The 229385-nt window shown below is 63.3% G+C and carries 217 protein-coding genes, 2 tRNA genes and 2 pseudogenes (1 of these 221 running past the window's edge); 112 read left to right on the top strand and 109 right to left on the bottom strand.

Going from position 1 to position 229385, the window contains the following annotated elements; genetic code table 11:
* Both JFC13_RS08685 and JFC13_RS08680 read right to left on the bottom strand, forming a co-directional pair.
* Positions 1–138 carry the start of a glycosyltransferase gene (locus JFC13_RS08685; protein WP_198396692.1) on the bottom strand. It extends 1713 nt beyond the left edge of the window, so the window shows 138 of its 1851 coding nt (coding positions 1–138); the start codon lies at positions 136–138; its stop codon lies beyond the left edge, outside the window.
* 439 nt (positions 139–577) lie between these two features.
* On the bottom strand, positions 578–1219 hold the full coding sequence (locus JFC13_RS08680) for a PepSY domain-containing protein (RefSeq protein ID WP_198396691.1): 642 nt from the start codon (positions 1217–1219) through the stop codon (positions 578–580).
* Positions 1220–1381: 162 nt separating this feature from the next.
* On the opposite strand from JFC13_RS08680, the gene JFC13_RS19665 reads away from it, so the two are divergent.
* The 3 genes from JFC13_RS19665 to JFC13_RS08665 all read left to right on the top strand — a co-directional run bounded on the left by JFC13_RS19665 (position 1382) and on the right by JFC13_RS08665 (position 4166).
* The gene (locus tag JFC13_RS19665; RefSeq protein ID WP_332839367.1) at positions 1382–2236 is read left to right on the top strand and encodes a glycerophosphodiester phosphodiesterase; all 855 of its coding nucleotides are present in this window, start codon (positions 1382–1384) and stop codon (positions 2234–2236) included.
* Between the two features lie 288 nt (positions 2237–2524).
* Positions 2525–3511, top strand: coding sequence for a malate dehydrogenase (locus JFC13_RS08670; RefSeq protein ID WP_198396690.1), 987 nt, complete (start codon positions 2525–2527; stop codon positions 3509–3511).
* Between the two features lie 61 nt (positions 3512–3572).
* On the top strand, positions 3573–4166 hold the full coding sequence (locus JFC13_RS08665; protein ID WP_198396689.1) for a helix-turn-helix domain-containing protein: 594 nt from the start codon (positions 3573–3575) through the stop codon (positions 4164–4166).
* 27 nt (positions 4167–4193) lie between these two features.
* Here the strand turns inward: JFC13_RS08665 and JFC13_RS20010 are convergent.
* Positions 4194–4472: pseudogene (locus tag JFC13_RS20010) on the bottom strand (Rho termination factor N-terminal domain-containing protein); the annotation flags it as partial.
* 437 nt (positions 4473–4909) lie between these two features.
* Between JFC13_RS20010 and JFC13_RS08655 the strand changes: the two are divergent.
* The gene (locus JFC13_RS08655) at positions 4910–5431 is read left to right on the top strand and encodes a flavin reductase family protein (RefSeq protein WP_198396688.1); all 522 of its coding nucleotides are present in this window, start codon (positions 4910–4912) and stop codon (positions 5429–5431) included.
* Here JFC13_RS08655 and JFC13_RS08650 read toward each other — a convergent pair.
* The 6 genes from JFC13_RS08650 to JFC13_RS08625 form a co-directional block, all read right to left on the bottom strand.
* A complete protein-coding gene (locus JFC13_RS08650; protein ID WP_198396687.1) occupies positions 5415–6596 on the bottom strand; it encodes an NAD(P)/FAD-dependent oxidoreductase in 1182 nt (393 codons plus the stop codon). The two genes, JFC13_RS08655 and JFC13_RS08650, sit on opposite strands and share 17 nt — an antisense overlap.
* Before the next feature lie 50 nt (positions 6597–6646).
* Positions 6647–7447 carry an SDR family NAD(P)-dependent oxidoreductase gene (locus tag JFC13_RS08645; protein ID WP_198396686.1) on the bottom strand — a complete coding sequence of 267 codons (801 nt, stop codon included), beginning with the start codon at positions 7445–7447 and terminating at the stop codon, positions 6647–6649.
* A 48-nt stretch (positions 7448–7495) separates the two neighbouring features.
* Complete coding sequence (locus JFC13_RS08640) at positions 7496–7771, bottom strand: DUF6480 family protein (protein WP_198396685.1); 276 nt, start codon at positions 7769–7771, stop codon at positions 7496–7498.
* A 69-nt stretch (positions 7772–7840) separates the two neighbouring features.
* Positions 7841–8734, bottom strand: a complete 894-nt coding sequence (locus JFC13_RS08635) for an SDR family oxidoreductase (RefSeq protein WP_198396684.1) — start codon at positions 8732–8734, stop codon at positions 7841–7843.
* An 89-nt stretch (positions 8735–8823) separates the two neighbouring features.
* Entirely contained in the window at positions 8824–9006 is a 183-nt protein-coding gene (locus JFC13_RS08630; RefSeq protein WP_193096147.1) for a hypothetical protein, read from the bottom strand.
* A 185-nt stretch (positions 9007–9191) separates the two neighbouring features.
* Positions 9192–11756, bottom strand: coding sequence for an ATP-dependent DNA ligase (locus tag JFC13_RS08625; protein ID WP_198396683.1), 2565 nt, complete (start codon positions 11754–11756; stop codon positions 9192–9194).
* A 158-nt stretch (positions 11757–11914) separates the two neighbouring features.
* On the opposite strand from JFC13_RS08625, the gene ku reads away from it, so the two are divergent.
* The 4 genes from ku to JFC13_RS08605 all read left to right on the top strand — a co-directional run bounded on the left by ku (position 11915) and on the right by JFC13_RS08605 (position 15903).
* Entirely contained in the window at positions 11915–12823 is a 909-nt protein-coding gene (gene ku / locus JFC13_RS08620) for a non-homologous end joining protein Ku (RefSeq protein ID WP_198396682.1), read from the top strand.
* 30 nt (positions 12824–12853) lie between these two features.
* Positions 12854–14104, top strand: a complete 1251-nt coding sequence (locus JFC13_RS08615) for a cytochrome P450 (protein ID WP_232488382.1) — start codon at positions 12854–12856, stop codon at positions 14102–14104.
* A gap of 71 nt (positions 14105–14175) precedes the next feature.
* Complete coding sequence (locus tag JFC13_RS08610; protein ID WP_198396681.1) at positions 14176–15603, top strand: MFS transporter; 1428 nt, start codon at positions 14176–14178, stop codon at positions 15601–15603.
* A gap of 99 nt (positions 15604–15702) precedes the next feature.
* Entirely contained in the window at positions 15703–15903 is a 201-nt protein-coding gene (locus JFC13_RS08605) for a CsbD family protein (protein WP_198396680.1), read from the top strand.
* Positions 15904–16070: 167 nt separating this feature from the next.
* On the opposite strand, the gene JFC13_RS08600 is transcribed toward JFC13_RS08605, so the two are convergent.
* Positions 16071–17345 (bottom strand): dicarboxylate/amino acid:cation symporter, encoded by a 1275-nt coding sequence (locus tag JFC13_RS08600; protein ID WP_198396679.1) that lies wholly within the window; start codon positions 17343–17345, stop codon positions 16071–16073.
* A 268-nt stretch (positions 17346–17613) separates the two neighbouring features.
* Here JFC13_RS08600 and JFC13_RS08595 point away from each other — a divergent pair, with 268 nt between their 5' ends.
* Genes JFC13_RS08595 through JFC13_RS08580 form a run of 4 tightly spaced genes read left to right on the top strand, consistent with a single transcriptional unit; the run spans position 17614 to position 21934 of the window.
* Positions 17614–18126, top strand: a complete 513-nt coding sequence (locus JFC13_RS08595) for a (2Fe-2S)-binding protein (RefSeq protein ID WP_198396678.1) — start codon at positions 17614–17616, stop codon at positions 18124–18126.
* Positions 18123–19157 carry an FAD binding domain-containing protein gene (locus JFC13_RS08590; protein WP_198396677.1) on the top strand — a complete coding sequence of 345 codons (1035 nt, stop codon included), beginning with the start codon at positions 18123–18125 and terminating at the stop codon, positions 19155–19157. The genes JFC13_RS08595 and JFC13_RS08590 overlap by 4 nt, the downstream gene beginning before the upstream one ends.
* Complete coding sequence (locus tag JFC13_RS08585) at positions 19150–21222, top strand: xanthine dehydrogenase family protein molybdopterin-binding subunit (RefSeq protein WP_198396676.1); 2073 nt, start codon at positions 19150–19152, stop codon at positions 21220–21222. Before JFC13_RS08590 ends, JFC13_RS08585 begins: the two co-directional genes overlap by 8 nt.
* Before the next feature lie 22 nt (positions 21223–21244).
* Positions 21245–21934 carry a nucleotidyltransferase family protein gene (locus tag JFC13_RS08580; protein WP_198396675.1) on the top strand — a complete coding sequence of 230 codons (690 nt, stop codon included), beginning with the start codon at positions 21245–21247 and terminating at the stop codon, positions 21932–21934.
* Here JFC13_RS08580 and JFC13_RS08575 read toward each other — a convergent pair.
* From JFC13_RS08575 to JFC13_RS08560, 4 genes are all read right to left on the bottom strand, one after another.
* Positions 21900–23051: an XdhC family protein gene (locus JFC13_RS08575; RefSeq protein ID WP_198396674.1), complete on the bottom strand. Its 1152-nt coding sequence runs from the start codon at positions 23049–23051 to the stop codon at positions 21900–21902. The genes JFC13_RS08580 and JFC13_RS08575 overlap by 35 nt on opposite strands.
* A 104-nt stretch (positions 23052–23155) precedes the next feature.
* The gene (locus tag JFC13_RS08570) at positions 23156–23314 is read right to left on the bottom strand and encodes a hypothetical protein (protein WP_198396673.1); all 159 of its coding nucleotides are present in this window, start codon (positions 23312–23314) and stop codon (positions 23156–23158) included.
* A gap of 14 nt (positions 23315–23328) precedes the next feature.
* The gene (locus tag JFC13_RS08565) at positions 23329–23790 is read right to left on the bottom strand and encodes an alcohol dehydrogenase catalytic domain-containing protein (RefSeq protein WP_332839366.1); all 462 of its coding nucleotides are present in this window, start codon (positions 23788–23790) and stop codon (positions 23329–23331) included.
* Positions 23791–23864: 74 nt separating this feature from the next.
* Entirely contained in the window at positions 23865–25205 is a 1341-nt protein-coding gene (locus JFC13_RS08560; RefSeq protein WP_232488381.1) for a hypothetical protein, read from the bottom strand.
* A gap of 31 nt (positions 25206–25236) precedes the next feature.
* On the opposite strand from JFC13_RS08560, the gene JFC13_RS08555 reads away from it, so the two are divergent.
* Genes JFC13_RS08555 through JFC13_RS08525 form a run of 7 tightly spaced genes read left to right on the top strand, consistent with a single transcriptional unit; the run spans position 25237 to position 30863 of the window.
* Positions 25237–25917: a glycosyltransferase family 2 protein gene (locus JFC13_RS08555; RefSeq protein WP_198396670.1), complete on the top strand. Its 681-nt coding sequence runs from the start codon at positions 25237–25239 to the stop codon at positions 25915–25917.
* Complete coding sequence (locus JFC13_RS08550; protein ID WP_232488380.1) at positions 25914–26591, top strand: TIGR04282 family arsenosugar biosynthesis glycosyltransferase; 678 nt, start codon at positions 25914–25916, stop codon at positions 26589–26591. Before JFC13_RS08555 ends, JFC13_RS08550 begins: the two co-directional genes overlap by 4 nt.
* Entirely contained in the window at positions 26588–27241 is a 654-nt protein-coding gene (locus JFC13_RS08545) for a class I SAM-dependent methyltransferase (RefSeq protein ID WP_198396669.1), read from the top strand. Before JFC13_RS08550 ends, JFC13_RS08545 begins: the two co-directional genes overlap by 4 nt.
* 3 nt (positions 27242–27244) lie before the next feature.
* A complete protein-coding gene (locus JFC13_RS08540) occupies positions 27245–28471 on the top strand; it encodes a molybdopterin-dependent oxidoreductase (protein WP_198396668.1) in 1227 nt (408 codons plus the stop codon).
* A 1-nt stretch (position 28472) separates the two neighbouring features.
* Entirely contained in the window at positions 28473–29015 is a 543-nt protein-coding gene (locus tag JFC13_RS08535) for a hypothetical protein (protein WP_198396667.1), read from the top strand.
* Complete coding sequence (locus tag JFC13_RS08530) at positions 29008–29823, top strand: S-methyl-5'-thioadenosine phosphorylase (RefSeq protein WP_198396666.1); 816 nt, start codon at positions 29008–29010, stop codon at positions 29821–29823. The genes JFC13_RS08535 and JFC13_RS08530 overlap by 8 nt, the downstream gene beginning before the upstream one ends.
* A complete protein-coding gene (locus tag JFC13_RS08525; RefSeq protein WP_198396665.1) occupies positions 29820–30863 on the top strand; it encodes an NAD-dependent epimerase/dehydratase family protein in 1044 nt (347 codons plus the stop codon). The genes JFC13_RS08530 and JFC13_RS08525 overlap by 4 nt, the downstream gene beginning before the upstream one ends.
* A gap of 46 nt (positions 30864–30909) precedes the next feature.
* Here the strand turns inward: JFC13_RS08525 and JFC13_RS08520 are convergent, their stop codons facing one another.
* The 3 genes from JFC13_RS08520 to JFC13_RS08510 form a co-directional block, all read right to left on the bottom strand.
* The gene (locus tag JFC13_RS08520) at positions 30910–31995 is read right to left on the bottom strand and encodes an aldo/keto reductase (protein WP_198396664.1); all 1086 of its coding nucleotides are present in this window, start codon (positions 31993–31995) and stop codon (positions 30910–30912) included.
* Between the two features lie 277 nt (positions 31996–32272).
* A complete protein-coding gene (locus tag JFC13_RS08515; RefSeq protein WP_198396663.1) occupies positions 32273–32587 on the bottom strand; it encodes a general stress protein in 315 nt (104 codons plus the stop codon).
* Between the two features lie 64 nt (positions 32588–32651).
* A complete protein-coding gene (locus JFC13_RS08510; protein WP_332839365.1) occupies positions 32652–33206 on the bottom strand; it encodes a MarR family winged helix-turn-helix transcriptional regulator in 555 nt (184 codons plus the stop codon).
* A 73-nt stretch (positions 33207–33279) separates the two neighbouring features.
* On the opposite strand from JFC13_RS08510, the gene JFC13_RS20005 reads away from it, so the two are divergent.
* The 10 genes from JFC13_RS20005 to JFC13_RS08460 are packed head-to-tail and all read left to right on the top strand — an operon-like array spanning position 33280 to position 41058.
* Complete coding sequence (locus JFC13_RS20005; RefSeq protein WP_198396662.1) at positions 33280–33534, top strand: NUDIX domain-containing protein; 255 nt, start codon at positions 33280–33282, stop codon at positions 33532–33534.
* Positions 33527–34591 (top strand): polyprenyl synthetase family protein, encoded by a 1065-nt coding sequence (locus JFC13_RS08500; RefSeq protein WP_198396661.1) that lies wholly within the window; start codon positions 33527–33529, stop codon positions 34589–34591. Before JFC13_RS20005 ends, JFC13_RS08500 begins: the two co-directional genes overlap by 8 nt.
* 11 nt (positions 34592–34602) lie before the next feature.
* Positions 34603–35817: a cytochrome P450 gene (locus JFC13_RS08495; RefSeq protein WP_198396660.1), complete on the top strand. Its 1215-nt coding sequence runs from the start codon at positions 34603–34605 to the stop codon at positions 35815–35817.
* Positions 35814–36167 carry a lycopene cyclase domain-containing protein gene (locus JFC13_RS08490; RefSeq protein WP_198396659.1) on the top strand — a complete coding sequence of 118 codons (354 nt, stop codon included), beginning with the start codon at positions 35814–35816 and terminating at the stop codon, positions 36165–36167. The genes JFC13_RS08495 and JFC13_RS08490 overlap by 4 nt, the downstream gene beginning before the upstream one ends.
* Complete coding sequence (locus JFC13_RS08485; protein WP_198396658.1) at positions 36154–36480, top strand: lycopene cyclase domain-containing protein; 327 nt, start codon at positions 36154–36156, stop codon at positions 36478–36480. Before JFC13_RS08490 ends, JFC13_RS08485 begins: the two co-directional genes overlap by 14 nt.
* The gene (locus JFC13_RS08480) at positions 36477–38048 is read left to right on the top strand and encodes an FAD-dependent oxidoreductase (RefSeq protein ID WP_198396657.1); all 1572 of its coding nucleotides are present in this window, start codon (positions 36477–36479) and stop codon (positions 38046–38048) included. The genes JFC13_RS08485 and JFC13_RS08480 overlap by 4 nt, the downstream gene beginning before the upstream one ends.
* Positions 38049–38078: 30 nt before the next feature.
* Entirely contained in the window at positions 38079–38561 is a 483-nt protein-coding gene (locus JFC13_RS08475; protein WP_198396656.1) for a TspO/MBR family protein, read from the top strand.
* Positions 38561–40060, top strand: coding sequence for a cryptochrome/photolyase family protein (locus JFC13_RS08470; protein WP_198396655.1), 1500 nt, complete (start codon positions 38561–38563; stop codon positions 40058–40060). Before JFC13_RS08475 ends, JFC13_RS08470 begins: the two co-directional genes overlap by 1 nt.
* Positions 40057–40884 carry an NAD(P)-binding domain-containing protein gene (locus JFC13_RS08465; protein ID WP_198396654.1) on the top strand — a complete coding sequence of 276 codons (828 nt, stop codon included), beginning with the start codon at positions 40057–40059 and terminating at the stop codon, positions 40882–40884. The genes JFC13_RS08470 and JFC13_RS08465 overlap by 4 nt, the downstream gene beginning before the upstream one ends.
* A gap of 3 nt (positions 40885–40887) precedes the next feature.
* A complete protein-coding gene (locus JFC13_RS08460) occupies positions 40888–41058 on the top strand; it encodes a KOW domain-containing RNA-binding protein (protein ID WP_009884241.1) in 171 nt (56 codons plus the stop codon).
* On the opposite strand, the gene crtI is transcribed toward JFC13_RS08460, so the two are convergent.
* The 4 genes from crtI to JFC13_RS08440 form a co-directional block, all read right to left on the bottom strand.
* Positions 41022–42656 (bottom strand): phytoene desaturase family protein, encoded by a 1635-nt coding sequence (crtI, locus tag JFC13_RS08455; RefSeq protein ID WP_198396653.1) that lies wholly within the window; start codon positions 42654–42656, stop codon positions 41022–41024. The genes JFC13_RS08460 and crtI overlap by 37 nt on opposite strands.
* A complete protein-coding gene (locus tag JFC13_RS08450; RefSeq protein WP_198396652.1) occupies positions 42653–43540 on the bottom strand; it encodes a phytoene/squalene synthase family protein in 888 nt (295 codons plus the stop codon). Before JFC13_RS08450 ends, crtI begins: the two co-directional genes overlap by 4 nt.
* Positions 43541–43554: 14 nt before the next feature.
* The gene (locus JFC13_RS08445) at positions 43555–45090 is read right to left on the bottom strand and encodes an SDR family oxidoreductase (RefSeq protein ID WP_198396651.1); all 1536 of its coding nucleotides are present in this window, start codon (positions 45088–45090) and stop codon (positions 43555–43557) included.
* Positions 45091–45227: 137 nt separating this feature from the next.
* On the bottom strand, positions 45228–45587 hold the full coding sequence (locus tag JFC13_RS08440; protein WP_198396650.1) for a hypothetical protein: 360 nt from the start codon (positions 45585–45587) through the stop codon (positions 45228–45230).
* 187 nt (positions 45588–45774) lie between these two features.
* Between JFC13_RS08440 and JFC13_RS08435 the strand changes: the two genes are divergently transcribed.
* The 6 genes from JFC13_RS08435 to JFC13_RS08410 are packed head-to-tail and all read left to right on the top strand — an operon-like array spanning position 45775 to position 59385.
* Positions 45775–45999, top strand: a complete 225-nt coding sequence (locus JFC13_RS08435; RefSeq protein ID WP_198396649.1) for a hypothetical protein — start codon at positions 45775–45777, stop codon at positions 45997–45999.
* 56 nt (positions 46000–46055) lie between these two features.
* Entirely contained in the window at positions 46056–56606 is a 10551-nt protein-coding gene (locus JFC13_RS08430) for a non-ribosomal peptide synthetase (RefSeq protein WP_198396648.1), read from the top strand.
* Positions 56607–56646: 40 nt separating this feature from the next.
* Positions 56647–56853: an MbtH family protein gene (locus JFC13_RS08425; protein ID WP_198396647.1), complete on the top strand. Its 207-nt coding sequence runs from the start codon at positions 56647–56649 to the stop codon at positions 56851–56853.
* On the top strand, positions 56853–57836 hold the full coding sequence (locus JFC13_RS08420; protein ID WP_198396646.1) for an ATP-binding cassette domain-containing protein: 984 nt from the start codon (positions 56853–56855) through the stop codon (positions 57834–57836). Before JFC13_RS08425 ends, JFC13_RS08420 begins: the two co-directional genes overlap by 1 nt.
* Entirely contained in the window at positions 57833–58633 is an 801-nt protein-coding gene (locus JFC13_RS08415; protein ID WP_198396645.1) for an ABC transporter permease, read from the top strand. The genes JFC13_RS08420 and JFC13_RS08415 overlap by 4 nt, the downstream gene beginning before the upstream one ends.
* Positions 58630–59385 carry a 4'-phosphopantetheinyl transferase family protein gene (locus JFC13_RS08410; protein ID WP_198396644.1) on the top strand — a complete coding sequence of 252 codons (756 nt, stop codon included), beginning with the start codon at positions 58630–58632 and terminating at the stop codon, positions 59383–59385. The genes JFC13_RS08415 and JFC13_RS08410 overlap by 4 nt, the downstream gene beginning before the upstream one ends.
* Positions 59386–59529: 144 nt before the next feature.
* Here the strand turns inward: JFC13_RS08410 and JFC13_RS08405 are convergent, their stop codons facing one another.
* The 5 genes from JFC13_RS08405 to JFC13_RS08385 all read right to left on the bottom strand — a co-directional run bounded on the left by JFC13_RS08405 (position 59530) and on the right by JFC13_RS08385 (position 64790).
* Positions 59530–61326: an MFS transporter gene (locus JFC13_RS08405; RefSeq protein WP_198396643.1), complete on the bottom strand. Its 1797-nt coding sequence runs from the start codon at positions 61324–61326 to the stop codon at positions 59530–59532.
* Between the two features lie 151 nt (positions 61327–61477).
* On the bottom strand, positions 61478–62752 hold the full coding sequence (locus tag JFC13_RS08400; RefSeq protein ID WP_198396642.1) for an MFS transporter: 1275 nt from the start codon (positions 62750–62752) through the stop codon (positions 61478–61480).
* A gap of 93 nt (positions 62753–62845) precedes the next feature.
* Positions 62846–63832, bottom strand: coding sequence for a M56 family metallopeptidase (locus JFC13_RS08395; protein WP_198396641.1), 987 nt, complete (start codon positions 63830–63832; stop codon positions 62846–62848).
* Positions 63829–64218, bottom strand: coding sequence for a BlaI/MecI/CopY family transcriptional regulator (locus tag JFC13_RS08390; protein WP_198396640.1), 390 nt, complete (start codon positions 64216–64218; stop codon positions 63829–63831). Before JFC13_RS08390 ends, JFC13_RS08395 begins: the two co-directional genes overlap by 4 nt.
* Positions 64215–64790: a hypothetical protein gene (locus JFC13_RS08385; protein ID WP_198396639.1), complete on the bottom strand. Its 576-nt coding sequence runs from the start codon at positions 64788–64790 to the stop codon at positions 64215–64217. The genes JFC13_RS08390 and JFC13_RS08385 overlap by 4 nt, the downstream gene beginning before the upstream one ends.
* Positions 64791–64932: 142 nt before the next feature.
* Between JFC13_RS08385 and JFC13_RS19315 the strand changes: the two genes are divergently transcribed.
* The 5 genes from JFC13_RS19315 to JFC13_RS08360 all read left to right on the top strand — a co-directional run bounded on the left by JFC13_RS19315 (position 64933) and on the right by JFC13_RS08360 (position 69839).
* Positions 64933–65667, top strand: coding sequence for a DsbA family protein (locus JFC13_RS19315; RefSeq protein ID WP_198396638.1), 735 nt, complete (start codon positions 64933–64935; stop codon positions 65665–65667).
* A gap of 6 nt (positions 65668–65673) precedes the next feature.
* On the top strand, positions 65674–66927 hold the full coding sequence (locus tag JFC13_RS08375; RefSeq protein ID WP_198396637.1) for a hypothetical protein: 1254 nt from the start codon (positions 65674–65676) through the stop codon (positions 66925–66927).
* A 67-nt stretch (positions 66928–66994) separates the two neighbouring features.
* Positions 66995–67738, top strand: a complete 744-nt coding sequence (locus JFC13_RS08370) for a DsbA family protein (RefSeq protein ID WP_198396636.1) — start codon at positions 66995–66997, stop codon at positions 67736–67738.
* Entirely contained in the window at positions 67738–68685 is a 948-nt protein-coding gene (locus JFC13_RS08365; RefSeq protein WP_232488379.1) for a cytochrome c biogenesis CcdA family protein, read from the top strand. The genes JFC13_RS08370 and JFC13_RS08365 overlap by 1 nt, the downstream gene beginning before the upstream one ends.
* Positions 68685–69839, top strand: a complete 1155-nt coding sequence (locus JFC13_RS08360; RefSeq protein WP_198396635.1) for a PQQ-binding-like beta-propeller repeat protein — start codon at positions 68685–68687, stop codon at positions 69837–69839. Before JFC13_RS08365 ends, JFC13_RS08360 begins: the two co-directional genes overlap by 1 nt.
* A 9-nt stretch (positions 69840–69848) precedes the next feature.
* Here JFC13_RS08360 and JFC13_RS08355 read toward each other — a convergent pair whose 3' ends face one another.
* Positions 69849–70124: a hypothetical protein gene (locus tag JFC13_RS08355; RefSeq protein WP_232488378.1), complete on the bottom strand. Its 276-nt coding sequence runs from the start codon at positions 70122–70124 to the stop codon at positions 69849–69851.
* 134 nt (positions 70125–70258) lie between these two features.
* On the opposite strand from JFC13_RS08355, the gene JFC13_RS08350 reads away from it, so the two are divergent.
* The 4 genes from JFC13_RS08350 (at position 70259) to JFC13_RS08335 (ending at position 74720) form a co-directional block, all read left to right on the top strand.
* The gene (locus tag JFC13_RS08350) at positions 70259–71059 is read left to right on the top strand and encodes a GntR family transcriptional regulator (RefSeq protein WP_332839364.1); all 801 of its coding nucleotides are present in this window, start codon (positions 70259–70261) and stop codon (positions 71057–71059) included.
* A gap of 200 nt (positions 71060–71259) precedes the next feature.
* Positions 71260–72456 carry an NAD(P)/FAD-dependent oxidoreductase gene (locus JFC13_RS08345; protein WP_198396633.1) on the top strand — a complete coding sequence of 399 codons (1197 nt, stop codon included), beginning with the start codon at positions 71260–71262 and terminating at the stop codon, positions 72454–72456.
* Between the two features lie 84 nt (positions 72457–72540).
* Complete coding sequence (locus JFC13_RS08340; RefSeq protein WP_198396632.1) at positions 72541–73926, top strand: MBL fold metallo-hydrolase; 1386 nt, start codon at positions 72541–72543, stop codon at positions 73924–73926.
* A gap of 23 nt (positions 73927–73949) precedes the next feature.
* Entirely contained in the window at positions 73950–74720 is a 771-nt protein-coding gene (locus JFC13_RS08335; protein WP_198396631.1) for a sulfite exporter TauE/SafE family protein, read from the top strand.
* Between the two features lie 14 nt (positions 74721–74734).
* On the opposite strand, the gene JFC13_RS08330 is transcribed toward JFC13_RS08335, so the two are convergent.
* From JFC13_RS08330 to JFC13_RS08310, 5 genes are all read right to left on the bottom strand, one after another.
* Positions 74735–75019: an aminotransferase class V-fold PLP-dependent enzyme gene (locus JFC13_RS08330; protein WP_198396630.1), complete on the bottom strand. Its 285-nt coding sequence runs from the start codon at positions 75017–75019 to the stop codon at positions 74735–74737.
* 108 nt (positions 75020–75127) lie between these two features.
* Positions 75128–76021 carry a formate dehydrogenase accessory sulfurtransferase FdhD gene (gene fdhD / locus JFC13_RS08325; RefSeq protein WP_198396629.1) on the bottom strand — a complete coding sequence of 298 codons (894 nt, stop codon included), beginning with the start codon at positions 76019–76021 and terminating at the stop codon, positions 75128–75130.
* Between the two features lie 5 nt (positions 76022–76026).
* Positions 76027–76578 carry a MogA/MoaB family molybdenum cofactor biosynthesis protein gene (locus JFC13_RS08320; protein ID WP_332839363.1) on the bottom strand — a complete coding sequence of 184 codons (552 nt, stop codon included), beginning with the start codon at positions 76576–76578 and terminating at the stop codon, positions 76027–76029.
* A gap of 91 nt (positions 76579–76669) precedes the next feature.
* Entirely contained in the window at positions 76670–78871 is a 2202-nt protein-coding gene (locus JFC13_RS08315; protein WP_198396627.1) for a GMC oxidoreductase, read from the bottom strand.
* A gap of 78 nt (positions 78872–78949) precedes the next feature.
* On the bottom strand, positions 78950–79669 hold the full coding sequence (locus JFC13_RS08310; protein WP_198396626.1) for an SDR family oxidoreductase: 720 nt from the start codon (positions 79667–79669) through the stop codon (positions 78950–78952).
* Positions 79670–79756: 87 nt separating this feature from the next.
* Here JFC13_RS08310 and JFC13_RS08305 point away from each other — a divergent pair, with 87 nt between their 5' ends.
* Positions 79757–80236, top strand: a complete 480-nt coding sequence (locus JFC13_RS08305; protein WP_198396625.1) for a winged helix-turn-helix transcriptional regulator — start codon at positions 79757–79759, stop codon at positions 80234–80236.
* Positions 80237–80333: 97 nt separating this feature from the next.
* Here JFC13_RS08305 and JFC13_RS08300 read toward each other — a convergent pair whose 3' ends face one another.
* Positions 80334–80900: a TetR/AcrR family transcriptional regulator gene (locus tag JFC13_RS08300; protein WP_198396624.1), complete on the bottom strand. Its 567-nt coding sequence runs from the start codon at positions 80898–80900 to the stop codon at positions 80334–80336.
* A 97-nt stretch (positions 80901–80997) separates the two neighbouring features.
* On the opposite strand from JFC13_RS08300, the gene JFC13_RS08295 reads away from it, so the two are divergent.
* Entirely contained in the window at positions 80998–81840 is an 843-nt protein-coding gene (locus tag JFC13_RS08295; RefSeq protein ID WP_198396815.1) for an alpha/beta fold hydrolase, read from the top strand.
* 126 nt (positions 81841–81966) lie between these two features.
* Here JFC13_RS08295 and JFC13_RS08290 read toward each other — a convergent pair whose 3' ends face one another.
* Positions 81967–83517 (bottom strand): FAD-dependent monooxygenase, encoded by a 1551-nt coding sequence (locus JFC13_RS08290; RefSeq protein ID WP_198396623.1) that lies wholly within the window; start codon positions 83515–83517, stop codon positions 81967–81969.
* Between the two features lie 213 nt (positions 83518–83730).
* Between JFC13_RS08290 and JFC13_RS08285 the strand changes: the two genes are divergently transcribed.
* From JFC13_RS08285 to JFC13_RS08270, 4 genes are all read left to right on the top strand, one after another.
* The gene (locus JFC13_RS08285; protein WP_198396622.1) at positions 83731–84180 is read left to right on the top strand and encodes a MarR family winged helix-turn-helix transcriptional regulator; all 450 of its coding nucleotides are present in this window, start codon (positions 83731–83733) and stop codon (positions 84178–84180) included.
* Positions 84181–84254: 74 nt separating this feature from the next.
* Positions 84255–85361 (top strand): LLM class flavin-dependent oxidoreductase, encoded by a 1107-nt coding sequence (locus JFC13_RS08280; RefSeq protein WP_232488377.1) that lies wholly within the window; start codon positions 84255–84257, stop codon positions 85359–85361.
* Positions 85358–85924 (top strand): NADPH-dependent FMN reductase, encoded by a 567-nt coding sequence (locus JFC13_RS08275; protein ID WP_198396621.1) that lies wholly within the window; start codon positions 85358–85360, stop codon positions 85922–85924. Before JFC13_RS08280 ends, JFC13_RS08275 begins: the two co-directional genes overlap by 4 nt.
* 94 nt (positions 85925–86018) lie before the next feature.
* A complete protein-coding gene (locus JFC13_RS08270; protein ID WP_198396620.1) occupies positions 86019–86519 on the top strand; it encodes a DoxX family protein in 501 nt (166 codons plus the stop codon).
* Here the strand turns inward: JFC13_RS08270 and JFC13_RS08265 are convergent.
* On the bottom strand, positions 86512–87543 hold the full coding sequence (locus JFC13_RS08265) for a GlxA family transcriptional regulator (protein ID WP_332839362.1): 1032 nt from the start codon (positions 87541–87543) through the stop codon (positions 86512–86514). The two genes, JFC13_RS08270 and JFC13_RS08265, sit on opposite strands and share 8 nt — an antisense overlap.
* Before the next feature lie 113 nt (positions 87544–87656).
* Between JFC13_RS08265 and JFC13_RS08260 the strand changes: the two genes are divergently transcribed.
* Positions 87657–88349 carry an isochorismatase family protein gene (locus tag JFC13_RS08260; RefSeq protein ID WP_332839361.1) on the top strand — a complete coding sequence of 231 codons (693 nt, stop codon included), beginning with the start codon at positions 87657–87659 and terminating at the stop codon, positions 88347–88349.
* Positions 88350–88357: 8 nt separating this feature from the next.
* On the opposite strand, the gene JFC13_RS08255 is transcribed toward JFC13_RS08260, so the two are convergent.
* Genes JFC13_RS08255 through arsB form a run of 3 tightly spaced genes read right to left on the bottom strand, consistent with a single transcriptional unit; the run spans position 88358 to position 91393 of the window.
* Positions 88358–89830: an NAD(P)-binding protein gene (locus JFC13_RS08255; protein ID WP_198396619.1), complete on the bottom strand. Its 1473-nt coding sequence runs from the start codon at positions 89828–89830 to the stop codon at positions 88358–88360.
* Positions 89823–90281: an arsenate reductase ArsC gene (locus tag JFC13_RS08250; RefSeq protein ID WP_198396618.1), complete on the bottom strand. Its 459-nt coding sequence runs from the start codon at positions 90279–90281 to the stop codon at positions 89823–89825. Before JFC13_RS08250 ends, JFC13_RS08255 begins: the two co-directional genes overlap by 8 nt.
* Positions 90278–91393 carry an ACR3 family arsenite efflux transporter gene (gene arsB / locus JFC13_RS08245; protein WP_198396617.1) on the bottom strand — a complete coding sequence of 372 codons (1116 nt, stop codon included), beginning with the start codon at positions 91391–91393 and terminating at the stop codon, positions 90278–90280. Before arsB ends, JFC13_RS08250 begins: the two co-directional genes overlap by 4 nt.
* A 120-nt stretch (positions 91394–91513) precedes the next feature.
* Here arsB and JFC13_RS08240 point away from each other — a divergent pair, with 120 nt between their 5' ends.
* From JFC13_RS08240 to JFC13_RS08230, 3 genes are all read left to right on the top strand, one after another.
* A complete protein-coding gene (locus tag JFC13_RS08240) occupies positions 91514–91864 on the top strand; it encodes an ArsR/SmtB family transcription factor (RefSeq protein ID WP_332839360.1) in 351 nt (116 codons plus the stop codon).
* Between the two features lie 43 nt (positions 91865–91907).
* On the top strand, positions 91908–93506 hold the full coding sequence (gene mdlC, locus JFC13_RS08235) for a benzoylformate decarboxylase (protein ID WP_232488376.1): 1599 nt from the start codon (positions 91908–91910) through the stop codon (positions 93504–93506).
* A gap of 161 nt (positions 93507–93667) precedes the next feature.
* Positions 93668–94825, top strand: a complete 1158-nt coding sequence (locus JFC13_RS08230) for a calcium:proton antiporter (RefSeq protein WP_198396614.1) — start codon at positions 93668–93670, stop codon at positions 94823–94825.
* A gap of 30 nt (positions 94826–94855) precedes the next feature.
* Here the strand turns inward: JFC13_RS08230 and JFC13_RS08225 are convergent, their stop codons facing one another.
* Positions 94856–95338: a winged helix-turn-helix transcriptional regulator gene (locus tag JFC13_RS08225; RefSeq protein WP_198396613.1), complete on the bottom strand. Its 483-nt coding sequence runs from the start codon at positions 95336–95338 to the stop codon at positions 94856–94858.
* Between the two features lie 75 nt (positions 95339–95413).
* Between JFC13_RS08225 and JFC13_RS08220 the strand changes: the two genes are divergently transcribed.
* Entirely contained in the window at positions 95414–95848 is a 435-nt protein-coding gene (locus tag JFC13_RS08220) for a PaaI family thioesterase (RefSeq protein ID WP_198396612.1), read from the top strand.
* Between the two features lies 1 nt (position 95849).
* Positions 95850–96359, top strand: coding sequence for a PaaI family thioesterase (locus tag JFC13_RS08215; protein WP_198396611.1), 510 nt, complete (start codon positions 95850–95852; stop codon positions 96357–96359).
* A 74-nt stretch (positions 96360–96433) separates the two neighbouring features.
* Here the strand turns inward: JFC13_RS08215 and JFC13_RS08210 are convergent, their stop codons facing one another.
* From JFC13_RS08210 to JFC13_RS08200, 3 genes are all read right to left on the bottom strand, one after another.
* Positions 96434–97522 carry an HNH endonuclease family protein gene (locus JFC13_RS08210; protein ID WP_198396610.1) on the bottom strand — a complete coding sequence of 363 codons (1089 nt, stop codon included), beginning with the start codon at positions 97520–97522 and terminating at the stop codon, positions 96434–96436.
* 173 nt (positions 97523–97695) lie between these two features.
* Entirely contained in the window at positions 97696–98949 is a 1254-nt protein-coding gene (locus tag JFC13_RS08205; RefSeq protein ID WP_198396609.1) for a GmrSD restriction endonuclease domain-containing protein, read from the bottom strand.
* A gap of 90 nt (positions 98950–99039) precedes the next feature.
* Positions 99040–99837 (bottom strand): NAD(P)H-dependent oxidoreductase, encoded by a 798-nt coding sequence (locus JFC13_RS08200; protein ID WP_198396608.1) that lies wholly within the window; start codon positions 99835–99837, stop codon positions 99040–99042.
* Between the two features lie 80 nt (positions 99838–99917).
* On the opposite strand from JFC13_RS08200, the gene JFC13_RS19850 reads away from it, so the two are divergent.
* Positions 99918–100868, top strand: coding sequence for an AraC family transcriptional regulator (locus tag JFC13_RS19850; protein WP_198396607.1), 951 nt, complete (start codon positions 99918–99920; stop codon positions 100866–100868).
* A gap of 72 nt (positions 100869–100940) precedes the next feature.
* Positions 100941–101642: a hypothetical protein gene (locus tag JFC13_RS08190; protein WP_232488375.1), complete on the top strand. Its 702-nt coding sequence runs from the start codon at positions 100941–100943 to the stop codon at positions 101640–101642.
* A gap of 12 nt (positions 101643–101654) precedes the next feature.
* Here the strand turns inward: JFC13_RS08190 and JFC13_RS08185 are convergent, their stop codons facing one another.
* Positions 101655–102509, bottom strand: a complete 855-nt coding sequence (locus tag JFC13_RS08185) for a sulfite exporter TauE/SafE family protein (RefSeq protein WP_198396605.1) — start codon at positions 102507–102509, stop codon at positions 101655–101657.
* A gap of 71 nt (positions 102510–102580) precedes the next feature.
* Complete coding sequence (locus tag JFC13_RS08180; RefSeq protein ID WP_198396604.1) at positions 102581–103069, bottom strand: enoyl-CoA hydratase/isomerase family protein; 489 nt, start codon at positions 103067–103069, stop codon at positions 102581–102583.
* Positions 103070–103265: 196 nt separating this feature from the next.
* Between JFC13_RS08180 and JFC13_RS08175 the strand changes: the two genes are divergently transcribed.
* The 3 genes from JFC13_RS08175 to JFC13_RS08165 all read left to right on the top strand — a co-directional run bounded on the left by JFC13_RS08175 (position 103266) and on the right by JFC13_RS08165 (position 106354).
* Positions 103266–104561, top strand: a complete 1296-nt coding sequence (locus JFC13_RS08175) for an MFS transporter (protein WP_198396603.1) — start codon at positions 103266–103268, stop codon at positions 104559–104561.
* Between the two features lie 61 nt (positions 104562–104622).
* Positions 104623–105315 carry a GntR family transcriptional regulator gene (locus JFC13_RS08170; protein ID WP_198396602.1) on the top strand — a complete coding sequence of 231 codons (693 nt, stop codon included), beginning with the start codon at positions 104623–104625 and terminating at the stop codon, positions 105313–105315.
* A 31-nt stretch (positions 105316–105346) separates the two neighbouring features.
* A complete protein-coding gene (locus tag JFC13_RS08165; RefSeq protein ID WP_198396601.1) occupies positions 105347–106354 on the top strand; it encodes an aldo/keto reductase family protein in 1008 nt (335 codons plus the stop codon).
* Positions 106355–106397: 43 nt separating this feature from the next.
* Here JFC13_RS08165 and JFC13_RS08160 read toward each other — a convergent pair whose 3' ends face one another.
* A complete protein-coding gene (locus JFC13_RS08160; protein WP_269770019.1) occupies positions 106398–107438 on the bottom strand; it encodes a helix-turn-helix transcriptional regulator in 1041 nt (346 codons plus the stop codon).
* Between the two features lie 84 nt (positions 107439–107522).
* On the opposite strand from JFC13_RS08160, the gene JFC13_RS08155 reads away from it, so the two are divergent.
* Both JFC13_RS08155 and JFC13_RS08150 read left to right on the top strand, forming a co-directional pair.
* Positions 107523–107888: a VOC family protein gene (locus JFC13_RS08155; protein ID WP_198396599.1), complete on the top strand. Its 366-nt coding sequence runs from the start codon at positions 107523–107525 to the stop codon at positions 107886–107888.
* A 221-nt stretch (positions 107889–108109) separates the two neighbouring features.
* Positions 108110–109537: an MDR family MFS transporter gene (locus JFC13_RS08150; protein ID WP_198396598.1), complete on the top strand. Its 1428-nt coding sequence runs from the start codon at positions 108110–108112 to the stop codon at positions 109535–109537.
* Here the strand turns inward: JFC13_RS08150 and JFC13_RS08145 are convergent, their stop codons facing one another.
* The gene (locus JFC13_RS08145) at positions 109538–110026 is read right to left on the bottom strand and encodes an SRPBCC domain-containing protein (RefSeq protein WP_198396597.1); all 489 of its coding nucleotides are present in this window, start codon (positions 110024–110026) and stop codon (positions 109538–109540) included.
* 34 nt (positions 110027–110060) lie between these two features.
* Here JFC13_RS08145 and JFC13_RS08140 point away from each other — a divergent pair, with 34 nt between their 5' ends.
* Entirely contained in the window at positions 110061–110402 is a 342-nt protein-coding gene (locus JFC13_RS08140; protein ID WP_198396596.1) for an ArsR/SmtB family transcription factor, read from the top strand.
* Positions 110403–110414: 12 nt separating this feature from the next.
* On the opposite strand, the gene JFC13_RS08135 is transcribed toward JFC13_RS08140, so the two are convergent.
* Together JFC13_RS08135 and JFC13_RS08130 are read right to left on the bottom strand one after the other, a co-directional pair.
* The gene (locus JFC13_RS08135; RefSeq protein WP_198396595.1) at positions 110415–111620 is read right to left on the bottom strand and encodes an MFS transporter; all 1206 of its coding nucleotides are present in this window, start codon (positions 111618–111620) and stop codon (positions 110415–110417) included.
* Between the two features lie 26 nt (positions 111621–111646).
* Positions 111647–112504, bottom strand: a complete 858-nt coding sequence (locus tag JFC13_RS08130) for a YihY/virulence factor BrkB family protein (protein WP_232488373.1) — start codon at positions 112502–112504, stop codon at positions 111647–111649.
* Between the two features lie 397 nt (positions 112505–112901).
* Here JFC13_RS08130 and JFC13_RS08125 point away from each other — a divergent pair, with 397 nt between their 5' ends.
* The gene (locus JFC13_RS08125) at positions 112902–113447 is read left to right on the top strand and encodes a hypothetical protein (RefSeq protein ID WP_232488372.1); all 546 of its coding nucleotides are present in this window, start codon (positions 112902–112904) and stop codon (positions 113445–113447) included.
* Positions 113448–113607: 160 nt separating this feature from the next.
* On the opposite strand, the gene JFC13_RS08120 is transcribed toward JFC13_RS08125, so the two are convergent.
* Both JFC13_RS08120 and JFC13_RS08115 read right to left on the bottom strand, forming a co-directional pair.
* Positions 113608–113832 carry a hypothetical protein gene (locus JFC13_RS08120; RefSeq protein WP_198396593.1) on the bottom strand — a complete coding sequence of 75 codons (225 nt, stop codon included), beginning with the start codon at positions 113830–113832 and terminating at the stop codon, positions 113608–113610.
* Between the two features lie 439 nt (positions 113833–114271).
* Entirely contained in the window at positions 114272–115441 is a 1170-nt protein-coding gene (locus JFC13_RS08115) for an integrase (protein WP_198396592.1), read from the bottom strand.
* Between the two features lie 46 nt (positions 115442–115487).
* Here JFC13_RS08115 and JFC13_RS08110 point away from each other — a divergent pair, with 46 nt between their 5' ends.
* The 3 genes from JFC13_RS08110 (at position 115488) to JFC13_RS08100 (ending at position 118113) form a co-directional block, all read left to right on the top strand.
* Positions 115488–116657, top strand: a complete 1170-nt coding sequence (locus JFC13_RS08110; protein ID WP_332839359.1) for a helix-turn-helix transcriptional regulator — start codon at positions 115488–115490, stop codon at positions 116655–116657.
* Positions 116658–116972: 315 nt separating this feature from the next.
* On the top strand, positions 116973–117620 hold the full coding sequence (locus JFC13_RS08105; RefSeq protein WP_198396590.1) for a hypothetical protein: 648 nt from the start codon (positions 116973–116975) through the stop codon (positions 117618–117620).
* A gap of 13 nt (positions 117621–117633) precedes the next feature.
* A complete protein-coding gene (locus JFC13_RS08100) occupies positions 117634–118113 on the top strand; it encodes a hypothetical protein (protein ID WP_198396589.1) in 480 nt (159 codons plus the stop codon).
* Positions 118114–118138: 25 nt separating this feature from the next.
* Here the strand turns inward: JFC13_RS08100 and JFC13_RS08095 are convergent, their stop codons facing one another.
* Together JFC13_RS08095 and JFC13_RS08090 are read right to left on the bottom strand one after the other, a co-directional pair.
* Positions 118139–118582, bottom strand: a complete 444-nt coding sequence (locus JFC13_RS08095) for an NUDIX hydrolase (RefSeq protein ID WP_198396588.1) — start codon at positions 118580–118582, stop codon at positions 118139–118141.
* Between the two features lie 35 nt (positions 118583–118617).
* Complete coding sequence (locus JFC13_RS08090) at positions 118618–119244, bottom strand: DNA-3-methyladenine glycosylase I (RefSeq protein ID WP_198396587.1); 627 nt, start codon at positions 119242–119244, stop codon at positions 118618–118620.
* 91 nt (positions 119245–119335) lie between these two features.
* Here JFC13_RS08090 and JFC13_RS08085 point away from each other — a divergent pair, with 91 nt between their 5' ends.
* A complete protein-coding gene (locus JFC13_RS08085) occupies positions 119336–120220 on the top strand; it encodes an aspartate dehydrogenase domain-containing protein (protein WP_198396586.1) in 885 nt (294 codons plus the stop codon).
* 129 nt (positions 120221–120349) lie between these two features.
* Here JFC13_RS08085 and betT read toward each other — a convergent pair whose 3' ends face one another.
* The 3 genes from betT to JFC13_RS08070 all read right to left on the bottom strand — a co-directional run bounded on the left by betT (position 120350) and on the right by JFC13_RS08070 (position 125509).
* Positions 120350–122419 carry a choline BCCT transporter BetT gene (gene betT / locus JFC13_RS08080; RefSeq protein ID WP_198396585.1) on the bottom strand — a complete coding sequence of 690 codons (2070 nt, stop codon included), beginning with the start codon at positions 122417–122419 and terminating at the stop codon, positions 120350–120352.
* A gap of 228 nt (positions 122420–122647) precedes the next feature.
* Complete coding sequence (locus JFC13_RS08075) at positions 122648–124027, bottom strand: short-chain fatty acid transporter (RefSeq protein ID WP_198396584.1); 1380 nt, start codon at positions 124025–124027, stop codon at positions 122648–122650.
* Positions 124028–124129: 102 nt separating this feature from the next.
* A complete protein-coding gene (locus JFC13_RS08070) occupies positions 124130–125509 on the bottom strand; it encodes an NAD-dependent succinate-semialdehyde dehydrogenase (RefSeq protein ID WP_143920514.1) in 1380 nt (459 codons plus the stop codon).
* Between the two features lie 177 nt (positions 125510–125686).
* Between JFC13_RS08070 and JFC13_RS08065 the strand changes: the two genes are divergently transcribed.
* A complete protein-coding gene (locus tag JFC13_RS08065; RefSeq protein ID WP_198396583.1) occupies positions 125687–126040 on the top strand; it encodes a nuclear transport factor 2 family protein in 354 nt (117 codons plus the stop codon).
* A gap of 46 nt (positions 126041–126086) precedes the next feature.
* Here JFC13_RS08065 and JFC13_RS08060 read toward each other — a convergent pair whose 3' ends face one another.
* On the bottom strand, positions 126087–127022 hold the full coding sequence (locus JFC13_RS08060; RefSeq protein ID WP_198396582.1) for a 3-hydroxyacyl-CoA dehydrogenase NAD-binding domain-containing protein: 936 nt from the start codon (positions 127020–127022) through the stop codon (positions 126087–126089).
* 118 nt (positions 127023–127140) lie between these two features.
* On the opposite strand from JFC13_RS08060, the gene JFC13_RS08055 reads away from it, so the two are divergent.
* Positions 127141–128004 carry a hypothetical protein gene (locus JFC13_RS08055; RefSeq protein WP_198396581.1) on the top strand — a complete coding sequence of 288 codons (864 nt, stop codon included), beginning with the start codon at positions 127141–127143 and terminating at the stop codon, positions 128002–128004.
* A gap of 419 nt (positions 128005–128423) precedes the next feature.
* On the opposite strand, the gene JFC13_RS08050 is transcribed toward JFC13_RS08055, so the two are convergent.
* The 7 genes from JFC13_RS08050 to JFC13_RS08020 all read right to left on the bottom strand — a co-directional run bounded on the left by JFC13_RS08050 (position 128424) and on the right by JFC13_RS08020 (position 136478).
* A complete protein-coding gene (locus JFC13_RS08050) occupies positions 128424–129419 on the bottom strand; it encodes a hypothetical protein (protein ID WP_198396580.1) in 996 nt (331 codons plus the stop codon).
* Between the two features lie 532 nt (positions 129420–129951).
* A complete protein-coding gene (locus JFC13_RS08045) occupies positions 129952–131583 on the bottom strand; it encodes a long-chain-fatty-acid--CoA ligase (protein ID WP_198396579.1) in 1632 nt (543 codons plus the stop codon).
* Positions 131584–131762: 179 nt separating this feature from the next.
* On the bottom strand, positions 131763–132521 hold the full coding sequence (locus JFC13_RS08040) for an enoyl-CoA hydratase (RefSeq protein WP_198396578.1): 759 nt from the start codon (positions 132519–132521) through the stop codon (positions 131763–131765).
* Between the two features lie 124 nt (positions 132522–132645).
* Entirely contained in the window at positions 132646–133644 is a 999-nt protein-coding gene (locus JFC13_RS08035) for a cytochrome c oxidase assembly protein (RefSeq protein ID WP_198396577.1), read from the bottom strand.
* Positions 133645–133770: 126 nt separating this feature from the next.
* On the bottom strand, positions 133771–134340 hold the full coding sequence (locus tag JFC13_RS08030) for a GNAT family N-acetyltransferase (protein WP_198396576.1): 570 nt from the start codon (positions 134338–134340) through the stop codon (positions 133771–133773).
* Entirely contained in the window at positions 134340–135497 is a 1158-nt protein-coding gene (locus JFC13_RS08025; protein ID WP_198396575.1) for a trans-sulfuration enzyme family protein, read from the bottom strand. The genes JFC13_RS08030 and JFC13_RS08025 overlap by 1 nt, the downstream gene beginning before the upstream one ends.
* 63 nt (positions 135498–135560) lie before the next feature.
* A complete protein-coding gene (locus tag JFC13_RS08020; RefSeq protein ID WP_198396574.1) occupies positions 135561–136478 on the bottom strand; it encodes a LysR substrate-binding domain-containing protein in 918 nt (305 codons plus the stop codon).
* Positions 136479–136564: 86 nt separating this feature from the next.
* Between JFC13_RS08020 and JFC13_RS08015 the strand changes: the two genes are divergently transcribed.
* The 3 genes from JFC13_RS08015 (at position 136565) to JFC13_RS08005 (ending at position 140689) form a co-directional block, all read left to right on the top strand.
* Positions 136565–137680 (top strand): YeiH family protein, encoded by a 1116-nt coding sequence (locus JFC13_RS08015; RefSeq protein WP_198396573.1) that lies wholly within the window; start codon positions 136565–136567, stop codon positions 137678–137680.
* Between the two features lie 110 nt (positions 137681–137790).
* A complete protein-coding gene (locus tag JFC13_RS08010) occupies positions 137791–139173 on the top strand; it encodes an NAD(P)/FAD-dependent oxidoreductase (protein ID WP_198396572.1) in 1383 nt (460 codons plus the stop codon).
* Between the two features lie 148 nt (positions 139174–139321).
* Positions 139322–140689 carry an SLC13 family permease gene (locus tag JFC13_RS08005; protein ID WP_198396571.1) on the top strand — a complete coding sequence of 456 codons (1368 nt, stop codon included), beginning with the start codon at positions 139322–139324 and terminating at the stop codon, positions 140687–140689.
* Positions 140690–140814: 125 nt separating this feature from the next.
* On the opposite strand, the gene JFC13_RS08000 is transcribed toward JFC13_RS08005, so the two are convergent.
* From JFC13_RS08000 to JFC13_RS07980, 5 genes are all read right to left on the bottom strand, one after another.
* The gene (locus tag JFC13_RS08000; protein ID WP_198396570.1) at positions 140815–141774 is read right to left on the bottom strand and encodes a sugar kinase; all 960 of its coding nucleotides are present in this window, start codon (positions 141772–141774) and stop codon (positions 140815–140817) included.
* The gene (locus JFC13_RS07995; protein ID WP_198396569.1) at positions 141771–142409 is read right to left on the bottom strand and encodes a bifunctional 4-hydroxy-2-oxoglutarate aldolase/2-dehydro-3-deoxy-phosphogluconate aldolase; all 639 of its coding nucleotides are present in this window, start codon (positions 142407–142409) and stop codon (positions 141771–141773) included. The genes JFC13_RS08000 and JFC13_RS07995 overlap by 4 nt, the downstream gene beginning before the upstream one ends.
* Positions 142410–142411: 2 nt before the next feature.
* Positions 142412–143185, bottom strand: a complete 774-nt coding sequence (locus JFC13_RS07990; RefSeq protein ID WP_198396568.1) for an IclR family transcriptional regulator — start codon at positions 143183–143185, stop codon at positions 142412–142414.
* A gap of 34 nt (positions 143186–143219) precedes the next feature.
* A complete protein-coding gene (locus tag JFC13_RS07985; RefSeq protein WP_198396567.1) occupies positions 143220–144626 on the bottom strand; it encodes an MFS transporter in 1407 nt (468 codons plus the stop codon).
* 330 nt (positions 144627–144956) lie between these two features.
* Complete coding sequence (locus tag JFC13_RS07980) at positions 144957–145544, bottom strand: GNAT family N-acetyltransferase (RefSeq protein WP_198396566.1); 588 nt, start codon at positions 145542–145544, stop codon at positions 144957–144959.
* A 169-nt stretch (positions 145545–145713) separates the two neighbouring features.
* Here JFC13_RS07980 and JFC13_RS07975 point away from each other — a divergent pair, with 169 nt between their 5' ends.
* Positions 145714–146040, top strand: coding sequence for a GNAT family N-acetyltransferase (locus JFC13_RS07975; protein ID WP_198396565.1), 327 nt, complete (start codon positions 145714–145716; stop codon positions 146038–146040).
* Here the strand turns inward: JFC13_RS07975 and JFC13_RS07970 are convergent.
* Entirely contained in the window at positions 145986–146492 is a 507-nt protein-coding gene (locus JFC13_RS07970; RefSeq protein WP_198396564.1) for a DUF2306 domain-containing protein, read from the bottom strand. The two genes, JFC13_RS07975 and JFC13_RS07970, sit on opposite strands and share 55 nt — an antisense overlap.
* A gap of 111 nt (positions 146493–146603) precedes the next feature.
* Between JFC13_RS07970 and JFC13_RS07965 the strand changes: the two genes are divergently transcribed.
* The 3 genes from JFC13_RS07965 to JFC13_RS07955 all read left to right on the top strand — a co-directional run bounded on the left by JFC13_RS07965 (position 146604) and on the right by JFC13_RS07955 (position 149568).
* The gene (locus tag JFC13_RS07965) at positions 146604–147308 is read left to right on the top strand and encodes a MerR family transcriptional regulator (RefSeq protein WP_198396563.1); all 705 of its coding nucleotides are present in this window, start codon (positions 146604–146606) and stop codon (positions 147306–147308) included.
* Between the two features lie 128 nt (positions 147309–147436).
* Entirely contained in the window at positions 147437–148894 is a 1458-nt protein-coding gene (locus JFC13_RS07960; protein WP_198396562.1) for an NAD-dependent succinate-semialdehyde dehydrogenase, read from the top strand.
* Between the two features lie 161 nt (positions 148895–149055).
* The gene (locus JFC13_RS07955; RefSeq protein WP_198396561.1) at positions 149056–149568 is read left to right on the top strand and encodes a putative immunity protein; all 513 of its coding nucleotides are present in this window, start codon (positions 149056–149058) and stop codon (positions 149566–149568) included.
* Positions 149569–149629: 61 nt separating this feature from the next.
* Here the strand turns inward: JFC13_RS07955 and JFC13_RS07950 are convergent, their stop codons facing one another.
* The 3 genes from JFC13_RS07950 to galU form a co-directional block, all read right to left on the bottom strand.
* Entirely contained in the window at positions 149630–151585 is a 1956-nt protein-coding gene (locus JFC13_RS07950; protein WP_198396560.1) for a hypothetical protein, read from the bottom strand.
* A gap of 73 nt (positions 151586–151658) precedes the next feature.
* Positions 151659–152255 carry a GNAT family N-acetyltransferase gene (locus JFC13_RS07945; protein WP_198396559.1) on the bottom strand — a complete coding sequence of 199 codons (597 nt, stop codon included), beginning with the start codon at positions 152253–152255 and terminating at the stop codon, positions 151659–151661.
* A gap of 89 nt (positions 152256–152344) precedes the next feature.
* The gene (gene galU / locus JFC13_RS07940; protein ID WP_198396558.1) at positions 152345–153247 is read right to left on the bottom strand and encodes a UTP--glucose-1-phosphate uridylyltransferase GalU; all 903 of its coding nucleotides are present in this window, start codon (positions 153245–153247) and stop codon (positions 152345–152347) included.
* A gap of 74 nt (positions 153248–153321) precedes the next feature.
* On the opposite strand from galU, the gene JFC13_RS07935 reads away from it, so the two are divergent.
* Both JFC13_RS07935 and JFC13_RS19845 read left to right on the top strand, forming a co-directional pair.
* Entirely contained in the window at positions 153322–153969 is a 648-nt protein-coding gene (locus tag JFC13_RS07935) for a 5-formyltetrahydrofolate cyclo-ligase (RefSeq protein ID WP_232488370.1), read from the top strand.
* Between the two features lie 77 nt (positions 153970–154046).
* Positions 154047–154352 (top strand): annotated as a pseudogene (locus JFC13_RS19845) (FmdB family zinc ribbon protein); the annotation flags it as partial.
* A 14-nt stretch (positions 154353–154366) separates the two neighbouring features.
* On the opposite strand, the gene JFC13_RS19840 reads toward JFC13_RS19845, so the two are convergent.
* A complete protein-coding gene (locus JFC13_RS19840; protein WP_332839377.1) occupies positions 154367–154630 on the bottom strand; it encodes a hypothetical protein in 264 nt (87 codons plus the stop codon).
* 89 nt (positions 154631–154719) lie between these two features.
* On the opposite strand from JFC13_RS19840, the gene JFC13_RS07925 reads away from it, so the two are divergent.
* Both JFC13_RS07925 and mscL read left to right on the top strand, forming a co-directional pair.
* Entirely contained in the window at positions 154720–155349 is a 630-nt protein-coding gene (locus tag JFC13_RS07925) for an SAF domain-containing protein (protein ID WP_198396555.1), read from the top strand.
* A gap of 290 nt (positions 155350–155639) precedes the next feature.
* The gene (gene mscL / locus JFC13_RS07920; RefSeq protein WP_198396554.1) at positions 155640–156116 is read left to right on the top strand and encodes a large conductance mechanosensitive channel protein MscL; all 477 of its coding nucleotides are present in this window, start codon (positions 155640–155642) and stop codon (positions 156114–156116) included.
* A gap of 124 nt (positions 156117–156240) precedes the next feature.
* Here the strand turns inward: mscL and JFC13_RS07915 are convergent, their stop codons facing one another.
* Together JFC13_RS07915 and JFC13_RS07910 are read right to left on the bottom strand one after the other, a co-directional pair.
* Complete coding sequence (locus JFC13_RS07915) at positions 156241–156480, bottom strand: hypothetical protein (RefSeq protein ID WP_198396553.1); 240 nt, start codon at positions 156478–156480, stop codon at positions 156241–156243.
* A 1-nt stretch (position 156481) separates the two neighbouring features.
* Complete coding sequence (locus JFC13_RS07910) at positions 156482–161308, bottom strand: DUF4011 domain-containing protein (RefSeq protein WP_198396552.1); 4827 nt, start codon at positions 161306–161308, stop codon at positions 156482–156484.
* A gap of 107 nt (positions 161309–161415) precedes the next feature.
* Here JFC13_RS07910 and JFC13_RS07905 point away from each other — a divergent pair.
* The 3 genes from JFC13_RS07905 to JFC13_RS07895 all read left to right on the top strand — a co-directional run bounded on the left by JFC13_RS07905 (position 161416) and on the right by JFC13_RS07895 (position 164077).
* Positions 161416–161491, top strand: a tRNA-Arg gene (locus tag JFC13_RS07905).
* Between the two features lie 282 nt (positions 161492–161773).
* Positions 161774–163390, top strand: a complete 1617-nt coding sequence (locus tag JFC13_RS07900) for a hypothetical protein (protein WP_198396551.1) — start codon at positions 161774–161776, stop codon at positions 163388–163390.
* A gap of 66 nt (positions 163391–163456) precedes the next feature.
* Positions 163457–164077 (top strand): class F sortase, encoded by a 621-nt coding sequence (locus JFC13_RS07895; RefSeq protein ID WP_198396550.1) that lies wholly within the window; start codon positions 163457–163459, stop codon positions 164075–164077.
* A gap of 45 nt (positions 164078–164122) precedes the next feature.
* On the opposite strand, the gene JFC13_RS07890 is transcribed toward JFC13_RS07895, so the two are convergent.
* From JFC13_RS07890 to pdxH, 5 genes are all read right to left on the bottom strand, one after another.
* Positions 164123–165187: a universal stress protein gene (locus tag JFC13_RS07890; RefSeq protein ID WP_198396549.1), complete on the bottom strand. Its 1065-nt coding sequence runs from the start codon at positions 165185–165187 to the stop codon at positions 164123–164125.
* A 142-nt stretch (positions 165188–165329) separates the two neighbouring features.
* Complete coding sequence (locus JFC13_RS07885) at positions 165330–165830, bottom strand: HNH endonuclease (RefSeq protein ID WP_143920546.1); 501 nt, start codon at positions 165828–165830, stop codon at positions 165330–165332.
* 408 nt (positions 165831–166238) lie between these two features.
* Complete coding sequence (locus JFC13_RS07880; RefSeq protein WP_198396548.1) at positions 166239–167048, bottom strand: C40 family peptidase; 810 nt, start codon at positions 167046–167048, stop codon at positions 166239–166241.
* 466 nt (positions 167049–167514) lie between these two features.
* Positions 167515–168201, bottom strand: a complete 687-nt coding sequence (locus JFC13_RS07875) for a metal-dependent transcriptional regulator (protein ID WP_198396547.1) — start codon at positions 168199–168201, stop codon at positions 167515–167517.
* 253 nt (positions 168202–168454) lie between these two features.
* On the bottom strand, positions 168455–169126 hold the full coding sequence (gene pdxH, locus JFC13_RS07870; protein WP_198396546.1) for a pyridoxamine 5'-phosphate oxidase: 672 nt from the start codon (positions 169124–169126) through the stop codon (positions 168455–168457).
* A gap of 178 nt (positions 169127–169304) precedes the next feature.
* On the opposite strand from pdxH, the gene serC reads away from it, so the two are divergent.
* On the top strand, positions 169305–170462 hold the full coding sequence (gene serC / locus JFC13_RS07865; RefSeq protein ID WP_198396545.1) for a phosphoserine transaminase: 1158 nt from the start codon (positions 169305–169307) through the stop codon (positions 170460–170462).
* A 202-nt stretch (positions 170463–170664) separates the two neighbouring features.
* On the opposite strand, the gene JFC13_RS07860 is transcribed toward serC, so the two are convergent.
* From JFC13_RS07860 to JFC13_RS07840, 5 genes are all read right to left on the bottom strand, one after another.
* Complete coding sequence (locus tag JFC13_RS07860; RefSeq protein ID WP_198396544.1) at positions 170665–171162, bottom strand: DUF456 domain-containing protein; 498 nt, start codon at positions 171160–171162, stop codon at positions 170665–170667.
* Between the two features lie 169 nt (positions 171163–171331).
* Positions 171332–172591 carry an MFS transporter gene (locus tag JFC13_RS07855; protein WP_198396543.1) on the bottom strand — a complete coding sequence of 420 codons (1260 nt, stop codon included), beginning with the start codon at positions 172589–172591 and terminating at the stop codon, positions 171332–171334.
* 9 nt (positions 172592–172600) lie between these two features.
* Positions 172601–173509 carry a DUF3027 domain-containing protein gene (locus tag JFC13_RS07850; RefSeq protein WP_198396542.1) on the bottom strand — a complete coding sequence of 303 codons (909 nt, stop codon included), beginning with the start codon at positions 173507–173509 and terminating at the stop codon, positions 172601–172603.
* Positions 173509–173889, bottom strand: coding sequence for a cold-shock protein (locus JFC13_RS07845; protein ID WP_198396541.1), 381 nt, complete (start codon positions 173887–173889; stop codon positions 173509–173511). Before JFC13_RS07845 ends, JFC13_RS07850 begins: the two co-directional genes overlap by 1 nt.
* Positions 173890–174335: 446 nt before the next feature.
* Complete coding sequence (locus JFC13_RS07840; protein WP_198396540.1) at positions 174336–174566, bottom strand: hypothetical protein; 231 nt, start codon at positions 174564–174566, stop codon at positions 174336–174338.
* 78 nt (positions 174567–174644) lie between these two features.
* Between JFC13_RS07840 and JFC13_RS07835 the strand changes: the two genes are divergently transcribed.
* Positions 174645–176750 (top strand): helicase-associated domain-containing protein, encoded by a 2106-nt coding sequence (locus tag JFC13_RS07835; protein WP_198396539.1) that lies wholly within the window; start codon positions 174645–174647, stop codon positions 176748–176750.
* A gap of 58 nt (positions 176751–176808) precedes the next feature.
* On the top strand, positions 176809–178443 hold the full coding sequence (locus JFC13_RS07830) for a DNA repair helicase XPB (protein ID WP_198396538.1): 1635 nt from the start codon (positions 176809–176811) through the stop codon (positions 178441–178443).
* 20 nt (positions 178444–178463) lie between these two features.
* On the opposite strand, the gene JFC13_RS07825 is transcribed toward JFC13_RS07830, so the two are convergent.
* Both JFC13_RS07825 and JFC13_RS07820 read right to left on the bottom strand, forming a co-directional pair.
* A complete protein-coding gene (locus JFC13_RS07825; protein ID WP_198396537.1) occupies positions 178464–180143 on the bottom strand; it encodes an ABC-F family ATP-binding cassette domain-containing protein in 1680 nt (559 codons plus the stop codon).
* Positions 180144–180171: 28 nt separating this feature from the next.
* A complete protein-coding gene (locus tag JFC13_RS07820; protein WP_232488368.1) occupies positions 180172–181131 on the bottom strand; it encodes an EamA family transporter in 960 nt (319 codons plus the stop codon).
* 306 nt (positions 181132–181437) lie between these two features.
* On the opposite strand from JFC13_RS07820, the gene JFC13_RS07815 reads away from it, so the two are divergent.
* The 9 genes from JFC13_RS07815 to pspAB all read left to right on the top strand — a co-directional run bounded on the left by JFC13_RS07815 (position 181438) and on the right by pspAB (position 190296).
* Entirely contained in the window at positions 181438–182025 is a 588-nt protein-coding gene (locus JFC13_RS07815; RefSeq protein WP_198396536.1) for a CGNR zinc finger domain-containing protein, read from the top strand.
* A 194-nt stretch (positions 182026–182219) separates the two neighbouring features.
* Complete coding sequence (locus JFC13_RS07810) at positions 182220–182975, top strand: response regulator transcription factor (RefSeq protein WP_009881891.1); 756 nt, start codon at positions 182220–182222, stop codon at positions 182973–182975.
* Between the two features lie 30 nt (positions 182976–183005).
* On the top strand, positions 183006–184874 hold the full coding sequence (locus JFC13_RS07805) for a sensor histidine kinase (protein ID WP_198396535.1): 1869 nt from the start codon (positions 183006–183008) through the stop codon (positions 184872–184874).
* Positions 184871–186949 (top strand): trypsin-like peptidase domain-containing protein, encoded by a 2079-nt coding sequence (locus tag JFC13_RS07800; RefSeq protein WP_198396534.1) that lies wholly within the window; start codon positions 184871–184873, stop codon positions 186947–186949. Before JFC13_RS07805 ends, JFC13_RS07800 begins: the two co-directional genes overlap by 4 nt.
* Before the next feature lie 181 nt (positions 186950–187130).
* Positions 187131–187418 carry a WXG100 family type VII secretion target gene (locus tag JFC13_RS07795; RefSeq protein WP_198396533.1) on the top strand — a complete coding sequence of 96 codons (288 nt, stop codon included), beginning with the start codon at positions 187131–187133 and terminating at the stop codon, positions 187416–187418.
* 202 nt (positions 187419–187620) lie between these two features.
* The gene (locus tag JFC13_RS07790) at positions 187621–188367 is read left to right on the top strand and encodes a PspA/IM30 family protein (protein WP_198396532.1); all 747 of its coding nucleotides are present in this window, start codon (positions 187621–187623) and stop codon (positions 188365–188367) included.
* Entirely contained in the window at positions 188364–188648 is a 285-nt protein-coding gene (pspAA, locus tag JFC13_RS07785) for a PspA-associated protein PspAA (RefSeq protein ID WP_198396531.1), read from the top strand. Before JFC13_RS07790 ends, pspAA begins: the two co-directional genes overlap by 4 nt.
* A gap of 87 nt (positions 188649–188735) precedes the next feature.
* Entirely contained in the window at positions 188736–189644 is a 909-nt protein-coding gene (htpX, locus tag JFC13_RS07780; RefSeq protein ID WP_198396530.1) for a zinc metalloprotease HtpX, read from the top strand.
* 52 nt (positions 189645–189696) lie between these two features.
* Entirely contained in the window at positions 189697–190296 is a 600-nt protein-coding gene (gene pspAB, locus JFC13_RS07775) for a PspA-associated protein PspAB (RefSeq protein ID WP_198396529.1), read from the top strand.
* A gap of 152 nt (positions 190297–190448) precedes the next feature.
* On the opposite strand, the gene JFC13_RS07770 is transcribed toward pspAB, so the two are convergent.
* The 3 genes from JFC13_RS07770 to JFC13_RS07760 all read right to left on the bottom strand — a co-directional run bounded on the left by JFC13_RS07770 (position 190449) and on the right by JFC13_RS07760 (position 192416).
* Positions 190449–190661 carry an RNA-binding S4 domain-containing protein gene (locus tag JFC13_RS07770; protein ID WP_101620103.1) on the bottom strand — a complete coding sequence of 71 codons (213 nt, stop codon included), beginning with the start codon at positions 190659–190661 and terminating at the stop codon, positions 190449–190451.
* A complete protein-coding gene (locus JFC13_RS07765) occupies positions 190661–191488 on the bottom strand; it encodes a hypothetical protein (protein WP_198396528.1) in 828 nt (275 codons plus the stop codon). The genes JFC13_RS07770 and JFC13_RS07765 overlap by 1 nt, the downstream gene beginning before the upstream one ends.
* 178 nt (positions 191489–191666) lie before the next feature.
* Positions 191667–192416 carry a TSUP family transporter gene (locus JFC13_RS07760; protein ID WP_198396527.1) on the bottom strand — a complete coding sequence of 250 codons (750 nt, stop codon included), beginning with the start codon at positions 192414–192416 and terminating at the stop codon, positions 191667–191669.
* A gap of 52 nt (positions 192417–192468) precedes the next feature.
* On the opposite strand from JFC13_RS07760, the gene JFC13_RS07755 reads away from it, so the two are divergent.
* On the top strand, positions 192469–193242 hold the full coding sequence (locus tag JFC13_RS07755) for a DUF1707 SHOCT-like domain-containing protein (protein ID WP_198396526.1): 774 nt from the start codon (positions 192469–192471) through the stop codon (positions 193240–193242).
* A gap of 69 nt (positions 193243–193311) precedes the next feature.
* On the opposite strand, the gene JFC13_RS07750 is transcribed toward JFC13_RS07755, so the two are convergent.
* From JFC13_RS07750 to JFC13_RS07725, 6 genes are all read right to left on the bottom strand, one after another.
* Positions 193312–193695: a nuclear transport factor 2 family protein gene (locus JFC13_RS07750; RefSeq protein ID WP_198396525.1), complete on the bottom strand. Its 384-nt coding sequence runs from the start codon at positions 193693–193695 to the stop codon at positions 193312–193314.
* 93 nt (positions 193696–193788) lie between these two features.
* Complete coding sequence (gene groL, locus JFC13_RS07745; protein WP_198396524.1) at positions 193789–195426, bottom strand: chaperonin GroEL; 1638 nt, start codon at positions 195424–195426, stop codon at positions 193789–193791.
* A 478-nt stretch (positions 195427–195904) separates the two neighbouring features.
* Positions 195905–196108, bottom strand: coding sequence for a cold-shock protein (locus JFC13_RS07740; RefSeq protein ID WP_009881874.1), 204 nt, complete (start codon positions 196106–196108; stop codon positions 195905–195907).
* Positions 196109–196422: 314 nt separating this feature from the next.
* On the bottom strand, positions 196423–196995 hold the full coding sequence (locus JFC13_RS07735) for a LytR C-terminal domain-containing protein (protein ID WP_198396523.1): 573 nt from the start codon (positions 196993–196995) through the stop codon (positions 196423–196425).
* A 2-nt stretch (positions 196996–196997) separates the two neighbouring features.
* Positions 196998–197264: a DUF3263 domain-containing protein gene (locus JFC13_RS07730; protein WP_009881872.1), complete on the bottom strand. Its 267-nt coding sequence runs from the start codon at positions 197262–197264 to the stop codon at positions 196998–197000.
* 246 nt (positions 197265–197510) lie between these two features.
* A complete protein-coding gene (locus JFC13_RS07725) occupies positions 197511–198977 on the bottom strand; it encodes an aldehyde dehydrogenase family protein (RefSeq protein ID WP_198396522.1) in 1467 nt (488 codons plus the stop codon).
* A 163-nt stretch (positions 198978–199140) separates the two neighbouring features.
* On the opposite strand from JFC13_RS07725, the gene JFC13_RS07720 reads away from it, so the two are divergent.
* On the top strand, positions 199141–199842 hold the full coding sequence (locus JFC13_RS07720; protein ID WP_198396521.1) for a uracil-DNA glycosylase: 702 nt from the start codon (positions 199141–199143) through the stop codon (positions 199840–199842).
* Positions 199843–199929: 87 nt separating this feature from the next.
* Here the strand turns inward: JFC13_RS07720 and JFC13_RS07715 are convergent, their stop codons facing one another.
* Both JFC13_RS07715 and JFC13_RS07710 read right to left on the bottom strand, forming a co-directional pair.
* Positions 199930–201672, bottom strand: a complete 1743-nt coding sequence (locus JFC13_RS07715) for a threonine/serine exporter family protein (protein WP_198396520.1) — start codon at positions 201670–201672, stop codon at positions 199930–199932.
* A complete protein-coding gene (locus tag JFC13_RS07710; RefSeq protein ID WP_198396519.1) occupies positions 201669–202949 on the bottom strand; it encodes an amidohydrolase in 1281 nt (426 codons plus the stop codon). The genes JFC13_RS07715 and JFC13_RS07710 overlap by 4 nt, the downstream gene beginning before the upstream one ends.
* 202 nt (positions 202950–203151) lie before the next feature.
* Here JFC13_RS07710 and JFC13_RS07705 point away from each other — a divergent pair, with 202 nt between their 5' ends.
* Both JFC13_RS07705 and JFC13_RS07700 read left to right on the top strand, forming a co-directional pair.
* Entirely contained in the window at positions 203152–203946 is a 795-nt protein-coding gene (locus JFC13_RS07705; protein WP_198396518.1) for an SGNH/GDSL hydrolase family protein, read from the top strand.
* Positions 203943–204713, top strand: coding sequence for an alpha/beta hydrolase (locus tag JFC13_RS07700; RefSeq protein WP_198396517.1), 771 nt, complete (start codon positions 203943–203945; stop codon positions 204711–204713). The genes JFC13_RS07705 and JFC13_RS07700 overlap by 4 nt, the downstream gene beginning before the upstream one ends.
* 76 nt (positions 204714–204789) lie before the next feature.
* Here JFC13_RS07700 and JFC13_RS07695 read toward each other — a convergent pair whose 3' ends face one another.
* Genes JFC13_RS07695 through JFC13_RS07680 form a run of 4 tightly spaced genes read right to left on the bottom strand, consistent with a single transcriptional unit; the run spans position 204790 to position 208133 of the window.
* Positions 204790–205635, bottom strand: coding sequence for a PaaX family transcriptional regulator (locus tag JFC13_RS07695; RefSeq protein ID WP_198396516.1), 846 nt, complete (start codon positions 205633–205635; stop codon positions 204790–204792).
* Between the two features lie 44 nt (positions 205636–205679).
* Positions 205680–206579, bottom strand: coding sequence for a tryptophan 2,3-dioxygenase (locus tag JFC13_RS07690; protein ID WP_198396515.1), 900 nt, complete (start codon positions 206577–206579; stop codon positions 205680–205682).
* Positions 206580–206628: 49 nt separating this feature from the next.
* Positions 206629–207012 (bottom strand): hypothetical protein, encoded by a 384-nt coding sequence (locus tag JFC13_RS07685; RefSeq protein WP_198396514.1) that lies wholly within the window; start codon positions 207010–207012, stop codon positions 206629–206631.
* Positions 207009–208133, bottom strand: coding sequence for a M4 family metallopeptidase (locus JFC13_RS07680; protein ID WP_198396513.1), 1125 nt, complete (start codon positions 208131–208133; stop codon positions 207009–207011). Before JFC13_RS07680 ends, JFC13_RS07685 begins: the two co-directional genes overlap by 4 nt.
* Here JFC13_RS07680 and JFC13_RS07675 point away from each other — a divergent pair.
* On the top strand, positions 208119–208532 hold the full coding sequence (locus tag JFC13_RS07675) for a hypothetical protein (protein ID WP_232488367.1): 414 nt from the start codon (positions 208119–208121) through the stop codon (positions 208530–208532). The two genes, JFC13_RS07680 and JFC13_RS07675, sit on opposite strands and share 15 nt — an antisense overlap.
* A gap of 241 nt (positions 208533–208773) precedes the next feature.
* Here the strand turns inward: JFC13_RS07675 and JFC13_RS07670 are convergent, their stop codons facing one another.
* Positions 208774–209973, bottom strand: coding sequence for a low temperature requirement protein A (locus JFC13_RS07670; protein WP_198396511.1), 1200 nt, complete (start codon positions 209971–209973; stop codon positions 208774–208776).
* A 105-nt stretch (positions 209974–210078) separates the two neighbouring features.
* Between JFC13_RS07670 and JFC13_RS07665 the strand changes: the two genes are divergently transcribed.
* From JFC13_RS07665 to JFC13_RS07650, 4 genes are all read left to right on the top strand, one after another.
* Positions 210079–210831, top strand: coding sequence for a response regulator transcription factor (locus JFC13_RS07665; RefSeq protein ID WP_198396510.1), 753 nt, complete (start codon positions 210079–210081; stop codon positions 210829–210831).
* Positions 210828–212015, top strand: coding sequence for a sensor histidine kinase (locus tag JFC13_RS07660; protein WP_198396509.1), 1188 nt, complete (start codon positions 210828–210830; stop codon positions 212013–212015). Before JFC13_RS07665 ends, JFC13_RS07660 begins: the two co-directional genes overlap by 4 nt.
* 25 nt (positions 212016–212040) lie before the next feature.
* Entirely contained in the window at positions 212041–213270 is a 1230-nt protein-coding gene (locus tag JFC13_RS07655) for an MFS transporter (protein ID WP_198396508.1), read from the top strand.
* Between the two features lie 100 nt (positions 213271–213370).
* Positions 213371–215386, top strand: coding sequence for an ABC1 kinase family protein (locus tag JFC13_RS07650; RefSeq protein WP_232488366.1), 2016 nt, complete (start codon positions 213371–213373; stop codon positions 215384–215386).
* A 21-nt stretch (positions 215387–215407) separates the two neighbouring features.
* On the opposite strand, the gene JFC13_RS07645 is transcribed toward JFC13_RS07650, so the two are convergent.
* The 4 genes from JFC13_RS07645 to JFC13_RS07630 form a co-directional block, all read right to left on the bottom strand.
* Positions 215408–216079, bottom strand: a complete 672-nt coding sequence (locus tag JFC13_RS07645) for a hypothetical protein (protein ID WP_198396507.1) — start codon at positions 216077–216079, stop codon at positions 215408–215410.
* 279 nt (positions 216080–216358) lie between these two features.
* Positions 216359–216434, bottom strand: a tRNA-Thr gene (locus tag JFC13_RS07640).
* 145 nt (positions 216435–216579) lie between these two features.
* On the bottom strand, positions 216580–217440 hold the full coding sequence (locus JFC13_RS07635) for a DsbA family protein (RefSeq protein ID WP_198396506.1): 861 nt from the start codon (positions 217438–217440) through the stop codon (positions 216580–216582).
* Between the two features lie 156 nt (positions 217441–217596).
* A complete protein-coding gene (locus JFC13_RS07630) occupies positions 217597–219717 on the bottom strand; it encodes a serine/threonine-protein kinase (protein WP_198396811.1) in 2121 nt (706 codons plus the stop codon).
* A 65-nt stretch (positions 219718–219782) separates the two neighbouring features.
* Here JFC13_RS07630 and JFC13_RS07625 point away from each other — a divergent pair, with 65 nt between their 5' ends.
* Both JFC13_RS07625 and JFC13_RS07620 read left to right on the top strand, forming a co-directional pair.
* A complete protein-coding gene (locus tag JFC13_RS07625; RefSeq protein ID WP_198396505.1) occupies positions 219783–221363 on the top strand; it encodes an alpha,alpha-trehalose-phosphate synthase (UDP-forming) in 1581 nt (526 codons plus the stop codon).
* Entirely contained in the window at positions 221360–222277 is a 918-nt protein-coding gene (locus tag JFC13_RS07620) for a trehalose-phosphatase (RefSeq protein WP_198396504.1), read from the top strand. The genes JFC13_RS07625 and JFC13_RS07620 overlap by 4 nt, the downstream gene beginning before the upstream one ends.
* A 67-nt stretch (positions 222278–222344) precedes the next feature.
* Here JFC13_RS07620 and JFC13_RS07615 read toward each other — a convergent pair whose 3' ends face one another.
* The gene (locus JFC13_RS07615; RefSeq protein WP_198396503.1) at positions 222345–223427 is read right to left on the bottom strand and encodes a LacI family DNA-binding transcriptional regulator; all 1083 of its coding nucleotides are present in this window, start codon (positions 223425–223427) and stop codon (positions 222345–222347) included.
* Entirely contained in the window at positions 223424–224404 is a 981-nt protein-coding gene (locus JFC13_RS07610) for a LacI family DNA-binding transcriptional regulator (protein ID WP_198396502.1), read from the bottom strand. Before JFC13_RS07610 ends, JFC13_RS07615 begins: the two co-directional genes overlap by 4 nt.
* A gap of 296 nt (positions 224405–224700) precedes the next feature.
* On the opposite strand from JFC13_RS07610, the gene JFC13_RS07605 reads away from it, so the two are divergent.
* From JFC13_RS07605 to JFC13_RS07590, 4 genes are all read left to right on the top strand, one after another.
* Positions 224701–225471: an ABC transporter ATP-binding protein gene (locus JFC13_RS07605; protein WP_198396501.1), complete on the top strand. Its 771-nt coding sequence runs from the start codon at positions 224701–224703 to the stop codon at positions 225469–225471.
* Between the two features lie 3 nt (positions 225472–225474).
* A complete protein-coding gene (locus tag JFC13_RS19835) occupies positions 225475–226743 on the top strand; it encodes a DUF4032 domain-containing protein (protein WP_198396500.1) in 1269 nt (422 codons plus the stop codon).
* Positions 226744–226866: 123 nt separating this feature from the next.
* Positions 226867–227778, top strand: coding sequence for an SDR family NAD(P)-dependent oxidoreductase (locus JFC13_RS07595; RefSeq protein WP_232488365.1), 912 nt, complete (start codon positions 226867–226869; stop codon positions 227776–227778).
* 59 nt (positions 227779–227837) lie between these two features.
* A complete protein-coding gene (locus JFC13_RS07590; protein WP_198396499.1) occupies positions 227838–229322 on the top strand; it encodes an amino acid permease in 1485 nt (494 codons plus the stop codon).
* Positions 229323–229385: the final 63 nt, after the last annotated feature.

Here is a 229385-nt window from a genome sequence, read left to right as displayed (position 1 = left end):
GACAGTCGTCATGCCCCCGAAATCATACGAGATGCCCCAAGTCAGCGTGTAGTAACACCCTTCCGGAAGAACACCTTTGTGGGGAAAGCGGTGGGAATAAGGCTGGTGAAGTGACGGGGAATTGGGGATGGGCTTCATAGAGACAACTATAAATGTCAGGATCGCGAGACCTACTCAGGTGACCCACCCATGGCAATAGGCGTTGTGGCGCTGAATTCGCACTCAATATCTGCTGAATCTGCGCATCTTCGCGGGCAGAGAGTGGTGTTTCACCATCCTGGCGGCGAACACAGGACGAGAAGTACGGATGTGATATTCGCTACAAGGCAGCAGATATGCCTGCTTGTACGCGGACTTCGTCAAAAATCGCATTCATGATTCTCTGAACGTCAGCAAGACGGCACACCCTTCCTCATCCACGACGACACGGCCGACCGCGCATTCCACAGTGCCACGTGAAATGCCAGCGCTACGACGATCTCGGGCCAGCCTGGACAGAGAGTGCTGTCCGAGCTGCCCCGCGATCGTCGGGCGGGTGCCCTGTATGAGGCGTGGACTCAGCCGATAGGGACGAGCCTCAGTCGACCGTCACCTTCTTCGATTCGACATTGACCGTGACTTCGGTTTCGTTTCCCTTGTCATCGAAGTCGAATTGGTATTCGCGCTGTCCGTCGTCATATTCAAGCTTCCAACCGGAGACACGGCCCTCGCCCTTGTCCTTGGCCAGGTCGAACGCTTCGTCGTAAGTCATCGGAGATTTGAGGTCGATGGCCTTTTCCTTGTCATCGCTGTCATCCGATTCGTCGCGAACGACCTTGCCTGAGTCTGCGTCGATGACAACCTTATGGTCGGTCTTGCCGTCCATGATCTTGACATCGTATTCCCATTTACCGTCGTCACTGTCGTAATCGAGTTCAACCGCGTGCAGAACGCCGTCTTTGGCCTTGACCTTATTCTGTGCCGTTTTGACAGCGTCCTTGGCCGACGTGGATGGAGATTTCTTGCTCAGATCTGCGTCTTTGGAAAGCTCGGAACCGGAGGTCTTCGCATTGTCTGCCGACCCTTCATCGCTGGGTTCCGACGCATCCGCTGCCTGAGTCTCGGCAGGGGCCGGCGACTCTTGAGCATCGTCATCTGAAGCGCCCGAGCAACCCGCGAGCGCCAGCCCAATTCCGAGCACACCTGCAACTGCAACATGGGACATTCGATTCGTCTTCATCCGGTCACGCTAACACTCGTCTGTTGGACTGAAAACCCCCATCGGAGCGCTCTGAATACGCCACCGGTTGGAGGTCCGCCGGAACAATCATTCTTCTGTTCTCATCCTGCTGTTCATTTCTCGGTCTCCGAGAGCTTGCCTGGCGCCCATAGCGTCGCAAGCGTGATTACGACTGAGCCGAAGAATTTCCGTCCCCGTCCGTCATCGATCCTCGCCGCCGCAGTGCTCACCCTGACTGCAACCGTCAGCACCGGCGTCGTCTCCGCCTCGGCTCACGGTCTGGGGTCTCCATCCGCGACCGACTTCGCTGCACCCGATCAGGTCTCCGAACTCGAATTTCCCGTCACGGTCTCCCACCGCGGCGGCGCCGACGTCTACCCGGAGGAGTCCATGGAGGGATTCACCGCCTCGGCGAAGGACGGATTCCTGCCCGAGATGGACATCCAGTTCCTCGAAGACGGCACCCCGGTCCTCATCCACGACGACACAGCCGATCGCACCCTCACCGGTGTCAGCGGACCGATCCGCGATCTCAGCCTCGAGGAATGGGACGCTGCGACCATCAAGCACCCACAAGGTGGAGAGCCGGCGCAGACGGTCACCCTCGATGAGGCACTCGACGAACTCGGCGGGGAGGTCGTCATGGTTCCCGAGATCAAGCCAGGGGCCACCTCGGCGGAGGTCGATCAGGTTCTCGATATCTTCGACGAACGCAGACTCAAGGACTCACTCATCGTCCAGTCCTTCGACTTCGAAGCGGCGAAGACAATCGCGCAGCGCGGCTACACCTCGCTCTACCTCACCGGAGCAAAGCTGCCGACGGAATCGTTCGATGAGATCTCCGACGCCGGCATCGAATGGGTTGGACCCAGTAAGAATCTGCCGACCCGAGACCTGCGCAGACTCGACAAGGCAGGCTTCCACGTTGCGCCCTATACCCTCGCGACGTCGAAGGACGGGCACCGCCTGCCCGGCTGGATCGACGGCTATTTCACCGACGACGCTTGGACGAACTAGCGGGCAATGCCCGGGCCTCGGAGACTAAATGTGACTCCTGCATGATGTCCCCTGTTGGCGAACCGATAGAATCGGCTCGTCACACACTTCTCACCTGAGGAGTCGCAGTGACGTCCAACGCAGCGATGCCGCACAAGCGACCTTGACGGGCCTCAACAAGGAAGTCGACTCCTCGTCATGCCGCTCGGCGTCCTCTTCACTGAAGTGACCTGAAGAACGCCGTTGCACACGAGAGGACAGCCTGCATCGCCTGCGGCAAACTCCCGTTACAGCTAAGGAGCACAATCGATGAATACCCCCATCAAAGTCGCCGTCACCGGTGCAGCCGGTCAGATCGGCTACAGTCTTCTCTTCCGCATTGCCAGCGGCGCTCTCTTCGGCCCGCAAACTCCAGTTCAGCTGCGCCTGCTGGAAATAACACCAGCACTGACCGCCCTCGAAGGCGTGGTCATGGAACTCGAGGACTGTGCCTTTCCCACTCTCGACTCGGTTGAGATCGGCGATTCGGCCGAGCACATCTTCGACGGCGTCAACCTCGCCCTGCTCGTCGGCGCTCGCCCCAGGTCTCAGGGCATGGAGCGCAGCGACCTCCTTGAGGCCAATGGTGCGATCTTCACCGCCCAGGGCAAGGCCCTCAACTCAGTCGCCGCCGACGATGTCCGCATCGGTGTCACCGGGAATCCGGCCAATACCAATGCGCTGATCGCCATGCACAATGCGCCCGACATCCCCGCCAAACGTTTCAGCGCGCTGACCCGCTTGGACCACAACCGCGCTCTGGCACAGCTGGCCAACAAGGCCGCAGTATCGGTCGCCGACATATCCAGGATGACGATCTGGGGCAACCACTCAGCCACCCAGTATCCCGACATCTACCATGCAGAGATCGGCGGGGTGAATGCCGCTGAGGTCATCGGCGACCAAGCCTGGATCGAGAACGATCTCATCCCCACGGTTGCCGAGCGCGGTGCCGCCATCATCGAGGCGCGTGGATCCTCCTCTGCGGCCTCTGCTGCCGCGGCGACGATCGACGCCGCCCACGACTGGCTGCACGGCACGCCCGAAGACGACTGGGCCTCGATGGCGGTGGTCTCCGATGGCTCCTATGGCGTGCCTGAGGGGCTGATCTCCTCCTATCCCGTGACAACTTCGGGCGGGAACTGGGAGATCGTGCAGGGACTGGAGATCAACGACTTCAGCCGCCAGATGATCGACGCCACCACGGCTGAGCTCGCCGAGGAGCGTGAGACGGTGACCGGTCTCGGTCTGATCTGAGATCGCGTCGGCTGGGTGCTGATATTCTCAGCCTCAGATGACCCCGTGACCGAAGGCACCCATGAGCACCGAGAATGTCCCGCCGAATGCGGCTGATCCCAGTGTCGAGTACATGGGTGCGCTCATCCACCAGTTGCGGGAATCGGCCGGGATGACTCTGACCGACCTCAGCCGCGCCGCTGGAGTGAGCCAAGGACTGCTGAGCCAGATCGAACGCGGTCGCGGAAATCCTGCATATCTCACGCTGCTCAAGATCGCGAAGGCCTTCGATGTGCCCGTCGGCCGGTTCTTCACCCAGGGTGAGGAACCAGCCGACAATCGCGTGGTCCGCGCCGACAAGCGTCGGCAGCTGCAGGTCACCGATCGCGGACTCGTCTACGAGCTGCTGACGCCGACGATGAACGGCGCGCTGCTGGTGCTCAAGATACAGGTCCCATCGGGGTACTCCAACGAGTCGGTGCCCTTCAACCATCACCGCGCCGAAGAGTGCCTGTTCGTCCTCGAGGGAACCTGCTATTTCCAGATCGGCGATGACGGATACACGCTGGCAGCCGGTGACAGCATCACCTACTGGGGCGATCAGCCGCACTGGTTCCGTGTCCTCGGTGACGCCGAGGCGGTCCTCATCGCCACGATGACTCCCCCGGTATTCTGAGGTCCGATTCCAGGGGTGGACGAGACTTCAGTCGCTCTTCTTCGTTCGCTGGCTGCTTTCACGTTCGAGGGCTTCGACGAGTTCCTTCTTGGTCATCGACGAACGTCCTGGGATCTTCAGCTTGCTCGCCTGCTGGTACAGGTGGTCCTTCGTCGCATTCGCGTCCACCCCACCAGCGGTCGGGCGATCGGTGTTCTTCCCGCCCTTGGCTTGGCTATCTGATGGCCCCGGTGAGGATTTCGGTTCCCATCTGTCACCGACCTTTTCGTGAGTGTGCTTGAGCGCATCGTAGGCCACCTGGTGAGCGCGCTCTTCGTCGCCTTACTCCTCCATTGCGGAATCGTAGGTCTTGGCGAAAGTTCGCTGAGCTTTGGCATCCGAATGTCGCAAGGTTGCTGGAAGCTCTGACTTCTTCGGGACTCCTGAACTGCTCATCTTCGGCATGGTGACCACATCTCCTCACGAACGCGAACGTCACGGTTATCCCGACGGTAACGCAGATCACCCTCGCATGTCAGGAACCGTGCCGCACACCGTCTGCGTCGATATCGCTTCGCAGACATATCGCTGGTGTTCTGTGCCCGGCGGAAACGCCCGAACCAGTGACTCTTGTCCGCTGTCGGACAGGGGCGTACGTTTGATGCACGAGGACAGTGTCGCGCACGGGTGCCTGCGCACCGGCGCAGGAACGGCAGCCGAGCTCGGCTCAATGCTGCACCGCTGTGTTACAGAGAGGACCCGTCATGGATGAGGAGACGTTCGACAACCTGATGGTCTCCGCCGATGCCGGTCTGATCGTGGTGACCACCGCGGCAGAGGACGAATGGGCTGGCTGCCTGGTGGGATTCCACTCGCAGGCGAGCATGTCTCCTCAGCAGTACGGTTTCTGGCTGTCGAAGGCCAATCACACCTATCAGGTGAGTCTGCGGGCCACCCATTTCGCGATTCACTTCCTCACTGCCTTAGATCTCGCCATGGCGCAGCGCTTCGGTGCCCGATCTGGTGAGGACACTGACAAGTTCCGCGGACTCGATGTTCACCTCACCGAGCAGGGAGTGCCGTTGCTCAGTGCTCTGCCGAACCGGATGGTCGTCGAGCGCATCGCCATGCTCGATGACGGAGGAGACCACGTCGCCATCACCGTTCGGGTGATCTCAAGCGAGACCAGCGGAGCCTTTGCGCCTCTGCGGCTGTCCCACATCGGCGACCTCTCTGCAGGCCGCGACAATGACTCACGTGCGATCGATCCTAAGGCAGGCGGCTGACCAGGTCGCTGCGGGAGTGGGGCCAGTCTTCAGCCAGGATGGCCCGAGCAGTGTCCAGACCGCCGTCCAGATTCACCAGGAGCACGCCTTGCACCCGGCCCTCGTCGTTCAAGTAATAGACCGCGCCCTCCGTCTGCGGTTTCTGCCAGTCCTCGATCGTCTGCAGATCTGAACTCAGCGTCCCCACCGCCTGATAGCCGAAGTCGAAGACGTTGGTGTAGAAATACGGTGTGTGCGTGTAGGTCTCGTCACTTCCTGCCATGATCCGTCCGGCCACGGTGCCCATCTGGGTCGCATTGTCCACATGCTCGACGCGCTGTCGGCCGAGGATCCGGTCAGGGTAATTGGCAACGTCACCGGCTGCATAGATGTCAGGGTGAGAGGTCTGCAAGGACCCGTCGACCGTGATTCCGTCATCAACAGCGATTCCTGCCTTTTCGGCCAGAGCGGTTGACGGATCGATTCCCAGGCCCACCACGACAGCATCGAACTCGTGAGTGCCATCGCCGTAGTCAAGTTCAACATGCTGGCCCTCGGCACGGCCACCGGACACCTTGGTATCGGGGACCAGGGTGACACCCTGGTCGTGATAGAGCTGATGGAAATGATCGGCGAGATCGGGTGGGAAGACGGAACCGCACAGAGTCTCATCGTCGAACAGAAGCGTCGTATTCGTTGTGTTCTGCACCAGAGCCGCTGCCAGCTCGGTGCCGATGAACCCGCCTCCGATCACGGCGACATTGAGATTCCCTCCCGCGAACTCACGCAGGCGACGATAATCATCGAACCCGCGGAAGTAGATGACGCGCTGACCTTCCTCGAGGTCGATCTGCTTCGGTTGCCCACCGGTGACGAAGAGCAGCTTCTCGAAACGGTACTGTCCGTCCGAGGCCGTCACCGTCTTTGTCCCAGCGTCAACGCTGGTCGCTTCAGTACCCAAATGGAGCTGTGCCCAGGTGTCGGCAACGGTCGACAGGTAGTTGTCGTCCTGTCCGAAGCTCGGGTCTGTCCACAGCTTCTTGCTCAGGGCAGGTCGTGTGTACGGTTCATCGACATCGTTGCTGATGATCGCGATGGAACCGTCGGAATCGAGTTCCCGTATGCCACGGGCAGCTGCGTCAGCGGCCATTCCTCCGCCGAGGATCAGATAACGAAAATCCTGCATGGTTCAGACTCCTTCTCATATCGTCTACCGCGTGCCCGTGGTCACAGCATTCAGATCGTGGCGACTGATCCGGCATCGACGCGATAGTTGGAACCGTTGACGAAGCTGGCGGCGTCGGAGCACAGGAATGCGATGACGTGGGCCACCTCTTCCGGTTTGCCCCTCCGGCCAAGTTCCATGAATGGCCGTTCCTCGCGCAGGAACGACGCAATCGCCTCATCAAAGGGCACTCCCAACGATTGGGCACGTTTGCTCATCATTTCGTCGGTCATCGGGGTTTCGATGAATGCCGGTGACACTGTATTCACGAGCAGCCCCTCGGAGGCGTAAGTGCGGGAGAGGCCCTTGGCCAGGGAGAGGAGTCCTGCTTTGGCAGCGCAGTACGGCAGTTCGTCGTCATAGGGTTGGACCGCGTCTTCGGAGGAGACGAAGACGATCCGCCCCCAGCCGCCGCGCCTCAGACCCGGGAGGAACGCCCGCGTGACACGCACGGGCCCCATCAGGTCGACATCGATTGTATGGTCCCATCCCTCTTGGCTCACCTCGTGGAACAGACCACCTTCACCATGGATCCCGGCAACGTTGATGAGGATGTCGAGGTCGCCGACTTCGTCCTCCACTTTCTGCGCAAGTCTCTCGATGGCTGCGGGGTCAGTGACATCGGCGGCAATGGCGTGTGGGCGGTTTTCGGAAGCCGGCAGCTGTTGGACTGCGTGATGGAGTTTGTCCGGTTCACGGTCAGTCATGACGACTGTGGCACCCTCAGCCAACAGCAGTTGTGCCGTGGCGAATCCGATGCCTGAATCGGCGCCGGTGACCAGTGCTTTGCGTCCGCGAATGTTGAGATCCATGGAGTCTCCTTTCAGAGCGTTGGCGTCCTGTTCGCCTCAAAGGTGGCCTCAGCTGAATAGACCGACGGCATAGGCGACGAACACCATGATGATGATGGCCAGTATTGCGCCGACTCCGACGAACACCCACTTCGTCCGCGGAGGTCTCCTGTCCGGTGGGTGTAGCGGTGATGCCGTGGCCGAGTTGGATTCCGGTGGCGTGGCGCCGGGTTGGACACTGCCTCCCCCATCAAGATCGGGGTCACCCGAGGGGTCCGGATCAAGGTTGGGGTTGCCAGTGGTGTGCTTCGATGAGTCTGGGGTTCTGTCGTTTCTCGAATTCATCGGTCTTCACATCCTCCAATGTCGCTTCGCCGGTCGGAGCCGCCAATGGTCTTCAGCAAGATCGTTCTGTCACGGCGTGGGCTGGCCCCCATTGACGTTGAGGGTCTCGCCCAGGACGTAACTCGACTCAGCCGAAGTGAGGAACACATAAGCTGGCGCGAGCTCCGTCGGCTGCCCGGCTCGCCCCAAGGGAGTGTTCTTCCCGAAATGGGGCAGTGCTTCCTTCGGCTGACCGTCAGAGACCTGAAGGGGTGTCCAGATCGGGCCGGGAGCAACCGCGTTGACTCGGATGCCGCGTGGAGCCAGCTGAGTGGCCAGCCCTTTGGTGAAGTTGTTGATCGCAGCTTTAGTCGACGCATAGTCCAGCAGGTGGGTCGATGGAGAATACGCTTGCACGGACGTCGAGTTCACAATCGTTGCGCCGGCGGGCAGATAGCCGACTGCCGTCTTCGTCACGCGGAACATGGCGCGAATGTTGGTCTCGAAGGTATTGCCCCACTGTTCGTCGGACAGGTCTTCGATCGCTTCGACTGCAATCTGTCGCCCCGCGTTATTCACCAGGGCGTCGAGTCCACCCAGCCCGTCTGCCGCATCATGGACGACCTGCTGGCAGTAGTCGGGGTCGGCGAGGTCACCGGGCAATGGGACCGCTGTGCCGCCGGCCTCGCGGATGACGTCGCAGACGTGTCGTGCGTCGTCCTCCTCAGCAGGAAGGTACGAAAGGGCGACATCTGCTCCTTCGCGGGCGAACGCGATAGCGACGGCCGAGCCGATGCCGGAATCAGCACCGGTGATCAGCGCCTTGCGTCCCTTGAGCCGACCGGTGCCGCGATAACTCTGCTCGCCACGGTCAGTGCCTGGAATCAGTTCGACGTCCAGGCCCGGCTCAGGCTGGTCCTGTTTGGGTGGAGAGATGTCCGGAAATCGTTTCACCGGATCCTGGAAAGTCAGTTGGTCGCTCATGAGCTGTGGCCCCTTTCAACTGGTGGTCGATTCGCTTCGGCTGGCCAGGGTCTGTTGAGAGATAAGCCGCCTGGTGAGAGATGAGCTGGTCAGTAATGCGCTGGCGGGTCGCTTGCGGGAAAAGATTCGTCTTCCCATTCATCGACCAACTCATCATCGTGTTCCTTGGTGGAGTGATCTGTTCCGGGAGTTTCAGCAACATCGTGCGGCGCTTCATCGGGAACAGTGTTGAGGGTCTTCTCCATGCTCTCGGTTTCTCGATCATTCGTCATCGTCGCCTCTTCTCACTGATGCCGCATCCGCGATCATCAGACTCATTGCGATCTTGGTCAGCACGGTGCTCTCTGAAGGTTCCGTACTGTCCCGGTGCCGTCACATTAACAGTCTCCTCGGAGTCTCGTAACCCCCGTTGTGACCGACGTGGCCTGCGGGAGAACATGCTCGACCCCCTCCTGGTTCAGGCGGTGACCTCCTCCGGGTCGATGTCCTCGCGGAGTCCGCGCCATACGGGATGACGCAGACGACCGGCCTCGGTGATACCTCCATATCGGACCTCACCGACGAGGCTGGGCCGCACCCAGTTCGCATCACGTGACTCGGCGGCAGGAACCTCCAGAGAAGGTGTCTTCCGGCTCAGGTGATCGAGCTGTGCCCGCAGAGCCTGCAGCTGGTGGTCGTCGAAGCCGGTGCCCACGCGACCCAGATAGACCAGACCGTCCTTTTCGTGGGCTGCCAGCAGCAGCGAGGCGAAGGTCTCGGAACGCTCCCCTTTGCCGGTGCGCCACCCGACGATGATCACGTCTCGGGTCGAGGAATGTTTGAGCTTGGCCCAGGTCCGTGTCCGACGGCCCGGCAGATAGGTGCTGTCGGTCTGCTTCGCCATGACGCCTTCGAGCTGGAGTTCACGACTGGCCTCCATCGCCTTGTCGACAGTTCCTTCGAAGGCCGCCGGCACATGGATGTGCTCGCCCTCGGTGACCAGGTCAAAGAGACGTTCGCGTCGTTCGAGATATGGGGTCTTCAGCAATGAAGCGCCATCAACGTTCAACACATCGAAGACCATCAGGTACACCGGTGTGCGCTCACGTTCACGCTCAATGTCCCTCTCACGCGTCAGCCCCATCCTGCGTTGCAGCCGCCCGAAGTCGGGGCGACTGCCCGGGCCCAGTGCGACGATCTCTGCGTCAAGGATGCAATCAGCGTCCACGCAGTCGGCGAGCTCGATGAGTTCGGGGTAGGCCTTCGTCATATCGTGACCATTGCGGCTGGTCAGCGCGATCGACCCGGACGAATCATCGGTGCCGGCACGCACGGAGGCGAGCGCTCGGATGCCGTCCCACTTCATTTCGAATGCCCAGTCCTCGGCCTGTCGGCGAACGGAGTGAAGGCTTCCGATACTGGCCAACATCGGTGCCATGTCAGTGGGCTGGGCATCTGTGGAACCGGTGCGTTCGGGGCCCGTGGGCCCGTTTCGCTTGGAATCGGTGGGCTCAGTCGAAGGTTTGCCCCGCCTCGGCGAGTTCGTGGATGAGTCTTTGGTCAGGTGGATCATCCAGTTCTTCTCGGGTTCCTTGTTCGGCCCGTGCGCGCCGGTGTTGAACAGTGCGAATCGTCGTTCTCCCCCTAGGCCGCCGTCTTCGGCCCCGTGGAGGACAGCGATGATCTCGCGACCCTCTTTCCACTTCTCGAGTTCGTAGGTCCCCGAGTCCCAGATCGTGACCTCGCCCGCACCGTACTGTCCCTTCTCGATCGTGCCTTCGAAGTTTCCGTATTCGAGCGGGTGGTCCTCGGTCTGGATGGCCAGATGATTGTGCTTCGGATCGGTGGGCGGTCCTTTCGGCAGTGCCCACGAGACCAGAACGCCTTCGTGTTCGAGTCGGAAGTCCCAGTGCAGGGTGCTGGCGTGATGTTCCTGGATGACGAAGGACAGCTCGTCCCCGCTGGTGCCGTGGCTTTCGGGCACCGGTTCGCTGGTGTGCTTCGGGTCCCGTTTGGACCGATAGATGTCCAGGCGGTCGCGCGGCGCCTTCGATGAGTTCGACGATTCCTTCTTCGAAGCGGGTGCGGATCCCGCCGAGGTGGGGGTCGGATTTGCTGAATCGCCGGCAGTCTTCGCCAACGGTTCGAGCAGATCGCCGAGGTCATCGATCCGCTCAAGGACCTCCTCGAAGTGCAGCTGCTCGACAGCGGACGGGTCGTCGAGTTCGTCCCAGGTCCGCGGTGTCGCCACTGTGGGGGTGAACCGGCCGCGCAGAGAATACGGGGCCACTGTCGTCTTCGCCGCTGAGTTCTGAGACCAGTCGATGAGCACCTTGTTCTCTCGCAGCGTCTTCTTCATGGCTGAGACGACGAGGTCCTTGTGATCGGCTTCGAGGCTGCGCGCCAACTCGTGGGCGACGTCGGAGATCTGCTGGCTTGATGCCGATCCATCGAGCGGCGCATAGAGATGGATCCCCTTGGAACCGCTGGTCACCGGGTAGGCGTCGAGATCCATCCCGGTCAGCAGGTCTCTCACCAGCTGTGCGACCTCGATGCAGTCGGCCAGTTCGCGTCCTGGCCCGGGGTCGAGATCGAAGACCATGCGGTCAGGATGCCGTGTCGTCGACTCAATGGTGCCCGGGTCGGATGACCCCTTCGCGACCTGCCATTGCGGGATGTGGATCTCGAGTGAGGCCATCTGCGCTAGGTAGGTCAATGTCGCACGGTCCTGGACCAGCGGGTACCTTTTGGATCCGGTGGAATGACGGATGGAACGGGATGTGAGCCACGAGGGTGCGGAGTCGGGGAGGTTCTTCTCAAAGAACACGTCTCCTGGTTTCTGCGGTGTGCCGACACCGTCGACCCAGCGTTTGCGGGTGGCAATGCGGTCATGGGCGTGCCGGATCAGGTGTTCGTGAATGCGAGCGTAGTAGTCGAGCACCTCGCCCTTGGTTGTGCCTGTCTCCGGATAGAAGACCTTGTCGAGATTGGTCAGCGTCAACCGATGCCCGTCGACGGTGACTTTCTGCTCCTGGCGTGACATGGACACCTCCTGTGGTCTGTACGCTACCCGCTCACAGCAGAGTGCACGAGGGGGCACGGACGAGACCACCTCGGCGCTGGAGCCCTTCCAGGTCGGGCGGCCAGCAGGGCCAGCCGATGGGGGTAGCCAAGGTGCTGAGACTGAGTTTCAATGGAGGTATGAGAGCCATTTGGACCGGATCGATTGTGTTTGGTCTCGTCAATGTGCCGGTGAAGCTGTACTCGGCCACCGAGAACCACGATGTCAGCATGCACCAGGTGCATGAGAAGGACGGCGGACGCATCCGCAATCAACACCGTTGTCAGGAGTGCGGGAAAGTCGTTGAGTTCGACGACATGGTCAAGGCCTACGACGACGGCGACAACCGCGTGATTCTCACGAAAGACGATTTCGAAGCCCTGCCCGCCGATGAGAATGACGACCTTGACGTCCTCCAGTTCGTGCCCAACGATCAGATCGACCCGATCATGCTGGAGAAATCGTATTTCCTGGAGCCGACGTCGAAGACACCGAAGGCCTATCTGCTGCTGCGGCAGACGCTCGAAGACACCGAACGCACGGCCATCGTGAAGATCACTCTGCGCACCCGCACTCGACTGGCGATCCTGCGAGTGTGTGGAAAGGTGCTCATGATCCAGACATTGCGGTGGGCCGATGAGATCCGCGACGTCGACTTCAAGGGCGTGAACTCCCAGGCGAAGATCTCCAAAAAGGAAATGGAGATGTCAGCCAAACTCGTCGAATCGTATTCGGAGGACTTCACACCGGAGGAGTTCAACGACGACTACCAGGACGAACTGCGCAAGCTCATCGACGCGAAGATCGACAAGGGAGAGACCCTCGACCTGGAGAAGGCCTTCCCTGACGAGGACGAGGACGAAGAACCCGGCGGCGACGTCATCGACCTGATGGAGGCGCTGCGCAAATCCGTCGACACCTCACGCTCCTCGAAGAAGAGCTCGAGCAAATCCGGGGCGAAGAGTACGTCTGGGAAGGCGTCGTCTGGGAAGGCGTCGTCTGGGAAGTCATCGTCCTCGAAGTCGGGTGCGAAGAAGAAGACAGGATAACGCGAAGCAAGAACAGTCAGAGGAGTTCGCATGATACGCCGTCCCTTCGACAGCACCGCCTCCTTCCTCAACGAGGGATACGCATTCGTCTCCTCTCGCTGTGACACATGGGACACCGATCTCTTCACCACGCGACTGTTCCTTCAGCCGACCACATTCATCCGGGGCGAGGAAGCAGCTGGGCTCTTCTACGAGGGCAATCGGTTCACCCGTGAGGCCGCCGTGCCCCCGAGTGTTCAGCACCTGCTGCAGGACAAGGGGTCAGTCCAAGCTCTGGACGGGGTCGAGCACCACCGGAGAAAGCAGGCGTTCCTGTCCCTGATGGGCGAGGACGCGATGTCCGGCCTCGGGGAGATCTTCGACGAAGAGTGGGCCGAGACGCTGGAAACGCGTCCTGGGCCACGACGCATCGTTCTTCATGATTTCGCCCGGGACGTGCTGACTCGCACAGCCTGCCGGTGGGCGGGGGTTCCCCTGGAGGCGACCGATGTCCGGAAACTGAGCAGTGAACTGGGCATGATGATCGATCACGTTGCCAAAGCCGGCCCTGCGAACTGGTATGCGCAGTGGCGCAGACGCGGCACCGAAACCTGGGCGGCCAGTCTCATCGAGAAGGTTCGTCAGGGGGCTCTGTCACCGGCGCCGGGCTCTGCACTCTTCGTCTTCGCCCATCACACCGATTCCGCTGGCCAGGAGCTCTCCGCCGAGGTGGCCGCAGTCGAACTCATCAACATCCTGCGTCCGATTGCGGCGGTTGCCCGCTTCATCGTCTTCGCCGCTGTCGCTCTCGTTCACCATCCGCGCTGGCGTGATACGTTCGCCTCCGGTGACGAGACCGATCTGGAACCATTCGTCCAGGAGGTCCGCCGTTTCTACCCGTTCTTCCCGGCAGTCCCGGGCAGAGTCCGTGAGCCCTTCAATTGGCGTGGGCACCGGTTCGACGAAGGCGACCGTGTCATCCTCGACCTCTACGGCACCTGTCACGATCGCAGACTGTGGACGGACCCCAACAGTTTTCAGCCCGAGCGCTTCCGCGGCTTCAGCTGGGACGAGCACCCCAACACGCTGATCGCGCAAGGTGCCGGCAGGCACTCCGCGAATCATCGTTGCCCCGGGGAATGGAGCACGGTCGAAATCCTCAAACGAGCCGTGCGTCTGCTGGTCAGCAGCGGACTCGACGTGCCCACGCAGGACCTGTCCATTCCCCTCAACCAGTTCCCCGCACTGCCGCGCAGCGGGTTCGTCTTCCACTACTCAGGCAGACCGGGTTCAGACATCTGAGGGGCGAGTATCTGATCAGAGGTGCCGGACAGGCGCGAGCGGGAACCGTAGACAGCGAAGAAGGGACTGGAATGAACTATTCGTCACACGATGAGAAGATCCCCACCCCTGATGGCATCGACATGTCCAAGATGCCACCCGAGAAGAAGCGCACGCTCAAGCGAGCCATCGGCGGTTCAGCGCTGGGCAACGCGGTCGAGTGGTTCGACTACGGCGTCTATTCCTATGTCTCCGTCTACATCGCCAGCGCCTTCTTCCCCGGCGAGTGGGGTGTCGTCCTCACTTTCGCAGTTCTCGCTCTGTCGTTCGTCTTCCGGCCCTTGGGAGGCTTCATCCTCGGGCCCCTGGGCGACAAGGTCGGCCGCCAGCACGTGATGGTTCTGACCATCATCATGATGACGATTCCGACCACGCTCATCGGCCTCCTCCCCGGCTATGCCACACTCGGCGCATTCGCACCGATCCTGCTGTTGTTGTGCCGCATGGTCCAAGGCTTCTCCACCGGCGGCGAGTACGGCGGTGCCGCCGTCTACATGGCAGAATCGGCACCCGACAGACGCAGAGGCTTCTGCGGGTCCTTCCTCGAGATGGGCACCCTGGCGGGAACAGCCTCGGCGGCATTCGTCTGCACCATCCTCCTGGTCGTCGTCGGCTCGGACGGCATGGAGGCCGGGTGGTGGAGACTGCCCTTCCTGCTGACCCTCCCCCTCGGCGCCATCGCCCTCTGGCTGCGGATGAAGCTCGACGAACCGGAGGCGTTCTCACAGACCACTTCACGGCAGCAGGCCAACCGCAAACCGTTCCGGGAACTGTTCACTGGATACAAGAAACAGATCCTCATGCTCATGGCCTTCGTCGTGCTGCTCAACATCGGGCAGTACATGGTGCTGACGTATATGCCGACCTACCTCAGCGGTATTCTGGGTCACTCCGAGGTCACGAGCAACTTCATGCTCGTCGGGCTGCTGTTGGCGATGATAGCTGTCGTCAGTCCGCTGGGCAGGCTCACGGATACGATCGGGCGCAAACCGGTGCTCTACACCTCGGCGATCGGCTTCATCGTCCTCGCCATCCCCGCATTCATGCTCATGCACGCCGAAAGCCGCGGGCTCCAATTCCTGGGACTGGGCATCATCGCGCTGCTGCAGGTGATGATGCAGTCCTGCGTCTCGGCGACGCTGCCGGCGATCTTCCCCACCCAGGTGCGGTTCTCCGGCTTCGCCATCGGCTACAACATCTCGACCGCGATCTTCGGCGGGACCACGGCAGCGGTGAACACCTTCGTCATTCAGAAGACCGGGTTCGATCTGTTCCCGGCCTTCTACCTCGCGGGGGCCGGGGTCATCGGCCTCATCGGCATCCACTTCTTCAATGAGACGGCGGGACGTCCGATCAACGGCGTCACTCCCCCGGGCTCCGAAGACGAGGAGCTTGCCGACATGGGCTATGAGCTCATCGGTTTCAACGACAATGGTGCCGAGGCTGATGACAGCATCTGAGAACCCCCTTGCGCCAACCTTGCTGATGGCGCGATTATGACAGATAGGCCGCAGTCCTCGTATCTGTCATGACCTGCTGCCCAACCGAAAGGAAGAACAATGAGCAAAGAGAACTCCCACAAGGCCGAAGAATTCAAGGGCAAGGCAAAAGCCGCTGCCGGCAAGGCCACCGATGACGAATCTCTCCAGGCAGAGGGAAAGGCCGACGTGGTCCAGGCCAAAGGCAAAGAGGCTGGCGAAAAAGCCAAGGACGCCGCTCGCGGCGTCGCCAACTCGCTCAAGGACTCCTCTGAGCGCTGAGAAGCAACTGGTCTGAGAATGGGAGCGGCAGTTCATTGCCGCTCCCATTCCCATGGGGCCGCGCTGCTTCCCTCGCCTCGGTGGCGCCGAGGCGGTCATCATCGATGCATCTCCCGGTGTTCTGAATCGATCCCTCGGGAGGTCGGCCCCGTTGGCGAGTCACGCTGCTACGAAGGGCTGTCCTCGGTTGTCGAGGTTGCGTGTTTCCTGCTGATCCGCTTTTCGCTCTTGTCGATGAGCTGGGCTCCGACGAGGTCGCCGGTAATATTGATCATCGTCGCCCCCATCCCGAGTATCACGTCGACACCAGCGACCAACGCCACAGTTTCGAGTGGCAACCCTGCCTGCTGCAACAGGATCGTCAGGCCGATGAGTCCAGCGCCGGGGACTCCTGCAGTGCCGATGGAGACGAACGTGGCGGTGAGCACGATTGCGCCGAGTTCGAAGAGGGACATGTCATGTCCGGCGATATTGGCGGCCAGCACGACCGAGGCTCCCAGGCGGATGACTGCGCCGTCCATGTTGATGGTCGCTCCCAGCGGGATCACAAAGCCAGCGACCTCCTGGAGGATTCCCGCCTTCTTCGTCGCCTGCAGCGACACCGGGATCGTGCCGGAACTGCTCTGGGTGGTGAACGCCGTGGCCATCGGCTCACCTGCGATTCGGAAGAACCCGCCGATCGGAACCCGATTGATCAGCAGCAATGGAATGTAGATCAGCAGGATCTGCGCAGCCAGACCTGCATAGACGGCCCCGGTCAGCTTGCCCAGGGCTGCCAGTGCATCGAATCCTTGACTGCCGATATCGCTGGCCACGAGAGCAAAGACACCGAACGGCGCATATTGGAGGATGCCGGCGAGGATGCGGAACGTCATCTCTTTGGCTGCCAGGACGAATTTGTGCAGCAGGTCTCCGAAGTCCGAGACCGTCGCGTCCGACGAGCGCCGCATACCCGCGAGCGTGAGGCCGATGATCATGGATACGAAGATCAAAGCAAGAATCTTGCCATCGGTCAGAGCCTGGAAGAAGTTCTCAGGAAATACTCCAACCAGCTGGTCGGTGAACGACGGCGGTTCAGGCGTCTCTGCGCCGTTCTCAGGACGTTTGAGCCCCGTTCCCGGGTTGATGAGAAGCGCCAGCGACAGGCTGATGATGACGGCGGCGACGGTCGTCAGCAGATAGAAGGCGAAAGTCGTGAAGGCAACCCTGACAAGGCTTCCGGACTGCGTGGTGTTGACCGCGTCGATCAACGTCAGCATGATGATGGGGATGACAACCAGCTGCAGGAGATTGAGCAGAATGTCACCGATTGGTGACAGCACTTGAGCCTGTTGACCGAACGCCAGTGCAACGATCAGCCCCAGCACGAAGCCGACTGTCATCTTCACAAGGAGTTTTGTATCCCGGTAACGGCGCCAGATGCGTACGAGGATCCGTGACATGTTCGACGGTGCTCCTTCGCAGATGAGTGCCAGCTGGAGATGGTGACACCCCGGCCCGCAATGATACTGACCAATTGTCACTCTAACTCACGTCCGTCTCGAGATGACCGGCATTTCCCCGATCTGATGACTGCCCGGTTGTCTGACACGGGTGTTCCGAACGCGCGGGTGTCTGATAGCCCAGCTTGTCCGCGACGACCCCTTGTCCACCTCCCGCAGCGGGGGTAGGTTTGACGGACGTCGACAACGCTGTCTGGAGGCGGTTCTCGTGGACCATCCGCTGAACCTCACCGTCGACGGCCAGGAGCACACGCTGGCCGTGGACCCCCGAACCACTCTGCTCGATGCACTGCGCGACCGACTGGGGGTGATGTCTCCCAAAAAGGGCTGCGACCATGGTCAATGCGGCGCATGCACGGTTCTGGTCGACGGCCGCCGGCTGAACTCCTGCCTGGCGCTCGCGCTGTCCCATGACGCTGCTGCCGTCACGACCTCCGACGGCCTGGCCACAGACGGTGAACTCTCCCCGCTGCACCGCGCATTCCTCGAACAGGACGCTTTCCAGTGCGGCTACTGCACTCCGGGCCAGGTCTGCTCGGCCGCCGGCATGCTGCAGGAGGCGGCCGACGACGCCCCGAGCGTGGTCACTGAGGATCTGGAGGCTCCGGTCGACCTCACTGATGAGGAGATCCGCGAGCGCATGAGCGGCAATCTGTGCCGGTGCGGAGCCTACGTCAACATCGTCGCGGCCGTCAGCCAAGCCGCCGAGGAGTCGCGATGAACCCCTTCGACTACATACGCACCACCGACACCGCTGACGCCGTCGCCGTGCTCACCGAGCGACCAGACGCAGTGTTTCTGGCAGGCGGAACCAACCTCGTCGATCACCTCAAGCTCGGTGTCACGGAACCGGGACTGGTCGTCGACATCAACGGCCTGGACCTCACCGACATCGAGGTCCTCGATGACTCGGGACTGCGCATCGGTGCGATGGTGCGCAACAGCGATGCCGCCGCCGACATGCGAGTCCGCCGCGACTATCCGATGCTCTCGCGAGCCCTGCTCTCAGGTGCCTCCGGTCAGCTGCGCAACGCAGCGAGCATGGGCGGCAACCTCCTCCAGCGCACCAGATGCGTGTACTTCCAGGACACCTCGACGCCGTGCAACAAGCGCGAACCCGGCTCCGGCTGCTCGGCCATCGGCGGCTACACCCGCTACCACGCGATCCTCGGCGCCTCACAGGACTGCGTTGCGACCCACCCTTCAGATATGGCGGTCGCGCTGGCCGCTCTCGACGCCACTGTCGTCGTCCTCGGTCCTCACGGTGAGCGCCGGATTCCGGTCGACGAACTCCATCGGCTGCCCGGCGAGCAACCCGAGCGGGACACGATCCTTGAGCACGGGGAGCTCATCACCGCCCTCGAACTCCCTCCCCCACGCGCTGGACGCTCGACGTATCGAAAGATCCGTGACCGTGCGTCCTACGCCTTCGCGCTGGTCTCGGTCGCCGCCACGGTCGACGTCGATGACTCGGGACCGAAGCCGGTGATCCGCGAGGCCGCGATCGCTCTGGGTGGCGTCGCCCACAAACCCTGGCGTGCACGCGCCGCCGAGGCAGTGCTGCGAGGCGCGGAGCCGAACGAGAAGACGTTTCTGCAGGCCGCCGATGCTGAACTCGCGGCCGCCGAGCCCTTGGAAGGCAACCGCTTCAAGGTCCAGATGGCGCGCGGTGCGATCACGACGGTGCTCACCGAGCTGACCGGCGGCCCGGAGTCGAAGCTGGACGACACCACGGAGGACGCTCATGAGTGATCTGCTGGCAACCTCAGCCATCGGCACCCGGCAGGTGCGTCTGGACGGACCCGACAAGGTCCGCGGTCGCGCCACCTACGCGTACGAGCACCCGGTCGATGACCCTCTCTACCTCTGCCCCCTCCTGGCGATGATCGCGCGGGGACGCGCAGCCACCATCGACACCTCCGCGGCCGAGGCAGCAGACGGGGTCGTGCATGTGCTCACCCATGAGAACGCACCGGCCCTGCAGAGCACGGATGACGCGGAGCTGGCGATCCTGCGCTCTCCGGAGATCGGATTCCGCGGACAGTACCTCGGTGCTGTCATCGCCACCACCCCGGAGCAGGCCCGCCACGCTGCGGACCTCATCACCGTCAGCTACGTGCAGGAGGACCATGATGTCGAGCTGCGGGAGGACCATCCTGCTTCCCGTCCTCCGGAGTCCGGCGGCGGGGACGTCACCGTCGGCGATGTCGACTCGGCCCTCGCCGAGGCTGCCGTCAGCATCGATCAGCGCTACAGCACTCCCATGGAGCACAACAACCCCATGGAACCGCACACCACCATCGCCCGCTGGGACAGAGGCGAACTGACGCTGTGGACGTCGACCCAGGGCGTGCACCCCACACGGTCGACACTGGCACCCATCCTCGGTCTTGAGCCTGACCAGCTTCGCATCGTCTCCCCGCATGTGGGAGGGGGCTTCGGCTCCAAGGGCGTGCCCCACGCCGATATGATGCTGGCCGCACTCGCGGCCAAAGCGGTGCCGGGACGTCCCGTGAAGTACGCAGTGACCCGGCAGCAGATGTTCTCGATCACCGGCTACAGGGCTCCGACCCTGCAGCATATTCGTCTGGGCGCACGAGCCGACGGCACGATCACGGCCTTCGCCTTCGACGCGGTCTCCATGTCGTCGCAGACCAAGGAGTTCCCGGAGGAGGCGACGAAGCCTGCCCGCATGATGTACGCAGGCGACAATCGCCGCCTCACCCAGCGAGTGGTCCCTCTGGATGTGCCCGTGCCCTCGTGGATGCGAGCTCCCGGGGAGGCCCCGGGCATGGTCGGGATCGAGATCGCCATGGACGAACTTGCTGTGGCCAGCGGAATCGACCCGATCGAGCTGCGTGTGCGCAACGACCCCGAGAACGACCCGGACACGGGGTTGCCGTTCAATCAGCGCCGTCTCGTGGACTGCCTCCGCGAAGGAGCGGAGCGCTTCGGTTGGGACGAGCGAAGTTCTCAACCGCGCACTCGGCGGGACAACGGCTGGCTCATCGGCATGGGTGTCGCCTCCGCCACCTATCCGGCAGGCAGGCAGCCCGGCTCTGTCGCACGGATCCGCCGGACCTCTGATGGCTACGAGGTGGCCATCGCGGCCGCGGATCTGGGCACCGGCACCTGGACTGCCCTGACCCAGGTCGCAGCGGACTCCCTTGACGTTCCCATCGAACAGGTGGAGCTGCAGATCGGCGACACCGACCTGCCGAATGCGACTGTCGCCGGCGGCTCCACCGGGTTGGCGAGCTGGAGCGCCGCGGTCCTCGCCGCCGCCGAGACGTTCCGACGCGAGCATGGAACCGACCCCGCATCCGGAGCCCAGTCGCAGGGTGAGGCACAGGCGAACCCGGCAGCAGAGAAGTTCGCTCTGCACTCCTTCGGTGCTCATTTCGCCGAAGTCCGCATCCACGCCGCCACCGGCGAGATCCGTGTCAACCGCATGTTCGGAATGTTCTCCGCCGGACGGATCGTGAACCCGCGCACCGCTCGTTCACAGTTCATCGGCGGGATGACCATGGGCCTGGGAATGGCCCTTCATGAGAAGGGCGAGCTCGATCCCCGGTTCGGCCACGTCGTCAACCACGACCTCGCCGAATACCACGTTCCCGTCAATGCCGACGTTGCTGAGATCGAGGCGGCTTGGCTCGACGAGGAGGACCCGCAGGCCGGTCCGCTCGGGGCGCGCGGGATCGGGGAGATCGGCATCGTGGGTGCGGCGGCGGCACTCGCAAATGCCGCTTATAACGCGACCGGGGTGCGGGTGCGCGATCTGCCGCTCTTCGGTGACGCGTTCCTGCCCCGATGACGGCGAAACTCGACCTGCCACGATGACTGCGAGCCCCGACCAGGAGCCGTCGATCAACTCTGCAGCCTTGCAGGGCCCGTGCGGGCTCGTCCTCGCCGCCGGCGCAGGTCGTCGATTGGGCTTGGGACCGAAGGCACTGCTGCGCAGCAACGGCCGCACCCTCGTTGAGTCCCTCGTGGACTCCTTGCTCTCAGGAGGCTGCTGCAACGTCACGGTCGTCACCGGAGCCGGAGCCGAGGAGGTCGCGACCCTTCTGAAAGGCCGGGATCATGTCCGATTGGCTCACAATCCTGAGTGGGATGAGGGACTGGGTTCATCGCTGCGCCGCGGCCTGGACTCGATCGGCCCTGGACGCACTGTCCTGGTGACGCCCGTCGACCGACCTGGCATCTGCCCGGCGGAAGTCGAACGCGTCATCGCCGCTCATCGTCCGGGCGCCATCACCGCGGCCGCCCATCGTGATCGGAGCTGGCGGCTGCACCGTGGACACCCTGTTCTCTTCGATGCGATCTGGACCGCCGAGGTGGCCGCTGCCGCCCACGATGACATCGGTGCTCGCGAGCTGCTCATCGCCCACCGTGACATCGTTGCGCTGGTCGACTGCAGCGACCTCGATGACGGCGACGACATCGATGTGCCCGCGGATCTGCATCTTCTCGACCGACTGGATCGCACGGTCAGTGAGGGTGCAGTGCCCCCGACCGGCAGCTGAGGGGCACTGCCTGCGTCCTGCCGCCTCGCACAGCGAGGATCTCCGCGAGAATCGAGACGGCCACCTCGGCGGGCGTCATCGCGTTCACATCGAGACCGATCGGAGAGTGCAGCCGCTCCAACGCTCTGCTGTCGACTCCTGCCTCCTGCAGGGCACTGCGTCGGTCGCGGTCGCTGCGGCGTGAGCCCATCGCCCCGACATAGGCGACGTCGAGGTCGAGCGCACGGACCAGTGTGGGGATGTCGACCTTCGGGTCGTGGCTGAGGACGCAGATCATGCTGCGCTCATCGACCGCTCCCAAGTCGGCAGCTTCGGTGAGGAAACGGTGCGGCCAGGCTCGGACCACCTCGGCGCCGGGAAACGACATCGGGCCGGTGAAGGCGGGGCGGGGATCGCACAGCGTGATGCGGTGGCCCAGTGGCAGGGCAGCTTCCACCAGGGCCCGCCCGAAGGCGTTCGCTCCGATGATGACCAGGTGGGCCGGTGGTATCCGGGTCTCGATGAAGAGGTCGATCGGATTGCGGTTGCCTTCGGCCGCAGCGATGCGGACTGTGCCCGTGCTCCCGCTGCGGATCATCGACTCAGCATGCCTGACCGCGGAGTCGAGCGCCGAGGGCGGGACGACCGTGCCCAGACCCGCGGCAAGAGAGCCCGCAGCTCGTCCGGAACTCTCCTTGAGTGCGTCTTCGCTGACGGCAAGGGCGCTGGAGGACTCATCGTGGTCGGCAGCAGGAAGTCGCATCACCATCGCGATCGGATCCTGCTGATCGGTTTCCTGTCGCAGATCCGAGCGAGCGGCTCTGAAGGGCTGGACGAGCACGTCGATGCTGCCACCGCACATCAGACCGACGGCGAAGGCATCATCATCGCTGTAGCCGTATCTCTGAACTGTGGCCGCTCCGGTGGCGAGCGCCTCTCGGCAAGCTTCGAGGACGGCGCCTTCGACGCATCCTCCTGTGAGGGAACCGTGGATCTCATCTGCAGCGTCGACCAGCATCGAGGTCCCCACCGGCCGCGGCACCGAACCATCGGTCCCGACGATGGTCGCGACCACAACGTCCTGCGGTTCCTCCGCATCGTAGAGCCGCTGCTGTGCGGCGGTGAGGACATCCAACATGGTAGGAGCCTATACCCTGTGTTTCATCGCATCATGTGGCACGAGGAGCGCGACCTCGGCACCGATGACGGGTGCCTGAGTCTCGTCCCGGAGTGCGCTCGTGATCAGAATTCCAGGACGAGTCGCCCGCGGACGCCGCCTGCCTCCAAGCGACGATGCGCTGCCGGAGCCTGGTCTTGGGAGAATGTCTCCGCCACCTGCAGTGAGCGTTCCGTCCTCAGCGAGTTGGCGGAGCTCATCGAGTTTGCCGTGCTCTCGTGCATAAGCGCTCCGTCGATCACGCCAGACACACCGTCGGGGTACCGCTCTCGTACGAGCTGCGGGAAGTCGTCGCCTCGGCGTACCCGCCCATCGTGCCGGCTGCACCGGTCACCGCGAGCACGCTGCCCTTCTCAAGCCCCAGGGTATCCAGCGCCAGACGGGCGGTGAGCCCATTCATCGGCAACGTGGCCGCCTCCTGGTGGTCGAACCCGTGCGGGGCGCGGGCGACTGACTCGATGGGCACGGCGATATGGTCCGAATAGGCACCGTGCGCTCCTGTAGGCGCGACCACTGCCATCACATGGTCGCCGACTGCGAGATCGGTCTCAACGCCGTCTCCGAACTCCTCGAGGACTCCGGCGGCGTCCATCCCGGGCACACGCACCTGGGACTCCTCTTCGGTTCGCCGAACACGTGTGCCGCTGCGAAGCATGGTGTCGGTGGGATTCACAGACGCCACATGAACGCGAGTCGCCACTTCGCGGCTAGCCTCGTCACGTACACCGCGACCGTCCGTTCATCCGATGGATGTCCACTCCGAGTGCAGAACCTTCACCACTGCGTCGTCAAGAGGTACTCGATGGCGACCGCGGATGCCATCTGTGTGGCAAGCAGTGGCCGTTGCCAACGCAGCGGCAACAGCGATGGCAACACCAATGTCCAGATTGTGAATGGCAACCAGATTCGTTCGACCTCGGCTTTGCTCATGCCCGACAGCGTCGCCACCAGGATCGAGACGAAGCCGGCGCAGCCCAGGACAGCGACCACACGCCGCCCCCTGTCGGCCCCCCGCCACGCTTCGGCGATGCCGCGGGGAAAGGCCGCCCATACCGCCAGTCCGCTGGTGAAGGTCCAGGCGCCCAGGTTCGCCCACACCCAATAGCCGAATTGCCGTTTGTGTTGGATCCCGTCGTAATAGCGGGTGACCAGTACGGGGAACCCCTCCCACCACCGGAATCCGGCCAGGGTGAATGCCGCAACGACGAGCAGCGCGCCGCCGAGTGCCCAGGGCAGTGCCGTCCACCTGCCGCCGAGATAGATCACAGCGATGGCGAGGATCCCCAGCAGCAGCAGTCCGTAGGAAAGATAGACGCACAGGCCGAGTAACAGCCCTGCGGGGAGACCAAAGCCGATCAGTCGTGAGCTGCGGTCTGTTGTCGCGGCCAGCGCCAGAAGCGCCAGTCCCCAGGCGGCTACTGCCGTAAACAGCGCATCAGCGGACACGCCCATCCAGATCGCCGCGGGTGCGGCTATCAGCCAGGGCGCTGCACGGCGGGCGAACTCCTGCGAGGCCAAGGTCTTGACGGTCAGGAGAACTGCGACGACTGCGGTGCAACCGAGAGTCATGACGATGACACCAGCTGTGTACGGGTCCTCGATGCCGATCCGGTCGAGCAGGATGAAGAACAGCGTCGCGCCCGGTGGATGCCCGGCAATGTGAATGGGCCAGTGGTCGGGCGCACGCAGAGGCACTTTTTCGATGAATCCGGACAAGAACGCGGGGATCGAGGAGACTTCTTTGGCATCGACGAAGTATTCACTGGGGCGTGCAAACACCTTGCTGACGCTTTCCTTGCCGCCGACATGAGCCAACGCGGCCGTCCACAGCCAGGATCCGGCGAAGACCGCAGCCAGATAGGGGCCCCAGTTCAGTGCGGAGCTGATGCGTCGCCAGCACAGAAACCCGGTCAGTGCCACGAGCACCGGCAGCACCAAGGTGGGTGCCGGCTCAGGTGTCCATCTCGCCTTCAGGGGAGGCCAGTTGATGAAAACATCCGTTCCCGTCGCGCGCGGCCAGGCAATGGCGGCGGCGACCAATCCCGCGCCGATGAGTGTGCTGACTATCGCTGCGGTCCAGGCCCGGCGGGAAAGTAAGGATGCTTGCGTGGGCACGATCACATTCTAACACTGGTAGTGTCACCTTATGGATGATCCTCTCGCACGTGAGCCGCTTGCCTGCACTGTGGTGATTCCGTGCCGCGACGAGGCGCTGGCGTTACCCGGCGTCTTCAGCACCATCCCCGATGGCATGAACGTGATCGTCGTGGACAACGGGTCGGTCGATGGCACCGCCGAGGTCGCCCGCAGCCTGGGCGCCGAAGTCGTGTACGAGGATGTCGCCGGTTACGGCGCTGCGGTTCACGCCGGAATCCTCGCGGCCAGGGCGCCCTTGGTGGCAGTGCTTGATGGCGATGGTTCGATGGATCCTGCCGACCTGCCCGAGCTGGCTTCGGTCGTGAGCAAAGGGGCGGCCACGATGGCGATCGGACGCCGAAGACCAGAGGGAAACGGCGTCTGGCCCTGGCATGCACGAGCCGGAACAGCTGTCCTGGCCTGGTGGATCCGACGCAGCAGCGGCTTTGGTGTGCATGATCTGGCTCCGATGCGGGTCTGCCGCCGGGACGACCTTCTTGCGTTGGATATCACCGACCGACGGTTCGGCTATCCGCTTGAGCTCATGATCAAGGCCTCGCGGGCGGGCTGGACTGTGCACGAGAGGGACATCGTCTACCGCAGGCGTGCGCGAGGCACGAAGTCCAAGGTTTCCGGAACGCTGCTGGGGACGTGGCGGACCATCTCTGATTTCGCAAGGGTGCTGACATGAGCGCACCACCGACAATGCTGGTGGTCGCCAAGGCGCCGGTTGCCGGCCAAGCCAAAACCAGATTGGCGACAACTGTCGGGGATCAGGCGGCAGCACGGATCGCCGCGGCTTCGCTGCTGGACACGCTGGACGTCGTGGGCGGTCTGGGGTGGCCCGTGGTCATCGCGATAACCGGTGACCTCGCCGAGGCGGCAAAGTCAGACGAACTCGCCTCGGCATGTGGCAGGCACCGCGTCATCGCCCAGCGCGGAGGCTCCTTCTCGGCCCGGCTCGTTGCCGCTCACCACGACGCCGATGCCGGCAACGGGGTCGTCCAAATCGGTATGGACACACCCCAAGTCACCGCAGAGAGCCTGCAGACGGCGGCAGCGGCATTGGAATGCCATGACGCAGCGCTGGGCCTGGCTGAGGACGGAGGTTGGTGGATACTGGCAGCACGAAGCCCCCGTTGGACGTCCTGCCTGGACACGGTGGCGATGTCGAGGCCTGATACCGGCGTTCTGACCAAGGCGGCGCTCGTCCGCAGCGGCGCCCGGGTCGCCTCCGTTCCCGTCATGGCCGATGTCGACTACTGGGAGGACTCACACGCGGTCGCTTCCCTCATTCCGCACAGCCGTTTCGCCGCCGAGGTCGCCCGGGCAGGCGAACGTGAACAGATTGGGTCCCAACCATGACAGAAACCATTGACTTCGCACCCCTGGACGCTTTGAACGCGGCCATGGCGGGCCACGCATGCGACGTAATCAGGGCCGATGGCACAGCGACCCGATTGAACGTCCAGCAATGGACGAGTGCGCCCGACGCGACGGACCATGCACTGTTCTTGGACCACTGCACGGGTCCGACCCTCGATGTCGGCTGCGGTCCAGGGCGTCTGACGGGGGCCCTGACTGCGCGCGGCAAGAAGGCCCTGGGCATCGACATCTCCCTCGCCGCAGTGAAATTGGCCCAGGAACGCGGGGCGGTCGCAGTTCACATGAATGTCTTTGATGACGTGCCCGACGAAGGCTGCTGGCAGGATGCTCTGCTGGCCGACGGAAATGTCGGGATCGGCGGCGATCCGGTCCGACTGCTGCGGCGGATCCGTCAGCTGGTGCATCCGGATGGGTCTGTCCTGGTCGAGGTCGATGCCCCCGGGACGGGACTGGTGCATGAAAGTGTTCGATTGCGCGTCCAGGGACAGCTGACCGGAGCGTTCAACTGGTCGCAGGTCGATACTGAGGCCATTGCCGAGGTTGCTGCTGCAGCAGGCTTCCACGGTTGCCGACTGCACCAGCATGAGGGCCGGTTCATGGCCGCGCTGACGCGTGACGGGCACGCCTAGCCGATGCGCTGGCGCAGTCCGATCCGAGGGCCGTGGCTGACCTCGGTGTTCGGTGCGGTGCTGCTGGCCGCGCTGCCGGTGGTTACCTTGACCGGTCTGCTCTCCTACCTGGCATACGCACCACAGCTGGGCCAGGCTATACCGGGGGACGTGGGCTGGCTGAAGCTGCCGACTTTCCAGTGGCCCACCAGTCCTGCCTGGCTCTATCAACTCAACCAGGGGATCCACGTCGTCCTCGGCATGGTCATCATTCCAGTGGTGCTTGCCAAACTGTGGTCGGTGACACCGAAGCTGTTCACATGGCCGCCGGTACGCTCTCCGGCGCATGCCCTCGAACGGCTGTCCCTGCTCCTCCTCGTCGGCAGCGTCCTGTTCGAATTGGCCACAGGTGTGTTGAACATTCAGTACGACTACATCTTCGGGTTCAGCTTCTACGCAGCGCACTATTTCGGGGCGTGGGTGTTCATCGCGGCATTCATAGCCCACGTGTGCCTCAAGCTGCCGAGAATGATCGAGTCTCTGCGCTCCCGGTCCCTGCGCACTGAGCTGCGCACTCCCCTGGCCGAAACTCACCCGGAGCCGCCCGATGCCGATGGGCTGGTGTCATCTGACCCGGCACCGCCGACTATGAGCCGCCGCGGTGCCCTGGCCCTTGTCGGTGGAGGTTCCGCACTTGTGCTCCTTCTCAGCGTCGGCCAGACGATCGGCGGAGTGCTCCGGCCGTTGTCCGCGCTGCTGCCTCGGGGACGCGTGCTAGGTGACGGGCCCAATGACTTTCAGGTCAACCGGACGGCCGCGGCCGCGCGCATCAGTCCCGACGACACGGGCGAGGTCTGGCGTCTGACTCTGCGCGGCGGCGACGGCGACGTCTCATTGAGCCGGCCGCAGCTGCTGGCAATGCCCCAACACACCGCTGACCTGCCGATCGCGTGTGTGGAGGGATGGTCGACAACGCAGACGTGGACCGGCGTCCGATTGGCCGACTTGGCACGTCTGGCCGGAGTCGGCGAACCAGCCTCGGCACAGGTGGAATCACTTCAGAGATCCGGCGCATTCAACGATGCCGCCTTGCAGCACAACCAGGTACTCGACCCGGACTCGCTGCTCGCCCTGCGCGTCAACGGGGCAGACCTATCGCTCGATCACGGCTTTCCCGCACGGATCATCGTTCCAGCCCTGCCCGGTGTGCACAACACCAAATGGGTGCGCTCCATCGAGTTCAGGACCTGATATGCCAGCACACCCCGGATGGTTCGAACAGATCTATGGAGCCCGAGCTCGGCACCTGCTGGTGCTGACCGGGTGCTTCCTTCTGGCCGGATACGCGGTGCTGGAGCTGGGCCCGGATCAGCTGTTCGACTCGGACGTATGGTGGCAATCCCCTGCCGTCTGGTTTCTGGGCGGGGCCATCGTCGTCGACCTCGTACTGTTTCCGCTCTGCTCCGCGGCGGACCGTGTGCTCAATGCCGTCCCCCGGGCTGAGCGGAGACCCCGGAGACGTGGCCTGCGGGTGCCAATCGTCAACTACATCCGGGTACCGGTGCTGGCCAGCGGACTGCTGCTCCTGCTGTTCTTCCCCGGCATCATCGAGCAGGGCAAGGGCAGCCACCTGGCTGCCACGGGTCACACCCAGGATCCGTTCCTCGGACGCTGGCTGTGGCTCACGGTCCTGTTCTGCTGCCTCAGTGTCCTGGCATACTCAATCCGTTACGGCGCAGGCCGTCTGAGAACAATGCGAACAATGAGAACAATCGAAAGAGAGCGTGATGACTGAATCACCCGACATCGCCATCATCGGCGGCTCCGGCTTCTACACCTTCCTCGATGACCCACAGGAGATCGACGTCGAAACGCCCTTCGGCCCGCCATCGGCGCCCATCGCGACCGGCAGGTTCGAACACGGGGACACGAGCCGTGCCGTGGCGTTTCTGCCCCGGCACGGACGAGGCCACGAATTCCCTGCGCACCGCGTGAACTACCGCGCCAATATGTGGGCGCTGCGCAGCCTCGGAGTACGGCAGATTCTGGCGCCGTGCGCAGTCGGCGGACTCAATACGGACCTAGGGCCCGGCTCACTGGTGGTTCCGGACCAGCTGGTCGACCGGACGTATGGCCGGGAGCAGACGTACTTCGACAGGGGCGCCTGCCACGTCTCATTCGCGGATCCGTACTGTCCCAGGCTGCGCACGGCCCTGCTGGACGGGCTTGCAGATGACCACGAACCGCCGGTCGACGGCGGAACCATGGTGGTGATCGAAGGTCCGAGGTTCTCCACCCGCGCTGAGTCCCAGTGGTACGCAGCACAGGGCTGGGACGTCGTGAACATGACCGGCCAACCCGAAGCGATCCTGGCGCGTGAACTCGAGCTGTGCTATGCGACTGCAGCTCTGGTGACCGACCTCGACGCGGGCATCGACTCGACGCACGCCGTCGACCAGCGGGAAGTCTTCCGGGTCTTCGCCGAGCACACCGAAAAGCTGAAATCGAGTCTGCGAACAGTGATCGCTTCCCTATCGGCCGAGCGTTCATGCAGCTGCTCCCAGTCGCTGGCAGGAATGACACTGCCGGTGGAGCTGCCATGAAGGTGCTGTTGACCGGCGCGGCCGGTTTCATCGGACGACACATCGCCGAGGCGGTGACGGCGGCCGGTCACGAAGTCACCGGCGTCGACATGCTGCTTCAACAGGCCCATGGGAAAACCGCAGTGCTGCCCGCAGGTGTGGTGCACGGCGACATCCGTGATCCGATTCTGCTCGATGAGCTGCTGGCCGAGGTCGACGTCGTGTGCCATCAGGCCGCCACGGTCGGCAACGGCGTCGACGCCCAGGACCTGCCCGGCTACGCCACCCACAACGACCTCGGCACCGCTGCTCTTCTGGCGGCGATGGCCCGCTCCGGAACGAAGCGATTGGTGCTGGCTTCCTCCATGGTCGTCTACGGTGAGGGAAGATACACCTGCCCCGACCACGGCGATGTGCCCCCGGCCCCCAGGCAGGACAGAGACCTGCAGCAGGGCCTGTTCGATCCTCGCTGCCCGCACTGCGGAGGAAGAATCGAGCCACACCTGATCAGCGAGGATGCGGTCTTCGCTCCACGCACGGCCTACGCCGCGTCGAAAATCGCGCAGGAGCACTATGCCGCTGCCTGGTGCACATTGGAATCGGGCCACGCCATCGCGCTGCGCTACCACAATGCCTATGGGCCCGGCATGCCGGCGGACACACCCTACTCAGGGGTCGCAGCCATCTTCCGCTCGGCACTCGAGCGCGGTCAACCGCCCCAGGTATTCGAGGACGGCAACCAAATACGCGACTTCGTCCACGTTGCCGACCTCGCCCGCGCGAACGTCGCCGCCATCGAAGCGGTCGGGGCGCACAGTCCTGGGGTGAGGGCTTACAACATCTGCTCGGGACAGACCTATACCATCGGCGACATGGCCCGACGATTGGCGACGGTGATGGGTGGGCCGGAGCCGGTGGTCAACGGCAAATATCGGGCCTTCGACGTCAGACACGTAGCGGCCTCGCCTCGGGCTGCCCTCGAAGACTTGGGATTCAAAGCGCGTATCGGACCTGACGAGGGCATCGCCGAGCTCGCGACGGCACCCTTGCGCCACCGATAGGGCGCTTTCCCTCGGGTTGACCGACTCGTCCCCCAGCCGTACGTGTTCAGAACTCTGTCTTGGTCCCGGGACCGAAGACGTGTTCGTGCTGTTCGGCACAGTACTCGGACTCCGCCGCCTCCGGCCGGTCCTGAGCCGTCATCATCCTGTGCCACAGCGGGTAATAAGCGGGAAGCTGCGAAGCAGTGGTGAGACGATCGCGTGCTTCCTGGGGCAAGGTCAGCTCAGCGGCGTCGAGGTCCTCTTTGAGGTGTTCGAAGCTGCGCGCCGCGATGACCGTCCCGTTGATTCCAGGGCGGCCCAGAATCCAGGAAATCACCACGTGAGGAATCGACCACCCCACGTCATCGGCGATCTCATCGAGAAGCTCGATGAGATCGTAGGCGCGGGCCCAATCCGTGACATGCGGCTCCGGCCAACCCGTTCCCTGCCGAGTGTTCGAGGGAGTCTGCTTGCCGCGTCGCACCTTCCCATTGAGCAGCCCTTCGCCCAGCGGACTCCACCCGAAGGTCCCGACGCCAAGGTCGCGAGCGGCCGGAATGATCTCGTACTCAATCTCCCTGGCTTCGGGGGTGTAATACACCTGCTGAGCGATGGGCCCCTCGAGACCGGCCAGCTTCGCCTCATACACCGTCTTCGCCAACTGCCAGCCGTTGAAGTTGGAGACTCCCCAGTACCGGATCTTTCCGGCTCTGATGAGTTCGTTGACAGTGGCGATCGTCTCGGTGATCGGTGTCTGTCCGTCCCACTGGTGGATGTAGAGCAGGTCCAGGTGGTCGGTCCGCAGACGACTCAAGCTGTCGTCGACAGCCCGGATCAGGTGGTGCCGACTCGCCCCTGAGTCGTTGGGCCCGTCGCCTGTGGGCATCCGCGCTTTTGACGTGAGGATGACGTCGTCGCGTCTGTTGCCCATGATCTCGCCGAGGACTCGTTCCGCGTCGCCAGCCGAGTACAGGTTGGCGGTGTCGATGAAATTCACGCCGCGTTCCAGTGCCTCGCTGAATTGACGATCCGCGTCGTGACCCCGAACGCCTGCAATCTTCTCGAACCCTCCCCCTGAGCCGAAGGGTATCGTCCCCAGCGCCAACCTGGATACGTACAGACCCGAATTGCCCAGTCGTGTATATTCCATCGTCGGTCTCCTTGTTCTTCCTTGAGATCTCAGCTTTTCGAGGAGATCTCAGCTCTTCGAGTCCGTCGCAGACGAATGACCCAACTCACGAGCACAGTGAGAACAGCAGAACGTGGCCTGCCCGGATTCGACGCCGTGGCCCCTGATGGGACAGCCCCTCTTGTCGCGGTGGATCAGTGTGGAGTGGTCATGCTAGTGACTCACGTCAACCGGCGGAAGGGGGTGGCCTGATCGCAGCTTGTCCGCGATAATGCCGTATCGGGCAACTCGACCGCGATCAGTTCGGCTGACCGATCACCAACAGGAGCTTTCCGCTCTCGAGCTTCGTCTCGAGGTCATCGCACTCTTCTGGATCGAAGCCGAATCCGCGGAAAACGGTTCTGAGCTCAGAGTCTTCTTCGTTCCAGCGATCGGCAACGAAGTCCGCGATATCGGCAGGCTGGGAGGTGGCATCGCCGACGATGCAGTCGATGCGTTCGTCATCGTGGGCGAACACATGGAGACTTTCCTTCGGCACACCCTTCGATGCTTGCTTCTTCAGTTCGTTCAGCAACCCGATATCGTCCTGAAATGCCTTCACCGTTGGCTTCATTCCAGTTCAGCTCCTCATTCGAACCAGTGACTACCGGCAGTATCTCACCAAGCGTCCACCGAAGTCACTGCGCCGTGAGATCTCCCTGCGGCTCATCGGCTTCGGCCAGTGCCGTGAGAAACCGGATGACGACCTCACGCTCGTCACTGCTCATGGCGGCGGCGGCATCGAAGCGGCGCGCGTGTTGGCGGCCGATCGTCTCACGTGCCGCCTGTGCGGTCTCAGGCGTCACGCTGATGCAGATCGACCGCTGGTCTTTGGGATGCGGCGCACGGATCAGGTGGCCTGCGGCGACGAGGCGGTTAATGAGCTTCGTCGTCGATGCACTGGAGATCCCCACCTCAACGGCGATGTCCCTGGGAGTGATGATCTGCCCTTGCTTCTGCGCTTGCATGAGCATTCGGATGGCGCGCATGTCACTCTCATTGAGGCGCATATACCGCCTGGATGCCTCCGCCAGCGCCCGATCGGCTTCCCGCCAGAGGTGCAGCGACTCCATAACGGACATGCACTGCGTGATTTCGGACTGCGTCAGCTGCGAACGATCGGAGAACTCGAGATCGTTCGAAAAGTACTTCAATTCTGAATCCGGGTGGATTCTTCGCTCTGTGCTCGACACGATGACAGCATACCGTTGCTACACTGGATGAGATCTCTCGCCTGGCTAACGAAAGTGGGTTCGTACAGTGGAAATGGTTGTTCGGGTCGACGGACACGGTGGCCTTCTCGTCACACGGCGCGCACTGACGAAGAAGTCGTGGCTGGGAGTATGGACGGATTCTTTCTGCGGCCATCCAGGGCCCGGCGAAACGCTTGAGGCTGCAGTCCGCCGCCGGTCCGAATCCGAAGAGAACGAGCTCTGCCCGGTCTTCATCGCCCGGGCCACATCGTCGATGGCACCCAGTCATATCGCCGAGCACATCGCCGAGGCGGGGCTCAATGACTGATTCGATCACCCCACTCGAAGACATCGCGTTCTCGCTCCAGGACCGGCTCTCACAGGTGCTGGCGGAGGGACGGCACCGTTCTCGCACATTCTCCGCACAGTACGGACAGCTCTGGGACTCACTCACACACATGGCCACAGGCGGAAAGCTGATCAGACCACGCCTGCTCCTGGACGCACATCGCGGCCTGGGCGGACGTGACCAGGCCGCCGCCGTCGACGCGGCATGCGCCATGCAGCTGCTGCACATCGCACTCGTCATCCACGATGACGTCATCGACAATGACACCATCCGTCGTGGTGAGGCGAATATCTCCGGAGAGTTCGCCTCCGACGCACTGTGCCGCGGCGCCGGCCGGCGTGAGGCTCGAGTCTGGGGAGACGCCACAGCGCTGCTGGGCGGTGACCTGATGCTCACCCTCGCCCATTCTCTGCTGGCGCGGCTCGATGTCGACGACGCCAAACGCCGGGCCATCCTCGACATCTTCGATGACACGTTGTTCCGGAGTGCCGCGGGAGAACACTCAGATGTGTGGCTGAGCCTGCATCTGGAAGAGGCGCGTTCCCAGGAGGTCCTCGAGATGGCAGGGCAGAAGACCGCCGTGTACTCGTTTCAGGCTCCCCTGCTCATCGCGGCTGTTCTGGCCGGAGCAAGCAGCACCCAGACTGCCGAACTGGCCGCTATCGCTGCACAGATCGGCATCGTCTACCAGCTGCGCGACGACGTCCTCGGTCTGTTCGGCGATGAACGGGAGACCGGGAAATCCAATGTCAGTGATCTCCGTGAAGGCAAGGAGACTCTCTTGATCACGTTCGCTCGCTCCGATCCGTCCTGGCCTGAGGTCCGCCCCCTCTTCGGGGATAGGACGCTGAGCAATGCCGATGGTGATCGGCTGCGGACCATCATCGAAGAATCAGGAGCTCGCGTGTTCGTCGAATCCATCATCACTCAGCGCTGCGAGGACCTGTATCGACTCATCTCCGATGCAGCCCTGCCGTCGGCGTTGAGCCGCCAGCTGATCCAGCTGACCTCCGACTGCAGCTCGCGCATCGCATGAACTCGGCGGGCATGCGAAAAGCAGTGGGAGCACACGACGAGACCGAACCTCGCGTCGAGCACGATGGAACCATGTGGAGGATCCGCTCCTACGAGGCAGCCACTACCGTGCTGCGTGCGCGTCACCGGACCACTCAGGCAGGATTCACCGCAGAGAAGATCCCGCGCGGGTACTTTCGGAAACACCCCATACTGATCTCAGACGGTGACGATCACGATTCTCAGCGCAAAGAGGTCGCTCGCTACTTCGCCCCCGCGGTGGTGTCTGCGAAGTACGGAGAATTCATCAACGAGCGCGCTCAAGCCCTCGTCGACCGCGCCGTCGCGAACGGCGGGCTTCGCCTCGATGAGGCGGCTCTGAACTATTCGGTCGAAGTCACCGCCGAGATCGTGGGACTGACCGAGTCCTCCACCGATGCGATGGCCAAGCGTCTCGTCGGGTTCTTCCGACAGCCGCCAGTCGACCTCGCCGCTCCTGCGATGGGCCGAACCCGTCGGCAATGGGCCCAGGCGGCCGTCAACGGCCTCTTGCCCATCGGACGGTTCTACGTTCACGATGTGCAACCGGCGATCCGCTCCCGGCGCAGACGACGCCGCGACGATGTGCTCTCGCATCTGCTCTCCGCCGGCTACAGCACCGCCGACATCCTCGTCGAGTGCATGACCTACGGCACCGCCGGCATGGTGACGACTCGCGAATTCATCACCATGGCGTGTTGGCACCTGCTGACGGACGAAGAGCTGGGCCGTCGCTACACCGTGTCCTCACAGCCCACCCGTCTGAAGATCCTCGAGGAGATCATCCGCCTCGACCCTGTCGTCGGCCACCTCTACCGTCGAGCGCAAGCCGATATCGAGGTCTCGGACAACGGATGCCCCCACACCATCTCCGCAGGCGACCTGATCGACGTGTGTGTGAGACAGACCAACACCGACCCACAGGCAATGGGAACCGCCCCGGAGACGATCATCCCCGGGCGCGATCTCGGACGGGGGAAGGCCGCGACGGGGCTGAGCTTCAGCGACGGAGCCCACGCGTGCCCCGGCCAGCCACTGGCTCTCTACGAAACCGATGCCCTTGTCCACAAGCTCCTGGCCATCGGCCCACGCATCCTCCGGAAGCCCGAAATCAGCTGGGACAACCTCATCGAGGGGTACCGTCTGCGCGGCATGGACCTGAGCCTGATGGAAAGGTCGCGTCCAGCAGCCACGAGAGAGCCGATATGAGTTCATTCGAATATCTGGCGCTGATGGGTGCCTGCCTGCTGATCACGCTTCCTCTGGAGCTGGTGTTCTCCGCCAAGGTGTATCGACGCTGGAAGATCCTGATCGGATCTCTTGTTCCGATCGTCCTCATCTTCTCGCTCTGGGACGTTGTCGCCATTTCCCGCGATCATTGGACCTACAACCCGAAGTACGTCACCGGCATCCACCTCGGCAACCTGCCGTTGGAAGAGATCGTCTTCTTCATCGTCATCCCGATCTGCGCCCTGCTCAGCTACGAAGCTGTGGGCACCGTGCTCAACTTCTTCACGAAGAAGGCCAAGAGCAGAAGGGGAGGCAATGGTAGTGCCTGAATACACGCTGATGACGATCCTCGGGATGCTGGTCGTCATCGGGCTCGAGGCCTTCGTCTTTCGCAGCGGGATCTTCCGACGTGCGAAGTACTGGGCCGCGCTCGCCATCTGTCTGGGATTCCAATGCCTGGTCGACGGCTGGCTGACCAAACTGACCGATCCCATCGTCATCTACAACCCGTCTCAGTTCCTGAATCTGCGCTTCCCCTGGGACATCCCGATCGAAGACTTCGGATTCGGATTCGCCATGATCACCTCTGTGCTCATGGTGTGGCAATGGCAGCTCAACCGTTTGCAGAAGGGCACCGAATGACACCTGGACCACGACCCAGAGATCGACGTGCGCAGAACATCCCCGCACCGCAGGGACGCCCTCGCCCTCTCCGACCCAAACGGGTCACGGTCATCGGCGGGGGCATCGCGGGATTGGCCGCGGCCACGATCCTCGCCGAACACGGCGTCACGGTCACTGTGATTGAGGCCGAGCACCACCTCGGCGGGCGTGTGGGCGCATGGCCGGTCGGAGACGGTCGGACCATGAGCAGGGGATTCCACGCATTCTTTCGGCAGTACTACAACCTTCGCGATCTGCTCAGTCGGGCAGATCCCGAGCTTCACCGCCTGCAGCCCGTCGACGACTACCCCCTCCGCCATCGCCGAGGCTCCACGGACACCTTCGCCTCGATCCCCCGGACTCCACCGTTCAATCTCCTCGGGTTCGTCTGGCAGAGTCCGACGTTTCCCCTCCGCCGGCTCCTCGACGTCGACATCCCGGCTGCGGTTGAACTCATCGACGTCGAGTTTCCCGCCACCTATCGACGTTACGATGGTGAGTCCGCCGCCGACTTCCTCGACCGGCTGCGCTTCCCCGACGAAGCTCGACATCTGGCTCTTGAGGTGTTCGCACGTTCCTTCTTCGCCGATCCGCAAGATTTCTCCGCCGGTGAGCTCATCGCCATGTTCCACACCTACTTCGCCGGATCGGCAGAGGGCCTGCTCTTCGACGTCCCCGTCGATGACTACGACACCGCTCTCTGGGCCCCTCTGGCCGACTATCTCACCGAAATCGGTGTGCAGATCCGCACCGGGGAGATGGTGACCTCGCTTGAAGCCACCTCGTCGGGTTGGATGGTGTCGACCGAGCGCCAGGAGGTCCACGGCGATGCAGTTGTCCTCGCGGCCGATCCCGCGCGAGCTCGTGAGCTGCTGAAAGTCAGCCGCGACTCGATCGTACGCACCGCTCCCGCCGCGCAAGGATGGCTGGAGAACCTCGACTCGCTGACCAACGCACCGGCTTTCGCGGTGCTTCGTCTCTGGCTCGGGGCTCCCGTGGCTGACCATCGGCCGGAGTTCTTGGGCACCAGCGGATATGACGTCCTCGACAATGTCTCGGTGCTCGAACGCTTCGAGGAAGGGGCCAAGCAGTGGGCGCAATCCCACAACGGTTCGGTTCTGGAACTTCACGCCTACGCGCTCGACATCGGCGCTGATCCGTCTGAGCGGGACAGGGCAAGCATCGTGACCCGCCTGCTTTCGGACCTGCATCAGGTCTACCCCGAAACCGCCCATCTGCCCATCGTCGACCAAGAGCTGCTCATCGAAGCAGACTGCGCGTTGACGGACACCCGCCCCTGGGATGAGCGGCCCGAAGCTGCCACCCCGATTCCGGGTCTCGTCATCGCCGGTGACTATGTGCGCTGCGACTTGCCTGTGGCGCTCATGGAACGTGCTACAACGACCGGTTATATGGCGGCCAATCACCTTCTCGCCTCGTGGAGGGTCGAAGGAACCCCGCTGTGGTCACCACCGACTCGCGGACTGCTGAGACGCGGCGTGCTCGGGCGCCTGGGGCGCGGGGTGCTGGGCAGGCTGGGCGGATGAGACATCACTGCGAATCACAGAGAGGAACTCATGAGCACTGACTGGACACGCTTTATACTTCCGTCGGCTGTGTGTGCCGGAGCAGCCACGCTCGGTGCACTCGGTACAAAGGTCGACTCTGCTTGGTATTCGAACTTGAAGAAGCCTGCATGGCAACCACCGTCCCGGGTCTTCGGGCCCGCGTGGACAACCTTGTATTCGTTGACAGCATTCGCATCGGGCCGCGTTCTGAATCGCTTGCCGAACAGTCGGGACCGACGAGCGTATCTGGGTGAGTTGGGGGCGAACATGGCAGTCAATGTGGCATGGAGTTGGCTGTTCTTCTCCGCTCGGCGTCCGGATGCTTCTCTCCTCGCCTCGACCGTATTGGAAGCATCGACGCTGAGACTGCTGACGAAGGCTGCCAAGGTCGATCGGGTCTCGGCGGCAGCGCTCGCACCGTACGCGGCGTGGGTGGGATTCGCGACAGTTCTCAACGCGGAGATCCTGCGTCTCAATCCGAGCGATCGCTGATGGGCACGACCGACGAGGACCTCACTCTGGTGTGGTTTCGTGATGACCTGCGCGTGAGTGACCACGCAGCACTCACGGCGGCGCGTGCCGATGGCCGCGTCATCGCCGTGTGGATTCGTGAGGCTCGCGACAATCAGGGACTGGGGCCACGATCACTGGGCGGGGCCAGCCGGTGGTGGGCGCACGAATCGTTGGCCGTTCTCCACCAAGAACTCTCTGATCTGGGAATTCCTCTGATCTTCGCTGCAGGAGAGGCGGCTGAGATCATTCCGCAGCTGGCCGACAGCCTCGGCGTCGGCGCGGTCCGATGGTCGCGCCGTTACGCCCCCGCCTCCCGGGCTCTTGACAGCCAGATCAAGACCGTACTTCGCGAGCAGGGCTTCGCTGTCCATTCCCACATCGGGTCTCTCCTCGTCGAACCTTGGACGGCCGCACCTCAAGGTGGTGACCACTACAAGGTCTTCACTCCGTTCTGGAAAGCCGTGTCAGGACGTGAAGTCGGTGACGTGCTGCCGACGCCCGAACCACAGTCACCAATCGACCCGTCCCTGGTGGAATCCGCGCGAGGCTGCACAGCCGTAACCGACCTCGACGGACTGGGACTCCTCGACGGCACAGGGACCGGTTCTAGACATTTCGCTGCAGTCCGCGGCCCCCGATGGTGGCAGGACACCATCGCCTGCCACTGGCTGCCGGGAACCCGGGCCGCTGCCGACCAGCTCGACGATCTGGCGCTGGGCATCGACGGCTACAGCTCTACCAGGGATGTTCCCTCGGATGCCAACAGCACCTCTCGACTCTCGCCGAGGCTGCGGTTCGGAGAACTGTCACCGCGGCAGCTCCTCCACGCCGCCCAGACGACGACGTCCGTTACCCCAGACGACCGCGCAGCATGGGTCCGTCAGCTCTACTGGCGCGAATTCTCCTGGCATCTGACCTACCACTACCCCGACATCGACTCCACGCCGATCAGGAGTGAGTTCCGAAACTTCCCCTACGAAGACGACGATGAGGCTCTGGCCCACTGGAGGTCGGGGGCCACAGGCTATCCGCTCGTCGATGCCGGCATGGCCCAGCTGTGGGAGACCGGGTGGATGCACAATCGAGTTCGGATGGTCACGGCGAGCTTTCTCACCAAGAACCTCCTCCAGCATTGGTGGTGCGGTGAGCAGTGGTTCTGGGACACCCTCGTCGACGCCGATGAGGCCAACAACCCGGTCTCCTGGCAGTGGGTCGCGGGAAGCGGAGCCGATGCCGCTCCCTATTTCCGAGTCTTCAATCCCGAACGCCAACGCGAACGCTTCGATCCCGACGGCGCCTACGTCGACGACTGGCTTCCGTATCCCCCAGCAGCGGCGCCTGCTCCCATCGTTGACCTGGCGGATTCGCGACAGGCCGCGTTGAGTGCCTACGACCGGATGAAGAATATGTCCGCAGGAGCTGTGTCCGCAGAAACTACGTCCGCAGGCGATGACGATACGAAGGCGGTCCGATCATGAAGGTGCTTCTAGCAGGATGTGGTGATCTCGGAACTCGCCTGGGCCTGCGGCTGGTGCGAAGCGGCCATGAGGTCGTCGGTGCACGCCGGCACACCGAGCAGCTTCCCGACTCGTTCGAAACGCTTGCGGTGGACCTCGGCAACCCCGGCGACACCACCATCGACGGCATCGATGCAGTGGTCATCACGCTGACTCCCGATGACTATTCCGATGCAAGTTATGAGCAGACGTATCGCCATGGGGTCGAGGGTCTGATCAGCATCCTCAGATCCCGACCCAAGCGGGTGATCCTCGTGTCCTCGACTCGGGTCCTCGGCAGTGCGTCGCCTGGCGAGACCGCTGATGAGGACACTGTGCCCCGGCCTGAGTCGGGTCCTGCACGCACTCTCTGGGAGACCGAGAATCTGATTCGCAGCACGTTCCCTTCCGCCTCGATCGTTCGGGCCGCCGGGATCTATGGTCGCGAGGATTCTCGCCTCGTCGACGGAGTCCTCTCCGGCCGAGCAGTGAACTACCGACGGTGGACGAATCGCATTCACTGCCGAGATCTCATCCGAGTCTTGGAAGCTCTCCTGTTCACTTCTGACCCGCCGCAGCTGTTACATGCTGCGGATTCGTGTCCAGTTCAGCTGGGCGAGGTCGTGGGATTCCTGGCCTCCTCGCTGAAAGTCTCGGCTCCGCCAGACCTGAGGGAAGAGCCCGAGGCGGGAAGACGGATCGAGAACACCCGGCTCCGTGACTTCATCGGATCGTTGGATTTTCCGACGTTTCGAGACGGATACCGGCACCAGTTACGCGATCCCGCGCCGGCGCGCCTAAACTGAGGTATGGCTGATTTCAACACAGGCGACACCGTGACGATCACTGGCGAACCCATGAATGGCAATACCGGCAAGGTCGAGGTCTTCGACGAGGAACGGGGCAAGTACCTCGTTCGGGTCAATGACCTGGCCCAGCACTACTACAGCGCAGACGAGCTCGAGCAGTTCAACGGCTGAGATATCGCTGCGGCGAAGGTGCGGCCTTCGACCGGCAGCGGGCCCGGGCTTGAGTCTCCGCGGATGTGTTTGAGAACCAATTCAGCGCTGATCAGGCACATCGGCACACCGACACCGGGTGCCGTCGTTGCACCGGCGTAGAAGAGTCCCTCCACTTTCTTGGAGGCATTCTGCTGGCGGAACATCGCGCTCTGCCGCAGCGTATGGGCGGGCCCGAGCATCCCGCCCAGCCACGAATTGAAGGTGCTGGAGAAATCCGTCGGGCCCTGCGTCTGCCGAAATCTGATCCGAGCTCTCAAGTCAGGAATGCCTGCCCATTGCGCAATCTGATCGATGGCTCGATCCGCTGCACGCTCGATGCGCGGATCTCCCTGCCCATCGATGCCGCCTGCGCCCAGGCCTGCATCAGCGGGCACGGGTATGAGGATGAATAGATTCTCGTGATCGGGTGGTGCCACGCTGGGATCGGTGTGGCTGGGTTTGCACACATAGGCCGATGCCGGGGAGGAGATCTTCGGTCGAGGGCCGAAGATGTCGTCGAAGTTGGTCGACCAGTCGTCGGTGAAGAACAGTGAGTGATGGGGAAGCTGCGGGACTTCTCCCTCAATTCCTAGGAATACCAGAATGGCGCCCGGCCCGCTCGTCACCTTCTCCCACCAGCTTGCAGGGAAGCTCCGATCGACAGGATCGAGGAGCTGAGTCTCCGTGTGGTGGAGATCAGCGGCGGAGACGACGATGTCACAGCGGTGTTCGTGCTTTCGGCCCTCGTGATCCGTCCAGACGAGACCGGTGGTTTTCCGGAGTCGACCGCTGCGCGGGACAGCAGTTATGTGCTCCACTGCGGCGTTGGTGTGCACACGGACTCCGGATTCTGCGACGATGCGGGTCAATGCGTCGACGATGGTTCTGAATCCTCCCATCGGGTATCGGACTCCGTCGTCAAGATCCAAGGCACTCATCAGGTGGTAGATCGCAGGTGCCGTCCGCGGGTCCGTGCCGAGGAAGATTGCCGGGTATTGGAGGATCTGTCTCAGCATGGGATGCCTCACCGAGGCCGAGGAGAAGCGTTCAAGAGATGTGCCGAGCTGACGAACCAAGGTCGGGAGCGCGGTCATGATCTCTGGCCGAAGCATCGATATCGGTGAGGTGAAGGGATTGTAGAGAAAGTAGTCGATCGCCATGTTCTTGGTGCGGTCGGCCGATGCCAGGTATCGGCCCAGAGAACGACCGCTGCCCCTCTCGACGCGTTCGAAAACCTCGAGAACCCGGGCTCTGCCCTGCGGAATCGTGATCGTCTGCGCTGGTGCGGATGTCGAGCCGGGGCTGAATACGGTGTAGGCGGGGTCAAGACTGCGCAGATCCAATTCGGCACTCGCAGAGGTCCCGACGAGGTTGAAGAAGTGTTCGTAGACCTCCGGCATCAGGTACCAGGAGGGCCCGGTGTCGAATCGATAGCCGTCCCGCTCGATCGAACCGATACGACCGCCGAGCGTGGAATTCTGCTCGAAGAGGTCAACGGTGTGTCCTTCGCGCGCCAACAGGGCTGCGGTGGCGAGGCCTGCAGCACCTCCACCGATGACACCGATGCGTTGTGTCATGGCCGTCCTTCCCTTGCAGTGGACAGGATGGCTCGCGATGCCAGACGCATCTTCACCACGTTGGGGATGCGCACACGCTCCTGATAGAGGCGATCTACGGGAGTGAGAGCGATCCTGTCGTTGAGAGCTGCGAAGAGTGCAGCAGCACTTCTCACCGCTGCTCTGGCATCCTTCGGCAGCAGCGAGAACGTGGCCTGAGCGTCTGCGAGCTGCTGTCGGATGATGATCACCCACGCGGCCTTGTCGGAGTCTGAGAGTCGAGTCTCAGTGGTGAGGTAGCTGCGATGGAGGCGCACACTGTCGTCGGCCAGATCGCGGAGGAAGTTGATGTTCTGAAACGCCGCCCCGAGCTGCCGCGCCCCGAATTCCAGCGTCTCAACCTCGGTGGGGGTGCGGCTCTGATCGCTGAGGAAGACCTTGAGGCACATCAGGCCGACCACTTCGGCGGAACCGTAGACGTAATCCCGGTGTTCGTCCGCAGGGAGACCGCGGACGGGCGCACTCGGGGCGCTCAGATCTGCCCGCATTGAGGCGAAGAACGGCTCGATGAGATCAAACGTGATTCCGGTAGTCCTGGCCGTCTGTGCAAACGCGTGGATGACGAGGTTGTCGCTGATGCCGAAGTGCAGTGCGCTGCGGGTTGCGGCAGCGAAGTTGTCCAGCAGCTGCCGCTGCTCGCCTGCATCGAGTCCAGCATCAGCGGCAAGACCATCAACGATCTCATCGGCGATCCGCACAAGGGCGTAGATGTTGCGGATGTGGTGCCGATAGGTGGGTCCGAGGAGTCTGGTGGCCAGGCCGAAGGACGTCGAATAGTTCGAGATGACGACCTTGGCCGCCTGCTGGGCCGTGTGGCTGAACACTTCGTGCGTCTGCGGGAACATATTCGTTAGCTTAGCTAACGAATTCCTTTCTGACGTCTCTCGGGGTGAGATTTCTTCGCAGCTGCGGCAATGTTCTTCGCCATGGCAGGAAAGATGAGTCGATGAAATGGTGAGACGAAGGCCCAGTAGATCCGACCGCGAACTCCTTTGGGAATGAAGATCGCCCGCTGCCTGAAGTCGCAGCCTTGACCGGCATCGGTGGTGGTGAATTCGAGCCAGGCTCTGCCCGATACCCGCATCTCTGCCCGCAGGAGCAGTCGACGCTCGGGCTCGAGCTCTTCGACTCGCCACCAGTCGACCGGGTCACCGACCCGAAGCCGATCCGGAAGTCTCCGCCCGCGGTTCAGGCCGGCGCCGCCGACGATCTTGTCCCACACGCCCCGTACCCGCCATGCCAACGGCCACGAGTACCAGCCGTTCTTCCCACCGATGCCTTCGATGACCGGCCAGAGCTGTTCGGGAGTCAGATCAGGGAAGTGCAGTGTTCGATCATCGGTGAAGACGCGCTCTCCTGCCCATTCGGGGTCATTCGGCAGCGGCTTCGCCGCCTGGGCAAGCTCTCCGGCATCGGCATCCCAATTGGTGTCGACGGCTCCTTCGGCTTCGCGCAGCAGAGCCAGACGCACGGACTGCTCGAAGTCGAGCATCCCTTCGGGCGGTGGAGGGATGACCTCGTCGACATCACGGTCCTTGGTCACCGCGTCCTCCTGCAGCGACTGGACGAGCGGCAGCGTCAGTGCGAACGGCAGCGGGGTGACGAGTCCGACCCAGATGCCGGACAGTGTAGGTGCAGGCAGAGGCAGCGTGAGGACGTGCCGGGGTTTGAGTCCGGCGATCGCAGCGAATCTTCTCATGATCTCGGCGTACTTGAGAACATCATGGGATCCGATGTCGAAGGCACGGTTGACGTCGCCGTCGATGTCGACGGCCTTGAGGAGGTAGTAGAGCACATCACGGACCGCCAGCGGTTCGACGTGATTGCTGACCCACCTCGGCGCCGGCATCAGTCTCAATGTCAGGGCGAGGTGACGAACCATCTCGAATGATGCCGAGCCTGATCCGATGATGATGCCTGCCTGGAACGCGACGGCGGGCACAGGCGAATCGAGGAGAATCCGGCCGACCGCCGCTCGCGAGCGCATGTGCATGGACAGGTCCGCCTTGTCGGGGTGGAGTCCGCCGAGGTAGACGATACGTCGAACACCGGCGGCTTCTGCCGCTTCGGCTACCCGCCTGGCCGTTGCGGCTTCCTTGTCTTCGAAGTCACGCCCCGATCCCATCGAGTGGACCAGATGGTGGATGACCTGAACTCCGGTTGCGGCCTCGAGGAGGCCGCCTCCATCGTCGAGATCGACGCGATGGATCTCGACCTCGTCGGCCCAGGGCACCTGTTCGAGCTTGTGCGGCGATCTCACGGCAACGCGAACGTGGTGGCCGGCCTGCAGAAGGCGAGGGACGAGTCTCCCCCCGATATAACCGGTGGCCCCGAGCACAAGAACGGTTCGCGGGAGGGGCGAGGGGTCAATGGTTTCGGGTTGCGATTGCGCCATTCTGTCACCATAGGCAATATTCGCTAGCTTGGCTAGTAATGCACGGAACTGCCTTGGCTGGTAATCGACAGAAGCGACTTCACGACCATGCGACGCTTCAGTGTGCGTGTACCCAGAAATCAGCTCGCGTCACCGGCTCACCAGGGATTCGCCAGCTGCCACTGCTCGAACCAATATCTGTCGCCCTGATAGTGGGACTGAGAAGGCTTGCAGCCCTTGAGATCCGCATGCTCTCGCAACCAGGTGCGCACCAGGCCAGGCACCTCTTCCATCCGGTGGCGCCAGTCGTCGAGCGGCAACAGCAGCACCGTACCGTCCTCTGCCGTGAGGCGGCACGAGTAGTTCGGCAGCCCCTCGGTGTTCTGGGAATGCGTATAGCTGATCTGCTCGCAGCCCGTGGTGAGGTAGAAGCGGATGTACTCCCCCGATACGTCTGAGCACAGCGACTTGAAGTCCTGGTACCGACTGAGCCATTCCGGTCGCTGATATTCGTTCATACGTTCTATTATGCTCTGCTTTCGGTCAGGCGTGAAGCGTGCGCGTCAACGCGGCTCTCAGCAGCTGTCAGTCTGAGGATTCCGAGAAATTTCGCGAATCGTCAATCCAAACGCACGAACCCTCCGAACCAGTTCTGCTTGCCCGGTGCAGATGATCTGCACGCCGTGTCAGGAAAGGACAGGGACAATGTTGAGCCTCAAACGCACAGGTCTTCGGACCATCGGCGGTGCCGCAATCGCAGCTCTCGCCGTGATGGTCGGAATCTTCGCCGCCCCCGGCGCAGCTTCGGCGGCTGAAGCACCACAGACAGATTCTGCAGACACCTCCAGCTCACTGATCGAAGGACCGCTCATCGATCTCGGAGATCTGATGAACCTCATCGGCTCGATCAACATCGGACAGTTCCAGTAACCGTCCTTCTGCCGTTTCAGCCAGACCGCATCACACTCTCGCGTTCGAAAGACACAATGACTGAAGACTCCCCCCGCATCGAACTCACGTCCGCACAAAGAGGCATCTGGTATGCCCAGAAGCTCGAACCCGACAACCCGACATTCCAGATCGGGCTCTACGTCGAAATTCTCGGGCCTCTGGACGTCGATCTCATGCGAGGTGCCGTCGGCACCACCGTAGCCGAGGCCGATTCGCTCAACGTCGTCTTCGGCGAAGACGAGCAGGGAGTCTTCCAAAAGCACGGCTCGCCTCGCAGTCACCTACACTTCCATGATCTGCGAGGCGGGTCGGTCGACGATTCCATGGCACAGGCCCGGGCCCTCATGGAAGCCGACCTCGCCACCGTTCACGATCTCGAGACCGGTGAGCTCCTCAGATCTGAGCTGTTCCACCTCGGCGACGACCATTGGATCTTCTACCAGCGAGCCCACCACCTCCTCGTCGACGGCTACTCTGCCGTGCTCATCCTGCGACGCGAGTCGCAGCTGTACGGCGAGCTGGCTGATCCTGCCGCACAGCCATCGGATTCGCCCTTCGGCAGCCTGGAGGCACTGGTGGCCGAGGAGGCGGACTACCGGGCGTCACAGCGTTTCCGCACGGATGCCGACTTCTGGTCACAGACCATCGCCGAGTCGGAGACCGCCACGGGCTTGGCGGGACGTCCGCCTGCCTCGGCGAAACAGCTGGTCACGGCCAACGCCGACATCCCCCCGCAGCTGGCCAGGCAATTGGCGAGTGCCCAATCGGCACCGACGCTCATCCTCGCAGCGGCTGCGACCTATCTGCACAGGATGACAGGTCGGAAGACCGTCTCCGTGGGCCTGCCGGTGACGGCCCGGCGCAGCGCCCTGGCCAAATCAGTGCCGTCGATGATGTCGAAGATCCTGCCGCTGCAGCTGACCACTGCACCCGAGACCACCTTCCCCGAACTCCTTGAGAGCACGGGTTCCGCCCTGCGCTCGACACTCATCCACCAACGATTCCAATATCAGGAGCTCGATACCGACACGAGCTACATCGGGCCCTCGGTCAACATCTTTCCTGCCGTCGATGACATCAGCTTCGGTCAGGCTCAGGCCTCCCTTCATCTCCTGTCCACGGGGCCCGTCGATGATCTGTCGATCATCGTCCACGGCCTGGGAGCGGACCAGAACACCTCCGGCAGGGACTCACGAACTGCGATCGTTCGGCTGGAGGCCAATGCCGAGCTCTACTCCCAGGAGAGCCTCGCCGATCACCTCGGACGCTTCCTCTCCGTCCTCGCCCAGCTGGATCCCGGTCACGCTCAGCCTCTGGCCGGATTGTCTCTGCTCGACGACAGCGAAGCAGACGAGGTCATCGCCGGCGGACAGGGTCGAGTCCAGGACATCCCCCACCACACCGTGGTCGACGAATTTCTCAGCCACGCGCATCAGACCCCCTTCGCCTCCGCCGTGGTCGCCGATGACGGGCATCTCAGCTTCTGCGAACTCGATCGCCGTTCGACACAATTGGCCGGCCATCTTCGCCAGCAGGGCGCCGGCCCGGGCACACGCGTCGCCGCACGCATCGGACGGACCACCGCGATGCCGGTCGCTGTGCTCGGGGTCCTCAAAGCGGGAGCTGCATTCGTTCCTCTCGATCCCGATCATCCGGCGGCCCGAATCGAAGCAATGGTCGCCGACGCGGCCCCGGCCCTTGTACTCAATTCCTCAAGCGTGCCCGGCCCTGACGGAGAGACCACGATTCTCACCGACCGACCTGTCATCGACCTGGATTCGGACGTGCTCGCCGCTGCACTGTCGTCCAGGACCTCGCAGACGGCACCGGGGGCCACTCCGGCACCCGACGACCTCGCCTATGTGATCTTCACGTCCGGGTCGACCGGCCGACCCAAGGGCATCGGCGTCGAACACCAGTCGCTGCTCAATCTCTTCCTCAGCCACCAGGAGACCATCTTCGCTCCGGCCGCGGAACGCCTCGGTCGCGGGCTGAGGGTGGCACACACCGCAGGGATCTCATTCGACGCCGCATGGGACCCGCTGCTGTGGCTCTTCGCCGGGCATGAACTCCACCTCATCGACTCGCTCACCCGCCGCGACCCAGAGGCCCTGACGGCCTACTTCACCACCCATGGCATCGACTCCATCGAGACGACGCCCTCGTTCATCAAGGCTCTGCTGGCTCACAGCAGCTTCGGCGCGGACGGCCACCCCAGCGTCGTCGCGTTGGGCGGAGAAGCAGTCGACAGCGGACTCTGGAAACAGCTGGCCGCGCGTGAAGGAATGACCGCCTACAACCTGTACGGACCAGCAGAGACCACCGTCGACAGTCTGACCGCAACCATCGCTGCCGACACGTCGCCGATCCTCGGCCAGTCCGTCACGAACACCCGGCACTACGTCCTCGATTCCCGGCTGGCCCCTGTGCCCGAACAGGCCACCGGAGAGCTCTACATCGCAGGGCTCAACCTGGCGCGCGGCTATGTGGACCGTCCCGGTACGACATCTGAGCGCTTCGTTGCCGACCCGTTCGCCGACGATGGTTCGAGGATGTACCGTACCGGAGACATCGTCCGCCGGCCCCTGAACGGCGGCATCGAGTTTCTGGGCCGCGCCGATGAGCAGATCAAACTGCGCGGCTACCGAGTCGAACTCTCTGAGGTGGAACTCGCCCTGCAATCTGATCCCAGGATCAGTTCGGCCATCGTCGAACTCAGGCAGAACCAGGCCGGCTATGCTCAGCTGCTCGGTTTCGTCACCTCTCCTTCGCAGCTCGATACCGCCGAGGTGCGCCGAAGCATGAAGACCCGTGTCCCGGACTACATGGTTCCCTCGTTCATCATGCAGATTGAGAGCATTCCACTCACAGTCAACGGCAAACTCGACCGCCAGGCCCTCCCCGAACCGGAATCGGCACGTTCCGAATCCGAAGCGCCGAGAGACTCCCAAGAACGGATCGTGGCCGAGGCCTTCAGCGACGTGTTGGGCATCGACTCCGTCGGCATCGACGATGACTTCTTCGAACTCGGCGGACACTCGCTGCTCGCCACCCAATTGGTCGCCAACCTGCGCACGAGCTTTGCCACCGCACCCGCCCTGCGCGAGGTCTTCCAACACCCCACCGTCCGCGAGCTCAGCGCCCGCTTCGACCCGAAGGCCACCACCGATGATGCCGGTCATGAGCTCGTCGCCGCAGACCGCCCCACCCAGGTACCACTCTCATATGCCCAGGCTCGTCTGTGGTTCATCAACCAGTTCGATCCGAGTTCCGCGGCGTACAACATTCCGCTGACTCTGCGCATGCGCGGACGACTCGACGCCAATGCGCTGCAATCGGCCGTCAATGACGTCATCGCGCGGCATGAGAGCCTGCGCACCGTCTACCCCTGGACGGCTGGGCAGCCCGAGCAGGTCATTCTCAACCCGGCCAACGCCCGCGTCGCTATGCCCACGGTCGGCGTCAGTGAAAGGCTCGTCCACCACACCGTGGAAGCTGAGGCCACCCGAGGATTCGACGTCTCCACGGAACTTCCGATCAGGGCCCTCCTCATCAGGCTCAACGAAGATGATCATGTGCTGATGCTGACTCTGCACCACATCGCCGCTGATGGCTGGTCACTCGGCCCCCTGGCCAGAGACCTCTCCACCGCCTATCGCGCTCGCGGGCAGTGTCGGGCCCCGGCCTTTCCCCCTCTTCCTGTGCAGTACGCCGACTACGCCCTGTGGCAGCGAGAGACCCTCGGAACCGAGGAGGATCCGAACAGTGCGCTCTCGCACCAACTGGCATTTTGGAAGGACACGCTGGCCGACGCACCCTCACAGCTGCGCCTTCCCGCCGATCGGACCAGAAGTGCTGCGAACTCAGGATCTGTCTCCCGTGCAATTCCGGTCGACATCGGTCCCACGGTCCATGCCGGACTGCGCAGACTCTCCTTCGAGCGCAACGCCAGCCTGTTCATGGTGCTGCAGGCGGCATTCGCCGTCCTGCTGGACAAGCTCGGTGCGGGCAGTGACATCCCCATCGGCACCCCAGTCGCAGGCAGAACCGAGACAAAGCTCGACGAACTCGTCGGGTTCTTCGTCAATACGCTCGTCCTGCGCACCGACACCTCGGGCAATCCGAGTGCTGCCGACGTCATCGACCGAGTCCGCGGATCCAACCTCGCGGCCTACGCCAATCAGGATGCCCCGTTCGAGCGCGTCGTCGACGAGCTCGACCCACCGCGCTCTGAAGGTCTTCACCCCCTGTTCCAGGTGATGCTGACACTGCAGAACACGGAGCCTGTCGATATCGACATGGGCGACCTCAACGTCGAGCCGGGTTCCGGCCCGCAGGTCTCGGAGGCGAAGTTCGACCTGCTCCTCGATCTGGCCGAACGCCGTGGTGAGGCGGCCGGAATCAGCGGCTCCTTGGAATTCGACTCAGCACTCTTCGACGACTCCACTGCCCGCGGGATCGCCGCCAGGTTCGTCGCCGTGCTCGAACAGTTCGCCACCGAACCGAACCGTCTTCTCACAGACGTCGAGGTGCTCAGCCACGCAGAGCTCGACACTATTCGCGAGGAGAGCCGCGGAGCCGATCGCGAGCGAGTCGAGGCGACGATCATCGACGCGCTCGACACCACTGTCCACCGTCACCCCGATCGGACCGCACTCGTGGCCGAGGACACCGAACTGAGCTTTGCGGAACTCGGGGACCGCGTGCACCGCTACGGCCGCGCGCTCAGCCGGCGAGGTATAGATCCCGGTCAGCGGGTCGCGATCGCTCTGCCACGATCTGCCGATGCCATCATCGTGCCATTGGCGGTGCTGAGCATCGGAGCCATCGCCGTTCCCATCGACCTCAGCTACCCGCAGGAACGGATCCGGCTGATCCTCGACGTGAGCGACCCGGTCGCCGTCGTCATCGACTCCCCCGACGTGCCGGTGCGAGCGGGCACAGCCATCTCCACCGCGGATCTGCATGCCGACCCGGCATTCGCTCGCGGGGACGACTATCGTCCGAATCTCGATGACCGCGCCTATGAGATGTACACGTCCGGGTCCACCGGAACTCCCAAGGGCGTCGCTGTGCCCCATCTCGGGCTGGCCAATCTCCTGGCTCACCACCGGGAGACGATCTTCGCCGAGGCAGGCCTGGGTGAAGAGTCAGTCAGAGTCGCACACACCGCCGGTCTGGGTTTCGACGCCGCCTGGGACCCGGTGCTCTGGCTCGTGGCCGGAGCGAGCCTGCACATCGTCGACGAAGATGTGCGCCGAGATGCCGAGGCGCTCGTGGAATTCTGTCGTGAGCAGCAGATCGATGCGCTCGAGACCACACCTTCATTTGTGCGTCAGCTGATTGCCTCCGGTCTCCTTGACCACATCGGGACCCTCGAATACGATCCCGAACACGCCGACGGCTGTGGCCAGACGCAGCACCGCAAGGCCCCTGTGCTGACGATCGCTCTCGGCGGAGAACCCGTGCCTGATGACCTGTGGCGTGAACTGGCCCAGCACGCGGGTGCGCGAGCCTATAACTTCTACGGGCCCACCGAATTCACCGTCGACTCAGTCACCGCGAAGATCGAAGGAGAGCACACCACGATCGGTCATCCGGTCAGGAACGTTCAGGCTCTGGTCCTGGACCAGCATCTTCGCGAAGTTGCCCACGGCGTCGTCGGCGAGCTCTATCTCGCAGGAGACGGAATCGCCACCGGCTATGTCAACCGCATGGCAGAGACCTCGGTGCGGTTCGTCGCGAACCCACACGGCGACGGCGAGCGCATGTACCGGACGGGTGACCTGGTCCGCCGAACCTCGGACGGACGCCTCGACTTCATCTCCCGTGACGACGACCAGATCAAGCTGCGCGGATACCGGATCGAGCTCGGAGACGTCGAAAATGCGCTGACCGCCTGCCAGGGCGTCGAACAGGCCGCGGCCGTAGTCGACAACCCGCAGGACCCGCAATCGGCACGACTCGTCGGCTACTATGCCGGCGACGTCGAGGAGAGCGTCATCCGCGACCACCTCGCCCGCTGGCTTCCGGCACCGATGGTCCCACGCGTGCTCATCTCAGTCGACTCGATTCCGCTGACATCTCACGGCAAACTCGACCGCAGTCGTCTGCCGGTTCCGAGCCTGTCGGGAGGCCGGTCCTCCCGCGCCGCCCAGACTCCGGACGAACGCACCATGTGTGAGCAGTTCTCGCTCGTGCTCGAGGCCGAGCACATCGGACTCGACGACGACTTCTTCGAGCTGGGCGGTCATTCGCTGCTCGCCGTCTCGCTCATCGGTCACATCCGTGAGGCATTCGACGCCGATCTTCCGCTGCGAACGATCTTCGATGCTCCCACTCCCGCGGGCCTGCTGGGCCGCCTCGATGGCTCGTCCCGCAGCCTGCCGACCGGACTGGATGAGGGCAGGTCAGCACGCACCGAAGAGGTGCCCACCGCTGACCCCGGTGTCACCTCGGGGCTGCGTCTGTCCGAGTGGAAACGCTCTTCCCAGAGTGCTCGCCCTCACACGATCCCCTTGTCTTTCGGGCAGGCGAGAATGCACTTCCTCAATCAGCTCGACACCAGGGCCTCCGACTACACCATCTCTCTCGCGGCTCGTTTTGAGGGAGACCTGGACCCGGATGTCCTCGCCCAGGCTCTGAATGAGGTCATCACTCGCCACGAGATCCTGCGCACCATCTATCCGACCATCGATGGCAGACCTGTCCAGCACATCCTTCCGCCAGAGGCCGGACACGGCATCCTCGATCGCCGCACCACCCCGTCGCCGGCCGCGACCACAGAGGAGATGGCCCGGGAAGCCGCCCGAGGATTCGACCTCAGCACCGACCTGCCCCTGCGGGCTGTCCTCTTCGCCGAAGGAGGCCAATGGGTCCTTCATCTCGTCATGCACCATATCGCCACCGACGGAGCGTCCTTGGGCCCACTGACTCAGGACCTGGCGACCGCCTATGCCGCACTGCGCGGCTCCGCCCAACCGATGCGACGAAAGCTCGACGTCCAGTACGCTGACTTTGCTCTGTGGCAGCGTCATGTGCTTGAAACGCAGACTCTTGTCGGTGACGATCGTCCGCTCCTGGAGCACAGAACCCAATTGTGGACCGAGCGCTTGGCGGGCATTCCGTCCGAAACGCCGCTGCCCTCGGACCATCCTCGTCCGCATACCGCCCGTCAAGCCGGCCGTCACCATCACTTCCACCTCGACGACCGCACGACGCAACGACTGACCGCCATCGCCGCCGAGGCGGGAGCCAGCCTGTTCATGGCACTGCACGCAGTGCTCGCCGGGTTCCTCAGCAGAATCGGCGGCAGTGAGGACGTCGTCATCGGCTCGCCGAGCGCCGGACGTTCGGACCCAGAGCTCGAGGACATGGTCGGGCTCTTCGTCAACACCGTCCCGATCCGCACCGATGTCTCCTCCCAACCGGATTTCCACACCCTCCTTGCGCGCACCCGAACCGCGGTCATCGACGCACTGGAACTCGACGACGTACCATTCGAGCGGCTGGTCGAAGCCATCAATCCGCCCCGGGTGCTGGGCCGCCATCCTCTGTTCCAGACCATGCTCTCCCTGGAGAATACGGCCTCTCCCCTCCTCGACCTCCCGGGAGTCGACACGAGCATCGAACCGGAGGTCGAGACTGGAGATGCGAAGTTCGACCTCTCCTTCACCTTCCGCAGGACTGCCTCAGGCAGGTCAACTCCCGAAGCCGGTCTGGACGTCGTGCTCGACTACAACTCCTCGACGTTCGAGACCGCGACGATCAGCGACATGTGTGAGAATCTGTCCAGGTTCGTCGCCGAACTCGTGCAGAAGCCCGCGAGGTCGATCTCCGACATCTGCCTCCTCGAGACTGCAGAGGTCACTCACGCGATCAACCAACTCGCCGGCCCGGTCCCCTCGGGTTCTCTGCCGATGATCCTCGATGTCTTCGCCACCACTGTGCGCCAGCTGCCTGATTCCACCGCGGTGGAATCAGCCGACACCTCGCTGACGTTCAGGCAACTCAACGAAGCCTCCGATCTGCTGGCCCGCGAACTCCTCAGGTTCGGTGCCGGGCCCGGGTCGACGGTGTCCGTGCGGCTGAGCCGCGGCGTAGGCATCATCGTCGCCACCCTGGCCGTTCTCAAGTCCGGTGCTGCCTACAACCCGATCGACATCGACTACCCCGCAGGTCGCACGACTGCGATCTTGGCCGATGCGACACCGAGCATCGTCTTGGCCGAAACAGGAACCGCGGAGGAGCTGGCACCTGTCCTCGCCGAGTCCGGGATCGCCCCGCCCATCGTTGAGATCTCGGCCCTCGACGGCACAGTCGACGATGCCCGGTCGACCTGGCCGTGGCCGGGCTCGGTGGCTGCGGCACCGGAACAGACGCCTCCGGCGGGACAACTCGATCCGACGGCCTATGTGACCTTCACTTCCGGCTCGACTGGACGGCCCAAAGGCGTTGAAGTCGGCCACGATGCGCTGGCGAACCTGCTCGCCTCCCACCGCGCCACCTATCTGCCGACCCCGGCCACCGGTGCCGAGCAGATCACGGTGGCTCACACCACCGGTATCGGCTTCGACGCCGCATGGGACCCCCTGCTGTGGATGATGGTCGGGCACCGCGTCCACATCACCTCCACACTGGTCCAGCGCGACCCACAGCAGCTGGCACGCCTGCTCCGCGATCTGCGTATCGGGTTCTGGGAGACCACCCCCAGCTACCTGCGTCAGCTCAGAACAGAACCGGACTTCCTGGAACTGATCGACCAAGCGGCCAAGGCAGATGACCCAGTGACTCTCGCCCTCGGCGGTGAGGCGATCGATGAGGACCTCTGGGGGTGGCTGCGCGAACGCCCCGGCATCAGTGCCTACAACCTCTACGGCCCCACCGAAACCACTGTTGACGCCTTTGCCGGGCCCGTCGCCGCCTCCGCGACTCCGGTTCTCGGCTCAGCGCTGCAGCACATGCGCGGCTATGTGCTCGACGAACGACTCCACCATGTGCCAGCCGGAACGACTGGAGAGCTCTATCTCGCCGGGCGCCAGTTGGCACACGGATACCGAGGCCGCAGCGGACTGAGCGCCGAACGCTTCGTCAGTGATCCCTACGGTGAGCCAGGTGAACGCATGTACCGGACCGGGGACCTCGTTGTTCGTCATCACAACGGCGGCCTCAGCTTCCTGGGTCGCAGCGACAACCAGATCCAACTCCGCGGGTTCCGGGTCGAACTCGGCGAGGTCGAACGCGCACTGCGCTCGGCCCCGAACGTCAAGGACGCACTCGTGAGGCCATTCGGCGCTGATGCCGCCACCATGGCGCTGGTCGGCTATGTCGTAGCGGCTGGGACCACTGCCCCGGGAGCGGGAGAGGAGCGTGCAGACCTCGCCGATGAGGCTCGGCGACATGTGCGGTCGATGGTGCCGAACTATATGGTCCCGCCGCGGATCGTTGTCATCGACGAGGTCCCACTGACAGCGCACGGCAAGATCGATGAGACAGCCCTTCCCGACCCATCACAGACAGAGCTCGGGTCGCGTTCGACACCTCGCACGCCACGCCAGGAGACCGTGGCCGACATCTTCGCCGAGGTGCTCTCACTGCCCCGCGTCGGGATCGACGAGTCGTTCTTCGAACTCGGCGGCCACTCCTTCCTCGCCCGACCGCTCATCGCAGCCGTCAACGAGGCCCTCGGTGCCGAGCTCTCGGTCCAGTCCCTCTTCCGCTCGCCGAGTGTCGAGCAGTTGGTGGACGAAGCTGGCCAGGAGACTGCTGATTCGGTCAGGGACAGCCTGCAGCGTCTGCTTCCGCTGCGTACGACGGGCACAAAGGCTCCTCTGTTCACGGTGCATCCGGCCACCGGCATCAGTTGGGGCTTCGCAACGATGCTCCACGGCCTCGATCCACAGCGTCCGCTGATCGGCCTGCAGATGCCGGGACTGGCACCGGAGGATCCGGAGCAGATCACTGCTCACGCGCTGATCGAGCTCGCCGACGATTACATCGCGCAGATGAGGTCGGTGCAGCCGGAGGGTCCGTATCACCTGCTGGGTTGGTCCTTCGGCGGCATTCTGGCGCACCGCCTGGCCGCGCGGCTGCAGGAGCTCGGTGAGGACGTTGCCTTCCTCGGGATCCTCGACGCCTTCCCCGACGGTCAAGCTGCCGACGAAATGGTCGTGGGTCCGGAGCTGTGGGCCGACTACCTCGGCGCCAATCATCCTGGCGTTCGGGTCGGAACGGAAGACCTCGACGACGAACGGGTTGTGGAGCTGCTGCGCGAACTCGGCGATCCGCTGGGCAACGTCTCGAAGGAGACCATGACGGCGATGACCGACGGGTTCTTCACCATGTCTCGACTGATCCGGGAGGCTCCAGCGGAGAGATTCGTCGGCGATGTCGTGGTCTTCACAGCCACCCAGGATGTTCCGCCCGGCACCCCCACTTCCGAATCATGGCGGCCATATGTCACTGGTCACATCCACGTCACCGAAGTCCCGGCACGACACGCAGACATGCTCACAGTGCCTGCCCTTCGAGAAATTCTTCCAGCGATGGCAATCCACTTGGACGATGACGCCGAATCACAGACGTAAGCGTTATATCTCACCAGCAATCGACAGGAGATGAGGAAAAGTGCAAAACCCCTTTGATGACACCACCGCCACTTTCCGTGTACTCGTCAACGACCTCCAACAGCATTCCCTCTGGCCGACGTTCGCCGATGCGCCCGCTGGGTGGGTCATCGCCTTCGGCCCGGCTCAGCGCGATGAATGCCTCGAATTCGTCGACGCGAATTGGACGGACATCACTCCGCGCCGGCTCGCCGAGATCGCGTCATAGTGATCCGCATTGACCAGCTGAGGAAGAACTACGGCAGCTTCAGAGCCTTGGACGGAATCGATCTGCAGGTCGACCAGGGACAGATCTTCGGATTGCTGGGGCCCAATGGGGCAGGCAAGACCACCACGGTCAAGGTTCTGTCGACGCTGATCCGTCCCGACTCCGGAGACGCGATTGTCGCGGGGAACTCGGTGACAGCCGATCCCACCGCCGTGCGCCGCAGCATCGGACTGTCCGGACAGTATGCGGCGGTCGATGAGAAGCTCACCGGCTACGAGAACCTCCTCATGGTCGCCCGCCTCTACGGAATGAGCCGCACCGAGTCGCGAGCTCGAGCTCGCGAACTGCTCAGGGAGTTCGCCCTCGTCGACGTCAGAGACAAACGAGCAGGCGCCTATTCGGGTGGCATGCGACGGCGTCTCGACCTGGCCTCGGCTCTGGTCTACAGGCCACCGGTGGTGATTCTCGACGAGCCCACCACCGGCCTCGACCCACGCGGCAGGCTGGACACCTGGGACGTCATCTCCACTCTTGTCGGCCAAGGAACCACTGTGCTGCTGACGACCCAATATCTGGAGGAGGCCGATCAGCTGGCGGATCGCATCGCCGTCATCGACTCCGGTCGAGTCATCGCAGAGGGGACCTCGAACGAACTCAAGGTCAGCCTCGGCGCAGAACGCATCGCACTGACCCTGGCCAGCTCCGAATTCCTCGCCGAGACTCTGCGCATCATCGAGCGTATCCTCGGAGGCTCGGTCACACCGCAGCGCGATTCCACGGGTCAGCGCCTCACAGTCCCGGCCCCGCAGGGACAGAAGACTCTGCTGGAGGTGCTCGGCGCCCTGGACCGAGCCGGTGTCCTCGTCACCGAGGCGGCACTGTGCCGTCCGACGCTCGACGACGTCTTCCTGGAGCTGACTGGAAGCCCGGCCACTGCGGAACCATCGCCTCAGCCGCAGTCGGAAGTCGAGGTGGGAGCATGAGCACCATCGCCTCGGCGGCACGCGACAGCTCCGTCATCGCCTGGCGCAATCTCCTCAACGTGGGTCGAACCCCCGGAGCCCTGGTCACCGGCGTCGTGCAGCCGGTGATCTTCGTGTTCCTGCTCGCATTCGTCTTCGGCGGCAGCCTGGGCGGCGCTCCCTATCGGGAGTTCCTCATCGGGGGACTCTTGGCCCAGACGCTGACCTTCAACTCCTCATTCACAGCCGTCTACCTCGCCAAGGACCTTCAGCTGGGGCTCATCGACCGGTTCCGATCGCTGCCGATGTCCCGCGTGGCAGTCATCCTGGGCCGGACCACCTCCGACTTGGCCACCGGTGTGATCTCCCTCGCCGTCACCATGGTCTGCGGACTGATCATCGGGTGGCGCATCACCGAAGGCCCATGGTCAGCGCTCCTCGGCATCCTGCTCCTGCTCCTCTTCGGATTCGCCATGTCATGGATCGGAGCGTTCATCGCATTGACAGCGCGAAGTGTCGAGGTGGCTCAGAGCCTCGGCCTGATCTGGCTCTTTCCGGTCACCTTCCTCTCCGGGGCCTTCGTCTCGGTCGATTCACTGCCTGGGCCGCTGCAGACGATCGCCTCATGGAATCCCGTCACTGCAGTGGCAACCAGCGTCCGAGAACTGTTCGGCAATGTCTCCCCCGCCGGGTACACCTCGGGCACCGGATGGGCGGCAGACAACCCGATGCTCTACGCGGTGATCAGCTGCGTGGCAGTCATTGCGATCTTCTCCACCGTTGCGGTGTCCCAGTACCGGGGGATCAGCAAGAGATGACCGCTGCCGGGATCGAGTACCTGGTGTGCGACATCAGCGAGGTGCGCGAGACGCAGTCGGCTCACCCATGGCTCGCCTCACTGCTCTCACCGGCTGAGGTGAAGCGCTCCGATCGCCTGCGCCACGCATCCGATCGGATCGCCTATCGCTGTGCACATCTCGTCTTGCGCCTCGTCGCTGCTCGTCGACTCGGCGCCGATGTTCGCAGTGCCGGTGACCTGGAGTTCACTCGTTGCTGCCGCAGCTGTGGTGGCCCACACGGCAAGCCCCAGGTCACGGATGCAGAAGTCAGCCTGTCTCGTTCGGGAACGATGGTGCTGGTCGGCTCTGCGCCGCCGTCCTCACCGATCGGCGTTGACATCGAAGGTCTTCCGAGCGAGGTCTTCCCCGGATTCGATGACTACGTGCTGGCCCCAGGTGAGCGCACTTCCGCCTGCACGAACTCAGATCGGAGGCGGCTCGAACTCTGGGTAGCCAAGGAAGCCGCGCTGAAGACGACTGGACATGGTCTGAGTGTGGAGCCCAACACGCTCGAAGTGGTCCGAACCGAAGTGGAGCGAACCAGTGAGGAAACGTCATCTCTTGACGGCAGCGGTGCTTGGGCATCGTCGATCAGAGCCCCCGACTATCCGGAAATCGATGGATTGAACCTGGCTTCCGTGCCCTGTCGTCCTTCTCATGCGGCGGCACTCAGCTGCGTCGACCGGCTGCCTGTCACAGCGTTGACCCTCTCGGACCTTCTCATCGAGTGACGGGGCGGCCCTCACGTGGGGGTGCCGGTGAGCATACCGGCGATCAATCCGAGCACCGCGATGACGGCCAAGACGATGATGAGCACACGTTTACGCATAGTCCTGATTCTACGCGGGACGCCTGTGCAGTCCCGTCATTTCCGCTCAATGGGCAGTCGACTCCAGTCTGCCGCGACGATTGCGCCGGATGTGTCCCTGCCTGATCGCTTCGCGCACCGAAGAGTGGAAACGCCCCGGGCCCCAATGGCGGGCACCGATGGCGCGGTAGAGCTCCGTCTCTGAGACAGGCTGCATGGCGCCGACGTAGTCAATGATGCCCTGCACCTCGTTGGCTGAGACCTCGGGTGGGACATCGCGTGAGGACACCGATGGCCATGGGGAGTACATCCCCGCCGAACCGGGGCCAGGACGCAGCCTCCGCCTTCGGCTCTGCGGCACCTTCCGCTCCCCCGCCTCAGAAGATTTCTTCGATGCGACCTCATCCATGGCCTCGTCGGCGTCCTCGGCTGTCAGGGGGCGGGCGATGTCCTCGAGGTTCGCGCCTTCGGCCTTGACACCGAGGAAGATCTCGGCGACCCCGCCCAGAGCCATGACCCCTGCGCCGATGCAGAATGCCATCGCGACCAGCGACCGGTCACCAGACTCGATCATGTTGCCGAAGAGCAGCGGCCCTGCGATGCCACCGACGGCGGTGCCGATCGCGTAGAAGAAGGCGATCGCCAGGGCCCTGGTTTCCATCGGGAAGATCTCACTGACGGTGAGGTACGCGGCGCTGGCGCCGGAGGAGGCGAGGAAGAAGCAGACGACGAGAATGATGAGGAAGACCCAGGCGTTGCCGATGCCCGCGTTGAAGACGAACGCGAGGACCACTGCAACGACCGCTGATCCCAGATAGCTGAACGCGATCATGGGTTTGCGTCCGATAGTGTCGAAGAGCCTGCCCAAGACAACGGGCCCGGCGAAGTTGCTCAAAGACCAGAGAATGATGAAGATCGGCACACTCGCCGCGGCCACCCCGTAGAAGCCGTTGAAGATGCCGCCTAGGTTGAACGTGATTCCGTTGTAGAGGAAGGCCTGACCGACGAAGAGGAGCAGGCAGAGAATCGCCCGCCGCGGATAGAGCTTGAATGCGACCCTCGCCAGTTCGGCAAAGGAGATCGTCTTGCGTTGGCGGATCGTGATCGTCTGATCCGGTGCCGGAAGCTTGTCCTGAGTCGCTTCCTCGATGTCGGTCTCGATATTCTCAACGATGCGTTCGGCCTCGTCCTGCTGTCCGTGGATGAACAGCCATCGTGGACTCTCCGGCACGTTCTTGCGCACGACGAAGACGAAGATCGACAGCAGTGCGCCGACGGCGAAGGCGAGTCGCCAGCCGATCATCTGCGGCAGGATGTCGGTGTTGAGAAAGAACAGTGTCGTCGCGGCACCGCCGGCAGCACCGAGCCAGTAGGACCCGTTGATGATGAGGTCGATGCGACCGCGCACCCGGGCGGGAATGAGTTCATCGATGGCAGAGTTCACGGCCGCGTATTCGCCGCCGATTCCGGCACCAGTGAGGAAGCGGACGAGGAAGAAGTACCACGGTGAGAAGGAGAACGCCGTGGCCACAGTGGCGACGAGATAGAGGACAAGGGTAATCAGGAAGAGTTTGCGGCGACCGAACCTGTCGGTGAGCTGACCGAAGACAATGGCACCGACGCACGCCCCCAGCACGTAGATGGCCCCCGCGGTGCCGATCTGTCCGGCGGTCATCGAGATGCCGCTGCCTTCCTCTGTCATTCGGGCGGCGACATTGCCGACCATTGTGACTTCGAGTCCATCGAGGATCCACACGCTGCCGAGGCCGACGACAACCATCCAGTGAAATCGAGCCCACGGGAGTCGGTCTATCCGAGCCGGCACATCGGTTGTGATGGTTCCGAGTTCAACATCCTTGCTCATCACACACCTCGCTGTATCAGTTCGCACCGGCTACCTGTCTGCGCCATCTATCGGGAAGCTTAAGCAGACTCCACACAACAGACAAGACCTGGTGTGACTGTCTGAGGGAGAGTATCCTCCGCTGTCCGGAACAGTCGCATCAATGGCCGGATCAGGCTGCTCTGTTCGCTGCGCGAATGAGCACAACCGCGAGCAGCGCGCAGAGCAGGTAGACCAGTCCGACAACGGCCCAGCCCAGCGAGAAGCCACCGGGTGAGCTGACCAACAGCCCCATGGCAACAGGGCCGAGCGCGAACCCGGTGAACATGCCGGCGGTGACCATTCCACTTGCCGACGCCATCGCGGTCGCGGGAATCGACCGCATGAGAGCGCTCATGAGAACGACAGAGACGCCGAGTGCCGAGGTGCCGTGCAGTGCCGCCGCGATCCACAGCAGCCACGGCCAGCCGGTCGCACCAGCGGCGAAGAACAAGGCGGCACCGGTGACGGCGATGAGCGCAAGAAGCAGCAGCACGCGAGGCCCGGAAGCACCGCGGGCCATCTGCCTGGCCCAACCGACTCGGGCGGCCACACCGATCGCACCGGCCACCGCGGCCGTGACACCGCCGAGCACGAGCGGAAAGTCCAACTCGCGCACAGAGAACAGCGGCATATAGACATTGGTTGCCTGGACCCCGATGCCGTTGAGCAGGCCGAAGGCCGCCAGTGCCCACATCATGCCCGGGTACCGCGGCGAGGTGGCTGGTGCCGGCGTCACCGGTGCGGCAGGATCAGCGTTGGCGTCGGCAGCCTCGGCGAGATCGGGTTCGCCGGGATCAGGTTCGGCAACCGGTGCCGATGTCTCGGCCAGCAGCGGTGCGGCACGCAGCGCACGCCAGGTCATCACCATAAGGACGAGCGGGATGAGTGCGATGACCAGGGCCGCGCCCCGCCACCCTGCGGCCGCGGCCAGCAGCGGAAAGACCACACTGGCCACCAGCTGGCTGACCTGCACCCCCGACTGCTTGATCCCCACCCAGCCGATCCGCTTCTGCACCGGAACGCGTTCGAGGAGGATCCGGTTGGTGACCCCGTTGGGGAAGGACTGAGCAATGCCCGACAGGGCTGCAGCGACGAGCAGCATTCCGAATCCCGCCGGGACCGCCACCAGCGCCAATGCCGCGGCGGCGAGTGCGAACACAATGGTCATGAGGGACATGTCCGAATGCCTGTCGGCGACACGTGCCAGTGTGGCGTTGCCGATGGCTGCGCAGGTGAAGCAGGCGGTGGCCAGGAGACCGAATTGAGCCTCCGAGATGCCCAGGTCGACGATGATCGAGTCGCTGACAGCACTGAGCCCGTAGAGCAGAAGCGGTCCGGCACCGACAGCGCCCAACAGAATCGTCAGCATTCCCCTGGTCGGCCCCTGTTGTTCTCGACTATCCACTCATCACTCTCCTCATGCTCCCTTCCAGCATGATATGCATCTGAGTGGCCGAAGTGGTTTGAGTCCGAGCGGTGACCACTTCACCGAGGTGAGTCAGGGTATGGCGCATCCGGTGGCCAGCACCGTGGCGTAGGAGTAGAAGACTGAGTAGAAGACGGTGACGAATGCCGCGAGCACGCTGACCAGAGCCACCACCGGCAGTACCCCGGATGTCATAGTGGCCGGTGAGACCAGCTGTCGAATGCGGTCGGGTCCGGCGATATTGAGAGCATGGAGGCCGCCGAGGTGGTCGCTTTGGCTCGTGGGCTGCCCGATCTTGAGGAGAGCGCTGGCCAGAGCCGGTGTGCCGGCAACCTGCCGAGCTCGGTTGTCGGCAATGATCTCGAGGTAGAGGGGAATGGAAGCAGCCACCTCGGCGAACAATGGAATAAACGACAGCGGTCGCACGAAGGTGTCGGCGATTGCCATCACCCGATGATGCCCGCCCTCGACGTGGGCTCTTTCGTGCTCGAGCACGGCGGTGAGCTCATTCTTCTCCAAGGTCGCACACAAAGCTTCGGAGACGATCACACCGCCGTATTTCTGTGGCAGTGAGAACGCGAACGGGGCCCGACCATCGAGGACGTTCAGTGAATGCCCGTTGATATCGGCGACCGCCGAGTCCCGGCGCAGTCGCTGAGCTGCAGCCGAATTCGCCTGCCTGCGACGAGTCCGCTGATACAGCGCCCAGACGGCGGAGACCACCGAGAGCACAAGCGGGAAGATGAGGAAGAGGACGACCGGGACCAATGTGTCGACCTGCGCCAGCCCGGGGAAGGGACTGGCTGCGATGAGGCACCGCTGGCACACATCGGCAAGGGGAACGGGCAGAACGTCCGGACCCTTGAACAGCGAGGCCGCCATGAGGCTCAGCGCTGCCACGACGGCCCACCACATGAGGGACACCAACAGGAGCCCATACACGGCCAACCGCGGTACCCGCATGAGAACCGGCGCGGCCGTTCTCACGAGAAAAGGACCGATGAAGGAGATGAGGGCGAACAGAGCGACTGCGCCGGCGCCGATGAGCAGCAGACTCATCCGCGTTCATCCTTGGAGTTGAGATAGCCACGGAGAAGCTCGACGTCCTCGGCTCCGATGCCTTCGACGAAGTGCAGGATCGATGCCGCCCGGTCTCCCCCGTTGAGCAGCGCCTTCTGCATGAGCGTCGCCGCATGCTCCTCGCGGCTGATGATCGGACGGTGCAGCACCGATCGGCCCTGTCGCTCACGCCGCACGAGGCCCTTCCGCTCAAGGTTCGTCAGCACGGTCGCGATCGTTGTGTAGGCGGGAACATTGTCCAAGTCCTCAATGATCTGCCTGACCGTCAACGACCCCTCGTTCCACAGCAGGTCCATGACCTGCTGCTCGAGAGCACCGAGGCGAATCGGTGATGACTTCTCAGTCGAATCCGACGCTGATGTCATGACAGACGGCTCCTTTCACGATTGGGCACCGGGCAGGAGAACTGCCCCTTGAGGCGGACGACCACCGCGACCAGCAGCAGGATGACCGACAGCACCGCCAGCACAGGCTGCAACGGCGCAAAGTATGTGAGAGCCCCAGTGTAGCCGAGCACCAGAAGTGCGATCTTGTTGCAGACAGGGCACCCGACGGCGAACCACCCGAGCATGCCGCCCACGGTGCCGAATGTGCCGCCGCGACGTTCAGCCCTCTCATCGACTACGTCCTCATCGACCAAGTCATCGTCGACCGCATCGGCACCGTCTTTGTTCCCACGGGAACCGGTCCTGCGAGGGCCGGGCTCGCGGACATAGGTGGCAATGAGCAGGCCCAAGAGGACCGACATGAGAATCCAGACCGGGTAGTCCCACCACTCGGGAGGGATGTCTCTGGAGAAGAAGGAGTTGGGAATCAGCACCGTGGACAATCCGATGACGAACACGGAAGCACCGGCCGCCGCGATGGTGACGACGATGCGGCGGGTGCCCCATATCCGAAGCGACTGGGCCGCCTCAGAGAGGTAGGAGAACAGCATGAGGGTCCCTTCGTTGCGCAGCTTCGGACAAAACGTTTACTATGGAAGTTAGTATACTATGCCAGATAGTAAAGTTCCATGGCACGCTGCCTCGAATGCGTGCCGACCCGACTCCCAACCCGACATTTTCAAGGAGGCTCCCGTGTTCCGTTCCGATCGCGGCCCCATGGTCTGGCTCGTGCCCTTAGCCGTCATCGTTCTCGCTACGGTACTCATCGGCGTGGTCATCGCCAACCAAGGCCCCTCTGACGACAGTGCGAACGCACACTCGCAGAGCGAAGCGGGCTCCGGCAGCGATTCAGGCTCCGAGGGCGAAGAGGTCGACCTGTCGTTCGTCGAGCATCGGGTCGAAGACGACAGCCGTGCCGTCGGCGACGTCGATGCGCCGGTGACTCTCGTCATGTTCTCCGACTACCAGTGCCCCTACTGCGCCACCTGGAACGAGGAGACATTGCCAACCATGATGGAATACGTCGACAAGGGTGATCTGCGCATTGAGATGCGTGACCTCGCCGTCTTCGGTGAGGAGTCCGAAAGGGCGGCCCGCGCAGCCTATGCCGCCGGCCTCCAGGACAAATACTGGGAGTTCCACAATGCCATGTTCGAAGGCGGCGAGCATCCTCCGAAATCCGAGCTCGACGACGACTCACTGGTGTCCACGGCCAAGGAACTCGGCCTCGACCCCACCAAGTTCAAGGGAGACATGAATTCGGTCGACGCTCACGACGAGTTCGAGGCCAACGCCCAAGAGAGCTCTTCCCTGGGCGTGGCCAGCACCCCGACGTTCGTCATCGGCGGCAAACCCCTCGTGGGTGCCCAACCGACCAAGGAATTCGTCGGTGCCGTCGACGATGCCCTCGCCGAGGCGGAAGGGTAAGGCGGCGTGCGACCACGGCCCATCGCCTCAGCGTTTCTGCCACTCGCGCTCGCCGTCGCCCTGCCGCTCAGCGCTTGCTCTGCGTTCGGTTCGGAGTCCCAGTCATCCGAACCGAGCTCGGCTGGATCACAAGCTCCGAGTTTCGGTGCCGGTGAAGCTTCGAGCTCCAATCATGGTGAGGCAGACAGCGATTCCGCTGCGCCTCGCACCGTCGACCCGGGTTGGGATGCCTCGGCCCAGGAAGCGGACGGGACGTTCCTGTCGATGCACGAGAACGATGACAGCCTCGAATATCGCGCTGTCGATTCGACCGGGGAGGTCCTGTGGACTGCGCAGCGTCCACGAGCCTGTTCCGCTTATCTCGTCACCACAACCGATGATGGGCCCATTGCAGTCCTCATGGACCAAGACCTCTCGACCGGCAACTCACTCACACCTACCGCTAGCGGCTATGACCTCAAGACCGGTCAGAAACAGTGGGGACCGGTGGAGACGCCCGGCGCAATGCTGGGCAACGGCCTCATCTTCGCAGGCGCACCGAAGGACTACATCGGACCCAGCGGTCCCCGCACCGCACTCGACCCGGCCACCGGAGACGTGGTCGCCGCCGAAGGAGAGGACGCAGGTGAAGGTGGTGACGCCTCGCCACGTGTGGTGGCACTGTTCGGTGAACATCTCGTTCGCAGCCAGGGAAGTGACATCGTCGGTGAGGATCTCGATGGACAAAAGCTATGGAACCGAGCCGCCGAGGACTTCAGCATGTCAACGTCCGAGGCCAGAGAGGTGCCCTGGGAACCGATCGGCACCACTCATGCACTGCTGGGCGACGCCGACAGCGACATGCGGACCCTGATCGACATGCGCTCGGGTGCCACCGTCGATTCCGAGATCTCTGGGGCCTGGTTCGATTCATCGAGCGACACCCTGGTCACGGTCGGGTCCGAACTGCACGGCTTCGACGCCGATGGGACCAAACGCTGGAGCACACCGCTGCCTGCCCACGCCGAGGTTTCCGCAGTGGGCGCAGGTCTCATCACCTTCGACTCAGAGAGTGGGAGCGAGCCGGAGAACGAGAGCGACTCGGACCAGGAGGAGCAGTCAGTCACAGCCAGATCCGCTCGCGACGGCAGTCCCATCAAGAAGGACACTCCACTGCTCAAGGCGACCAAGCAGCTCGGAGCCCCACACCACATCTCCGAATCCGGTGCCGCGCTCATCGGTGATCCACAGACACCGCTGTTGATCACGAGTCAGGAATGAACGTGGCAGCACTGGCCCGCCACGACATGCACTTTATTCAGCTTCATAGTAATTCAGGAGTGGTGATATGCCGAAACACGAAGCGCTCAGGCCCCAATACCGTTGGTGGATACCCCTCGTGGTCATCGCCTCGGCCCTGGCTCTCGTGCTCATGATCCTCTTCATGGATCGAGAGCAGGGCGACGACTCTGACCAGACCACCGCCGCCGGACAGAAGGAGTCGGATGTCGTCGTCACCGAGGTCGAGGATCCCCAGCAGAAGGATGTCAGCGATTTCGACAGCGACGATGACGACCCTCTGGCCGACGGTCCGGTGGATGCTCCGGTTACTCTCGTCGTCTTCTCCGACTATCAGTGCCCGTACTGTGCGGCCTGGTCTCAGGACACTCTGCCGAAGATGCTCGACTACGTCGACTCCGATGATCTGCGCATCGAATGGCGCGAGGTCAACGTCTTCGGCTCCGCGTCCGAACAGGCCGCCAAGGCGGCATACGCGGCCGCTCTGCAGGATAAGCACTGGGAGTTCCACGAGAAGCTGTTCGCCGGAGGCAAACCACGTCCGCCGGAGGAGCTCTCTCCCGAAGCGCTGACATCCGTGGCCGCCGATATCGGCCTCGACATGAACCAGTTCGAGAAAGACATGAACTCCTCTGAAACAGCCGCGGCTGTCGACAAGAACGCCAATATGGGCACCGAACTCGGCGCCTTCTCGACTCCGACGTTCATCCTCGGCGATCAACCCTACGTCGGAGCCCAGCCCACCAGCGTCTTCGTCGACGCCATAGAACAGAAATTGGAAGGAGCGAACTGATGGACATCGGATTACTCAGCGCTTTCATCGGCGGAGTCCTCGCACTGCTCAGCCCGTGCGCGGCACTGCTGCTGCCGGCCTTCTTCGGCTCCACGGTAGGGGCCGGGTCACGACTGCTGCTCCACGGTGTCATCTTCTACGTTGGAATGCTGCTCGTCCTCATCCCCCTGGGGATGGGAGCAGGGACCCTGGGAGCAATCTTCACGGCCTATCGCGGAACGATCGTCCTCGTCGCCTCGGTGATCCTCGTCATCCTCGGCATCGTCCAGTTCTTCGGATTCGGGTTCGACCCCGCTCGGGCGCTGCCGGGTGCCGACGCCATGAGGTCGAAGTCCGCAACGGCGACAGGAGCAACGAAGACCTTCCTCCTCGGTGCCACGAGCGGGATTGCCGGAATCTGCTCCGGACCCATCCTCGGCGCGGTCCTGACTCTGGCGGCTACGAGAGGCAGCGTATTCCTCGGCGGTGTGATGCTGGCGATCTATGGAGCCGGCATGGTCGTGCCGCTGTTCATCATCGCAGCCCTGTGGTCGCGGATGGGGCCGCGAGCCAGGTCGGTCATGCGCGGTGGCTCGGTCAACTTCTTCGGCCGCCGGCTACCCGTCATCTCGATGATCACCGGAGCCCTGATGATCCTCATCGGCATCGTGTTCTGGATGACGAATGGTCTGGTCTCGGCACCGTCGCTGGTTTCAACCTCAACCCTTGCCCATATTCAGGAATGGGCGAGCTCCTGGACGTCGACCACGGTCGACATCCTCGTCGTCTGCCTGTTGGCAGTCGTCGCCATCGCCCTGTGGTTCCGTCATGAACGCCGTCGCAACAGGGACAGGACGGGCAGGGACGAGCGTCAGGAGCAGACAGAGACTGCGACCGGATCGGAGACAGAGACCGGGTCGGAGACCGCGAAGGCGCCGAACCGGGGCAGAGACGAGCTGAGGCCCTGATGGCCAGGCGAGGATTGGTCAGCCTGACCATCGGGCTGACCACCATACTGGCCCTCCTTGGCTGCACCTCGGCCGAAGAACCGCCCGAGCTCGAACGCGAACCGAAGCAGGTCGGCACGGAACTCGAGGCAGTCGATGCCTCCGACCTGCAGCTGCCTCTGATCGTCGAACCGCTCGAGCTCGTGGAGCCGGACTGGGATCTCGACGTCAAGCGCCTCGGCGATGTGTTCCTGTCCGCAGGCAGCAGCGAGGATCGGCTGGACTTCAGCGCCGTCGACAGCAACGGCACCACCCTGTGGCAGGCCCAGCGGCCCACGGGCTGCACCGGTTTCAGTGTCACCGCGGACAGCGAGGGGACTCCGTTGGCGGTGCTCACCGATTCGTCGTCCGATGAAACCTGCGACACCGGGGTGACGGCGAGCGCCTACGACCTGGAAACGGGCGAACAGAAGTGGGGGCCAACCGAGGTCCCCGGTCCGATACAGGGCCCTGGCGCCGTCTTCTCCTCCGACGATGGCTCGGAAACCGTGGCCCTCGAGCCTGACACTGGTGAAGTCGCAGGCGAAGCATCGTCGGGAGCACGTGTCCTCGGCGAGTATCAGGGGACGATCCTCAGCGTCGACGAGGACACGCTCTCCGCCACAACCGGCGAAGCGACCGTCTGGGAGATCCCGCTGTCGGAACATGACTGGAACGCCGACGGACTCACAGCATTCCCCGACCAGGTCGACGGTTTCATCCACCTTGATGCGGAGGACGGATCCGGACCAGTCATCGATGCAGAATCGGGAGACGTCCTTGATGATTCCGCCAGCGAGATCGCCCACGATGCGAATTCGGAGAAGATCATCACACGGGATGCGAAGGGCCTGACGGTCATCGACGCGACAGGGGCGAACGAGCTGCCGGTGTCTCTGCCGAAGTCTATGGTCTTGGAAGCCGCAGTCGGCGGACTCATCTACTTGCGCGAGGGCGAGTCCTTGCGGGTCCACAATGCAGCAACAGGCATCATCGCCCGAGGATACCCGGCCAAGGGATCGGGCATCGTCGCAGTCCCTGACGTCTTCACGCCGAAGGGCCACGGGACTCTGCGGGCCGGTGACCGAACCCTGCTGGCCACGGACAGGGTGGTCGAGGAGTCCGCGGAGGGTTAACGCCGAAGCTCAGCCTCCACCTCGGCGGCGTTGGGTGGAGATGAGCAATTCGTCGAATCCCCCGCTCTCAGGGATATCGGCCAAGCGGATGCGCAGCACCGGTTCGCCGGCCTTCATCGCCACGAGACGACGCGTTCCGTTCGGGTGTCGGTGGGTGCCCAGCTTCCGATAGCCGGAGATGTTAAGCCCTGTTCGCAGGCCGAGGAATTCCGAGGGCCACCCAGTGGCCTCGGAGGCGCGAATCGCGGTGAGGGGAACAGAAGGGAAACGGCGTCGTGCCATCATTCGCTCCCACCCGGGAAAGATGATCGTCAGCCGATTATTGTTGACGGTGACTTCAGTGATGGCCGATTCGCAGCTCCCTCTCGGGATGGATTCTGGCCCAGCCGGCCACAGACAGGATGGTCAAGGAGTCAACAGTGGTCAGCGTTGCCGCAAAAGACGAAGGATTCGGGCAGACTGGTGCCATGGCATCATCTGGGCACATCGATTCGACCGGCGGCAACACCGGAGGCAGCAACAACTCTGGCCACCGGACGCTGTGGGCCAAAGTCAAAGCGGACCTTGAACAAAGGATCAAGCGGGGAGAGTTCGACAACACCTTCCCGGGCGAACTCGAACTCACAAAGCATTATGACGTGAGCCGCTCGACGATCCGTGCAGCGCTGACGCCCCTGCGCCAAGAAGGACTTGTCACGGCTCAGCCTGGGCGCCCCTCCGAGGTCGTCCATGTTGCCAGGGAACGTCGGTTCGGTCCGGTCTACAGCCTCTTCGCCGCGGTCCAGAAATCAGGGATGACACAACGCAGCACCATCGACGTGGCTGAATTGCGCAAGGATCCCGAGGTCGCGAAACGCCTCGGCGTCGGACCGGATGCAGATCTGGTCTACCTCGCGAGGATGAGGTATGCCGACGATGAGCCCCTGGCCATTGATCGCGTGTGGCTGACCCACGAAGCGCGCGGAGTGCTCGAACAGAACCTGACCCACACCGCTCTCTACGATGCCCTGCAGCGGTGCTGCAATCTCACCCTGACTGCAGGAGAGGAGACCGTGCATTCGATCAACCTCACCGCTGAGCAGGCAAGTCGCCTCCACTCCGAGCCCGGCTCGGCGGCCTTCTTCATCGAGCGCCTGGGCAAAATCGACGACCGGGCACTGGAATGGCGAGAAACTCTCATCCGCGGCGATCGCTTCACCGTCACAACCACCTACCCCTGAGTCCTGCTGCTCTCCTTCCTCTTCTTGCGACACACCTGACGCTGCAAGTCCTGCCCATCAATGCTCCCTAGGGCTTCCCCTCAGCGATAAATGTACGTACATTAGATATGTACGAACATTTGAACGGACCATTTGCAGAAATTGCCTCTGTGCCGTCGGCCAACCGCGGCGGACGCCAATTGGCCAAGGAGGGATCGACAGTGAGCATGCATCATAGGATCGTCGTCATCGGCGGAGGAAATGCGGGCCTCAGCGTGGCCGCACGTCTGCGCAACGCCGGCCAGGGCGATATCGCCATCATCGAACCACGCACCGAGCACTACTATCAGCCGCTGTGGACACTCGTCGGCGGAGGCAGAGCCCCGCGCAGGGAGAGCGTCCGCCCCCAAACACAGGTCATGCCGCAGGGAGTTGCCTGGGTCAAGGACTCAGTGTCTGAGATCGAGCCGGATGAACGCACCGTGAAACTCGCCTCCGGTGGCGAAGTCGGCTATGACTACCTTGTCGTCTCCCCCGGCCTGCAGCTCGACTGGGACCGCGTGCCCGGCATGACCGAAGCTATCGCAGGGCCACAGGCATCGAGCAACTACGACTTCGAGCTGGCACCGAAGACGTGGAAGCTCATCAAGGGCATGAAACGGGGAACCGCCGTGTTCACGATGCCTTCCGGGCCGATCAAGTGCGCCGGAGCTCCACAGAAGATCGCCTATCTGGCAGCCGATTACTGGAGGCAGCAGGGGGTACTGGACGACATCCGAGTGGTTCTTGTCCTTCCCACTCCCGGCATGTTCGGAGTCGAAGTCTTCGCCAAGGAGCTCGACAAGGTAGTGGAACGCTACGGTATCGAGGTCCGTTTCAACAGCGAGGTCACCGATATCGATCCGACAGCTCAGTCCGTGACCATCACAGATACTTCGGCACAGAACAGCGAACAGCTCGACTACGACATGCTCCACGTAGTCCCACCGCAGTCCGCGCCGGATTGGATCAAACAGAGCCCAGTGGCTAAGCCCGGCGACCCGAACGGCTACGTCGACATCGATGCCAACACTCTGCAGCATGTGCGCTGGCCCGAGATCTTCTCCCTCGGCGACGCGGGCTCGTCACCGAATTCCAAAACCGGTGCCGCCATCCGGAAACAGGCTCCGGTGGTGGTGGAGAATCTGTTGGCGACAATGGAGCACCGCCCCATGAACGGCCGCTACGAGGGCTATGCCTCCTGCCCGCTGACAACATCGCGAACCACCATGCTCTTGGCCGAGTTCGACTACAGCATGCAGCCGGCTCCGAGCATCCCGGTCATCGACACCACGCACGAACGTCGCGACATGTGGTATCTCAAGCGCTATGGCCTGCCGGCCATGTACTGGAACCTCATCCTCAAGGGGCGTGCCTGACCTCTTGGCTCAGCACTGCGGCACACGCAGCAGTGCCCCATCCATTCGCGAACAATTGCACATCACGAACATCGGAGAACCATCATGCTTCTCGAACGCATCTACGACGAAGACCTCTCGCAGGCCAGTTATTTCATCGGCTGCCAGCAGACGAATGAAGCCATCGTCATCGACCCTCGGCGGGACGTCTCCGTCTATCTGGACCTGGCCCGGTCCAAGGGCATGCGCATCTTGCATGTCACAGAGACCCACATCCATGCCGACTACCTCTCCGGAACACGCGAACTCGCCGAGGCCACCGACGCGACCATCTGGGTCTCGGGCGAAGGCGGACAGGACTGGCAATACGGCTTCGCAGGTCAGCGTCTCCACGACGGCGGCACCATCACCGTCGGCAACCTCACCCTCACCGCAGATCACACGCCCGGGCACACTCCTGAGCACCTCTCCTTTCGGCTGACCGATGGGGCCGCGGCCGACAAGCCCGGCTACTTCTTCACCGGCGACTTCGTCTTCGTCGGTGACCTGGGCCGCCCCGATCTGCTCGACGAGGCCGCAGGCGGCGTCGACACTCGGTTCGAAGGCGCCAAACAGCTCTTCCACAGTCTGCGCGAGAAGCTGCTGACGCTGCCCGATTACGTTCAGATCTTCCCTGCCCACGGCTCAGGCAGCGCCTGCGGCAAGGCTCTCGGCGCAGTGCCTACGACCACGGTCGGATACGAGCGCAACTTCTCCTGGTGGGGTCGCCACCTCGCAGCCGACGACGAGCAGGGCTTCATCGACGAACTCCTCGAGGGACAGCCCGATGCTCCCGCCTACTTCTCACGGATGAAGCGACAGAATCGTGACGGACCACAGATCCTCGGTCACCGGGACCTCCTTCCGGAGCTTGACGCCGAGGTGGTGAAGAAGGGCGTGGAGGAAGCCACAATCACCTTCGTCGATACTCGCAGCCAGCACGAGGTCCATCGGGGCACCGCCCCCGGCTCGATCAACGTCCCGGTCAGTGGCAAACCTGCCGCTCATGCTGGCTGGGCATATGATCCTGAGGCCGATTCCCGACCACTCGTCTTACTCGCGCGGGATCAGGACCTTGCGCAGCTGATGTGGGATCACTTGATTCGAGTCGGCATCGACGACGTCACAGGGTTTGTGAGCAGCCTCGAGGAGCTGCCTGTGATGATACCCGAAATGGTCTCACCGTCCGATCTCAGCACCACCGATTACGATCTGCTCCTCGATGTCCGCAACGCCTCGGAATACGCGGCGGGGTCGATCCCTGGTGCCAAGCAGCTCAGTGCGGGTCGTGTCCTTTGGCACCAGGACGAGCTGCCGGAGAACGCGACGATCGTGACATTCTGTCAGAGCGGAGTACGCAACTCCGTGGCCTCCAGCGCCCTGCGCAGAGCCGGTCATCGTGTCGTTGAGCTCGAGGGCAGTTACCTCGGTTGGCAGGCCGCCCAGAAGTAGGACCGACTGCATTCGCATCCGGTATGGACTTCTCCCTCGCCCTCACCTTCTCCCTCGCCCTGGTCATCGGCCTCACCCTCGGGCTGCTTGGCGGCGGCGGTGCAATTCTCGCAGTCCCGATGCTCACATACATCACGGGCCTGGATCCCGTCCAGGCAATTCCGACTTCACTGTTCATCGTCGGTGTCACATCACTGGTCAGCCTGACCCTGCATGCACTGAAGAAACGGGTGGTGTGGCGAACCGGGTTCATCTTCGGGATAGCGGCGATGGTGGGGGCATTCCTCGGCGGCCGAGTCGGAGCCTACGTTCCGGCTACGGTGCTGATGTTCTCCTTCGCTGCGGTGATGACGGCCGCTGCCATCGCGATGATCCGCGGACGCCGCCAGGCCGGTGACCAGGACGAGAGGCCACAAGAGCTGCCGATCGGCAAGGCCCTTGCCATCGGCGCAATGGTCGGACTTGTCTCCGGCTTCGTCGGTGCCGGCGGAGGCTTCCTCATCGTTCCGGCGCTGGTGCTCTTATCGCGGCTTCCGATGCCACGCGCCGTGGCGACGTCCCTGCTCATCATCACGATGCAGTCGGCGTCCGGGCTGGCCGGATACACCGTCTCGACCTCACTGGATTGGTCGCTGGCTACAGCGATCGCAGGCTTGGCTGTCGCCGGATCCTTCATTGGATTCTGGCTCAGCAACAGACTGCCCAGTCACGGCCTGCGCAAGGGATTCGGATTCTTCGTGCTGGCCATTGCGGCAGTTGTCTTCATCAAGGAGACGCTACAGCTCATCGGGTGAGAACTGGGCTGCGCTCATGTCAGTCCATGCAGAGCCTCAACTGCCGCAGTGACATCGTCTTCGTCGTTGTAGATGTGGAAGCCGAAGCGTGCCCGTCCGTCAGTCATGGAGAATCGGATCCCCGCCTCCTCCAGTCGCGACGGTGCCGCATCGGCGACCTCGATCGACACGATCGCAGAGTTCGAGGCTTCCAGGCCCACCCCCTCACGGAAGGCATTGGCCAAGGCCACATCGTGCTCATGGATCTGGTCGACGCCGACCTCGAGCAGAAGTCGAGGAAGGTGCCGTCGACGCCCCATTCCGCTTGCGCTTCGGCAAGCGAGAGTGCGGACGTGTGCGGGCTGCGATCATCATTGATTCCCATTCCACCGAAAATGGCACCGTGGGAGGACTCGGGGGCAGTACGCCTAGGCGATGCGCTCCGGGTAGGAATACGCGTTGAAGCGGCCCCTGCGGTTGAAGCCGATGACGGACACACCCACACTCTTGCCGTGATCGACGGCCAGGGCCGATGGTGCGCTCACGGCCGACATCATCGGGATGCCTGCCATTGCGGACTTCTGGACGAGCTCGAATGAGGCGCGCGCTGAGACTTGGAGGACCGTGCGGCTCAGCGGCAGACCGGGTCCGTGGTGTGACATCGCCCAGCCGATGACCTTATCGACGGCGTTGTGACGGCCCACATCCTCACGTCCGATGAGGAGTTCCGGCTCATCGTTCGGATCATCGCCGACGGCGAAGAGTGCGGCGGCGTGGACTCCCCCGGTCTTGTCGAAGACGTCCTGCTGTGTGCGCAGCCGGTCGGGCAGTTCACCGATGCGTGCGGCCGAGAGCAGAGGCGGAAACCGGTACTCTTCACCGTCATCCTCATCGTGGTGGAAAGAGGCCGGGATCAGGGGGTAAGGGGAGGTCTTCGTCACCGCGTCAATGGCCGCGGTTCCACAGATCCCACACGAGGAAGAGGTGTAGACGGATCGGGCGGGGGCCGCCTCGGCGCTCCAGATTCCGGGTCGCAGCCGCACAGCCGCGACGTTATGGTTTCGGGTCCCGTCGGGGGCGAGCCCGGTGGAGAAGTCGATCTCTTCGATGTCGGCCATGGTCGTGATGACCGCCTCGGAGAGGAGATAGCCGGCCACAAGCTCGACATCGTTGCCGGGTGTGCGCATGGTGACGGAGAACTGCTCCCCGTTGAGGCGGACCTCCAGCGGCTCTTCCCCAGCCAGGGAGTCGGGGCCGGCGGAGATCTCTCCGGTGGCGTCGAATTTGTGGACTCGGGCTCGCACTGCCCTGCGCTGCACCATGGCGATCAGACCCGTGGTCCGTGGTCGGTGGTGTCCTCGATCGAGGTCTGGATGTGTTCGAGGAGGTCGTCGATGACGGTGATGCCGTCCTTGACCCCGCCCTTCGAGCCGGGGAAGTTGATGACGAAGCTGCGGCCGCGAACGCCGGCGACTCCGCGGCTCATCACCGCCGAGGTGGTCGATTCCAAGCCCTTGCGCCACATCGCGTACACGAGCCCCGGTGACTGCCGCTCGAGGAGTTCGGCGGTGAATTCCGGGGTCCGGTCATCCGGTGCCAGTCCCGTGCCGCCGCTGGTGACGATGATGCGCGGGCGCCGGTCTTCGTCGGTGTCGATGAGGAGCGTGCGCAGTGCCTGGCCGACCGGTTCGCCGTCACGGACGACGATGGCATCGGGTGTCTCGTAGCCGCGGGTGCGCAGCCAGTCGACGAGGATCGGGCCGGTGGTGTCGGCCGCTTCGCCCCTGGCCGCCGAGGTGGAGGCGATGATGACGGCGGCAGTCCGTCCCGCGCCGAGGCGGTCGTCAGTTACACTGCCCGTCGAATTCTCAGTGGTCACAGCCATTCCCCCCATCCCATTGCTCTCGCGTTCTGGCCCCATTGTTCCACGACCGTCGTCGATGCCAAGTTCCAGTTCGGCCTGTTTGTGCTCAGTTGCTTTCGGAGCGGTGGCGGATCCCGAATACTCCAGAGAGGAAGAAGCTCGCGAAGTTCGCCAACGCTTTCGCCCGCCGAGGGACTGTGAATCCCGTACCCCGAAGGGAGAGGCCGTTGCCGAGCACATTGTGCGGGTGCAGCATCAGCCTGGTCCTGATGGAGACGTTCGGATCGTTCTCGCGGTGCATGGTCAGCCCAGCGTTCGTCAGACTTCTGTACCTGGCGATGGGCCCGTTGCCCTGTTGCGTCTTGAGACCATTGCCAATCCAGTTCTGCCCGTCCAGATCCGTGAACCGGAGGTCGTATCGCATGAGATGCTCGCCGTGACGTGGAAACATGTGCAGCTCGCCCGTCACGCTGTGGGTACCCGGAAGCTCAGCGAGAGTGATCGTGCCGTTGACCGAGAGTCGGTGCTCAGGATCGGCACGGAACCGGTCAAGGCTGGAGATCTCGAGCCGCACCTGCAGCTCGCCGGCCCGCGCAGCGTCTGGCACGCGTTCGTGCATGTGCTCGTCGAAGACGATCCCATCCCCAGCGGTATCGCGTCGACGGCGGGCGATCCATTCGTAGGCATCGTCTTCAGGTGCCGGCACAGGGCGGACATGTTCCCATTCCGGGGCTCGCCACGAGTTGTTTCCGGTGATCGTCCGGATGAGTCCTTCCATCGCGTGCTCCGCACCGGCAAGGATGGTCGCCGAGGGATTTGCGCCTGTGGACGCCGGGAGTACGGCTCCGTCCATCACATAGAGGCCGGGGTACCCGTGCACCTGCAGGTCACGTCCCACGACGCCTGTGTCGCGATCATTGCCTGACGGGACTCCGCCCAGCGGGTGCACCGTGACCGGCTTCTTGAAGATTGACCAGGGGATCACCGATCGGACCCGCGCCCCGGTGATCCGGGTAATGAGGGGACCGACTCGTTCTTCGGCGCGATAAAGACGCGACTGCCACCGGTTCGCCCACAGAAGTTGCGCGCGTCCGTGATCATCGAGTCGCAGCCGGCCCGTTCCCGCATCATGTCCCATGGACAGCAACGCCATCGTTCGGGTGGGGTCCCTTCGGCGCAAGCGGTTCCACCATCCACGCAGCCTCCGCAGAGGCAGCAGTCGATCGAGCATGGCGGAGACGACGACAGGCACGGCACCGTCCTGCACCTGGAACCATACTGGTTCAGACTGCTCCCAGACGTCGAGGACGGTCGTCGTGGTGATCGTCGGACCTGTCGTGAGGTCACCGTCAGATCGGCGAATATTCGTGAGAGCGAGCTGATCCCCATTGCCAGAGAACCCGTGCCCCAGAGTGGGAGATAGGTCAGGCAGTGTCTGGTCGACGTCGCGGGAACGCAACAGGAGTTCGGTCGTGGCGACGGAGCCCGCCGCGAGAATCAACCTCGTCGACGTGCGGCGAACCAGATGCTGATCGGCGCCCTCGCCTTCCAGCGACCACACTGACCATCCTGGACCGTCTGATGCGATTCGTGTGACCTCGGCACCGGTGACCGCTGTTGCCCCGTGTCGTTCTGCGACCGCGAGGTAATTGAGGTCGAGGGAGTTCTTCGCTGACCTGTTGCAGCCCAGAATGCATTCCCCGACAAAGGCGCACCCTCGCTGAGCCACACCGTGGACGTTTCGCGACCACACTTCCGAATCACCGAAACGGACCGCGAGGTTGGGCCGAATCATCGCTGGTCGGATCTGCGTGTGCTCGACGAGGTCTTCGACGATGTTCGTACGAGGCGGAAGCACACCGGTCAGCGGATCAGGCTGGATGGGAGTGACTCCGAGCATGGTGCCGGCCAGATCGTAGTAGGGGTCGAGTGCTTGACGGCGCAGGGTGGTCGGCCAACGATCATCCTGGGTCTGCGCGGCGGGCCTCGCGAACACGTTCGCATAGACGAGGGAGCCTCCGCCCCAACCGGCGGCCTGCAGGGAGAGCATCGACTTCAACCAGCGGAGGTCGTACAGCCCGTGCCCCGCCTGCCAGAGCCAGCCTTCGTCAAGCTCTGTGGAGCGAGGGAACTGGCCCGGTCGCCATCGCCTGCCACGTTCGAGGACGGTGACCGACACACCTGCTTGAGCCAATCGGGCAGCCGCCACTGCTCCCCCGAATCCGCTGCCGACGACTGTGACATCAGCATGTTCTTCGGATGCAGTCTCCACGGTCTCGCTGATGTCCGCGTCTTTTCTGCCGCGCATGAAGCTCCTGACGAACCGACTCTGGTTGCTGGATAGTCTCGAGTCTACTGGGCGAACGACTCAGCGATCGCGCTCTTTCTACGGCAGACGGTGTCGTACGGCCTGCGAATAGACCTCGGCGGGGTCTCCAGACAGGTTCGCTTTCGCCGAACGGGTATCGTCGTCAGCCAAGATTTCGAGATCACCGACTTCGAGCCCATCAAGTGCTGCCGCCGCGACCGCGTGCGGCGTGTTCTTTGGGACGTCGAATCCCGACATCATGTCGGTGTCGGTGCTGGCCATGTGCAGTCCGGTGACCTGCGTATTCTGTCCGCTGAGTTCGATCCGCAGGGAGTTCGTCATCGACCACACGGCTGCTTTGGACGCTCCGTAGCTTCCAGAATGCTCCATGCCGAGCCAGGACATCACTGAGGATACGTTGAGGATGCTGCCCCCTCCGTTCCCAGCCAGGATCGGAGCAAATGCCCGCACCATCGCCAGCGTGCCGAAGTAGTTGATCTCCATCTCTCGGCGAATGTCCTCGGGAGCACCGGTGGCGAGCGGAGCCAGCGTGGACAGTCCTGCGTTGTTGATCAGCACGTCGACGTCACCGGCGATGGAGGCGGCATGGTCGACGGCCTCGGTGTCGGTGATGTCGAGTGCCATGGGCACGACACGCGGGCCTCGGATGACCGACGAGTCGTCTCGGGCGGTGGCATAGACCTTGGTTGCACCACGGGCCAGAAGCTCGTCGACGAATGCGCGACCGATGCCGCGGCCGGCGCCGGTCACCAGGGCGGTGGAGCTGTTGAGATGCATGATGAGTTTCCTCTCACGAGCTGGGTTGGCTTTTCCCACTCAGAATAACCTGCTGAAACGGAAATTCCAACCCAGTAGGATGGGGGCATGCAGGATGCAACGAAAACAGCCGCGATCGTGAACGAGTACACAGGGGACGAGGCGTGCTCATTGGCACGTGCAGTGAGTGTCGTCGGCCAACGGTGGAGCTACTTCATCCTCCGTGAGGCGCTGGCCGGAACCACCCGGTTCACCGAGTTCAGGCAACGACTGGGGATTGCCTCTGACGTGCTCACGACCCGATTGGAGACTCTGGTGGGGGCGGGACTGATGCAGACGCAGGAATACCGCGAGTTCGGTCAGCGCACGCGCTGGAGCTATCACCTGACCGAGAGCGGACGTCAGATGATGCTCACAATTGCCGCACTCCAGCAGTGGGGAGACGAGTGGACGCCCTCGCCCGTGCCGACCTCGGTCTCATTCCGCGACCAGCACGGTCGCCAACTCACGGCCGCTTTCGTCGACCCCGAGGGGCGAGTCGTTCCGATCGACGACGTCGAGCCGATACGTACATCGAAGACCTGCTAGGAGACGAGCCGCACCTGCGCCTCAGATGATCACTGGCAAATTGCGGATGAGCTGAGTCACCTCTTCGAAGTTCTGCTCGAGCAGGAACCGGCCACTCTCACAGTTCGCCCAGCGCGTTCGCAATCACGATTTCCGCCGCACTACGCGCATTGTCGACCGCATCAACGCCTCCGTCGATCGCAGCAATAACCTGTGCACCCTCGGCAAGAATGACCAGATAGTCAGTCAACGCTTGAAAAGCGCCGGCCTCGCGTACGAGTTCGGCTACGTACTCTCGGAATGCCGCTTTCTGATTTCGGGACAGCTCTGCCACGTCCGGCGAGACCCCGCTCAATTCACCAAAAGCGTTGACGAAGGCACAACCCCGGAAATCGCCCTCGCTGACCCAGCTGCGCAAGAAATCAAAGATCGCGAGCAACTTGCCTTGGGGCGTGCGGCAGTTCTTGGCGGCATCTTCCAGACCACTTTCCCATTGCGCCCTGCGGTGGTTCAAGACAGCTGCCACGAGGTCAGACTTTGACGGAAACAGTGTATAGATTCGCTTGAGCGATACACCCGCCTCTGCTCGCACCGCATCCATGCCAACCGCCTGGATTCCGCGTGCGTAGAAGAGTGACGCAGCGGCCCTCACCACCAGATTCCGTGCTGTTCCTTCACTGATCATCAAAACACCCTTGCGCCGAGAACGGTCGTTCTCTAGTATATACCCCATGCAGAGAACGACCGTTCTCGGACATGCAATGAAGATTGGGAGCCAAACCATGTCATTCATCACCGTCGGCCAAGAGAACACCACCAACATCGACCTCTACTACGAGGATCAGGGGTCAGGGCAGCCGATCGTGCTGATCCATGGCTATCCACTCGATGGCCACAGTTGGGAACTGCAGACACGTGAACTGCTTGCCGCCGGTTTTCGAGTGATCACGTACGATCGTCGCGGCTTCGGTCAGTCCAGCAAAGTCAGTACCGGCTATGACTACGACACGTTCGCGGCAGACCTCAACACAGTGCTCGAGACACTCGATCTTCGCGACGCCATTCTCGTCGGGTTCTCAATGGGCACTGGGGAGCTGGCACGATATGTCGCACGCTACGGGCATGAACGCGTTGCCAAGCTTGCATTCCTGGCTTCGCTCGAACCTTTCCTCCTACAGACCGAGGACAATCCAACCGGCGTCGATCAGCAGGTCTTCGACGGCATCGCTGAAGCGGCGAAAGCAGATCGCTACGCATGGTTTACGCAGTTCTACAACGACTTCTACAACCTGGATGACAACATTGGATCCCGAATCAGCGAAGAAGTTGTCAGAGCCAACTGGAACACCGCGACGGCTTCGGCTCCGGTTGCGGCGTACTCTGTGGTTTCCAGCTGGCTCGAAGATTTCCGCACCGACGTGAACGCAGTCCGCGCAGCGAATAAGCCTTCGCTGATTCTGCACGGGACAGCCGACAACGTTCTCCCGATTGACGCGACTGGACGACCTTTCCATGCTGCATTCCCCGAAGCCGAATACATCGAGGTCGACGGTGCACCACACGGGCTTCTTTGGACTCACGCCGATGAGGTCAACAGCGCCCTACTGAGGTTCCTTCAGAGTTGACGACTGAGGCACCACGCCGGAAGCCACGTCTGTCCACCTGACGCGTAGCAAGCCGACGGCATTGGCTTGCTACGCGCAAAGACAGGCAGACAGTCGATCAGAGGGTGGGGTTGAGTCTGCTGATAGTCACTGTCTCGGTGAAATCGTTTGAGGAGATCCTGCCGAAGGCGAGTCTCTTCCGGAACCGAACCAGAATCCCAGCGCCTCGCTCAGCCCCGCGGCCGACGACTGCCCGACCCACGCCACGTAGCCGTCCGGGCGGATGAGCACGGCAGTGGGAGCCGACACCTCGCCGATGACCGGCAGATCCCACACACCGTAGTAGCGCGCATCGACACGATCAACACGATCCGCCCATGCTCTGACGTCGATATCACTGGGATCGCCGAGGTTGAGCAGCACTGGGCGAGCGCTGTGGAGAAGCGTGAATGTTCGTCGTGCCCCCGCTGGAGTGTGGAGATCCAGGTCGGGCATGCGACGACCCACCAGTGGGTGCACGTCTGAGCTGGCGTCAACGGTTCCGCCGGCAGCATCGGCTGTACCGGCAACGTCGGTTCGCGCCTCGTAGCGGATGGCGAGGCCGGAGAGGTCGCCGGCAAGTGATTTGCGCGGCTCGTCCATGTGGAGCCAGCCATCGATCACTTCGTTCAGGGCGTTGACACGGTCGTCCATTCGCATCAGTGCCGTCTGGGCCAGGTTGTGGTGGATGACTCGCGCGCCGACTGCGTGACGCTCCGAGTGATAGGTGTTGAGGAGGCTGTCCGGCGATGTCCCTCTGACCACCTGTGCGAGCTTCCAGCCCAGGTTCACAGCATCCTGGACTCCTGTGTTGAGGCCCTGGCCGCCGACCGGCGAGTGGACATGCGCCGAGTCACCGGCCAGCAGCACCCGGGAAGAACGATAGGCAGCGGCCTGTCGAGCCATATCGGTGAAACGAGTCAGCGAACTCGGATCGCGAACCCCGAAGTCTTGTCCCCACGCCTCGGTCAGCGCGAAGCGCAGATCATCGAGAGTGGGTTCTGAGCTCTCCTGCGGCTCCTTCTCAGAGACGACGAGACTTGCCCGGCCGTTCGGAAGCTGACTGAACGCCTGCGTTCCGAATTCGTGCTGGTGGACGCCCCATTCCGGTTCTTCGGTCAGCTCAACCTCAGCGATGAGGCTGCTCATCGTCGGCTCCCAACCGGGAAAATCGATCCCCGCAGCCTTGCGGATCCGACTGCGCCCTCCGTCGCAGCCGACGATGTAGTCAGCGCGCAGCACACGACCATCGGACAGCTGGGCCTCAACTCCACTGCGGTCCTGATCGAATCCGGTGACGTCAACGCCGTAGTTGATTCTCACCCCGAGCTCCTCGACCCACCCGGCCAAGATATGTTCGGTGCGCTGCTGCCGGAGGCCCAATCCGTACGGGTGTCGTGACGGAAAATCGATGATGCCCAGTCGCGTGTTGCCGAACCCCAGGACCTGAGCGACTTGGCCCTCATCGAGAAAACGATCGACGATGCCGCGCTGATCGAGCATCTCAAGGGTCCGCGACTGCAGTCCCAGCGCACGCGTTCCGACCAGTTCTTGGTTTGCTCGTCTCTCGACAAGAACGCTGTCCACCCCTGCCAGAGCCAGCTCTGCGGCCAGCATCAACCCGGTCGGCCCGGCACCGACGATGATCACTTCAGTCACAACTGCTCCACTCTCTCAACGCGAGGTACTAGTCTCCCCCGCAGAAGGGGTCTTGCCGCAAGTCCCTATCTGCACTATAAAGTAAATAGAGGCAAGGAACTTTGAGTTCCTTGCCTTCGTCGTCTGTCGCTATCATCTGCCGCTTCGCCACGATGTAGATTGACCATCAGGCAGCACCGCCGACACACTCGGCCCGAGATCATAGGAGGCACGATGGAGGATCTGTCGCTGAGCACGTTGATCTGGCTGCGCATGGTGCGTTTCGTTCAGAACAGCAACCAGATGTCGAATACTCACCTGCACCACTTCGATCTCACCATCGCCCAGTTCGAGATGCTCAGCCATATTCGCGCCTGTGAACCGGTCACCCAGTCGGATCTGGCGAAGGGGCTCACGGTCAGCGGCGGAGGTGTGTCCCGCATGGTTTCCCGGCTCGAACGCGATGGTCTGATCTCACGCACACAGGACTGGAAGACGAAGTTCATCTCCTTGACGGACGTCGGCAGGCAGCGGCTCGACAAGGCCTACCCGGCCCAGATCGAATTCCAGTCCGCACTCTTCGACGAGGCCCTCGATGAGGATGAGAAGACGCAGCTGCATGCGCTGATGAAGAAGCTCTACGAGCACAGTGTCAAACGCCGCGAGGCAGACGAAAAGCCCTAGGGAATTTTTCTCCGCACCCATCAGTTGACATGGCAAACGATACTTTTCGAAGTCGCCGTCACCGAGGAGAGAACATGACCGACACCACCGCCCACACTGAGCCCGCGAACATGATGGATCACTTCGGATTCACGCCCGGCCAGGGACTGCAGTTCGGGATGTACAGCCTCGGCGATCATCTGCCGAACCCGGCCGACGGGTCCAGGGTGGGTGCCGGCGAGCGCATCCGAGAGTTCATCGGCTATGCGCAGGCGGCCGAGGACGCCGGCTTCGACTTCTTCAGCGTCGGTGAGAGCCACCAGGAGTACTTCGCCTCGCAGGCTCACGCCGTCATCCTCGGTGCGATCGCCCAGGCGACGAGCACCATCCGCATCGGCAGCACCTCCACGATCCTGAGCACTTCGGACCCGGTTCGCGTGTTCGAGAACTTCTCCACGATCGACCACATCTCCGGCGGCCGGGCCGAACTCGTCGCCGGTCGCGCCTCTCGTGTCGGGCTGTTCGAACTGCTCGGCTATGATCTGCGCGACTACGAGGAGCTGTTCGAAGAGAAGTTCGATCTGCTCAACCGAATCAATCAGGAGCAGAAGCTCAGCTGGAGAGGACAGTTCCGTGCGCCGCTGAACGACGCCGAGGTGCTCCCCCGCCCCACACAGGATCCGCTTCCGATCTGGCGGGCCGTGGGCGGTGCCCCGACGAGTGCGACCAAGGCGGGCTTGGCCGGGGTGCCCATGGTCATGGCGCACCTGGGTGGGACAACCTCGTCGTTCAAACCCACGGTCGATGCCTACCGGGAGGCGGCACGCCACCAAGGGTTCGACCCAGATACCCTGCCGATCGCAACTGCGGGATTCTTCCATGTTGCCGAGACCTCGCAGGAGGCGCTGCGCGGTCTCTACCCGCATATCAATGAGGGGATGAAGCGCACGAATGGGCAGGGCATGCCCAAGCAGCTCTTCGCCCAGGCCGTTGACCCGCACAGCATCGTCAACCTCGGTAGCCCCCAGCAGATCGTGGAGAAGATTCTCCATCAGCACGAGGCCTTCGGCCATCAGCGCTACCTGGGTCAGATGGATTTCGGCGGTATGCCCTACGACCAGGTGATGAAGCAGATCGAGACCATCGGCTCCGAGATCATCCCCGCACTGAAGAAGTACACGGCGCAGGAGGTCGCCCGATGAAGCTCGTCGCGATCTCGGGTTCGAACGTCGGCACCAAGACGCGGACCGTCATGGAGCATGTCACCCAGACGGTCATGGTCCAGGACCCCGACGTCGAGGCCACGCTCATCGACCTCGCCGAGGTCGACATGGTCTTCAGCGACGGCCGCAACTTCACCGAGTACACCGGTGGCACCGCTCGTGTCACCCGAGCCCTCATGGATGCCGATGCCATTATCATCGGCACGCCGATCTTCCAGGCCTCGATTCCTGCGACGCTGAAGAACATCTTCGACCTGCTGCCGGTCAATGCATTCCGCGACAAGGTCGCGGCCATGGTCGCGACCGCAGGCTCGGCCAAGCACTATCTCATCCCCCAGCAGCAGCTGCAGCCGATCCTCACGTACATGAAGGCCCAGGTCGTGCAGCCGTATGTGTTCGTCGAGGAGAAGGACCTGCTGCGCAATCAGATCGTCAACACCGATGTCATCGCCCGTCTCGACCGGCTCGTCGAGGACACCCTCGTGCTCACACAGACCTACGCCTCGATCCGGGAGGCGAAGGACGCCGCCTACGGGTTCTGAGCGTCAGACTCCGACAAGCGAAACTGCTGTCAGCGTCTTGCCAAGCGCAGCACATACCCTGTAGTTGCAATTTCAACCAACTTTGGAGATCGCTGTGTATGCCACGACTGGATTCCCGACCATCGCTCGCGACGTCATCACCGTCATCGCCCGGATCGCCCTCGGCGCCATCTTCATCGCCCACGGCTGGCAGAAGTTCAATGAGTGGACCGTTGCCGGAACTACTCAGTCATTCGCCCAGATGGGCGTGCCGCTGCCGGACATCGCGGCGCCGTTCGCGACCTTCGTCGAGCTCATCGGCGGAGCACTGCTCATCCTCGGTGCCCTGACTCCGATCGTCGGGACTCTGCTGGCGGCCAACCTCATCGGCGCACTGGTCATCGTCCACCTCACCCCAGTCCCCTTCGTCGATCAGGGCGGGTGGGAACTCGTCGCAGCTCTTGCCGCCGGCGCCCTGCTGCTGGCCGCCATGGGACCAGGTCGCTTCAGTGTCGACAGGTTCCTGCTCAAAGGGAAGAAGGGGTCGAAGCAGTCGCGAAGCGCCGCGGCAACGAGCGCAGACTCCGCTCCGGCCGAACAGACGCTGGCTAAATAGCCGCAGGCTGATCAGACGCCGAACCAGATGAGGACGGCCCGGTTGAGGACGGTCCAGTTGAGGACGGCCCAGTTGAAACGGGCCGCGCTTCGAACCGGCGACGATATTCCGAAGGAGTCGTCTTGAACGCGGCAGCGAAGTTCTGCCGAAGAGTGACCACACTGCCGAATCCGCAGTTCACGGCGATCTGATCGATCGACACGCTCGTCGTCTCCAGTGCCCGACGGGCCTCATCGAGGCGACGCATGCGCACCCAGGACGCAGGCGTGGCCCCTGTCGATGCCCGAAAGGTGCGGATGAAGGTCCGCACACTCATGTGTGCGACCTCGGCCAACCTCTCGACCGGCAGTGATTCGTCAAGGTGATCGACTGCCCAATCGAGAACCCGAGAGATGGGGTCGTCATCGGCATGCTCCGGCAGCGGTCGCTGAATGTACTGCGCCTGCCCACCGTCGCGGTGCGGTGCGATGACCAGGCTGCGTGCCACCTGGTTCGCAGCGTCGGCCCCCAATCTCGTACGCACCATGTGAAGACAGGCATCCAACGCCGAGGCTGTGCCCGCCGAGGTGATGACATCGCCGTAGTCGATGTAGAGAACTGAATCGTCGATCTCGAGATCCGGGTGTCGAGCCGTGAGCTGCTCGAACCCCTGCCAGTGCGTCACCGCCCTGCGGCCGGCGAGCAGACCCGCGTCTGCGATGGGGAACGTGCCCAGACAGAGTCCGGCAATGGAAGCACCCCGGTCATGGCTGTCAACGAGCAGCTGTCGCAGGGGCTGCCCAGCCGGGCGACAATCGTCGTACCAGGACGGGACAACGACAACCTCGGCGCCGGATGCCGCTTCCGGCCCGCTCAGCCCGGTGATCTGATACCCCTCCGCCGTCGTGATCGGCTCACGGTCGTCGGAGAACAGGACCGTCACCCAGGGTGCGAGACCCTGGCGGGCAACCTCGTCGAAGACCATCTGCGGCACCGACAGGTGGAACATGGTGATGCCGGTGAAGGCATAGATGGCGATACGCACGTCGGGCTCCTCCTGATTGACTGGTGGCAGGCTCGTGAAGTTTGGCGTAATTCCATCGTAGATGAGCATTTGTGCTACTGGCAGTGCGCGGTCGGCTCTCGCACACTGGAGGTGTGCCGCAGCTACGCGCCACGTTCTCACTCACCACAACCTTGGAGATCGCTATGACTACCGCCCGCCGCGCCCTTGTCCTCGTCGATGTGCAGCAGCAGTACTTCGACGGCCCCCTGGAGATCCAGTACCCGAGCCATGACCAGTCACTGCCGAAGATCACTGCAGCCATCGACGCCGCGATTGCCGCCGACATTCCGGTCGCCGTCTTCCAGCACACCATGGGCACCGCCGCCCCGGTCTTCAACCCGGATCAGCCTGGATTCGCTCTCCACCCAGAGGTCGAAAGCCGTCGTACCGAGTCCTGGAAGTCAGTGGTCAAGGAATACGGCTCCGTCTACGCAGACACCGATCTCGAAGCATGGCTGCGCGAGAAGGGCGTCGACACTGTCACCCTCGTGGGCTATATGACCAATAACTGCATCCTCTCTTCGGCAGCAGGTGCCGAGGTTCTCGGCTTCACCACGGAGGTGCTCTCCGATGCGACCGGTGCCATCAATATCGCCAATGATGCCGGCTTCGCCGATGCCAAGACCGTGCACACGACGCTGATGGCGCTCCTGCATTCGAACTGGGCCTCCGTCGCGACCACCGAGGCCTGGACTCAGGCACTGACTTCTCAGGAGCCGCTGCCGAAGGGAGACCTGGGCAGTTCGGCCGTCACGGGTGCGCAGAAGGCTGGGGAGAGCTCATGACGTCTGATTCAGTCTGTTGCCACAGTGGTGCTGCGACCGTGCTCCAGCCCGGAGGGGATACCTAGCGTAACTGGCTGTGCGGGAGAATCGCAGCACGAATCCGATTCTGCGGCTTCGACGCCAGCCTCGGCTGAGGTCGACTCGCATGACGAACCGATGTCTGCCGAGCACACTCCGGTCTCCGGAAGCACCAGCTCGACATTGTCGGCCGCTTCCTGATCGCCGGCGATCGCGGCGACGATCGAACGGACCTGCTCGTAACCGGTGGCCATGAGGAACGTCGGCGCGCGGCCGTAGGATTTCATACCCGCAATGTAGAAGTCCTTCTCCGGGTGGGCCAGGAGGCGAGCTCCGTGAGGTGCGACGGTTCCGCAGCTGTGGTGTTCCGGATCGATGAGTGGGCCCAGGCCTGTGGGCGCCTCGACGCTCTGGTCGAGCTCGAGTCGGATTTCGCGGAGGAAACTGAGATCCGGTCGGAATCCGGTGCTCGGAACGACCCGGTCAACGTCAAGGGAGACTGATTCGTCTGGAGTGGTACCGGTGACGATGAGTTCGCTTGCAGTGTCTGAAGCTGTGACGTCGTGCCCGATGCTGGTCGCCGAGGTGGCGCTCCGGTCTGTGATGCCTAGCCTCGTGATGGTCACCGAGGTGTGAACCTCGATGCGTCCGGCTTCGACGAGGTTGCGCAATCGGGTGCCCAAAGCTCCGCGGGCTGGGAGCCCGTCCTGGTCGCCACCGCCGTAGACACCGGCAGGATCAGCTCCTCGTATGGCCCAGCTGATACGGGTGGTCGGTTCGGCCTCGTGGAGCTCCCCCAGAGCCAGCAGAGTGTTGGCCGCCGAGTGACCGGCTCCGACGACCAGCGTATGACGGCCGGCGAACTGTGCCCGGTCCCGGCCGAGGACGTCGGGCAGCGGTGAGCTCACGAGCCCGGCCTCGCGGGCCTCGGGTTCACCGATGGCCGGCAGGCCCGCTTGGCCCAGCGGGTTCGGTGTCTCCCAGGTGCCTGAGGCATCGATGACGGCACGAACGACATGATCCACAATTTCTCCGCGCTCGCTCTGAGTCCGAACAAGGAATGGAGTGTCGTCACGGCCCGGAGTTCGCGTGCGGTCCTTGCCGACGCGGCTGATCGCAATGACTCGTGTCTGCGTGCGAATCGCCTTGCTCAGCTGTGGGGTTGCGGCCAAGGGAACGAGGTACTCGGCGACGAGTTCAGCCCCGGTGGGCAGGTAGTCGCCATTGGGCTCCACCCATCCTGTTGGCCCGAGCAGCGCTCGTGCAGCCTGGTCGATGTTGTACTTCCACGGTGAGAAGAGACCGACGTGGCCCCACGCGCTGACAGCGGCCGCAGGTGTCGCACCTGCCTCGAAGACGAGCGGCTCCAAGTCGCGAGCGATGATGTGCGCCGCGGCGGCAAGACCAACCGGCCCGGCACCGATGACGGCAACTGGGAGTTCGCCTGTGGTGATGTCAGTCATCAGTCGTCCTGTCTGGAAGCGCGTCGTCTGCAGAGGCCGTGGCTATGGACAGGCTGGTCAGCAGGGTCTCGACGCGGGCACGGATGTCATCGCGGATGGTGCGCACCGTCTCGATTCCCTGACCGGCGGGGTCATCGAGCTCCCAGTCCTCGTAGCGTTTGCCGGGGAAGATGGGGCAGGCATCGCCGCAGCCCATAGTGATCACCACATCTGAGGTCTTCACCGTGTCGGTGGTGAGGATCTTCGGGTGCTGGTCGGTGATGTCGATGCCGATCTCAGCCATCGCCTCGGCAGCGGTGGGGTTGAGCATTGTCCCCGGTTGGCTGCCGGCGGAGCGGACCTCGACTCGGTCGCCTCCGAGCTCGTGGAGGAACCCTGCGGCCATCTGTGATCGGCCTGCGTTGTGCACGCAGACGAAAAGGACGGCGGGCTTCGTTTCGGTTGAGGTCATGAGTACGGCTCCTGTCGCTTCGCCGACATCTGGCCTGCGGCACTTTCGGGGAAGAAGCGACGTCGTGACCATAGTGCTACGTAGACGAGGGCGACGAGGATGGGGACCTCGATGAGCGGACCGACGACTCCGGCCAGGGCCTGTCCGGAGGCGACTCCGTAGGTGCCGATGGCCACTGCGATGGCGAGTTCGAAGTTGTTGCCCGCGGCGGTGAATGCCAGAGTGGCCGTCTTCTCATAGCCCAGCTTCAGGCCACGGCCCACAACCATGCCGAAGGCGAAGACGACGGTGAAGTAGAGGAGCAGCGGCAGAGCGATGCGCACAACGTCCAAGGGGTTCGAGGTGATCTCGTCACCCTGGAAGGCGAAGAGCAAGACGATGGTGAACAGCAGTCCATAGAGCGCGAAAGGCCCGATCTTCGGCAGGAACCGGTCTTCGTACCAGGTCCGCCCCTTGGCCTTCTCACCGATGAGGCGAGTGAGGAACCCGGCCAACAGCGGAATACCGAGGAAGACGAGCACGCTGAGCGTGATCGCCCAGAACGAGAATTCGCCACTCGTCGTCGGCAATCCCAGGAGGTTCGGCAGCCACTGCAGGTAGAACCAGCCGAGGAGACCGAAGGCGAAGACCTGGAAGACCGAGTTGATGGCAACGAGGACGGCAGCGGCTTCACGGTCCCCGCAGGCAAGATCGTTCCAGATGAAGACCATCGCAATGCAGCGGGCGAGGCCGACGATGATCAATCCCGTCCGATATTCCGGAAGGTCAGGCAGGAAGAGCCACGCGAGAGCGAACATGAAGGCAGGAGCGGCCAACCAGTTGATCAGCAGGGACGTGATCATCAGCTTTCTGTCGCTGAGCACGCGCCCGGTTTCGTTGTAGCGGACCTTGGCCAGCACCGGATACATCATCACCAGCAGTCCCAGAGCAATCGGCAGTGACACATCGGCGACCTTGACCGAATCCAGGGCCGCAGCGAGTCCGGGCACAAGCCGGCCGAGCAGCAGGCCGAGGATCATCGCTGCGACGATCCACACCGGCAGGAAACGATCGAGGGTCGACAGCTTGGTCTGTGCCGGTTCACTGGTGAGGGCTGTCACTGGGGTGCTCATCGGACTCCTGGGACGAATCTGTTCACGGCCGAGATTCCCCAGCCGCAAACATCGAAGGTTATCGATATGAATCTAAGCACTACATATCGATAACTGTCAATGTATGGGCATAATGGAGGAGTGACCACTGAACAGACATTGCCCGCACCCGCCTCGGCGGCCTGCTGCACGACACTGACCGGCGAGCCTCTGGACGAGAATCGGGCACGGGAATTCGCCCGGATCTTCAAAGCCCTGGCCGACCCGACACGGCTGCGCCTGGTTTCCTTGGTCGCCGCCCACGAAGGCAATGAAGCCTGCGCATGTGACCTCATCGATCCGGTCGGGCTGGGCCAACCCACGGTCTCACACCACCTGAAGATCCTCGTCGACGCGGGAGTCCTTCACCGTGAGAAGCGAGGCATCTGGTCGTACTATTCGCTGGCGGCAGAGACTCTGGAGCGCATCGCTGCATTCCTCTCCCCTGCGTAAGATGCAACACGAACCACTCCCCCGGACGAAAGCAGAGAGGTCAATGACCACGACTGTCCTTCAGGCAAGCCTGGACGTCTTCCGTGCCCACGGAATGACGACGATATTCGGCAACCCCGGATCGAACGAATTGCCGTTCCTCGCGGGACTCGGCGATGATTTCCGCTTCGTCCTCGGCCTGCATGAACAGGTCGTCGTCGGCATGGCCGAAGGCTTCTCCCGCGTCACCGGGCGTCCGGTTCTGGTCAACCTGCATGCTGCGTCCGGCTCCGGCAACGGTATGGGCGCGCTGACCAACGCTCATTACGGCCACGTTCCGCTGGTCATCCTCGCCGGCCAGCAGGTCCGCCGGACGGTCGGTCAGGAAGCGATGCTGGCCAGCGCGGATGCCGCCGCACTGCCGACGCCGCTGGTCAAGTACTCCCACGAGCCGTTGTCTGCCACCGACGTCCCCCGGACCCTGTCCCAAGCCGCATTCGAAGCCGTCACCCAGCCGAGCGGTCCCGTCTATGTTTCGGTGCCCTTGGACGATTGGGGCGAACCGGCACTCGACGATGACGACCTGTTGCCGCAGCGATCGGTGTCGACCGGGCGTGGCATCGATCCGGAGCTCGAACAGGAGCTGCTCACCTCCCTCAACGGGGCGAAGCGTCCGGCTCTCGTGGTCGGTCCCCAGGTGGATGCCGCCGCCGTTGCTGACTCGAGCATCATGGAAGCAGCGATGTCGCTGGCGGAGAAGCTCGACGCCTCCGTCTACATCGCCCCGTCGCCCACCCGCTGCCCCTTCCCGACGACCCACCCGAACTTCGAGGGAGTCCTTGTCCCCGGGATCCAGTCCGTGCGGGACCAGCTGGCCGACCATGACCTCGTCCTGGTCCTGGGTGCGGCCGTGTTCAGATATCACCGCTGGGAGCCCTCGAACTATCTGACTCCCGGCACCGAGGTCATCCAGATCACCCAGGACCCGCGCGAGGCCACCCGGGCACCGTTCGGCAAAGCCGTCATCACCGATGTCGCCAGCACCACCGTGACTCTCGCGAAGCAGATCACCGATCGCGGCACCCGTCGCGGCGAGCGCGGTTCACGGATCATGAGCCCAGCGGCCACCTCGGCGGAGGGAATGACCGGCGGAGAGGTACTCGAAGTGCTCAACGAGCACGTCAATGACTCGGTGTCCTACGTCAACGAGACCACCACCTTGGACCTCGACTACCTCGAACGAGTCGCCATCGACAGACCAGGAATGTACAGCTTCCCAGCCTCCGGCGGTCTGGGCTTCGGGCTTCCCGTTGCCGTCGGAATGTCGATCGGAGCACCGGAGAAGACGATCGTTGCGACCGTCGGTGACGGCTCCGCGAACTACGGCATCACCGCGCTGTACACGGCCGCCCAGCTGCAGACGCGAACCGTGTTCGTCATCATCAACAACTCCGGCTACGGCGCCTTGGCCGGCTTTGCACAGCGCATGGGCGTGCCCAAGGCTCCTGGTCTGACCCTGGGCGGAATCGACTTCGTCTCCCTGGCCCAGGGCTACGGGGTCCCGGCCAAACAGACGTCGACCCGTGCCGAGTTCGCCGCCGCCTATCGGGAGGCACTCGAGGCGTCGGGCCCGGTGCTCATCGACGCCTCGATCGTCTCGTAATTGCGCACAGCGCACGGTCGGCTCCAATGGGGCCGCAGTTTGTCCTGAGCACACCGATCTCGATACTCTGAGAAGTGAGCAACAGCAGCTAGAAGCGGTCGGGACGACCCGAACGCAATCAGTCACGATGAGGACGGCCTCGAAGAACAGGAATGCCCGTCATGCCTGCCGCCATTCGCAGCATCCTCACTCCCTCTGCCATCGTTCGCCTGATCCTCGGCTGGGGCGCCTTCGCCACTCTCCTCTTCGCAGGCCCACTGCTGACTCCGCCCGTTGCGGACCCGCTCCTCGTCACCGCCCTGATCGTCATCGTCGGCGTCATCCTCATCTGCGCCTTCGGCGTCGTCCATGAGGCCGAGCACCTGGCCCGCCGCCTCGGCGATCCCTATGGTTCGCTGGTGCTCACGCTCTCGATCGTGCTCATCGAGGTGGTGCTCATCGCCGCCGTCCTCCTCGGCCCCGGAGAGCACGCCACGATCGCCCGTGACTCAGTCATGGCCGTATCGATGATCATTCTCAATGCCGTCATCGGCCTGTGTCTGCTGGTCGCGGGGCTGCGCCACGGCAGCCTCGCCCATAACCGCACGGGCGTCTCGACGTATCTGTCACTCATCATCGTCCTCGCCGCTCTCGCCTTCGCCCTGCCGGCGCTCATCGGCTCGAACGGCAGCTACGAGGAATGGCAGGAGATCCCGATCATCGTGCTCACGATCGGCATCTACGCCTTCTTCCTCTACCGTCAGATGGGCGCCCAGGCCGCGGACTTCCACGAGGTCGATCCGCGACTGACCCAGATCCCCGCCGAGGTGGGTGCGAGCGATTCCGTGCCACCGAAACTGAGCATCGTCGAGATCATCTCCACCCACCGCATCGAGATCATCGTGCGCCTCGTACTGCTCATCGCCACGGTCACTCCGATCGTCCTGCTCTCCCACGATATGGCGTCGCTGCTCGATGACGGCTTGGGCCGCCTCGGCGCTCCTGTGGCTCTGTCCGGAGTCGTCATTGCGCTCATCGTCTTCCTCCCGGAGACGATCACCTCGGTGAGAGCGGCATGGCAAGGCGAGATCCAGCGGGTGAGCAACCTGTGCCACGGGGCGCAGGTGTCCACGGTCGGGCTGACGATTCCGACTGTGCTGCTCATCGGACTGCTCACCGATCAGCCGATCGTGCTTGCCGAGTCCCCGGCGAACCTGCTTCTGCTTGGCGTCACGCTGCTGCTGTCGGTGACCTCGTTTGCGGCGAAGAGGGTCACAGCCATCCACGGTGCGGCCCACCTCGTCGTATTCGCGATCTTCGGGATCACGCTCTTCTCCTGAGCCGGCCCGCCGCTGGCACTGCACTCGACCTCAGCCCGCACGGGATCGATCGGCGTCGCTCATGCGGGTCACGGATTCCCGGGGTGAGGAAATGGGATGACCCGCGGCGCACTCGACAACAGCGTTCACCGGTTCGCCGCAGTCGCGATGCAGCACTTCGAGCCGTGGGCCGCCCGATCCGAGGTCCTGGCCACCACCGTGCTTGTCTCCCCATCGCAGCAGAGAGATCATCACGGGGTAGAGGTCGAGGCCCTTGTCCGTCAGCCGATATTCCTTGCGGGCTCGCTGACCGACTTCGCGATAGGGCTTGACCGTCAGGACTCCCGCGGTGACAAGCTTGCGCAGCCGGTCGGAGAGCACCGGGTCCGAGACGCCGACGTGATCACGGATCTGGTCGAACCGGCGCACTCCATTGAACGCCTCACGGAGGATGAGCACGGTCCACTTCTCCCCGATGATGTCCAGCGTCTTCTGGATCGAACAGTCGGCAGTATCGAAATCCAGCCAGTCCATATGCGCTCCTTCGTTTGACCGCCTGATCCATTGTAGGCTAACTTCAAATTATTCAGCCAGCTCGAAGGGGAACTCATGAATCCGCAGTCAGACGCACTTCCAGACGTCTCACTTGAGACGGCCAGTCGCTTCGTCGCCGCCTCGGGACTCATCATCGACGAGGTCACGAATACGTCAGTCCGCGGCCATGCCGACCTGGGCGCCGACCATCACACGCCCTGGGGCGTCGTCCACGGCGGCGTGTACACAACGCTCGTGGAGAGCGCCGGAAGCATCGGCGCCAGCCATGCCGTGGGCGAGCGCGGCGAGTTCGCTGTCGGCATCCACAACGCCACCGACTTCCTGCGCCCGACGACAGGTGCGCGCGTCGCAGTCGAGGGCACTGCCCTGCACCAGGGCCGGACCCAGCAGCTGTGGGAGGTCATCATCACCGACACCTCCTCGGACAAGGTCCTTGCCCGCGGCCAGCTGCGCCTGCAGAACGTCCCCATGCCGAAGGACGTCAACTGAGATGAGCACCGAACCAAGTACGCGCGAAACCACGGTGACGTGGAGCGATCCCTCGGCCGGGCTGGCACTTCTGCCGACGCTGGACGGCATCGACTATCTGCGCAAGATGGCTGCCGGTGAAGTCCCCGGGGCACCCATCGGCTCCCATATGGGCATGGAGATCGCCGAGGTGGGCGAGGGCACGGTCACCTTCCGGTGCCATCCGAATGAGTCCCATTACAACCCGATCGGCATGGTCCACGGAGGATTGGTCTGCACACTGCTCGACTCAGTGCTCGGGTGCGCAGCGCACACCACCCTGCCGAAGGGCACCGGTTATACCTCCATTGAGATCAAGGTCAACTACCTGCGCCCGGTCACGGCCGACAGCGGGCCGCTTGTCGCCACAGGTCGAGTCGTCAAGCCCGGTCGCCGAGTGATCTTCTCAGAAGGCGAAGTCGCCGATAGCAAAGGCAAGACTGTCGCCACAGCATCGGGCAGCCTGCTCGTCTTCCCGCTGGAAGCCAAGTAGCGCGCGGCTCTGCAGCGGTGGTCGACTCAGCGGCCGGTGCCCGCCGCGCGACAGCCTCGGCGGCCAATCGCGGTCTATTCCTCCGGTGCTGCGGACTCTGTTTCATCGGTCGAGCCATCCGCGCGGCCGTCGGTCGAGTCTGCGTCGCCGTCATTCGGGTTCGTGTCACCATCGGTCGGACTCGTTGAGGATTCTGTTGAGTTCGTCCCCGAGGACTCGTCCGAAGACTCCTCCGGGGTCTCCTCGGTGGCTGATTCGGCACTGACACTCTCACCCTCGCCCGGTTCCGGCCAGGCTACTTCTTTGTTGAAGGCGGGCTGATCCGCACACGTGTCGAGCACGGCCTCCATCGCGTCCTTCTCAGCAGAGGCCACCCACAGTCCGTACTTGTGCTTGATCGCGATCTGCCGGGATACGTATTCGCATCGGAAGTCCTCGTTCGGCGGCAGCCATGCGGCTGCGTCGCCGCCGTCCTTCTGTCGAATGACATTCGCGCTCACGGTCAGCAGGTTGAGCGGGTCGTTTCCGAACTCCCGCAGTTCGTCGACGGACATGCCCGAGGCCCCGGTCTGCCAGGCGTTGGAGCCGGAGACGACGTAATCGACATCGACATTGGCGGATCCACGCTCGAAGGCGTACGACTCACCAAGGTATCTGTCTTCGAGATCACCGGCGATGGCAACACAGCCGTTGGTCTCCGCCTCGATCTTAAGATCCTTGAGGTCGCGCCTGAGCGCATCGTTGCGTGTATCGCAGCCGTTGTCATCGACGTCCGAGGTCCAGTCGAAGAGTTCCGGGTCGTAACCGGCCCTGTGGTCTTTGACCTTGACCTCAAGCTCGTCGAGCATCGACCGTGCCGGGCTCAACCCAGCGGTGCCTGCGCTGTCCTGTGGAGAATCGCTGCCGTCTTCACCATCGGCTGCAGGCTTCGACTCGTTCTGCGCGGCGACATCAGGACCTGAATTCGCGGGCACTTCCCGGTCATTGTGCGGTCGAGTTTCCTGGCCGGGTGCCGCCGAGGCTGAAGGTCGTGAGGGCACCGGGTCGGAATCCGCTGTGCCGCCTCCGCCGGTCGACCAGGCAACTTCGCTTCCGTTGACCTGACTTGAGCCGCCGCCGCACCCGGAGAGCACGGCGAGAACAGTTATGGCAAGAAGGGACACTGCCCGAATTCGAGTGCTGCGAGTCGCGACTGCGGAATTCATCGAATTGGACACGCTTGAAATGTTAGGGCAGGTTGTCACTATAGGGAACGTCCCTGAGCATTCGGTAACCGATTCGTTATCTGTTGAAATCGAAACTGTCATAAAACTCTCATGTTCGGTGCCTTCGACGACTATTCGCAGCCGATTCCATCACCATCACGGTCAAGGTGAGACGCATACCCCGGGTCACCTCGGCGAACAGGTGCGGCACCGGCGTCACGAACCGCGGTGCAGTTCTTGTAGAAGATCGAACCCGACGATCCCGAGCCGGAAGACGTCGACTTCTCACCCGAATCGCTCTTCGAACCGGAGCTCGACTTCGAACCGGAACTCGACTTCGAACCGGAACTCGACTTCGAACCGGACGATGCCGGTCTCTTCGTCGTCGGAGTGTCTTCTGCGGTCTTCGCATTGTCACCCGCGCCGGGTTCTGGCCATGCGACGTTCTTCGTGAACGCGGGCTGAGCATCACACGTGCTGAGGACTCGCTCCATCGCGGCCTTCTCGGCTTTGACGACCCACAGCTCGTACTTGTGCTTGATCGCGATCTGGCGGGAGACGTATTCGCAGCGGTAGCTCTTGGCCGGTGGCAGCCAGGTCGCGGCGTCCCCGTCGCCCTTCTGCCGGTTGAGGCTCGAGTCCACGGCCAGCAGGTTGAGCGGGTCGTTGCCGAATTCCTTGAGTGTGCCCTCGTCGAACTTCGCGGCACCGGTCTGCCACGCGTTGGAGCGGGCAACGATGTGGTCGATGTCGATGTTGTTCGGGTCCCGGTCGAAGGCGTACGTCTCGCCCTTGTACTTGTCGTTCAGATCGCCGGCGATGACGACGCAGCCCTTCGTGCCAGCCTTGAGGGTGATGTCGTTCAGGTCCCGGCGCAGCACGTCATTGCGGGTGTCGCAGCCATTGTGGTCGGCATCCGATCGCCACTTGAACAGGTCCCCGTCGTAACCGGTCTTCGGAGCCCGGCCCTTGACCTCCAGCTCCTGAAGCATCGCGAGAGCTGTACCGGCAGTCGTTCCGCCGGCGCGACCCTGCTCTGTCTCCGCTGGCGTGTCCCGGCCGTCGCTGTCCTGGTCGTCCTCGTTCGGTGCTGTGGTCTCGGGCTCGGCTTCCGGCTCGGTGGCCTCTTCGGTCGCGGGGCCGGCTTCCGAGGTCCAGGATGCATCATCGGCGCCGGTCTCGACATCGCCGCCATCGGCACAACCGGAGAGGAGGGCGAGGCTGAGGATTGTGATGAAGGCGAAGACCATTCCGGCGCGCAGACGTGTCGAGGCATGGTTGAGGAAGGCGGAGAAGGGCATGGGTGTCCAGTCGTGCAAAGGGGTGGGAACGTGGTCGTGGACCGTGACCGGCACTGCTGCCGGCCCCCGATCCACTACAGACATGATATGACTGAACAGTGGCCTCTGCACGATCTGCGGGCACATAGAGACGCATTCGTTATCGACGTCGTGCAGGTCACTTCCCCAGCCCCTTCAGTCGCTGAGGTGGATGGCCAGGTCCGTGCGTCCGGGGTTCACGCCGTCGACCAGGGCCCGGGTCCTGCGGTCATAATCTCCGCCCAGCATCGTCCGATACGGGCGGATCCGCTCGCGGGGAAGGCCCGCCAACCGGTCCGTCAGTCGCTGTCGTTCCTCTTCGCGCCCGGCCTCGCCGATACCTTCCACGTCGTAGACCACGTGGAGGTCAAGCGCTTCGATCCCCACGTACCACAGGGCACCATGCGTCAAAGGGAAGAGCAGGGATTCCAGGTCGCCGCTGATGCCCCGCGGGCTCAGCGTGCGCTGGTCGTCCCCCGCGGTGACAATGATCAGAGCCCTCCTCCCTATCAGCCGACCGTCGCCATACCGGCGCGGCAGCCCTGTGTCCTCGTCGAGGTCCCCCTGTGCGAATCCGGTCTGCAGCACCCGGTCAAGCCACCCCTTCAGCATCGCGGGAGGCCCGTACCACCAGAGGGGAAACTGCAGCACCAGCAGCTCAGAGGCCGCCAGGGCCTCCTGTTCTCGCCTGACCTCGGGTTCAACTTCGCCACGTGCATACGCCTCACCTGCCAGGTCCGAGACGTTGCCGGGGACAGTGGACAGGCTTCCCAGATCACGCTCACTCAGTGCCGGGTCGAATCCGTCGGCGTAGAGGTCGGACACAGTCACGTCATAATGTTCGGACAGTGCAGAGCAACCTGCCCGGAACAGGTGCTGATTGAAGGAGTCTGCCCGTGGGTGCGTGTAGACCCAGTGGGCGCGGCCTGGCGTAGGTTCATGAAATGAGTTCATATGCCAATCTCACCGCACTTGAGTGAGACGCAGAATCGCCCACAGTCTCATAAAGATCATTCAGCGTCTAAACTGGAGGTGTGGACACGCTCTCCGATGTACTCACACACATCCGCTCCTCCGGCGCACTGGTGGGCCGGACTCTCGCGAACCCGCCCTGGTGCGCCACCTTTGCAGAGGATGCTTCTCTGTCCCTGGTCACGATGCTGCGCGGGGAAGCGTGGATCGTCGACGGCGAAGAATCCCATCAGCTCTTCGCCCATGACATCGCCATCGTCGTCGGACCAGCACCCTTCGATGTGACCAGCGACCCCGCAGCGAACCCCATCCCCATGTACGTTCAGACTCAGACCGGAGTCTGCTTCGCTGATGGCGGCGCGCAGTCCGAGAACATTGCTCTGGGCACTCGAACGTGTGGGGTGCAGTTGGATGCAGATGACGCCATGCTGACCGGTTCATTCACCGTCACGGGGCGCATCGCCGATCGCCTGCTGAACACTCTGCCACGGGTCCTCGTCGTGCCGCGGGCCGTGCAGCGCACAGCGGCGCTGCAGCTAATGGAGGCAGAGATCCTGCGTGAGGAACCCGGACAGCAGGCCATCCTCGACCGGTTGCTCGATCTGGTGCTCGCAGGTGCCCTGCGTGACTGGTTCGCCCTGCCTGAGGCGAGGGCGCCGGGCTGGTATCGGGCAAGTTCAGATCCGATCGTGGGCACCGCATTGACAGCCATGCACGAGGCCCCACACCGAGGTTGGACCGTCGAGACGCTGGCGCGTCAGGCACTCGTCTCGCGTGCCACCTTGGCGCGCCGCTTCACGGATCTGCTGGGCGAGCCTCCGATGTCGTATCTGAACGGGTGGCGACTGTGCCTGGCCGCCGACCTCCTCGAGCGCACCGATGCCACAGTTGAGTCCGTGGCCCACGAGGTCGGCTATTCCAGCGGCTACTCTCTGAGCACCGCCTTCCACCGCGAATACGGCGTCCGGCCCAGTCAGCACCGTCAGGCGACAGGAAAACAGGCAAAGAGCTGAGGCAGGACACCGGCTCGTGCCATGCTGGAGGAGAACGCATTTGTCGGTGACGAAGGAAGAAGGGAGGCGATCTTGCGACACGATGCAGAACGACCGCAGACCACTGGCCTGATCACTGACGCCCCGGTTCCCGAGCACTGGATCCAGGTGTTGGCGACGATGCGTGCGAACCCCTTCACCCGCCTCGGTCTTGCCGAGGTCCAGGCCGAGGCGCCCCACATTCTCATCGTCTCCCCCACTGCCGAGGTGGCCCGCACCTGCTTCGCCGAGCTTCTGGGCAGCGCTGGTTCAGACACCGACACCCGTGCCACGGACGATTTCATCACGGCCATGAGCGCGAAGGAGGTTGTGCCCGCCGACGCCCCCGCGGGGACGTGGATATTCCTTCCCCACCGACAGGACGGGTGGACGGAGCTCGAGACCGCCTCGGCGAGGGTGCGGGCGGCGCTGGTCAAAGAGAACACGGCCCGGGAACAGAGAGAGAAGCTCACCCTCATCGAGTACGGCATCAACCTGTGGCTGTGGGCCGAACCGCCCTACGGCGGCGGCGATCCCGTCTGCCACGCCGGCGAGCTCATCAGCTGGGAAAGCGCATGGACGCTGAGTGGGGCGAGCGACACAGGATCTGCTGGCGCGGGATCCGGTGGCACCGGACCCAATAGCACGGGAACTGCTGGCACCGGACTCTCCGCCCGTGCGCCGGAAGTCTCCTTGCGGCCGCCCATCTATTTCGGCCTGCCCGCCGTGCTGCGTGAGCGCCGCCGGGACGGATAGGACGAGGTCCGATCACGACACAGCGACCACGACTCCGGCTGTGATCAGCAGGATGACGTAGCCCCAGGCGTGGATGATCTCCGGGATCTTGGGCACTCGACGACGCAGCAGAACTATCAGCGGAATCGCACCGATGAGGAGAGCAAGTGCCGAGCGCAGATCCACAGAGCCGACCATTCCCGGGACCTCGGTGGAGGCATGAGTGGTGATTGTGACAAGCACAGCGGGGAGCATGATGACCAAGGTCAGCGGGTTGGCCAGCGTCGTGGCCACAGTCATGGTGGCCCCTGATCGGCGCATCATCGGCACGGTCATCACACTGCCGCCGACGCCGAGGAAAGACGCCAAGCCTCCGATCGGGAACCCGAACAGGGCGGCGATGCCTCGACCACCCTCACCGAGATTCTCATCGTCTCCGACTCCAGCGGTTCCACCATTCCGGCCATCGCCGCCCTTCCCACCTTTCGTGCGAGCCTTCGCACCACCTCGGCGGAAGAAGCCGGGGCGGGCCAGGAGGTCGATCGCAGTCACGGCGATGTAGATGACGAAGCCCCACTTCACGAGCGTTTCGGGTGCGAATTTCGCGCAGAAAGCGCCGAACGCCCCACCTGCCGCCAGGAGGATAAACAGCCACCACTCCCCCTTGAGGTGAGTCAAGGTTTCGCGTTTGGTTGAGATCGTGGAGATGACGGCGTTGACGAGCATCACCAGCGCCGAGGTGGCTGCGGCCACCCGTGCCGTGTCACTGCCGAGGTCGGCGTGGACGAGGGTGATGATGGGGACGGTGACGAAGCCGCCGCCGAATCCGAACAGCACAGTGGTCAGTCCGACCAGAGCGCCGACGAACACCAATCCCAGAAAGTCCACTCGCCCATCTCACCCCACGGGCACCTCGGCGGGCAACCCTGGCAGCTTCGTCGCTCAGTCCTTGTAGCCAGTCAGTCGTTCTTCCGTGCGAACGCGAGCGCGAACTCTTTCCGGCTGTCGGCCAGCGCCTCTCGTTCGAAGCTGTTCTTCCACGTGCGGTGCAGACGCTTCTGCTGCGCGATGACCGCACGATCGGCCTTCATCGTCTCGTGGAGGTACTCCAGCGCCCGAGCTGCAACCGCACGGTCCTCGACGACCGTGTTGAGGAAGCCGCATCTGTCCATGTTCTTGATCGCTTCGCACACCTGCCCCAGCTGGGTGATCGTGTCAAATGCCCGGCTCGGATTCGAGTGGTTGAACTGTGCGGTGTCCATTCCTGCGGAGAAGCCTTTGTCACCCGCCGCAGTGAGCAGGATACCGCGCAGATCGTGATTGTCCGATGCCGCTTCGAAGGCGTAGATGAGAGCGTCGAGCATGCCCGGGCGCAGCGCATTCGCGCTGGTGGTGTTGTCGATCGTGATTGTGAGGATCCCATTCTCGCTGCGGGTGGGTCGGATCATCAAGGGCTCACTTTCGGTGGATGCGGAACGGCTTGGTGCGGGTGCGAGTCGGCCCCAATATCGTCCCACGCCGAGGTGACGCGAAGGACATCACGATCGCCATGGAGCGGCCCCGCCCGGGGTGAGATCATCTTGTATCCAAGATGGATCCAAGATACGTTGTGTGAGTATATTCCACAGAACACGGAAGGCGTCGATGAAGACCCGCACTTCGGCACAGGCCAAACTGATCACCGCGCAGCTGCTCTCCGGAGCCGGAATCGCCTCCGGCTACGCGGTCGGCGGTCTGCTGGCCGAGGAAATCACCGGCAAGACATCCATGGCGGGCATCGCGCAGATGAGCGTCATCCTCGGTGCCGGCCTCATCGCCTACCCCCTGGCCGTGTTGGCGGGCAAAGCCGGTCGGCGAACCGCACTGACGCTGGGATTCGGCATCGGCGCCCTGGGTGCGACGGTCGTCCTCCTCGGCGTCGCGTTTTCGTTCCTGCCCCTGTTCATGGTGGGCATGATGATGTGCGGCTCCGCGACCGCATCTGGCCTGCAGGCTCGCTATGCGGCCGTCGACCTCGTCGATCCGAAATCCGCTGGGCGGGCCATGTCATTGGTGGTGTGGGCGACGACCATCGGCTCTGTCCTCGGGCCCAGCTTCACCGAACCCGGCGCTCACCTCGGCGCGGCACTGGGCATGAACGAACTGGCCGGTCCCTACCTGATCTCGATGACTGCCTTCGGGCTGGCAACCCTGGTCGCATCGACGCTGACCAAGAAGATCAAACCGGGAGCCACCGAGGCGAGCGCTGAGTCCGATGAGCCCGCCGTTGAGACTGCGACGATGAAGCTTGGTCCGGCTCTGCGCTTCGCCGCTGCCCGCCCGGTGCCGCTGTTTGCCATGGTCACGATCATCGCCGGTCAGATGATGATGACCAACGTCATGGTCATGACGCCCGTGCACATGGACCACCAGGAGTTCTCTCTCGGCGCGATCGGCATCGTCGTCAGCGTGCACATCGCCGGCATGTACGCCCTCTCCCCCGTATTCGGGTGGATGGCTGATCGCTTCGGACCAGGAACGGTGATTGCCGGCGGCGTCGTCATCTTCGCCACCGCCATCACCCTCGGCGTCGTCGACGCCGCCGCCGAGGTCTCGTCCATGATTCTGCTCAGCACGGCGCTGATCTTCCTCGGCATCGGCTGGTCGATGTTCCTCATCGGCGGGTCCGCGCTGCTGACAGCCTCGGTGCCGCGTCATGCGAAGGTCCCCCTGCAGGGTGCATCGGATGCGGCGATGAACCTCGGCGGCGCTCTCATGGCAGGTCTGGCCGGCACCGTGCTGCAGGCCGGAGGCTTCCTGTGGATCAACATGATGGCCACCATCGTGCTCCTCATCGCCCTGGCATTCTCAATCCGGGCCGTTCCTCTGATGCGTTGGCCCGGGCGGACGCAGAGATCCGGCTCGGTGGAGGACGTCGAGGAAGCTTCGCATATAAGTTGAGAGGGCAGATTGACACTGACGCAGGAGGGAATCCGATCCGGCAGATGAGAGGATTGCGGTCATGACCAGCAGCGGCAAGACCCCGAGTGCGGCCGAGCGCGCCTACCAGCTCATCCGCGCTCAAATCCTCAACGGCACTCACCAGCCTGGGACCATGCTGGGCGAGACCGGCCTGGCATCCGACCTCAAGGTCAGCCGCACACCGGTGCGGGTTGCTCTTGCTCGCCTCCAGGACGAGGGGTGGATCGTCATCTATCCCAAGCGCGGGGCCATCGTCCAAGGAGTCGATGAGCGCACCGTCGCCGAACTCGCCGACGCCAGGTTCGTACTGGAGACGACGGCCGTCGACCGGGCCCCGGATGCCTTGCGGCAGAAGCTCGCCGAGACTCTCGAACGCTCGATCACAGCACAGCAGACGGCCTTCGATGAAGGCGACGTCGCCGCTTTCATCGACCTGACGCTTGAGTTCCATCGTGGTTTCGTCGAGGCCGGGGACAACGCCGTGATGCTGGAACTGTACTCACGGCTCTCCGACCGACATCGCTTCATCCTCTTCGCCTCCGGCGACAAACTCCTCGACCGTTGCGAGGAGATCATCGCCGAGCACGTCTCCCTGGTCGAACACCTGCGTACGGGCGACTCGACCGGGTTCGCGAACATCCTGCGCGGACACCTCGCGGAGAACGCACCGCCCACGGCCACCTCGGCGAGGATGTCAGCGGCATTCGAATCGACGATGCTCCGGCGGCACTGACAAGCTTGCCTCCCAGCAGTAGGCTGGGTCCATGGAACACAGATATCTTGGAAACAGCGGCCTGAAGATCTCGGAAATCACCTACGGAAACTGGCTCACCCACGGCTCCCAAGTGGAGAACGACACGGCAACGAAGTGCGTTCATGCAGCCCTGGACAACGGCATCTCCACCTTCGACACCGCGGATGTGTATGCCAACACCGTGGCCGAGCAGGTCCTCGGTGATGCGCTCAAGGGTCAGCGTCGCGAGTCCCTGGAGATCTTCACCAAGGTGTACTTTCCCACAGGCCCCAAGGGCCATAACGACACCGGGCTCTCCCGCAAACACATCATGGAGTCCATCAACGGTTCCCTCTCCCGCCTGGGCACCGACTACGTCGACCTCTACCAGGCGCACCGGTATGACTATGAGACACCGCTGGAAGAGACCATGCAGGCCTTCGCGGATGTCGTGCGCGCCGGCAAGGCCCTCTACATCGGCGTGAGCGAGTGGAACGCTGATCAGCTGCGTGCCGCGCACTATCTGGCCCGTGACCTGGGTATCCAGCTCGTGTCGAACCAGCCGCAGTACAACATGCTCTGGCGCGTCATCGAGTCCGAGGTGGTCCCAGCCTCGAAGGAACTCGGGATCTCGCAGGTCGTGTGGTCACCGATCGCCCAGGGTGTGCTCACCGGCAAATACAAGCCGGGCCAGCCTGCCCCTGCCGGGTCACGTGCCACCGATGAGAAGGGCGGCAAGGACATGATCACCGACCGCTATCTCGATGATGAGACGCTCAATGCTGTGGCCAAGCTGGAGCCGATCGCGGCCGACCTGGACCTGACTATGGCGCAGCTCGCCATCGCCTGGGTGCTCGCCAATGACAATGTCGCGACCGCGCTTGTCGGCGCATCACGTCCCGAGCAGGTGGAGTCGAACGTTGCAGCAGCCGGTGTGAAGCTCGACGCCGAGGTGCTCTCCCGCATCGATGACGCCCTCGGTGATCTGCCCGAAACGGATCCGTCGAAGACCAAGTCCCCGCCAACTCGGATCGTGTGATCAGGTCACTCTGCTGCGGCTGACTCCGTGAGGCTCGGGCCCTTCACCCTTCCGACACTGACAACCCGCCCTGTGGTTTCGATTGGTGCTTCGTTGCCATCTGCGCGGCCAGCTCACCTGCGAGTTTCCGGGCCTGGGCCGGAGCCAGGATCTCAATGTGGTCAGCGAACTGCAGGAGCTGCCTGACCCCACCGATCTCCGAGTAGCCGACTTCGATTCTCACTCGATCGGGATCATCGCTCGTCTCAGCGCCGAGGAGTCGGCTGCCCAGGATTCGCTTCGCGAGATCCATCGAACCCGCATCGAGCAGGGCCACGATGATCACGTCGTCGCGGCCTTCGAGCGTGCGCACCAAACTGTCGGCCGCCTCGGCGAGGTTGGCATCCGAACGGATCCTCCGCTGCTCATTGAGACTCTGCCATCGCACCAGCCGGGTGGTGGCGAACATCCGCGGCGCTCCGTCGACATCGGCGATGAGATACCAGCGCCCACCGCGGGAGAACAGCCCATGAGGGTCGACCACGTACTCTCGTACGGCCTGTTCACCGCTCGACCGATAGTCGATGAGCAGCCGTCTGCCGGCCCGCAGCTCGGCGACCAGGTCCGCGAAATCGTGTGTATCATCCGAGGCGAACCAGCCGGAGGCATCGATGGCGACGACCTCGCTCAGCGGCAGCGCAGGTGCACTGTGCCTTGGCAGCGGCAGCCGTCTCCGAGAGGACAGCTTCTGAGCTGCGCTGCGGGTGGCGGCTTCGAGGCCCAGTTGGCGAGCGCGCTTCAGGTCGACGCCGACCAGGCTGAGAACATCGCTTTCGGTGCCTGTCAGCCGGTTGACGTCGAGGTCGGCACCGGGGATAAGGCTGATGCCGCCGTAGCGTCCTCGTTCGGCGATCACCGGCACATCCGCGTCGATGAGTGCATCGATGTCGCGCAGAATCGTCCGTGTGGACACCTCGAACTGCTCGCTCAGCTGTGCCGCAGTCATGTGTCGATGAGCCTGCAGCGCGACAAGAACCCCGATGAGGCGCTGAGGACGGTTCACAGTAGGGCTTTCTTCACGACGAGACAGGAATGTGAAAGTCATCATTCCAAAGACGACATGGATTGTCATCTATTGGTGACAGGGTGAAGAAGTCAAGAAAGCATGCCGCACCGAGGGAGAACGACCATGGCCACTCCGAACCTGTTCCTCATCTATGTCACCGACACCGAACGCGCGACGAAGTTCTACAGCGATCTCTTCGATATGGAACCCGTCATGATCACGCCGCGCTACGTGCCGTTCAGTGTGGCGCCTGGAGTGCTCTTCGCCCTCTGGAGCGGTGGCGCAGAAGCCCTCGCTGAACACCCTCCGCGCACCTCCGAGGTGGGACTGATGATCCCCGGCGCAGCCTCGGCTGTGGACAGCCTCTTTGCCGAATGGGCGAAGAAGGGTGTGGCCGTCGTCAACGAGCCCTACGACGCGGTGTTCGGACGCACCTTCGTCATCACCGACCCCGACGGCAACCTCATCCGCGTCTCCCCTATCGACTGAGGCCAGTCGGCCGTGTTGGCTGAGGCCAGGCGGTCGCCTCCGAGACATCTCCATGACACCTGTGCCTTGACCTCTGCCGATACCCTGTCCCTAGAGTCCGATCCGACGGGGAGTAGACTCGCACGGCCCGGTTGAGCACCGACGCGGTGCGGATGGTCGGATCTGTACCGCTGCCGACTGCGCCGGCGAAGGCAGACGTTGAAGGGAAAGAGGGAATTTCAGTGACAAAAGAGGACGACGGACAGTACACAGCAGCCGATGGCAAGCCGATCAATCGGAATGTGGTCCTGGCAGTCCTCGTCTCCGGTGCCTTCGTCATCATCCTCAACCAGACGCTGCTCAACACCGCGCTGCCCGCGTTCATGCAGTCCTTCGACATCACGGCCAGCGCCGCGCAGTGGGTGACGACGAGCTTCATGCTGGTCAACGGCATCATGATTCCGATCACGGCTTTCCTGATCCAGAAATTCACCACCCGCGGGTTGTTCCTCACCGCAATGCTGCTCTTCATCGTCGGCACACTCGTCTGTGCGCTGGCGCCCACCTATCCCGTCCTGCTCCTTGGACGTGTGATTCAGGCCTCGAGCGGCGGCATCATCATGCCGCTGATGCAGACGATTCTGTTCGCGATCTTCCCGGTGGAGAAGCGCGGCACAGCGATGGGCACGTTCGGACTCGTCATCGCCTTCGCCCCGGCCATCGGCCCGAGCCTCTCCGGTTGGATCGTTGATCACCTGCCGTGGGAAGTTCTCTTCTACATGATGCTGCCGATCGCGATCATCGACATCATCGTCGCCTACTTCATCCTCAAGAACGTCACCGAACGCACCTATCCCAAACTGGATGTCCTCTCGATCATCCTCTCGACGTTCGGCTTCGGCGGGCTGCTGTTCGGCTTCGGCACCGCCGGTGACGCAGGCTGGCTGAGCTTGGAAGTACTCATCCCGCTGGCCATAGGTGTGATCTCCTTGGCCATCTTCATTCCACGCCAACTCAAGCTGGACCAGCCGATGCTCGAGTTCCGAGTGCTCCGCTACCGCATGTTCACCCTCAACACCGCACTGGGCATGTGCGTCTTCATCGTCATGATCGGCGGCATGATGATCCTGCCGCTCTACATGCAGAACATGAACGACTTCTCCGCCATGGAATCGGGCCTTGTGCTTCTGCCGGGTGCGGCAGTGATGGGGCTGATGTCGCCGGTCACAGGCAGAATCTTCGACGCCATCGGCGCCAAGTGGCTGGCTGTTGCCGGGTTCACCCTGCTCACCGTCACCACATTCCTGTTCGCCGACCTCGAGGCCGACACCTCGTTCACCTTCCTCGCCGTGGTCAACACGATCCGTATGTTCGGTGTGGCCATGGTGATGATGCCGGTGACGACAGCGGCACTCAATCAGCTGCCCCAGAGTCTCATCCCACACGGGACCGCACTCAACAACACCTTCCGACAGATCGCTGCCTCGGTGGGCACCGCCGTCCTGGTCACCATCATGGTCTCCACAACACGCGACCCCGAAGTCTACGGAGTCGAAGGTCTGGTCCACGGTGCCGACGTCGCCTTCTTCGTCGCCGCGGTCATCGGCATATTCGGCGTCATCGGGTCCTTCTTCATCAAGAACTCGCACGGCCAGAACACGCCCGGCTGACTACTTGTAGAAGCCTTCGCGCAGGTCGATGCCGTATTCGACCCAGGCCTTCAAAGCGGCGAGCATGCCGGTCCAGCCCATGCAGTTGCCGAAGGCACCCTCTGCGCCCCCGACTGTCGTCTTCCACGACTTCTCGGTCACCGTAACTAGAGTCCGTGCCCCGTCATCGACGGGCGAGAACTCGAAGGTCGTCGTCGTGGACTTCGCTGTGGCATGCTCCGTGCCTTCCCACGCGATGACGATCTTCTCATCCTGAACGGACTCGAGAACCTCAACCGGGAACCGACCGGGGAAATCCGCGAAATCCCAGGTCACCTCGGCGCCGGACTCCAAACGTCCGCGCGCACCGCCTGTGGTGAAGTACTTCGAGAGCTGCGCCGGATCGGCCACGGCTTCGAAGGTCTCATGCGGGGTCTTCGAGATGTAGCCCATGACGGTGAAAGACAGTTCTTCCAGCTGTGCATCGTTGGTGCTCTGCTCATCATTCATGTGATATTTTTATCACATGTCGTCAGCTAATGGAATGGCTTCACCCGTCGACGAAGATGAACGCGACGATGCCGTGTTCAAGGCGCTGGCCAATTCCACCCGACGCCGGATCCTCGACATGCTGCGCGACGAACCCCGGACAACCGGAGAGGTCTGTGCCGCCTTCTCCGACCTCGATCGCACGACGGTCCTCCAACACATTCGTGTCCTGGAGCGAGCGGAGCTGATCGGCGGGCGGCGTCTCGGCAGGACTCGTCAGCTGGCGCTGGCCCCGTTGCCGATCAAGCGCATCCACGATCGCTGGATCGGCGAATACACGCGGGCCGCTGTGGGACTGCTGGCCGACCTGGAGAACCAGTCCACGGACTCAGCGTGACCGGCGCAGAGCCTAGTGTGAGCGGCGCAGAGTTTGCAGTATCCAGGACCCGACACCGGCGAAGAGCAGCAGCAGGGCGCAGACGAGGAACGTCGCAGAGTCGCCGAGGTAGGTGAAGCCGAGTCCGCCGAGGACTCCGGCGATGGCCAATCCGATGTCGAAATTCATGTTCCAGGCAACGCTGGCCTTCGCCGGAGTGCTGACGTTGGAGAAGGCCATCACCAGGCTCGCCGACTGCAGTGTGCCCAGCCCCAGGCCGATGACCATCATCGCGAGGAAGAGTATTCCGCCGAATGCGACGACGGTGACGACGAGCCCGATGATGGCGAGGGCTAGGCCGAGAAGGTTGAGTGCGAACGGGGAGAAACGGTCGGCGATAGCTCCGGCGGCGAACCGTCCGACCACGGCCGACACCTGCATTGCGCCGATGTACAGAGCAGCTCCAGCGACGTCCTCGCCCGGGCCGAATCCGATGATCAGACCGAAGACGACCATGCCGATGAGGAACGGGGAGAGCATGATGACCAGATACAGGATTTCGCCGAGGCTTCGACCTGCCCTGCGCTGAGACCTGCGCCCTCTCGTGCCGCTGCGAACCGTCGCCCCGGAATCGTTCGTCGAAGCCTTCGCGGGTGTGCGTTCTCGGCCTGGCAGGAATTTCACGACGGTCGGCACCGCGAGGAGCAGCGAAAAGCACACAATCAATCTGAAGGTCCAGACGGGGACCGTGCCGACCAGCCACAACCCGAGCGGCGCGCCGACGGCAGAGGCCAAAGAGGTGATTCCTCCGAAGATCCCCAGCGCCTTGCCGATACGACCCGGGGAGGTCGTGGACGGCACGGCGGCATTGGCCAGGACGACGAAGAGCCCGAACCCCACTCCCCCACACAGTCCGGCCAGCACGAGCCCGAGCAGCGGAGCGGGCACGAGAAGACCGAGGATCTGTCCCAGCAGCTGCAGGCCGAGGGCGAAGAACAGTGCGCCTTTGAGGCCGAGCACCCTGCCCACCCACGGTGCGAAGGGCTGTGCAGCGATGACGCCGATCATCATCGTCGTCAGGACCGAACCGCCGGTGACTGTCGAGAGTCCGTTGACGGCCGCGATCGAGACCATCGTCGAATAGCTGAAGAAGAACGCCGAAAATCCGAACATCGCGGTCCACACGAGGCCCAGCAGTGCTGGGGTGAACGTCGAAGCATCAGACCTGTCGGAGCTCATGATTTGACCATACGGCACCGACCATCTCAGTCCGAAGTCCGGGACCTTTCGATCTCAGCGTCAAGCTCTGCGCCGAAGATCAGGGCTAAATTCACCATCCACAGCCACGCAAATCCGACGATCACACCGCCGATGGCACCGTAGGTGGCGTTGTAGTTGTCGAAGTTGTTGATATAGAGGACGAACCCCAGAGAGACGAGGATCAGCGTGATCAGCGCGACGAAGGCTCCGATGCTCGACCAGCGGAACTTCGACTTCTTCACATTCGGAGTCGCATAGTAGAGGAGGGCGATCAGGAGCATGACGAAGAAGATCAACACCGGCCACCTGGCGATGCTCCAGATCATCACGGCCACCGGTCCCAAGCCGACAAGACGCCCGATTGACTCGGCAATCGGCCCAGAGACCACAAGCAGCAGGCCAAGTCCGGCCATCAGCAGCAGAAGCACCAGGGTGATGCACAGCATCATCAGCTTGAGCTTCCAGAGCGGCCGGGTCTCTTCAACCGCATAGGCTCTGTTCGCCGCGCGACCGAAGGCACCGACGTATTTCGATGATGACCAGATCGCGACGGCGACACTGGCAATAAGGGTGAGACCGGCAGCCGGTGACGATGCCAGTTCGGTGACGAGCGGGCGGATCGCCTCGGCTGCCTCGGTCGACAGGTCCGAGGCCAGGCCCAGAACCGCCTCGGTGGTGGACTTCGCCTCCCCGACGACGCCGAGCATCGACACGAGCGCCAGGGTGGCCGGGGCCATCGACAGCAATGCGTAAAACGCCAAGCCCGCCGCCAGATCAAGTCCCTGATCGCTGATCACGTGCCGGATCGTGTTGGTGACGATTCTCTTCTTGCCGCGTTCCAGCGACTGCGTCCGGTCTCTCATCTAATCTCCCAGTCGGTCTCTCAGCGCTCGATCATGGCCGGAGGAGGCAATCGCAGCTGACGAGGGCTCGCGCGCCGGCGTCTCATAACGAGTCGCGAGTGACTCGACATGAGTGGGGATCTTTTCTGCCATGACATTCTCCTGACCGCGGGGACGGCCTACTGGGGACTCTGCAATACGTTGACATCGTAGTCGTTCACAGCGTTCACTCAGCTCCGCCATGCCGCCCCAGGTTTCTCCATTCCAGGTTTCAGCGCCTTGGACAAGGAAGTCTGCGGACCGCGCGCTCAGGCGACAGTGCGGCGACAGTTCAGTGACGGTTCAATGACGGTACGGCGTGACTGCGGCGTTGTCAGATGTTCATCTTCACGTCAAGGCCCCTCTGTACAATCGCGGAATGAACTCCTCTTCCGAAACCCATTCCAGCGGCGTCATTGACACGGCATTCGTCCTGCGGTTCGAACCTCAGTACGTGGTCACGGATGCCGAGGCCGAGATCTTCGGTTCGATTGGGCCCAAGGTCGTCAAGCGCGAGTCGTACAAGCGCAAGCATTTCCTCAAGGTCGCCGAGTGGAAGGCCATTGCTGCTCAGGCGACACTTGAGGGCCTCGACTCCGATGACATCGAGTATGTGACCGCCGTGGCTCTCGACGAGGACACACCCAACCATCTGCGGCTGCCATTCCTCAAGGTTCTGCCCGGTGTCGGCGGACCGCTCGCGAGCACTCTGCTCACCGTGTATGACCCGAAGAAATTCACCATCATGGACTCGCGCGCCACGGGTGTCCTCCACGAATACGGTCTGCTTGAATCGCCCAACCCGAATCAGACTGACTACCAGACCTATCGGAAACTGGTGAAGTCACTGGCCAAGGGCGCCAACTGCGCACCGCTCGATGTGTACCGGGCGCTCATCGCCAACTCGCGACAGCCCAACGACTGAGTCGAAGCAACGACTGAGCCCAAGCGCAGACTGGCACAAGGTGCGCTGCAATGCGCTTGCCCATCTGATCATGTGAATATCCGACGTCGGCGTGACAGAGGTCAGCACGCTGATGTCAGTCACGCTGGCGTCAGGGCCCCGACAATCGGAGGCACCATCCTCAGCGGGCCTGACCCCAATCGGCCATGTGCCACATGCGCGATACCGCGCGGAAGATCAGGTACGCCACCAACAGCGGCCAGACAGGGACGAAGAACCCCATCCGCGCCGCATCTCTGCGATCGCGCCATGATCGTCCATAATCGGCTTTGGACAACAGCAGGATGATGATGAACACGGCCACTCCCGCATAGGCGATCATGGCGATGGCGACGGTTTGGATCATGAGTTCTCCCGTACGCTGCGCCGCGCCAGGTTCCCGCTTGCCCTCACCAGTCGTTCTCTTCCATCAGTGCACGCAACTCCATAGCCATCTCCCAAGACGCTCTTCTGACAACCGGTTCGCCCGGTGCTCGAGGACGGCCGGGCTGCACACCGACATCCTCAGCGAAGGTGGTCCGTCTCCACCCTCGGTCAGTCCCTGCTGAAAGACCGCCTCCCGGTCATACGGGTGCGATTCAAACTCGGGTTGGCACGTAACATTGTGCCGAGTTTCGAAGGTTCGTCAGATCACAATCGATCTTTACTGTACCCGGAAGTTACGCGATTGTAATCCCCCAATAACGACTTGTCTCAAAGTCGCCCTCGGGGTGGTTTCCTGGCAGGGCATCCTGCTAAGATTGAAGTTTTGATTATCGGAGCGCCTGCCACGAGCGACAACCCACTCACACTGCTATCGCAGTGATCTCACTGAGTTCGTTCTGCCACTGGCTGATATCTGCAGCGAGCCTCGCGGGGTCGAGGCTGTTGCGGTAGGTGATCAGCTCGGCCTCCTGAACAGGCGACATGACACCCGCTGCGCTCAAACGGTGCAGCGGCGTCGCAGGATCGTCGTAGACCCGTTTGCGGTGACCGGTCGAGTCCCTGACCCAGGCGACCGGCTTCCGGATCGGCGTGAAGAAATTCAGCCGATCGTTGACCGCCCTCCACAGATGGTTGAGCGCCCACCTGGCCTCCTCGGTGTCATAGCGATTGACGAACCCGTACTCGTGGACCAGGTGCTGATGCTTCGAAGCCTCCGGCAGCCGGTCTCGTCGATGATCCTTCGGCACAGGGCTGTAGTGGATATCAAGTGCCTGCGCCCACGCGGCGACCGCTTCGTGGACCCTCTCGCATGCGTTGCTCAATTCGACGGCGTTGACCCAGAAGGGAATGCCCGTGATCTCGTCGAGCGACCACTGCAGTGTATCGGCGACGAGGTCCGGAGCGTTGTCTGCAAGGCTTCGAGTGAACACCCACCCGGTGTGCAGGCATGTGGCGTTGAGGGTGAATACGGAGCCCCCGCTGAGGGCTGAACCCGTGTGGGCAACGGTATCGGCCAGGAAGAAGCCAGGTTCATCCTCATTCTCCCCGCCGGCGAAGTCGAAGAATTCGGCACTGGGCGCATGAGAGCGCCTCGTTGACACATTGCGAGTCGCAAAGTCACATGTTCGGGCACACTGCAGGTAACGGTCGATCGAGGCCGGGCTGACGGACAGCAGCTCCTCCCGCACCCCCCGGCTGTAACCGTCTTCACCGTCTGTCAGGGAACCGTGACGTTCCAGAGCATCGAGCAGCACAGGCATGGCGGCGGCCAGATATTTTCCACTCTGTCGACCAGACCAGTCCCAGACCTGTTCCAATGCCGTCCTGGCCTCGACTGAGTATTTGCCCTCCCTGTGACGCGGCTGGTCAGCTTCGTCCAGCGCCGGCCTCTGCCCTCGTGCCAACTGAGCCAAGAGCCTGCGGACATGGTCCCGTGACCACCCAGTCATTACGGCGATCTCGTCGAGAATCCAGCCTTTGTCCTGCTTCCGAGCTGATCTGTAGCGATCCAGATAATCGTTGACGATCATCCCGCGTTGTCTCCTCGAACCAGAATGAGGAGCTAATTGCGTATGCATGAATTCCTCTGTTCCTCCATTTTCGTCACGACTTCGCTGCCGCATGCAGCTCATTACGATTTCAGAACTCCGATGCTATTGTTTGATTAGGCAGGAGGTCTTCCTAAATCGAGGGAGACAACAGAAAATGTCACAAACTGCAGCGCGGCTACTCGGATTACTGTCATTGCTGATGGTTCCTCGCACTTGGTCCGGCACGGAGTTGGCGGAGCGCCTCAACGTCAGCTCACGCACGGTACGCACCGACATCGGCACATTGCGCGACCTCGGCTACCCTGTCGAGGGAACCCGCGGTGGGGAGGGCGGATACCGCCTGGGGTCCGGCGGATCTGCTGTGCCGCCGCTGCTGCTCAACCCTGACGAAGCCGTCGCCGTTGCTGTGGGACTCCACTCCGGCCTGAGCTGCATCATCGGCGGAATGGAAGAGACTTCGGCGCAGGCCCTGGCGAAGCTTGAGCAGATGCTGCCCGCCACCGTGCGCAACCGTGTGAAGAACCTCGCCCATTTCACAGTCCCGCTGGCCGGCAACCATCCGATGCCGATCGTCGATCCGAATCTGCTGACCCTGATCATCGAGTACTGTCACAGCCACGAGCGGTTCAGATTCACCTACACCTCAGAGACCGGCGCCTCTTCGGATCCAGGAGGCACACCGACGAATAGGGAGCGCGGCGGGGAGTTCGAGGTGGAGCCCTACCGGCTGGTGAACCATCAGCATCGCTGGTTTCTCCTCACCTTCGACCCCGGGGAAGAGGCTTGGATGATCTTCCGGGTCGAACACATCGTGCCCAAACTGCCCGGAGGTCGACGCTTCGAGCCCCGGGCTCTCCCTGCCGAAGACATCGGAGCCTATGTCGAGCGCAACGTCTCAGCCAGCAGGTGGAAACACGCAGCCACAGTCACCGTAGACGCTGAGGCATCCGAGGTCATGAAGATGCTGATGCCGGCCGAAGGTACCGTCGAACCTCTCGACGAACAACGCTCGACGGTGAAGATCGGGGCCGAGACTGTCAGCACCATGGCATTGACGCTGGCCAGGCTCGACGTCGAGTTCGTCGTCGAGGACTCACCGGAGCTCAATGCGGAGCTCCGTGCACTCTCGGATCGACTGCTGCGTGCGACGACGCAGGCAGGACCAGCTGCTGCGCACCGTCCCACCTCGATATAGCCTGCTGTTTGCGGCTGAGTCCAACACCGAACGATCCTCACCCCACGTGTCCGCGAAATCCATAGTGTCACGCGGCTTTTCGCGGGCATGACTCGTGAGTCTTGTCCTTTCCTTGTCTCCTGCAATCGTCGAACTGTAGCTTTCTTAGCAATCGCCGAAGTTACACCGCGACTATTCCGAGAAATCATTGTGGTCAATTTTCACCACAGTCCCCTTGTCCCGAGGCAATGGTCCATTTCAATGCCTGCGGACGAATTCAATCAGAACCCAATCACATCTGAACAATCGCAATCGACATTCGTTTGGAGAATACACATGCGTCCACCGAAATGGCGGATCGCCTTGGCCATCACGGCCGCCGCCTGCATTCTGGGAACCTCCCTGCAACCTGGCCCAGCTGCGGCCGACGAATACGCAGACGGAGTGCAGAGAGTCACCGACATCAGTCCACGGGCCGTCGCCACCACCGACTTCATCACCGACAGCGAAGCGGTGACCCTCACGGCCACAGGCTTCCTTCCAGGCGAGGAGGTGCGACTCGACATCGCATCCACACCGAGAGGCATCGAAGCCATCCACGACAGAAGACGAGCTCGAGCCGATGGAACGGTGACGTTTCCAATCGGCGCCCCACCCGGCCGACCGCTCAACGCCTACGCGGGCGGGTACCAGGCTGAGATCACGTCGGAGCAGAGCATGGACGACAAGCACTTGCGCGAATCGTTCTCGGTCCTGCCCGTCATCCCCACCAGCGGTACAGACACCGGCGCCGGAACCGGCGGGGCCACGACACCGGTGGGGAGCATCGGGCTACAGACGGGCAACGAGCTTCAGGCCCCGCCGAGTCCGGGATTGTCGGTCTTCGGCGTCGGCCTGAGCATGCTCACCCTCGTCTTCGCCGCAGCCGCAACCACCGTCGTGGCCCGAAAGTCACCGAATTCGACGAGCGATGACCGACAGTAAGGACAGACAGCACATGACTCTGCCTGAGCAGATGATCCGAGCCGAACTCCTCAACTCACGGATCACGCGAACCAACGCCATCTACGCCCGCTTCTACGGACCGCTGTGCCTGCTGGTCATCTCGCTGACGTTCTTCCCCTATTACGAGTCGGACCCAGACAGCTCGATCATCTACGGAAACCTGTGGCAGGAGGTGGTGCGTCTCGGACCCGGCTACGACCTGATGGCGCTAATGGTCCTCCTTCTGACAGCACTGCTGTTGGCCTTCGCGGCAATGGGAAAACTGTCGACGAGCGGTCTGATCGCAATCCTGGTGGGATCAACCGCCGTCGGATCCACACTGCTGCAGTCCCCCGGGTATGTTGACCCTCCGGCCTACACGGATTTCGGTGTCTTCGACATCGTCCTCAGCTTCATCACGGCCGGCCTGGTGCTGGGGCATGCCGTCCACCTGTTCGTCCTCGAGCTGGCATTCCAACGCGGAGGCGTCTGAGCCTCATCGCCTCACCGCGCGAGCCTCAACGCGCGAGCAGGCCTCGTGCTTCCAACGCGGGAATGACCTGCAGACGAGTCAGTGGAGCGAACTGACGCTCAACGGTGTCGACTGGCATCGGCGCGTAGGGAAACCACGCGGCCTCAGCGATTTCGGCCTGATGGTCGATGCGATCGACGTCGAGTTCAGCGGGCAGACCCTCATAGCAGAACACGTCCCCGACCACTCTGTGGTCGGCTTCATTGGCCGCATCCGCGGCGAAGGTACCCAGCGGGGCCAGGCGGCCGGCCTCCAGCGCCAGGCCCAGTTCTTCGCTGATCTCCCTGATGATCGTCGCCTCGGCGCTCTCACCGGATTCGGGTTTGCCGCCGGGGAGCATGAACGACGTCGTGCCCTCCTTGCGAACCATGAGGAGAAGAGGTTCGAACGGGTGCAGCAGGACGAGTGCGCTGACTCGGATATCGTTCATTCCAGCCTTTCGTCAGTCATTCGTCAGCCTTTCCGTCAGTCATTCCAGACTCCGGAGGCACCTCGGCGATGGGATCCGAGGACGTGCGTGTCAACCATACCGACCGCCTCCATGAGCGCATACATGGTGGTCGGTCCCACAAACCGGAACCCCTTCTTCTTCAGCGCCTTCGACAGCGCCAGAGACTCGGGGCTCGTGGTGGGAATCTCGCTCAGTACGCGGGGACGCGGGGTGGTCTCAGGTTGGAAGCTCCAGATGAAATCGCCGAGGCCACCTTCCTCGCGCATCGCCAATGTTGCTTTGGCATTGCCGATGCAGGCTTCGATCTTGCCGCGATGCCGGATGATTCCCGCATCGGCGAGCAGGGATTCGATCTCGGGCTCACCGAACTTCGCGACTACCTCGGCGTCGAAGTCCTTGAAGACCTGTCGGAAGCGTTGACGCTTCTTCAGAATCGTCAGCCACGACAATCCGGCTTGGAATCCTTCGAGACTCAATCGTTCGAACATCCCGGATTCGTCCCTAACGGGCATACCCCATTCGGTGTCGTAGTACGTACGCAGCAGCGGGTCACCATAGGCCCACGGCGTTCGGGCGAGCCCGTCCTCGCCTGCCACCGCGCCGTCTGCGGCTGTTCCATCGCCGGCATTCGTCTCTGTCATCGGTCCCTCTCCACTGCCTCGCCCTTCCACACCGTCACGGTACCCCGGCGCACTGACATTGCGCGTCAGTGGCGATGTGTACCCTGATCTCATGAGTCCAGAGCGGGAAACGGCAACGGTGGCGATGATCGGTTTCGGGGCGATCGGGCGACATGTCGCACGGCTGCTGCATCCGGAGATCTCGAGTGGGCGGCTGAGGCTGACAGCGCTGGTCCGGGACCTCGACAAGCACGCCGAGCATCGGGACCTGGGAGCCGATCTCATTGAGGTCGAGCATCCTGAGGACCCACGCTGGGCCGAGCTCACGGCCGATGCCGTGGTCGAATGTGCGGGGGTTCCAGCTGCCAAAGCCTATGGTCCGGCCGTGGTGGCCACTGGCACTCCGATCGTGCTCACCAGCGTCGGTGCCCTCGCCGATCGGCCGACCAGGCAGGCGCTTCTGGCCGGCCCGGGCGAGCTGCATGTGACGAATGGGGCGATCGGCGGGCTCGACGTCCTCGAGGCCGCTGCTCAGGCACAGGCCCTCGACGACGTGTCGATCAGGACGGCCAAAGCTCCGGCCGGTCTCATCCAACCGTGGATGGGCGCCGAGGAGGTTCGCCGGCTCAATGAGCTGACCCCGGCAGATGGGGCGCAGACCATCTTCACCGGCTCCCCAGCCGAGGCGATCGTAAGGTTCCCGGCCAACGTCAACATCACCGTCGCGCTTGCCTGGGCGACGCGTGGGCTCGGAATCGACGCAGCGGAGAATGACGAGCTGATGGAGGAGGCACTGCACCGGACGCAGGTGGAGATCAGGGCTGATCCCAGTCAGGTGGACTCACACCATGAGATCACCGCGAGCGGATCGGCAGGTGACTTCACATTCTCGATCTCGTCGACGCCGAGCCCGGAGAACCCGGCAACCAGCGGTCTCACTGCGCTCTCGGTCACTCGGACCCTGCGGACATGTGTGGAGGGCCTGCGCCGGCGCTGACCGTGGTTGCCCGATCACAGACAGTGGCTGCCAGATCACAGACAACTGCCCCGAGACACACAGCTGTCCCCGGCTCGGCCGTCAACCTCGAGGGCAGATGGCTGGACCGGGGACAGGGTGCAGACGATGTCAGTCGTCGGGGTGAGCGATGTTCTCCTGCATCTGCAGGAACTCCACGTGACGACCGTACTTGTCGAGGATGTCGTCGATGAGCTGTTCCTTCGAGTAGCCCATGACGTCGTATCCCTGACCGGTCCCACCGTCGAGGTAGACCTCCATCCGGAAGTAGTCCTCGGTTCCGCGCGGGATGTGTCCGCCGAACGAAGGAACACTGACCTTGTGCGGCCAGATCTGGTAGCGGAACGGGTATTCGCCCTTGCCGTCGACTTCGAGCTGGATGAGCTCACCGTCTTCGACGAACACGCCTTCTGTGTCGACACGACCGCAGTGGGCGTCGACACCGCGCTCGACCATCTCTGCCACGACCTCTTCGAAGGTGGGCAGCAGGACCTCGCGTTCGAAGTCGCGTGCCTTGCTCCCGCTGGGGAAGGACAGGACTCGACCGAGCTGACGCTGCCAGGGCTCATGGCCGTCGACTGTGCGCGAGCGTCTTGCCAAGGAACCAGGCAGACTCTGAGAGACGCTGTCGACTCGGTGTGCCTCGACCCGCAGCGCCTTGTACAGACCGACCATCACGAGGATGACGACGAAGGCGAACGGCAGACCCATCACGACGGTTGCGTTCTGCAATGCCCCGACACCGCCGACGATGAGCATGGCAATCGTCAACGCACCGGTGGCCAGAGCCCAGAAGATGCGCAGCCCCGGCCGGCCGTCGTCCTGCGGGGTCGGCAGGCGCGATGAGAGGTTGGCCATGACGAGTGCAGCGGAGTCGGCCGTGGTGACGTAGAACAGCAGCGCGGTGATCGTCGCGAGTGCGGCGATGACGACGAATCCCGGGTAGTTCGAGAGCAGCTCATAGAACCCGCCCTCGGGGTTGAGCACCGTCTTCTCACCGAACTCCTTGTCGCCGTTGCGGATGAGGTCGAGGGCGGAATTTCCGTAGATCGAGATCCACATGAAGATGTAGATGAACGGGATCGTCAGGGTGCCGAGGACGAACTGACGAATCGTGCGTCCGCGCGAGATGCGGGCAAGGAAGAGACCGACGAACGAGGCGAAGGCGATCCACCAAGCCCAGAAGAACAGAGTCCAGTCGGTCATCCACGTTCCGGTATCTTCGAAGGCGAAGGTCTGTCCCGCCATGTTCGGGAACATCCGCACGAAGTCGAAGACGTTGAGGACGAAGGCGTTGAGGAGGAACTTGGTGTTGCCTGCGACCAGGACCCAAAGGCTGAGTGCCACTGCCAGGAAGACATTGAGGATCGAGAGGAACTTGATGCCCTTGTCGACGCCGGAGACGGCCGAGAGCGTCGCAACAGCGACGCCGACGACGACGATGCCGATCTGTGAGCCCACACCGATGGGAAGGCCGAAGACCGTGTTGAGACCGACGTTGACCATGACCACGCCGATACCCAAGGAGGTGGCCACACCGAAGACAGTGCCCAGCAGTGCTGCGAAGTCAACGGTGTCGCCCAGTCCGCCGTTGACGCGTTTGCCGAAGAGCGGGGCGAGCGCGGAGCGGATCGCCAATGGCATATTCATCCGGTAGGCGAAGTAGGCCAGTGCGATGCCCATGAGGGCGTAGAGCCCCCAACCGCTGATGCCGTAGTGGAACAGGGTCCAGACGGTGGCCTCACGGGCGGCCTCGACTGTTTCGGGTTCCGTGCTCGGCGGTGCCAGATATTGGGTGACTGGTTCAGCCACGGCGAAGAACATGAGGTCGGTGCTGATGCCTGCGGCGAAGAGCATCGAGGCCCAGGCCAGCAGCCCGTATTCGGGTTTCGAATGTTCGGGGCCGAGCTTCGTGTTTCCGTATTTGGACGCGGCGAGGTAGATGACGAAGACGAGGACGGCGGCCACGAGAAGGACGTAGAACCAACCGAACCAGTCCGACGTCCAGCCGACGACGGCACCGAGAACAGCCTCGGCGTTGGCCGGAGCGAAGAAGGCCCAGAGTGTGATGGCCAGAGTGCCGAGGGCTGCTGCGATGAAGACCGGCTTGTTCACCGGCGGCAGAACCTTCTTCACACCGCCCTTTGGCGACTTGGCGGGTTTGTCCACTGTGGCTGTCATCGGCTCACTCCTTCAGCGGACGACTTCGCGTCCACATCGATTTCCCTGTTTCTGCACACCGGGCTCCCGGTGAAGACCAACCATGCAGGCTACCATATCGTAACCGTCGGTAACCGGATAGCGGTCGAACTGTGACCTCACCAGGCACCTTGTGGCCGTCACGGCACCTTGTGGCCATCACAGCGCCGGTCCGTCTCTTCGCTCACACTCTGTCGATCCGGCCTCGGCTCACAGAGAGACGAGCAACAGAGCCAGGGCCATGACGACCCCGGATCCGATGAAGGCCACCGAGGTGTACCCGAGGATGTCACGCATCTTCAGTCCCGCGATCGCCAGCACCGGCAGAGCCCAGAAGGGCTGCAGCATGTTCGTCCACTGATCACCGTAGGAGACCGCCATGATCGCGATCGACGGATCGACTCCCAACTGGTTGGCGGCGTCGAGCATGATCGGCCCCTGGACTGCGAACTGTCCACCGCCCGAGGGCACGAAGAAGTTGACCAGACCTGCCGAGAGCAGTGCGAGGACGCCGAAGGTCGTCGGGTTCGCGATCGAGACGAGAGCGTCGGAGAATACGGCGATGAGGCCGGTGCCGGACATGATGCCCAGGATTCCCGCGTAGAGGGGGAACTGGAGCAGGATCTCGCCGACGTTCGAGGCGGCTTCCTTCGTCCGGTGGATGAGTTCGAAGGGGTTCTTCACGAGCAGGAAGATGAGCGCGAGGAAGGACCAGTTGACGATGTCGAGCGTCAGTCCCCCGCCCTGGGCGAAGTGGATGATCAGGTAGATCACGAGTGCCAGGCCGACGATGAGAGTGAGGATCCGCGAGGCGTCGATGCGGTCGGCCGGAGTCACGACCTCCTCGTCGAAAGTGGATCTCGATTCGGAGGTGATCGACTCAGGCAACTCGTAGACGGGTGCGTCCTTCTTCGGCGCGATGAGGTAGAAGAGAGCCCCACAGACGACGATGACGCCGAGAACGGCGAGTAGGTTCCAGGTAGAGAAGATGGTCTCGCTGACGGGGATGACTTCACCGCCCAGCGACTTCGCCAGGAAGGAATCGGGTGTTGCTGCGGTCAGCGGGCCCGAACCGGAGTAGCCCATGTGCCAGACCACGAAGCCCGAGTACCCGGCGGCGACGAGCAGCGGGAAGTGGACCTTGAGGCCGCGGCTGCGCGCCTGCACGGCGATCTCACGCGCCAGCAGGGCACCGACGACAAGGCCGAGGCCCCACGTGATGAGGCTGGCGATCGCGGCGACGACGAATACGAAGACGTAGGCGAAGGCCGGACTGCCGGGGACCCTGGCCAACCGGGTCAGCAGCTTCTGCACCGGGCCGGTGTTCGCGAGGATGTGGCCCAGCAGCAGGATGAGGGCCATCTGGGTCATGAACTCGAGGAGTCCTGCCAGTCCCTCACCCCAGCCGGTGACAACATCGACCGGGCTGGCCCCGGTGAGGATGAACGCCAGGACGGCGACGATGAGGGTGAGAACGATGGCGAACGTCAGCGCTGACGGAATCCACTGTTCGAGGAAGCGGTTGATCGGACGCATGAACCCTTGTGAGGCCGCGGCGTTGACCTGGGGCGACGGCTTCGGTGCCGACATGAGATCCTCCTGCTGAGAAAAGAATGTGTGTGTCCTCAGCTTACAATCAGAGCGCTGATCGACTCTGCGATCAGCGCTCCGAGAGTGGCAGGCGGCTCAGCCTCAGTTCTTCTTGAACACCAGCTGCTTGTTGACGAACTCGTCCATGGCCAGCGGGCCCAGCTCGCGCCCGACGCCGGAGCGCTTCACTCCGCCGAAGGGCAGGTATTCACGGCTGCCCTCTGGCGTGTTGAGGAAGATCATGCCTGAGTCGATCTGGGAACCGACGCGCTCTGCCCGCTCCAGGTCGTTGGAGAACACAGCGGCGCCGAGTCCGAACGGGGTGTCATTGGCCATCTCGACGGCCTCTTCCTCGCTGCTGACTCGGTAGACGATGACGGCGGGACCGAAGAGTTCTTCGTAATAACCGCGCATGCCCTTCTCAACATCGGCGAGGACGACAGGTTCGACAAAGGCGCCGCCACCGTCGTAGCGCTTGCCGCCGGCGAGCAGAGTGGCGCCGTCCTTGACCGTGTCCTGAACCTGCTCGATGAAGCGATCGGCAGCCGCAGTCGAAGACAGCGGGGACAGACGGGAACCTTCAGCACCGGGGGTTTCGGGGGTGAACTTCTTGGCCGCCTCGGTGATCGATGACAGGAACTCGTCGTAGACGTCATCCATGACGATCATGCGCTTGGGTGAATTGCACGCCTGGCCCGTGTTGCCCATGCGGGTCTTGAAGAAGGTGTTCGCGCTCTTCTCCACATCGGCGGTGTCGAGGAGGATGTAGGGGTCGGATCCGCCGAGCTCGAGGACGACTTTCTTAAGGTTCTTACCGGCTTCGGCGGCCACAGCCGAACCTGCCCGCTCGGAACCGGTCAGGGACACACCATGGTTGCGTGGGTCGGGCAGGATGATGTCTGCGACCTGTTCGTTGCTCGCATAGATGTTGATGTAGGCGCCCTCGGGCAGTCCGGCTTCGATGAAGATCTCTTCCATGATCTGAGCCGAACGGGGGCACTGCGGGGCGTGCTTGAGCAGGATCGTGTTGCCCAGGGCCAGGTTGGGCGCTGCGAAGCGTGCGACCTGGTAGTAGGGGAAGTTCCAGGGCATGATGCCCAGCAGGGATCCGACCGGCTTGCGGCGGATCATCGCGGTACCGTCATCGGGTCCGCGCAGGGGCTCATCGGCCATGAATGCTTCGGCGTTATCGGCGAAGTAGCGGTAGATGGCGGAGCTCAGTCCGACCTCGCCCTTGCCTTCGGGGACTGCCTTGCCCATCTCCAATTGGATGACCTTCGCCAGCTCTTCGGCCCGCTCCGCGTAGATTTCGGAGACGCGGACGAGGATCGCGGCGCGGTCGGCCACGGAAGTCTGACTCCATTCGGTGAAGGTGGTCGCGGATCGATCGAGTGCGGCCAGGATCTCTGAGTCGGTCGCTGTGGCGAATTCTTCGGCCACTTCGCCGGTTGCCGGGTTGGTCACGCGATACATGGTGGACATGTCGAGCCTCATTTCTGCGGGGGTTGTTGACCTCGATCCAACGGCGCGGAACCGAGTCTCCGGCACCGATCGACGAATGGATTCATCTCCCACGCTATGGCCCAATCACCTCGGCGGCAATTCCCCATCCCACCCCTTGAACACGGCCGCGAATGTGATCGCTGTTACTGTGTTGCCATGGACAGTGTGACTGAACTCGTGAAGCGCTATTACTCCACCGTCGATGCCGGAGACGCGGGTGCCACCTCGGCGCTCTTCGCGGCCGAAGGTCACTACGATCGGCCCGGATATCCGACCATGATCGGAACTCAGATCACCGATTTCTACCACGGTGAGCGCGTCATCGAATCGGGTGCGCATTCGCTGACTGAGATCCTCATCGACGGCGACCGCGCGTCCAGCCGCGGGGTCTTCACCGGCCGACTCAAGGACGGCACGGAAACCTCCGTGGGCTTCGCCGACTTCTTCCTCTTCGACACCGAGGGCCTCATCGTCGAACGCACCACCTACTTCTACCAAGCCGCAGTGTAACCAGCCGCTGCTTCACTCCTGTGGGCAGCGGCGCCTCACCGCTGTCTCACTCCTGTGAGTGCGCGCCACCCTGGCCACGGGACTCGAGCACGGAGCGCTGCGCCCGGTCCCTGGCCTCGGCGGCGGCCCGGCTCGGCGTCTGGCCGTAGGCCCGCTCCACCTGGGCATAGACATCGGCCATGCCCTCATCGCTGAGGTCGAGTGGAAGCTCGCCGATCTGGGCGAACGAGGTTCCGATGTGCTGCATGAAACCTCGGATCCCTGTCTCTCCCCCGCCGAGGTGCATCGCCTCGAACTGCCCCACCGCGGACCAGCGCAGGCCCAGAGAATTCTTCATCACCGCGTCGAGGTCGGGTGCCGAGATGACACCGTTGGACACCAGTGCGATCGCCTCCTTCATCAGCGCGTTCTGCAGGCGGTTGCCGACGAACCCGCGAACTTCCCGGTTCAGTGCCACGGGTTCGCGCCCGCAGCTGCGGTAGAATTCGAGGGCTCGCTCGACAGTCTCGGAGCTGGTCGCCGGGGCCGGAACCACCTCCACCAGGGGCATGAGGTGGGGAGGATTGAACGGATGGCCGACGATGACGCGGGCTGCGACCTCCGCTGGCAGATGTCGAGCGATCAATGATGCAGGGATGGTCGACGAGGAGGTCGCGAAGACCGCGTCGGTCGGGGCCGCTGCCGCGATCTGGGCGAACAGCTTCGGCTTGGCTTGGGGATCCTCGGGCCCCGATTCCTGCACGAACGAGGCTTCAGCCACCGCGGCCTCGACGGATTCGGCGAGGCTGATGGACCCGAGTTCGGAGGCGAGCATTTCGTGGGCGGCAGCATCGGCACTGACGGCGGCCTGCAACTCGGCGACCACCTCGGCGAGGTCGTCTCTGGGGTCGAAGACCTGGACCGGGTAACCCGATCGGGCGAACAGCCAAGCGAATGAACGGCCGATCGTCCCGGCCCCTATGACAGCAACGCAGAAGCTCATAACTTAAGGCTATACCTGCCGATTGCTCTTCGACGTCACCCGCCGGCACCAGCACAGATGCTTCAGATATCGATGTGCGGGCACGTCAAGACGGGCTGTTCGGTGGCACAATGTCACCATGACACCGCGCGAAGGATTGACCACAGTGGACTCGGAGATCATTGCCCTGGCCGAGGATGAGTATGCGGCCGCAGCTGACGCCGCCCGGATCGAGGTGCGCGAGATCCACACCGCCGCCGAGGCCGCCGAAGCCGCCCTCCTGCTCGACGAGGTGTGGAGCGTCGACGAGACGGGCACCAATGTGCTCGAGCCCGGACTCATCGTCGCCTTCGCCCATGCGGGAAACTATGTCTCGGCCGCCTACAGCCTCGACGAACCCGACGAGATGATCGGGGTGACGATCGGCTTCTTCGGCCAGCCGCTGGGAACGGTCATGCACTCTCACATCGCTGGTGTGCGACATCAGATCATCGGCCGCGGCGCCGGGTCGGCGATGAAGCTGCATCAGCGCCTGTGGTGCCTCAACCTCGGCGTCACGGAGATGACCTGGACCTTCGATCCGCTGGTGGCACGCAACGCCTACTTCAACTTCCAGCGTCTGGGAGTGGGAATGGTCGAATACCTCGAGGACTTCTACGGGCAGATGCGCGACGGCGTCAATGCCGGTCAGGCCAGCGACCGCATGGTCGTATCGTGGCCGCTCGACAAGCCGGCCAGAGCCACGCTCGCCGAGGCGGACGATGCCTTCGAATGTCTGCGCAGTGACGACAACGGTGAACCGCTGGTTGCCGAAGTGCCTAAGGAAGCCAGTCTGGTCTCCCTCGACATTCCCTCCGACATCGAGACGCTGCGCGGCCAGGATGCCGAACTCGCCTCACGGTGGCGGAAGGCATTGCGCGATTCGCTGACCGCGCTCGTCGCTGACGGCTGGGTCCTCGACACCTGCCTCAAGGGCGGAACGTACCTGCTCCACCACCCGTGAGGGCGCACCCGCCTGCAAGTGGGCGCCCGCCTGCCTCTCCTGCGTGGATGCCTGCCTGCCTGCCTCCCCACCCCTGAGTGGGCGCCCGCCCGTCTGCCTCCCCACCCTTGAACCACGCGGGTAGAGTCTCGCGACTTTCATCTATCGCGACAACGGCGGAGGAATGCCCGTGAACCATCCACTGCACAGCAGCTAGCCGAGCCGCGGCACGCACCCCGCAACTCGGGTACAGCGCTGACACGCGCCCGGCTCGCCGAGAAACACGTCGGGCACCAGGCGCCTTCCCCGAAAAACGGGCGTCGCCCTGAGACATCTAAGTGCACAACCGATATTCGGGACAGACACCGTGTTTCGATGCAGCGTCGCAACAGCTCTCAACTTGCCTGACCCAAATTGGCGGCCTCAGTTCAGCGTAGATCCTAGTTCACTCGCTCAGCCAGGGCCTGCCGCTGATGCTTGATCATCAACGAATCGATGCAGTTCTTGATCGCAGTGAAGCTTCCCGGGCGGAATAGGTCACCGAATGTCAGATTGAAGACTTGGTATCCGGCATTGAGAAGATTCATGTGGCGCTGATGGTTTTGCTTTGCAGCTTCATCAGGACCATCAGGGTGGAGATAGTATTTCCCCACTCCGTGAACCTCGACTATGACGGGAACCGTGTCGTGTTGAAAATCATTGCGCCCAATGAGCCCACCCACGGCGGACCGAACATCAACCTGAGGCACCATCCCGGTGATCCCGTGTCTGTGGAACTTGACTGCACAAAATGACTCGGACGGCGCTTCGTAAACAGCGCCCGAGAGATCCAACGCCACTTGCGCCCGCCGCAGGCCACGCCTCCCGTTCCTCAAATACCGGCGAACTTCATCGGTACTCACCCCGCGATCTCTCATCGCCTGTGAAATCAAGGGAACAGAGACTTCAAGACTGTGATCGAGAGCGATGTCTGCGAGAGTGCGGCTCAAGGTGGTAATCGGATAGCTGAAACCCTCAGCGACATCAGAGACTTCGAGCTTGCGCGAGTACACGAACATTCCAGGATAGTTCCGAGTGACTGTGCCCCTGGAGACCTCTACTTTCCTCGTCCCAGTGATCACCGGATCAAGGCCGTGAAGGAGCGCCGCCGACACATGCGAGAAGACATCGCCGGGCAGCACAGTGTCACGTCGGGTCGATATCTGCAGCCGCAACCGCTCGATCTCGTCTCTGATGTCTCCATGAAATTTCGGGAACGTGGTCCCTGGCTCAGAGGAAAATGGTGCGAGCACAGCATGATGCTCCTGGTCGCACCGGCCTTTGAGGGCGAAATATCCCCGTCGCACCTTGTACAGACAGCACCCGACAGCCTCAGCCACATGCTGTCGCGGCATGTCGAGCTCGCACAGTTGCTTGGTTGTCAGCACCCGGAACATTCCATCATTATGCATCTATCCAGCATCAAACGCAATCAAATACTATCTATTTACACCTAATGCGCTTATACGCTAAAGAGAAGAATTCAATTACGAGTGCGAGTGAAAGGCGGGAGCGAGGATCAGACATGACCCCGCAGAACAGGCGGGAGCGAGGTTAAGTCATGATTCCACAGAACAGGCAAGTGCTGAGGAAAGGGTGAACCGTGTGGAAAGAGTGAGCATGCAGCCCCGGGGAGGCGAAACCCTTTGGACGGCCGGCGAGGGTGCTCGGGGGCAGCCCGGCTCCGTCCTCAACGGCGCGCAGCCTGCCCGCGACTTCCCGACCCTTCAGCCCCGCACTCTCCATTTGGGTCTGAGACACGGACTGCGCGCTGAGACTCGGGTCCGGCACCTTTACCTCAGGCGCTGATTTGATCGAAAACCGCACGCCGAACCGACGAACGCGGGTGTTCAACCGAGTTTCGATTGAACACCCGCGTTTCGAGGAAGCAAGTCTGACCTCGCGGTCTCTTTGGCCTGGTTGCTCAGCTCACTTCTCTTCCCAATTCTTGCGCAGCAGCTTCTTGTCGAGCTTCCCGACCGACGTGCGAGGCATCTCCGCAACGACGTTGACCTCATCTGGCATCTGCCACTTGGCGAAGCGCTCACTCAGCGTTTCGATGATCGACTCACGGGTCACCTCGGCGCCGTCGCTGGCTACGACATAGGCGACGGGACGCTCATCCCACTTCTCATCGGGGACTCCGATGACGGCTGCCTCCTTGACGTTGGGGCTGTCGAGGATCGCGTTCTCCATATCGATCGAGGAGATCCACTCGCCGCCGGACTTGATGACATCCTTGAGGCGGTCGGTGATCTTGAGATAACCATGCTGGTCGATGACACCGACGTCACCCGAGCGCCACCAGCCGTCGATGAACCGGTCCGCATTGTCGGGCAGCTGGTAGTAGGACTCGGTGATCCAGGGACCGCGCATGACGATCTCGCCCACAGACTTCCCATCACGGGGCATCTCCTGGCCGGTCGGGTCGACGATCTTGAGATCGACGCCGATGATCGGCAGACCCTGGTAGCGCTTGAGGTCCCACCTCTCCTCTTCGCTGAGGTTCATGCCGGACTTCAGGCGCCAGTTCGTGGTGGCCAGCGGAGTGGTCTCGGTGGCACCGTAGCCGTGGATCACCTCGGCGCCGGTGATCTCCTTGAACCCGCGCATCATCGACAGCGGCGGTTCGGAGGAGCCCGAAACAAGGCGGACTCCGCTGAGGTCAGGCGGGGTCGGCATGCTCTTCATCATCGCCAGCATCGGGGTGAAGATCGCAGGCGCACCGTTGGCCAGCGTCACCTTCTCTTCGATGAAGGCCTGACCGATGGCGCCGAACTCTTCGGCCGCGAATTTGCCGGGCAGGACGAGCTTGGCGCCAGCCGCCACTGCATTCTGCGGGAAGCCCCAGGAGAGCACGTGGAACATGGGGGTGATCGGCATGACGCAGTCGTCGAAGGTCGCCTGCAGTGCTGCCAGTCCGCCCATCGTGTGCAGGTAGATCGAGCGGTGGGAGTAGTAGACGCCCTTGGGTCGGCCTGTGGTTCCGGTCGTGTAGCCGGCGTAGGCCGCGGTCTTCTCGTCGACGACGGGCCAGTCGTAGGTCTCAGGCTTGTCGGCGATGAGGTCCTCGTAGAAGACGACGTTCTCCAGAGATGTCTCGATCTCCGAGGCGGGCTTGTCGGTCATGACGACCCAGCCCTTGACGTCGAGCTTCGGGGCGAGTGCCTCGGCGACGTGGAGGAGTGATTCGTCAACGAAGATCCAGTCGGACTTCGAGTGGCTGACCACGTAGGCGAGGTCCTCGGGGGCCAGACGCAGGTTGAGCTGGAGCATGGTCGCGGCCACGCCGGGGACCGAGAAGTACAGCTCGAGGTGACGGCGGGAGTTCCAGTCGATGACGCCGACCATGGAGCCTGCACCCACGCCGAGTTCGTCCAGGCCATGGGCCAGCTGGGCCATCCGCTTGTACTCATCGGCGTAGTTCGAACGACCCCAGGACCCGTCCGATCGGCGGTAGACGACCTCTGATTCGCCGAAGAAGGTCGCTGCATGGCGGATCAGGGTGGTGGTGTTGAGCTGGTAGCTGTCTCCGAGAGTGGATGGAATGCCTGTAAGCATGAGACTCCTTTTGTCATGGTGGTCGTTCTGGGGTGGAGGTGCCGTGCAGATATCCGGACTATTTTCATCGTCAGACTATCCCGGCAAGTGATACCGCTCACATCTTTCGCCGCAACGTTACCAATTAGAAACGTGGGGGCGTCGAGAAACGCGTGGGCATCGTGTTCCGGGCCCGTCGGCTATTCGCCGCTGAAGTTCGGTCCGCGCTTCTCAATGAATGCGGCGACTCCCTCGGCGAAGTCCTTACTCGCCCGCAGGTCCGTCTGCCCTGTGAGCTCCCGATCGAATGCATCGTCCAGTTCAGTCAGTGTCGCCGCGTTGATGGCTTCTTTCGAGGCCGCGAAGGCCAGAGGTGCGCCCTGAGCCCACTGCGCCGCAATCTCCTGCGCCCGGCTCAGGTGCTCACCTGCCGGAGTGACCAGACTGGCCAGGCCCCAATCCGCTGCTTCCTTCGCCCACACCTTCTGTGCTGTCAGGGCCATCTTCATGGCTCGATGCCGGCCCGCCGAGGCTGCCACGAGTGCCGTTGCCCCGCCGTCGGGCATGAGCCCGATCTTGGTGAAGGCCAGCATCAGATAGGACTCTTCGCTCATCACGGTGTAGTCGCAGGCCAGGGCCAGGGAACAGCCGATGCCGGCGGCCGGGCCGGAGACCGCGGCGATGGTCGGAATCGGCAGATCGATGATCGATCGGATGATCGCATTGGCCCGATCAAGGCCGACCCCTCCCCCTTGCACAGACCCCTGCAGGTCGGCACCTGAACTGAACGACCGGTCATTGCCGGTGATGATGAGCGCACGAGCCGTGGTGGCCGCCTCGGCGACGGATTCACCGACCCCCTCAAGGGTCTCCCTGGTCAGCGCGTTGAGGCTTTCGGGGCGATTGATCGTGACAGTCACGACCCCATCTCGCAGGTCGGTGAGAACACTCGAGGTCAAAGCGACTCCTCTTAGTTGGCGCTGGATGACTGATCTTTCACCCCAACTTTAACGCACGATAAGTTGATCTGGGTCACACGTCTCAGAAGCGCCTGCGGAAGGTGGTCCTGCCGGGCCACAGTGGTCACGCCTGGTGCCGGCTGTCATGTTGGTCTGCCTCAGACAGCGAGGCCAAATAGGCGTTGTAGTCCCGCAGCGTTGCGTCACCGTCCCTGGCAGCCTGGCGATCGAGACGGCGACTCAGGCGTTCATCCGATCTCTGCCATTTGAACACCAGCACGCCGAGCATGATCAGCGTCGGGATCTCTGTGAAGGCCCACGCGATGCCTCCTCCGAGGAACTGGTCCTTCAATGGATCGATGCCCCACATCGGCATGTTGTAGAAGCTCGTGAGCAATGTCGTCGACATCATCACGACAACGCCGAAGAATGCGTGGAAGGGGATGGTGGCCACTATCTCGAAGACCTGCACCACGGTGGGATCGATGCGCACTTGCCGCTTGCTGCTCGTTCGCGGAGAGGGGTCGACTCCGAAGATGTTCCAGAAGTAGAGCATCCCGATGGCCACGAAGTGGATGAACATCAGGTTGTGTCCCCACATCGTCGACATCAGCCAGTCGAAGGCGGGCGTGAAATACAGCCCGTACAAGCTCATCAGGAACAGCACGGTTGTCACGACTGGGTTGGTCAGCACGCGCATCGGTGGGCTGTGGACGATGGAGAGGATCACCCGGCGCGCATTCCACCGGCCTGACCCGGCCGGCAGGACACGCAGCATCAGGGTGATCGGTGCCCCCAAGACCAACAGGATGGGGCTGAGCATCGACAGAATCATGTGCTGGATCATGTGCATGCTGAACAGCGCCATACCATAGCCATTCAACGCCGTGCCATCGACGAGGATGACGGTGGCGATGCCCAGGGTCCACCAGATGAGGCGTGTGATCGGCCACTTCACTCCGCGGCGATGCAGCAGCCACACGCAGAAGGCATACAGCACCAGGCCGAACGCCGCGAGAATGACGATGATGGGGATCGGCTGCGGATGCCAGTCGATGACCCGCTGGAACGTCGGCGGAAGCGTCGGGTGCCACATCAGTCCGCTCATCCCGTGCTCATGCATGATCGCTCCCTCCCACTTGACTTCTACAGGTCGTAGAAGTGCGTGTCGGTCACCACCGTACGCCTGATGCGCCGCCGCGTCACCCGCTCGGCCAAGCAGCGTGCTCAGAGCAGTCCAGCGTCGTGCTCAGATCAGCGCAGCCGCCAGCTGGGTCCCGGTCAGAGGCCGGTCGGCGTAGACCAGGCGCATCGCCTGCGGATCGGGATTGCCGGCGTCGGGAGCTCGATGCTGCAGGCTCAGACCGACCTTCTCAGCCACTTTCCGTGAGGCCGCATTGTGCTCGAGCAGGTAGGCGATGACTGGCAGTTCGGGTTTGAGCTCCTGGGCCCGAGCTACGGCCATGCGAGAGATCTCGCTGGCATAGCCGCGGCCCTGGACCTCGGGGCGGAAGCGGTAGCCCAGGTTCCAATAGGCCTCGATCCGATCCGGGTTCCACTCATCGGCCAAGGGCATGCGCCTGACGCCGCAGCCGCACATCCCCAACACCGGCCCGTCCTCCGACTCACGGACGATCCATGATCCGAGCCCGTCGATCTCCCAATCAGCGATGCGGGTCAGCAGGTACGCCTCGGCTTCCTCCCGCTTGATCATCCGGCCGCTGGGAAAATGCGCCCACACGCGGGGGTCGCTGTAGATCTCGAACACCTCGTCCAGGTCCTGAAGCCCCGGGCGGTCAAGCACGAACGGCTCTGCCATCAGGCGCCGTGGGCGGCACGGATGGCCGCGTCGAGGTCGTTCCACAAGTCGTCGGCGTGTTCGATGCCCACGCTCAGACGCAGCAGCCCGTCGGGGACCGACTCCGGTTCCGAGGCATTGCGCCGACGGCGTTCGATGAGGGACTCCACACCGCCCAGGGAGGTGGCCGGCGTCCACACCCGGACCGCCTCGGCGACGGCGGTGGCCTGCTGCGCGGTCTCCGTGCAGAAGGCGACCACCGCACCGAATCCCGACATCTGCGACGCCGCACGCTCATGCCCGGGGTCTCCGGGCAGACCCGGGTAGCGGGTCTCGACGACGTTGGGATGCGAACTCAGCCGTTCGGCGATCAGCGCGGCATTGGCCTGGGCTCGCTCCATGCGCACAGACAGCGTCCGCAGGCCCCGCAGCGCCAACCACACCTCGAAGGGACCGGCGATGGCTCCGCGCAGTGAGCGTTCACTATGAAGCCGCTTGTGAAGATCTTCGTTGCTTGTCAGCGCCGCGCCGAGGACGACATCCGAGTGTCCGGCGAGGTATTTGGTGACGGAGTGGACGACGACGTCCGCGCCCAGATCAAGCGGCGTCTGCAGGAGCGGAGTCGCGAAGGTGTTGTCGACAACGGTCAGGATGCCGCGATCGCGCGCAGCGGAGATGAGTGCGGGTGTGTCAGCGACTTCGAGCATCGGGTTGGTCGGCGATTCGATCCACAGCACCGCCGAGGCGGCAGCAACGTCATCGAGTGCGCTGACGACGGCGCCGGTGTCGGCGATGTCGACGGTGACGAAATCGAATCCGCTGCGCTCGGCGACCTCGCCCGCGGACTCCAGTGAGCCCTGGTAGCAGTGCTGGGGCATGATCAGAGTGCCGCCGCGTGGGACCAGGCTGAGCGCAGCGGCGATCGCCGCCAGCCCTGAGCCGAAGACCAGTCCGGGAAGTTCGGCATGTTCGAGTTCGGCCAATGCCTCTTCGAACGGGGTCCAGGCCGGTGTCGAAAATCGCCCGTAGACATGCTCGGAATGGTCGATCTCTCCGCTGCCGACGAAGGTCGAGGACAGTTCGATCGGCGGGTTCACCGACGAACCGTTCGAGCGCTGCGGACGACCCGCTTCGACGAGGACGGTTTCTGGTGCGTGGGAGAAATCTCGTGAGGTCATCGTCCCAATATATGCCGAGAGCCGACCGCTGCGCACCGATGTCTCAGTCGTGGCAGTGACGTCTCAGTCGCGCACCCGCACCATGTGCTCGAGCAGTGCTCTGGCTCCGGCTGAGAGTCGTCGCCTGGGTGACCACACCGCGTGCAGCTCGCGTTCGAGGGCGACTCCGGCCTCCACCGGCAGCGGCACTAAGCGTTGGGCCCGGAAGTCATCGCGCAGGGCCAGCTCAGAGAGCACGACCGGTGCGATGCCGGTGGCCGCTGCGATCTTCAGCGCCGAGTTCGACCCGTACTCCCCTGCCACACGTGCCCCACCGAACTGCGCCAACGCGGCGTCGAGGACCTCTCTCGTTCCCGAACCGACCTCTCTGACCAGCAGCGGAACCTCGGCCAGCGCCTCGGCGGTGATCGGGTCAGTCCAGGCATCGGCGAAGGCGGGTGCGGCGGCGATCATGAGCCGGTCATGGCCGACCACCTCGGCGGGGAAATCCTGGGGCAGGGATACGGACTCGATGAGGCCGAGGTCGCAGCGCTGCTCACGCACGGCGGCGATGACTGCGGAGGAGTTCTCGACCGCCAGGCCCACATCGATGTCGGGGTGCGTCGAGGTGAACGTCGTCAAGTACCGGGGCAGCAGGTATTCGGCCACAGTCAGTGAGGCGGACACCCGCACGGTGCCGGCCCGCGCGTCCTGGATGGCTCGAGTGCCGGCGTTGAGATCGGCATAGGCGTCGATGACCTTCGAGGCCCACTGGGCAACGGCGTGGCCTTCGGCGGTGAGCTGGGTGCCCTGCGGCGAGCGCTTCAGCAGCGGCACCTTGAGGTCTCGCTCGAGGTTGCGCAGACTGCGTGAGGCATTCGGCTGGGCAAGGCCCATCGCCTCGGCGGCCTGACCGATGGACTGGGCGCTCGCGCTCAGCGTCACCAGCAGCCCCAGAGCCGGAAGCTCGGGCCAGTCCTGCATTCTGCTGAGGTCTCGCATGCCCCAATTCTGCCATATCAGTGCCATATGGGTCGGTCGAACAATACCGTCTACCGAAAACCCCGGCCGCTTGACAGACTGAACTCATGAATCGCATCGTCTACCTCCTCCCTGGCTTGGGAGTCGCCGCAGCAGCCACAGCCATCGCGTGGCCCGTCTCGATGGTGGCTCCCATCCTCTCCCCGCTGCTCATCGCCATCGTCCTGGGCATCATCGTCGGAAATGTGCTCCCCGAACTGCCGCAGATCTTCCGTCCCGGTCTCGACTTCGCGGCCAAACCCCTCCTGCGTCTGGGCATTGTGGCCCTCGGCGCGCAGGTCGTGCTCGGCGATATCCTCGACCTCGGCTGGCTGGTCCTCGTCCTCGCCGCGATCGTCGTCGCAGTCGGCATCGTCTCCGGTCTGCTGCTGGCGCGTCCGTTCCGCGTCGATTCGAATCTCGCGCTGCTCATCGGCTGCGGGTTCGGCATCTGCGGAGCCGCCGCAGTCGCCGGGGTCGAGTCGACGCTGAAGGCGAAGAAGGAGGACGTGGCCGCGGCGATCGGTCTCGTGGTCCTCTTCGGCACGCTGATGATCGCCGTGATCCCCTCGCTGAGCGTTGCCTTCGGGCTAGCCCAGGACACCGCCGGCATGTGGGGCGGTGCGTCCACGCACGAGGTCGCGCAGGTCGTCGCGATCGGCGGCATCATCGGGCCCGCGGCCCTGCAGGTTGCCGTCCTCGTCAAGCTCTCCCGTGTCATCATGCTCGCCCCGACCGTCGCCGTGCTCAGCATGGTGATGCGCCGCAATGAGAGCCGCGAGCGGGCAGCGATGGCTTCCTCCGCCGCGATGTCACGGAATGAGGCGACGTCGCAGTCCCCCGCCGAGGCGGCCGCTCAGTCTACGCCGGCCGCCGGGTCCTCGTCGGCACAGGTGCAGTCGGCTGCTGCACCTGCGACGAAGCGTCCGCCCATCGTGCCGCTGTTCGTCCTCGGCTTCCTCATTATGGCGGGCCTGCGCACCTTCGGCCTGTTGCCGGACTTCGCGGTCTCCGGTCTGGGCTGGATCCAGACCGTGTGTCTGGCCATGGCGATGTTCGCCCTCGGCCGCGGAGTCCAATGGCGTTCCCTGCGCAACCTCGGCGCCGGTCCGATCGGCCTGGCCGCGACGACGACTCTCATCGTCGCCGTGATCGGGCTCGGCGGTGCCCTGATGCTGACCTGAGCTTAAACGCCTGCCTCGGTGCACACATGCTGGAAGCTCCCTCTGCAGACAACCCGCTCTCGTTACGATGATTGCGAAGTCGAACCATGATTCAGTCGAAGGGTGCTGCAATGAGCGCGAACGCGATAGTCGTCGGCAGCGGCGTGATGGGAGCGTCGATCGCGTTCTCCTTGGCCAAACGCGGATACGCGGTCACCGTCGTCGACAAGAAATCCGGTCCGGCGCAGGGCTCGACCGGGGCCACCAGCGCGATCGTTCGCTTCACCTATTCTCTGCGGGACTCCATTGCCATGGCTTGGGAGTCGAAGCACCTCTGGGAGAACCTGCGCGGCCATGTTCAGGCACCGGAATCAGAGCCGGTCGCGGACTTCATCCGCACCGGCATGGCCGTCATCGACATACCCGGACTGCTCCCGGACACCATCCGCACAGACTTCGCGGATCTCTCGATCCCCTACGCCGACTGGGACGCGGCCGACCTCGCCCGGGAGCTGCCCGGCGTCGATACCTCGAACCACTATCCACCAAAGCGCCCCGATGATCCGGCGTTCCTCAACGACAGCGACGAGCCCGCAACGGCACTGTACACATCAGACGGCGGGTACATCTCCGATCCCGTACTGGCCACGGAGAACTTCGCTCGCGCCGCGAAGCGACACGGTGCCCAGTTCCTCTACAACGCCGAAGTCATCGGCGTGCGCCACAGTGTCTCCGACGAGGACTACCGAGCCTCGGAGGGGAATCACGATGCCTCCGATGTCCGTCCCGAAGATGGCGCCACCGGACAGTCAAGCGCGGCGTGGACGCTCAACCTCTCCGATGGTCGGGTTCTCGACGCCGACGTCGTGGTCAATGCGGCCGGACCCTGGTCTTCGCGGTTCAACGAGCTCGCCGGTGTCGGATCCGACCACGGAGTCTCGCTGACTCCCCTGCGCCAAGAAGTCCATACTCTGCCGGCGGAATCGACCGTCATCCGCAGTGACGGCACTCCTATTCCTGCGCTCCTCGATGCCGGCATCGGCACCTATATGCGCGCCGAGGTAGGCGGTCAGCTGCTCATCGGAGGCTCGGAACCCGAATGTGATGAGTTGGAGTGGGTCGAGGACCCCGACACAGTATCGATGAGTGTTCGTCCCGAGCAGTTCGAGACGCAGGCTCTGCGAGCTGCCAAACGCTTCACCGACATCACGATCCCGAACCGGGCCCGCGGAGTCGTCGGCGTCTATGATGCCTCCACCGATTGGACTCCCATCTACGACCGTTCCGAGGCGGATGGCTTCTATCAGGCGATCGGGACCAGCGGCAACCAGTTCAAGAATGCTCCGCTGGTCGGCGAGGCCATGGCAGAACTCATCGATGCCGTCGAGCACGGTCATGACCATGACCATGACCCCGTCCGGATTGCGCTTGGGCACACAGGAGGGGAACTGAACCTGGGAACCTTCTCTCGCCTGAGGTCTCCGGCTGGAACAAGCGGAAACGTCATGGGCTGATCTCAGCACAGCACCAGCACGTTCCGATATTTGGGAAATTGCGGCCGTCCGCCTGGTGGCAACCGCACCTGTCGTGACTGAGCTGGTAGTGTCGCTCAGCGAGTCATTCAGTTTCGTTCAGCGAAATTTCAGCCTAAATGGGGAAATCATGCTCCTTCAAATCATTGCGTTGTTGATCTTCATCGCCCTGTTCGCAATCGGCGCGATCCGCGGTGTGCAGATCGGCGTGCTCATGCTCGTCGGCGCCGCCGGCACCGGCCTGTTCCTGACAGACATGACCGTCGAGGACATCATCGCCGAGTTCCCGCTCTCCATCATGATCCTGCTGGCCGGGGTCACCTACTTCTTCGCCATTGCGCAGGAGAACGGGACCGTCGACAAGATCATCGACTGGGCGCTGGAGAAGGTCGGTTCGTCTGCCGTCCTCCTCCCGATCGTCTTCTTCGTCATCACAGCCGGCATTGCTTCCATGGGTGCACCCCTGGCCGGTCTCGTGATGATGCCGGTGGGTATGCAGGTGGCCCGCAAGTACGGCGTCGACTATGCGCTGATGGGCCTGGCGATCTGCTTCGCCATCGGCGCCGGCGGATTCGCTCCGACCAGCCTCTACGGCATCGTCACCTACAGCACCGCCCATGATGCGGGAATCGATCTGTCGCCGTTCCTGCTCTTCGGCATCGCCGTCGTCGTCTACCTCGTGATGCTCGCCGTCGCCTACTTCATGTTCGGTCGCACGCTCTTCGGGCGTAAGTCCGCCATGGCCGCAGCCGGCTCCGCGCACTCCGGTTCGACGATCTCCCGCGGATCCGCCTCGGCGACGAAGGTGGCCTTCGGTGAGGACGAGGACGACGAAGCCCTCTTCGACTCATCCAGCACCTCGGCGAGTTCGGATTCGGGTCCCTTCTCCTTCGTGCAGATCCTCACCGTCGTCCTCATGGTCGGACTCATCGGTTCGGTCGTCGTCCTGGCCGCGTTCGGCAAGGAACCCGATATCGGTCTGCTGTGCTTCTTCTTCGGTGCGATCCTCTCACTCGCCGATCCCAAGACCGGCAAGGCCGCGCTGCCCAAGATCGACTGGTCGACCGTTCTGCTCGTCGGCGGCATCATCACCTTCGTCGGCGTGCTGCAGAACATGGGTGCTGTGGACCTGCTCGGTGAGGGCGCCGAGGCGATCGGTTCACCGCTCATCGCCGCTTTCGTCCTGTGCATCGTGGGCGGGCTGGTCTCAGCGTTCGCGTCGACGACCGGCATCCTCGCCGCTCTCGTGCCGCTGGCACTGCCCCTCATCGCCGCCGGCGGAGTCCCCGGCTGGGCGCTCATCGCAGCCCTGGGCGTGTGCTCGGCCGTCGTCGACGTCTCACCGTTCTCGACGCTGGGTGCCACGGTCGTGGCCACGGCTCCACAGGATCACAAGGCGCGACTCACGCGCATCCTCGTGAAGTTCGGCATGTCGATGGTCATCATCGGTCCCATCGTCCTCGTCGGCGGTCTCGTCGTCCCGGCAATGTTCTTCTGAGACTGTGATCCGGGCCGTTGAGGCGCCCGGACCATAGTGACTGTTCTCCGCACAGTTCTCGAGATGCACATGCTGCCCAGCGAAATTCGCTGGGCACCATCTGCATCTCACGTCGTCGGGGTCTGTCAGCGAGTGACGGTGTCGCCGCCCCCGTCAAGCAGTTTCAGCTGTTCGGGTGTCGGGTAGCCTTCCCAATCGCCGGGTGTCAGACAGGCGAATGCGCCGACTCGTGCGCCCAGCTCAAGCGCCTCGTCTATTCCGGCACCGCGAGACAATGCGTCGAGAAATCCTGCAGCAAAACCGTCTCCGGCACCCACCGTGTCCACACTCGGAACGACGACGGCCGGCACGTGGACCACTGTGCCGCCGGACAGACTCCAGGAACCAAGGGTTCCTTCTTTGACCACCGGGGTCTGTGCGCCCAAGTCAACGATGCGCGGCAGTGCCGAGGCGACTTCATCAGGGCCGATGGTCACATCGTCGCCCAACAACAGTCGAACTTCATCGAATCCTGCGAAGACGATATCGGCCTGTGCCGCCAGCTCACTGCAGGCACGATGAGCATCATCAACGGACCACATCTTGGCCCGATAGTTCACGTCGAAGCTGACCTTCACGCCGGCAGCGCGAGCAACCTCCACTGCATGAAAAGCGGCCTGTCGGGCTGAGTCGGACAGTGCCAAGGTGATCCCGGTGAGGTGCAAGACATCTGCCGCGGCAATGACATCGTCGGAAATGTCGCAGTTGCTGAGCTCCGAGCCAGCACTCAACGATCTGGAATAGACGACATCCTGCAGTCCGTTGAGTGGGGTGGTCTTGACCATCAGACCTGTTGCACCTCGACCGAGGAGGCCGAAGGTCTGCACATTTTCTGCCCGGAGTTCCCGAGTGATGAGACGACCGAAGTCATCATCACCGACTTTGCCCACCCAGGAAACCTCATTTCCCAACCTGGCCAGAGCGATAGCCGCATTCGACTCGGCCCCTCCCATGCCGGCAACCATCGGTGCGTTGTTTCCCAGGTGACCGATGCGTTCAGAGCGGATTAGCCCCATTGTCTCTCCCAGAGTGACGAATCGACTCACGAGTCGGTCTCCAACTCACGGACGAACGCACTCGCGGTGCGGCCCAGACAGGCAAGGTCGCCGGATGAGAACACGTCACCGAGAAGTGGGCCTCCGACGCTGACGGCTGGGGCGCCGGCGCTCAGCCACGCACGTGCTGCGTCAAGGTCCACTCCCCCGGACGGAATTGCCTGGAGTTCAGGAAACGGTCCCCGCAGATGCTTGAGGTAGCCAGCTCCGACGGTTTGAGCGGGAAAGATCTTGACGGTTTGCACGCCGAGGTCCAATGCCTGCTGGACCTCTGAGGGGGTCAGGACTCCAGGCAGCAGTGGGACCGCTGCGTCGACTGCAACAGAGACGACTTCGGATTTCAGGTTGGGGGCCACGAGGTATTCTGCCCCCAAATCTATGGCCTTACGCGCAGCTTCTTCTTTCACAACCGTGCCAACTCCGATACAGGCATCGTCAGCGAAACGCTTCTGCAGAGCCGGGAGTGCATCGAGAGTGCCCGGAGTCGTCATCGTCAGCTCGATACCGTTTACCCCGGAATCTATGAGAGTCTCAATAACACCCTCGTACTGGGAAGAGTCCCTTCCTCGCAGCACGGCGATGATCTTTCGCCCGCCCAGCAGAGTGTCGAATGTTGCCAGACTCATAGTCAGTTATTTCCTTCGCTAGTGGTATTCATGATGGACTGCGGGCTCAGGCCCGGAGGCAACTGCTCTTCTAAAATGGCGCGAAGTCTCAACCCGAGGTGACCCATGCGCTGCGAGCCCATGCGCTCGGACGGAACTGTGAGGCTCACGGCGGCCTGTCCGACTCCGCCTCGTTCCACGGCCACTGCCACACAGCTGATGCCCTTCTCGTTCTCTTCGGTCTCGGTCGCATAGCCGCGGCTCCGTGCTTCTCCGACAATCTGGGCCAGGTGTGTCGCTTCATCATCGGGAAGCTGCAGCCGCGACGCCAGATCTGGCATCGAAGCCGTGTCGACTGCCAGCAGAGCCCGGCCCAGAGCTGTCGTCCACATGGGGTTGCGAATGCCCACGTGCGAATACACACGAATGGCCAGTTCCGGCTCGATCTTGTCGACATAGCGAACGTGGTTGCCGTCGGGAACTCCGATGTGACAGAGTTCGTTCGCCTCAGCACTGACCAGCAAGGCCACCTTATGCAAGATATTACGAAGGGTGTCATGACTGAAATAGTCGTCGGTCATTCTCAGCAGAGCGGGGCCCACACAATAGATGCCGGTCTCATAGTCCTGGGACGCGAATCCGCGAGCCTTCAAGGTTGCCAGGATTCGGTGGACTGCTGCCTTGTCCAGCTCAAGCTCGCTGGCCAACTCCCCCAACGCCAATCCCTGATGGCCGGACCGAGCAAGGGACTCCATCACTGACAATGCCCTGTCGACGCCAGCGAGTCGTTGACTCATCTTTCTGCTCCCGCTTCATTCGTCCGCAAAGTTTTCACTCCTGCAGAGCCGTCCGTGCCTCACCAGTTTTCGCATCATTGCTCAGAGACAGATCGCGATCAACTGTTTCGGGTACCCAGATAGTAGCGAGGAATGTGCACAGCATCGTGAAGGCCATGTAGATGGCGAGCGGGATCCACGTTCCGAACTGCAGCAGCAGCCACGAACACACCAGCGGAGCAATGCCGCCGCCGACGAGCGCGGAGGCTTCGCGAGCCAACGTCACCCCCGCGTACCGGTACCTGGTTCCGAAAAGTTCAGGGAAATAGCTTGTCTGGACTCCGACATTTCCATAGGCGGCGAAAATATATCCGAGTCCGACAGCCAGAGCGACCAACCACACAACTCCTGTTTCGAGCAGGTTGAAGTAGACGAACGGCAACAGCGCGCCGACTCCGGCGATGAGCAGGTAGATCGGCTTGCGGCCGAATTTGTCGGAGAGGAAGCCCCATGCGAACGCGGAGATCATGCCGATGACAGCACCGATCAGCTGAATATCGGTGATCGTCGAACGTGGGAACAACTCATCCGTGCCGGACAGTAGTACCCCTGTCGTCACGAACGTGACGAAGAAGGTCTGCACCGTATAGGAGTTGGTGTTCGGCCCCCAGTTCATCACCGCGGTCTGCACTATGCGCTTCCACCCGAACTTCACTGCCAGTTTCAGTGGCGCGGCTTCCTTCTTCAGGTCTGCGGTGGATTCCTGCAGCTCGACGAATACCGGCGACTCCACGAGATGACGCCTGACGAACCATGCGCCGATCGTGATGACGATCGAGAAGATGAAGACGATCCTCCAGCCCCATGCTAGGAAGTCCTCTTCGGTCATGAACCACTGCAGCATTGCGAAGACGAGCGTGCCCAGGACGGTTCCTCCGGCTGCACCCGCCATGACTGTGGAAGAGAGCCGGCCGCGGGTTCCCGGGCGCACGGTCTCTGTCAGCAGAGTCGACGAGCCCGACTGTTCGGCCCCTGCGCCGAGCCCCTGGAACAGGCGCATGGCGAAGAGAAGAATCGGAGCCATTATGCCGATCGTTCCATAACTGGGCACCAGACCAATGGCGAAAGTTGCCAAACCCATAATGATCAGTGTGGTTACGAGAACCCATTTGCGTCCGAACTTTTCGCCAAAGTGAGAGAACAACACTCCACCGAAGGGGCGAGCGAAGAAGCCGACAGCGAATCCGGCAAATGACATCAGCGATCCGGCCAGTGGGTCAGCTTCGGGGAAGAACACCTTGGGAAAGACCAGTGCGGCTGCGAGGCCGTAGATCGCGAAGTCGAACTGCTCCAGCATCGTGCCGACGCCACCGGCGGCCACTGCGATCCTGATGTTGCTCTTCGAACGTGCATCCTCATAAGCCTGTTCGACAACAGACTCCTGCTCAGCAGCAGATTCCATATGTGCCCCTTCATCGTTGTCGGTGCACTTCAGCAAGCGGCTTGCGATCTTCTCGCGGACCACCGCGTCTTTCATCGAAGGGCCCGTCCAGCCTCTTGCGCACAGTGATGTGCATTTGATTCTTCGATGATTTCGCTGAGCGAAACGACTATTTTTCTATACGAAACGAGACTAGCAGGGGTGCGGTCTCTCGTCACGTCGAGCCAGCCCCACAGCTGCCCGCCTCCCGAGATGCACATGGTGCCCAGCGAATTTCGCTGGGCACCATGTGCATCTGTCGCTGCGTTCAGTCCGCCGACGCGCGTTCCCGGAGGGCAGCAGCCTGGTCAGTCAGGTCAGCGGCTTGACCAGAACGACGAATTCGAGGTCGTCGACGAGCGGCACACCGAACCGGTCGTCACCGTAGGGGAAGGGTTCGACCTCTCCGGTTCGTTCGTAGCCGCGGCGCTCGTAGTAGGCGATGAGCTCGGCGCGCTTGTTGATGACGCTCATGCGCAGCGAGTGAGCGCCCCAACGCTCGATCACCCATGCCTCGGCGAGGTTCATCAGTGCCGACCCCACACCCTGGCCCTGCCCCAGCGGGGAGACCGCGAGCACGCCGAGGTAGGCGATTCCGTCGACGGGTTCGCGCAGGTAGACGCTGCCGACAGCCTGCCCTTCGGCGGACCGGACGAGGATCATCGACGCATCGGGCTCGGCGAGCATCTCGCGGGCCATATCGGCATCGAGTCGCTGACCGCTGAGCAGATCCGCCTCGGTCGTCCACCCCTGCTTCGAGGGCTCACCACGGTAGGCGGAGGCGACGAGTTCAACGTAGTCGTCGATGTCGTCGAGGCTGAGTTCGCTGACCTCGAAGCCTGTTTCGTGCAGGATCAGCTTGTGAGCATCGACCATCGTGGCGGGTGCGTAAGAGGACATAGGTCGGCTCCTTGAGGATGTCTGACCGTCGCCGTGTACGGCCGAAAGAACGGGTTGCTCAACAGGTTAGTCGTTCGATGGGGGACACAACTATGGTTTCATGTATCAGGACTGAATCATCCACGTGCCAGCATGGGGATGACCGACACCCTCGCCTTAAGGAGCGTTCATGGACCTCGAGATCTCGGACGAGACGTACACCTTTGCCCAGGACATCGCGGCGTCTCGCTTCACGGTGAGTCACGACGACAAGGTCATCGGACACGTCGACTACATCGACCGCGAGGTCAGCCCTGATGACACGTCCGAATCCGCAGTGCGCACGTTCACCCACACCGAGGTGTCCCCCGCTTATGGTGGCCGCGGCATCGCCGCCCACCTGGTGCGCTTCGCCCTCGAGACCAGCGCCGAGGCGGATCTGAAGTTCCGTACGACCTGTTCCTATGTCATGGAGTTCTTCCGCAAGAACTCCGAGTTCGACGAGCTGCGTGCCTGAGTCGGCACGAACTTGAGAACGTAGCCGACCCAGACCGTGGCGGCGATGACGATGGCTGCAACGGCGCCCCACAGCAGACCGGGATCGGCCACCGCCAGCTGAGGTATCTCCCTGCCCGGAATGATCGCGGCGAAGGTGCCCGCCGTCAGCGCGCCGAGCCATGATCCGACCATCATCCCGATGTGTCTGCGGATGTTTCCTCTCCGGATCGCAATGACCCCGAGCGTCGTGGTCCCGAAGGTGAAGATCGCAAGGGCGTGGAAGACTGTGAAGCTTCCGCTGAGAGTGTAGATGAACATTCCGCTCACGCACACGAGGTACATGAGGATGACCCATGATCGTCCGATCCATCTGTGCCGACGATCCTTGGTCCGCCGGATGATCTGAACCGGAGCCAAGAGCACAACGCCAGAGGCGGCAAGAGCGTGGATTGCTATGAACATCGTCGTCATAGACATAAGATAGTTTCACTAACCAAGTGCGGCAACGTAGATAGCAGAGCCCGAATTGCTATCCAAGCCAGGTGCCGCCCACTCTGCCGCCTCTGCCGATGGAGGATCTGCATGAAACTCAGTGCCTTGGCCAGAGAATCCGGAGTCTCGACCGCCAGCATCAAGTACTACATCCACGTGGGAATCCTTCTTCCCGGTCGCAAGCGCAATGCGACTACGGCTGAGTACTCCCAGGCCCACGTCGACCGCCTCTGCCTCATCACCTGCCTGCGCCGGGAGCTCGGCTCCCCCATCGAGTCCATCGCCGCACTGACTCGGGCCATCGATGACGAGACATTGGAGAACATCGAACTGATGGGCATCTGCCAGAGACTTGCGCTGGAGGCGAGCAATGTCCTGAAATCCACGGTCGGCTCATCCTCGCCTTCCGAGCCTGAACCTGAACCTGCCACGGCGGCAGCAGCGGAACCGGAACCAGCACCGGCACCGAAACCTTTCGAGAACGATATCCGTGACGTTCTGCAGGAACTGGGATGGCGGGACATCTCACCAACCGCAGTGGCTTCGATGGCAGGCGTGCTCGAGGAGTTGAGCGCCTCAGGCTATCCCGTCGGGCGTGACACGATCCTCCGGCACATTCAGGCATTGACCGAGATCGCGGGCAGGAACACCGCACCGATCACCGACTGTCTGAGCAGAGATCGGATCTGCGTCGAGGTGGTTCGCGGGATCACGATGCACAACAGACTCCTGGTGGCGACCAGCGCTCTCGTCCATGCTTCACTGTCGGCCATGCCTCGAAGCTCGCAATCCTGAGAGCCTCTGGCAACGAATTCCGTATGGCCCGCATCGAATATCACCACTACACTGATCACGACTGCTCCCTACCGTGGCTTCCGGCGACCGGCGGCCATGCTTCATCGACAACCAAAGGAGGATCTGTCGTGGACATCACCCCGATCATCGACAAGCTCAACACCGGACTGTTCATCAATGGCCAGTGGCGTGATGCCGAGGGCGGAAAGATCATCGACGTTGCGAACCCCGCGACCGGTGATGTCATCACCACGGTCGCAGACGGCTCGGCAGCCGATGCCGAAGAGGCCATCAAGGTTGCCGGCGACACCCAGGAATCATGGGCCGCCACCCCGCCGCGCGAACGCGCTGAGATCCTCCGCCGCGCCTTCGAGCTCCTCATCGAACGTGCCGACGACATCGCGGCAGTCATGACCGCCGAGATGGGCAAGCCCTTCGCCGAGTCCAAGGGCGAGGTCACCTATGGCGCAGAGTTCTTCCGCTGGTTCTCCGAGGAAGCCGTGCGCGTCGGCGGCCAATACACTCAGTCCACCGATGGCAAGACCCGGGTCATGGTCTCCCGCGAGCCCGTCGGGCCCTGCATCCTCATCACCCCGTGGAACTTCCCGCTGGCCATGGGCACCCGCAAGATCGGCCCGGCCATCGCCGCTGGCTGCACCATGGTGTTCAAGCCGGCGAAGCTGACCCCGCTGACCTCCCTCATGCTCGTCGACGTGCTCATTGAGGCCGGCCTGCCCGCCGGTGTTCTCAACGTCGTCACCTCCGAATCCGCTCGTCGCGTGGTCACCCCGTGGATGGAGTCCGGAATCGCCCGCAAGGTCACCTTCACCGGCTCCACCGAGGTGGGCGTGGGCCTGCTCAAGCAGGCCGCCGATAATGTCATGAAGACTTCGATGGAGCTCGGCGGCAATGCTCCGTTCGTCGTCTGCGAGGATGCCGACGTAGACAAGGCCGTCACCGGTGCGGTCCAGGCGAAGATGCGCAACGGCGGCGAGGCCTGCACCTCGGCGAACCGTCTGTTCGTCCACTCCTCCGTCGCTGAGGAGTTCTCGACGAAGCTGACCGAGCGCATCGGTTCGATGAAGGTCGGCAACGGCCTCGACGAAGGCACCGAGGTGGGCCCGCTGGTCGATCAGGATTCCCTGGACAAGGTCGCCGGTCTCGTCGATGATGCTGTGTCCAAGGGCGCGAAGGTCCTCACCGGCGGGTCGAAGATCGACGGCAAGGGCTTCTTCTACAACCCGACCGTCATGACCGATGTGCCACTGGACGCCGAGATCAGGATCACCGAGATCTTCGGGCCCGTCGCCCCCATCGTCACCTTCGAAACCGATGAGGAGGGCATCGCTCTCGCCAACGAGACCGAGTTCGGTCTGGCCGGCTACCTGTTCAGTGAGAACGTCGAGCGTGCGCTGAACCTGGCCGACAAGATGCAGGTCGGCATGGTCGGTCTCAACACCGGCTTGGTCTCCAACCCTGCAGCCCCCTTCGGCGGTGTGAAGAAGTCCGGGCTCGGCCGCGAGGGCGGAAGCGTGGGTATCGAGGAATTCCTCGAGGTCAAGTACGTGGCTCTGCCCCGGGCCTGATCCCGCGCAATACCCGCGCACAGAATATGCGCATGTCACGCATCAGTGCGCGGCATGCGCATTGATCGATTGCGGCAGACTTCGGTGGACGATCAGCCTGAGGCGGCCCCGGTGACGGGGACCGCCTCGTTCAGGGCAGCCTCCCGCATAACGGAGCAGCCATGATTCTGCCCGAGGTCCGCGACCCGACGATGGTGACGATTCGACGCGGCGGCACATTGACCGATGCTGATCATCGACTTCTGGCTCTGTGGGCAGCCGACTGCGCCGAGCACGTCCTGCACCTCTTCGAGCGCGAAGCTCCGGAGGACACACGAGTCCGTGATGCTGTGGCTGCGGCCCGCGCTTGGGCTGACGGCACCGTGAAGATGATGCAGGCGCGCACCTCAGGAGGACACGCCATGGGAGCTGCCCGTCCCTTGCGCGGCGCAGCTCGGTTCACAGCCTATTCGGCAGGACAGGCCGCCTGCGTCGGGCACGTCGCCGAACACGATCTGGGTGCTGCCGCCTATGCCATCAAGGCCGTACGCTGTGCGAATCCCGAGGACCCAGGCGCGGGACAGGCTGAACGCGACTGGCAGAGGAACCAACTGCCCTGGCAGATCCGTCAACTCGTCCTTGCGGATCAGAAGCGACGCAACTCCATCTGCTGGTTCCTCTTCGAGACCGACTGAATCTGCGAAGTACGGTCATCTGCGCAGCGCTGTTACCTGCGCAGCGCAGTTGCCTGCGAAGTCAGGCGCGGCGTCGGGCGAGCACGTCGTCGACGGCGCCCATCTCGGGAGCCTTGTTCGTCCTGATCGCCTTGCGACCGTGCTCCAGCGGACTGTCGTCACGAGCCGAGTCGCTGAGCTCGGGACGATAGCCGAGTTCGGCGGCGAACTGAGCCGCGATGTCCTCACGGCTGCGGGCCTTGGTCTCATACGACGAGTAGGACGAAGCATCAGCTGCCTTCGCCTCGGGCACCGGATGCTCAACCTGTGGGGCATCAACGTAGCTGGGGACCGGCAGCGGCGTCGGTGACCAGGCAGCACGTGCCTGCAGTCGCTGCATGAACGGATCGCTGACCTCGACGGTGTCGACGTTCGACGCGGTCGCCACGACCTCGGATTCCTCGGCGGAGTCGTTCTCGGCAGCAGACTCATTCCGCGGAGCGGACTTGGATTCTGCAGCTGGTTCCGCTTCGCGGGTCGAAGTGGCGGTCAGTGCGGAGTCGTCTGCCTTGATCATGGATGCCGACTCGGGGGCGGTCGACATCGACACGGAGTCGGAACCTGCCGGCGCTGCTTCCTCACCCTGCGCTTCTGCGGCGTCGGGCGCTGCTTCTTCGACGATAGGGATCGGTCCAGTGAGCAGCACCTGACGGGTGGTGTGGCCTTCTGCGGCTTCGTTGCGAATGCGCACGAGCGGAATCTCGCCGGTGTCGGCCTCTTCTCTGCTCTGCTTTGCGCTCACGTTGCGCTGCATGACGGCACGCGCCCGAGCAGCCTTCGTCGATCCTGCCGACCGGGCCTCACCTGGCTTGCTGTCCGGGGACTTTGACGCGGCAGCGGTCGGGGACTTCGATGCAGCAGCGGTCGGGGAAGCAGGCGCCGAGGCGGCGGCTGGTTTCGCAGCCGCGCTCGTCGACCGCGTGGTGCTCGTGGTACTGGTGGTGCTCTTCTTCGGCGCGGTGCGCTTGGTCTTCGGGTTCCGGCTTTCGAGCTCCCGGAGGCGAGCCTTGATCTCCCGTTTGCGCAGGTTAAGTGTGCGCACGATTGCCAGGGAGACGATCGCGAGTCCGAGGAACACTCCGACGAGAGCGACATGGACGACCGAGAACATCGCAAGCACGCCCGTCACCAGAATCCCCAAGGTGGAGGCGAGGAAGAGCAGTGCGAATCCCCGCGTCATGGTGCCCAGCGATTTCATCGACTCGCGCAGTGTCGTTGCTTTCTCAGTCATCGAATGGTCCTCATCGGCTCCGAAAGTCGGATTGGGAATCTGTGTACCTCGTCTGCTTGTCTCTGTTGTGTCTGTGGTGACAGCTTCATCGGATCGACTCTGCGGCGATCGAGGCTGAGTCCGTCCCGGCCGGAGCGGAACTGTCCCGGAACGCTCGCCGAGGGGGCTGCCGCTTCCGGAGCTTCTGCTCGCCGACGAACCCTGGCCGTTCGCGCTGTGGCCGTTCGAACCCTGCTGCGACTGATTGAACACGGCGTGCACTGCCGGGTGCAGCATCCGAACGTTGTCGGAAGTCGCCGAGGCGGATGCCTCGTGGCCGCGGTGGCTGTCGAGGTAGGTGGAGCGGGTTTCACCGACGGCCACAGGAAGGAAGCTGCGCTGGTGCTGTTCGTCCGCCTCGGCTGTGGTGGATTCTGTGTCTGTGGTCGAACTCGAGTCTGCGTGTCCGTCGATGACGCCGAACTCCGGTGCCTGTGCCGAGAGGCTGAGCTTCGGTGTGCCCGCCATCGGGGCGACGTCGGGTCGTGGAACGGTTGGTTCGATGGTGGCCGAGGAGTGGAAGACTCTTGCGCGTTCGGTGTGATCGTGGCCAGGGATCTGAGGGTCAGCGTCGATGACCTGAGCCCGATCCGGGACGGTGTCGATCTCGACGCGGGAGAGCTCCGTCGCTGATTTGCGGATCATTGTGGGCACGACAACGACGAATACCACGATGATGGCGATAACGACGATGATGCTGGTGTCCACACTGCAACCCTAGAGTGCCCGGTTCGGCAACGACGTGAAGGGATGTGGTGTGTCGGTCAAACAGATGCCAAGTTCACAGCTTTCTCAGGCTGTGACGATAGGCGGCGAGAATTCCCTGAGGAACTTCCTCGGCGACCAGGGCGAACGTCCGGTGGTCACACCATCGGCCGTCGATGTGCATGTACTTCTCGCGCAGCCCCTCATCCCGGAAGCCGAGCTTCTCGACCACGCGCAGGCTGGCCGTATTCTCGGGTCGGATGTTGATCTCAATTCGGTGCAGCCCCAGCCCGAAGAGGCAGTGGTCGGCAGCCATGGCAACGGCGATGGGAGTGATGCCGCGGCCGGCGACCCTCGAATCGATCCAGTAGCCGATCTGTCCGCTGAGGATGGATCCCCAGCTGATGCTCGAAACGGTGAGCTGGCCGCGGAATTCACCGCCGACCTCGATCGCCAGCGGCACCGACTGTCCACGTTTGGCCTGCTTGTCGTACATGCGGACCATGCTTCGAAACCCCGGAAGCTGTTGGCCGGGAATCGGCAGAGTCGCATCCCAGGGACGCAGCCAATTCCGGTTGTGCCGACGGACCTCTCGCCACTGACTTTCGTCGCGCCGATTCAGCGGGCGCAGCACGATGTCGGACTGCTGATCAGTCAGGATGACTGGCCACAAACGGCTGCCTCCGCTCTCGGGTGCTCAATCAGTGATGTCCGCTGGCGCACCGGTGCAGCGATGCTGGGGTGCGGTGACGCTGACGACGGTCAGGGAAGTGTTGCGACGTATTCCTTGAGCCAACTGTTGAGGTCAGCACCCAGGTCCTCGCGGGCGCTGGCGATCTGCACGACGGCCTTGAGGTAGTCGAGCTTGTCACCGGTGTCATAGCGAGCGCCCTTGAAGACGACTCCGTAGACCCCGTTGCCGCCCTCCTGTTCAGCGAGGACTTGGAGAGCGTCGGTGAGCTGGATTTCGTTGCCGCGACCCGGTTCAGTGGTCTCGAGGACGTCGAAGATCTCCGGCGCGAGGACGTAGCGGCCGATAATCGCAAGATTCGAAGGGGCCTCACTCCGCTCTGGCTTCTCGACCAAGCCGGTGACCTTGACGACTTCGTCATCGGAGGTGGGTTCAACTGCGGCGCAGCCGTAGAGGTGGATCGCCTCAGGTGGAACTTCCATGAGCGCGACGACGCTGCCGCCGGTCTTCTCGGCAACTTCGATCATCTTCGGCAGAATCGGGCTGCGTTCGTCGATGAGATCGTCGCCGAGCAGAACCGCGAACGGTTCCTGGCCCACATGCTGGCGGCCCTTGAGCACGGCGTGACCCAGGCCCTTCGGGTCACCCTGGCGGACGTAGTGGATGTCGGCGAGTTCGGACGCGTGACGAACAGCGGCGAGCTTCTTTGTGTCACCCTTCTTGGCCAGTGCGGCTTCGAGCCCGTCGACGCGGTCGAAGTGGTCCTCCAGCGGTCGCTTGTTGCGACCCGTGATCATGAGGAGGTCCTGCAGGCCGGCATCGGCTGCCTCTTCGACGACGTATTGGATGGCCGGTTTGTCGACAACGGGCAGCATCTCCTTGGGAGTCGCCTTTGTGGCGGGAAGGAAGCGGGTGCCCAGACCGGCCACAGGGATCACGGCCTTGCGCACTGTGCGTTGCGATTCATCACTCATGTCGCTCATCTTAACCAAAGGATGTGGCTGCGATTAGGCTTATGAGCGTGGATGCAGAAACTTCAAAGGCGCAATTGCGTGCACACATACGTTCCGAACGCGCGGCTCACGTTGCGGCAGGCGTTGAATCGTCGCTTACAGAGGCGAAATCGTCGGTCGTTGAGGGCGAGTCGGCGGTCGCCGAGTCTGCCTGGCAGATCATCGAAAGCCTGTGGCCGAACCTGGACCTGACGGGCCATTCGGTGCTCGCCTATGCCGCCTTAGCCGGCGAGCCCGATCTGGATCCGGTCATCGACGGGTTCCTCTCCCGCGGTGGAACCGTCTACCTTCCTGTCGTCACCACCGTCGGTCATGCCCTCATGTTCGGTACCGTCACCGAGTCCATGGCCACGCTCCACGCTCGCGGAAAGTGGGGAATTCGTGAACCCTCACCTGTGTTGACCGCCGCAGATCTCATGTCCGCCGAGGTGGCCCCTGACCTCGTGTTCGTGCCTGCCCTCGGGTTCGGGCCCGGCGGCGCCCGCTTGGGCAACGGCGGCGGCTTCTATGACCGCACGTTCGGCCCGCGCGGCGAAGTGCCCCTGACAGGCAGGGAACACGCAAGCGTGGTCTACGGAGTCTGCTTCTCGACCGAACTCGATCTTCCAGAGCTCACCGTGGAGCCCTGGGACCTGCAGATCACGCGGGCCGTGACCGATCACGGTGTTCACTCCTTCGACTGATTCGCTCCTGCGACGAATCCGAGACACGGGCAGTTGCGGGGACACGAGCAGATGCAAGCACCGATTGCGCTGCGACCATGCCCGCTCTCGAGCGTGGGGCCGATCTCAGATCGGGGCCACAGCAGCCCACTCGCGCGTGCGGCCCTGTGGACGAGACGGCGACTCCTCGAGCTTCTCACCCCATGCGTTACTCGCGGGCGAGTCGGGTGGACTATAATCTTCTCGTCGAAGAAAGGTCTCGAATGCCCGTTTACTCCTACGCCTGCAAGAGCTGTGGTCACGCTTTTGATATTCATCAAGACTTCAGCGATGACTCGCTCACAGTCTGCCCCGAGTGCCAGGGACGCCTGAAGAAGGTCTTCGGCACCGTGGGGATCAGCTTCAAGGGTTCGGGCTTCTACGCCACGGACTCCCGCGCGAGCAATTCGAGCACAGTCCCCTCTTCTTCGAACTCTGACTCGTCGAGTTCGTCCAACTCATCGGGTTCGTCGAAGGAATCGTCGAGCTCCTCGGACTCGTCCTCGTCGACATCCAGCTCACCGGCCAAGAGCGCTCCGGCGGCGAGCAGCACTTCCGCCAGCTGACTCCCTCGGCCGTCCTCACAGCAGCCGAGCTCTGTCGACTCGTGCGCGTCATCGCTGGGGATTGACCGATGACTCATGTGCGAATCGCCTGTGGACACACAACGGCTGTCCACAGGCATTATCTGTTCCCTTGATCTGAGCCTCTGCGCACAGCCAGGCTCCAGGTATGGGAATCTTGCGGCTCCTCAGAGCCAGAGCATCGACCTGGTCAAAGTCCTCACGGATCAAACCACAGCGGATAGTCGCCGCTGTCTGCTTTGCATGTGCGTGTGCCCTCGTGGTCTGGATCCTCACCCCGGATCAGGGTGGAACGTCCATCGTCGTTGCCGCCAGAAATCTGCCGCCGGGATCTGAGCTGCGATCTCAGGATCTGACAGTCGTCGAGTTTCCCTCGCAACTCGTCCCGGACAAGGCTTTCACCTCTGTCTCGGACGCCGATCACAAGCGCACCTCAGCGGGCTTGTCCAAGGGTTCGCCGTTGACGCAGTCGGCAGTCATCGACCAGCAGGCACTACCGGAGGGCAGCACCGACCTCCTCATGCCTGTGCGCTTGGCCGATGATTCTTCGGCAGCACTCCTACAGCCAGGACAGCGCATCCGCCTATTCAGCTCGCTGCCCGACGGAGGCTCTGATGTCGTCGTGAAGGAAGTGACAATTGCCCGATTGGTCGACAAAAGCGACGGCATTTCCGCTGAATCAGGGCAGCTTGTCTCAGTGATACTGTCCTCAGATGATGCCGAACGCATCGCAGAATTCGCCGGGATGCCGATCAGCTTCGCGATCCTTCCGCGCTGACCCACCGCTGACGTCCCTATGACCTCCGGCTGACTTCACCGGGGCGCTCCACGCCCGGCTGACCGAGACATCCCCAGCCGGGCCGACTGGATTGCCCCGTGCCGGGCCAACTGGATTATCCCGAGCCGGGCCAACTGGATTATCCCGAGCCGGGCTAACTGGGATTTGTCGCACCAAAAGGCACGCATGTCATCGGGGTGCAGCCGAGTTACCTGTGTGTATCATGTAATCGTAGTAAAAGTATTTCACTCCCCAACATTGCTTACATATACGCCGAAAGGGTGCCTCTAATGCTTAAAGGCTTCAGAGACTTCATTCTCCAAGGGAATGTCGTCGAACTCGCAACCGCGGTGATCATCGGCGGCGCCTTCACCGGCATCGTGACGGCTTTCTCCGATAAGATCATCAACCCTCTGCTCGCTGCCGTCGGTGGCGCAGAAGGTCCTGCGCTGGCCTTCCCCATCAAGGAAGGCGTTCCGGAGACGACCATTGACCTGGGCGCTGTGATCACTGCAGCGATCAACTTCCTGATCGTCGCCGCCGTCGTCTACTTCATCATCATCGTCCCGATGAACAAGCTCAACGAGCTGCGCAAGCGCGGAGCCCCCGAGGAAGAAGTTCCTCCGACCACCGAGGATCTGCTCGGCGACATTCGCGAAATCCTCCGGACCCAGGCGGCCACAACCGTCGGTGGTCCTGCCGAAGGTCCTGCCAGCACGGCCGGTCCGTTCGACGATACCGAATCGACTGAGCCCCCGCGCCACTGATTGACGCGAGTGCCACGAAGGCCCGTTTCCCCATGGGGGAAGCGGGCCTTCGTCTTGGTTGATCTCAGCTGTTCTCTGTTTCTCAGATTCGGCACCTCTCCAGGAAGCACCTCACCTCTGCCCATCACCAGTGTGGGGGTTTCTGTGACCGGTAGTAGTCGGCGCTGAAGCCTCCGCTGTCGGTCTCTGCCTCATTGCGCAGTGTGGCACGATACTTCCGCACTGCGGCTTCGAGTCGCGCCCTCTTCTGATGCGCCGTTTCCTGCTCCTCATCGGCAGCATGTTCAGCGGAGTGATCAGCAGGTTCTGAGTCGTGTGCATGCTCACCCTCGGGAGGTTGCGACCCGAGGCTTTCGTCAGTCATCTCAGCGCAGGTCATCCGTGCGCGGCTCGATATCGGCTGCGCTCGGACGCTCCTTCTCAGCCCCCAGCTCACTTGAAGCGGCCTCCTGCACACCACCGGTGGGCTCGGAGAACTCCGCGCGATTCTCCTGCGTGCCGTCCGGTGCGCTCTGCCCGTCAGAGTTGGGCACCTGGTCAGAGCCGGGCACCTGGTCATTGCTCGCGGTCTCGATCAGTCCCGCCTGACGCAGTTCATCGGCCCTGATCTTGCCCGTGTCGAAGGTGGGAACGACCTCGTCCTCCATCGGACTGTGCTGTGCTGATTCGGGAACCACCACCTCGGCGCCGGTGACTCGTTTGGCCTGTGCATGCCGTTGCCGGTAGCGGTCCACGGCCGCCTGCAGCTGGGAGTCTCCACGACCGGAGTTGCGCTTCTGTGCCAACGCCGTTCGGAGCAGATCCTTGATCTCACCGTCACCACGGACGACGGCATCGGACTGGACCCAGTCGATCATTGCATCGAGGCCCGAGTCCGAGTACTTGTGCATGGGCAGGCCCGGCACCAGTTTGGGCCGGCTGCCGGTGCGGCCCACGACGACCGAGGCAGCACGAGCCGCATTGAGGACAGCCTGCGGGCTCATCTTTTCGACCGTGGACTTCCAGGCTTCGAAGATCTTCTCGGTCTCGGACTGCGGATCGACGAAGGCGTCGGTGGACCACATGCGCACGAACTTCCATCCGCGACGGGCCAACTGCTCGGGCACGACGCGCTCACGCTGGCGCAGACTGCGGACCGATGCGTATTCGGGTCCGTCTCCGGCGACGGCGATGATCATTCCGTGCTCGTCCTCGGTCGAGTTCGCCACGGCCAGATCGATGCCGTTGTAATGTTCGTGAGCGACGACGCCAAGCTGCAGCAGACGATCGGCGATGTCGTTGAAGAGCGGGTCGTAGATCTCGCCGTGTGGGCCCGGCTGCTTGACGCCGCCGCCTGCCAGTTCGTCGAGCAGTCGTGGCAGCAGTGCCGCTCCCCCGCTGAGCCTGTTCGTGTCGAAGTCATCGGATTCGATGCTGGAGACCACGGTGAGACGTTTGCGCGCCCGGGTCATCGTGGCCGCAAGGATCCGCTCGCCATCGGGACCGGACAGCGCACCGAAGTCGTGGATGACACGACCGTGAACTGTCCGCCCGAGGCCGAGGGTGAAGATCACCGCATCGCGTGACATGCCCTGGACGCGCTCGGCATCGGTGACTACAAAGGGTTCCTTGCTCGAATCGTTGAAGAACGCTGCAACATAGGGCAGGTCCTTCATCGCCCGAGAGATCGCGGTGGCAACGCGCTGAGCGTGATGAGCGGTGAGCGCGACGACGGCCAGGGACTCACGCGAACGGTTCCGAGCGTGCCTGAGCACGAGCTCGACGACGCGCTTGACCTCGGCGTCAGGACTCTCGACACGACCGGTGCCGATATCCGTCGGCCCCCTTCCGTCTGCGACGTAGGAGAACTCGAGCCCGGTTCCCTCCCCTGTGTGCGCGGTCGGCATCGTCGTGATCGTCGAATCGTAGAAGTGCCGGTTCGCCAGATCGATGAGTCCGACCGGTGACTGGCGGTACGAGTTCGACAGTTCCATTCGGGGCAGGAATTCGCCGAGGCGCTCCTGCACTGAGCTCGGATGGTTCCCATCGTCCATTCCCCAGCGATCAACCGCGATCGTGAAGGGACGGGGACCAAGCAGTCTGGAGTCGCCCAGTGAGATGACCTGACGGGCCCGGGTGATGGCGGGCACCACGTCGGGGACCGAGAGACGTCCCGCATCGGCGATGACCACAGCGTCGAAGAGCGGCAGTGCTGAGAAGAGTTCGGGCACCGTGTACGGGCTGGCCATCCAGACCGGGGCAAGAGTCGTCAAGAGCTCGGGAGCCCTCGTCGACATGGTCTGCACGGAGGTGTGCGGGGAGAGCAGCTCCTGCTTGATGACTCCAGCGGAGATCGGGTCGTTGTCGATGCCCCGCTTCCACGCCTGAGCATGGTTGTACCGCAGTCGGCTCGCACCTGCTGCGACGAAGGCACGGTCGTTTTCGCGGAAGCCTTCGGCAACCTGATGCAGTGCGGCTCCGTCGTGACGGCCCACCTGGGGATCTTCGCTGGCCATCCTCTGCAGAACCGACGCCCAGTAGGCCAGGTCGAACTCCGGACCGACAAGCGTGGTGTCGACCTTGCGGCGACGCAGGTCAGTCAGCAGATCAGACAGGCCCTCGTCGGCCAGTTCGCGCTGGATGCGGGACCGTTCCGGAAGTTCGCCGAGGTTCTCAGAGTCACGGCCCATAGCTTCGGTCCGCGCCTGCAGCTCTTCGATGAGCATCGATCCCAGATCGCCGCCATCTGGAGTGGTCTCCAGAATAGGTGCGATCTTGGCAACGTCGGCCTCAACGCCTTGGAGGATCTCATCAGCTTCGAGGACGCCGCGAGGAATCTGTGGACGACCGTCATGCCCTGCGAGGTCCTGGAGCACGATGCGCTGGGACCGGACGTCGATCAGCGCCGAATGCAGGTCTGTCACCTCGGCACCGGGACGGAGGAATTCGTTCGCGGACTTCTTCTGGCGCTTGCGCTGAAGCATGCCCATCTCTACCCCGACCTCGGAACGGTATTCTGCGGTTCCGGTCGCGGCGATGAGATCGTCGAGTCGATGATCGTAGATGTCAGGGGCGAAGCTGTCGAGGGTCGCGCGCACCCGCAGCAGCACCTTGATCGCGCGTGACCAGTCATTGAGGTTGCGGCGGGGATTCAGTTTGGCTTTGGACAGGACCGGCTCGACGGCCTTGACCAGATCAGGGATGGTTCGGCCAAGTCGCTCGGCGACGGTTCGTGCGGCTTCGGCTTCTTCGACCGATTTCAGGTCCGCGCCGAACCAGACGGTGTCCTCGACGTCGAGAGTGAAGGCACCCAATGATGCCAGCTCGCTGAGCTTTCCGCGCAGAGCGTTGCGACGGTCCTCGCTGGCCTCGAGGAGATCTTCACCGAACCGAACAGGAGTCTGGGGAGAGTCGTCGCCGGATGTCAGCTCCGCCAGGTGCTGCATGGTCTCGTAGACGGAGACGTCCCAGGGCTCACGACGGCGATGCAGCGACGAGACATGTTCGCTCAGTGTCTCGCGCTGTTCATTGAGTTCATTGAGCAGCCCGCTCAGATCGGGGCGCTCGGCCTTCTCGGCCGATCCGATGAGGCCGACGAGCTGGTTTCTGATCGCGCCGGAGCCCTGGCGGGTGTCCACCGCGAATTCTGCGAGTCCGACCTCGCCGAGGCGGGAGGAGAAGTCGTCGAGTGCGTCGGCGGTCTGCGCCAGGAAGAGAACGCTCTTTCCTGTGTGGGCAAGTGTTGTGGCCACCGCGACTGCGACCTGGGTGGCCCCGGTCCCCGGTGGGGTGTCGACGACGACCGACTGCCCGGAGACTGCGGCGTCGACGACGGCCTGCTGGTCGCCATCGACATCGATGACGAGGAACTCTTCCTGTGGTTTGCGGTCAGGGAGAGGGGTGACAGGTTCCTTGAGTGCGGCTGGAACGACATCATCATCGGATTCGCCAGCGTCCGAGTCCGCGAAGCTGTCGACGTCCGTCTCGGATTCTGTGCTCTGGGGATCTGCTGTCTGGGGTTCGGCGGTCTGGGGTTCCGTGGTCGCTGTCGGTGAGTCTTTGGCCTTCGAGTCCGTCGACTTTGAGGCGGTTGACTCCGAGTCCGCCGACTTCGAGCCCGTCGAGGTTGAGTCTGTCGCGGCGGTCTCGCCGATGCCGTGGGCCGACTGTGCGCGCTCATCACGCTCAGTGCCATCTGCTTCGGCGTCCTCGGCTGAGTCGCCCTTGGCTGAGGTGTCCTTGGATGCCGTGGTCTCACTTGCGGTGCTGGCCGAAGTGGAATCCCTTGAGCCTTCGACTGGAGCCTTCGCATCCCCGGGCAGAGACCCGTCTGTGATCGGCACCGTCGGCTGAGAGAACTCATCCTCGTCGCCAGCGGCTGCGTCCGGCGTGAAGGTGTGCTGATCGTCGGCGCTCGGGGCGGCTTCCTGACGCGGCTCTGGCTGCACTGCCTCCCGAGGAGTCGGAACATAGGACGGGCCGCCGAGCGCCCCTCGCACGTCCTCGTCGCCAGCGAGGGCGCGGAGGATCGGGTGCTGTGTGGGCAGGTAGTCCGTGGTGAACGGGCTCGCAATGTTCGCGAATGTCGACACCACGAAACGGTGGTTGATGCGCAGCCCCGGCACTGACTGTGCGAGGTCGCGGAGGCGATCGAGGGCCGGGCCCGGGTCGAAGCCGTGCGGCCCTCCGGTGGCGTCGACCCATTCGTCGACGGGAACGTCCAGGTCGTAGGTCTCGGCCAGGTGCTGGACCAAGGCAGGGTTGATCATGATTCCGTCGCCCAACACGATCTCGAAGTCCTCGACGCGGGAACCGCGAGGAACGAGAGTGACATGGCGCATCACCACAGGGGCATTGAACTTGTACTTGGAGTCCTTTTCGGTCCACGAGGCAAAGCCGATCGCCAGGTGTGCCGTCTGAATTCCGCGTTCGTTATCAAGCTGATCGGCCTTCGACCGGATCGACTTCGCTCGACGGCGTGCGTCAGCGAGGACCTCATGATCGCGGACCAGGCTGGAGAGTCGGGTGGCCCGACCGGCCAGAAGCTGGGCTAGGCCAGACGGGTGCGCTCCGGAGAGATCGATGCTGCCATCACGCGAATCCCGGAAATGGAGCATGGTGTCGCGACCGCCCAGATGGGCAGCCTGCTGTTTCCACTCGGCGTAGACATCGTCGAGTTCCGGGAACTGATCGTCAACAACGGAATCTGGCACAATTCGACCCTAACGAGAAATTTCACATAATAGGTGCTGGCACACCGTGAAACATCCAGGTTTCTTCTACGCTACACTGGGTGGTCGTGGTCGAAGAAGGCCACATCGCCCCCGTAGCTCAGGGGATAGAGCACCGCTCTCCTAAAGCGGGTGCCGGCAGTTCGAATCTGCCCGGGGGCGCCATCACAACTGCGGATCAGATCCGTTCTCGGCTCCACAACTCCTTTCGACCGCTGCACATTGCGCACCCGCGCTCAGTCCATCAACAAACTTTCCTGGACCCGCCGCAACAGTCGGCCTGTGCCCATCGGTGCCCGGAATCCGACGATGCATCGATGCCCGCATGCGCTGACGCACCTCAAAGTACACCCCAGAGCCTCGGCGACGAGGGGCACCAACACCCGAAGGGCGAGATCAACAGCAACTCAACAAGACAATCATCCTTGCTGCCTCTATACTATCCAGGTGGGAGCGAGCGCCGGCAATCTGCCTTGTGCCCAAACACGCGGAGTCGAAGGCCGACGCCTCGTGGCGCACCCCAGGAAGGACCAGAATATGCGGCACCTCCGCAGACGACTGCCCGTAGTCGGCACAACGATTGCACTGATCGCCGGGAGCACCCTCCTATCGTCTCCGGCAATGGCCGCGCCCGAACTCGGCCCCCAGCTCAGCGCGTACAAGGGCGAACCTGATTTCACCGGTGTCACCACAAACCCTGAGACGGACAACCAGGGCGGCGTCGACAACGCCACCATGTACGGTGCCTATATTCCCTCTTCAGGTGTCCTCTCCGGCAGTCGTGTCTGGTGCATCGACCGGGGCCTGACCCAACCTATGGGCAATGGTTACGACGAAGGCGGCAGATCATCCGTCGAAGCCCCCGAGCTGGCGTATATCCTCGCGAAATGGGACGAGCCCCGCGACGATCAGGCCGATCAGATGGCTCATGACATGGCCATCGGCGAGCACGTGCACAGCTCTGATGAAATCGACCACCGCGACATTCTCGATGACCGCAGCCTGCAAGAGGTCACCGATGGAATCGGGTGGAACGAGGACTCTCAGAACCTCAAGGACATCGGTGCAGACGCGTTCTACGATGACGTGCTTCCCGACGCCTACGACCTCTCGGCACTCATGGGCGACGAAGCCGCGAAGTATGCCGGAGACGGCACCTATAAGGCCGAGGTCACCATTGACGAGGAGTCATCGGCCGCGGTTGTCTCGCTGGTCAACTCCGAGGGCGTCAGCGTTCCCGGATTCGACGGTGAGCTCACTGTCGACGGTGCCAAGCCTGAGACGACGGAGATCACGTCCGGCGAATCATCAGTCGAGGTGCCCCTCGAGTTCACCGACGAAGTTCCCGATGTCTCTGTATCAGTAACCTTCTCGGGATTGCCGACTGGTTCGGTGACCCAGTGGAATCCCAAGGACTTCGACGCCGATGACTATGATCGTGCGAGCCTGCAAGCTGTCATTGAGGGGCAGGAGACTACGGCTCAGGCATCGGATTCCTACCAGGGCCTCTTCACCCCGGAGGTGTCTTCGCAGGTCTCGGTCACCGAGATCACCGACCTTCCGGCCAAGGTCACCGACAAGGTTCGCCTTGACCACTGCGCACCGGGTGAAACCATCGAGGATGCCAAGGTCGAGGTGTATGCCGAAGACGGAACCATCACTCAGTCCGAGACCGTCCCCGAGGATGCGGAGCTGCTTGAAACCTTCACTCCCGATGTCACCTGTGATGAAGACGGCGCCGTCGACTTCGAGACGGATGAGCTCGCACTCGATGCCGACTTTGTGAAGCCCGGCGAGGAGAAGTCGGTGACATTCGTGGCCTCGGCCCCTGCCTCCGGATCGAACGAAGCCTTCTCGCATGAATACGGTGTGCCCTCGGAGACCGTGGAAATCGCCATTCCCGAGGCTGAAAAGCCAGACGACAACCCGGTCGTGAAGACCGGTGCGTACGTTGGCTCGGCCACCGGTGGTCCCAACTGGAACCTCGTCGGCGGAATCGGACTGCTGACCGTGGCCGGAGGGCTCATCTTCGGAGCAGTTCGCCGTCACAAGAAGGGCAACTGACGATTCAGTCATGACTCGGTGGCGGCCACTGTTTCGATGGCCGCCACCGATCTATGAAAGGAAACCATGTCGGCACGAATTTTTCGTGACTGGTGGTCCGTCCCCGTCGCAGTTGTCATCATTGCACTCATCTGCGCAGGTGCATGGATGCTCACTCAGGGCCTCACCGATGAACAGAACACAGCCGAGGGGCAGGCCGATGTTCAGCTGGAGGAGCCACCAAGCGAAGCCGACGTCGAGGAGATGCAGATCGAAACCCTCGACGGAGAATTCCAGATCCCATCGGTAGGGCTTGATACCGGGCTGGAAACCATGTCCGAGGTCAACGGCGCGATCAATCCCCCAGGGCTGCGCAATGGCTACGTTGTGCGTAACCACGGCACCCCTGACCACCCCGAACGCGGCACGACCTACGTCGCGATCCACTCCGTGCAAGGAGCCGAGCTGCCCGGGAACACGCTCATCGATGTCGATGCGGGAGAGCCGACTGTGGAAAAGGGTGAGTCGATCACTCTCCAAGACCGGGACTACACGGTGACCGACTCCTACACTGTGCCCAAGACCGACATCTCCGGTGATGATCGTGTGTGGGCCGATGAACCCGGCCGACTCGTCATCCTCACGTGCCTGCAGCGCAGCTCCGGTCGATCAGCCGACAACGTCGTCATCGAGGCGATCGCCGACTAGCCATGAGCGGCAGGGTTCTAGAGCCAGGTGCGGTGGGGCCAAGCATCACAGGCCCGGCTCAGGGATCTCTCCATCGTGTCGATGCTTATTGTGGTCGCGGGTGACGCGCACGACCATGGTCGGGCACTGCGAGTACGGCAGCACTGACTGTGAGGTCGAACCAAGGAGCAGTCCGGCGAAGCCTCCGCGACCGCGAGAACCGATGACAAGCACCTCGGCCGTGTCAGAGGCTCGAACGAGCACCTCGGCGGGCTGACCGTCGAACAGGGTCCAGGTGACGTCGAGGTTCGGGAACTCGGTCTGCAGGCGCTGTTTGGCGACGACGAGCTTGTCGGCGCCTTCATTGACCAGTCGCTCGAGATCCGCGGTGCTCGGCAGCCATTCCGGGCCGATGACCGTCGTGGTGATGACGGCAACGATGTGCAGCGGCGATCCCCTGCGTACGGCCAGTCGAGCGGCTTTCCACAGTGCCGGAGACTCGGCGCCGAGGGAATCCACGCCGACGACGACCTTGCCGTCGAAACGCAGTCCCTCGATGGCTTCGACATTGGGGTCGGGCTCTTCGACGACGATGCCGTCCTGTCGGATCGGTCGTGAGGATGTGGGATGCGCGGTCTTCTCCGCGTCGGGCTGCCACGCGGAGGGAACGACGACGGTCGGGCACGCAGAGTGAGCCGGCAGGGCACTGGAGACGGTGCCGAGAAGACGACCGGCGAAGCCCCCGCGACCGCGAGAGCCGACGACAGCCAGGCTTCCCGACTTCGATTCGTCGATGAGGACACCGGCTGCGTCACCGATCTCAATGACTGCTTCGACTGGCACACCGGCGGACTTCACCTCGGCGGCGGCTTCCTTGAGTGTGTTCGTCACCGCCGCACGGATCGAAGTGTCGTCGATCGGAACGTAGGAGACATCGATCGCAGCCGCAGCTACGCTCGGGATCGTGTAGGCACCGACCAGGCGGATCGACTTGTCCAGGGATTTCGCTTCCTGGATTGCCCACGCCAGAGCATTGCGGCTGGGCGGTGAACCGTCGATGCCGACGACAACGGCGTCGGGCTCCCCAGCCGGTGATGCATCGTCGTTCTGGGGTCGGTCTTGCTCATTCATCGCAAGCTCCTCATCTTGAAGCGAACTTCTCTCGCTTCCACCCTAAATCAGAATCGATCGGAGACCGGTGCCTATGTCACATCGTTATCCGAATTGAGCCACAGTTCGGACATTGCGGCGACGAGCAGGGACGATGTCCACCTCAGGCGGCTCTGGAGAGCTCCAGGAACGGACGCCACTGTTCGACCGGCTTGTCGATCCCGCGCATCCAGAACTGACCGGTTCGCGGCTCCTGAGGGTGGAAGCTGAGCTTCCACCCGATCTCGGCCAATGACCTGTTGCCCTTGCGGTTGTTGCACTCACGGCAGCAGGCTACGAGGTTCTCCCAACTGTTGACCCCGCCACGTGAGCGTGGAACGACATGATCAACCGTCGTCGCAGGCTTTGCACAGTAGGCACAGCGGTGGTTGTCGCGGCGCAGCACACCCCGCCGGGAAAGGGAGACCCGGCGGTCATGAGGAGGCCTCACATAACGTGTGAGCAGAATGACCGATGGCTGGTCCAGATTCAGATGTTCAGATCTCACCGGAACATCCTCGGCGGCCAGGACTGTCGCTTTGCCCGTGAGCACCAGGACCACTGCCCTGGTGAACGGAACGATCGACAGTGGTTCATATCCGGCATTCAGCACGAGAGTCTTCATATCCCGCCCCTCATCTTCATGTGAGTGTGGACCCCGCCGATCGACATGGGCCCAGGAAACGCAAAAGGCGCCGTGCCGCAGCACAACGCCTTGAAAGAAGGGACAGACACAGATATGTACTCCGCGCCAGAAACTGGAGCGGCTATTCGCACTATCCGACTGCGGCCCATCTGATTTCCCATCACTTACGCCAACTCAATCGTATTAAGACTAACGCCGACCCTCTCCTGTGACCGAATTCATATCGCTCGCGTCACGGATTCTTTCATTGCCGTTCACCTTGTGGCGCGGCCGGCAGCTCAAGCACGTGGTTGGCATGGTGCGGATTTCTGACAATCAGGTACGCAAAAACTCCCCGTCTGACTCGAGGACCATCGAGTCAGGCGAGGAGTTTCTGTGTGAACTGAATCAGAGAACGCGGATGAAGGTGACGTCACCCATCCAGCTGTAGCTGCGCTTCGAGGTGCCTGACCCTGGTGAGCCGGCATCGTACATCTGTCCGTCACCGGCGTAGATGCCGACGTGACCTGGGTGCCAGATGAGGTCACCGGGCTTCGCCTCCGACTGGGAGACGACCTGACCAGCGGCCTTCTGTGCACCGGAGCTGCGAGGCAGGTTGACGCCGACCTTGCCGTAGACCCACGCGGTGTAACCGGAGCAGTCCCAGCCGCTCTGCGAGGTTCCACCGTAAACATATGGGGTACCGACGCCCTTGCCGGCCCAGCCGATGACCTGCTCGGCCTTGGAGCCGTCGATCGAACCGGCATCGGAGCCCTTGCTCTCGCCCTTGTCACCGGAATCTGAGGTGCCGGCGTTTGCGGAATCGCCTGAAGTCTCTTCGGCGGTCTCAACGGGCTCTGGCTTCGGCTCAGGCTTCGGAGCAGCCTTGGCGGTGACGGTCTGGACGTCGGCGCTGAAGGAGGAGTCCTGCTTCTTGTCCTTGTCCTTGGAATCATCGTCAGCATTGACGGTCGCGGTCTGGTTCTTGAATTCGACCTGTGTCTGAGCTTCTGACTCGGCGGAGACTGCGACGTTGTCGTCGGCTCCCTGTCCTGCTGCCGGAAGGACTGCTGCGGTGAGCAGGCCACCGCTGGCAGCGACAACGGCTGCACGGCGTCCGAAGACGGCGGAGTTGGCGTTCAGGATTTCTGTCAGTTCGGTCAATGGAGTCTTGACCTTGGCTTCAGCGGCGCGACGGCCATGCTGCTTAATTGCCACGTTTCCCTCTCGTCACCTATTGGAAAGAATCCCAACCGCCACTCTCGGTCCTTAGAAATTTTGCATCGAGCGTGGCGCGCGGCTCTCGAGGCAAAGCCGTCACTTTCGTGAACGACCTCCACAACTGTAACCAATCAGTGACCGATTGTCACGTTTCTGTCACGAACCCCCCTCGAGACCACGGAGGTTTTCCGTAAATGTCCAGGTCAGAGGCCTAAAATTCAGGTAAACATTCGTAACATTGGCGCGTTATACGACGCGGCCCAGGGGGTGTTCTGACACTCCCTGGGCCGTGCTCAACGTCATTTTGTAACAAATCGATCCTGATCGAGACCATCGGCCGTGACCGGGCTGTCTCGGCGCAGGATCTGCCAACGAGGCTTGCTCCTCGACGACGCTTCACTCTCTACAGGGCCGACCACTCGACCGAGTTCACTTCTTGCCGAGGACTGCCTCTGGAGGGAACTTACTTCTTGTAGGCGAATACGTGTGAAGCAGTGTCCAGCGGCAGGTCGAGCACATCCTGTGCACCCGGAACCTGGACCGTGATGTACTCGCCGTTGCGTGAGATCTCCACATCGCTGTCCGGCAGGACACCTGCGACCTGGAACTGCTGCAGCAGGTGGATGTCGACCTGCAGAGGTTCTGCCAACCAGGCGATCCGAAGCTCCTTCGCCCCGTCGCGAGCGACAGCCGTCGCCAGATCGACGACCTCGGTGCCTGGCGTCTGCTTTCCACCGATCACGTCAAGGCCAGGGATCGGGTTGCCGTACGGGCCCGAAGCGGTCTCGGGGAGCAGGTTGACGAGTTTGCGTTCGACCTGCTCGCTCATCACATGCTCCCAACGGCACGCTTCGTCGTGGACGAGTTCCCACTCGAGTCCGACGACGTCTGCGAGGAGCCGCTCGGCCAATCTGTGCTTGCGCATCACTTCGGTGGCGATCCGACGTCCCTCGGCCGTCAGCTCCAGATGACGGTCGTTGCTCACATGCAGCAGTCCGTCACGCTCCATCCGCGCCACGGTCTGTGAAACGGTGGGACCGGAGTGATCCAAACGTTCAGCAATCCGAGCGCGCAGCGGCACGATCGACTGCTCCTCAAGCTCGATGATCGACTTGAGGTACATTTCAGTTGTATCAATGAGGTCGTTCACGTCAGACCAGCCACTCCACTCTTCGTCTTCAGGCCCATTCGACCATTTCAGGCGTTCTCTGCATCAATCCTATCCCGCGTGCGTCCAATCACGTATGTTCAACCGACGTTGACGTCTACCACTGAATGCGCAATGAGGGAATCCCCCGGTCGATCCCTCGACCTCGGCGCCTGGACCACGATCCCGCCTGCCCGCTCAACGCTTGAAGTGAGGCGATTATTTCGCTGCGTCCTCGACTCAGCCGACGCCGACTTCAAGGGTAGAGACGGACAGGGTCCCACGCGGCCGCCTGCGAGAGATCCGCCGGCTCGTGACTGCCATCTGCACGGCGGAATGCCCACCGATCGTGGAACCGATTCTTCTGTCCCTGCCAGAACTCGATCTCGAAGACGCGGACTCGGAATCCTCCCCAGTGATCGGGTCGGGGCACCTCCTTGCCGGCATACTCTGCGAAGGCGGCATCGTATTCTGTCTGCATCTGCTCCCGTCCGCTGACGGGCTGGGACTGCTTCGACACACTGGCCGCAATCTGGGATCCATGGGGGCGCACGGCGAAGTACGCGTCCGAGTCCTCGGGTGCGACAACCTCGGCGAGGCCCCTGATCCTGACCTGCCGCTCCATATCCTGCCAGGGAAAGTTCACGGCCACTCGTGGATCGGCGCGCAGCTGACGCCCCTTGGCAGAGTCGTAGTCGGTGAAGAACATGAACCCGGTCTCATCGATGCCCTTGAGCAGAACGATCCGTGAGGACGGACCCCATTCATCGAGGGTGGAGACCGTCATCGCGTTCGGCTCGCGGACGTGCTCTGCGGCCTCGTCGTACCACTGTCGAAACAGCGCGAGCGGCGAGACCTCGGGATGGTCGAAGGTCGGTGACTCGTAGGACTTCCGGGTCTGCGGCAATCGGTCGACTGGCTCACTCATGCCTTCACTCTACGACGAGCCGGTGACACGAGTCATCGGCTGCCTGCACACGTCCTCGCATGAGCTCACAACTCATCGCCGAAGCCGCCGCCGGACAGGACCCGATCCAGCCCTGACATGTCTGTCCATGACGATGCCGGTCATCGCCCACACGTGGGCGCATCGTAGAATGTCGAGCGTGACTGCCACGAATATAACGATCCCAGACGAACTCCTGCCCGCCGACGGACGATTCGGAGCCGGTCCGGCTCGCATCCGCAAAGCCCAGATCGAGGCGCTGAACTCCGCCGCCGCCGATGTGCTGGGCACCAGCCATCGCCAAGCACCCGTGAAGAAGCTGGTCGGTCGTATCCGCACCGGCCTGGCCGAACTCTTCAACCTGCCCTCAGGCTACGAGGTTGTCCTCGGCAACGGCGGATCCACCGCCTTCTGGGACGTCGCCGCCTTCGGACTCGTGCGCGAGCGGGCCGCACACGCGACCTTCGGCGAGTTCGGTCAGAAGTTCGCCAAGGCCACCGATGAGGCCCCACACCTGCAGGACTCGCTGATCCTCAAGGCCGAGCCCGGCACCTCAGCCATCCCCTCCCCCGCTTCCTTCGCCGAGGCGGCCGGGGCCTCCGATGCTGCGGCCGACGTCTATGCCTGGCCGCACAACGAAACCTCGACCGGTGTCGCCACCACGATCACCCGCCCCGAGGACATCGACGACGACGCGCTCGTCGTCATCGACGCCACGTCCGGTGCCGGTGGTCTGCCTGTCGACATCACCGAGACCGATGTCTACTACTTCGCACCGCAGAAGAACATGGGCTCCGACGGCGGCCTGTGGGTGGCGATCATGTCTCCGAAGGCCATCGCCCGTGCCCAGGAGATCAAGGATTCCGGCCGCTGGATCCCTGCGTCCCTGGATCTCGTGACCGCGATCGAGAACTCCCGCAAGGATCAGACCTACAACACTCCTGCCGTGACGACACTGGTGCTCCTGTCCGAGCAGATCGAGTGGATCAACGGCAACGGCGGCCTCGAGTGGGCCACCGCCCGCACCCGTGAAACCTCCGGTTTCGTCTACAACTGGGCCGATGCCGCCGAGGTGGCTCATCCCTTTGTCGAGAACCCTGAGGATCGCTCATCGGTCGTGACCACCATCGACTTCGACGATTCGGTCGATGCGGCCCTCGTCGCCTCGGTGCTGCGCAATAACGGCATCGTCGACGTCGAGCCCTATCGCAAGCTGGGCCGCAACCAGCTGCGCATCGCAACGTTCGTCTCCGTCGATCCCGAGGACGTCAAAGCCCTGCTGACAAGCATCGACTTCGTCATCGACGCCCTGGCCTGAAGCCTCATCACTCCGGGGGCCCTGGCCTGAAGCTTCGTCACTCCGGGTGCCGACTGGTCCGGCGCCGTTCCCGGCGAACACTTTCAGCACCCCGCACCCGCAGCTCCTCAACATCTCATTGCAAAGGGGTGTTTTGGAGCTTCGGGTGTGGGGTGCTGAACTGTCTGTGGGCGAAGTGGCCGGCGGCTCCGGCCCCCGGGCCTCAGCCGAGGAAGTGGATGAGGGTCCCGATGCCGAAGGTGATGGCTGCCAGCAGGGCGAGCAGGAATTCGAGAGCGGTGCCGATGCCGATCGCCTTGAGTGATTCCCAGCTGGAGTCCCAGGCTTCCTTGGCGTCGTGAAGGCGCATGTGTTCGGCGAGGAAGAGACCGGCGATGAAGCCGATCGGCAGGCCGACGACGGGAATCACGAAGAACCCGATGATGCCGAGGAGACCCCCTAAAAGCACGGATCTATTGGGAACCTTCATCGCCTTGAGCTTTCTGCCCGTGAGCACCAGGGAGGCGCTCATTCCGCCGGCGACGAAGACGGCGACGATGGCGAAGATGATCCAGGCCATCGGCCCGCCGATGACGATCGCCCACACCAGCACGGCAATCGCGATGAGGATGGATCCCGGCAGAACGGGCAGGATGATGCCGAGGCAGCCGACGAGGATCGCCAGTCCGACCAGCACCGAGGTGAGAATGTCCGCGTTCACTGTCTGTCCGATCTGTTGCTCATGGGGCTCTCAATATTAAGGGACCAAGCTCTGCGCCGTGCTCAGGATGGCAGACGCCTGCCGACCCAGTTCCCAGGTCCAGTCCCAGTCCCAGTTCCAAACCCAGCCCCAGCTCCCAGCTCCCAGCTCCCAGCCTCAGACTCTGTGCTCAGGGCCGGCCGAGATAGCTCACGTGGAGACGGATGCGAGATCTGGGGTCATAGCTCAGGCGCAGGTTCTTCGACACGATCATCCACACCAGGCCGGCGCTGAAGGCGATGATGCCTGAGGCGGCTCCGACGCCCATCGCCATCCGTGGTCCGTACGTATCGGCGACCCAGCCGGCCAGCGGGGCGCCGATGGGAGTCCCGCCCATGACGACGGCTGCGTAGATCGCCATGACCCGACCGCGATAGTGCGCGGGAGTCGTCGTCTGCACATAGGCGTTGGCCGAGGTCATCATCGTCAGCGAGGCGAAGCCGACGAGCATCAGCGAGGCCGCGAAGACGTAGTAGTTGGGTATCAGAGATGCTGTTCCCACGGCGAGGCCGAATCCGCCTGCCGCGCCGAAGATGAAACGCAGCCTCGGCTTCTCCCGCTTCGCCGAGGCGAGTGCTCCGGTCACCGATCCGATCGCCATGACGGAGTTGAGCAGGCCGAAGCCGCTGGCGTCCTTGCCGAACTCGATCTTGGCCATGGTGGCGGTGTAGATGTTGAAGTTGAATCCGAAGGTCGCGACGATGAAGAGCACGACCAGCACGATCGTCACATCGGGACGTCGTCGCAGGTATTTGAATCCGCCCAGAATTCCGCCCGTACCTCGGCGCCCCGAGGGATGCAGCCGGGTCTGATCCAGACGGATGAGCACCGTCAGTGTCGCAGCGAACCCGAGCCCGCTGATGAGGAACACCGGGCCGGCGCCGATGAGTGCCGTCAGCACGCCGGCGACGGCGGGGCCGATCATGCGGGCCCCGTTGAACGATGCGGAGTTGAGGCTGACTGCGTTGGGAAGCAGCTTCTCGCCGACGAGCTCAGAGACGAAGGCCTGTCGGGAAGGGTTGTCGAGGGTGGCCAGAATGCCCAGGGCCAGTGCCGTCAGGTAAACGTGCCAGAGGACGATGACGTCGGTGATGACGAGCACGAACAGGAGCAGTCCCACCGCCCCCAACAGCGACTGGGTGACCATGAGCAGCTTGCGCTTGGAGAACTTGTCGGCGATCGCTCCTGCGAAGGGGAACATGATGAGCTGAGGACCCATCTGCAGCGCCATGGTGATGCCCAGGGCCGAAGCGTTGTTGTTCGTCAGGTAGGTGAGGACGAGCCAGTCCTGGGCCGTCCTCTGCATCCACGTTCCGGTGTTCGAGATCAGGGCACCGGCGAACCAATGTCGGTAGTTCGGTTCGGCCAGTGACCGGAACGTGTGTGCCATCTCGGTGTGTCAGCCCTCCTGGAACTCGAGTTCGCCGGCGGAGTAGTCGTCAACGACGGCTTCGGCAGGATCTGTGCTCTGCCGGCTGACATCGGTCTCCGAATGGGCTCCACAGCCGAAGTCGAGTGCGACGACCTTGCCGTCGGCCGGGGACCAGCCGTTCGCGCAGACCCCGAACTTCTGTCGCAGCGATCCGGCCAGCGGCATGAGGTATCCGCAGCTGGAGCAGTGGGCCGAGGCCTTCGCCGCGAAATCCGATTCAGCGCCGGTCTCCGATTCGGCCCACCTGGTGGCGGCCGATGAGATGCCTTCGGGCGAGAGGACCCGGCGGCGGCCGAGCCCGAACTCAAAATTCGGTATCTCGTCCAGATTGCCGTCCGAGGTCTCTTCGACCTGTTCGAAGCCCTGCTGCAGGTTCGGATCGTCCTCGACCTTCGGCAGAGTGTCGCGAGGAGTAAGATCGCCGGGTTCCACACGCTGATCCCAGGGGATCCATTCCGGTGCGACGAGGGAGTCCGGGCCGGGCAGCAGTGCTGTCTCACAGACCGTGACCTTCTTCGCTCGAGGGGCGCGGGCCAGGACCGCGACCCAGCGCCAACCGCGGTAGGTCGGATCGGTGCACGCGAAGTAGTGCGTGACCAGACGGGTACCCTCGGCCAGCGTGCCCAAGTGGTCACCGATCACGGAACTGCCTGCAACCTCGGCGATGGCAGAACGCGCAGTGTCGATGGCCGCAGCCAACTGTGTATCGAGGACGACCTTCTCGGAGCTCGCCCGCGGCGCCTTGGTCGGCTTCACCGGCGCTGCAGCCTCAGCCTTGACAGGTGCTTCAGCAGCCGACGCCGCCTCGGCGGGCGCAGGGTCGTTCGTCGGCTCGGCACTCTGGCCGGCCAACCAATCACTGAAGAGTGATGACATCAGGACTCCAAATCGTCGGCAATTGCCCGCAGCAGTGAGGCTACCTTGTTCCCGTGGGAAGGATCGGGGTAGCGGCCGTGCTGCAGTCCGTTGTTGAGGTCATCGAGTACTTTGATGACATCTTCAACCATAACTGCCATGTCTTCGGCCGGGCGTCGGCGGACCTTCGCCACCTTGGCCGGGCCGGAGAGCAGCCTGGCCTTGAGGACCTGGGCCCCACGGCGGGATTCGACCACATCGTAGTCGAGGCGGGTGCCCTTGGTGACCTCAGCGTCCTCGGGCAGGACTGAGGAGTGGAGGAAGGCCTGTGAGCCGTCCTCGGCGATGACGAAGCCGAAGCCCTTATCGACGTCGAACCATTTCACGCGTCCGGTTGGCATGATGTCCTTTCCTGGTGCTGCTCGTAGTTGGTGTTGCTGGTACTTCGTCAAACTCGTACTTGGTGATGCTCGTCATCAGCAATGTTCGGTGGTGTGCTCGGTGGTGCATGGCCTCGGATCGGCCGCCATCACTTCGGTCAGCGGCCGTTCCACCTCACTGCGATGGTTTCGGCCGACTGCGGCAACGCGGTCCAGGATCCGATCCGGGTTCCGATCCGGCTGTGTGCTCGCGTGCCGTGTCATTCAGTCGAACGTCAGCTGGAACTGTGCACTGACCGAACAATGACCGGTCGAATCACCTGGCGTGCTGGCGGTGACTGCGGCCGGCCTCGGCGCGATGCCGTCCTGGTGGGTTGGTGCCCGGTGCTGACTTCGCGGCCACTTCGCGGCGAGGCGATCGCTTCAGCGGAGGTGCGTGTGCCGGCGACAGCGCCCACGGGAGAGTTTCAGCTCTGGCCCACCTCGGTCTGTCTGCGTCTCAGTGCTGCTCTGACCAGGGCCACGGCGACCAAGGCGAATGCGATCGGGAGGAGGATCATCGGCAGATATGTCAGCAGGTGCGACGGGGCGTAGCCCATCCAGGCCTGGCCCAGCACGCCCATGAGCGCGACTGCGCCGATCAGGGCGGCGGCAACGGCTACGACGACGATGGTGGTGTCGACACGCTTGGCTGACAATGCTCGTCCTTTCCGAGATCTACGAAGGTCTTCTGCCCATCTATTGTAACCCTCGCGGTAAACTGAACAGCGATGTCAATGACCTTCAGCCAGTGGCTGTCCCACAGTTCCGATACCGACTTCGAGTCCTTCGTCCGGACCCGTCGCGATCTCCTCCAACCAGAGTCTCCGACGATCCCCTCGCTGGCCGCGGCAGCTTCCTCGCGCATCGGCGTCTCCCGGGGCATCGAAGCACTGACGTCAACCCAGCTCGGCGTCTTCATCGACATGGCCAAGGCAGCGCGCACCTCGGCCGACATCACCGTGGGTGAGAATCGTCATATCGACGACGCCCTCGCCGAGGTGGTCCTCCCCCGACTGCGCGACCTGGGCCTGGCCTGGCCCTCGTCCGAAACCACCTGGCGAATCCAATCAGAGGCCATCACCCTGCTGCCGACCTCGGCGGCCGAATCCGCCCGGGCACATCCGTGGCAGGTTGCGACGTCCGAGCTCGACACGAGCACCGAGACGATCCCGACGGCACTCATCCACAACAGCGAACGTGCCGGCGTCGCAGAGGTCATCTCCTCCCTGCGCGGGCTCGTCGATGAATTGGCCAGCTCCCCGATCTCCCGCCTGACCAGCGGCGGCATCTCCAAGAGGGACGTCACACGGATCGGGAAGACCATCGATCTGGGGCTCGAGCAGACGATCACCCTGCTGCTCGCAGCGAAATCGCTGAACCTCATCGGCGTGCTCGATGACCCGCTGGATCCTCAGTGGACGGCCAGCGACGATGCCGCCGATGTCCTCGAAGGCGACAGGGCGCAGCTGTGGGCTGCACTGATGACGTCCTGGCTGCGCGAACCTCTCGACGTCACCCAGCTGGCGGCCGGGGCGAGCGCCAACGAACGCCTCACCGTTCTCGCCTCTCCGAAGAAGTCCCTGTTCAAGGGGTTCAGCCAGTCGCAGCCGACGATGCCGCTGCTGCGCTTCACGATCATGGAGATTCTGCGCGACATCGGGCAGGGATCCTCCCGCTCCGCCGAATGGATCCACGCGCAGGTCCTGGCCACCCATCCACTCATCCCCGCGCACGATTTCGCGATGACCGAAGCGATCCTGCACACCGCCGGTGCCTTCGGTCTGGCGACGACCCCGCTGCAGAATTCCGAGCACTTCGGGCCCAGCCGGTTCGGAGTCCTCCTCGCCGAGGGCCTGCACCAAGCGATGAGCGACCAGGCCGCCCACGACCCGTCGATCGCACCGGTGAACTTCAGCCTCGAAGGCCTCAACGTGCCCACCGATGTCGTCGAGGCGGTGCGACTCGGGCTCGTCGATGAGGTCGAGACCGTGCTCATCCAGTCCGACCTCACCGCTGTGGCGACAGGGCCCATCGAACCCAGGGTCCATCACATCCTGCGCAGGTTCGCCGTCGTCGAAGCGCGCGGGCAGGGCACCGTGTATCGCATCGACGCGGACACGATCGAAGCGAGCATGCAGGCCGGAGTCAACGCCGAGGATGCCTTGGCCCAACTCGCCGAGATCAGCGCCGAGGCCCTGCCGTCGACGTTGAACTTCCTCGTCGAGAACACGGCCTCGAAGCTGCGCCGCGTCCGGGTTGCCGGTGCTCGCGCCGTCCTCGTCGTCGATGACCCCGTCGACCTCGACGTCATCCTCTCCGACCAGGCCATGATGCCGGCCGGTCTGGAACGTCTGACGCCGACCGTGGCGATCGGGCAGCTGGGGCCCGAACGCACCATGCACCTACTCGAATCCGCCGAGCACCATGCCATGCTGCACTCCCCCTCGGGACCGGTGCGCAAGCGCAAGGTCATCACGCAGGCCGACCCGGAGGTGCACCTGCGCAAACGCGCACGGGTCGACGATGCCCACCTCGACGATTACATCCGCATCCTGCGCTCCCCTGGGGCCCGCTCGGCTCCGGCCACGAGCACGGACGAGCCGCTGGGACACATGGATCGTCTCCGAGAAGCCGCCGAGGCGGGCCAGCAGGTCACGATCACGCTCGCCGACTCGCACGGGAAGGAACGCGTCATCGACATGTTCCCTGCCACTGTCAACGGTGGGCGCGTGCGGGGCAAGGTGAAGACCACCGGCGCCGAGGCGTCCCTGTCGATCGCGCGCATCGTCAGCGTCGATGTGGCCGACATTCAATCCGACGGGGTGGAGGAACAATCCTGAGGGTGCAGGCGTTGTGCCCTCGGAAGTCACCTCGGCGTGGAAAGAAGCAGGAACTTACATGAACGGTCCGTTGATCGTGCAGTCCGACCGGACTGTGCTCTTGGAGTCAGGGCACCCCCTGGCCGTCGAGGCGGCCGTGGCGATCGCGCCGTTCGCGCAGCTGTCGCGCACGCCGGAGTACATCCACACCTACACGATCACCCCTTTGGGGCTGTGGAATGCCCGGGCCAGCGGACATGACGCGGAGTCCGTCGTCGACGTCCTCCTCGAATTCGCGAAGTACCCGGTGCCCCATGAACTGCTCGTCGACATCGTCGACATCATGGATCGTTTCGGAGTCCTCACCCTCGTCGACAATCCGATTCACGGACTGACCCTGACCTCGAGCGACACCGATCTGCTCGCCTCGCTCATCAGCCAGCCGGATCTTGTGGGCAAGTTCGGCAAATCCCTCGATGCCGAATCCGTCCTCGTCCATCCGTCGGAGCGCGGTGAGCTCAAGCATGCGCTGCTGCAGCTGGGTCATCCCGTCTCCGACCATGCCGGCTATGTCGACGGTGAGGCCCACGAGATCGCCCTGTCCGATGATGCCCATGGCGGGCAGTGGCATCTGCGCGACTATCAGAAGGAAGCGATCGACCACTCCCTGAGCGGAGAATCCGGAGTCGTCGTCCTGCCCTGCGGTGCGGGCAAGACCATCGTCGGAGTGGCCACGATGTCGCGGGTGCAGACGACGACGCTGATCCTCGTGACGAACTCCGTCGCCGCCCGACAGTGGAAGGACGAGATCCTCGCACGCACCTCGCTGACCGAAGACGAAGTCGGGGAGTACTCGGGGTCGACGAAGGAGATCCGGCCGATCACCATCGCCACCTATCAGGTGCTGACTACCCGCCGCAAAGGCTCCTACCTGCACCTGGAACTCCTCGATGCCAAGGACTGGGGGCTCGTCATCTACGACGAGGTCCACCTTCTGCCGGCACCGATCTTCCGTCTGACCGCGAGCCTGCAGGCCAGGCGGCGGCTGGGACTCACAGCGACTCTGGTCCGTGAGGATGGGCGAGAGGACGAGGTGTTCTCCCTCATCGGGCCCAAGCAGTACGAGGTGCCGTGGAAGGAACTCGAACGACTCGGCTACATCGCCACCGCCTCCTGTCACGAGATCCGCGTGCGCCTCGACGGCGGAACACGCACGGCCTATGCGCGCGCCGATGGTGAGGACCGGTACCGACTCGCGGCCACCTCGGATGCGAAGCTGCCGATCGTGCGCGAGCTCGTCGCCGACCACCCCGATGCGCAGATCCTCGTCATCGGGCAGTACCTCGATCAACTCGAGGAGATCGGGGCAGGCCTCGACGCACCCGTGCTGACCGGGCAGACCCCGGAATCGCAGCGCCAGGAGCTGTTCCGCGAATTCCGCACCGGCCAGATCCCAGTGCTTGTCGTGTCTAAGGTCGCGAACTTCTCAGTCGACCTGCCCGCCGCCTCGGTGGCGATCCAGGTCTCCGGCGCCTTCGGGTCCCGGCAGGAGGAGGCCCAGCGTCTGGGCCGGATCCTGCGGCCGAAGGAGGATATGGGCTCGGCGACGTTCTACACCGTCGTCGCCGCAGACACCGTCGATGAGCACTTCGCGGCCCAGCGCCGCCGCTTCCTCACCGAACAGGGCTACAGCTACGACATCGAGGTCCGCTGAGTGAGCTTGCGCGCCATGGCTCAGCCTCGCGAGCGCACCACGCGGCCCACGTCCCAGACCGGGGTCGTGGACTCGTAGACGTCTCCGTCGGAGCCGAAGACCAAGAACCTGTCGAAGTCCCGGGCGAACCAGCGATCGTGGGTGACCGCCATGACCGTTCCGTCGAAGGCTGCCAGCGCGTCCTGGAGCGCTTCGGCAGAGACCAGGTCGAGGTTGTCCGTAGGTTCGTCGAGCAGCAGCAATGTGGCCCCGGCGAGTTCGAGCAGGAGGATCTGGAACCGCGCCTGCTGGCCTCCGGAGAGTGAGTCGAAGGTCTGCTCCGCCGCTCCTGCCAGCTCGTAGCGGGCGAGTGCGCGCGAGGCCGGCTCTCGCGGGAGGCCGTTGCGGTGCTCATCGCCCCTGTGCAGAATGTCGAGCAGGCTTCTGCCCATCAGGTCCGGCCGTCCATGAGTCTGGGCGAACCACCCCGGTCGGACCCTGGCTCCCAGTCTGGCCCGCCCCTCATGCTCGACGGGTGGGATCTCGACGTCGGAGACCGGCCGATGCTCAGGTTCCGGATCGCTGCCGCCGGCGGCCAACAGCCGCAGAAAGTGGGACTTGCCCGAACCGTTCGATCCGAGGACGGCAACCCGATCGCCGTAGCGGACCTCGAGGTCGAAGGGCAGCATGAGATTGGAAAGCTCCAGCTGGTCGGCAACGATCGCGATCTTGCCGGTTCGTCCGCCCTTGAGCCGCATACCCAGGTTCTGCTCGCGTGGAATCGCCTGTGGCGGCCCTGCCGTCTCGAAGCGTTCCAGCCGGGTCTGCGCGGCACGATAGCGCGAGGTCATGTCGGAGTTGTAGGCAGCCTTCTGCTTGTACATCTGCACGAGTGCCCTGAGTTTGGAGTGCTCCTCATCCCACCTCTTGCCCATCTCCTCCAGCCGTTCGAAGCGGGACTTCCTCGCCGCGTGGTAGCTGCCGAAACCGCCGGGATGGACCCAGGCCGTGTTGCCCGCGGCCGAGAGTTCCAGGGTGATGATCTCCGATGCCGCCTGGGCCAGGAGTTCGCGATCGTGAGAGACGAAGAGGACGCTCTTGTCGGTCTCGGCCAGCGCCTCTTCGAGCCAGCGCTTGCCCGGAACGTCGAGGAAGTTGTCGGGTTCGTCGAGGATGAGGATGTCGTTGTGCCCGCGCAGGAGCGCTTCGAGGACGAGTTTCTTCTGCTCCCCTCCGGACAGCGTCGAGATCGACCGATCCCGGCATTGCTCGAAGCCCATCCCCAGCGCCGAGGTGGTGCACGTGTCCCACAGCACCTCCGCTTCGTAGCCTCCTGCTTCACCCCATACGCCCAGCGCAGTGGCATAGGACATCTGCACGGCGGTCGATTCACTGTCGGGCCCGAGCAGCTTCTCCTCGGCCCGCCTCACGACGGCCGCGGCGGAGCGGATACGTTTCGGTGCCAACTCCTCGAGCGCCTCGGCGACGGTGTCTGCGGTGATGAACTGACGCATCATTCCGACGCTGCCGGTGTGGGACACGGAGCCTTCGTCGGGTGTGAGTTCACCGGTGAGGAGTCGCAGGAGAGTGGTCTTCCCGGCCCCGTTGGCACCGATGAGTGCGGCCTTCGTGCCGTCACCGACGCGGAAGGACACCGAGTTCAGCAGCGGTCTGCCATCGGCCAGAGTGTACGAGACGTCATTGATGTCGATGTGGCCCATGCGTTCAAGCTATCAGCCGCACCGTACTTCAGACCGGGGCGAGCTCCTCCGAGGTGACGACGACCTCGCGGGAGGCCACCCGACGAGCCAGGCGCGACTCGCCCCATTTGATGAAGCCGACGCCGCCGACGATGAACACGCCGCCGAAGAGCTGAATGGGTGCTGGCAGCTCGAACAGGACGAACCATGCCACGATCACGGAGAACGGAACCTCGACGAGGTTGAGGAACGAGCCGATGGTCGCCCCGATGTAGCGAAGACCCAGGATGCCCGTGATGTAGGCGCCCACAGTGAAGACGACGATCATCGCCATGGGAAGGATCCAGGAGACCTTGTATCCGCCGAAGTCGACATCGGAAGCGACGGCGCCGGCTGGCATGACCCCCGCGAGCACGATGACGGCCATCACGAGCGCCCCGATTCCCATGCCCAGGCCGGTCAGGGCCACCGGCGGAACGTTGATGGAGTCCTTCGCAGAGACCAGGAAGTAGCTGGCCAGGCACACTGCGGCAGCGAGTGCCATGATGACACCGAAGACGCTGATGTCAGAGTTGCGGAGGTCGAGAACGAGCAGGAGTCCGACCATCGAGACCACCACACCGATGAAGGTCACCGTCGCCGGTCGAGTCCGAGTCCGCGCCCAGATCCAGAACACGAGGAGCATGGGTGCCGTCATCTCGAGCAGCAGCGCCACGGCCACGGTGAGGTGCTCGACGGCGACGAAGTAGAAGCCCTGGACACCGGCCATCGACACGAGTCCGTAGATGAGCACTGTCTTCCAATTGGCCCGCACTTCATCCCAGCGTCCGCGCAGAGCGATGAGGGTGGGGATGAGCAGCAGAACCGCCGAGCCCGCGAGCCGGATGAGCACCACAGAGCCCGGCGTCCATCCGGTCAGATACATCGTCTTCGCAATCGGCCCGGAGACCGCGAAGAAGAACGCGGAGGCAAGAGTCAGCAGGAACCCCATGACGACGGTGCGATTCATTCTTGACCTCCTGGGACGTGTGCGGATTCGACGCGGACAGGTGCCCTCGCCGAGGTGGTGCATGCGGGTGAGTTGTGGTGCGGTTCAGATGCGATGTGGAACAGATGTGGCTTGGAACAGATGTGGTGTGTGAGTGAGAACTGCGGAGATGTGGATGGTCCGAGAGCGACCGAGTTATGCCGATCGGCCGCTGACGCGACGCGCGCTGTGCGGGCATGAGCCCGTCCATATGAAGTATTCACCACTGCCGCGAAATGAGTCAAATGCGCTTTGGTCCTTACATGCTGTGGAAGAATGTGACCCACGATGACTTTCGCCAACGACATTCGATCGAACCTCACCATGCTCGTCGACCTGCTGAACACTTCCGGTGCCGTCGCCGAGGAGGGAGACGAGCTGACGACGACCGCCGGACTCCACGGATTCGCGGCCCGACACGACTTCTCAGGCCCGCTGACGGCGACGAAGGCCGACGTCAAAGAGACCCGGGAGCTCCGTGAACGCTTCGCCATCGCCCTCGATGCCAGCATCGACGCCGAGACGGAACCCGAGGCCTCGAAGGCAACAGAGCGCATCGTCAGTGAGGTCAATGTCACACTCCAGTGGGCCGGTGCACTGCCGCAGTTGGTCAGACATGGGGACTGGGATTGGCACCTGCACGCAGTGGGTCAGTCGGCGAGCCTCGCCGATCGGGTCGCCGCCGACGTGGCGCTGGTCCTCATCGACCTGATCCGCAGCGGCGACCTCGACAGGCTCGGACTCTGCGCCGCCGAGGACTGCAATGCCTACCTTGCCGATTTCACCCGCAATCGCTCCAAGCGATTCTGCGATTCCGGCACCTGCGCGAACCGCACGCATGTGGCCGCATTCCGCGCCCGCCAAACCGAGTCCTGAAGTCGAGGCCATGCTTCCTGTGCTTCAACTGTGTACGAGCGCATATATCCCTCAATTAGTCGGGCGGTTCCTGAGAGCGCATGCGGCACTCAGGGGCCAAAAGGACTTTTCTGAGAGTTTTTCAGTGATCTAGATCACAATCGCATTCAGGAAACAATCACTCCACTCTCAGAGATGAGCTTCAGACTGGATACATGACTACAGCAAACGATACCGACATCGAGGCCACACTCCTCGTTGTCGACGATGAGCCCAATATCCGCGAACTCCTCTCGACCAGCCTGCGATTCGCGGGCTTCGACGTCGTCTCGGCTGCCAACGGCGCCGAAGCACTTCGTCTGGCCGAGCAGACCAACCCCGACCTCCTCGTCCTCGACGTCATGCTGCCGGACATGGACGGCTTCACCGTCACGCGTCGTCTCCGCCAGATCGGCATGAACGCTCCGGTCGTGTTCCTCACCGCCCGTGATGACACCTCGGATAAGATCACCGGCCTCACCGTCGGCGGCGATGACTACGTGACGAAGCCCTTCAGCCTCGAAGAGGTCGTCGCCCGCATCCGCGCCGTGCTGCGTCGGACCCGCAGCCTCGAAGACGAAGAGAACGCTGTCATCATGGCCGGCGACCTCGAACTCGATGACGACACTCACGAGGTGCGTCGCTCCGGCATCCTCATCGACCTCTCCCCCACCGAGTTCAAGTTGCTGCGCTATCTCATGCTCAATACGAACCGGGTGCTCTCGAAGTCCCAGATCCTCGACCATGTCTGGGAATATGACTTCGGCGGGGACACCGGAATCGTCGAATCCTACATCTCCTACCTGCGCCGCAAGATCGACGTCACGCCGGAAACGGACGCCGCCGGACACCCCGTCGAGATGGAGTGGACGCCGATGATTCAGACCAAGCGCGGCGTGGGCTACATGCTGCGCACACCAGAATCCAAGTAGTCGGTCAAGCTCAGGCGCTAGATTACTCACGTGGTAAAAGAATCCCGTCCCACCAAACCCGGCTTCTGGGAAGAATGGTCGCTGACCACCAAGCTGCTGGCCATCATGATGCTGCTCATGCTGCTCGTTCTCTCGGGGACGAGCGCCTGGGTGCTCGAGAATCTCCGCGACAGCCTCGTCGAACGCACAGATGAGAGACTCATCAATGCTTCGGAGACGCTTGCGAAGCAGGCTTATCAGGATGTGTTCCAGCCTGCCCAGCTGCAGTCGTCTTCATCGTCGAGCAAGAACCGGTCAGCGGACTCGGACAGCGGTGACGGGACGGAATCCTCAGCGGGGGCTCCCACCACCATCGATTCGAGCTCGTGGGACGAGCTCAAGAGCCTCATGCCCGGAGGTTTCTACGTCCAGTTCTATGACACGAGCGGCAAACCGATCAGCGATCCTGTGGCTCCCGAGCCGGGCAACAGCCCGGTTCTGCCGAAGATCAACGAGTCGAAGGTCTACGCGCAGGGCGGTGAGCCATTCACTGTCCCCGGGAGTACCTCACAATGGCGGGCGCGAGCGATGAAGGTCCAGAACACCGATGTGCTCGTCTCGATCGCAGTGCCCTTCGACCGCGAGATCGACAACATCAACGAGCGAGCGCGCAATACGATGATCGGCATCGGACTGCTGGCATTGGCCATGGTGGCAGGCGTCGGGTACTGGGCGATCAACAACACCTTCCGCCCGCTGCGCGACATCGAGAAGACCGCCTCACGGATCGCCGCGGGCGACCTGAGTCAGAGAGTGCCGACCTTCCCCCGCAACACAGAGCTCGGTCGCCTCTCAGGCGCACTGAACACGATGCTGGGGCGGATCGAGGACTCCTTCGACGGACAGACGCGATCGGAGAAGCGCATCCGCCAGTTCGTCTCCGACGCCTCCCACGAACTGCGCACTCCACTGGTGACCATTCGCGGATACGCCGAGCTCTACCGGCAGGGTGCGATCACGAAGTCAGATGACATCGGAAACGCCATGGAACGCATGGAATCCGAGGCCAAACGCATGGGCGTGCTCGTCGACGATCTCGTCGTCCTCGCCCGCCTCGATGAGCAGCGACCCGCCGAGATCGGTCCCATCGACCTCCACCGGATCGCCCGCGATGCCGCCGCCGACGCGGCAGCTCAGGCCCCCGACCGGGACATCAGCTTCATCGGCCTCGATGGGGAAGATGCCCAGCCCGTGCCGATGATCAGGGGCTCGGAGTCGAAGATCCGCCAGGTCATCGTCAACCTCGCCGGCAACGCTGTCCGCCACACCCCCGAGCACACCGCCATCGAGTTCGCCGTCGGCGTCGTCGGTGGCCGCGCCGAGGTGACTGCGGAGTCCACGGACCCGTCGAATGGTCAGGACACCGGGTCCAAGACCGGAGCCAACAAGACGGTGGCGAATAAGGCAGCGGCGAAGGACAAATCCCGCGAACGCGGATTCGTCACCGGCGGTGTCCGCATCTTCCGCCGAGGCGACTCGAACGGCAACGATCAGAACGACGCCCAGGCACCCACCGGCATCGTGCCCGATATGACTGCGGCCGGGTCCATCACCGTCGACGATTCGCTCCGCGGATTCCCCAACGGACGAGTCAGGTTCGAGGTTCGCGACCACGGCGACGGGATCGACCCCGAGGTCGTTCCTCGGATCTTCGAGCGGTTCTACCGCCTCGACGTCTCCAGGACTCGCGACACCGGCGGTTCGGGCCTCGGACTCTCCATCGTCAAGGCGATCGTGGAGAACCACCACGGTTCGATCACAGTGCACCAGACACCGGGTGGCGGTGCGACGTTCCGCATCGATCTGCCTATCTCAGAAACTGAAGACAGCGCTCCGAACGCACGAAAGGACGAGCGATGAGCAGCAACGACCCTAACGATCAGGGCAACAACTCCGACAATAGGGGACGGCACGGGGATCAGGATCACCGGACGTTCCCCACCGATGGCTCACGCGAATCCTCAGACAACCCCCGCAACTCGTCTGCAGTGCCCCAGGGCTCCACAGACGGGTCCCGCCGTTCGGCAGAGGTCCCACGGACCTTCCCGAACGGTCCGAACGGCTCGAATGGTCCGGCTCGGGTCAGTCCACCCGTATCGCCCTCTGCCCGTCCGAACAGCTCTGGACAGGGACCAAGCCAGAGCGGCAGTGCGGGTCAGAGCCAGGCACCGGCACAGAACCAGGTTCCGTGGCAGGGACAGGACCCGAGGCAGGGGCAGAATCCTCCTCAGATGCAGCCGACTCGTGTTCAGCCCCCTGTGGACTCACAGGGACGATACCCCGGCGCATCAGGGCAAGCAGGACAATCAGGACAATCAGGACAGCCTGGGTCATCGGGGCAGCCCGGCGCAGCGGGGCAGGCTGGGCAAGCAACGTATGGTCCCGGCCAGAACTACGACGGAAGCCAGCGCCATGACCGCGGCCCCGAAAGCGGCAGCAACGGTCAGTACAGCCACCCCTATGCCGGAGCCGGCACACCCAACGGTGCAGCGCAGGCCGGCCAGAACTCCCCCGCCGGCACGAACCCGTATGACACTCTGTATCCTCAGGGAACCGGGCAGCCTGCAGCGGGCACAACTGCAGGTGCCGCCGCAGGTGCCGGTGCAGGGGCCGCCGCAGGAGCAGGTGCTGGTGCGGCGGCAGGCACAGGAGCGGCCGCATATGGCCAATTCGGCAGTCAGCCGAACCAGGGCGGGTACCCCACGTCCGATTACCCAGGATTCCAGACCGGACCTGGCAGCCCCGGTGGGCCCGGCACCCCGGGTGCGCCCGGTGGACCTGGCACACCCGGATGGTCAGGACCGTACGGAGGCGAAGCACCACCTCGGCGGGAGAAGCGAGGACCGGGTTGGGGTGCGACGATCGCCATCGCGCTGATCGCTGCTCTGCTGGGCGGAGGCGCAGCCTTCGGCGGGAGCTACGCGCTCAGTGCCCTCGGCGGAGAGGATTCACGTAAGGTCGCCGACCAGACCATCGAAACCCCGGACTGGACGGAGGTCGCCAAGCAGACTTCCCAGAGCGTCGTCTCGATCCAGGTCGGCACCAATGGACAGGTGCAGGGACTGGGGTCAGGCTCGATCTACGACGACCAGGGACACGTCATCACGAACAACCACGTGGTGGCCCCGGCTGATACTCCCTCCGGCGAGATCGCTGTGACGATGAAGAACGGGGGAACGATGAAGGCCGAGATCGTCGGCCGCGATCCCTCGACCGACATCGCAGTCATCAAGCTCGACCAAGTGCCGAAGGACGCTGGTCCGCTCCCTGTCGGCGATTCGAAGAAGATGAAGGTGGGAGATCCGGTGATGGCATTGGGCAACCCCCTGGGCCTTGCGGACTCGGTCACCACCGGCATCGTCTCGGCCCTCGACCGGCCCGTCTCCACGGAGAACATCGGCGAGGACGCGAGTTCGCAGGAGAAGGAGATGACGATCACGAACGCCATCCAGACGGATGCCGCGATCAACCCCGGCAACTCCGGCGGTCCGCTTGTGGACGGTGACGGCAACTTCATCGGCGTGAACTCCGCTGCGGCCTCGCTGAGCCAAGCCGGTGAAGGCGGGCAGTCGGGATCGATCGGCATCGGGTTCGCCATCCCCGCCTCACAGGCTGTGATGATCGCCGATCAGCTCATCTCAAGTGGCAAGGCACTGCATCCCTTCCTGGGGATCACGCTCACCGACGGACAGATCAACAGCGGCGGCACCACGCGCGGCAGTGCGAAGGTGCAGTCTGTGCAGTCCGGCTCGCCGGCCGACAAGGCAGGCTTCAAGGACGGCGACGACATCGTGTCTGTGGGTGGAACCAAGGTGAACAACGCGATCGCTCTGCGGGCACTCGTTCGCGCACAGCCGACGAACTCCCCAGTCGACTTCACCGTCATCCGCGGCGGCCAGGAGCAGACATTGAAGACGACGCTCGTGCTGAAGTAGCACCACTTGAGTGCAGATCGCTGTGGATGACGATCTCACTCGTGTGCTTTGAGGGTGTGGACAGCCAAGCGCTGTCCACACCCTCTTCTCATGGGCTTCTTCGAACACGGGTGAACCGCGATGCTGAGATGTGACCCGGTGCCTCATTCCGAGCTCCGGTGCCCCACCGTTAGGAGAAATCATGAGTTTCGAAGTCGATGCCGAGCGCGTCTCATCCGCAGCCGCCGCCACAGCAGGGACCGCCCGCACCCTCGTTGCCGAATCCAATACGATGCTGAGGAATCTTCTGGCCCTGCAGGAGTGTTGGAAGGGCAGTGCGGCACAGAATTTCCAGACGGTCATCAATGAGTGGGAAGGCGCGCAGAAGCAGCTGTTCGAATCGCTGACCTCGATCCACGGGGCCCTCAACACGGCAGCCGCGCAGTACTCGGAGGTCGAGGCAGCGAACTCCCGACTCTTCGCTCCGTGAGCACTCACCATGCAGCCTCTCGTTCCCCGCGAATTCCCGCTGAGAGCGTCGGTTCGAGTTCTGTGTCCGCGTCTGGCAAATTGTCAGCCTTTATTAGTAGGCTGATAACGATAGTTCGCGGCGGCGTCGGCTACGTTCCTCCAGCTTCGGAGACCAGCGGTCAGCACCGTCGGGTCAAGACCAATGCAGGAGTCGACTACGGATGAGCATCTTCCAAAGGATCGCGGCGATCTTCGGCGCCAAGGCCAACAAGGCGCTGGACAAAGCCGAGAACCCCAATGAAACTCTCGATTATTCATATCAGAAGCAGCTTGAGCTGCTGCAGAAGGTACGCCGCGGTGTTGCCGATGTCGCCACCAGCCGCAAGCGCCTCGAACTGCAGATCACTCAGCTCGAACAGCAGCAGAACAAGCTCAGCGGCCAGGCCCAGAAGGCCATGGAGATGGGCCGCGAGGACCTTGCCCGTGAGGCACTGACCCGGAAGTCGGGGCTGGACCAGCAGATCACCGATCTGCAGGGCCAGCACGAGGGGCTGCAGGGCGAGGAGCAGAAGCTCACGATGGCCTCGCAGCGTCTGCAGGCCAAGGTCGATGCCTTCCGCACCAAAAAGGAGACCCTCAAGGCCACGTACAACGCGGCCGAGGCACAGTCGAAGATCGGCGAAGCCTTCTCCGGCATCTCCGAGGAGCTCGGCGACGTCGGACTCGCAGTCCAGCGCGCCGAGGACAAGACCGCTTCACTGCAGGCTCGTGCCGGTGCCGTCGACGAGCTCATCGCTTCGGGCGCACTGGAAGATGTCACTGGTTCGTCGAAGGACGACATCAGTGCACAGCTCGATGCGCTCTCAAGCGACAACGACGTGGAGATGGAGCTCAACCGGATGCGTGACTCGCTGCCGGCATCCTCCGACAAGCAGCAGCAGTCGCTTGAAGGCGAGGACAAGCAATGATCATCCGCATCATGGGCGAGGGGCAGTTCGACATCGCCGACGTCGACCAGAACCTGTTGCAGAAATACGACAACCAGGTTGAAGACGCCGTCAACGGCGCCGATGAAGAGGCCGCCCGAAAAGCTCTGCATGCCCTCCACGACTACGTCGTCGGACACGGAAAGCCCGTCTCGGACGACTATCTGGGAACGAGTGAGGCCGTCGTGCCGTTCGTCGATGCGACTCTGCAGGAAATCACAGAGCTCCTCACCGGTGAAGGCTTCATCCCAGATCCAGCCTGATCCACACAGTTTGATATCGGTGACTCCGGCCCACTGCCTTAACCCAAGGCCGTGGGCCGGAACTGCCACACCCAGAGAGGAATCACGATGAAGAATCGTTTCGTCAAGGACAACGGACTCACCATGCGTATGGGGTGGACGATCTTCCTGAACGGACTCATCTACGTGATCCTCATCCTCGCCATCTGGTGGATGCTCGGCGGCAGCACCGGCGGCGTGATCATCGCGGTCCTCGTCAGCGCCGGCGCGTTCTTCTTCCAGTGGTACTTCTCCGACAAGATCGCGATGAAGGCGATGGGTGCACGGGAAGTCTCCCCCGAGGAAGCCTCGGAGCTGCACACGATGATCGACCGACTCTGCCAGCTCGCCGATTCGACCAAACCGCGCGTCGCGGTCTCGAACTCAGCCATTCCCAACGCATTCGCCACCGGCCGTTCGCCGGAGCGCTCGGTCGTATGCGTGACACGCGGGCTGCTCGAGAAGCTCGACCGCGATGAGGTCGAGGTCGTGCTGGCACATGAGCTCTCCCACGTCGCCCATCGCGACGTCACCATCATGACCGTCGCTGGAGTCACCGGTGTCGTGGCCGCTCTCATGATGCGAGCCGGCTACTACATGAGCTTCGGACGATCGAACAACAACGGCGGCGTCCCCATCCAGCTGCTGTTCATCCTCGTCGGTGCCGTCGTCTACGGACTTTCGTTCCTCCTCATCCGCAGCCTCTCGCGCTACCGCGAGCTTGCCGCCGACAGGGCCGCCGCCATCCTCACCGGCGCACCTTCGACTCTGGCCTCTGCGCTGACCAAGCTCAGCGGCGACATGAGCAAGATCCCGGAGAAGGACCTGCGTGCCTCCTCCTCGGCGAATCATCTGGCGCTCATTCCCGCCGTCAGCGGCAAGGCCGCCCTCGGACAGCTCTTCTCCACACACCCCTCGCTCGACAAGCGCCTGGAGCAGCTGGCGCGGATCTCCGGGCAGCTCTCACAGCCCCAGTGAGCTTCGCCCGCAGACATCACAACCGCACTGACCGACATCCACTAGGAGTTTCATGGGTTTCTTCGACGCTCTGTTGGGCCGTTCCAAACCGAAGCGTGCCAACCTCGACGACCTCTTCGCACTGCCACCCGCCGCACTGACGCTCGAGGCTGCGACAGGCTTCAAGCCCACCGGCGTCGGGGCCGTGGCGTTCCGACAGGTCGAAGGGGCGGCGTTCCAGTCCGCTGAGACCGAGAGCATCGCCCTCATCGGCTCGGACCCCGCTGCGAACGTGACCCAGCAGAACGACGGGTTCGGCTACACCTGGCAGGTCGTCTCCGACACCGACGCCGAGGTGGTCAACCTCGTCACCAATCTGCACGCCGTGAACTCGGCTCTGGTCAGCCAGGGCTTCGACACGATGCTGCTGTGCTCGACCGTGTACTTCGCGAACCCGGATGGGCGCCGCCTGGCACTCGTCTACCAATACAAGCGCGGCACGTTCTATCCGTTCGCACAGTCAGGGCCCAAGCAGCGCGACAACCCCCTGGAGATCCAGGTGCGCGGCGTACTGTCCAACGAGCTTCCGTTCGAAGAGGACACATCCAATTGGTCAGCCCTCTGGGATGCTCCCGGGCTCAATGACACACCAGAGGCCAATCAGCGGCCCTGACGTCTTCACGTCAGCGGCCCGGAGGTTCTCTCCGCAGACGCAGACCGTCGCAATGACCCACAGGCACTGAGAATCAGCAATGCAGAAGGGACGTCCCCGCGGGGACGTCCCTTCTGCATCAGATGCTGTGTTCGCGGTTGTGGTTGTGGAGCCTACTCGGCGGAGACCTCGATGACCTCGCCCAGGGCTTCGACGGTGTCTCCGGGACGAATCGTGGCACCTCGGCGAGTTTCGACCTCACCATTGACCACGACTTCGCCGTCGGCGATCATATCTTTGGCCATCGCGCCGTGTTCGGCGACACCATGAAGTTTGAGCAGCTGACCGAGCTTGATCGAATCGCCGCGGATCTCAATCGTCTCCATCAGAACAGGTCTCCAAGATCGAACCCGTCTCCGCCGAAGAGACCGCCTCCGTCGCCACCGTCTCCGCCACCGAAGAATCCGCCGCCGTCGCCGCCGGCATCGCCACCACCGGCGTCACCACCGCCAGCGTCGCCATAGGCGCCGTCCCAGCCGCCGCCCATGCCGCCGAACATCATCGAGCCCATGAGGACGCCGGGCAGAAGCCCCGAACCTGCATAGGAGTTGAAGTATCCGCGGTTGTATTCGGCGTAGGCCGGTCCTGCTTCCCAGTAGGCCCGGCGAGTATGTCCGTCACCGGTCACGACCTTGCGGACAGCCGGTTCGGCACCCACTGCCACGCGCTCGGCGTCGGCGGCACAGACGGGAACAGGTCGCAGCTGGCCACCAGCAGGCGCCCAGTCGATGTCTTCGACCGAGGGTCCGTGCTGCGGGTTGAAGAAGCATGGGGGACGGCGCACGGGCAGAGGCTTTCCGTCAACGCGGGCACGCACGCATTTGGCGGCGTAGCGACCGTCTTCGAGGGCTTCGGTGACGCTGCGGATGTCGGAGGGCTCGTCGACGTTGTCGAGCGTCTCCTTGGCAATGTCATAGGAGTCCAAGGCCTGCTTGTAGTCCTGCGAGCCGCCCGTGTCGAGTTCGACTCCGGCGGTGAGGATATCGAGTTCGGCGACTTCCTCGCCGAAGGACGTGACATCCTCTTCAGCGGTCTTTGTCACCTGCTGGAGCTCGGCGGCGGCGAGCTCTTTCTTACGGTGCTTCTCCTTGCGGTAGCCAACGAAGAAAATGGTGCCGAGCACCACGAGTATTATCAGGAATACTGCTCCCACGATCTATGCCTCCCCAGCAAAACGAGTCACCAATCAGTATGCCGGACGAGTCTGACAAGCGACTGAACCGAACCCTTGTGTCAGCTCAGCCCGCGGGCTCGAAAATCGCTCTCAGATGAGCGCCCAACACGCTCATCACAGGTGTCTATGCCTACATCACGAGGAGTCGGGAAGGCGTTCAGCCCAGGTGGACCAGCCCCTTGACGAGGGTCGCGATTCCCCCGCCGAGGGCAAGGACGATCATGGCGACCCGGGCCGTCGAGGAATCGATCTTCTTCGACAACCAGTCCCCGCCGACAAGTCCTGCGACGAGGACCGCCGCGATCCCGAACCAGGTCGGTACCGCCAACTGCGGCCATGCGCCGTGGTCGAACACGGCCTTGAAGATGACCGCCGAGGTAGTCCCGACGACGAGGAACGGCTGCAGGGTTGCGGCAAATGTTCGCTGATCCCACTGCGTCAGCACAGCATAGGCGCTGACGGCGGGCCCGCCCGCTCCTGCGGCCGCCGACATCGTTCCCGAGAGGAGGCCGGTGGTGAACTTCGTTCCGAAATTCGCGGGCATCGTCTTGCCGATTCGGCCGATGACCATGGAGCTGATGAGGGAGACGATGATCAGCAGGCCGATAAGGATCTGCAGCGGTGGCGCTGGGAGGGCTGCGGCCAGGAGGGCTCCGGGAATCGTGCCGATGAGTGCCCCCAGTGACAGCTTCCAGAAACTGCTCCACTCGGCTTCTCGCCAGGTGCGGACGAACACCGTGCCGCTGGCGATGATGCCGCAGATGTTGACGAGGACGACGCCGGAGAACGGGTCGAGCAGAAGCACGAGGAACGGGCCGCTGACCAGGCCGAATCCCATTCCGGTGACACGCTGCGACACTGCCCCTAGGAACACCGCGAACACAATGAGCACGACGACGGGTTCCATTTGCACCATCATAGTGCAGGCTCTCTATCTGGGCGGGGTTACAGTAAGTGTCATGAACAGTTCGCCACTGTGGTCACGATTCAGCGTGGATCCCCGCGCTTATGGGCAGGTGCGCGCTTCGGATGCCGATCGCGCAGTCGTGACCGATGTGCTGTCCGAGGCGTTTGCGCTGGGTCAGATCGACGCCGAGGAATTCGACGAACGCAGCGAGGCCGCCAACCGTCTGAAGACTCTGGGAGAGGTCCCCGACCTCGTACAGGATCTCATCATCTCCGAAGCGGGCGAGGTCGCACCGGGAGAACTCGACGATTCCGCCCGTGCCCAAGCTCTGGCCCGCCTGAATACTGACCGCATCCCGATCACTCCCGAGCAGATCGATGCGGCCGCGCAGAAGTACTACAAGGACCGCGTGCGGAATGCGCTCCTGGGTATGTTCGCCGGTCCTGTCGGAGTCACACTCGCCATCTGGGCCGCCACCTCATTCGCCACGGGCAGGTTCATATTCTTCTGGCCGATATTCGTCATTCTTCCGATGCTCTTCGGTGCGATCTCACAGATCTCCAACAAGCAGAGCCTCATCCGCAACAGGAAGCGCGAACTGACCAAGCGGGCCCGAGCGCAGTTGGGCGACGCCGAGGCCAAGCGTGAGCTTGAGGAACATAAGAACGTCGATGAGGACGAGGATTACGAAGACACATTCGGCAACGGATTGCAGCCTCCGCACCCTTTGGCCCCTCCATTCGCTCCGGGAGGGGTGTCTCCCAGCGATGAAATGCGCAGGCGCCGCCGAGAGCGTCGTCATCGACGCAGGAACCCCTGGGACTGACCGACTCGTGACGGGCAGCGACGCGCTGAGGAGGCGTCCCTGAACCTGCCCGCGCCCGGCTCAGGGCGCTCAGGCGTGGAAGACACGGATCTGAGCGAACTCTGTGGCCTTGTTGTTTCGGAACCAGAGCGTGTGTGAGAAGTATCGGATGTCCTCGCCGTCGCTCGAATAGTCCCACTGGCCCCAGGCCGCAGCTGCTTTGCCGTGAGTGATGGCAGCTTCGAGATGACCGGCCGCAGGCTTCGAGTCAGCAATGCGCAGCAGTGCGTCGATGACTTCGTCGCGCCCGGTGCTGGTCTCCACTCTCCCGCTGCCCACGATCTGGAGGATGCAGTCCTCATCGACCACCTCGGCGAGGGCTTCTCTGTCACCGTTGATCAGATTCTCCTCGAACCTGGCTACGAACATGTTCTTCGGGCTGTTTCCGCAGGAATCTGTGCCTGTGAAGTTCATACCGTCCAGGCTACTGCACGGCTTTCGAACCGAGAAGAGCCGTGCCGGCACCCTTTCGGGCACCGGCACGGCTCTTCGAGCGAAAGGGGCTTATCAGAAGCCCATGCCACCCATTCCGTCCATACCGGCAGCAGCTGCGTCAGCACCCGGTGCAGCCTTCTCAGGCTTGTCGGCGACAACCGACTCGGTGGTCAGGAACAGACCGGCGATCGAGGCGGCGTTCTGCAGAGCAGAGCGGGTCACCTTGACCGGGTCGTTGATGCCGGCGGCCAGCAGGTCCTCGTACTCACCGGTTGCGGCGTTGAGGCCGAATCCGGGTTCGAGATTGGCGACCTTATCGGCAACCACACCGGCTTCGAGGCCGGCGTTGGTGGCGATCTGCTTGAGCGGAGCTTCGATGGCAACCTTGACGATGTTGGCACCGGTTGCTTCGTCACCCTCGAGTGCGAGGTTGGCGAAGGCAGTCTTGCCCGCCTGGATGAGCGAGACGCCGCCACCGGCGACGATTCCCTCTTCCACAGCAGCCTTGGCGTTGCGCACTGCATCTTCGATGCGGTGCTTGGTTTCCTTGAGCTCGACCTCGGTCGCGGCTCCGGCCTTGATGACTGCAACGCCGCCGGCCAGCTTGGCCAGACGTTCCTGCAGCTTCTCACGGTCGTAGTCGGAATCCGAGTTCTCGATCTCGGCACGGATCTGTGCGACCCGGCCTGCGATCTCCTCGGCGTCTCCGGCACCCTCGACGATGGTGGTCTCGTCCTTGGTGATGACAACCTTGCGGGCGGTGCCCAGCAGTTCGGTGGTCACGTTGTCGAGCTTGAGCCCGACTTCCTCGGACACGACCTGGCCACCGGTGAGGATGGCGATGTCGGCCAGCTGAGCCTTGCGGCGGTCTCCGAAGCCAGGAGCCTTGACAGCCACGGACTTGAAGGTGCCACGGATCTTGTTCAGCACGAGAACCGCGAGAGCTTCGCCCTCGACGTCTTCAGCGATGATGAACAGCGGCTTGTTGGACTGCTGAACCTTCTCGAGGACGGGCAGCAGATCCTTCACGTTCGAGATCTTGGAGTTGACGATGAGGATGTAGGGATCCTCAAGGACAGCTTCCTGGCGATCGGTGTCGGTGACGAAATAACCGGAGATGTAGCCCTTGTCGAAGCGCATACCCTCGGTCAGTTCGAGCTCGAGTCCGAATGTGTTGGACTCCTCGACGGTGACGACGCCTTCCTTGCCGACCTTGTCGATGGCCTCGGCGATCAGTTCACCGATAGCAGGATCTCCAGCGGAGATTCCGGCAGTAGCGGCGATCTGTTCCTTGGTCTCGATGTCGATGGCGTTCTCGAGCAGGACAGCGGTCACGGCTTCAACAGCCTTCTCGATGCCACGCTTGAGGCTGAGCGGATCAGCACCGGCTGCCACGTTGCGCAGTCCCTCGCGAACGAGAGCCTGAGCCAGAACGGTAGCGGTGGTGGTGCCGTCGCCAGCAACGTCGTCAGTCTTCTTGGCGACTTCCTTGACGAGCTCAGCGCCGATCTTCTCGTAGGGATCCTCGAGTTCGATCTCCTTGGCAATGGAGACACCATCGTTTGTGATGGTGGGTGCGCCCCACTGCTTTTCGAGCACGACATTGCGGCCACGGGGTCCAAGGGTTACCTTGACCGCGTCCGCAAGCTGGTTGAGACCTGCTTCGAGTCCCCGACGAGCTTCTTCGTCGAATGCAATCATCTTTGCCATAGTGGCTTAGATCCTCCCTGATGGAGTGGATTGGGAATCCAGAGCAATCGTCAGCGCCCGCGACGGCAGAGAGTGTGTCCGCATGTTCCATTCCACACATGGACCACGCTCTCGAAACGATTGATGAGAAACCCTAGGTTTTCACCAGTACTAGATTTAGCACTCTCCCCATGCGAGTGCAAATATCGACGCCGGGTCACACCGGCCGAAATGGCTGCTTCCCACGTGATTCCGCGGTTCGGCCCAGCGCGAAACTCCAACGGGTTCCACAGAGCGGACACGTGAGGAGTGTGCGCCAGGAGGATGCGGGTGCGGGCTCCCGAGGTGGATGCACCGGAATGCTGCTGCGTGGAGTCTGCTCCCACAGAACTGAAAAGCGCCAAGCAGTTGCCTGCTTGGCGCTTTCCCCGCTCGAAAGGATTCGGGCCTGAGCCGCCCTCCCGCCGAGGCGGATCAAAAGACTTTACGTACGTGAGTCTCAGAGGAGGGTGACGGATTCCGCCTGAGGACCCTTTTGTCCTTCTCCAACTTCGAACTCAACCTGCTGGCCCTCTTCGAGAGCGCGGTAGCCATCCATCTGAATTGCACTCCAGTGAACGAACACGTCCTGGTTGTTGCCTTCCAGGGTGATGAATCCATAGCCCTTTTCGGCGTTGAACCACTTGACGGTACCTTGTGCCATTACTTCTCCATACAGTGCAGTGTCATTGACATTCCATCACCCGTTTTGCAACCGGTCTGGCCACGCAGCGGACAACGGAGGCTAGTAAAACTCAACCGACCCCGCGATTTCTCTCATTGACCTCTGGAGAATGATCTCGGTGAAGCACGAATAGAACACAAGGGCAGTGCTTGCCTAGCTGATGCAACTCTACCCCAGCGTCGGACAGGTCCCCCGACCGCTCAACACTGTTACCAATTCGTTATATGGGACCGTTCGGAGAGTTCATCTCTCCTGGCAGACGAGTTCATTTCCGCTGAGATTCGTGCGGAACTTCAGCCCTCGGCTTCGCCCGAACCGCCTTCGCTGGGTTCGGGTCCGCGTTCGGCGATATCCGAACAGATGACGACAGTGATGTCGGTGTCGAAGTCCGTCGACGACTCGACGGCCTCGATGCCGAGCGCCTCGGCGACCATCTTCGCCTGCGAGGCGTTCGCCTCATCAGAGTAGTAGACCGTGGAGTCGGTCAGCCCTGTCGAATAGTTGCCGACCTGGCCAAGGCTCCAGCCCTTCTCCTCCACCGCCTCGGAGAACTTCTTCGCGGTTCCGGAGACTCCGGAACCGTTGAGGACGTCAACCTTGAGTGAGGGGTCAGCGACGCTGACCTCGCTCTCGCTTGGCGATGGACTCGCCGAGGAGGTCTTGTCGGACCCGGAATCGGCGACGTCGGACTCGGGGTCCTTCATTGACGAGGTGATGATGTTGATGGCCGCGACCACCAGCAGAACGGCAACAAGGGCGAGGATGATGACCAGTGCGATGGCACCGACATTCGACTGCGCCGCGGACTCCTGTCGATGGGCTCCGCTGCGTCGTCCGGTTTCGATCTCGTCGAATTCGTCAGTCATGTCTACCTCGAGACGCGGGCTTGTGCTCGTTCGCTCTGCCGCGTGGTGCGGATGCGACGCAGGCGTTTGACCAGCATCGGGTCACTGGCAAGAGCGGCTGGGTTATCGAGCAGGGAATTGAGGATCTGGAAGTAGCTTGTGGCAGACATGTCGAACCGTTCGCGGATCGCATGATCTTTGGCTCCACCGTACTTCCACCACCGCCGCTCGAACTCCAAAACGGACACCTCGAGCTCACTCAGTTCGGGTGCGCCTTGGTTCTGCGGCATAGACGTTGTGCTCCTTCGAGATGAATCGTTGCCTCTATATTATCGCCCGGACGGCAGGACTGAAATTCCCGGCGCGCCGTCGTGAGTCCGCCAGCGTGCCTTCCCATCCCCGCCAACACCTCTCAAGGCGGAAAACCAGACAACCCACCCTGCTGCAGGTGACTGACCACTTCGGGTGAGTCACCCACAGCAGAGTGGGTCGAGAGTGCCGACCGGTCGTCCGACGGCCTGTCGAGCGAGAGCTGATCAGCGGATGCGGATGTTGACCTGCTTGATCTGGGTGAAGCCTTCGAGCATGCCCTCCAGCGATGCCTCACGACCGAAGCCGGAGGTCTTCATTCCGCCGTAGGACTGGCCGGCCAGCTGGCCGCCACCCTGGTTGACCTGGACCCAGCCGGATTCGATCCGATTGGCCATAGTCAGCGCGGCATCGACGTTCTTCGTGAACACGAAGGCGGCGAGGCCGAATTCGCTGTCATTGGCCATGTCGATGACCTCGTCGACGTCCTTCCAGGGAATGACGGAGAGGACTGGGCCGAAGATCTCTTCCTGGCTGGTCTGCCATTCGTTCTTGGCCTTGGAGAAGATGACGGGCGCGTGGTAGAAACCGGGTTCGCCGACTTCGAGTGAGTCCGAACCGTCGTAGGCGATCTCAACGCCGTCCATCGACTTGCCCATCTCGATGTAGTCAGACACCTGGTTGAACTGCTTCTCGTTGATGATGCAGCCGATGTCGGAATCCTCGTTTCGAGGGTCACCGACCTTCATCTTCGACACTGCGTCGACGAGCTTGCCCAGGAAGTCATCGTAGATGTCCTCGTGCAGGAACAGACGCGAACCCATCGTGCAGGACTGACCCTGGCGTGCGAAGCGGGTCGACAGCAGCACCTGCTGGAGGGTGTCGTCATCGTTGGAGTCGGGGAAGACGATGTTGGGGCTCTTGCCGCCGAGTTCCATCGAAGAATGGGCGAGGCGTCCGCCTGCCAGTTCAGCGACGTGGCGGCCGACATTCGTCGAACCGGTGAACGAAACCTTATCGACGTCGGGGTGGACGTTGAGGGCTTCACCGATGACCGAGCCCTTGCCGGTGACGACGTTGAGGACGCCGGCCGGCAGGATGTCGGAGAGCAGTTCAGCCATCTTCAGAATTGTCAGCGGCGCATCCTCGGCGCATTTGAGGACGATCGTGTTGCCGGCGGCCAGTGCGGCCGGGGTCTTGAAGGCGGCGATCATCAGCGGTGAGTTCCACGGCAGGATTCCTGCGACGACGCCGAGCGGCACCCGCTTCGTGTACTGCAGCTGTCCGTCTCCGGCAGGCAGCGTATTGCCCTTAACCTCGCCGGCGACTCCACCCATGTAGCGGAACAGGTCGGCCAGGATGATCGTCTCCGGACGGGCCTGTGTCCGGATGGCGTTTCCGGTGTCGATCGCGGTCAGCTGGGCCAGTTCCTCGGAACCGGCTTCAAGTGCATCGGCGCAGCGGATGAGCATCTTCTGACGTTCCTTGAACGGAAGCGCAGCCCATTCGGGAAATGCCTTCCGAGCGGCTTTGACGGCGCGATCGGCGTCCGCTTCCTTGCCATTGGCCACAGTGGCGATCACAACGTTGCGATCGATGGGGGTGATGACGTCTTTCCTGTCACCGTCGGCAGCCTCGACCCATTCTCCGCCGATGAACATCTTCCAGTTCGTGGCCTCGGGAAATTGCGACATAGTGATCCTTTCACCTACTCAGTTCTGCGATGAACTCTTGTCGTCGAGCATATCGTCTGCCCGGGTCCGAAAAGAATGGCGGGAGGGTAGGCGATGATGCACACCTGATCTGCGTTGTGTGCACATCGGCACCGAGCCTCACCCCATCGGTAGAATCGCGGCCATGACGTCCACAGCCGAACTGACGAAGATCATGTCCCCCGATTGGGCCACGGCGCTGTCTGGCCAGGCCGATCGCATCCATGCCATGGGCGATTTCCTGCGGGAGGAGATCGCCGCCGGGAGGAGCTATCTGCCCAGCGGAGACAAGGTGTTCCGTGCCTTTGCCGAGCCCCTCGCCGAGGTGAAGGTGCTCATCGTCGGTCAGGATCCCTATCCGACCCCCGGACATGCGATCGGCCTGTCCTTCGCCGTCGATCCCGAGGTGCGTCCGCTCCCCCGGTCGCTGACGAACATCTACAAGGAACTCAACTCCGACCTGGGCATCGAACCTGCCGCACATGGTGATCTGCAGGCGTGGTCACGACAGGGAGTCATGCTGCTCAACAGGGTGCTCACTGTTTCACCGGGCGAGCCCGCATCACACCGCAGACGCGGGTGGGAGGCCATCACCGAAACCGCGATCGCTGCACTCGTCGACCGGGATCAGCCGCTCGTGGCGATTCTCTGGGGCCGTGACGCGAGGAATCTTGCCCCGTTGCTGCAATCGGGTCGCTCCGAGGTCGCGATCATCGAGTCCGCGCATCCGTCACCGCTGTCAGCCAGCAGAGGCTTCCTCGGATCCCGACCGTTCTCGCGGACGAACGAACTGCTGGGACAAAAGGGCATACCGCCCATCGACTGGGCCCTCCCACCCCAGGACTGACCAGGCCCAGCCTGGGCGGGCCAACACTGAGCGGGCCGATGCTGAGCGCGGAAACACTGACCGGGCAGCCAGTGGGCGTGCCGGCACTCAGTCGCGGGGTTCGACCGTGTCCAGAGTGATCGTCGATTCGTTCGAGCGTGCAGATTCGGCGGTCTTCTCCACAGCGTCTGCCTTGAGGTTCTTCAGCGGCCGGGCCAGGTAGCTGCCGAGCACAGCACCGACGGCCAGTGCCGCATTGGCAAGAATTGCGGTGAACAGCGAGGACAGTCCCACTGCGAAGGAAGTCGTCTCGGATTCGGCGACGATCTGATAGACCGCGGTGAAGATCGACAGTCCCTGCAGCAGGGTGTAGATCGCAGGAATCATGAGCACGATGGCAGGTGCGCCCAAGCGCAGGGACAGCGGTCGAGCCAGGAAACCGGTCACGGTCGCTGCCAGCAGACTGGCCAGAACGTTGTCGATCTCGAGGACCGTCAGCACGGTGATCGTGATGTAGGAGGCAAGACCGACGAACGCCGCTGGCAGGATGAATCGCCTCGTCGACTGCATGGCGACGACGGCCGCCATTGAGACGACTGCCGCTGCGATCATCGAGGCGATCGCGGTGAGGACGTGTACACCGGTCTTGGGCACGAGAACCTCGATCGGGTCGAGGCCGATCGCTTCGCCGGTCACCACTCCCAGTGCCAAGCCCGAAACAATGCCAGCCAGAGTCAGGACCACTCCCACCATTCGTCCGGCCGCGGTGAGCGGAAAATTCGTCAGGGCATCTTGAACAGACGAATACAGAGACTGCGTCGGCAAAAGCAGTACGATTCCGGCAGCAACAAGGTACTGCGGTGATTCGATGATGCCGAAGTTCCCGGCCACCATCGCCACCAGGGTCGCGATCGCAGCCTGCAGCGTGGTGATGAAGAAATTGGGCAGACTGGTGCGGCCGATGAACTTGCCGCTCTCCCGGATGAAGATCGCCATGACGATTCCGAGGACTGCTGCAACGGCTCCGCCGCCGAGCAGCACGACGAGGCTGCCGACCATCAGTCCCCAGGCACCGGTGACGAACCATTCCTGATAGGGACGTCGCTGGAACCTGATGGCGTCGAGTCGGCTCCGGGCATCATTGAATCCCAGGTTTCCGGCAACCAGGTCGGTGACGAGCTTGTGCACGGAGCCGAGCTTCGCAAAGTGGATGGATTCGCCCCGGTTGACGCGCATGACGGTCATGAGACGGCCATCAGAGGTCGAATAGTGCACGGTGAGGGTGTTCGAGGTCAGGTCCACCTGGGCAGTCGTGAGCCCGAAGGCCGCGCACGCCGCGATGACGGAGACCTCGATGTCGGAGGTGCCCGCGCCGGCGCGCATCATGATCGCGGCGATGTCGGCCGCGAGGTCGAGGACCATCCTGGCCTCGTCCTCTCCGGGCTCGCTGGCCTGCACCGGAGCTTTGTACGGGCTGCCCTTGAGTGCGGTGACGATCGGCACCGGCTGAGTGTTGACCGAGGCACCGGAGACGAGTCTGCCCACGGTGCGTCTGGCCACGCGCTGGGCGACCCGCTGGGAGGCGCCTCTATGGTCGGCCTTCGGCTTCGATCTGGCTGTCGTCGCTCTCGATGTCTTCGGGCCAGCAGGATCGACGTCCTCGGGCTTCAGCGCTCCTGTCGGTGCTTCGCGCAGCTCCTGCAGGCGCTGCTGACGAGAGAGTTCGAGCAGTTCCTGCAGCGCCGAGGATCCGGCTTCGGCCTGGTTCGCACCGTGCTCAGGTCCGGACGACGACTGGGCGTCGACCGGTACCTCGGCGGTGGGGGCCTCTTCTGTGCTGTCGTCCGTCACGGCTCACTGATGAGAGTCGGGCCAAATGGGTCCGCCACATCGGCAGAACCTGCTGCGGCGTCGAACTCGAAGACCTTGCGGCCGGAGACGAACACCTGATCGGCGCGGGAGTTCAGGTCGAGTGGGTCACCGGACCAGATGACGAGGTCGGCGTCGCGTCCCGGTGCCAGTGAGCCCAGCCGGTCATCGAGTCCGAAGATCGCGGCCGGGTTGATGGTCAGCGCTTCGAGTGCGATGACCGGGTCGAGCCCCTCCTTGACAGCCAGAGAGGCTTCATGGATGAGGAAGTTGATGGGGATGACGGGATGGTCGGTGGTCAGGGCGATGCGCACCCCGGCCTTGGCCAAGGCGCCAGCGGTGGCCAAAGTGCGATCGCGCAGCTCGACCTTCGACCGACTGGTCATGAGGGGCCCGAGGATGACGTCGATGCCCTTGTCGGCGATGTAATCAGCGATCTTGTGGCCCTCTGTGCCGTGGTTGATGACCAGTCGGTAGCCGAATTCCTCAGACAGTCGGATGGCCGTGGCGATGTCATCGGCGCGGTGGCAGTGCTGGTCGAAGACGAGTTTTCGCTCGAGGACATCTGCCAGAGTCTCTTTTTCAAGGTCACGTTCGAAGGGTGTGCCTTCGGCTTCGGCGTGGGCCCGCTTCGCCTGATAGTTCTGCGCATCGACGAAGGCATCGCGGAAGATCTTCGCAGTTCCCATGCGCGTGGACGGGGTGACGTTCTTCTCACCGTAGACGCGCTTCGGGTTCTCTCCCAGTGCGGACTTCACGGACAGGTCCTGCGTCACGAGCATCTCGTCGACGATCCGACCCCAGGTCTTGACGAAGGCGGTGCGCCCGCCGATCGGATTGCCGGATCCTGGCTTGATGAGCGCCGAAGTGACTCCCCCGCGCAGTGCATCCTTGAATCCGAGGTCACTCGGGTCGATGCCGTCGAGGGCACGCACGCCGGCACCATTGGGATTCGTCATCTCGTTCGTATCGTCACCTGACCAGCCTTCACCATCCTCATGGACGCCGAGGTGGCCGTGGGCTTCGATGAATCCCGGCAGGACCCAGCGTCGACCGGCGTCGATGATCTCCGTGCCGGCAGGCAGATTCTGTGCGGAGTCGGCGCCGGAATCCACCGAGGTGATAGTTCCGTTCGAGACCAGGATCGTGCCGGATTCGATCGGTTCGACACGGTGGCCGTCAGCGTCTGCGATGGGCACTATCCGAGCATTGGTGATGGCGAAATCAGTGATCTCGGGAACCGGAACCGAACGATACATTGTGCTCCTCTTGCAGTGACCTTCACAGATGAGATCCGTCTCGATTCGAGTCTACGCCAGGCGATCGGCACCGGTCACGACGTGGTGCCGCCGGGGTCTGCTGCAGTCCGTTCTGTTTCCGGCAAGGCAGTTCGACCTGATTCCGGCAAGGCCGATTCAGTATAGTTCGGAGTCAGAGAACCAATGAGAGAAGGACCCTGCGATGCTCCAGACCATCACGTCATATGTCGCGATCGGCGACTCCTTCAGTGAAGGGCTGATGGACCATGACCCCAACCAAGAGGACCGTTACTTGGGATGGGCCGATCGTCTGGCCGGCAAGCTCGTCGACTCCCCTATCGGCAGCCCCGAGCTCACCTACGCCAACCTGGCCATCCGCGGGCGTCTCCTCGATCGGATCATCGATGAGCAGGTGCCCAAGGCACTCGCCCTCAAACCCGACCTGGTCAGCTTCTGCGGCGGGGGCAACGACTGCCTGCGCCCGACGGCCGACATCGATGACCTGGCCGATCAGTTCGAACGCGCTGTCGTCGCCTTCCGCGAAGCCGGCATCGAGGTGCTCATGTGCAACGGCTTCGACACGGAGATCAGCTCACCTCTGATCCGAGCCGTACGTCCGCGCGTGGGCATCTACAACACCCATCTGTGGTCGATCGCGCAGCGTCACGGCTGCCACATGATCGATGTCTGGGGCCTGCGCCCGCTCTACGCCGATGAGAATTGGGCCGATGATCGGATCCACCTCTCACCCGAAGGCCACGATCTCGTCGCCGATCAGGCGCTGGCCACGCTGGAGAGCGGACACTCGCTGCCCGTGACAGGGTTCGCGATGCCAGCACGTCCGACTCGGCCGATCCGCGCCGCAGTCAGCGAGGAGTCGAAATGGGCCCGTGAGCACTTCGCTCCCTGGGTCGGTCGGCGCTTGCGCGGACAGTCCTCGGGAGACAAACTCGATGCGAAGCTTCCCGAACTGACACGCGTGCGCAAACCCGAATGAGACAGGACGAGCGCTTTGCCGCCCTGGGCGACGCCGGTGCCGATCTCGGTTCGAAGCGGGCGGCTAACCGGCATGAGTACGGAACCGAGTCCGATCAGTTCCTTGAGGTCTACGGCGACCCGGGCACCGCCTCGGCGACGGTGATCCTCGTCCACGGCGGCTACTTCCGTCAGCGCACGGATCTTGCCCATGCCCGGCCTATGGCCGTTGCCCTCGCCGAGGCAGGGGTGCTGTGCGTGCTCATCGAGTACCGACGCGCAGGTGGGCAGCCCAACTGCCTCGATGACGTCACCGCCGCCATCGCCTTCGCGAACGGCTCGCTGTCGGACTGGAATGTGAACGCACAGGCACGGAAGAATCTCGTCGTGACGGGCCACTCCGCCGGTGGATGCCTGGTGCTGTCCTGGGCGAGCCACCTGAACGAGGACGGACCCGAGTTCCGGCTGCGGCCCTTGGCACCGGTCACCGATCTGTTCCGGGAAGTTGCGGACGGACTGGGAGAAGGCGCGGTGCTCGACTACATGGGTGCGCGGCCGGAGACGGACCTGGCACCGTATCTGCGCGAGGATCCGCGCTCTCGAGTGCTGTCCATCCCCTCTCGCGTGGATCTTCGCATCCTCCACGGGGACCGGGATCAGACTGTCGACATCGGTTTCTCACGGACGTTCCCGGCTCGGCTGACCATTGCCGAGGGTGCCGATCACGCCGACCTCGTCGATCCCGAATCGCCCTACTTCCCGCTCACGGTCGACACGCTCCTGGGCTGATTCGGCTCCGGCCGGCTCACGCCGATGTGCGCCGTGCCGACCCCAAGTCAGCACGCTGATTCGACGTGTGCAGGACTCACGCGCCGGCGGCGACCGTCCGGACGTGGGCGCGTGCAGGCTCTGCATACGTGGCGCGCAGCTCGGCGAAGAGTCTGACGCTCCTCTGACCGGGCCAGTCCGCGGGCAGGGCGCTGGGTGGAAGGCCCGGATCGACGTAGGGGATCGTCTTCCAGTCGTCGACGCAACGCAGCCACAGCACGAATGCCTCACTGGGTTCGGGACGTGGCTGCGGGGCTGAACCGGTGCGTTCTGCACCCGCCAGGTCCGGCGCCGAACTCTCTGCGTGCGGGGCTGAACCGGCGTGTTCGTACCGGTGAAGAAATTCGGTGTGCCGGGCAGCGAGCGTGTCCAGGTCCCACCATTTCGCTGCGGCCCGGGCGAAGGGCTCGGCCGTCAGCGGTGTCTGCGTGATGAAGATCGTCGCCCGCTCTCGGACGTCGAGGTTCTCAAGAGCGTCCTCGACCTCCGCGCGCAGATGCCCCGGAGCAATCCACAGTCCGTCAGTGACCGCCCCGAAGCCCAACCCTGTCAGCGCTCGGCGCAGCTGAACTCGTTTGGATCGGTCCACCTCGGGCAGAGAATAGGACACGAGGCACCAGGGTTCGTCGTCCTTCTGTCCGCGGTAGGAGAAGATCCGGCGATCGCCGCGTTCCAGGTCGGTGACGGCCGCGGGATCCAAGCGATACCCGGCCACTGCCTCCCGCTCCTCGGGGAGGAACAGACCCTTGCCCTTGAGTCTTGAGACCGCGCTGCGGGCCGAGGAGTTCGACACCTCGGCGGTGGCGAGGAGCTTGAGCAGAGCGGCGACCCGAATCCACCCGCCCAGCTCGCGCAGGTGGAGTCCGACGAAGGTCCGCAGCAAGGAGGTCGGATTGCCGGGAGTGTGATCGAGATCGACGATCGGACTCAGAGCCCCGGACCATTCGCGGTGCCGGGGCCGTTTTCGATGCCGGTGCGGATGTCGAAGAGCTCGGGGAAGAATGTCAGGTCGAGTGCCTTCTGCAGGAAGCCGACGCCGCTCGACCCGCCGGTGCCTCGTTTCATTCCGATGATCCGCAGCACCGTGCGCATGTGCCGGTAGCGCCAGAACTGGAAGTTCTCCTCCAGATCCACGAGCTCTTCGCAGCTCTCGTACTCCAGCCAGTAGTCCTGCGGGTTCTCATAGATGATTCGGAAGGAGTCGAGAAGCTCCTCGTCGAAGGTGTGCGCCACGCTCACATCCCGATCGAGCAGTCGCTGCGGAACCGGAAGGCCTCGGCGGGCGAGGGCACGCAGGAACTCGTCGTAGACGCTCGGCTCGTTGAGGTACTTCTCTAGCTGCGCACGGGCTTCGGGCTCACCGTCGAAGACCTGCAGCATGCCGGCGTTCTTATTCCCGAGCAGGAATTCCACGGCCCGGTACTGCCAGGACTGGAAGCCAGATGACTGGCCCAGCTCATCGCGGAAGCCGACGTATTCACTCGGTGTCAGGGTTGCGAGCACCGACCACTGCTCGGTGAGGGTCTTCTGGATGTGCTTGACTCGGGCGATGCGTTTGAGTGCCAGCTGGAGCTGGTCAGTGGCGATGAGGTTGCGAGCGTCGAGAAGTTCGTGGATGACGAGCTTGAACCACAGCTCAGTGGTCTGGTGCTGAATGATGAACAGCAGCTCGTCGTGGTGGACCGGTTCGCTGACGGGGTGCTGGGACGTCAGCAGGCGGTCGAGGCTGAGGTAGGAGCTGTAGGTCATCGTCGACCGCAGGTCCGTGTGGATGCCGTCTTCGAGATCCCGTTCGTTCTTGGCCGCGGTGGAGTCGTCATGAGTCATGACAACCAGTGTATTGCGATATACGTCCGGTCGGACTAAGTCTGCAACATCAGCTCGCACCGGGCCTACGCCGCTCGGGGGCGGCGATCTCGCGCACCTGCTCGACGAGGCTCTTCCACTCCCCCGGCATCTCGGCTTCGCCGAAGCGCACAAGGCCGAAGCGACTCTCGATCACATAGACATACCTGTCAGCCCCGGCACCTGAACCGCCGGCAGTCTGCGCGCTCGCCTCGCCCGGCCACGGGAGTTCTGCCACTTTCGGACCGATCTCCTCCCGATGCTCACTCGAGTCGATATCGAGGTCCCAGACGAGCAGCAACCCGCCGATCCCACCGCTGCGCTCGACGACGAGGTGGCCGAAGCTGTCGCTGCGGGCCCTGCTCCCATCGCTCGCACCGGCCGAGTCGCTCGGACGAGACGCCTCCGCACTCACCAGCTGCTCCCCACGTTTCCGCGGCCGCCGCCACCGGTGACTCCCACCGCGTCCCAGCTTTGGACGAGCGCGTCGTGAACGTCGGATCCCTCTCCGAACTGGTCGGCCGCCTCGGCGATGGTCAGGGCCGCGAAGCCAGCGAAATCGGTGCGGGTGGTGATATCGGATCCGGTCAGCACGGCGAACCACACCTGCCCCACGGTCTCCCACGCCGGGCCGCCGAGGCGGGTGGCGGCGAGCGCAAAAGCGCGGTTGGGGATGCCGGAGTTGAGATGGACCCCGCCGTTGTCCGACTCTGTGGTGACGAAGCGGTCCATGTGGTCAGGCTGCGGGTCCTTACCGAGGACATCATCATCGTAGGCGGTTCCGGGCGCGAGCATCGAACGCAGCGCTTTGCCGGTGACCTCGGGGGTGAAGATGCCAGCGCCGATGAGCCAGGTGGCGCCCTCGGCATTCTGCCCGGAATCGTGTTGTTCGGTCAGAGCTCCGAAGACGTCGGCGCAGTGTTCGTTGAGCGCACCGGGCTGCCCGAGGTACTCGAGGTCGGCGGTGTGGCTGATGACGCCGTGACTGAGCTCGTGGCCGATGATCGACAGCGACCCGGTGAAGCCGGTGAAGACCTCGTCGTCGCCGTCACCGAAGACCATGAGCCGTCCGTCGAAGAAGGCGTTGTCGTAGTCCTGGCCGTAGTGGACGCTCGCGATGAGCGGCATCCCCTTGCCGTCGAGCGAGTTGCGGTCAAAGGCCTCGGCGAAGAGTGAATAGGAGGCCCCGAGCCCGTCGTAGGCCTCGTTGACTGCCTCGTCCGACACCGATTCTTCGCCCTCGCTGCGGACGAGGGCTCCCGGCAGGGTCTCGGTGCCCTGCGCGTCGTGGATGAGTCGGTTCACCCCAGCACTGGCACCGATGACCTGAGAGTGCATCTCACCCTCGGAGTCCCGTGCTCCCCCATCCGGCGTGGCCACCGGAGTGTAGCGCAGCCCCTCGGCGCGCAGCTTGCGAGAGGACTCGTCGGAGACCTGACAGCTGCGCGCGGCTCGGGCGGCTCGGGGGAACTTCTCGCCTCCGCGTTCGGCGATCGCATCGAGCAGGTAGGGCGGGATGACATGTCGAAGGCTCATATGACCAGGGTGCCACTTCTGCCCGTGCATTGGTGGGACCGCTCCCCGGGAGCCATCAACGTCAGTCGAAACACTGCCAAAGAGGATCCCTCTGCTGGCGCCTCGGCAGGCTTCATTCTGCGCGAGTGGACCAGAAACGGCACCCGTGTACTTGAGGACTTCGTCGACGCCCTCAACTCGGACGATCTGCTGCCCGATGTGTGGGCCGATGCCGCGGCGGTCGACACGAGCAACCTGCATGCGACGCCCGCCCAGCTGCGGGAGATCAACGATCGGGTCCACAAGACGATCGACGCAATCGTCACTGAGTTCCGCGGCCGCAACGACCCCGGATCCCGTCCCGTGCAGATTCAGTTCAACGCCTTCCCCCTGATCGATGGAGAGGAAACACCATCATGAGCACCTTGCTCAACCCGATCCGGCCGCCGACCCGCCATCGGGGCCCCAGCAGGATCGTCGAACGCACGACGACCATCACCCGCGAGATCTTCCTCGACGATCCCGCTGAAGGTCAGTCTCGATCGGGCACAGAGACAGTCACCGAACTGCAGCGGACCTCGAGCCCGCAGCGTCGATGCCGCGAAGGCTCACGACATGAGGCACTTCATCAGTCTCCCGAACTGAGCGCAGGCTCCCGAACTCACGCTCTCGCCTCGGCGACGGTGGACGAGTCGCCCCCCTTCGGCGTTGCCACGATGAGGGTGATGACGATGACGATCATGAAGAAAGTCGTGAGGAACGTCGGAATCGGGATGATCGGATCGAGGAGCACGAGGACCGCGCACACCGGGATGACCGTGTTGACGACCCCTGAGGCGTTGGCTCTGATCGCCAGCAGCCACACGCCGAGGACGAAGACCACAACCGACACGGACACCGCGAAAGTCGCGAGCACCGGGTCAAGAGCGCTGTTGCCCAGCTGCGAATCGACTTCGATGCCCACCCCGGCCGAGAACGCTCCGGCAGCAGCGAAGATGAAGTAGTGGCCGTAGCCGTAGGTGAGCGAACCGCCGAGGCTGCCGATCGCCCGGTGATGGGGCGGCCAGAAGTAGATCCACCACATGGCCGCAGTGACGAGGAGGCTGAGGATGCCCAGAGACACCAGCGAGACGAGGTCATCACTGTCCTCGAACGCTCCGAACACCGCGTTCGCCGAGGCCAGCATGGACTCGCCGAGGACGATGATCGTGAAGCAGCCGAAGCGTTCGGTGATGTGCTCCGGATGCCAGGGCGTCGTCCCCCGCGCTTCCGCGATCACGGGGATGGCCACCTCGGCGAGGACGAGAATGAGGAACCCGGCCAATGAGATCGCCGGATCATCGATGCTCATCCACGCCACCCACAGCACCTGCGCGATGCCGATTCCGCAGGCGTAGGTCAGCGCCGCCCCTCGTGCCTTGCCCGCATGCCGTGCCGCGCGCAGCCACTGCGCGATCATGACCACGCGCATGAGGATGTAGCCGAGGATGAGGACGAGGAAGTTCTCGTCTTCGAAGACCGGTCCGATGCCCGCGGCCAGGATGAGCACCCCGCCCATCTGCACGATCGTCATCACCCGGTAGAGCCAGTCATCGGTGTCGAATGAGGTCGCGAACCACGTGAAGTTCATCCACGCCCACCAGATCGCGAAGAAGATCATGAGGTACTTGCCCAGACCGGCGCCGAGGTGGCCGGCAGTGACCGTGTCATGCAGATTGCTCGCGGCAATGGACACCGCGATGACGAACACCAGGTCGAAGAAGAGCTCGAGCGAACTGGCCGCACGAGAGTCCTCACCTGGGTCTCGGGGTCGCATCGGGGTCAGTCGGAACCGGGCTCGGTGCGCGGCTGCACTGCTCATATCTGTCACCTTCGCATGGGGCCGATTTCCGCTGGGAACAGTCTAAGCTCCGAGCGTCGGCGCGAAACGGTATCCGAACCGAGTGCGGCTTCTTAGACTGGAGCCATGACCCATGCCTCTGTGGACCCTCATCTGGCCGATCGCCGTCTCCTCCTCGTCGAGGACGATCCCACGGTCGCCGAGGTGACCCGCAACTATCTGCGCGCCGCCGGTTTCCTCGTCGATGAGGTCACCGACGGCTTCCAAGCCCTTGAGACCCTCGCCGAGGCGGTGCCCGATCTCGTCATCCTCGACCGCAAGCTCCCCGGCGTCGATGGCACCGAGGTGTGCCGTCGGCTGCGTGCCTTCACCTCGGTGCCGGTGCTCATGCTCACCGCGCTGTCTGCGACCGAAGATCGCATCGACGGCCTCGAAGCCGGTGCCGACGACTATCTGACGAAGCCCTTCTCCCCCAAGGAGCTGGTGCTGCGTGTCCAGTCCATCCTCCGGCGCACCGTCACCGAGTCCACACCCGAGGCCCCCTTCGACCTGGGACCGTTCCACCTCGACGTCTCGGCCCATCGGGTCACCCGTCATGGGCTCCCAGTAGAGCTCTCGGCTCGAGAGTTCGACCTGCTCGCCTTCTTCCTCAAACACCCTCATCAGGTCTTCGACCGTGAAACGCTGCTGCGGTCGGTGTGGGGATGGGAGGTCGGGGACCTGTCGACGATCACCGTGACGGTGAGACGGCTGCGAGAGAAGATCGAGGACGAGCCCTCTCAGGCGAAGTTCCTGACTACTGTGTGGGGCGCTGGCTACCGCTTCGACGTCCCGGACGCGGCGGACAGTGGCGACGCTGTGGACGGGATTGTCCGATGATGCTGCCGCCGCCTGAGATGCTGCGGATCTTCATCGTCGCCTTCCTGTGCTCAGCCGCCGTCGGCGTCCTCGGCGTGAGTTCCCTGTGGCTGAGCAGGCGCCGATCACTGAGAGTGCGGCTGACGATCATCGTGGCCACGACCCTGGCATCCGTGCTCACCGGGATGATCGCGATCTCTGCGGCCATGTACCTGTCCGAGCACGACCTCTACGTGTTTCTCACCGTGGCCTTCGCCTCGCTGCTGTCGACGATCGCGGTGACCTGGTTCCTCGCCCGCGGCATCACCCGTGAGCACGAGGACCTGCGGGCGCTGACGGCCGAGGTCGGTGACGGCCGCGGGCTCGGCGACCTCGGCGATCCGAAGGATGTTTCGGAGACCGCGCTGCTGCGTGCCGAACTCGTCGCGACGAGCCGCAGGCTCGCCGACTCCCGGGACGAAGTTGCTGCGCTCGACCGCTCGCGGCGCGAGCTCGTCGCCTGGATCGCTCACGATCTGCGCACGCCGATGGCCGGCCTGAAGGCGATGTCGGAGGCCCTCGAGGACGGCATGGTCGAGGACCGGCAGCGCTACTACGTGAAGATCCGCGTCCAGATCGATCGACTCTCGCGCATGGTCGACGATCTCTTCGCCCTGTCACGGATCCAGTCGGGGGCACTCGAGCTCGAGAGCATCGAGCTCAGCCTCTCCGACCTCGTCTCCGATGCGGTGGCCGAGCTGCGTCCCGTGGCTGCGTCGAAGGACGTCCGAGTCCACGCGCGCGGACTCAGCGACGTCATCGTGGCCGGTGACCCCCGAGAGCTGACCCGGGTGATCGAGAATCTGCTCATGAATGCGCTTCAGCACACACCGGCGAACACCGAGGTGGTCCTCGAGACGAACAGGAACGCTGAGGGGCAGGCCGTGCTCACCGTCACCGATGACGGGGGCGGCATCCCGTCCGAGGCACTCACCGAGGTCTTCACCACCGGCTGGCGGGGCTCACCGGCACGCACACCCGGCGACGATACGATCACCGGCGACCCGACGGTCGATGACGGCGGGGCGCTCACCGGCAACGCCGGCCTGGGGCTGGCCATCGTCCGCGGGATCGTCGAGGCTCATGCGGGAACCGTAGGCGTGACCAACACCGAGGCGGGGGCACGCTTCGAAGTGTGCCTGCCCGCAATCGCCCCCGCTGGCTGAATTCGCAGGCGCCTAGACTGGTCAGGTGCTCAAACCCATCCTGTGGCCGGTCCTCGCGCCGTCCCTTCTCTTCGCCGTCGGTGTGGGCGCGATGCTTCCGGTTCTGGTCCTCGGCGCGCTCGATCTGGGCTCGAGTTCCTCCTTCGCCGCCGCCATCGTCGGCATCATGGGAGCAGTCTCCCTTGTCGCGACTGTGCCGGCTGGGATCCTCATCGACCGCCTCGGCGACTTCCGGGCGATGCTCGTCGCCACGATGACCGCGGTCGTCGTTCTCGGCGGGATCGTCGCGGCCTTCCTCTGGGACTCGCCTGCCTCGCTTGTTCTCTACACTGTGGCGCTCATGCTCTTCGCTCCGGTCTCCGATGTGTGGAGCCTGGCCCGGCAGGCAGTGGTCGCCGAGGTGATGCCGGCGAAGGATCTGGCCAAGGCGATGACGGCGCTGGGCGGAACTCAGCGGGTGGGCAACCTGATCGGCCCCATCGCCGGCGCCGGCCTCATGCTCGCCTTCCCGCTGTGGTCGGTGTTCGTCTTCGCCGGCGTTGCAGCCATCGCCGCCATCGTCGTCATGGCCCTGCCCATCGCCCACATCCCCGGCTACTCGGACCGCGGAAGCTCCGGCGCCGGTGCGCCGACGGATCCCACCCTCGCCGAGGCGGCAGAGCCTCCCCGCCCTCGCCTCGATGTGAGGTGGAAGGCTGTGGTCCTCGTGGGGATCTCGGTCGCTGCACTGACGGTGGCTCGGTCGGCTCAGCCCGTGGTGATCCAGCTGTGGGGAGTCGAGATCGGGATGCACGAATCGTCGATCTCGCTGCTCATCGCCTTCGGCGCCGCCCTCGAACTCGGCTTCATGTTCCTCGGCGCCTACATCAAGGACCACCTCGGGCGGACGACGACGTTGGTGACCTGCCTGACGATCTTCGGGTCCGGCTTCATCGTCATGGTGCTGCGTCCGGATCTGACCGGCATGGTCGCGGCCGCAGCGGTCATGGCCTTCGGGAACGGTCTTGGTGCGGGTGTGAACATGACCATCGGTGCTGATCTGTCGCCGGCGATCGGACGCGCCCGCTTCTTAGGCATCTGGGCGATCTTCTCCAACGGCGGCAAACTGGCCGGACCGACCCTCATCTCGCTGGTCATCACGGTCGCCTCACTGCGCTTCGGGATCCTGTTCCCGGGACTCTTCGCCATCCTGGGCGCTGTGTGGGCCCTCATCTGGTCCCAGCAGATCGGTCTGCCCAGCCGACGTCGCCGCTGAACACCGGTCGAACTCCCCTGAACCGTCTAGGCTGGTGATGACCCACCTTCATCCCCCCGGACTGCCCCACCCAGACAACCCCGTGGAAGGAGAGGCGGATATGGCTGCCCTCGATTTCGGAGCCTTTGCACTGCTGAGCATTGCCGCCCTGCTGTTCCTCCTGCTGCAGTCATGGCTGGCGGCCACGGTTGTGCGACGCGTCGTCGGCGTCCCGACGGGCTGGCCGCGAACCATCGGCGTGGGTCTGGTGATGAGCGCGGTCATGGCCGTGACAGTGCAGTACCTCTATCGCGCCGGGACAGGACAGAATACTGGTGGCCTCGATGTGGCCCCGGGAGTCGCACTCATGCTCCTGCTGCTGGCGACCGGCTGGATCTTCGCTCTCGGTGTCGGTGCTCTTGTCGTCATCGAAGCCGCCTTCCCGACAGGATCGGTGCCCGGTCCGCAGTCGCTGTTCTTCGGCTGGAAGGCGCGCAGGCGGCGCGGTCGACGCTACGCCGAGGTCGTCTCGATCGCCGTCCGTCACGGCCTGGGTGCACAGATCCGCGGCTTCGGCCGCGGCACGGCCCCTGGGCGCGAGGCGAAGACGGCCCGAGCCCTGAAGAACTCACTGTCCGAAGCCGGAGTCACCTTCGTCAAGCTCGGCCAGATGCTCTCGACCCGTCGTGATGTGCTGCCGCCCGAGTACATCCGTGAATTGGAGATGCTGCAGACTCAGGTCTCTCCCGAACCCTGGTCCGTCATCGAACCGGCGATCGTCGAGCGCATGGGCAGGCCGCTGAAGAACGTGTTCTCCCGCATCGATGCAACGCCTCTGGCCGCGGCCTCCGTGGCCCAGGTCCATGAGGCCACACTCCTCGACGGCACCGAGGTCATCGTCAAGGTCCAGCGCCCGAAGGCCCTCAACCAGGTCAACCAGGACCTCGACATCATTCTGCGACTGGCCAAATGGTTGAACAAGGCAACCCTGTGGGGCCAGGACCTGGGAATCGAGACCCTTGCCAAGGGCTTCGCCAACTCCCTCGAAGAGGAACTCGACTATCTGATCGAACTCGGCAACATGCGCACCATCGAGGACAGTCTGAAGCGGTCGGGCAAGTTCTCCGTGACGGTGCCCCACGGCTATCCGGAACTCTCGAGCGAACGACTCCTCATCATGGACAAGCTGCCGGGGCGACCGGTGTCCTCGGCCGGGACCATCCTCAAGGAGCTCTCCGAGAAGGAACGGAAGGCCTTGGCCACCACTCTTCTCGGCGCCACACTCGAACAGATCATCACCGATGGCGTCTTCCACACCGACCTGCACTCGGGCAACATCTTCATCATGCCCGATGGCGGATTGGGCCTGCTGGACTTCGGCGCGGTCGGCAGACTCGACCCGGGAACGCAGACGGCTCTGGGGCTCATGCTCTACTCGATCGATCAGAACGACAGCGCAGGAGCCACCGACTCGCTCATCGAACTCCTCGGACGCCCCGAGAACCTCGACGATCGGGCCGTCGAACGTGCGGTCGGCGAGCTGCTCACCCGCTACGGCGGCGGAAGCCACTCGTACAACGGGCAGAAGCTCTTCGACGATCTGTTCAACCTGGTCCTGGCCCATCGGTTCTCCGTCCCGGCCCCGATCAGCGCGGCATTCCGTGCCCTGGCCTCGGTCGAGGGAGCCCTCCTCGTCATCGACCCCACCTTCGACGTGGTCGCCGTCGCCCGCAACGAGGGCAACCGACTCATGCGCAGCAAGCTGAAGTCCACGAAGATCACCGATGAACTGCAGCGCCGTGCGATGCAGATCCTGCCGATGATCGACCGTCTGCCTCGGCGGCTCAACAAGATCACCGAGGACCTCGAGCAGGGCCGCTTCTCGATGAACATGCGCGTACTGGAGAACACCTCCGATCGACGATTCCTCACGAGCCTGTTCCAGCAGCTCATCGTCGCTGTCCTCGCCGGCGCTGCGGTATTGGGCTCGATCGTCCTCATCACCAGTGAGGAAGGACCGCTGCTGACCGAGGGCATCCACCTCTACGCGTTCTTCGGTTTCGTCCTGCTCTTCGGCGGCTTCGTACTGAGCATGCGATCGCTCATGCTCGTCTTCAAACGCGACGTCGACGGATAGCGTTCGTCCCTTCTGTCAGGCTCAAGAGGCTGGGATCTCGAACTCAGAGGTGAATTCGGGTACCTTCCTGTCCTCTCCGAGCACCTTCGCCTCGGGACGGCTGTAGGTTCCCTTGAGCTCGTCGGCCGTTTCACTCACGTAGATCGGAATGTACCCTGTGTGCTCTCCATCGCGACGTGGCGCGAGGTCGAAATACTCATAACCGGCATCTTCGATTTCGGCTCTGGCACTCGATGCGTAGTTGGCCTCTTCGCCGGCGCTGTCGAGGTAGAAGTCCGATGAGCTGATGGTCCCGCCGTAGCTGTCTCCTGGTTCCACCTTCACCTCGATGTAAACCATCTCTCCATCAGGGTTGTCGGCGGCTTCGTAGTACTCAGTGGGGTTGTTGCGCACCGCGGACACGACGGTGATGACATCCCCGGTCTCCTTATCGGTGAACTCTGCACCGACCTTCACCTCGGTGCCCTCGGGCTTTTTGCTCGTGCCTTCGGCAGCGTCCGTCTCTGTGGTCTTGTCTGCGGTCGCTTCTGCTTCGAGGGCTTCGCCCTGCGCTTGGGTGGGCGCTGCATCCTCGGGGGCTCTTTCCGCCGCCGAGTCATCGGTGCCGCAGGCTGACAGGGCCAGTACAGCGGCAAAGGCCAAGGCGGAGGTCTGTGTGAGGATTCGGGCTGAGTGGCGTCCGGTGCGGTTCATCGGGTTCCCTTTCGAAATGATGGGCACTGCATGAGCTGTGTGTTTGACGGCTCTTCGGCCCTGACAAGGAAAGACTCTATGGTCAGCGACCCCGGATACGGGTGATGATCACAGCACACCGCGTAGCAGATCGGCCACAACTCCCGAGGACGTACGCGCGAGTCTGCGCATCGGCGTGCCCGAGCCGGCGCCCGAGCCGGCGCACCAGAACCGGTACCCGAGCCTGTGCCCGCGCATGAAAAAACCGGGCCAGACAATTCACTGTCTGGCCCGGCTGAGTGGAGCCCCCCATCGGACTCGAACCGATGACCTTCGCTTTACAAGAGCGGTGCTCTACCAACTGAGCTAGGGAGGCGTGGCGGCGAAACGATGCCGTCGACGCCTACACGATAGTAGTCCATTCACCTTCGCGGCTACAAAACGGACGCGAGGCAGACTTCACTCACGAGCATCGGTCGACCACCACCTCGGCGGCGGCCGACCGATGTTCGTGACGTCGATCAGCCCTTGATCTCTCCGGTGGCCTTGAGGATCTCCAAGGTCAGCGCCTGCGGGTCGCTGGTCTTGTCGGTCTTCTTGCCGTTGATGAGCACCCAGGGGGTGGCTTCGACTCCGTTGTCCAGAGCCTGAGTCGAGGTCTTCTCGACGAAGTCCTTGAACGACTGGTCCGTAACGCAGCTCTTGACGGTCTGCTCGGGATCGGACTGCAGCTTCTTCGAGGTGTCGACTCCGGCATCCTCAGCGACCTTGAGCAGTTCCTCATCGGTGCGGCCGTTGCCCTGCTCTTCGGGCTGCTGGGCATACATCGCGGGGAAGAAGTCCCTGACGGTTTCGGGCTGCGAGTCGATGACGCAGGCGGCCAGGTTGGCCGAGCGGGTCGAGTATTCGTTGCCGCTGGACATGCGGTCGAGGATCGACACCGGTTTGTACTCGAGCACGATCGAGCCTTCGTCGGCGAGCTTCTCCAGAGTCGGGGTGTTCGCGTCCTCGAACGCCTTGCATCCTGGGCACTGGAAGTCGAGGTAGACCGTCACAGTCGCAGCATTCTCCTTGGCGCCGGCATCGGCCGGAGTCGGCAGATCCGATTCCTCGCCGTCGGGCATCTGCTTCGGCTGCACCACTTTGCCGTCCTTGGCGATGCTGACACCGCCGCCGACGAAGTTGGCCGGAGTCATCCCCGGCTTGCTCTGCTGGAAGATGAGCACAGCGACGACCGCAGCCACAACGAGCACGACAACACCGATCCCCACGTAGAGGATGGTCTTGGCGGTCTTCTCCTTCTTCTCCTGAGCCGCTGCGATCTGGCGCGCGTTCTCACGGGCTTGGTTCCGCCGATTGTCACCGGAATTGTTCTTCGCCATTGTTCCTCACGTTGCGATCGTCTGACGTCGGCCCTGCCTCGGACCGTGGGGAATCGGGTCGACATACGAGTCCCGACCGTCCCACCTTACCCAAACAGGTGGTACCTCGACTCCCAGTGGAATTCAAGGATCAACTACACCGGGGCTGGAAAACGCCTATACAGGTTCGGGCAGATAGGTGAATGGGTTGGTCTGCAGGGGCCACCAGGACATGCCGGAACCCGTCTGGATGACCATGATCGCGATGATGATGAGGAGCGCGATCGCGGCCAGAGCGATGAGCCTGCCCAGTTGGTTGCGCGTGACCCCTGAGACCATGAGCCGTGATCCGAATCGCAGGCTGCCCGCACCGGGCCCCAGCCACAGAACCAAACCACCGGCGGCACCGGCTGCCCACACCGACCACTGCTCCGAGTATCCGCTGGGCACGATTCCCGCAATGTCGAGTCGGGTCAGCACAAGCATCGCAACACCCGCGATCGCCGGCAGGATGAATGACGTGATCGAGGTCAGCACCGACGCCAGGATCGCACCCGGCGCCGAGGCGAGCGAACGCAGGAATCCCCGCCCGTTCGTTCCGCGTTCGAACCGGTGCTTCTGGGCCTTGCGGTCCAACCGTGTGCCGGTCCGCGCCAGAATCGACCACAGGAACACGATGAGTGTGACGAGCAGCGGGCCCAGCGGCATGATCGCGATGGCCAACAGGATGAGGGCGAACACCACCCATCCGCCGGTCCGGATCGTCCGGTAGGTCAACGGTCCCCAGCCGTAGCCCTGCTGGTCCGGCTGACCTGGCTGACCTGGCTGACCCGGTCGGCTCTGCTGTCCTGACTGGACTCCGGTGCCGTTGGGGTCGTGTCGGGCAGTGCCCTGACCTGCTGCCGGACCGCCGCGACCGGCTGGAGGTCCACCGAGCCCATACCCTGCCCCGCCGAGGTTGGTCCCTGCCATCGCTGATCCCGGAGCGGCCTGGATGCCGCCGTTGGGATTGCGCACCGGCGGTGCGGTTCCCCCGTTCATCTGGCCCGGGTTCATTGTGGGCGGGTTCCCCTGTGCGCCGGGAATCATCCCGGATCGGGCCTGCGGCTGCTGGCTCTGCACTGGTGGGCCCTGGGGGCGCTGACTCTGTGGACGCTGGCCGTGTGGGGAATAGCCCTGGTGTGGGTATCCCTGCGGGTCGGTTCCGCCGGGGCCCGAGCCTCCGGGCCCGATACCGCCGGGCGCGTTCGGGTTCGGAGCCGAACCCGGGTAGCCTCCGCGCGGCGATCCGTGCCCGGTGGCGCCGTAGCCGGAAGCGTCGTATCCGGCGGCTCCGGTGCCACCGCCATAGGCTGCGGCGCCTCCGACAGCAGCACCAGCGGCGGCAGCGCCGAAGGCGGTGCCGTAGCCTGATCCGCTGCCCCCACCCACCGCAGGCATCCGTGCGGTCCCGGTCGACGATGCCTGGTTCGAACTCCCGGCGGCCGGACCGGAGCCCAGCTGCGGCGCACGTCCGGACTCGATGTCGACGAGAGCGTCGAGGATCATCTGACCGCTGGGTCTGCGTTCGGGCTTCGGGTCGAGGCAGGCTGCGATCAGGGGAACGAAGTTGCGGGGAGCGTTGTCGAGGTCGAATTTGCCCATGGCCACTCGCCCCAGCACAGCTTCGAGGGGACCGGAGCCGTAGGGGTTGCGGCCGGTTGCGGCGTAGGCCATGGTCGCGGCCCACCCCCACCAGTCGGTCTTCTCACTCGAGGTCTTGCCATCGGCGATCTCAGGGGACAGGTATCCAGGCGTTCCCATCACCAGGCCCGTCGCGGTCACCCGCACCTCGTCGGCGACCTGGGCGATGCCGAAGTCGATGACCATCGGCTCACCGTCCATGATCATGACGTTCGCGGGTTTGAGGTCGCGGTGAATGACACCGGACTCGTGCACAGCATTGAGGGCGTCGAGGAGGGCATGGCCGAAATGGACGAGTTCGTCCTCGGCGAAGGGACCGTTGTCTCTGACATCGTCGGACAGCGTCTGCCCGTCGACGAACTCGGTGATGATGAAGGGCTGCGCGGATTCGAGCTCGGCGTCGAGCACCTCGGCGATTCTGGGATGTTTGATCCGTCGCAGGGTCCTGACCTCGCGTCCGAGGCGTTTGCGAGCGGTCTCATCATTGGCGATATGCGGGTGCAGAACCTTCACGGCGACAGGGTTGTTTCCGCCGTCGACACCGAGATAGACGACACCCATGCCGCCCGAGCCGAGCTCCTCGATGAGGCGGTAGCCTCCCAGATCCTGAACCATCACTCTCCCAAGCGTAGTCGAGCGAGTACAGTTCGTTCCAAGGACCAACACAGGAGGAGGCGCAGATGAACACCGTCAACTCTGCCGAAAGCACTACCGCACCCCCGTATGGTGACAGCGATTTCATCGTCGTCGCGAACCGTCTGCCCGTGGACCGGGACCCTGCTGAGAAAAGCCAAGGATGGCGCACCTCACCTGGGGGTTTGGTCACTGCAGTGGCACCGGTGATGAAGTCTCAGGAGGGTGCGTGGATAGGCTGGACCGGGGTGCCCGACGTCGATTTCGACCCGTTCACGATCGACGGGATGCATCTGGTTCCCGTCACCCTCACCAGTGAGGATGTCCTCAAATATTATGAAGGATTCTCCAATGCAACGCTGTGGCCGCTCTATCACGATGTGATCGTCCCGCCCGAGTTCCACCGCACCTGGTGGGACTCGTATGTGCGCGTCAATGAGCGCTTCGCGGCCAAGGTCGCCGAGGTGGCTGCCGAAGGCGCCACCGTCTGGGTCCATGACTATCAGCTCCAGCTGGTTCCGCAGCTGGTGCGCCGGATGCGTCCCGACCTGGCGATCGGTTTCTTCAACCACATCCCCTTCCCACCCTTCGAACTCTTCGCACAGCTGCCCTGGCGCGACGAGATCCTCCGCGGCCTCCTCGGCGCGGATCTCATCGGATTCCAGCGTCCGGCCGATGCCGCGAACTTCCGTCGTGCGGTTCGCGGACGCCTCAATTTCACGACGAAGGGTTCGACGGTCAACGTCCCGGCCGGGGATTTCCTGCCGGAGCACATCGCGCGCGCCGAGGCCTTCCCGATCTCCATCGACACCCCCTACCTCGAGGAGCTGGCACGTGATCCGAAGATCATCGAGCGTGCCCGGCAGATCCGCGAAGAGGTCGGCAACCCGAAGGTCATCATGCTCGGCGTCGACCGGATGGACTACACGAAGGGCATCCGGCACCGCCTCAAGGCCTTCGGTGAGCTGCTGGCCGAGGGCAAGCTCGATGTCGAGGACATCGTCCTGATCCAGATCGCCACACCCTCCCGAGAACGGCTCGAGCAGTACAAGATCATCCGTCACGATGTGGAGCTGGCCGTCGGTCGGATCAATGGTGAGCAGGCCGAAGTCGGGTCCATCGCCGTCCATTACCTCCACCATTCCTACCCGCGCGATGAGATGACCGCCTTCTTCCTCGCCGCAGACGTCATGCTCGTGACGGCCCTGCGTGATGGGATGAACCTCGTGGCCAAGGAGTATGTGGCCTGCCGCAGACGTGATGACGGCGCCCTTGTCCTGTCCGAGTTCACCGGGGCCGCCGATCAGCTCAAGGGCGCAGTGATGGTCAACCCCCACGACATCGGCGACCTCAAGGCTGGCATCCTCGACGCCGTGCAGATGGATGAGAAGACGCGCTCACGGCGGATGAAGCAGATGCGCAAGAAGATCGCCACGGACACGGTGAGCATCTGGTCGAAGAAGTTCCTGGCCGAACTCGAGGCCATCCACACGAACCCGGAGGCGATCATCCCCGACCGTCCAGCCGCCCTGCCCGAACGATCGACGACGGCATCCGATCGCATCACCTCCACCGTCGCCGCACAGGACTCCAGCCCGGCATATCTACCCGATGAGGGCCGTCAGTGACATCGGAACCGCTGTCACCTGAGCAGGCTCCCTCACCACGATCGACTCCCGATTACACGCCATCGGCCGCCCTCGACCTCGGGCAGATCACCGGCGCCGATTCCGTCCTCATCGCCCTCGACTTCGACGGTGTCCTCGCACCGCTGCGGGACAATCCCGACCTGTCCCGGATGCTCCCGGAATCGGCACAGGCGATCGTTGATCTCAGCACCCTGCCCGCGACCCGGGTGGCCCTGGTCTCCGGTCGCGACGTCACCACCCTGCGGCGTCTTGCCGACCCGCCCCCGGGTGTGTGGCTGGTCGGTTCGCACGGCGCCGAGGTGGACCTGGGCTCGTCATCGCCGGCATCGACTCCCTCACCTGAGGTGACGATGAGCCAGCCCCAGGTCAGCGTCGCCGAACAGCGCATGCTCACCGCGATCGATGCCCACATCGAGTCCTTCGAACACGACCTGTCGTCGGGACCTGGCGCGAGTTCGGAGCCTAGTTCGGGCTCGGTCACTGAGATCAGGGTCGAGCGGAAGCCGTTCTCCCGCACGGTGCACACGCGTGGCCTCGATCCGGAGTTCGCGTCCGCGCTGCACGCCCATGTCATCGCCGTCCAGGCCGAACATCCAGGGATCCGCGTCATCGAGGGCCACGACATCACCGAGCTTGCAGTGAAGACGGCGACGAAGGGCGATGGTCTGCGAGCGCTCATCGCCGCCGGTTCGCCCGCCGCGGTCCTCTACCTCGGCGACGATGTCACCGACGAGGATGCCTTCGCCGAACTCGACGACCTGCCGACGGGCCTGAGCATCAAGGTCGGGCCGGCCCCGACCCGCGCACCGTGGCGGATCACGGATCCCAGCGCGGTCGCAGAACTCCTCACACGCCTCGCGAACGAACGTCGCGCACAGCCGCCACAGTCCTGAAGCGCCTCGGCGGCTGTTTTCTCAGCGCCGCTGCGGTGGCACTGCCACTTTCTTCGGGCCTGCGGTGTCAGCGTCGCTGCGGTGGCACGGCACTGGCCCGGAGCACGAGATCCGGGGTGACCGAATAGTCGATGCGCACCGCCTCGGCGGGATCGGCCATCATCCCTCTCACCTCGGTGAGGGCGGATACTGCCACAGCCTCCCAGTCATAGCTGACCTGCGACAGGGGCGGGGCGATGACATCGGCATCGGGTACGTCCCCGACCGTGAGCAGCGACAGATCACGCGGCATGTCGAGTCGGGTGCGAGCAGCGGCCTCAAGGATGCCGAACGACAGTGACGGCGCGCATGCGATGACCGCCGTGCACTGCTGGCGGAGAAGTTCGTCGGCCGCCGAAACTCCGGCCATGGTGCCCCCGGCGGCCTCGATGACCGGCGCCTGGTCACGTGTGGCCGGGATGTGGAGGACATTGGCCATGGCCTTGCGAAAGACCGCGATACGCGCGGCAGCGGCAGAATCGCGGAGCACGGCGAGTCCGATTCGACGATGGCCAAGATGGACGAGGTGCTGGACTGCTGTGGTGATGCCGTCCGTGGCGTCGAGGACGATGCGTGAGATTCCGTCTTCGTGTCGGGCATTGGAGACCCTGATCTGCGGCAGACTGCGCGCGGCCAGCTTTGCCGCGAGCTCGCCCGCCGGTCCCCCGCCGAGGACGATCGCGCCCTGAATGTGCGGGTCGCTCCCCACCGGGCCCAGCAGGGACTCGGCCAGGGCATCGACCCGATTCGAGGCGGCCTCCACGTGCACGGCGGCGATCCCCTGAGCGAAGATCTTGCTGGTCAGAATGTCGAACAGGCGCGCATAGGGATCGACATCGCCGGCGGTCACGGAGGGCCTCACGAGCGCAACCATCTCCCTGGAGGTGGCATGCGGGGCGCGCGAATCCACTCCCAGGATCGCCAGTGCCTGCTTGATCTTGGCCATGGACCCGGACGACACCGACTCAGGGTTGCGCAGGGCACGGGAGGCTGTTGCCTTCGAGACCCCGGCAGCACCCGCGATGTCCGCGAGCCCGACGTGCTTGCGGCTGCCGGAATCCTGCGGGTTCGGTGCGCCCGGTGTGCCCGGTGCGCCCGGTGTCTGGCTCACTGTCGGGCCGCCGTCGTCGAGCCTCGTGCCAGCAGACGGGGCCGAAACACCGGAGGAACCGACTTGAGGTCCTCACCGGAGATCTTCAGCGTCGACAGGGTGGCTGCGACAAGGGCCTGCGAGAGCCCCTCGACGTCGATGCCGAGAACGGTGGCTGGTGGCCCGGTGAACTTCATCGTCGGCGAATCGCCGAAGCCGACGATCGACATGTCCCGCGGGACTTGCAGGTGCCGGTTGCGCAGACCGTGCAGAGCCCCGTGCAGCTGCAGGGCCGATTGCACGATCACCGCGGTGCAGGTCGCATCCTTGAGGTCGAGGACGGCGCGCGAACCGCCGGAGAAGGACTTCGGAACCTGCGAGATCCAATCATCGAGCTTGACCCCGAAGTTGCGCGCGGGATGCTCGGTGCGGAAGCGTCTGATCAGCTGCACCGCAAGCTCACCGCTGTCATTGCAGATGAGACCGATGCGTCGGTGGCCGATGGCCTGAAGATGCTCGAAGGCCGTCGTCATTCCCCCGCCGAGGTCGAGGCGGGCGGCGATGGTGTCGCCGCTGACATCATCGGAGTCCACCGCCGACTGCTCGTCGACGCGAATGCAGGGGATGTCGGTGTGCAGGCTCGTCAGCGTCGGCGTCACGAGGACAACGGCACCGGCGTCGACGGCGACCTCCAGCGGGGTGGTCTCGGTCTCGACCGGCGGCCGGGTGATGAGCAGACCGTGGTCCTGCAGAGCCGCGGCCACGCGAGTGCAGACCTGAACCTGCCAGTATTCGGGATTTCCGGGCGCGCTGACGGCGACCAACCGCCTCGGCGCCTCATGGAGGAGGGTGGAACGAGAGTAGCCCAACGAGTCCATGGCCTCGAGCACTCTGGCCCGGGTCTCTTCGGCCACAGCACCGCGCCTGCCGAGGACGCGGGACACCGTCGCCAGGGACACGCCCGCCCGGGCGGCGACATCATCGAGCTTGACCTTCATACCGGGAAGTCTATCGGGGCCGGCCCCACCGGCGACCACCTCACCGGCGGTGTCCCTCGATGGCAGATTTGGCTGACAGCCTCCGCTGCGACCGACACGCCGCCTGCGCAAGCAATTGCACAAACAAACTTGCCTGTCCGTTCGGCGCATGAGAACCGTTGAACAATCGCTGAACCCGCGGTTTCTCACCCAGCATCCGCCCAGGTGTGCGTCTGCGCGCTGGCACAGTGCTGAGAATCACTCTACGCTTCGTCGAATAGGCTGTCACAGAGCGCATTCAACGGCTTAGGATGTGAATGACTGAGCATCCCCGCCAGGTCACCGACGACCAGCTGCTCACGAAGACTTTAGGAGGAAACATGTCAACAGTGTCGTTGAATGGCCTCAGTCATGCCTACGAGAACACCGTGTCCCCCTCGGTGCACCCGTTCAATCTCTTCATCGACGACGGCGAGTTCGTCGTCCTCTACGGACCATCCGGATCCGGCAAATCGACCATCCTGCGGATGCTCCACGGCCTCGAGGCCCCCAAGACGGGCACGATCCTCATCGATGGAGTCGACGTCACCCACGCCGCGGTCAACGATCGCGACGTCACCCTTGCCCTTGAGAGCTACGCCCTCTATCCGCATATGAGCGTGCGCGACAACCTCGGCTTCGCCCTCCGTGTCGATGGTCTCCCTGCCGAGGAGATCCGTGAACGCGTCGAGTCCGTGACCTCGAAGATCGGGCTCAGCGACATCCTCGATGCCGTGCCCGGTGATCTCTCCGCCCTGCAGCGCCAGACGATCGCCCTGGCCCGTGCCGTGGTCCGTCAGCCCAAGGTCCTGATCATGGACGAACCGGTCGTCAACCTCGTTCCCGAGTACCAGGCCGACACCCTGCGCCTGGTCAAGGATCTGCAGCAGGAATTCGGACTGACCACCCTCTATGCCACGGCCGATCTCGATGACGCGAAGGTCCTCGGCGACCGCATTGCGTTCCTCGACCATGGGCGTCTGATCGGGGTGGAGAAACCTGAGGTCGCCGAGGCGCTCGTCGCCTCGATCGCGGACGTGGACTCCTGATCGGTGCCCGAAACCTCAGCACCGCAGATCCACGCGGTCCACAGCGCCGATCACGACGCGATCGCAGGACTTCCGTGGCATCTTCCCCTCGGTGAGTGGCCCCAGGATTTCCTCGGTGGTCTGCCCCGCGGCATCTCCCGCCATGTGGTGCGCTTCGTCGAGATCGGCGATGAGGTCCTCGCGATCAAGGAGACCGACGACCGTCGGGCCCTGCGCGAATTCGACATCCTCGGCGTGCTCGGAAACCTCGCCGTACCCACGGTCGAACCGCGTGCCTATGTCACCAACCGATCCACCGCCTCGGCGACGGAGCTCCCTGGGGCACTGCTGACCGCCTACCTCAACTTCTCGCTGCCCTACCGTGCTCTGTTCTCCCAGTCGCTGGCCGCGGACGCAGCAGACCGCCTCGTCGATGCACTCGCGGTCCTGCTCGCCCGACTTCACCTGGTCGGCTTCTACTGGGGCGACGTCTCCCTGTCGAACACCCTGTTCCGGCGCGATGCCGATGCCTATGCGGCCTATGTCGTCGATGCGGAGACCGGTGAGCTCCACGATCAGCTCTCCGATGGTCAGCGGCAGATGGATCTGCGCATCGCGCGCACGAACATCGCCGGTGACTTCCTCGATCTGCAGGCCGCGGGCCTCATCGAACCGACGGTCGACCCGATGGCCGCCGGCGAGCGTCTCTTCGAGGCCTATAACGGGCTGTGGAGGGAGCTGACTCGGGTCGAAGAGTTCTCCGTCAACGAACGCTGGCGCATCGACGAGCGCATCCGCCGCCTCAACGACTTGGGCTTCGACCTGGGTGAGTTGACCGTGACAACCGACCTCGACGGCGTCAGCCTGTTGGTCGAACCGAAGGTCGTCGAGCCCAACCACCATTCCCGCAGACTTCTGCGCCTGACAGGCATCGGTGCCAACGAGAACCAGGCGCGGACCATGCTCAACGACCTCGACTCCCACCGCAGCGCGCCAGGCTTCACCGGCGGAGCACACGGCTCGGGCGAGCTGCCCGTCGAACTCGACGAGGACGATGCCGCGCGGCTGTGGCTCGAGGAGGTCTACAAGCCCCTCATCTCCGCCATCCCCGAGAACCTCACCCACAAACTCGAACCTGGCCAGATCTTCTATGAGTTCGTCGAGCACCGGCGCGTCATGTCCCGGGCCCGGCAGCGCGACATCCCCACGATGGAGGCCATCGCCTATTTCATCGTCGACTATCTCTCGAACCTCCCCGACGAGGCGCTCTACGTCGACAGCCAGAAATTCTGAAGACGTCTGGGCCGGTATTCCACCAAGTGGAACGCGGACCCACGTGCCACCTCGGCGGGCATATGTTTGAGGACAATGAGGCGATCCCCGCCTGAACCGCCAGTGCAACGCAAAGGACCTTCGATGACGCAAGTCCCGCAGAACTCATCGCAGTCGACGCAGAATTGTGTGCCGACGAATGAGAACAACCCTTCGATCCCCTCCCTCTTCGACCTCAGCGGCCGCACCGCCGTCGTCGTCGGAGCAGGTTCCGGCCTGGGCCAGGCCAGCGCGATCGGCCTCGCCGATGCCGGTGCCCACGTCGTCGTCGCCGACCTCAACCTCGACGGCGCCGAGGAGACCGTGCGGATCATCGCCGAACGCCAAGGCAAACCTGGCGGCATAGGAAGCACGGGCGGCACAGGCAAGGGCGGACACAGCGCAACCTCGTCGCCGGGGGCCGAGGCCGCACGCGTGGACATCACAGACACCGAATCGGTCAATGCCCTTGTCGCCGCTCACCCGGAGGCCCAGGTTCTCGTCATCACCCCGGGCGCGAACGTGCGCAAGCGGCTGCTGTCGACGACCGACGAGGAATTCGACCGGGTCATCGACATCAACCTCAAGGGCACCTACCGCCTGATGCGCGGATTCGGCGCCGAGATGGCCGAGCGCGGCCGCGGCTCGATCGTCACCTACTCATCATTCCGGGCTCTCGCGATCGAACCTGGCCAGGGCATCTACGCCGCAGCCAAGGCAGGTGTCGTGCAGCTGACGAAGACACTGGCCAGTGAGCTGGGGCCACAGGGTGTGCGCGTCAACGCGATCCTGCCCGGCCCCTTCGACACTCCGCTGACCCAGCAGATCAAGGCCGATGAGGAGTGGTGGAGCGCCTATGCGGAGAAGACCGCTCTGGGCCGCTGGGGGCACCTCCACGAGATCGCCGGGCCCGTGCTGTTCCTCGCCTCCGACGCCTCGACGTATGTCACCGGACACTCGCAGCTCGTCGACGGCGGCTGGATGGCCCAGGACGGTCGCTTCTCCCCTCGGCTCTAAGTCTCCGCTCGTACTCAGTCGCGTGCGACCGTGGTGGGTGCACGTGCAAGAATATTCGCATGACCGCTCGAGACAACTCCACCTCCCCGACAGCGACCGATCGACCTCGGCTGGCCAATCAACTGGTCCGTCGCAAGTCGATCAGCAGCATGGTCGAGGACACCCAGGATGCGTCCACCGGCGGTCTGCGCAGAACCTTCGGCGTCTTCCAACTGACGATGATCAGCGTCGGCGCCACCTTGGGCACGGGCATCCTCGTCATCCTCGGCGAGGCCGTGCCGATCGCCGGGCCTGCCGTCTGGTTGGCCTTCATCCTGGCCGGAATCACCGCTCTGCTCTCTGCCGTCAGCTATGCGGAGATGGCGGGCATGGTTCCGGTGTCGGGATCAAGCTATTCGTATTCCTATGCGACCCTCGGCGAGGGCGTGGCGTGGATCTGCGGTTGGTGTCTCGTCCTCGAGTACGCGGTCTCCGTGGCTGCGGTGGCCGTGGGCGCTGCCGACTACGTCAATGAGACGCTGCGGATCTTCGGAATGTCGCTGCCGCCGTCACTGTCGGCCGGCCCCGATGGTGAAGGCGGAGTCATCAACCTCTCGGCCCTCATCGTCGTCCTCCTCGCCACGGTGCTGCTCATGCGCGGGGCCAAGGAGTCCGGCATCGTCAACACGATCATCGTGTTCGTCAAGCTCGGCATCCTGGTCTTCTTCGCCATCGTCGCGTTCACCGCGTTCAAGGCCGGCAACTTCGCACCGATGCTGCCTATGGGTGCCGCCGGAGTCACCGCCGCGGCATCGAGTGTGTTCTTTTCCTACATCGGCTTCGACGCAGCCTCGACCGCCGGCGAGGAGGCGAAGAATCCCAAGCGGGACCTGCCCCGGGCGATCATCCTCTCAATGGTCATCGTCACCACCATGTACGTGCTCGTCGCCGTGGCCGCGATCGGCGCCAGGCAGTGGCAGTGGTTCGAGACCTCGACTGCTCCTCTGGTCCAGATCGTCCACGAGCTCACGCAGTCGAATCTCGCGGTCTTCATCTTCGCTGTCTCCGCGGTGCTCGCGATCCTCTCGGTCGTCATCACCGTCCTCTACGGACAATCACGCATCCTGCTCACGATGTCGCGCGACGGTATGGTTCCGAAGGTTTTCGGCATCGTCTCACCCCGGACGGGCACTCCCCTGGTGGGAACCCTGGTCACCGGCGTGCTCGTGGCGATCACAGCGGCACTGATCCCGCTCGGCGAACTCGCGAATGCCACGAGCATCGGCACCCTGTTCGCCTTCTGCCTCGTCAACATCGCGGTCATCTACCTACGTGTCAGACGCCCGGACCTGCCACGCTCATTCAAGGTTCCCTTCGGCCCGACGATTCCCATCCTCGGATCCCTGGCATGCGCGTTCCTCATGGTCAACCTCGGCGGGACCACCTGGCTCGTCTTCGGCCTGTGGATGCTCGTCGGCTTCGTCGTCTACCTCGCCTACAGCCGCCGCCATTCCCGCGTCGGGGCGCTGAGCAACAGCGACTACCGCGCCAGCATGGACGCTTGAGCCTCCCAACAACTACCTGACGGCGGCTCAACAACCTCGCGCGAGGTTGTTGAGCCGCCGTCA

This window comes from Brevibacterium antiquum, assembly GCF_016107655.1.
Classification (GTDB): domain Bacteria; phylum Actinomycetota; class Actinomycetes; order Actinomycetales; family Brevibacteriaceae; genus Brevibacterium; species Brevibacterium antiquum.
The sequence above is the reverse complement of the archived record's forward strand: the minus strand, read 5'-3'. Positions and strand labels throughout refer to the sequence as shown.

Bases quoted from the DNA above. Each gene is read 5' to 3' on its own strand.
- JFC13_RS08680 (WP_198396691.1), bottom strand. From the start codon at position 1,219: ATGAAGACGAATCGAATGTCCCATGTTGCAGTTGCAGGTGTGCTCGGA.
- JFC13_RS08670 (WP_198396690.1), top strand. From the start codon at position 2,525: ATGAATACCCCCATCAAAGTCGCCGTCACCGGTGCAGCCGGTCAGATC.
- JFC13_RS08665 (WP_198396689.1), top strand. From the start codon at position 3,573: ATGAGCACCGAGAATGTCCCGCCGAATGCGGCTGATCCCAGTGTCGAG.
- JFC13_RS08655 (WP_198396688.1), top strand. From the start codon at position 4,910: ATGGATGAGGAGACGTTCGACAACCTGATGGTCTCCGCCGATGCCGGT.
- JFC13_RS08650 (WP_198396687.1), bottom strand. From the start codon at position 6,596: ATGCAGGATTTTCGTTATCTGATCCTCGGCGGAGGAATGGCCGCTGAC.
- JFC13_RS08645 (WP_198396686.1), bottom strand. From the start codon at position 7,447: ATGGATCTCAACATTCGCGGACGCAAAGCACTGGTCACCGGCGCCGAT.
- JFC13_RS08640 (WP_198396685.1), bottom strand. From the start codon at position 7,771: ATGAATTCGAGAAACGACAGAACCCCAGACTCATCGAAGCACACCACT.
- JFC13_RS08635 (WP_198396684.1), bottom strand. From the start codon at position 8,734: ATGAGCGACCAACTGACTTTCCAGGATCCGGTGAAACGATTTCCGGAC.
- JFC13_RS08630 (WP_193096147.1), bottom strand. From the start codon at position 9,006: ATGACGAATGATCGAGAAACCGAGAGCATGGAGAAGACCCTCAACACT.
- JFC13_RS08625 (WP_198396683.1), bottom strand. From the start codon at position 11,756: ATGTCACGCCAGGAGCAGAAAGTCACCGTCGACGGGCATCGGTTGACG.
- ku (WP_198396682.1), top strand. From the start codon at position 11,915: ATGAGAGCCATTTGGACCGGATCGATTGTGTTTGGTCTCGTCAATGTG.
- JFC13_RS08615 (WP_232488382.1), top strand. From the start codon at position 12,854: ATGATACGCCGTCCCTTCGACAGCACCGCCTCCTTCCTCAACGAGGGA.
- JFC13_RS08610 (WP_198396681.1), top strand. From the start codon at position 14,176: ATGAACTATTCGTCACACGATGAGAAGATCCCCACCCCTGATGGCATC.
- JFC13_RS08605 (WP_198396680.1), top strand. From the start codon at position 15,703: ATGAGCAAAGAGAACTCCCACAAGGCCGAAGAATTCAAGGGCAAGGCA.
- JFC13_RS08600 (WP_198396679.1), bottom strand. From the start codon at position 17,345: ATGTCACGGATCCTCGTACGCATCTGGCGCCGTTACCGGGATACAAAA.
- JFC13_RS08590 (WP_198396677.1), top strand. From the start codon at position 18,123: ATGAACCCCTTCGACTACATACGCACCACCGACACCGCTGACGCCGTC.
- JFC13_RS08585 (WP_198396676.1), top strand. From the start codon at position 19,150: ATGAGTGATCTGCTGGCAACCTCAGCCATCGGCACCCGGCAGGTGCGT.
- JFC13_RS08580 (WP_198396675.1), top strand. From the start codon at position 21,245: ATGACTGCGAGCCCCGACCAGGAGCCGTCGATCAACTCTGCAGCCTTG.
- JFC13_RS08575 (WP_198396674.1), bottom strand. From the start codon at position 23,051: ATGTTGGATGTCCTCACCGCCGCACAGCAGCGGCTCTACGATGCGGAG.
- JFC13_RS08570 (WP_198396673.1), bottom strand. From the start codon at position 23,314: ATGCACGAGAGCACGGCAAACTCGATGAGCTCCGCCAACTCGCTGAGG.
- JFC13_RS08555 (WP_198396670.1), top strand. From the start codon at position 25,237: ATGGATGATCCTCTCGCACGTGAGCCGCTTGCCTGCACTGTGGTGATT.
- JFC13_RS08550 (WP_232488380.1), top strand. From the start codon at position 25,914: ATGAGCGCACCACCGACAATGCTGGTGGTCGCCAAGGCGCCGGTTGCC.
- JFC13_RS08545 (WP_198396669.1), top strand. From the start codon at position 26,588: ATGACAGAAACCATTGACTTCGCACCCCTGGACGCTTTGAACGCGGCC.
- JFC13_RS08540 (WP_198396668.1), top strand. From the start codon at position 27,245: ATGCGCTGGCGCAGTCCGATCCGAGGGCCGTGGCTGACCTCGGTGTTC.
- JFC13_RS08535 (WP_198396667.1), top strand. From the start codon at position 28,473: ATGCCAGCACACCCCGGATGGTTCGAACAGATCTATGGAGCCCGAGCT.
- JFC13_RS08530 (WP_198396666.1), top strand. From the start codon at position 29,008: ATGACTGAATCACCCGACATCGCCATCATCGGCGGCTCCGGCTTCTAC.
- JFC13_RS08525 (WP_198396665.1), top strand. From the start codon at position 29,820: ATGAAGGTGCTGTTGACCGGCGCGGCCGGTTTCATCGGACGACACATC.
- JFC13_RS08520 (WP_198396664.1), bottom strand. From the start codon at position 31,995: ATGGAATATACACGACTGGGCAATTCGGGTCTGTACGTATCCAGGTTG.
- JFC13_RS08515 (WP_198396663.1), bottom strand. From the start codon at position 32,587: ATGAAGCCAACGGTGAAGGCATTTCAGGACGATATCGGGTTGCTGAAC.
- JFC13_RS20005 (WP_198396662.1), top strand. From the start codon at position 33,280: ATGGTTGTTCGGGTCGACGGACACGGTGGCCTTCTCGTCACACGGCGC.
- JFC13_RS08500 (WP_198396661.1), top strand. From the start codon at position 33,527: ATGACTGATTCGATCACCCCACTCGAAGACATCGCGTTCTCGCTCCAG.
- JFC13_RS08495 (WP_198396660.1), top strand. From the start codon at position 34,603: ATGCGAAAAGCAGTGGGAGCACACGACGAGACCGAACCTCGCGTCGAG.
- JFC13_RS08490 (WP_198396659.1), top strand. From the start codon at position 35,814: ATGAGTTCATTCGAATATCTGGCGCTGATGGGTGCCTGCCTGCTGATC.
- JFC13_RS08485 (WP_198396658.1), top strand. From the start codon at position 36,154: ATGGTAGTGCCTGAATACACGCTGATGACGATCCTCGGGATGCTGGTC.
- JFC13_RS08480 (WP_198396657.1), top strand. From the start codon at position 36,477: ATGACACCTGGACCACGACCCAGAGATCGACGTGCGCAGAACATCCCC.
- JFC13_RS08475 (WP_198396656.1), top strand. From the start codon at position 38,079: ATGAGCACTGACTGGACACGCTTTATACTTCCGTCGGCTGTGTGTGCC.
- JFC13_RS08470 (WP_198396655.1), top strand. From the start codon at position 38,561: ATGGGCACGACCGACGAGGACCTCACTCTGGTGTGGTTTCGTGATGAC.
- JFC13_RS08465 (WP_198396654.1), top strand. From the start codon at position 40,057: ATGAAGGTGCTTCTAGCAGGATGTGGTGATCTCGGAACTCGCCTGGGC.
- JFC13_RS08460 (WP_009884241.1), top strand. From the start codon at position 40,888: ATGGCTGATTTCAACACAGGCGACACCGTGACGATCACTGGCGAACCC.
- crtI (WP_198396653.1), bottom strand. From the start codon at position 42,656: ATGACACAACGCATCGGTGTCATCGGTGGAGGTGCTGCAGGCCTCGCC.
- JFC13_RS08450 (WP_198396652.1), bottom strand. From the start codon at position 43,540: ATGTTCCCGCAGACGCACGAAGTGTTCAGCCACACGGCCCAGCAGGCG.
- JFC13_RS08445 (WP_198396651.1), bottom strand. From the start codon at position 45,090: ATGGCGCAATCGCAACCCGAAACCATTGACCCCTCGCCCCTCCCGCGA.
- JFC13_RS08440 (WP_198396650.1), bottom strand. From the start codon at position 45,587: ATGAACGAATATCAGCGACCGGAATGGCTCAGTCGGTACCAGGACTTC.
- JFC13_RS08435 (WP_198396649.1), top strand. From the start codon at position 45,775: ATGTTGAGCCTCAAACGCACAGGTCTTCGGACCATCGGCGGTGCCGCA.
- JFC13_RS08430 (WP_198396648.1), top strand. From the start codon at position 46,056: ATGACTGAAGACTCCCCCCGCATCGAACTCACGTCCGCACAAAGAGGC.
- JFC13_RS08415 (WP_198396645.1), top strand. From the start codon at position 57,833: ATGAGCACCATCGCCTCGGCGGCACGCGACAGCTCCGTCATCGCCTGG.
- JFC13_RS08410 (WP_198396644.1), top strand. From the start codon at position 58,630: ATGACCGCTGCCGGGATCGAGTACCTGGTGTGCGACATCAGCGAGGTG.
- JFC13_RS08405 (WP_198396643.1), bottom strand. From the start codon at position 61,326: ATGAGCAAGGATGTTGAACTCGGAACCATCACAACCGATGTGCCGGCT.
- JFC13_RS08395 (WP_198396641.1), bottom strand. From the start codon at position 63,832: ATGAGTCTGCTGCTCATCGGCGCCGGCGCAGTCGCTCTGTTCGCCCTC.
- JFC13_RS08390 (WP_198396640.1), bottom strand. From the start codon at position 64,218: ATGACATCAGCGTCGGATTCGACTGAGAAGTCATCACCGATTCGCCTC.
- JFC13_RS08385 (WP_198396639.1), bottom strand. From the start codon at position 64,790: ATGCTGTTCTCCTACCTCTCTGAGGCGGCCCAGTCGCTTCGGATATGG.
- JFC13_RS08370 (WP_198396636.1), top strand. From the start codon at position 66,995: ATGCCGAAACACGAAGCGCTCAGGCCCCAATACCGTTGGTGGATACCC.
- JFC13_RS08365 (WP_232488379.1), top strand. From the start codon at position 67,738: ATGGACATCGGATTACTCAGCGCTTTCATCGGCGGAGTCCTCGCACTG.
- JFC13_RS08360 (WP_198396635.1), top strand. From the start codon at position 68,685: ATGGCCAGGCGAGGATTGGTCAGCCTGACCATCGGGCTGACCACCATA.
- JFC13_RS08355 (WP_232488378.1), bottom strand. From the start codon at position 70,124: ATGATGGCACGACGCCGTTTCCCTTCTGTTCCCCTCACCGCGATTCGC.
- JFC13_RS08340 (WP_198396632.1), top strand. From the start codon at position 72,541: ATGCTTCTCGAACGCATCTACGACGAAGACCTCTCGCAGGCCAGTTAT.
- JFC13_RS08335 (WP_198396631.1), top strand. From the start codon at position 73,950: ATGGACTTCTCCCTCGCCCTCACCTTCTCCCTCGCCCTGGTCATCGGC.
- JFC13_RS08330 (WP_198396630.1), bottom strand. From the start codon at position 75,019: ATGGGGCGTCGACGGCACCTTCCTCGACTTCTGCTCGAGGTCGGCGTC.
- fdhD (WP_198396629.1), bottom strand. From the start codon at position 76,021: ATGGTGCAGCGCAGGGCAGTGCGAGCCCGAGTCCACAAATTCGACGCC.
- JFC13_RS08315 (WP_198396627.1), bottom strand. From the start codon at position 78,871: ATGCGCGGCAGAAAAGACGCGGACATCAGCGAGACCGTGGAGACTGCA.
- JFC13_RS08310 (WP_198396626.1), bottom strand. From the start codon at position 79,669: ATGCATCTCAACAGCTCCACCGCCCTGGTGACCGGCGCCGGCCGCGGC.
- JFC13_RS08305 (WP_198396625.1), top strand. From the start codon at position 79,757: ATGCAGGATGCAACGAAAACAGCCGCGATCGTGAACGAGTACACAGGG.
- JFC13_RS08300 (WP_198396624.1), bottom strand. From the start codon at position 80,900: ATGATCAGTGAAGGAACAGCACGGAATCTGGTGGTGAGGGCCGCTGCG.
- JFC13_RS08295 (WP_198396815.1), top strand. From the start codon at position 80,998: ATGTCATTCATCACCGTCGGCCAAGAGAACACCACCAACATCGACCTC.
- JFC13_RS08285 (WP_198396622.1), top strand. From the start codon at position 83,731: ATGGAGGATCTGTCGCTGAGCACGTTGATCTGGCTGCGCATGGTGCGT.
- JFC13_RS08280 (WP_232488377.1), top strand. From the start codon at position 84,255: ATGACCGACACCACCGCCCACACTGAGCCCGCGAACATGATGGATCAC.
- JFC13_RS08275 (WP_198396621.1), top strand. From the start codon at position 85,358: ATGAAGCTCGTCGCGATCTCGGGTTCGAACGTCGGCACCAAGACGCGG.
- JFC13_RS08255 (WP_198396619.1), bottom strand. From the start codon at position 89,830: ATGACTGACATCACCACAGGCGAACTCCCAGTTGCCGTCATCGGTGCC.
- JFC13_RS08250 (WP_198396618.1), bottom strand. From the start codon at position 90,281: ATGACCTCAACCGAAACGAAGCCCGCCGTCCTTTTCGTCTGCGTGCAC.
- arsB (WP_198396617.1), bottom strand. From the start codon at position 91,393: ATGAGCACCCCAGTGACAGCCCTCACCAGTGAACCGGCACAGACCAAG.
- mdlC (WP_232488376.1), top strand. From the start codon at position 91,908: ATGACCACGACTGTCCTTCAGGCAAGCCTGGACGTCTTCCGTGCCCAC.
- JFC13_RS08230 (WP_198396614.1), top strand. From the start codon at position 93,668: ATGCCTGCCGCCATTCGCAGCATCCTCACTCCCTCTGCCATCGTTCGC.
- JFC13_RS08225 (WP_198396613.1), bottom strand. From the start codon at position 95,338: ATGGACTGGCTGGATTTCGATACTGCCGACTGTTCGATCCAGAAGACG.
- JFC13_RS08220 (WP_198396612.1), top strand. From the start codon at position 95,414: ATGAATCCGCAGTCAGACGCACTTCCAGACGTCTCACTTGAGACGGCC.
- JFC13_RS08215 (WP_198396611.1), top strand. From the start codon at position 95,850: ATGAGCACCGAACCAAGTACGCGCGAAACCACGGTGACGTGGAGCGAT.
- JFC13_RS08205 (WP_198396609.1), bottom strand. From the start codon at position 98,949: ATGTCTGTAGTGGATCGGGGGCCGGCAGCAGTGCCGGTCACGGTCCAC.
- JFC13_RS08200 (WP_198396608.1), bottom strand. From the start codon at position 99,837: ATGAACTCATTTCATGAACCTACGCCAGGCCGCGCCCACTGGGTCTAC.
- JFC13_RS08180 (WP_198396604.1), bottom strand. From the start codon at position 103,069: ATGATCCGACCCACCCGCAGCGAGAATGGGATCCTCACAATCACGATC.
- JFC13_RS08175 (WP_198396603.1), top strand. From the start codon at position 103,266: ATGAAGACCCGCACTTCGGCACAGGCCAAACTGATCACCGCGCAGCTG.
- JFC13_RS08170 (WP_198396602.1), top strand. From the start codon at position 104,623: ATGACCAGCAGCGGCAAGACCCCGAGTGCGGCCGAGCGCGCCTACCAG.
- JFC13_RS08165 (WP_198396601.1), top strand. From the start codon at position 105,347: ATGGAACACAGATATCTTGGAAACAGCGGCCTGAAGATCTCGGAAATC.
- JFC13_RS08160 (WP_269770019.1), bottom strand. From the start codon at position 107,438: ATGACTTTCACATTCCTGTCTCGTCGTGAAGAAAGCCCTACTGTGAAC.
- JFC13_RS08155 (WP_198396599.1), top strand. From the start codon at position 107,523: ATGGCCACTCCGAACCTGTTCCTCATCTATGTCACCGACACCGAACGC.
- JFC13_RS08145 (WP_198396597.1), bottom strand. From the start codon at position 110,026: ATGAATGATGAGCAGAGCACCAACGATGCACAGCTGGAAGAACTGTCT.
- JFC13_RS08140 (WP_198396596.1), top strand. From the start codon at position 110,061: ATGGCTTCACCCGTCGACGAAGATGAACGCGACGATGCCGTGTTCAAG.
- JFC13_RS08135 (WP_198396595.1), bottom strand. From the start codon at position 111,620: ATGAGCTCCGACAGGTCTGATGCTTCGACGTTCACCCCAGCACTGCTG.
- JFC13_RS08130 (WP_232488373.1), bottom strand. From the start codon at position 112,504: ATGAGAGACCGGACGCAGTCGCTGGAACGCGGCAAGAAGAGAATCGTC.
- JFC13_RS08125 (WP_232488372.1), top strand. From the start codon at position 112,902: ATGAACTCCTCTTCCGAAACCCATTCCAGCGGCGTCATTGACACGGCA.
- JFC13_RS08120 (WP_198396593.1), bottom strand. From the start codon at position 113,832: ATGATCCAAACCGTCGCCATCGCCATGATCGCCTATGCGGGAGTGGCC.
- JFC13_RS08115 (WP_198396592.1), bottom strand. From the start codon at position 115,441: ATGATCGTCAACGATTATCTGGATCGCTACAGATCAGCTCGGAAGCAG.
- JFC13_RS08110 (WP_332839359.1), top strand. From the start codon at position 115,488: ATGAATTCCTCTGTTCCTCCATTTTCGTCACGACTTCGCTGCCGCATG.
- JFC13_RS08105 (WP_198396590.1), top strand. From the start codon at position 116,973: ATGCGTCCACCGAAATGGCGGATCGCCTTGGCCATCACGGCCGCCGCC.
- JFC13_RS08100 (WP_198396589.1), top strand. From the start codon at position 117,634: ATGACTCTGCCTGAGCAGATGATCCGAGCCGAACTCCTCAACTCACGG.
- JFC13_RS08095 (WP_198396588.1), bottom strand. From the start codon at position 118,582: ATGAACGATATCCGAGTCAGCGCACTCGTCCTGCTGCACCCGTTCGAA.
- JFC13_RS08090 (WP_198396587.1), bottom strand. From the start codon at position 119,244: ATGACAGAGACGAATGCCGGCGATGGAACAGCCGCAGACGGCGCGGTG.
- JFC13_RS08085 (WP_198396586.1), top strand. From the start codon at position 119,336: ATGAGTCCAGAGCGGGAAACGGCAACGGTGGCGATGATCGGTTTCGGG.
- betT (WP_198396585.1), bottom strand. From the start codon at position 122,419: ATGACAGCCACAGTGGACAAACCCGCCAAGTCGCCAAAGGGCGGTGTG.
- JFC13_RS08075 (WP_198396584.1), bottom strand. From the start codon at position 124,027: ATGTCGGCACCGAAGCCGTCGCCCCAGGTCAACGCCGCGGCCTCACAA.
- JFC13_RS08070 (WP_143920514.1), bottom strand. From the start codon at position 125,509: ATGTCCACCATGTATCGCGTGACCAACCCGGCAACCGGCGAAGTGGCC.
- JFC13_RS08065 (WP_198396583.1), top strand. From the start codon at position 125,687: ATGGACAGTGTGACTGAACTCGTGAAGCGCTATTACTCCACCGTCGAT.
- JFC13_RS08060 (WP_198396582.1), bottom strand. From the start codon at position 127,022: ATGAGCTTCTGCGTTGCTGTCATAGGGGCCGGGACGATCGGCCGTTCA.
- JFC13_RS08055 (WP_198396581.1), top strand. From the start codon at position 127,141: ATGACACCGCGCGAAGGATTGACCACAGTGGACTCGGAGATCATTGCC.
- JFC13_RS08050 (WP_198396580.1), bottom strand. From the start codon at position 129,419: ATGTTCCGGGTGCTGACAACCAAGCAACTGTGCGAGCTCGACATGCCG.
- JFC13_RS08045 (WP_198396579.1), bottom strand. From the start codon at position 131,583: ATGCTTACAGGCATTCCATCCACTCTCGGAGACAGCTACCAGCTCAAC.
- JFC13_RS08035 (WP_198396577.1), bottom strand. From the start codon at position 133,644: ATGCATGAGCACGGGATGAGCGGACTGATGTGGCACCCGACGCTTCCG.
- JFC13_RS08030 (WP_198396576.1), bottom strand. From the start codon at position 134,340: ATGGCAGAGCCGTTCGTGCTTGACCGCCCGGGGCTTCAGGACCTGGAC.
- JFC13_RS08025 (WP_198396575.1), bottom strand. From the start codon at position 135,497: ATGACCTCACGAGATTTCTCCCACGCACCAGAAACCGTCCTCGTCGAA.
- JFC13_RS08020 (WP_198396574.1), bottom strand. From the start codon at position 136,478: ATGCGAGACCTCAGCAGAATGCAGGACTGGCCCGAGCTTCCGGCTCTG.
- JFC13_RS08015 (WP_198396573.1), top strand. From the start codon at position 136,565: ATGAATCGCATCGTCTACCTCCTCCCTGGCTTGGGAGTCGCCGCAGCA.
- JFC13_RS08010 (WP_198396572.1), top strand. From the start codon at position 137,791: ATGAGCGCGAACGCGATAGTCGTCGGCAGCGGCGTGATGGGAGCGTCG.
- JFC13_RS08005 (WP_198396571.1), top strand. From the start codon at position 139,322: ATGCTCCTTCAAATCATTGCGTTGTTGATCTTCATCGCCCTGTTCGCA.
- JFC13_RS07995 (WP_198396569.1), bottom strand. From the start codon at position 142,409: ATGAGTCTGGCAACATTCGACACTCTGCTGGGCGGGCGAAAGATCATC.
- JFC13_RS07990 (WP_198396568.1), bottom strand. From the start codon at position 143,185: ATGAGTCAACGACTCGCTGGCGTCGACAGGGCATTGTCAGTGATGGAG.
- JFC13_RS07985 (WP_198396567.1), bottom strand. From the start codon at position 144,626: ATGGAATCTGCTGCTGAGCAGGAGTCTGTTGTCGAACAGGCTTATGAG.
- JFC13_RS07980 (WP_198396566.1), bottom strand. From the start codon at position 145,544: ATGTCCTCTTACGCACCCGCCACGATGGTCGATGCTCACAAGCTGATC.
- JFC13_RS07975 (WP_198396565.1), top strand. From the start codon at position 145,714: ATGGACCTCGAGATCTCGGACGAGACGTACACCTTTGCCCAGGACATC.
- JFC13_RS07970 (WP_198396564.1), bottom strand. From the start codon at position 146,492: ATGACGACGATGTTCATAGCAATCCACGCTCTTGCCGCCTCTGGCGTT.
- JFC13_RS07965 (WP_198396563.1), top strand. From the start codon at position 146,604: ATGAAACTCAGTGCCTTGGCCAGAGAATCCGGAGTCTCGACCGCCAGC.
- JFC13_RS07955 (WP_198396561.1), top strand. From the start codon at position 149,056: ATGATTCTGCCCGAGGTCCGCGACCCGACGATGGTGACGATTCGACGC.
- galU (WP_198396558.1), bottom strand. From the start codon at position 153,247: ATGAGTGATGAATCGCAACGCACAGTGCGCAAGGCCGTGATCCCTGTG.
- JFC13_RS19840 (WP_332839377.1), bottom strand. From the start codon at position 154,630: ATGAGTCATCGGTCAATCCCCAGCGATGACGCGCACGAGTCGACAGAG.
- JFC13_RS07925 (WP_198396555.1), top strand. From the start codon at position 154,720: ATGGGAATCTTGCGGCTCCTCAGAGCCAGAGCATCGACCTGGTCAAAG.
- mscL (WP_198396554.1), top strand. From the start codon at position 155,640: ATGCTTAAAGGCTTCAGAGACTTCATTCTCCAAGGGAATGTCGTCGAA.
- JFC13_RS07915 (WP_198396553.1), bottom strand. From the start codon at position 156,480: ATGACTGACGAAAGCCTCGGGTCGCAACCTCCCGAGGGTGAGCATGCA.
- JFC13_RS07895 (WP_198396550.1), top strand. From the start codon at position 163,457: ATGTCGGCACGAATTTTTCGTGACTGGTGGTCCGTCCCCGTCGCAGTT.
- JFC13_RS07890 (WP_198396549.1), bottom strand. From the start codon at position 165,187: ATGAATGAGCAAGACCGACCCCAGAACGACGATGCATCACCGGCTGGG.
- JFC13_RS07885 (WP_143920546.1), bottom strand. From the start codon at position 165,830: ATGAAGACTCTCGTGCTGAATGCCGGATATGAACCACTGTCGATCGTT.
- pdxH (WP_198396546.1), bottom strand. From the start codon at position 169,126: ATGAGTGAGCCAGTCGACCGATTGCCGCAGACCCGGAAGTCCTACGAG.
- JFC13_RS07855 (WP_198396543.1), bottom strand. From the start codon at position 172,591: ATGGCACACACGTTCCGGTCACTGGCCGAACCGAACTACCGACATTGG.
- JFC13_RS07850 (WP_198396542.1), bottom strand. From the start codon at position 173,509: ATGTCATCACTCTTCAGTGATTGGTTGGCCGGCCAGAGTGCCGAGCCG.
- JFC13_RS07845 (WP_198396541.1), bottom strand. From the start codon at position 173,889: ATGCCAACCGGACGCGTGAAATGGTTCGACGTCGATAAGGGCTTCGGC.
- JFC13_RS07835 (WP_198396539.1), top strand. From the start codon at position 174,645: ATGACCTTCAGCCAGTGGCTGTCCCACAGTTCCGATACCGACTTCGAG.
- JFC13_RS07830 (WP_198396538.1), top strand. From the start codon at position 176,809: ATGAACGGTCCGTTGATCGTGCAGTCCGACCGGACTGTGCTCTTGGAG.
- JFC13_RS07825 (WP_198396537.1), bottom strand. From the start codon at position 180,143: ATGGGCCACATCGACATCAATGACGTCTCGTACACTCTGGCCGATGGC.
- JFC13_RS07820 (WP_232488368.1), bottom strand. From the start codon at position 181,131: ATGAATCGCACCGTCGTCATGGGGTTCCTGCTGACTCTTGCCTCCGCG.
- JFC13_RS07815 (WP_198396536.1), top strand. From the start codon at position 181,438: ATGACTTTCGCCAACGACATTCGATCGAACCTCACCATGCTCGTCGAC.
- JFC13_RS07810 (WP_009881891.1), top strand. From the start codon at position 182,220: ATGACTACAGCAAACGATACCGACATCGAGGCCACACTCCTCGTTGTC.
- JFC13_RS07800 (WP_198396534.1), top strand. From the start codon at position 184,871: ATGAGCAGCAACGACCCTAACGATCAGGGCAACAACTCCGACAATAGG.
- JFC13_RS07795 (WP_198396533.1), top strand. From the start codon at position 187,131: ATGAGTTTCGAAGTCGATGCCGAGCGCGTCTCATCCGCAGCCGCCGCC.
- JFC13_RS07790 (WP_198396532.1), top strand. From the start codon at position 187,621: ATGAGCATCTTCCAAAGGATCGCGGCGATCTTCGGCGCCAAGGCCAAC.
- pspAA (WP_198396531.1), top strand. From the start codon at position 188,364: ATGATCATCCGCATCATGGGCGAGGGGCAGTTCGACATCGCCGACGTC.
- htpX (WP_198396530.1), top strand. From the start codon at position 188,736: ATGAAGAATCGTTTCGTCAAGGACAACGGACTCACCATGCGTATGGGG.
- pspAB (WP_198396529.1), top strand. From the start codon at position 189,697: ATGGGTTTCTTCGACGCTCTGTTGGGCCGTTCCAAACCGAAGCGTGCC.
- JFC13_RS07770 (WP_101620103.1), bottom strand. From the start codon at position 190,661: ATGGAGACGATTGAGATCCGCGGCGATTCGATCAAGCTCGGTCAGCTG.
- JFC13_RS07760 (WP_198396527.1), bottom strand. From the start codon at position 192,416: ATGGAACCCGTCGTCGTGCTCATTGTGTTCGCGGTGTTCCTAGGGGCA.
- JFC13_RS07755 (WP_198396526.1), top strand. From the start codon at position 192,469: ATGAACAGTTCGCCACTGTGGTCACGATTCAGCGTGGATCCCCGCGCT.
- JFC13_RS07750 (WP_198396525.1), bottom strand. From the start codon at position 193,695: ATGAACTTCACAGGCACAGATTCCTGCGGAAACAGCCCGAAGAACATG.
- groL (WP_198396524.1), bottom strand. From the start codon at position 195,426: ATGGCAAAGATGATTGCATTCGACGAAGAAGCTCGTCGGGGACTCGAA.
- JFC13_RS07740 (WP_009881874.1), bottom strand. From the start codon at position 196,108: ATGGCACAAGGTACCGTCAAGTGGTTCAACGCCGAAAAGGGCTATGGA.
- JFC13_RS07735 (WP_198396523.1), bottom strand. From the start codon at position 196,995: ATGACTGACGAATTCGACGAGATCGAAACCGGACGACGCAGCGGAGCC.
- JFC13_RS07730 (WP_009881872.1), bottom strand. From the start codon at position 197,264: ATGCCGCAGAACCAAGGCGCACCCGAACTGAGTGAGCTCGAGGTGTCC.
- JFC13_RS07725 (WP_198396522.1), bottom strand. From the start codon at position 198,977: ATGTCGCAATTTCCCGAGGCCACGAACTGGAAGATGTTCATCGGCGGA.
- JFC13_RS07720 (WP_198396521.1), top strand. From the start codon at position 199,141: ATGACGTCCACAGCCGAACTGACGAAGATCATGTCCCCCGATTGGGCC.
- JFC13_RS07710 (WP_198396519.1), bottom strand. From the start codon at position 202,949: ATGTATCGTTCGGTTCCGGTTCCCGAGATCACTGATTTCGCCATCACC.
- JFC13_RS07705 (WP_198396518.1), top strand. From the start codon at position 203,152: ATGCTCCAGACCATCACGTCATATGTCGCGATCGGCGACTCCTTCAGT.
- JFC13_RS07700 (WP_198396517.1), top strand. From the start codon at position 203,943: ATGAGACAGGACGAGCGCTTTGCCGCCCTGGGCGACGCCGGTGCCGAT.
- JFC13_RS07690 (WP_198396515.1), bottom strand. From the start codon at position 206,579: ATGACTCATGACGACTCCACCGCGGCCAAGAACGAACGGGATCTCGAA.
- JFC13_RS07675 (WP_232488367.1), top strand. From the start codon at position 208,119: ATGTCGAAGGCTCATATGACCAGGGTGCCACTTCTGCCCGTGCATTGG.
- JFC13_RS07680 (WP_198396513.1), bottom strand. From the start codon at position 208,133: ATGAGCCTTCGACATGTCATCCCGCCCTACCTGCTCGATGCGATCGCC.
- JFC13_RS07670 (WP_198396511.1), bottom strand. From the start codon at position 209,973: ATGAGCAGTGCAGCCGCGCACCGAGCCCGGTTCCGACTGACCCCGATG.
- JFC13_RS07665 (WP_198396510.1), top strand. From the start codon at position 210,079: ATGACCCATGCCTCTGTGGACCCTCATCTGGCCGATCGCCGTCTCCTC.
- JFC13_RS07660 (WP_198396509.1), top strand. From the start codon at position 210,828: ATGATGCTGCCGCCGCCTGAGATGCTGCGGATCTTCATCGTCGCCTTC.
- JFC13_RS07650 (WP_232488366.1), top strand. From the start codon at position 213,371: ATGGCTGCCCTCGATTTCGGAGCCTTTGCACTGCTGAGCATTGCCGCC.
- JFC13_RS07645 (WP_198396507.1), bottom strand. From the start codon at position 216,079: ATGAACCGCACCGGACGCCACTCAGCCCGAATCCTCACACAGACCTCC.
- JFC13_RS07635 (WP_198396506.1), bottom strand. From the start codon at position 217,440: ATGGCGAAGAACAATTCCGGTGACAATCGGCGGAACCAAGCCCGTGAG.
- JFC13_RS07630 (WP_198396811.1), bottom strand. From the start codon at position 219,717: ATGGTTCAGGATCTGGGAGGCTACCGCCTCATCGAGGAGCTCGGCTCG.
- JFC13_RS07625 (WP_198396505.1), top strand. From the start codon at position 219,783: ATGAACACCGTCAACTCTGCCGAAAGCACTACCGCACCCCCGTATGGT.
- JFC13_RS07610 (WP_198396502.1), bottom strand. From the start codon at position 224,404: ATGAAGGTCAAGCTCGATGATGTCGCCGCCCGGGCGGGCGTGTCCCTG.
- JFC13_RS07605 (WP_198396501.1), top strand. From the start codon at position 224,701: ATGACTGAGCATCCCCGCCAGGTCACCGACGACCAGCTGCTCACGAAG.
- JFC13_RS07595 (WP_232488365.1), top strand. From the start codon at position 226,867: ATGACGCAAGTCCCGCAGAACTCATCGCAGTCGACGCAGAATTGTGTG.
- JFC13_RS07590 (WP_198396499.1), top strand. From the start codon at position 227,838: ATGACCGCTCGAGACAACTCCACCTCCCCGACAGCGACCGATCGACCT.